At 37.6% G+C, this 230,686-nt stretch carries 167 protein-coding genes, 1 tRNA gene and 13 pseudogenes (2 of these 181 running past the window's edge); 71 read left to right on the plus strand and 110 right to left on the minus strand.

Translation table 11 applies throughout. The annotated features are described in order from the left end of the window. The 12 genes and pseudogenes from BWD121_RS06515 to leuS form a co-directional block, all read right to left on the minus strand. On the minus strand, positions 1 to 176 hold the beginning of the coding sequence (locus BWD121_RS06515) for an HlyD family secretion protein (RefSeq protein ID WP_078663842.1). 805 nt of this gene lie to the left of the window's left edge; only the first 176 of its 981 coding nucleotides appear in the window; its start codon is at positions 174 to 176; its stop codon lies off the left edge, out of view. Then, positions 173 to 1,849, minus strand: coding sequence for an MFS transporter (locus tag BWD121_RS06520; protein WP_078663843.1), 1,677 nt, complete (start codon positions 1,847 to 1,849; stop codon positions 173 to 175). Before BWD121_RS06520 ends, BWD121_RS06515 begins: the two co-directional genes overlap by 4 nt. A 22-nt stretch (positions 1,850 to 1,871) precedes the next feature. Further along, complete coding sequence (gene atpC, locus BWD121_RS06525) at positions 1,872 to 2,288, minus strand: ATP synthase F1 subunit epsilon (RefSeq protein WP_078663844.1); 417 nt, start codon at positions 2,286 to 2,288, stop codon at positions 1,872 to 1,874. A gap of 92 nt (positions 2,289 to 2,380) precedes the next feature. Beyond that, a complete protein-coding gene (gene atpD, locus BWD121_RS06530) occupies positions 2,381 to 3,991 on the minus strand; it encodes a F0F1 ATP synthase subunit beta (protein WP_078663845.1) in 1,611 nt (536 codons plus the stop codon). A gap of 19 nt (positions 3,992 to 4,010) precedes the next feature. Then, positions 4,011 to 4,921 (minus strand): annotated as a pseudogene (locus tag BWD121_RS06535) (F0F1 ATP synthase subunit gamma). A gap of 24 nt (positions 4,922 to 4,945) precedes the next feature. Next, positions 4,946 to 6,481 (minus strand): F0F1 ATP synthase subunit alpha, encoded by a 1,536-nt coding sequence (gene atpA, locus BWD121_RS06540; protein WP_078663846.1) that lies wholly within the window; start codon positions 6,479 to 6,481, stop codon positions 4,946 to 4,948. Then, complete coding sequence (locus tag BWD121_RS06545; protein WP_078663847.1) at positions 6,481 to 7,065, minus strand: F0F1 ATP synthase subunit delta; 585 nt, start codon at positions 7,063 to 7,065, stop codon at positions 6,481 to 6,483. The genes atpA and BWD121_RS06545 overlap by 1 nt, the downstream gene beginning before the upstream one ends. Before the next feature lie 185 nt (positions 7,066 to 7,250). Then, positions 7,251 to 7,907 (minus strand): hypothetical protein, encoded by a 657-nt coding sequence (locus tag BWD121_RS06550; protein ID WP_078663848.1) that lies wholly within the window; start codon positions 7,905 to 7,907, stop codon positions 7,251 to 7,253. 69 nt (positions 7,908 to 7,976) lie between these two features. After that, positions 7,977 to 10,178, minus strand: coding sequence for a primosomal protein N' (locus BWD121_RS06555; RefSeq protein ID WP_078663849.1), 2,202 nt, complete (start codon positions 10,176 to 10,178; stop codon positions 7,977 to 7,979). 58 nt (positions 10,179 to 10,236) lie between these two features. Beyond that, the gene (locus BWD121_RS08635) at positions 10,237 to 10,359 is read right to left on the minus strand and encodes a hypothetical protein (RefSeq protein ID WP_276290828.1); all 123 of its coding nucleotides are present in this window, start codon (positions 10,357 to 10,359) and stop codon (positions 10,237 to 10,239) included. A gap of 1,108 nt (positions 10,360 to 11,467) precedes the next feature. After that, complete coding sequence (lptE, locus tag BWD121_RS06560; RefSeq protein WP_078663850.1) at positions 11,468 to 12,088, minus strand: LPS assembly lipoprotein LptE; 621 nt, start codon at positions 12,086 to 12,088, stop codon at positions 11,468 to 11,470. Continuing rightward, positions 12,075 to 14,699 (minus strand): leucine--tRNA ligase, encoded by a 2,625-nt coding sequence (gene leuS / locus BWD121_RS06565; RefSeq protein ID WP_078664092.1) that lies wholly within the window; start codon positions 14,697 to 14,699, stop codon positions 12,075 to 12,077. The genes lptE and leuS overlap by 14 nt, the downstream gene beginning before the upstream one ends. A gap of 159 nt (positions 14,700 to 14,858) precedes the next feature. Here leuS and BWD121_RS06570 point away from each other — a divergent pair, with 159 nt between their 5' ends. The 4 genes from BWD121_RS06570 to BWD121_RS06585 all read left to right on the plus strand — a co-directional run bounded on the left by BWD121_RS06570 (position 14,859) and on the right by BWD121_RS06585 (position 18,076). Further along, positions 14,859 to 15,548, plus strand: a complete 690-nt coding sequence (locus tag BWD121_RS06570; protein WP_078663851.1) for a YggS family pyridoxal phosphate-dependent enzyme — start codon at positions 14,859 to 14,861, stop codon at positions 15,546 to 15,548. Positions 15,549 to 15,767: 219 nt separating this feature from the next. Further along, complete coding sequence (ftsE, locus tag BWD121_RS06575) at positions 15,768 to 16,427, plus strand: cell division ATP-binding protein FtsE (protein WP_078663852.1); 660 nt, start codon at positions 15,768 to 15,770, stop codon at positions 16,425 to 16,427. After that, the gene (locus tag BWD121_RS06580; RefSeq protein WP_078663853.1) at positions 16,420 to 17,394 is read left to right on the plus strand and encodes an ABC transporter permease; all 975 of its coding nucleotides are present in this window, start codon (positions 16,420 to 16,422) and stop codon (positions 17,392 to 17,394) included. The genes ftsE and BWD121_RS06580 overlap by 8 nt, the downstream gene beginning before the upstream one ends. A 4-nt stretch (positions 17,395 to 17,398) precedes the next feature. Beyond that, positions 17,399 to 18,076: a YdcF family protein gene (locus BWD121_RS06585; RefSeq protein WP_078663854.1), complete on the plus strand. Its 678-nt coding sequence runs from the start codon at positions 17,399 to 17,401 to the stop codon at positions 18,074 to 18,076. 498 nt (positions 18,077 to 18,574) lie between these two features. Here the strand turns inward: BWD121_RS06585 and BWD121_RS06590 are convergent, their stop codons facing one another. The 6 genes from BWD121_RS06590 to BWD121_RS06615 form a co-directional block, all read right to left on the minus strand. Then, entirely contained in the window at positions 18,575 to 20,557 is a 1,983-nt protein-coding gene (locus BWD121_RS06590) for a MacB family efflux pump subunit (RefSeq protein WP_078663855.1), read from the minus strand. A gap of 3 nt (positions 20,558 to 20,560) precedes the next feature. Further along, complete coding sequence (locus BWD121_RS06595; RefSeq protein ID WP_078663856.1) at positions 20,561 to 21,769, minus strand: efflux RND transporter periplasmic adaptor subunit; 1,209 nt, start codon at positions 21,767 to 21,769, stop codon at positions 20,561 to 20,563. Next, entirely contained in the window at positions 21,766 to 23,268 is a 1,503-nt protein-coding gene (locus BWD121_RS06600) for an efflux transporter outer membrane subunit (RefSeq protein ID WP_078663857.1), read from the minus strand. The genes BWD121_RS06595 and BWD121_RS06600 overlap by 4 nt, the downstream gene beginning before the upstream one ends. Before the next feature lie 57 nt (positions 23,269 to 23,325). After that, complete coding sequence (locus BWD121_RS06605) at positions 23,326 to 24,141, minus strand: exodeoxyribonuclease III (protein WP_078663858.1); 816 nt, start codon at positions 24,139 to 24,141, stop codon at positions 23,326 to 23,328. After that, positions 24,141 to 24,776, minus strand: coding sequence for an outer membrane lipoprotein carrier protein LolA (locus BWD121_RS06610; protein WP_078663859.1), 636 nt, complete (start codon positions 24,774 to 24,776; stop codon positions 24,141 to 24,143). Before BWD121_RS06610 ends, BWD121_RS06605 begins: the two co-directional genes overlap by 1 nt. Before the next feature lie 154 nt (positions 24,777 to 24,930). Next, positions 24,931 to 27,417, minus strand: coding sequence for a DNA translocase FtsK 4TM domain-containing protein (locus BWD121_RS06615; RefSeq protein ID WP_078663860.1), 2,487 nt, complete (start codon positions 27,415 to 27,417; stop codon positions 24,931 to 24,933). A 221-nt stretch (positions 27,418 to 27,638) separates the two neighbouring features. On the opposite strand from BWD121_RS06615, the gene BWD121_RS06620 reads away from it, so the two are divergent. Next, a complete protein-coding gene (locus BWD121_RS06620) occupies positions 27,639 to 28,871 on the plus strand; it encodes a ubiquinone biosynthesis hydroxylase (RefSeq protein ID WP_078663861.1) in 1,233 nt (410 codons plus the stop codon). 327 nt (positions 28,872 to 29,198) lie between these two features. On the opposite strand, the gene BWD121_RS06625 is transcribed toward BWD121_RS06620, so the two are convergent. The 7 genes from BWD121_RS06625 to rimM all read right to left on the minus strand — a co-directional run bounded on the left by BWD121_RS06625 (position 29,199) and on the right by rimM (position 35,608). Then, complete coding sequence (locus tag BWD121_RS06625; RefSeq protein WP_078663862.1) at positions 29,199 to 29,978, minus strand: succinate dehydrogenase iron-sulfur subunit; 780 nt, start codon at positions 29,976 to 29,978, stop codon at positions 29,199 to 29,201. A 14-nt stretch (positions 29,979 to 29,992) separates the two neighbouring features. Continuing rightward, positions 29,993 to 31,837 (minus strand): succinate dehydrogenase flavoprotein subunit, encoded by a 1,845-nt coding sequence (sdhA, locus tag BWD121_RS06630; protein WP_078663863.1) that lies wholly within the window; start codon positions 31,835 to 31,837, stop codon positions 29,993 to 29,995. A gap of 5 nt (positions 31,838 to 31,842) precedes the next feature. Then, positions 31,843 to 32,229 (minus strand): succinate dehydrogenase, hydrophobic membrane anchor protein, encoded by a 387-nt coding sequence (sdhD, locus tag BWD121_RS06635; protein ID WP_078663864.1) that lies wholly within the window; start codon positions 32,227 to 32,229, stop codon positions 31,843 to 31,845. A gap of 18 nt (positions 32,230 to 32,247) precedes the next feature. Beyond that, on the minus strand, positions 32,248 to 32,649 hold the full coding sequence (sdhC, locus tag BWD121_RS06640; RefSeq protein WP_078663865.1) for a succinate dehydrogenase, cytochrome b556 subunit: 402 nt from the start codon (positions 32,647 to 32,649) through the stop codon (positions 32,248 to 32,250). A gap of 998 nt (positions 32,650 to 33,647) precedes the next feature. Further along, on the minus strand, positions 33,648 to 34,085 hold the full coding sequence (rplS, locus tag BWD121_RS06650) for a 50S ribosomal protein L19 (RefSeq protein WP_078664093.1): 438 nt from the start codon (positions 34,083 to 34,085) through the stop codon (positions 33,648 to 33,650). Between the two features lie 239 nt (positions 34,086 to 34,324). Beyond that, entirely contained in the window at positions 34,325 to 35,023 is a 699-nt protein-coding gene (trmD, locus tag BWD121_RS06655; RefSeq protein ID WP_078663867.1) for a tRNA (guanosine(37)-N1)-methyltransferase TrmD, read from the minus strand. 57 nt (positions 35,024 to 35,080) lie between these two features. Beyond that, positions 35,081 to 35,608, minus strand: coding sequence for a ribosome maturation factor RimM (rimM, locus tag BWD121_RS06660; RefSeq protein WP_078663868.1), 528 nt, complete (start codon positions 35,606 to 35,608; stop codon positions 35,081 to 35,083). Between the two features lie 133 nt (positions 35,609 to 35,741). On the opposite strand from rimM, the gene BWD121_RS06665 reads away from it, so the two are divergent. Together BWD121_RS06665 and BWD121_RS06670 are read left to right on the plus strand one after the other, a co-directional pair. Then, on the plus strand, positions 35,742 to 36,566 hold the full coding sequence (locus tag BWD121_RS06665) for a SapC family protein (protein WP_078663869.1): 825 nt from the start codon (positions 35,742 to 35,744) through the stop codon (positions 36,564 to 36,566). A gap of 2 nt (positions 36,567 to 36,568) precedes the next feature. Beyond that, on the plus strand, positions 36,569 to 37,567 hold the full coding sequence (locus tag BWD121_RS06670; protein ID WP_078663870.1) for a tyrosine recombinase XerC: 999 nt from the start codon (positions 36,569 to 36,571) through the stop codon (positions 37,565 to 37,567). Here the strand turns inward: BWD121_RS06670 and BWD121_RS06675 are convergent. Then, positions 37,564 to 37,841: pseudogene (locus BWD121_RS06675) on the minus strand (BolA family protein). The gene BWD121_RS06670 and the pseudogene BWD121_RS06675 sit on opposite strands and share 4 nt — an antisense overlap. 125 nt (positions 37,842 to 37,966) lie before the next feature. Between BWD121_RS06675 and BWD121_RS06680 the strand changes: the two are divergent. The 3 genes from BWD121_RS06680 (at position 37,967) to cobT (ending at position 41,707) form a co-directional block, all read left to right on the plus strand. Beyond that, entirely contained in the window at positions 37,967 to 38,584 is a 618-nt protein-coding gene (locus tag BWD121_RS06680; protein WP_078663871.1) for a J domain-containing protein, read from the plus strand. A 196-nt stretch (positions 38,585 to 38,780) separates the two neighbouring features. Beyond that, positions 38,781 to 39,770: a cobaltochelatase subunit CobS gene (gene cobS, locus BWD121_RS06685; RefSeq protein ID WP_078663872.1), complete on the plus strand. Its 990-nt coding sequence runs from the start codon at positions 38,781 to 38,783 to the stop codon at positions 39,768 to 39,770. Between the two features lie 29 nt (positions 39,771 to 39,799). After that, complete coding sequence (cobT, locus tag BWD121_RS06690) at positions 39,800 to 41,707, plus strand: cobaltochelatase subunit CobT (protein WP_078663873.1); 1,908 nt, start codon at positions 39,800 to 39,802, stop codon at positions 41,705 to 41,707. 149 nt (positions 41,708 to 41,856) lie between these two features. On the opposite strand, the gene BWD121_RS06695 is transcribed toward cobT, so the two are convergent. Beyond that, complete coding sequence (locus BWD121_RS06695) at positions 41,857 to 42,510, minus strand: VUT family protein (protein ID WP_078663874.1); 654 nt, start codon at positions 42,508 to 42,510, stop codon at positions 41,857 to 41,859. Between the two features lie 122 nt (positions 42,511 to 42,632). Beyond that, positions 42,633 to 42,926 carry a 50S ribosomal protein L28 gene (gene rpmB, locus BWD121_RS06700; protein ID WP_007476415.1) on the minus strand — a complete coding sequence of 98 codons (294 nt, stop codon included), beginning with the start codon at positions 42,924 to 42,926 and terminating at the stop codon, positions 42,633 to 42,635. A gap of 341 nt (positions 42,927 to 43,267) precedes the next feature. Between rpmB and BWD121_RS06705 the strand changes: the two genes are divergently transcribed. Continuing rightward, a complete protein-coding gene (locus BWD121_RS06705; protein ID WP_078663875.1) occupies positions 43,268 to 44,041 on the plus strand; it encodes an SURF1 family protein in 774 nt (257 codons plus the stop codon). A gap of 300 nt (positions 44,042 to 44,341) precedes the next feature. Here the strand turns inward: BWD121_RS06705 and BWD121_RS06710 are convergent, their stop codons facing one another. The 5 genes from BWD121_RS06710 to htpX all read right to left on the minus strand — a co-directional run bounded on the left by BWD121_RS06710 (position 44,342) and on the right by htpX (position 50,710). Next, complete coding sequence (locus BWD121_RS06710) at positions 44,342 to 44,494, minus strand: DUF1127 domain-containing protein (RefSeq protein WP_010704399.1); 153 nt, start codon at positions 44,492 to 44,494, stop codon at positions 44,342 to 44,344. Between the two features lie 164 nt (positions 44,495 to 44,658). Further along, on the minus strand, positions 44,659 to 46,275 hold the full coding sequence (purH, locus tag BWD121_RS06715; RefSeq protein WP_078663876.1) for a bifunctional phosphoribosylaminoimidazolecarboxamide formyltransferase/IMP cyclohydrolase: 1,617 nt from the start codon (positions 46,273 to 46,275) through the stop codon (positions 44,659 to 44,661). 175 nt (positions 46,276 to 46,450) lie between these two features. Next, positions 46,451 to 48,175 (minus strand): heparinase II/III family protein, encoded by a 1,725-nt coding sequence (locus BWD121_RS06720; RefSeq protein WP_078663877.1) that lies wholly within the window; start codon positions 48,173 to 48,175, stop codon positions 46,451 to 46,453. 78 nt (positions 48,176 to 48,253) lie between these two features. Continuing rightward, entirely contained in the window at positions 48,254 to 49,621 is a 1,368-nt protein-coding gene (locus BWD121_RS06725) for an RsmB/NOP family class I SAM-dependent RNA methyltransferase (RefSeq protein ID WP_078663878.1), read from the minus strand. Between the two features lie 33 nt (positions 49,622 to 49,654). Further along, positions 49,655 to 50,710: a zinc metalloprotease HtpX gene (htpX, locus tag BWD121_RS06730; RefSeq protein ID WP_078663879.1), complete on the minus strand. Its 1,056-nt coding sequence runs from the start codon at positions 50,708 to 50,710 to the stop codon at positions 49,655 to 49,657. Between the two features lie 81 nt (positions 50,711 to 50,791). Between htpX and BWD121_RS06735 the strand changes: the two genes are divergently transcribed. Then, the gene (locus BWD121_RS06735) at positions 50,792 to 51,019 is read left to right on the plus strand and encodes a DUF1674 domain-containing protein (RefSeq protein WP_078664094.1); all 228 of its coding nucleotides are present in this window, start codon (positions 50,792 to 50,794) and stop codon (positions 51,017 to 51,019) included. Between the two features lie 138 nt (positions 51,020 to 51,157). Here the strand turns inward: BWD121_RS06735 and rpsP are convergent, their stop codons facing one another. The 4 genes from rpsP to BWD121_RS06755 all read right to left on the minus strand — a co-directional run bounded on the left by rpsP (position 51,158) and on the right by BWD121_RS06755 (position 54,406). Next, positions 51,158 to 51,574 carry a 30S ribosomal protein S16 gene (rpsP, locus tag BWD121_RS06740; protein ID WP_078663880.1) on the minus strand — a complete coding sequence of 139 codons (417 nt, stop codon included), beginning with the start codon at positions 51,572 to 51,574 and terminating at the stop codon, positions 51,158 to 51,160. A gap of 72 nt (positions 51,575 to 51,646) precedes the next feature. Next, positions 51,647 to 51,913: a chorismate mutase gene (locus BWD121_RS06745; protein WP_143245264.1), complete on the minus strand. Its 267-nt coding sequence runs from the start codon at positions 51,911 to 51,913 to the stop codon at positions 51,647 to 51,649. Between the two features lie 22 nt (positions 51,914 to 51,935). Further along, entirely contained in the window at positions 51,936 to 53,498 is a 1,563-nt protein-coding gene (gene ffh, locus BWD121_RS06750; protein ID WP_078663881.1) for a signal recognition particle protein, read from the minus strand. 248 nt (positions 53,499 to 53,746) lie between these two features. Further along, positions 53,747 to 54,406: a carbonic anhydrase gene (locus BWD121_RS06755; RefSeq protein WP_078663882.1), complete on the minus strand. Its 660-nt coding sequence runs from the start codon at positions 54,404 to 54,406 to the stop codon at positions 53,747 to 53,749. A 264-nt stretch (positions 54,407 to 54,670) separates the two neighbouring features. Here BWD121_RS06755 and BWD121_RS06760 point away from each other — a divergent pair, with 264 nt between their 5' ends. Next, on the plus strand, positions 54,671 to 59,383 hold the full coding sequence (locus BWD121_RS06760) for an NAD-glutamate dehydrogenase (RefSeq protein ID WP_078663883.1): 4,713 nt from the start codon (positions 54,671 to 54,673) through the stop codon (positions 59,381 to 59,383). 795 nt (positions 59,384 to 60,178) lie between these two features. On the opposite strand, the gene BWD121_RS06765 is transcribed toward BWD121_RS06760, so the two are convergent. The 3 genes from BWD121_RS06765 to BWD121_RS06775 form a co-directional block, all read right to left on the minus strand. After that, the gene (locus BWD121_RS06765; RefSeq protein ID WP_078663884.1) at positions 60,179 to 60,904 is read right to left on the minus strand and encodes a glutamine amidotransferase; all 726 of its coding nucleotides are present in this window, start codon (positions 60,902 to 60,904) and stop codon (positions 60,179 to 60,181) included. Between the two features lie 111 nt (positions 60,905 to 61,015). After that, positions 61,016 to 62,548 (minus strand): heme biosynthesis HemY N-terminal domain-containing protein, encoded by a 1,533-nt coding sequence (locus tag BWD121_RS06770; RefSeq protein WP_078663885.1) that lies wholly within the window; start codon positions 62,546 to 62,548, stop codon positions 61,016 to 61,018. Positions 62,549 to 62,560: 12 nt separating this feature from the next. Beyond that, positions 62,561 to 63,748, minus strand: a complete 1,188-nt coding sequence (locus BWD121_RS06775; RefSeq protein ID WP_078663886.1) for a mitofilin family membrane protein — start codon at positions 63,746 to 63,748, stop codon at positions 62,561 to 62,563. A gap of 565 nt (positions 63,749 to 64,313) precedes the next feature. On the opposite strand from BWD121_RS06775, the gene tsaD reads away from it, so the two are divergent. Further along, positions 64,314 to 65,408 (plus strand): tRNA (adenosine(37)-N6)-threonylcarbamoyltransferase complex transferase subunit TsaD, encoded by a 1,095-nt coding sequence (gene tsaD / locus BWD121_RS06780; protein WP_078663887.1) that lies wholly within the window; start codon positions 64,314 to 64,316, stop codon positions 65,406 to 65,408. A 93-nt stretch (positions 65,409 to 65,501) separates the two neighbouring features. Further along, a complete protein-coding gene (locus tag BWD121_RS06785; protein ID WP_078663888.1) occupies positions 65,502 to 65,936 on the plus strand; it encodes an EVE domain-containing protein in 435 nt (144 codons plus the stop codon). Here the strand turns inward: BWD121_RS06785 and BWD121_RS06790 are convergent. Then, positions 65,928 to 66,491 (minus strand): L,D-transpeptidase family protein, encoded by a 564-nt coding sequence (locus BWD121_RS06790; RefSeq protein WP_078663889.1) that lies wholly within the window; start codon positions 66,489 to 66,491, stop codon positions 65,928 to 65,930. The two genes, BWD121_RS06785 and BWD121_RS06790, sit on opposite strands and share 9 nt — an antisense overlap. Positions 66,492 to 66,558: 67 nt before the next feature. Here BWD121_RS06790 and BWD121_RS06795 point away from each other — a divergent pair, with 67 nt between their 5' ends. Beyond that, entirely contained in the window at positions 66,559 to 67,242 is a 684-nt protein-coding gene (locus BWD121_RS06795; protein WP_078663890.1) for a response regulator transcription factor, read from the plus strand. Positions 67,243 to 67,282: 40 nt separating this feature from the next. Here BWD121_RS06795 and BWD121_RS06800 read toward each other — a convergent pair whose 3' ends face one another. The 5 genes and pseudogenes from BWD121_RS06800 to argH form a co-directional block, all read right to left on the minus strand. Then, on the minus strand, positions 67,283 to 68,044 hold the full coding sequence (locus BWD121_RS06800; RefSeq protein ID WP_078663891.1) for a class I SAM-dependent methyltransferase: 762 nt from the start codon (positions 68,042 to 68,044) through the stop codon (positions 67,283 to 67,285). Positions 68,045 to 68,318: 274 nt separating this feature from the next. Then, a complete protein-coding gene (locus BWD121_RS06805; protein WP_078663892.1) occupies positions 68,319 to 70,748 on the minus strand; it encodes a TIGR02302 family protein in 2,430 nt (809 codons plus the stop codon). A 113-nt stretch (positions 70,749 to 70,861) separates the two neighbouring features. Further along, positions 70,862 to 72,136, minus strand: a complete 1,275-nt coding sequence (lysA, locus tag BWD121_RS06810; RefSeq protein WP_078663893.1) for a diaminopimelate decarboxylase — start codon at positions 72,134 to 72,136, stop codon at positions 70,862 to 70,864. Positions 72,137 to 72,144: 8 nt separating this feature from the next. Beyond that, on the minus strand, positions 72,145 to 72,324 hold the full coding sequence (locus tag BWD121_RS06815) for a hypothetical protein (protein ID WP_078664095.1): 180 nt from the start codon (positions 72,322 to 72,324) through the stop codon (positions 72,145 to 72,147). A gap of 86 nt (positions 72,325 to 72,410) precedes the next feature. Further along, a pseudogene (argH, locus tag BWD121_RS06820) lies at positions 72,411 to 73,787 on the minus strand (argininosuccinate lyase). Between the two features lie 33 nt (positions 73,788 to 73,820). On the opposite strand from argH, the gene BWD121_RS06825 reads away from it, so the two are divergent. Next, positions 73,821 to 74,510 carry a TlpA disulfide reductase family protein gene (locus BWD121_RS06825; RefSeq protein WP_078663894.1) on the plus strand — a complete coding sequence of 230 codons (690 nt, stop codon included), beginning with the start codon at positions 73,821 to 73,823 and terminating at the stop codon, positions 74,508 to 74,510. A 548-nt stretch (positions 74,511 to 75,058) separates the two neighbouring features. On the opposite strand, the gene BWD121_RS06830 is transcribed toward BWD121_RS06825, so the two are convergent. Both BWD121_RS06830 and holA read right to left on the minus strand, forming a co-directional pair. Then, the gene (locus BWD121_RS06830; RefSeq protein WP_078663895.1) at positions 75,059 to 75,913 is read right to left on the minus strand and encodes a YihY/virulence factor BrkB family protein; all 855 of its coding nucleotides are present in this window, start codon (positions 75,911 to 75,913) and stop codon (positions 75,059 to 75,061) included. A gap of 516 nt (positions 75,914 to 76,429) precedes the next feature. Then, positions 76,430 to 77,473, minus strand: a complete 1,044-nt coding sequence (holA, locus tag BWD121_RS06835; RefSeq protein ID WP_078663896.1) for a DNA polymerase III subunit delta — start codon at positions 77,471 to 77,473, stop codon at positions 76,430 to 76,432. Between the two features lie 869 nt (positions 77,474 to 78,342). On the opposite strand from holA, the gene BWD121_RS06840 reads away from it, so the two are divergent. The 3 genes from BWD121_RS06840 to BWD121_RS06850 all read left to right on the plus strand — a co-directional run bounded on the left by BWD121_RS06840 (position 78,343) and on the right by BWD121_RS06850 (position 80,945). Then, a tRNA-Gly gene (locus BWD121_RS06840) sits at positions 78,343 to 78,417 on the plus strand. Between the two features lie 542 nt (positions 78,418 to 78,959). After that, a complete protein-coding gene (locus tag BWD121_RS06845; protein WP_078663897.1) occupies positions 78,960 to 79,766 on the plus strand; it encodes a lysophospholipid acyltransferase family protein in 807 nt (268 codons plus the stop codon). A 96-nt stretch (positions 79,767 to 79,862) separates the two neighbouring features. Continuing rightward, positions 79,863 to 80,945 (plus strand): D-alanyl-D-alanine carboxypeptidase family protein, encoded by a 1,083-nt coding sequence (locus BWD121_RS06850; RefSeq protein ID WP_078663898.1) that lies wholly within the window; start codon positions 79,863 to 79,865, stop codon positions 80,943 to 80,945. Between the two features lie 240 nt (positions 80,946 to 81,185). Here the strand turns inward: BWD121_RS06850 and BWD121_RS06855 are convergent, their stop codons facing one another. The 3 genes from BWD121_RS06855 to BWD121_RS06865 all read right to left on the minus strand — a co-directional run bounded on the left by BWD121_RS06855 (position 81,186) and on the right by BWD121_RS06865 (position 83,949). Beyond that, complete coding sequence (locus BWD121_RS06855; protein WP_078663899.1) at positions 81,186 to 81,935, minus strand: murein L,D-transpeptidase family protein; 750 nt, start codon at positions 81,933 to 81,935, stop codon at positions 81,186 to 81,188. Positions 81,936 to 81,980: 45 nt separating this feature from the next. Further along, positions 81,981 to 82,937, minus strand: coding sequence for an acetyl-CoA carboxylase carboxyltransferase subunit alpha (locus BWD121_RS06860; protein WP_078663900.1), 957 nt, complete (start codon positions 82,935 to 82,937; stop codon positions 81,981 to 81,983). A gap of 73 nt (positions 82,938 to 83,010) precedes the next feature. Beyond that, entirely contained in the window at positions 83,011 to 83,949 is a 939-nt protein-coding gene (locus BWD121_RS06865) for a site-specific tyrosine recombinase XerD (protein ID WP_078663901.1), read from the minus strand. A 255-nt stretch (positions 83,950 to 84,204) separates the two neighbouring features. Here BWD121_RS06865 and BWD121_RS06870 point away from each other — a divergent pair, with 255 nt between their 5' ends. The 3 genes from BWD121_RS06870 (at position 84,205) to BWD121_RS06880 (ending at position 86,769) form a co-directional block, all read left to right on the plus strand. Continuing rightward, positions 84,205 to 84,792, plus strand: a complete 588-nt coding sequence (locus BWD121_RS06870; RefSeq protein ID WP_143245265.1) for a shikimate kinase — start codon at positions 84,205 to 84,207, stop codon at positions 84,790 to 84,792. 17 nt (positions 84,793 to 84,809) lie between these two features. After that, positions 84,810 to 85,946: a 3-dehydroquinate synthase gene (aroB, locus tag BWD121_RS06875; RefSeq protein WP_078663902.1), complete on the plus strand. Its 1,137-nt coding sequence runs from the start codon at positions 84,810 to 84,812 to the stop codon at positions 85,944 to 85,946. A 418-nt stretch (positions 85,947 to 86,364) separates the two neighbouring features. Continuing rightward, on the plus strand, positions 86,365 to 86,769 hold the full coding sequence (locus BWD121_RS06880; RefSeq protein WP_078663903.1) for an MliC family protein: 405 nt from the start codon (positions 86,365 to 86,367) through the stop codon (positions 86,767 to 86,769). A gap of 31 nt (positions 86,770 to 86,800) precedes the next feature. Here the strand turns inward: BWD121_RS06880 and mnhG are convergent, their stop codons facing one another. Genes mnhG through BWD121_RS06910 form a run of 6 tightly spaced genes read right to left on the minus strand, consistent with a single transcriptional unit; the run spans position 86,801 to position 92,834 of the window. Further along, positions 86,801 to 87,193: a monovalent cation/H(+) antiporter subunit G gene (gene mnhG / locus BWD121_RS06885; protein WP_078663904.1), complete on the minus strand. Its 393-nt coding sequence runs from the start codon at positions 87,191 to 87,193 to the stop codon at positions 86,801 to 86,803. Continuing rightward, positions 87,190 to 87,471 (minus strand): K+/H+ antiporter subunit F, encoded by a 282-nt coding sequence (locus BWD121_RS06890; protein ID WP_078663905.1) that lies wholly within the window; start codon positions 87,469 to 87,471, stop codon positions 87,190 to 87,192. The genes mnhG and BWD121_RS06890 overlap by 4 nt, the downstream gene beginning before the upstream one ends. Further along, positions 87,471 to 87,953: a Na+/H+ antiporter subunit E gene (locus BWD121_RS06895; protein WP_078663906.1), complete on the minus strand. Its 483-nt coding sequence runs from the start codon at positions 87,951 to 87,953 to the stop codon at positions 87,471 to 87,473. Before BWD121_RS06895 ends, BWD121_RS06890 begins: the two co-directional genes overlap by 1 nt. Then, the gene (locus BWD121_RS06900; protein ID WP_078663907.1) at positions 87,950 to 89,575 is read right to left on the minus strand and encodes a monovalent cation/H+ antiporter subunit D; all 1,626 of its coding nucleotides are present in this window, start codon (positions 89,573 to 89,575) and stop codon (positions 87,950 to 87,952) included. The genes BWD121_RS06895 and BWD121_RS06900 overlap by 4 nt, the downstream gene beginning before the upstream one ends. Next, positions 89,572 to 89,913 carry a Na+/H+ antiporter subunit C gene (locus tag BWD121_RS06905; RefSeq protein ID WP_078663908.1) on the minus strand — a complete coding sequence of 114 codons (342 nt, stop codon included), beginning with the start codon at positions 89,911 to 89,913 and terminating at the stop codon, positions 89,572 to 89,574. The genes BWD121_RS06900 and BWD121_RS06905 overlap by 4 nt, the downstream gene beginning before the upstream one ends. Continuing rightward, positions 89,913 to 92,834, minus strand: a complete 2,922-nt coding sequence (locus tag BWD121_RS06910; RefSeq protein ID WP_078663909.1) for a monovalent cation/H+ antiporter subunit A — start codon at positions 92,832 to 92,834, stop codon at positions 89,913 to 89,915. Before BWD121_RS06910 ends, BWD121_RS06905 begins: the two co-directional genes overlap by 1 nt. A 786-nt stretch (positions 92,835 to 93,620) precedes the next feature. Here BWD121_RS06910 and BWD121_RS06915 point away from each other — a divergent pair. Both BWD121_RS06915 and BWD121_RS06920 read left to right on the plus strand, forming a co-directional pair. Further along, a complete protein-coding gene (locus BWD121_RS06915) occupies positions 93,621 to 94,718 on the plus strand; it encodes a carboxynorspermidine decarboxylase (protein WP_078663910.1) in 1,098 nt (365 codons plus the stop codon). Positions 94,719 to 94,771: 53 nt separating this feature from the next. Beyond that, entirely contained in the window at positions 94,772 to 96,010 is a 1,239-nt protein-coding gene (locus tag BWD121_RS06920; protein ID WP_078663911.1) for a saccharopine dehydrogenase family protein, read from the plus strand. Between the two features lie 139 nt (positions 96,011 to 96,149). On the opposite strand, the gene lpdA is transcribed toward BWD121_RS06920, so the two are convergent. From lpdA to BWD121_RS06960, 8 genes are all read right to left on the minus strand, one after another. Next, complete coding sequence (gene lpdA, locus BWD121_RS06925; protein WP_078663912.1) at positions 96,150 to 97,556, minus strand: dihydrolipoyl dehydrogenase; 1,407 nt, start codon at positions 97,554 to 97,556, stop codon at positions 96,150 to 96,152. A 32-nt stretch (positions 97,557 to 97,588) separates the two neighbouring features. Continuing rightward, positions 97,589 to 98,785: a 2-oxoglutarate dehydrogenase complex dihydrolipoyllysine-residue succinyltransferase gene (gene odhB, locus BWD121_RS06930; protein ID WP_078663913.1), complete on the minus strand. Its 1,197-nt coding sequence runs from the start codon at positions 98,783 to 98,785 to the stop codon at positions 97,589 to 97,591. Positions 98,786 to 98,818: 33 nt separating this feature from the next. After that, the gene (locus BWD121_RS06935) at positions 98,819 to 101,809 is read right to left on the minus strand and encodes a 2-oxoglutarate dehydrogenase E1 component (protein WP_078663914.1); all 2,991 of its coding nucleotides are present in this window, start codon (positions 101,807 to 101,809) and stop codon (positions 98,819 to 98,821) included. Positions 101,810 to 101,948: 139 nt separating this feature from the next. Continuing rightward, entirely contained in the window at positions 101,949 to 102,851 is a 903-nt protein-coding gene (gene sucD / locus BWD121_RS06940; RefSeq protein WP_078663915.1) for a succinate--CoA ligase subunit alpha, read from the minus strand. A gap of 3 nt (positions 102,852 to 102,854) precedes the next feature. Then, a complete protein-coding gene (sucC, locus tag BWD121_RS06945) occupies positions 102,855 to 104,051 on the minus strand; it encodes an ADP-forming succinate--CoA ligase subunit beta (RefSeq protein WP_078663916.1) in 1,197 nt (398 codons plus the stop codon). 81 nt (positions 104,052 to 104,132) lie between these two features. Then, the gene (gene mdh, locus BWD121_RS06950) at positions 104,133 to 105,098 is read right to left on the minus strand and encodes a malate dehydrogenase (protein WP_078663917.1); all 966 of its coding nucleotides are present in this window, start codon (positions 105,096 to 105,098) and stop codon (positions 104,133 to 104,135) included. Between the two features lie 272 nt (positions 105,099 to 105,370). Next, a complete protein-coding gene (gene zapE, locus BWD121_RS06955) occupies positions 105,371 to 106,549 on the minus strand; it encodes a cell division protein ZapE (protein ID WP_078663918.1) in 1,179 nt (392 codons plus the stop codon). Positions 106,550 to 106,626: 77 nt separating this feature from the next. Next, complete coding sequence (locus tag BWD121_RS06960; RefSeq protein ID WP_078663919.1) at positions 106,627 to 107,160, minus strand: AprI/Inh family metalloprotease inhibitor; 534 nt, start codon at positions 107,158 to 107,160, stop codon at positions 106,627 to 106,629. Between the two features lie 308 nt (positions 107,161 to 107,468). On the opposite strand from BWD121_RS06960, the gene dapF reads away from it, so the two are divergent. The 5 genes from dapF (at position 107,469) to BWD121_RS06985 (ending at position 112,241) form a co-directional block, all read left to right on the plus strand. Next, positions 107,469 to 108,320 (plus strand): diaminopimelate epimerase, encoded by an 852-nt coding sequence (dapF, locus tag BWD121_RS06965; RefSeq protein ID WP_078663920.1) that lies wholly within the window; start codon positions 107,469 to 107,471, stop codon positions 108,318 to 108,320. Next, entirely contained in the window at positions 108,320 to 109,603 is a 1,284-nt protein-coding gene (gene mtaB, locus BWD121_RS06970) for a tRNA (N(6)-L-threonylcarbamoyladenosine(37)-C(2))-methylthiotransferase MtaB (RefSeq protein WP_078663921.1), read from the plus strand. Before dapF ends, mtaB begins: the two co-directional genes overlap by 1 nt. A 14-nt stretch (positions 109,604 to 109,617) precedes the next feature. Next, positions 109,618 to 110,847, plus strand: coding sequence for a signal recognition particle-docking protein FtsY (ftsY, locus tag BWD121_RS06975; RefSeq protein WP_078663922.1), 1,230 nt, complete (start codon positions 109,618 to 109,620; stop codon positions 110,845 to 110,847). Beyond that, entirely contained in the window at positions 110,844 to 111,527 is a 684-nt protein-coding gene (locus BWD121_RS06980; RefSeq protein WP_078663923.1) for a septation protein A, read from the plus strand. Before ftsY ends, BWD121_RS06980 begins: the two co-directional genes overlap by 4 nt. A gap of 231 nt (positions 111,528 to 111,758) precedes the next feature. Further along, entirely contained in the window at positions 111,759 to 112,241 is a 483-nt protein-coding gene (locus BWD121_RS06985) for a hypothetical protein (RefSeq protein ID WP_078663924.1), read from the plus strand. On the opposite strand, the gene BWD121_RS06990 is transcribed toward BWD121_RS06985, so the two are convergent. The 6 genes and pseudogenes from BWD121_RS06990 to rho all read right to left on the minus strand — a co-directional run bounded on the left by BWD121_RS06990 (position 112,238) and on the right by rho (position 119,165). Further along, the gene (locus BWD121_RS06990; RefSeq protein WP_078663925.1) at positions 112,238 to 113,146 is read right to left on the minus strand and encodes a ParB/RepB/Spo0J family partition protein; all 909 of its coding nucleotides are present in this window, start codon (positions 113,144 to 113,146) and stop codon (positions 112,238 to 112,240) included. The genes BWD121_RS06985 and BWD121_RS06990 overlap by 4 nt on opposite strands. Positions 113,147 to 113,196: 50 nt before the next feature. After that, positions 113,197 to 113,994, minus strand: a complete 798-nt coding sequence (locus tag BWD121_RS06995; protein WP_078663926.1) for a ParA family protein — start codon at positions 113,992 to 113,994, stop codon at positions 113,197 to 113,199. 6 nt (positions 113,995 to 114,000) lie between these two features. After that, a pseudogene (rsmG, locus tag BWD121_RS07000) lies at positions 114,001 to 114,647 on the minus strand (16S rRNA (guanine(527)-N(7))-methyltransferase RsmG). Next, a complete protein-coding gene (mnmG, locus tag BWD121_RS07005; RefSeq protein ID WP_078663927.1) occupies positions 114,647 to 116,515 on the minus strand; it encodes a tRNA uridine-5-carboxymethylaminomethyl(34) synthesis enzyme MnmG in 1,869 nt (622 codons plus the stop codon). The pseudogene rsmG and the gene mnmG overlap by 1 nt, the downstream one beginning before the upstream one ends. 45 nt (positions 116,516 to 116,560) lie before the next feature. Further along, a complete protein-coding gene (mnmE, locus tag BWD121_RS07010; protein WP_078663928.1) occupies positions 116,561 to 117,868 on the minus strand; it encodes a tRNA uridine-5-carboxymethylaminomethyl(34) synthesis GTPase MnmE in 1,308 nt (435 codons plus the stop codon). 32 nt (positions 117,869 to 117,900) lie between these two features. Next, positions 117,901 to 119,165 (minus strand): annotated as a pseudogene (gene rho / locus BWD121_RS07015) (transcription termination factor Rho). Between the two features lie 746 nt (positions 119,166 to 119,911). On the opposite strand from rho, the pseudogene BWD121_RS07020 reads away from it, so the two are divergent. The 6 genes and pseudogenes from BWD121_RS07020 to polA form a co-directional block, all read left to right on the plus strand. After that, positions 119,912 to 120,730 (plus strand): annotated as a pseudogene (locus tag BWD121_RS07020) (pyruvate, water dikinase regulatory protein); the annotation flags it as partial. A 4-nt stretch (positions 120,731 to 120,734) separates the two neighbouring features. After that, on the plus strand, positions 120,735 to 121,331 hold the full coding sequence (locus BWD121_RS07025) for a Maf family nucleotide pyrophosphatase (protein ID WP_078663930.1): 597 nt from the start codon (positions 120,735 to 120,737) through the stop codon (positions 121,329 to 121,331). Further along, positions 121,324 to 122,202, plus strand: a complete 879-nt coding sequence (locus tag BWD121_RS07030; protein ID WP_078663931.1) for a shikimate dehydrogenase — start codon at positions 121,324 to 121,326, stop codon at positions 122,200 to 122,202. The genes BWD121_RS07025 and BWD121_RS07030 overlap by 8 nt, the downstream gene beginning before the upstream one ends. Next, positions 122,199 to 122,801: a dephospho-CoA kinase gene (coaE, locus tag BWD121_RS07035; RefSeq protein ID WP_078663932.1), complete on the plus strand. Its 603-nt coding sequence runs from the start codon at positions 122,199 to 122,201 to the stop codon at positions 122,799 to 122,801. Before BWD121_RS07030 ends, coaE begins: the two co-directional genes overlap by 4 nt. A gap of 4 nt (positions 122,802 to 122,805) precedes the next feature. Then, positions 122,806 to 123,513, plus strand: a complete 708-nt coding sequence (gene dnaQ / locus BWD121_RS07040) for a DNA polymerase III subunit epsilon (protein WP_078663933.1) — start codon at positions 122,806 to 122,808, stop codon at positions 123,511 to 123,513. 324 nt (positions 123,514 to 123,837) lie between these two features. Beyond that, positions 123,838 to 126,744, plus strand: coding sequence for a DNA polymerase I (polA, locus tag BWD121_RS07045; RefSeq protein WP_078663934.1), 2,907 nt, complete (start codon positions 123,838 to 123,840; stop codon positions 126,742 to 126,744). Here the strand turns inward: polA and BWD121_RS07050 are convergent. The 7 genes from BWD121_RS07050 to ihfB all read right to left on the minus strand — a co-directional run bounded on the left by BWD121_RS07050 (position 126,741) and on the right by ihfB (position 132,141). Beyond that, complete coding sequence (locus tag BWD121_RS07050) at positions 126,741 to 127,619, minus strand: endonuclease/exonuclease/phosphatase family protein (RefSeq protein WP_078663935.1); 879 nt, start codon at positions 127,617 to 127,619, stop codon at positions 126,741 to 126,743. The two genes, polA and BWD121_RS07050, sit on opposite strands and share 4 nt — an antisense overlap. Before the next feature lie 137 nt (positions 127,620 to 127,756). Continuing rightward, positions 127,757 to 128,530: a Bax inhibitor-1/YccA family protein gene (locus tag BWD121_RS07055; RefSeq protein WP_078663936.1), complete on the minus strand. Its 774-nt coding sequence runs from the start codon at positions 128,528 to 128,530 to the stop codon at positions 127,757 to 127,759. Positions 128,531 to 129,076: 546 nt separating this feature from the next. After that, positions 129,077 to 129,583 carry a signal peptidase II gene (gene lspA / locus BWD121_RS07060; RefSeq protein ID WP_078663937.1) on the minus strand — a complete coding sequence of 169 codons (507 nt, stop codon included), beginning with the start codon at positions 129,581 to 129,583 and terminating at the stop codon, positions 129,077 to 129,079. A 26-nt stretch (positions 129,584 to 129,609) separates the two neighbouring features. After that, positions 129,610 to 130,449 (minus strand): RNA methyltransferase, encoded by an 840-nt coding sequence (locus tag BWD121_RS07065; protein WP_078663938.1) that lies wholly within the window; start codon positions 130,447 to 130,449, stop codon positions 129,610 to 129,612. Between the two features lie 2 nt (positions 130,450 to 130,451). Next, the gene (locus BWD121_RS07070; RefSeq protein ID WP_078664096.1) at positions 130,452 to 131,384 is read right to left on the minus strand and encodes a class I SAM-dependent methyltransferase; all 933 of its coding nucleotides are present in this window, start codon (positions 131,382 to 131,384) and stop codon (positions 130,452 to 130,454) included. A gap of 158 nt (positions 131,385 to 131,542) precedes the next feature. Then, positions 131,543 to 131,854 (minus strand): LapA family protein, encoded by a 312-nt coding sequence (locus BWD121_RS07075; protein WP_078663939.1) that lies wholly within the window; start codon positions 131,852 to 131,854, stop codon positions 131,543 to 131,545. An 8-nt stretch (positions 131,855 to 131,862) separates the two neighbouring features. Further along, positions 131,863 to 132,141 carry an integration host factor subunit beta gene (gene ihfB / locus BWD121_RS07080; RefSeq protein ID WP_010703183.1) on the minus strand — a complete coding sequence of 93 codons (279 nt, stop codon included), beginning with the start codon at positions 132,139 to 132,141 and terminating at the stop codon, positions 131,863 to 131,865. Between the two features lie 191 nt (positions 132,142 to 132,332). Here ihfB and lptC point away from each other — a divergent pair, with 191 nt between their 5' ends. The 6 genes and pseudogenes from lptC (at position 132,333) to rlmN (ending at position 138,466) form a co-directional block, all read left to right on the plus strand. Continuing rightward, positions 132,333 to 132,977 (plus strand): LPS export ABC transporter periplasmic protein LptC, encoded by a 645-nt coding sequence (lptC, locus tag BWD121_RS07085; RefSeq protein ID WP_078663940.1) that lies wholly within the window; start codon positions 132,333 to 132,335, stop codon positions 132,975 to 132,977. 83 nt (positions 132,978 to 133,060) lie between these two features. Continuing rightward, positions 133,061 to 133,660, plus strand: a complete 600-nt coding sequence (locus tag BWD121_RS07090; protein ID WP_078663941.1) for an LptA/OstA family protein — start codon at positions 133,061 to 133,063, stop codon at positions 133,658 to 133,660. An 82-nt stretch (positions 133,661 to 133,742) separates the two neighbouring features. Further along, a pseudogene (lptB, locus tag BWD121_RS07095) lies at positions 133,743 to 134,468 on the plus strand (LPS export ABC transporter ATP-binding protein); the annotation flags it as partial. An 892-nt stretch (positions 134,469 to 135,360) separates the two neighbouring features. Then, entirely contained in the window at positions 135,361 to 135,825 is a 465-nt protein-coding gene (ptsN, locus tag BWD121_RS07100) for a PTS IIA-like nitrogen regulatory protein PtsN (RefSeq protein ID WP_078663943.1), read from the plus strand. Positions 135,826 to 136,690: 865 nt separating this feature from the next. Next, positions 136,691 to 137,194, plus strand: a complete 504-nt coding sequence (locus tag BWD121_RS07105; protein ID WP_078664097.1) for an invasion associated locus B family protein — start codon at positions 136,691 to 136,693, stop codon at positions 137,192 to 137,194. A 54-nt stretch (positions 137,195 to 137,248) separates the two neighbouring features. Then, positions 137,249 to 138,466, plus strand: coding sequence for a 23S rRNA (adenine(2503)-C(2))-methyltransferase RlmN (gene rlmN, locus BWD121_RS07110; protein WP_078663944.1), 1,218 nt, complete (start codon positions 137,249 to 137,251; stop codon positions 138,464 to 138,466). A 7-nt stretch (positions 138,467 to 138,473) separates the two neighbouring features. Here rlmN and BWD121_RS07115 read toward each other — a convergent pair whose 3' ends face one another. Then, positions 138,474 to 139,118 (minus strand): LysE family translocator, encoded by a 645-nt coding sequence (locus BWD121_RS07115; RefSeq protein ID WP_078663945.1) that lies wholly within the window; start codon positions 139,116 to 139,118, stop codon positions 138,474 to 138,476. Positions 139,119 to 139,313: 195 nt separating this feature from the next. Between BWD121_RS07115 and BWD121_RS08360 the strand changes: the two are divergent. The 3 genes and pseudogenes from BWD121_RS08360 (at position 139,314) to BWD121_RS07130 (ending at position 143,209) form a co-directional block, all read left to right on the plus strand. After that, positions 139,314 to 139,631, plus strand: a pseudogene (locus BWD121_RS08360) (argininosuccinate synthase domain-containing protein). Between the two features lie 340 nt (positions 139,632 to 139,971). Then, on the plus strand, positions 139,972 to 141,621 hold the full coding sequence (locus BWD121_RS07125) for a lysine--tRNA ligase (RefSeq protein ID WP_078663946.1): 1,650 nt from the start codon (positions 139,972 to 139,974) through the stop codon (positions 141,619 to 141,621). Positions 141,622 to 141,631: 10 nt separating this feature from the next. Next, the gene (locus BWD121_RS07130; RefSeq protein WP_078663947.1) at positions 141,632 to 143,209 is read left to right on the plus strand and encodes a peptide chain release factor 3; all 1,578 of its coding nucleotides are present in this window, start codon (positions 141,632 to 141,634) and stop codon (positions 143,207 to 143,209) included. Between the two features lie 79 nt (positions 143,210 to 143,288). Here the strand turns inward: BWD121_RS07130 and trxA are convergent, their stop codons facing one another. The 14 genes and pseudogenes from trxA to BWD121_RS07200 form a co-directional block, all read right to left on the minus strand. Continuing rightward, entirely contained in the window at positions 143,289 to 143,612 is a 324-nt protein-coding gene (trxA, locus tag BWD121_RS07135) for a thioredoxin (protein ID WP_078663948.1), read from the minus strand. A 109-nt stretch (positions 143,613 to 143,721) separates the two neighbouring features. Beyond that, the gene (addA, locus tag BWD121_RS07140; protein ID WP_078663949.1) at positions 143,722 to 147,177 is read right to left on the minus strand and encodes a double-strand break repair helicase AddA; all 3,456 of its coding nucleotides are present in this window, start codon (positions 147,175 to 147,177) and stop codon (positions 143,722 to 143,724) included. Next, positions 147,174 to 150,305 carry a double-strand break repair protein AddB gene (addB, locus tag BWD121_RS07145; protein WP_078664098.1) on the minus strand — a complete coding sequence of 1,044 codons (3,132 nt, stop codon included), beginning with the start codon at positions 150,303 to 150,305 and terminating at the stop codon, positions 147,174 to 147,176. Before addB ends, addA begins: the two co-directional genes overlap by 4 nt. A 442-nt stretch (positions 150,306 to 150,747) precedes the next feature. Next, positions 150,748 to 152,241 (minus strand): tRNA (adenosine(37)-N6)-threonylcarbamoyltransferase complex ATPase subunit type 1 TsaE, encoded by a 1,494-nt coding sequence (gene tsaE / locus BWD121_RS07150; protein WP_078663950.1) that lies wholly within the window; start codon positions 152,239 to 152,241, stop codon positions 150,748 to 150,750. Positions 152,242 to 152,294: 53 nt separating this feature from the next. Beyond that, entirely contained in the window at positions 152,295 to 154,760 is a 2,466-nt protein-coding gene (locus BWD121_RS07155) for a PAS domain-containing sensor histidine kinase (RefSeq protein ID WP_078663951.1), read from the minus strand. A 715-nt stretch (positions 154,761 to 155,475) separates the two neighbouring features. After that, positions 155,476 to 156,477, minus strand: a complete 1,002-nt coding sequence (locus BWD121_RS07160) for a complex I NDUFA9 subunit family protein (protein WP_078663952.1) — start codon at positions 156,475 to 156,477, stop codon at positions 155,476 to 155,478. A 43-nt stretch (positions 156,478 to 156,520) separates the two neighbouring features. Continuing rightward, positions 156,521 to 157,827, minus strand: a pseudogene (locus tag BWD121_RS07165) (folylpolyglutamate synthase/dihydrofolate synthase family protein). Between the two features lie 3 nt (positions 157,828 to 157,830). Next, positions 157,831 to 158,751: an acetyl-CoA carboxylase, carboxyltransferase subunit beta gene (accD, locus tag BWD121_RS07170; RefSeq protein WP_078663953.1), complete on the minus strand. Its 921-nt coding sequence runs from the start codon at positions 158,749 to 158,751 to the stop codon at positions 157,831 to 157,833. A gap of 947 nt (positions 158,752 to 159,698) precedes the next feature. After that, complete coding sequence (locus BWD121_RS07175; protein WP_078663954.1) at positions 159,699 to 160,418, minus strand: sulfate transporter family protein; 720 nt, start codon at positions 160,416 to 160,418, stop codon at positions 159,699 to 159,701. 200 nt (positions 160,419 to 160,618) lie between these two features. Then, positions 160,619 to 162,013 carry a bifunctional phosphopantothenoylcysteine decarboxylase/phosphopantothenate--cysteine ligase CoaBC gene (gene coaBC / locus BWD121_RS07180; RefSeq protein ID WP_078663955.1) on the minus strand — a complete coding sequence of 465 codons (1,395 nt, stop codon included), beginning with the start codon at positions 162,011 to 162,013 and terminating at the stop codon, positions 160,619 to 160,621. Positions 162,014 to 162,090: 77 nt separating this feature from the next. Further along, positions 162,091 to 163,671 (minus strand): annotated as a pseudogene (ubiB, locus tag BWD121_RS07185) (2-polyprenylphenol 6-hydroxylase); the annotation flags it as partial. A gap of 3 nt (positions 163,672 to 163,674) precedes the next feature. Next, a complete protein-coding gene (ubiE, locus tag BWD121_RS07190; RefSeq protein WP_078663956.1) occupies positions 163,675 to 164,457 on the minus strand; it encodes a bifunctional demethylmenaquinone methyltransferase/2-methoxy-6-polyprenyl-1,4-benzoquinol methylase UbiE in 783 nt (260 codons plus the stop codon). 118 nt (positions 164,458 to 164,575) lie between these two features. Further along, positions 164,576 to 167,003: pseudogene (gene gyrB / locus BWD121_RS07195) on the minus strand (DNA topoisomerase (ATP-hydrolyzing) subunit B). Between the two features lie 679 nt (positions 167,004 to 167,682). Continuing rightward, on the minus strand, positions 167,683 to 169,215 hold the full coding sequence (locus BWD121_RS07200) for a YifB family Mg chelatase-like AAA ATPase (protein WP_078663957.1): 1,533 nt from the start codon (positions 169,213 to 169,215) through the stop codon (positions 167,683 to 167,685). 416 nt (positions 169,216 to 169,631) lie between these two features. Between BWD121_RS07200 and BWD121_RS07205 the strand changes: the two genes are divergently transcribed. Further along, complete coding sequence (locus tag BWD121_RS07205; RefSeq protein WP_078664099.1) at positions 169,632 to 171,593, plus strand: autotransporter assembly complex family protein; 1,962 nt, start codon at positions 169,632 to 169,634, stop codon at positions 171,591 to 171,593. Then, complete coding sequence (locus BWD121_RS07210) at positions 171,593 to 176,245, plus strand: translocation/assembly module TamB domain-containing protein (protein ID WP_078663958.1); 4,653 nt, start codon at positions 171,593 to 171,595, stop codon at positions 176,243 to 176,245. The genes BWD121_RS07205 and BWD121_RS07210 overlap by 1 nt, the downstream gene beginning before the upstream one ends. Before the next feature lie 18 nt (positions 176,246 to 176,263). Here the strand turns inward: BWD121_RS07210 and BWD121_RS07215 are convergent, their stop codons facing one another. Next, the gene (locus tag BWD121_RS07215; RefSeq protein WP_078663959.1) at positions 176,264 to 178,039 is read right to left on the minus strand and encodes an ABC transporter ATP-binding protein; all 1,776 of its coding nucleotides are present in this window, start codon (positions 178,037 to 178,039) and stop codon (positions 176,264 to 176,266) included. A 214-nt stretch (positions 178,040 to 178,253) separates the two neighbouring features. After that, positions 178,254 to 178,772, minus strand: coding sequence for a translation initiation factor IF-3 (infC, locus tag BWD121_RS07220; protein ID WP_078663960.1), 519 nt, complete (start codon positions 178,770 to 178,772; stop codon positions 178,254 to 178,256). Positions 178,773 to 178,982: 210 nt separating this feature from the next. On the opposite strand from infC, the gene BWD121_RS07225 reads away from it, so the two are divergent. The 3 genes from BWD121_RS07225 (at position 178,983) to dapE (ending at position 182,280) form a co-directional block, all read left to right on the plus strand. Then, positions 178,983 to 179,774: an alpha/beta hydrolase gene (locus BWD121_RS07225; RefSeq protein ID WP_078664100.1), complete on the plus strand. Its 792-nt coding sequence runs from the start codon at positions 178,983 to 178,985 to the stop codon at positions 179,772 to 179,774. Positions 179,775 to 179,796: 22 nt separating this feature from the next. Next, positions 179,797 to 180,525 (plus strand): SprT family zinc-dependent metalloprotease, encoded by a 729-nt coding sequence (locus tag BWD121_RS07230; protein ID WP_078663961.1) that lies wholly within the window; start codon positions 179,797 to 179,799, stop codon positions 180,523 to 180,525. A gap of 582 nt (positions 180,526 to 181,107) precedes the next feature. Further along, positions 181,108 to 182,280 (plus strand): succinyl-diaminopimelate desuccinylase, encoded by a 1,173-nt coding sequence (dapE, locus tag BWD121_RS07235; RefSeq protein WP_078663962.1) that lies wholly within the window; start codon positions 181,108 to 181,110, stop codon positions 182,278 to 182,280. 92 nt (positions 182,281 to 182,372) lie between these two features. Here dapE and hemW read toward each other — a convergent pair whose 3' ends face one another. Together hemW and rdgB are read right to left on the minus strand one after the other, a co-directional pair. After that, entirely contained in the window at positions 182,373 to 183,572 is a 1,200-nt protein-coding gene (hemW, locus tag BWD121_RS07240; RefSeq protein ID WP_078663963.1) for a radical SAM family heme chaperone HemW, read from the minus strand. Beyond that, a complete protein-coding gene (gene rdgB / locus BWD121_RS07245) occupies positions 183,572 to 184,216 on the minus strand; it encodes an RdgB/HAM1 family non-canonical purine NTP pyrophosphatase (RefSeq protein WP_078663964.1) in 645 nt (214 codons plus the stop codon). The genes hemW and rdgB overlap by 1 nt, the downstream gene beginning before the upstream one ends. Positions 184,217 to 184,828: 612 nt before the next feature. Between rdgB and hrcA the strand changes: the two genes are divergently transcribed. Continuing rightward, on the plus strand, positions 184,829 to 185,899 hold the full coding sequence (hrcA, locus tag BWD121_RS07250; RefSeq protein ID WP_078664101.1) for a heat-inducible transcriptional repressor HrcA: 1,071 nt from the start codon (positions 184,829 to 184,831) through the stop codon (positions 185,897 to 185,899). Positions 185,900 to 186,020: 121 nt separating this feature from the next. Further along, positions 186,021 to 186,695, plus strand: a complete 675-nt coding sequence (gene grpE / locus BWD121_RS07255; RefSeq protein WP_078663965.1) for a nucleotide exchange factor GrpE — start codon at positions 186,021 to 186,023, stop codon at positions 186,693 to 186,695. Between the two features lie 102 nt (positions 186,696 to 186,797). On the opposite strand, the gene thpR is transcribed toward grpE, so the two are convergent. From thpR to BWD121_RS07275, 4 genes are all read right to left on the minus strand, one after another. Continuing rightward, entirely contained in the window at positions 186,798 to 187,337 is a 540-nt protein-coding gene (thpR, locus tag BWD121_RS07260; RefSeq protein ID WP_078663966.1) for an RNA 2',3'-cyclic phosphodiesterase, read from the minus strand. Positions 187,338 to 188,240: 903 nt separating this feature from the next. Further along, positions 188,241 to 190,025, minus strand: coding sequence for a sensor histidine kinase (locus BWD121_RS07265; RefSeq protein ID WP_078663967.1), 1,785 nt, complete (start codon positions 190,023 to 190,025; stop codon positions 188,241 to 188,243). A 39-nt stretch (positions 190,026 to 190,064) separates the two neighbouring features. Continuing rightward, entirely contained in the window at positions 190,065 to 190,787 is a 723-nt protein-coding gene (locus BWD121_RS07270) for a response regulator transcription factor (protein ID WP_078663968.1), read from the minus strand. A gap of 898 nt (positions 190,788 to 191,685) precedes the next feature. After that, positions 191,686 to 192,210 (minus strand): copper chaperone PCu(A)C, encoded by a 525-nt coding sequence (locus BWD121_RS07275; protein ID WP_078663969.1) that lies wholly within the window; start codon positions 192,208 to 192,210, stop codon positions 191,686 to 191,688. Between the two features lie 784 nt (positions 192,211 to 192,994). Between BWD121_RS07275 and dnaK the strand changes: the two genes are divergently transcribed. The 5 genes from dnaK (at position 192,995) to lepA (ending at position 201,013) form a co-directional block, all read left to right on the plus strand. After that, on the plus strand, positions 192,995 to 194,890 hold the full coding sequence (gene dnaK, locus BWD121_RS07280) for a molecular chaperone DnaK (RefSeq protein ID WP_078663970.1): 1,896 nt from the start codon (positions 192,995 to 192,997) through the stop codon (positions 194,888 to 194,890). Between the two features lie 160 nt (positions 194,891 to 195,050). Next, the gene (dnaJ, locus tag BWD121_RS07285; protein WP_078663971.1) at positions 195,051 to 196,181 is read left to right on the plus strand and encodes a molecular chaperone DnaJ; all 1,131 of its coding nucleotides are present in this window, start codon (positions 195,051 to 195,053) and stop codon (positions 196,179 to 196,181) included. A gap of 906 nt (positions 196,182 to 197,087) precedes the next feature. Next, positions 197,088 to 197,993 (plus strand): acetylglutamate kinase, encoded by a 906-nt coding sequence (argB, locus tag BWD121_RS07290; protein ID WP_078663972.1) that lies wholly within the window; start codon positions 197,088 to 197,090, stop codon positions 197,991 to 197,993. A 35-nt stretch (positions 197,994 to 198,028) separates the two neighbouring features. After that, positions 198,029 to 198,943, plus strand: coding sequence for a DMT family transporter (locus BWD121_RS07295; RefSeq protein WP_078663973.1), 915 nt, complete (start codon positions 198,029 to 198,031; stop codon positions 198,941 to 198,943). A gap of 264 nt (positions 198,944 to 199,207) precedes the next feature. Then, a complete protein-coding gene (lepA, locus tag BWD121_RS07300) occupies positions 199,208 to 201,013 on the plus strand; it encodes a translation elongation factor 4 (protein ID WP_078664102.1) in 1,806 nt (601 codons plus the stop codon). Between the two features lie 81 nt (positions 201,014 to 201,094). On the opposite strand, the gene dapD is transcribed toward lepA, so the two are convergent. Beyond that, positions 201,095 to 201,943, minus strand: coding sequence for a 2,3,4,5-tetrahydropyridine-2,6-dicarboxylate N-succinyltransferase (gene dapD, locus BWD121_RS07305; protein WP_078663974.1), 849 nt, complete (start codon positions 201,941 to 201,943; stop codon positions 201,095 to 201,097). A gap of 122 nt (positions 201,944 to 202,065) precedes the next feature. Here dapD and BWD121_RS08550 point away from each other — a divergent pair, with 122 nt between their 5' ends. Together BWD121_RS08550 and BWD121_RS08555 are read left to right on the plus strand one after the other, a co-directional pair. Next, the gene (locus BWD121_RS08550; protein ID WP_240536703.1) at positions 202,066 to 202,497 is read left to right on the plus strand and encodes a hypothetical protein; all 432 of its coding nucleotides are present in this window, start codon (positions 202,066 to 202,068) and stop codon (positions 202,495 to 202,497) included. Then, a pseudogene (locus BWD121_RS08555) lies at positions 202,497 to 202,912 on the plus strand (LOG family protein). The gene BWD121_RS08550 and the pseudogene BWD121_RS08555 overlap by 1 nt, the downstream one beginning before the upstream one ends. A gap of 27 nt (positions 202,913 to 202,939) precedes the next feature. On the opposite strand, the gene truA reads toward BWD121_RS08555, so the two are convergent. The 3 genes from truA to def are packed head-to-tail and all read right to left on the minus strand — an operon-like array spanning position 202,940 to position 205,144. After that, positions 202,940 to 203,683 (minus strand): tRNA pseudouridine(38-40) synthase TruA, encoded by a 744-nt coding sequence (truA, locus tag BWD121_RS07315; RefSeq protein ID WP_078663975.1) that lies wholly within the window; start codon positions 203,681 to 203,683, stop codon positions 202,940 to 202,942. Position 203,684: 1 nt separating this feature from the next. Next, entirely contained in the window at positions 203,685 to 204,614 is a 930-nt protein-coding gene (gene fmt / locus BWD121_RS07320) for a methionyl-tRNA formyltransferase (protein ID WP_078663976.1), read from the minus strand. Beyond that, entirely contained in the window at positions 204,614 to 205,144 is a 531-nt protein-coding gene (gene def, locus BWD121_RS07325; protein ID WP_078663977.1) for a peptide deformylase, read from the minus strand. Before def ends, fmt begins: the two co-directional genes overlap by 1 nt. Positions 205,145 to 205,233: 89 nt before the next feature. On the opposite strand from def, the gene rmuC reads away from it, so the two are divergent. After that, positions 205,234 to 206,400 (plus strand): DNA recombination protein RmuC, encoded by a 1,167-nt coding sequence (gene rmuC / locus BWD121_RS07330; RefSeq protein WP_078663978.1) that lies wholly within the window; start codon positions 205,234 to 205,236, stop codon positions 206,398 to 206,400. 113 nt (positions 206,401 to 206,513) lie between these two features. Continuing rightward, positions 206,514 to 207,101 carry a transglycosylase SLT domain-containing protein gene (locus BWD121_RS07335; protein WP_078663979.1) on the plus strand — a complete coding sequence of 196 codons (588 nt, stop codon included), beginning with the start codon at positions 206,514 to 206,516 and terminating at the stop codon, positions 207,099 to 207,101. 336 nt (positions 207,102 to 207,437) lie between these two features. Here BWD121_RS07335 and BWD121_RS07340 read toward each other — a convergent pair whose 3' ends face one another. Continuing rightward, entirely contained in the window at positions 207,438 to 207,689 is a 252-nt protein-coding gene (locus BWD121_RS07340) for a DUF1150 family protein (RefSeq protein ID WP_007476185.1), read from the minus strand. 541 nt (positions 207,690 to 208,230) lie between these two features. Between BWD121_RS07340 and nth the strand changes: the two genes are divergently transcribed. The 10 genes from nth to BWD121_RS07390 all read left to right on the plus strand — a co-directional run bounded on the left by nth (position 208,231) and on the right by BWD121_RS07390 (position 217,991). After that, positions 208,231 to 208,971 carry an endonuclease III gene (gene nth / locus BWD121_RS07345; RefSeq protein WP_078663980.1) on the plus strand — a complete coding sequence of 247 codons (741 nt, stop codon included), beginning with the start codon at positions 208,231 to 208,233 and terminating at the stop codon, positions 208,969 to 208,971. A 136-nt stretch (positions 208,972 to 209,107) separates the two neighbouring features. Continuing rightward, entirely contained in the window at positions 209,108 to 209,311 is a 204-nt protein-coding gene (rpmI, locus tag BWD121_RS07350; RefSeq protein WP_010700643.1) for a 50S ribosomal protein L35, read from the plus strand. A 33-nt stretch (positions 209,312 to 209,344) separates the two neighbouring features. Beyond that, complete coding sequence (gene rplT, locus BWD121_RS07355) at positions 209,345 to 209,746, plus strand: 50S ribosomal protein L20 (RefSeq protein ID WP_078663981.1); 402 nt, start codon at positions 209,345 to 209,347, stop codon at positions 209,744 to 209,746. A gap of 92 nt (positions 209,747 to 209,838) precedes the next feature. Further along, a complete protein-coding gene (pheS, locus tag BWD121_RS07360; RefSeq protein WP_078663982.1) occupies positions 209,839 to 210,924 on the plus strand; it encodes a phenylalanine--tRNA ligase subunit alpha in 1,086 nt (361 codons plus the stop codon). Between the two features lie 31 nt (positions 210,925 to 210,955). Beyond that, positions 210,956 to 213,370, plus strand: coding sequence for a phenylalanine--tRNA ligase subunit beta (pheT, locus tag BWD121_RS07365; protein ID WP_078663983.1), 2,415 nt, complete (start codon positions 210,956 to 210,958; stop codon positions 213,368 to 213,370). A gap of 316 nt (positions 213,371 to 213,686) precedes the next feature. After that, entirely contained in the window at positions 213,687 to 214,595 is a 909-nt protein-coding gene (locus BWD121_RS07370; RefSeq protein ID WP_078663984.1) for a metal ABC transporter substrate-binding protein, read from the plus strand. Next, positions 214,592 to 215,422, plus strand: a complete 831-nt coding sequence (locus BWD121_RS07375) for a manganese/iron ABC transporter ATP-binding protein (RefSeq protein WP_078663985.1) — start codon at positions 214,592 to 214,594, stop codon at positions 215,420 to 215,422. Before BWD121_RS07370 ends, BWD121_RS07375 begins: the two co-directional genes overlap by 4 nt. Further along, positions 215,419 to 216,273, plus strand: coding sequence for a metal ABC transporter permease (locus BWD121_RS07380; RefSeq protein WP_078663986.1), 855 nt, complete (start codon positions 215,419 to 215,421; stop codon positions 216,271 to 216,273). The genes BWD121_RS07375 and BWD121_RS07380 overlap by 4 nt, the downstream gene beginning before the upstream one ends. Positions 216,274 to 216,280: 7 nt before the next feature. Next, the gene (locus BWD121_RS07385) at positions 216,281 to 217,192 is read left to right on the plus strand and encodes a metal ABC transporter permease (RefSeq protein WP_078663987.1); all 912 of its coding nucleotides are present in this window, start codon (positions 216,281 to 216,283) and stop codon (positions 217,190 to 217,192) included. Positions 217,193 to 217,580: 388 nt separating this feature from the next. Next, positions 217,581 to 217,991, plus strand: a complete 411-nt coding sequence (locus BWD121_RS07390) for a YbaN family protein (protein WP_078664103.1) — start codon at positions 217,581 to 217,583, stop codon at positions 217,989 to 217,991. 379 nt (positions 217,992 to 218,370) lie between these two features. Here the strand turns inward: BWD121_RS07390 and pncB are convergent. The 4 genes and pseudogenes from pncB to cmk all read right to left on the minus strand — a co-directional run. Next, positions 218,371 to 219,674, minus strand: a pseudogene (pncB, locus tag BWD121_RS07395) (nicotinate phosphoribosyltransferase). A gap of 115 nt (positions 219,675 to 219,789) precedes the next feature. Next, complete coding sequence (locus BWD121_RS07400; protein ID WP_078664104.1) at positions 219,790 to 228,381, minus strand: glucoamylase family protein; 8,592 nt, start codon at positions 228,379 to 228,381, stop codon at positions 219,790 to 219,792. A 216-nt stretch (positions 228,382 to 228,597) separates the two neighbouring features. After that, the gene (gene rpsA / locus BWD121_RS07405) at positions 228,598 to 230,298 is read right to left on the minus strand and encodes a 30S ribosomal protein S1 (RefSeq protein WP_078663988.1); all 1,701 of its coding nucleotides are present in this window, start codon (positions 230,296 to 230,298) and stop codon (positions 228,598 to 228,600) included. Between the two features lie 140 nt (positions 230,299 to 230,438). After that, positions 230,439 to 230,686, minus strand: the 3' end of a protein-coding gene (gene cmk, locus BWD121_RS07410; RefSeq protein ID WP_078663989.1) for a (d)CMP kinase. The gene runs 397 nt beyond the window's last position; the window shows 248 of its 645 coding nt (coding positions 398-645); its start codon lies beyond the right edge, outside the window — the gene reads right to left on this strand; the stop codon is at positions 230,439 to 230,441.

The following is a 230,686-nucleotide window of genomic DNA, read 5'->3' on the forward strand; positions in this document are numbered from 1 at the left end:
ACACCAGAAATCTGTGGGCTTACTAAAGTGACATCCCCTTTAACTGAAGCATTATCGGTTATTTGAATAGTACTCACAAATGGTGGCAGCTTCCAAGCCCACAAAATCAATAAAATTCCAGCAATTCCTGATATAAATGCAACAATTGTCGATTTTGACCGCAATGCCCTTATCATCTTTTTTCACTTTTCTTCACTAAAATTGCCTTATCTTTCCAGGTCGGCTTCACAAAAATAAAAGGGCGTAATTGATAAATAATTTTGACAAGAAAAATAATTAGTACAACCGCTGCAATATAAAAATAAAGCCGAAAAACATCATCATAAGCCAAAATATTTGCTGTCAACTTCAACTGCCCAATCAGATCAGATATGAATTGCCCGCCCCCAACACTATCAGGATTTAAAACATTATAAGAAGACGATAATAAGGCATTTATCTCATGTAAAATAAGAGGATCTGTAACAACAATTTCTTGCTTTAAACACTCAAAATACTTATAGGCAAAAATAAATTGCAGACTCCCAAAAAAAGCCGCACTCATTAACCCTCCTGTCACCTGAGTTAGCAGAAAAATAGCAATAAAGCTTAAAACATAACTGGGGCCTCGTACATTTGCTCTCACAAATCCATTAAACAAAGCAGGAGGTAAGAAAAGTGCATAACCAAAACCTATCAAACCTTGACTCAACATCAAATCCTCTGGGCGCGTTAAGTGATTTACATAACTATCTAAATAAGACCCAAGCGCCAAACAGCTTAAAGACATAAAATAAAAATAGTCTTCACGACCAGCGCGTAAAAAACAGACACAAATCCCACCCCCTAAAAGCGTCCCAATGGTAACGGCAAAATACATCGGCGCCATATCACCATTTAACAAACCAAAAAGACCAAAAAAATCTGCTGCTAAAGTCGACTGCTCCGATAAAAGAATCCTAAAGATTAACAACACCAAAACAACTTGCACCATTTCTTTACTAAACAGCCAACGTAAATCAATCAGTGGGCATTCTCTATTTAACTCAAAAATGGTCGCAATCACTAACGACAAAACTGCAAGAGCAAGCCCCCAACCAATCCATGGTGCTTCATGCCACCAATAAAGCTTACCAACAGACATAATCATTGCATTTAAACCAAGCCCAAATGCAATCAAACTATAACTCACCCAATCGAACTTTCTAATTACTTTGTTACACGCAACAGGCGTAAGCGGAAGAAAAAAGATACACCCCAAACTCATTAAAACAAGCCCCATTTCCATTGCCGAAAGACTAGAAAACCCTCCATTATTTTCCAGCAAATGAGGTGATATCAAACGCGATAAAGGAACCGCCAAAGCTGCATTCATATAATTCAAACTAAGACCAACCGTGAATTTTTTCTCCGGCGCAAAAGCCTCTAACATATATAAAAACGCCAATGAAGCCATCGGGGCTGCAGTAATACCAGCAAAAAAACGAATAATCAGAGCTGAATGTAAATCTGTGACAAATAATTGCAAAACACAGACCAAAACAAATCCAAGAATTGATAATTCAGCAAAAGACCGTAACCCAAATTGATAACGAATCTTAATCAACATAATCGCAACACTGACATTGGGTGCCATATAAGCAGCAACCAACCATGTCGTTTCAGTAAGTGTTGCACGAAAATTACCAGAAAGTTGAAGAATGTTGGACTGAACCATATTTGCCCCTAAGCCATAAGCCCATTGCAAAATAAAAGAGGCAAAAATATAAACAAAACATTTCGGCAAAGGCCCTGCAAAAATAGGACCAGACTGGGAAAGATCCCCTTCACTTTTTCTAGCAGACATAATCGCGCTTTTTTTGCCGTTCATGTCTGCACTCCTTACATTCGCGCTACACCGCTGTTAACACGCCACCAACAGTCGTCAGTTGATGTAAAAATTCCTCCACCGGGTCATTAACCCCATCATTTAAACCCTCTTTTAACGCTGCTCGAACTTTCAAAATCCGTTGTTCAAGTTCATCAAAAGAAAGCTGATCAACAGCAACAACAGCCTCAGCCAAAAGAGAACATCTTGAAGGTGTAATATCCGCAATCCCTCCACAAAGAGCAAACAACTTTTCACCTGAAGATGATAAAACGCGAATACTTCCTGGCATAAGACGAACCATTAAAGGCGCGTGATTGGCCATAACTGTCAAATAGCCTGAAGCTGAAGGAAGAACAACCGATACCACTTGATCTGAAAAAATAAGTTTCTCAGGTGAGACAAGCTCAAACAAAAAACGCTTTGCTCTATTGTTTTCCACAGCAACCTCTTGTCATTTCTACGACGAACATCTTTCACACAATTCTTTTGACATCCGTCGCAGCAATTTCTTTATTTACCACAAAATTCCTCTTATGAAGAAGCTTCTGCCATTAAACGCTTGCCCTTTTCAATTGCTTCATCAATTGAACCAACCATATAAAAAGCTGCTTCTGGTAAATCATCATAATCACCGGCACAAAGATCTTTAAACCCCTTGATGGTGTCTTGTAAAGGTACAAGCTTCCCAGGAGAACCAGTAAAAACTTCAGCCACATGGAAAGGCTGTGAAAGGAAACGCTCAATTTTACGTGCTCGCCCTACCAGAGCCTTATCTTCTTCAGAAAGCTCATCCATTCCAAGAATAGCAATAATGTCCTGCAAAGATTTATAGCGCTGCAAAATTGTCTGGACTTGACAAGCAACAGCATAATGCTCCTCACCAACCACCATTGGATCCAACATGCGTGAAGAAGAATCGAGCGGATCCACCGCTGGATAAATACCTTTCTCAGCAATCGCACGAGAAAGAACTGTTGTCGCATCCAAGTGTGCAAAAGATGTCGCAGGTGCCGGGTCAGTCAAATCATCAGCAGGAACATAAATGGCCTGAACAGACGTAATAGAACCTGTTTTAGTACTGGTAATACGTTCTTGCAACGCCCCCATCTCTGTTGCCAAAGTTGGTTGATACCCCACAGCAGAAGGAATACGCCCTAAAAGAGCTGAAACCTCTGAACCTGCCTGTGTAAAACGAAACATATTATCCACAAAGAAAAGAACATCCTGACCTTCATCACGAAAACTTTCCGCAACCGTCAACCCTGAAAGTGCAACACGTGCACGTGCTCCCGGTGGTTCATTCATCTGCCCATAAACAAGTGCACATTTTGACCCTGCAGCAGAACCCTTATTGTCTTTAGGGTTCACATTCACACGACTTTCGATCATTTCGTAATAAAGATCATTACCCTCACGTGTACGCTCCCCCACACCTGCAAACACGGAATAACCACCATGCGCCTTTGCAATATTGTTGATTAATTCCATAATCAACACAGTTTTACCAACACCAGCACCACCAAACAAACCAATTTTACCACCCTTGGCATAAGGCGCTAAAAGATCAACAACTTTAATACCCGTAACAAGAATCTCTGACTCTGTTGATTGTTCAACATATTCAGGAGCTTCTTGGTGAATTGAACGCGTTTTAGTCGCAACAATTGGACCAGCATTATCAACCGGTTCCCCAATCACATTCATAATACGCCCAAGTGTGGCCTCTCCAACAGGAACGCAAATCTGTGCTCCTGTATCAAAAACCTTTTGCCCGCGCACAAGACCATCTGTCGTATCCATCGCAATGGTACGAACCGTGTTCTCACCTAAATGCTGTGCCACTTCCAAAACAAGCCGGTTTCCCATATTCTCAGTTTCTAATGCATTAAGAATATTGGGCAATTCTCCCTCAAACTGTACATCAACAATAGCCCCAATCACCTGCCTAATTTCACCAACTGCTCCCTTGCCACGAACAGGCTTAGAAGTACTAACAGACTTAGAAGAAGTACGCGTAAGATTACCAGAACTCTTAGAACTCCCTTGAGACTTCGAGGCGGCTTTTTTTACGCCTGAACGAGCGGCTGATTTCTTTTCTTCAGCTTTTGGTGCTCCCTTTTTTGACGTCACTGCTTTTACCATCAATCCCTACCTTCTCAATTTAAAGCGCTTCAGCGCCCGCAATAATTTCAACTAACTCTGTGGTAATCTGCGCCTGACGCTGACGATTATAAGTCACTGTCAATTTATTAATCATCTCACCGGCATTGCGCGATGCATTATCCATAGCACTCATTTTTGCACCCATTTCACCCGCGACATTTTCAAGCAAAGCACGAAAAATTTGCGCAGAAAGATTACGTAAAACAAGTGTCTCTAGAAGAGAAGCTGCATCAGGCTCATAACTATAAACAGCCGATTGCAAAGCTTCCCCCTTACCCCCTTCTCACAAACACCAACTTCTCCAACAGAACATTTTTGAACAACAGATGGAATTAAACCCAAAGCTGTTGGACGCTGGTTAATCACAGAAACAAATTCAGAGTAAAAAAGCGTACATACATCAAAAGCACCCTCATTGAATAAATCAATAATGCGCTCACCAATTCTTTTTGCATCTGCAAAACCTATAGATTTTACACAACGTAAATCAATATGGTCAATCATCAGAGCTTTAAAATCACGGCGCAAAATATCAGCACCTTTTTTACCCACAGTTAAAATTTTAACTTTTTTACCCTTAGAGAGAAGAACGTGAATATGCTCACGTGCACAACGAGCAATATGCGCATTAAAAGCACCACACAAACCGCGCTCAGCCGTGCAAACCACCAAAAGATGCACATCATCGCGGCCCGTGCCACGCATTAAAAGCGGCGCATCAACCCCATCAACATTAGCGCTAACATTTGCCAAAACATGAGCCATACGCTGAGCATAAGGTCGCGCAGCCAAAGCCGCCTCTTGTGCACGGTGCAATTTTGTGGCTGCAACCATTTGCATGGCTTTAGTAATCTTTTGCGTTGCCTTAACCGAGGCAATACGGTCTCTTAAAGTCTTCAGCGATGCCATTCAAACATTCCATCAATCCGTGTTTTAAGAAAAATTCTTTTTGTAAGCATCAAGAACATCAACCAATTTACCTTTTAGAGCATCCGTAAGTTGCTTTTGATCACCAATCGCATCCAAAAGATCTGGATAATCTCTACGTAAAAGCGCCAACAACCCCTGCTCAAATCGACCAACATCACAAACAGCCAATGAATCAAGATAACCATTCACACCAGCAAAAATCACAACAACCTGCTCTTGTATTTTAAGTGGTGAAAATTGCTTTTGCTTTAAAAGCTCAACCAAACGAGCACCACGATTTAAAAGACGTTGTGTTGATGCATCTAAATCTGAACCAAACTGTGCAAAAGCTGCCATTTCACGATATTGTGCTAATTCACCCTTGATCGAGCCAGCAACTTGTTTCATCGCCTTAATTTGTGCAGCAGAACCAACACGTGACACAGAAAGACCAACGTTAATAGCAGGGCGTATTCCCTGATAAAATAAATTGGTTTCTAGAAAAATCTGACCATCTGTAATCGAAATAACATTAGTCGGAATATAGGCAGAAACGTCATTGGCCTGTGTCTCAATCACTGGCAAAGCAGTCAAAGACCCAGCCCCATGGTCGCCATTAAGCTTTGCAGCTCGCTCTAAAAGACGAGAATGAAGATAGAAAACATCCCCCGGGTATGCTTCACGACCAGGTGGGCGACGAAGCAAAAGAGACATTTGGCGGTAAGCCACAGCCTGTTTTGAAAGATCATCATAGCCAATCAAAGCATGCTGACCATTATCTCGGAAGTATTCCCCCATAGCACAACCCGCAAGAGGTGCAATAAACTGCATTGGCGCCGGATCAGAAGCTGTAGCTGCCACAATAATCGAATAGTCAAGAGCCCCACGCTCTTCTAAAACTTTAACAAATTGCGCAACCGTTGAACGCTTTTGACCAACAGCCACATAAATACAATAAACTTTATCCTGATCATGCTCAGCGCCTTTTTCATGGAAAGGCTTTTGATTCAAAAATGCATCAAGCAAAATTGCTGTTTTACCTGTTTGACGATCACCAATCACCAACTCACGCTGACCACGTCCAATGGGAACTAACGCATCAATAGCCTTCAACCCTGTCACCATCGGTTCATGCACCGACTGACGTGGAATAATACCAGGGGCTTTCACATCCACCCGGCGACGATGCGGCGTCTGAATAGGCCCTTTTCCATCAAGGGGGTTGCCCAATGCATCCACAACACGCCCGAGCAAAGCCGGCCCCACAGGAACATCAATAATAGACCCAAGCCGTTTAACGCAATCACCCTCACGAATATCGCGATCTGACCCAAAAATCACCACCCCGACATTATCCATTTCCAAATTAAGTGCCATACCACGCACACCATTTGAAAAGGAAACCATTTCACCCGCTTGGACATTATCCAAACCATAAACGCGAGCGATACCATTACCTACAGACAAAACCCACCCAATTTCTGAAACTTCAGCTTTTTGGTCAAAGTTCTTTATTTGCTCTTTTAGGATTTTTGAAATTTCAGACGGTCTAATATCCATCAGCTGACCTCTTTTTTCAATGCAAGCTTAAGCGAAGACAATTTCCCCTCAAGAGAGGCATCAATCTGACATGACCCCAAGCGGACAATAAGCCCACCCAAAATCGTCGAATCGACAGATAAGCGTAGTGAAATTTTTCTCCCAACAACACCTTCCAAAGCCACGCGTAACCCCTTTTGTTGATGCTCATCCAACGGATGTGCAGAAATAATATGTGCCGATGCTTCCCCACGAAACGAAGCAACACAACACTGAAAAGCACGTAAAATATCAGACAAAGCAAAAAGTCGACGATTTTCTACAATAACACGCAAAAAATTGCGCATAATTTGACTTGCCCCTTTGTCAGAAAACCTAAAACTCTCACAAATAGAATCAAGCGTTTGAACCTGTTCTTTTGTTGAAAAAAATGGGCTTTGTATTAAGCGCTTTAAATCTGTATTGCGATCTAAAATATCCAAAAAAGATGTAAATGCCTTTTCGAAATCTTTTACATAGCCTGCTTCTTGAACCAAATCAAAAAGCGCTTGCGCATAACGTCGGCTCGCTAATGGCAACGGCATACGAGAAAATGAATTCGACACGAAACCTCGCCTCTTTCCTTTTAGCGATTCTTTAATCTTGATCAAACAAAATGGATCAAATATCTCAAATTTTAAGAATCTTCTTCTTGAAATTCAGAATGAACAAATTTCTTCACTCCTAGCATAGACACAATCGACTCGCAACACCACAAAGCAATGCTTTTTGAAAATTTTAAATGAAATATTTACAATGCCCCTGAAAATTGCTCTTCTAACTCGCTATCAGGTCCACATTTTTCTCTCAAGCCCTGTTTGATATCTTCAGACATATTTTTCAACTGGTCCATATGATTCATATCTGCATCATGAAAAGTATCAAACACTAAAGCAGCAATATCAGCCCCAAACTTAGACAACAATACATCTATTTTTAAATTTTCATCTGTCAAAAAAGCTTCCACCACATCTGCAGAAAGGTTGAGTATATGAGCCTTTTCCATCAATTTACGATGGGTGTGCAAATGCTCTAAAATTTGTGCTGTCATCACACCCTTCCTCTTTGTTCCATTAAGACTCAGCTCCTTATTAAAAGCCATAATATTGTGCTCAAGCACACTGTCATAAAAGGCTGCATATTGATAAATCAATTGGCGTGAATACGCCACGGGAAAACCACAAAGAGACTGCATCGTTTGTTGTGGAGAAGTAATCATTGGTTGAAAAATTTTTTCGCTTTCTTTCATTAAGCGATAGGCAAAAACAAAAACTGTTGCGTCAATGCTTTGCATTTCTTTTGTTTCATTGCTTTTAATCACATCTGTAACCGATGACAGGATAACCGATGACTGTACTCCTACTCCTCCTAAAAGCCAAGCAACAATAAAAACCACAAACCTCATCATCTTATTCAAAACTATCCTCTCTCAAACAATATTTTTAACAAACGCATTTACTTTTTATTGCTTTATTTTTTAAAGAAAACTCTGCGGATCAATATCAATTTGAACTTGAACTGAACCAGGTCTTTTGGGTGCATTTGCAATCATTGCACGAATAAACCCTTGCATATCAAACGAGCGCTGCCCATGCAGCAAAAGCCGAAAACGATATCGCCCACGCACAAGTGCCAGTTGTGCTTCTGCTGGCCCCATCAGCGAAACACCCTGCACTGTTGGCGCAACCCGGCGCAACGCACGTGCATAATTTTCTGCAGCTTTACGCTCTTTTGAAGATACAATTAAAGATGCAAGCCGTCCATAAGGTGGTAGATGATAATGCTGGCGTGTGGCAATCTCGCGCGTATAAAAATTCTCGCGCTGTTGAGAAAGCAATGCTTGTATGACCGGATGATCTGGTTGATAAGTTTGCAACAATCCTAAACTTTCCAACCCCATACGCCCAGCCCTTCCTGTAACCTGAGACAAAAGCTGAAAAGTGCGTTCACTTGCCCGCAAATCACCATTAGCAAGACCAAGATCTGCATCAATCACTCCAACCAGAGAAAGACCAGGGAAATGATGCCCCTTAGCCACCAACTGTGTTCCAATAATAATATCCACATCCTTGTTTGTAATTGCTTCCAATTCTCGTCGCAACTGACCTATTCCACCTTTTAAATCTGTTGATAAAATAAGCAAACGCGCCTGTGGGAAAAGTTCGCGTACCTCCTCTGCAATCCTTTCCACCCCCGGGCCACAAGCAACAAGATGATCAAGCGTACCACATTCAGGACACGCCTCTGGAATAGGCTCATAATAACCACAATGATGACATTTAAGTTGACCATACAAACGGTGTTCAACCAACCAACTTGAGCAATTGATACAATGAAAACGATGCCCACAAATCCGACACAGCGTTAAAGGTGCATAACCCCGCCTGTTGAGAAAAAGAAGAGCCTGCTCTCCTTTCTCCATAGTTTGTCTTAAAGCATGTTCGAGAACAGAAGAAATAAAACGCCCTTTTTCTACCCCCCCTTTGCGCATATCCACCACTTGTAAGTGTGGCAGTGCAGCTGCCTGGAAACGCGAGGACAAAGCAACCCGCTGATAACGCCCCCACAAAACATTGACCTGGCTTTCAATTGAAGGTGTTGCCGAAGATAAAATAATAGGGCACTTTTCAAAAGAACCCCGTGCAACAGCCATATCACGCGCATGATAAAAAACACGTTCTTCTTGTTTGTAAGAACCATCATGTTCTTCATCAACAACAATTAAACCAAGATCTTGAAATGGCAAAAAAAGTGTTGAACGCGCACCCGCAACAACCCGCACTTGCCCTTCTGCAACTTGGCGCCACACACGTTCACGACGACGCGGTGTTAAATCTGAATGCCACTCAACCGCTGGTGTTCCAAAACGTGCATGAAAACGATCTAAAAACTGCTGTGTCAAAGCAATTTCTGGTAATAAAATCAAAACCTGCTTACCACATGTTAGTGCTTGAGCCACAGCTTCAAAATAAACTTCCGTCTTACCTGCCCCAGTAACCCCATCAAGCAAAAAAACCTGAAATTGAGCAGACAAAACACCTTCTCGCAGAAGAGCTGCTGCCGATTTTTGTTCCTCCTCCAAAACAGGCACACAAAAATCAGGATCCGGCATTGCCACAAGTGGAAGAGCTGGCATCATCACTTCTTCAAAAACCCCAAGCCCTTTTAACCCCTCAACAACAGAGACAGAAGTCCCTGCTGCCCGTGCAAGACCAGAGTGTGTCCACACCAATCCCTCACGTGCCACCTCCAAAACCCGTGAACGCGCTGGTGTTAAACGACCAACATCGCCCCCACAATAACGCAAACCTAAAGTTTGTGCTTCTGGCTCTAATGCTGTTGGTACACGTAAAACTAATCGTGCAACAAAACCAAAAGGCGTCATTGTATAGTGACTGACAAAACGCAAAAATGCGATCATTTCAGCCTTTAATGGTGGACAATCAAAAACATGCGTAATCAAGCGCAGTTTTTCACGCGCTATAGGAACATGTCCCTGCCCATCTTGATCTTCTGTCTGCTCATCAACGGCTACCACAAAACCGCAAACCTCACGCCCCATCACAGGAACACGAACAAAAGACCCAATCTCTACCCTCATAGAAGGAGGGACCTCATAGCTATAAGCATGGGGCACAGGAAGTGGCACCAAAACCGAAACAATCTTTACCTCTGTCACGTTTGATTTCCCCTTCTATACGAGCACTTTCTTGGCATTGCATTGAGTTTAACAACTCTTATCTTACTTTACTATTCTTCCTTGTCGTTCCCCCATACCAACAATAATCAACCAATATCCCCATTCTATCCTCACCCAAGCCACCAGCCTTGCCACTCAAAACAACCTTTCTTAAAATCATCAACCTCACCACTTCACTCAATCCCTCAAATCACCCCCTCTTCTGCACACCCCTTTTAAAGCCATTACTCTACCCCTAATCTCTCAAAGTCATTACAACCTTGCCCCACACACGAAACCTTACAAGGTTATTAAACACTTTATCTTCTACTTTTTCTGTGGCACAAATTCCATAGCTCACTATATAAAAATCAACCAACCTGCCTATCCTATTTGATTGCACTTAAACAAGTGCCCATAAAACAGAGACAAAGTGAAATCATCACAAGCTCTCAATGAAGAATTTTTTAAAAATCATGAAAGAGATTGGAAATGAAATTTTTTGTGGATAGCACCAACACTGAAGAGATCGAAGAACTACACTCTTTATTTACATAAAGTGCACCATCACCAATCCCTCTTTTATTTTAAAATCCAACGGCCACTCTTTTAGATGGTATCAAAATAACACCAAAACAATTTGTGCTCTCATTAAAAGGCCTACCTTCCTTCTAAAATCACCGCAACGAAACTTGAAACCATCATGAAAGAAGCTGCCATTTCAACAAAAATTGCAGACACTAATCTTCCAAACCTCCTTTAATATCTATATCAAACCTCCCTTAATATTTGATAGATTAAAAACCTATAAAACACGTACAATACAAAAATTTCAAACAAATCTGACCTTATTTTGCACCATGCAAAAGGTTTTTGCGCCATGCAAACTTTGGTTTTCTATAAAATCAGAAACAACCTTTACCTCTCCCCTTTACTTCTACCTCCCCCTTTTCAGAATACTCAATAATTATACAATCAATGCTTAGAAGCTGCTTTTATGAAATTTGCACCACTCAATAGATAAATGATATAAAAGATAAATGATACAAACTTAAATCATCCCCATTTGCACTATTTCTAACATTATTCATCATATCAAAAAGCAACATCAAGCGATGCAGATATAACCATGACCACCTTTTATCAGAAATAATTTTGCGCTCAAAACACCTTATAATTAATAAAGAGATCACAAATATTTTGAATCAATTGGTATTTTTGAGCCCCCTTGGGTAAAAACCAACTAAGCTTTAAGCGCTTTTCATACAAGAGTTTATTCATACAAGCGCTTAAAGTTTTGCAAGGTCCTTTGAAAGCAACATAAAAATCTGCTCAGCCAACTCTTCAGCTACACGCTTTTGCGCATTTTCTTCAGCTTGCACCGTCGCATATTCTTGACGAAGCCGGTCAAAAGATGCACTCATGGCTCCTTTACCTTTAGCAACAACAACATTGTTCATATCTCTTAATATATAAGAAACCCTGCTTATCACTGTCCCAACGGAAGAACGCCCCACTCCATCTGGATCTTCATAAATCTCTACTTGCACAGATGTGTGTGTATCAACCGATGTGTGTAACGATAATTGATAAACCGGAACTGAAGGCTTGCTTCCATTCCCATACATAAGAAATAGTAAACGATTGCGGACCATCTGGCTAAAACGATCTGAAGGTTCCTCAACAACAATTGTAGCAAATTTTGCAGCAAGATCTGAAGAAACCACACCTGAATGCTTTTCATGCAAGGCAACACCATCCGATTGTGACCCCACCTGCTGCCCCATTTGTGATCCTACCTGCTTCCCCCCTTGAACCTTTTGACGATAAAGGGGCTCAACGCTACACCCATAAAGAAGCATGAACAAACAAGCAAAACCAGCACAAAACACCCACTTAAATAACGACATTGATAATCCTTTGTGGAACAATAATAATTTTCTTCACTGACTTTTCTGCCAACTGCGCTTTAACACATTCAAGAGCCAAAACTGCCTCTTCAATTTCTTCTTTATTGGCTGTCACACAAAGGGTGATATCACTGCGTTTTTTACCATTAATCTGCACCGGCAAAGTAATAAACTCTTCAACTGTCAATGCAGGGTCAAAAACAGGCCAGGAAAGTTCACAAATCAGTGTTTTTCCCCCAAAGGCAGCATGACATTCTTCTGCCAAATGCGGCATTATAGGTGCAATCATTGCAAAGAAAAAATCCATTGCTTGGCGCAAAGCTGATTTCACCTCATCATCAATATTCTCCACCTTATTTAAAAATGGTGTCATCGTATTTAATAATTCATAAAGGCGTGCAACTGCCCGATTAAAGGCAAGCTTTTCTAAATCATCCTCCACAGCACAAAGCGTACGATGTGCTGCTTTTGAAAGCACCAAAGCCTCACCTTGACAACCTGTGCGCGGCTCAACTTCCTTTAAAACTGAGGCACTCAAAGCCACACAGCGCCAAATGCGTTGCACAAAGCGATGCGCTCCTTCAATTCCCGCTTCTGTCCAAATAACATCACGCTCAGGAGGAGAATCAGACAACATAAACCAGCGCACCGTATCTGCCCCATAAGAAGCAATAATATCATCAGGATCAATGATATTTTTTTTTGATTTCGACATCTTTTCAATTGAACCAATCGTCACATGACTTTGATCAGTCAATTTATAAGCCTGGCGCTTCCCATCCTTTTCAACAATTGAAATCTCCACTGGTGCAACCCACCCTTGTTCATCTCGGTAGGTTTCATGAACAACCATGCCTTGCGTAAACAACCCTTCAAAGGGCTCATCCACACTAACATGGCCAGCAAGCTTCATCGCACGCATAAAAAAACGCGCATATAAAAGATGTAAAATCGCATGTTCAATACCACCAATATATTGCTGAACAGGCAACCACTGTGCAGTTTTTTGACTGTCTGTTGGTTCTTGTGCTTGAGGTGCGATAAAACGCGCATAATACCAAGAAGAATCCACAAATGTATCCATTGTATCGGTTTCGCGTTTTGCCAACTGGCCACAAGAAGGGCAAGTCACCTCTTGCCATTTTTCATGGCGTGTAAGAGGATTGCCAGGCTTATCAAAAGTCACATCATCAGGCAAGACAACCGGTAAATCAGCGCGTGCTACAGGAACCACCCCGCAAGTAGCACAATGAACCATAGGAATAGGACAACCCCAATACCGTTGGCGCGAAATTCCCCAATCACGCAATCGAAACTGTACAGCTCTCTGCCCCTGAGGCTGACCATTTAAGATCTGTTCTTCAAGGCGTTTAGCAACTACTTCAAAAGCCTCCCTCACCGTAAGACCATTCAAAAAGTCTGAATTAATCATGACTCCTTCACCACTGTAAGCTGTGTCAGAAATCGTAAAATCCTTGGCATCAGCATCTTTTGGTAAAACTACCGCTCGTACAGGAAGATCATATTTACGTGCAAAATCTAAATCTCTTTGATCATGAGCAGGACACCCAAAAATAGCACCTGTTCCATAATCCATGAATACAAAATTAGCGACATAGATAGGAATACGCACCGTTGCATCAAATGGATGAACAGCCAAAAGTTTTGTGCGAAATCCTTGTTTTTCAGCTGTTTCAAGTGCTGCAGTTGTCGTGCTACCACACCGACAATTTTCAATAAAAGCAGCAAGTTCTTTGTCTTGTTGTGCAAGTGTCTGTGCAATCGGATGATCTATAGAAAGTGCTAAAAAAGATGCTCCAAATAAAGTATCTGGGCGGGTTGAATAACACACAACCTCATCAAATGCTTGGCATATATCATTAGTAACATTTGTCTTATCTAAAGCCCAACCAATCAAAAGCCCTTGTGACTTACCAATCCAGTTTTTTTGCATAATGCGGACTTTTTCTGGCCATTTATCAAGCCTTTCAAGCCCTGCTAACAAATCTTCACTAAAATCACTGATTTTAAAAAACCACTGCGTCAATTCTCGCTGTTCAACCAAAGCACCAGAACGCCAACCTCTTCCATCCACAACCTGCTCATTGGCTAAAACTGTGTGATCAACAGGGTCCCAATTCACCTTGGCCACTTTACGTGCAATCAGTCCCTTTTCATAAAGGTCAAGGAAGATCATTTGTTGACGATGATAATATTCCACATCGCACGTTGCAAATTCACGCGACCAATCTAAAGAAAGCCCCAACTGCTTTAATTGCCCACGCATAACTGCAATATTTTGATAGGTCCAAACTTTTGGATGCACCTTATTTTGCATAGCAGCATTTTCAGCTGGCATACCAAAAGCATCCCACCCCATGGGGTGCAGCACATTAAACCCTTTCGCACGTTTATAACGTGCAACAACATCTCCCATGGTATAATTGCGCACATGTCCCATATGAATGCGCCCTGAAGGATAGGGAAACATTTCTAAAACGTAATATTTCTCACGCCCATCATCATGAGAGGTTTGAAAAATTTTTTTCTCATCCCAAACTGCTTGCCATTGTTGTTCGCGTGCACGTGGATTATAGCGCTCAATTGTCATTCCCATTATACTCTTTATACTTTTTACAAAATTAAACCAAAAAGCTTTGTAAATGCTTCACCATGGATTAAAGCTATCGTCAACCTCTTCAATAGAAATTTTAAAAGCTTTTATAAACAATGGCTCAAGACTTTAAACAAAAAACAGGAACAAAAAAACATGAGCACACTCAATGCTTCCTCCATTAATACTATTGATGCGTGGAAAAATCTTCAACAAGACATTGGCGCAACATGTAAAGACTATCACCAATCATTAGAAAGTGTTGAGTTCATTGCTGTTTCAAAAACTGTTACTGCAGAACAAATTGTTCCACTGTTACAAGCAGGTCAATTGCTCTTTGGTGAAAACCGTGTACAAGAAGCCGCACAAAAATGGCCTCATCTACGAGAGCAATTTGAAGCCATAAAACTCCATCTTATCGGCCCCCTACAATCCAATAAAGTAGTAGAAGCTGTCAAAATTTTTGATGTTATTCAAACTGTCGACCGTGAAAAAATAGCTCAAAAATTATCTGAAGAAATGCACAGACAAAAAAAGTATCTTCCCTGTTATGTCCAAGTCAATATCGGATTAGAACCACAAAAAAGCGGCATAGCACCACAAGAAGTAGCCGATTTTGTAAGCTTGTGTAAAAATCAATATGGGCTTGATATTATAGGGCTCATGGCCATTCCACCCGTTGAAGAAAATCCTGGCCCCTATTTTGCCCTTTTAGCTAAACTTGCAAAAAAAGCCGGTGTTCCAAAACTGTCTATGGGCATGTCAAATGACTTTAAAACCGCTCTTCAATTTGGTGCAAATGTCCTTCGGATTGGCACAGCTTTGTTTGGGCAACGTCCACTCTAAATACCCTCTAAACACTCTTTTGCTTAAAAACTACATACTCCTCTTTCCAAAAGGCAGCTTATATATTTCACCTTAAATCACTAATTAATTAAAAAGAATGACACAGAGAACATTTAAAGAACAAAGAACATTGAGTGTAAAAACTGAAAAAACTTGAAACTATTATAAAAAAAGTCAATGATAATAGCTTAAATTCAAAAGCAAAAGTGGTAACTCAAAGTGATTCGTTTTGAAAATGTCGGTTTGCGCTATGGGATGGGGCCTGAAATCCTCCATGACATAAGTTTTCACATTCCGCATGGATCATTTCAGTTTTTAACTGGAGCATCGGGAGCGGGTAAAACATCCTTGATGCGTCTTATGTTTCTAGCACTCAGACCAACGCGCGGTCATATTGATTTATTCGGAAATGATACAGCCTTACTTAAACGACAAGAGCTTCCTGCTTTACGCCAACGCATTGGTGTCGTCTTTCAAGATTTTCGCTTGCTTGATCATATGACAACTTATGAAAATGTTGCATTGCCTCTACGCATTAAAGGGCAAGAAGAAGCAACATATCGCAGTGAAGTAGAAGATCTCTTACAGTGGGTTGGTCTTGGAAACCATATTCACGCCTTACCACCCGTTCTTTCAGGTGGAGAAAAGCAAAGGGTAGCAATTGCACGTGCGCTCATTGATCAACCTGAAATCCTTCTTGCTGATGAACCCACAGGAAATGTTGATCCACCTTTAGCAAAACGCCTTTTGCGCTTATTTATTGAATTAAACCGTTTTGGAACAGCTGTCGTCATTGCCACCCATGATGTCACATTGATGGAACAAGTCGCAGCACGACGTATGATTCTTCATAATGGACGGATGACAATTTATGACTAAGTCTTTCCCCATTTTTCGCATTCAAAAATCAATTTTTATACGCAATAAAACAACTAAAACTGCTATTATTCCCAATGACAATATTTCTGGAAAAGCTTTGGTTGTTGTGATCGCTATTATGACATTTCTTGCAAGCTTAACATTAAGCAGTGTTGATTTAGTGCACAAAGCTGCTCACAATTGGAGTGCTCAAATTAGCTATGAAGCAACAATTCACATACAGCCTGTTGAAAATGTCGATATTGAGCAAGCTCTGCACAATGCAGTTCAATTAGTCACCACATTTCACGGTGTGAAAGAAGCAAAAATTGTTGATCAAACAGCCACTGAAAAATTGCTTGAACCATGGCTTGGATCAGGCTTAACTTTGAGCAAATTACCCATCCCCCGGCTCATTATTGTCACTTTAAACAAGAACGAAAAAGCCGACTTTCACGCCATCAGCCAAGCCATAAAAACACATATCCCAGGTGGCCAGTTTGATGACCATCGCTTCTGGGTTAATCGTTTTGCGACAATGGCACAAACAACTGTCCTTATCGGCTTTTCAATTTTAGCGCTGGTTTTAAGCTCTCTTATGCTCACACTTATCTTTGCAACACGCAACGCTTTGGCAGAAAATTCTCATATTATCAATGTCTTATATTTCCTGGGCACTGAAACCCATTTCATCGCCAAACAATTTGATTGGCATTTTTTCAAAACAGCACTGCGTGGTGCATTGTATGGTGGCGTGACAAGCGCGCTAATCTTTAGTGCTTTTTTCTTCTGGATAAACAATAACCTTGGCACAGCACAAAGCAGTCAAATCACCGCCTTGTTTGGACATTTCTCGATAAATCTTGCCACTTATGGAAAAATTCTTATCCTTATTCTTTTTGTGTCCCTTCTCACCACACTAACAAGCCGGATTACTATTTTAGCACAACTTAAAAAAATTGATCAGCACGAAAACGGTTTATTTTAGTGTCATGCTCCACAATTCACCTCATTCTCAACTACCATCACACAACAATCCGCAAAAGTGCTGCATTGCAAAATCCACCTCAAGTGTCCTACGGTTTTATAAACGTTTTTCACGCTATGTGCCATTAACAGTTCTTGCTCTTTTCGTCACAATTTTACTCATTGGTGCTACATTTGTTACTTTCTCGGAAAAAATTGAGCACTTAAACCCTCCGACCTCCTTGCCACAAGCAGATGCAATCATTGTCCTTACAGGTGGAGAAAACCGAATAAAAACAGGGGTTGATCTCTTGCAAAAAGGGCTTGGCTCTCGACTATTGATCAGCGGAGTCAACGCAACAATTGACCTTAATAAACTGATTGACGCCACACATACCAATCCGCATCTTTTAGCCTCTCGTGTTGATTTTGGATATGAAGCAACCAATACCAAAGGCAATGCTCAAGAAAGCGCCACCTGGATCAAAAAACACAATTATAAGACAGTTTATATTGTCACGCATGATTATCATATGGTGCGCTCTTTGCTCGAACTTAAATATTTAATGCCCCATATACATTTCATTGCATATCCCATTAAAGAGAATACAACAGGTAGTTGGATCAAACAAATCAATCAAATGCGTATTCTTGTTTCTGAATATATTAAAAACATTGGAGTATACATCAGAACCGCGTTTTGATTTTCACATATCACTTCACTTGATTTTACTTGTCATAAATTTTTTTAATTTAAAAAACTTAAGCTCTTGCTTTTATCTCAAATCACACAAGACTCTTCTTCTTATACCCCATTATACCTTTGTGCTATCTATAAGCACGGTTTTATATCCTAATTTTTTTGACAAATATCAAACATCCCCCCTCTTATTAACTTAGTTCAAAGACCCTTATAAGCTAATCAGTACAGCCATACCCTTTATGCACATTCATATTTTGCTGTTATAAATCTTGCAAAATACAAGAAACCTTCCAAATTTTAAGGTCAATTAAAAACACGCGAAAATAATAAACACTCAACCAAACAGTATTAACTAAATCCCATTATCCCTTAATCATATGCAAAAAGCCAAACTATAAAACTCAACGCAACATCATCAGCTTCATGTTCACCAAAACACACCCATCAACACTATTACAAACCTATTATGACAACTACAATTCTTCTTTAGATTGACCTCTCAATCACGTGCCAGAGCAATCACAGGATCAAGCTGTGAAGCCTTGCGTGCTGGAAAAAAACCAAAACACACTCCAATAAAGGCTGAAAAAACAAAGGCTATAACGATTGAATTTATCGTATAAACCAATTGAATAGGTAGAGACAACAGCGAAAACAAGCTGCCAACAGAAAGCCCTAAAAGAATCCCAAAACTCCCACCAATTGCACACATCAAAACTGCTTCGATTAGAAATTGTTGTAAAATATCACTCTGACGTGCACCAACCGCCATGCGCACGCCAATCTCACTGATCCGTTCAGAAACAGTCACAAGCATAATATTCATCACCCCAATGCCCCCCACAATCAGTGAAATTGCTGCAATTGAAGTCACTAAAAGCGTTAAAATCTGTGTACTCTGCATAAGACGTTGACGAAACGATTCCGAATTTCTAATGAAAAAATCTTCCTGACCATGTCGCGCAATTAAAAAACGTCGTACTTCAGTTTCTGCTAATTTTGAATCGACATCATCAGCAATTTTTACAGTAATTGCACGAACAATTGTGGTTCCAAGAAAACGGGTTTGCACAGCAGTATAAGGTAAATAAACCTGGAGTGTATTTGATACACCTGCCTCATTGTTTGAAGCCACAACACCAATAATACGCGCAGGCACCTTACCCACACGCACCACCTTCCCAACAGGACTTTCATGACTATGAGGAAAAAGAGAAGCAATGGCTTCCTTTTCAATCACCAAATCAACTGCTCGATCGCGTACACTTTGTCGATTAAACAATTGTCCTTCAACAACACTAAACCCATGTGTCTTAAAAAATTGTTCTCCCACACCAACAACCACAGCACTGGCCTCAATACCCCCGTAATAAACTGTTGAACTCACTGAAATCTGAGGTGTTACACCATCAACATAAGGTAGTCCCGATAACGCTTGAGCATCATCTTCAACCAAACTTGTTATCTTGTCTGCTAGTGGATCAGAAAAACTCTTACCCGGTAAAATTGTTAATATATTTGTGCCCAAACTCTTAAAATTTTCAAGAATTTTCTTTTGGGTCCCATTACCCAAAGACACCATCGCAATAACTGACGCAATACCAATAATCACCCCAAGCATTGTTAAAAAAGTCCGCATCCTGTGTGCATTCATTGCAAACAAAGCCATAGTAAATGCTTCATAGAAACGATCTATAAAAGAACGAAAAACCCCAAGCCGTTGATGATCTTTTAGATCTTGCCCCTCATGAAGAAGTCCAATATCACTTCTTACCTTTTTAACTTTTGATACATTATCGGAAATAATTTCCCCATCACTAATCTCAATAATGCGCTGTGCCCTTTGAGCTATATCTAAATCATGAGTCACAATAACAATGGTGCGCCCTTCTTGATGAAGCTCGTCTAAAATACGTAAAACTTCTTGGCCACTGTGTTTATCTAGTGCACCTGTTGGTTCATCTGCAAGAATAACATCAGCATCATTCATTAAGGCACGAGCAATCGACACACGTTGTTGTTGACCGCCTGAAAGCTGATTAGGGCGATGGTTCATGCGCTCACCCATCCCTAAACGTGTCAAAAGACTTTGTGCTCGCTTTCTTCGTATTGCCGATGCACACCGCGCATAAATGGCTGGCATTTCAACATTCCCAAGAGCTGTCAATTCATGCAACAAATGATAACGCTGAAAAATAAATCCAAAATGATTGCGCCGTAAAGCTGACAAGTCATCTGCTGAAAGTGAAGCTATCTCTTTTCCTGAAACCCAATAACGCCCCCCACTTGGTCGATCAAGGCAACCTAAAATATTCATCAACGTGGATTTTCCTGAACCAGAAGCCCCTACAATAGCTACCATTTCACCACGCTTAATAGTTAAATTAATATTTTTTAAAATAGGAACCAGCGTTTCACCTGCACGAAATTCGCGCGTAATATTTTCCAAGACAAGGACAGCATCTGTCTGCTTTGTTTCCATGTTTTAGATCTCGTCTTCGCTTTGCCAATCGGTATCTTCTAAGATCAATCCACCGCTTGAACCGGTAATGACTACATCACCCTCATTTAATCCTGAAACAACCTCAGCCATCACCTTATTATTGAGCCCAATAGTCACCTGTTTTGCAACCACCTTATTTTTACCAACCAAAAGCCGAACCCACGCTTTATGTTTTTTTGTCTCATCATGTAAAGCATCACTTGGCACTAACAACACATTGCGAGAACGCCCTAAGATAATATGAACTTGAGCCGTCATATAAGTGCGCAAAAAATTGTCTTTATTGTCCACATGTACAAGCCCATTATAATAGATAGCTGATGATGCTAAAGCACTACTCCCTCCAGACATCTCGGGGTGAATGCTAATATCATTACGAATAGCTTCAGGTGCAGGCTCTATCGTTTCTAATATCCCATTATAACGGCGCTGTGAATCACCAAAAATCGTGAAATAAAGTGCTTGTCCAGCGTGAACTTTCAAAATATCAGCTTCTGAAATTTGCGCTTTCACTGTCATTTTTGACAAATCCCCTAAAATAACAATTGTTGGCACTGACTGAACTGCATTAACATTTTGTCCCTCTTCAACAACCGTTGCTAAAACCGTTCCTGATGAAGGCGCTGTTATCCGCGTATAGCTTAAATTAACCTCTGCACTTTTAACATCAATTTGTGCTTGCACAATTTGTTCTCGAAGCTGAGCAATCTGAGCTTCACGTATTTTTACTTGTATCATTGCTTCATCAAAGTTAGCACGTGAAACCGCCTGTGCTTTGACCATATCTTTTTGACGTGCCAAATTTTTCTGCGCTAAAGTAAGGTGAGCTTCTTGTTCTACTAAACTGGCATAATAATGAGACAAAACAGCTTTTTTCCTTTTCAGATCATTTTCCTGATCTGTGGGATCAATCTCTGCCAATAAATCTCCCTCTTTCACAACACTACCAGGAGAAACATGCACCGCAATGACACGCCCTGTCGCGCGTGCACCAACAGCAACAAGCCGATAAGGGCGCACAATACCAGAAGCTAAAACACTTTCTTCAATATCACCACGTTTCACCACTGCTGTGATATAAGCCTGGGTGGAATTTCCAAAAAAAAGAATACGGATAAACCCTAAAAACACGACAAGAAAAGCCACAATGCATAAAATAAGCTTTTTGCGTTTCATGTTGTATTTCATCATAATTGAACTTTTTCTCCCTCATTTACTCTCACCTGTAAACCCGTCACTCTATCCACTATTTCCGGGCGTGAAACATCAACCACACCATCCCAACCACCACCTAATGCTTTCATCAAAGCAATATACTGTAAAGCTACACTAACACAGCTATTTTTAAGCGCCATTTGCGCAGAATAATATGAACGACGCGCATCTAAAAACTCAAAGAAACTAATATTCCCATTCTCAAAAAGGAGCTGGGAAAGCTTTAATGAACGCAAAGCAGCTGCATTTGCAACTGTCAGCTTTTCTAAACGCTGATGTTCCTTATAAAGTCTCACCAGCGCATTTTCTACATCTTCTAAAGCACCTAACACTTCTGCACGGTAAGTAATAAACGCTTGATCACGCTGTGCACGCGCCACTTCAACCGATGCTGCTCTCTGCCCTCCATCAAAAAAAGGAAAATTAAGACCAGGCCCAAAAGACCACCCAATAGTTGAATTTTTTCCCAAATGGCCAATCTGTGTTGCTACTGTTGAAATACGGCCCGTTAAGGTGAGCGACGGATAAAGATCTGCCTCGCGCTGACCAATGCGCGCTGTAGCTTGGGCATATTGGCGCTCTGCACGTCGTAAATCTGGACGCGTTAACAAAATATCAGCTGGAATTCCTGCAGGTATCGGCCATTGTGATTGTGGAATTGCCCCTTCTTTTTTAGCACTCTTTTGCAAAAAAACCTCTAAAGCTGTAGGAACACGACCAGTCAACACAGAAAGACGATGAATGCTCATCGCTAAATTAGCTTCCATCTGAAATATATCGGCCTCTGTGTTAGCCATTTGTGCTTGCGCATTTGAAAAATCAAGTTCTGAAGCCTCACCAGCTGCCAATTTAGTACGCATAAGTTCAAAAGTTTTTCGCTGCGACACAACAATCTGGCGTGCAATCAACAGTTTTTGTTGCCAACCACGCATCTCCACATAATTTGTTGCCACATCTCCCAACAATGTTACCATTGTTGCTCGCATATCTTCTACAGCACTATCAAGACCATAACGAGCCGCCTCAACTGCTCGCTTATGACCCCCAAAAAGATCAAGCTCCCAGCTGGCATCAAAACCACCACGATATTGACTTAAAAGTACATCAGGCTGTTCAGAAAAACGATTGCCCGAAATTAAACTAGACACACTTGGTGCAAGATACCCCGCTACTTGCCCCACACTGGCACGTGCTTCACGAACACGTGCTTTTGCAACAGCAACGTTATTATTGCCAGATATCGCATCATCGATTAACTCATCTAAAACAGGATCATTGAAACGCCGCCACCATCCCGCAAGTGCAACTGGATGGTCAGATATTTGAGCAGACCGCTTCCCCCAAACTGCTGGAACACTGAAAGATGTCTTATGATAATCAGGGCCAACAGCACATCCTGACAACATCAAAAATACACAAAGGAAACTATAGTAAAGATTCTTTGAAGCAATCCACTTTAAAGTACTTATCCGCATCCGCCCTCCTTGCGTGGTCTTCAAATCAACTTAGCTATGTTCCTTCAAGCATTTATTTCAAACTTCACGTGAAAAATCAAATACTGTCTGTACTGGAACGTGATCAGAAGGTTGAGGTTCCCCCCGTGCAGTACGAAAAATCGAAAGATCATCCATAAAAGGCGCTAAATCTGGTGAAGACCAAATATGATCAAGCCGCCGCCCACGGTCAGAAAGAGCAAAATCGCGTGCACGATAACTCCACCAGGTATAAAGCTTAGCAGGAACTGGAAATTTAATGCGCATCAAATCAACCCATCCCCCTTCACGGCATAATGCTTGTAAACGCTCTGTTTCAACCGGTGTATGACTGACAACATTCAATAATTTCTTATGAGACCACACATCATCTTCTAAAGGAGCAATATTTAAATCACCCAGCAAAATAGAAGATAAACCATCACCCTGATCAGCTCGGATAGAAGACATTTCGTCCAAAAAATCCAACTTATGACGAAATTTTTCATTCACATTAACATCAGGCTCATCACCCCCAGCAGGAACATAAAAATTATGAATCCGAATTGTCCTACCACAGGAGTGAACAATCACTGAAAGATAACGGCTTTCTTCCTTTTGACAAAAAAAATGCTTTTCAACATCAAACAAAGGCAAACGCGAAACAATTGCCACACCATGGTAAGATTTTTGACCACTTAGTGCAATATGCTCATAACCTGCTGCTTCAAAAGCCTCACGTGGGAATAAATGATCTGGACATTTAGTTTCTTGTAAACACAAAATATCTGGAGCAAAAAGATCCAAATACCCAAGAACTTGTGCAAGGCGTAAACGAATAGAATTAATATTCCAAGTAGCGATACGAAAAAACATCAATTTCCATTCCGATTGCGCGATACTGCAATATTTTTATAAGGAATCGTAAACATTCCATCAGCAAACCGAATCCCCGTGCGCACGTTCATAATTTGAACTGTTGTTTCTAAATTCTGCTGATCAACAACCGTCCACTGGCGCAAACTATAGTCTTTAGAATCAAAAATCATTCTTATTTGCCCTTTGCCAATGCTTTTATCATGCAAAACAATCGTTATCACCCCAGGATCTTCACGAAGCGCTAATAAATTCTTCGATGATATATTAATTTCATCATCCAATAAAAATTTCATCGGTGTTTGAGAAAGTTGATAAAAGTTCCAAGTATTGAGCGCACGATTGTTCACACCCACTATTTTGCCATCCGCTATAATCTGCAAAGGTACCCCTTTATAACCAAAACGAATCTTACCAGGACGCTCTAAATAAAATGTTCCTTCAGTCATTTTGCCCTTTGGGCTAAACTGAATAAAATCCCCTGTCATCGTTTTAATTTCCGAAAAATGACTAGCTATAGCCTGAGCCCGCGCTACCTGACGAGATGACTGCGCAAAAGAAGGCACAGCCAACAGCACACAAACAATAAAACCAAAAACAATAAATGCTCTTCTTGATGATAAATAATATGTCATCACACAGACAACGCTCCTAATCGCTTAAAATAACACATGCTCATTTGAAAATATAAGCAGCAAATTTCAAAATATAATAAGTATCAAACAGCGCCTTTAACTCATCAGTATTTATCAAGGCATTGTTTAAAAAATTCATTGAAAGGCTTTTACTTTAGCACGGCTCTTCTTCAGCAGGTACTAAAATTTCTCGTTTTCCCGCATGATTAGCAGAGCTAATGATTCCTTCTTCTTCCATTCGCTCAATCAGTGAAGCAGCACGGTTATATCCAATCCCTAAACGGCGCTGAATATAAGAAGTTGAAACTCTACGATCACGCAAAACAACTGCAACAGCTTGACTATAAGGATCATTTTCTGCAGGAGAGACAAGCGAAACATCAACGCCATGATCTGCCGTTTCTTGTGTAACAGCCTCTAAATAATCAGGCTGCGCTTGAGCTTTCAGATGAGCAACAACCTGCTCAACTTCATTATCAGCAACAAAAGGACCATGAACACGTTGAATACGCCCCCCTCCCATCATAAAAAGCATATCCCCTTGCCCAAGCAACTGTTCAGCTCCTTGTTCACCAAGAATTGTCCGACTATCAATCTTTGAACTAACAGAAAAAGAAATGCGTGTAGGAAAATTAGCTTTAATCGTACCCGTAATAACATCCACCGAAGGACGCTGCGTGGCCATAATCACATGAATACCAGCAGCACGCGCCATTTGTGCTAAACGTTGAACTGCTCCTTCAATATCTTTCCCCGCAACAAGCATTAAATCTGCCATTTCATCAATAATAACAACAATATAGGGCATAGGGTTTAAATCGAGAGCTTCTGTCTCATAAAGGGGCTCACCAGTCGTGCGATCAAATCCCACTTGGACCGTTCGTGTCAATGTCTCTCCCTGACTTTGTGCTTCTTTTAAACGCGCATTAAACCCATCAATATTACGAACGCCAACTTTTGACATTTTACTATAGCGCTCTTCCATTTCACGCACAGCCCATTTAAGAGCAATCACTGCTTTTTTAGGATCTGTTACCACTGGCGTTAATAAATGTGGAATACCGTCATAAATCGAAAGCTCAAGCATCTTAGGGTCTATCATAATTAAACGACATTGCTCAGGTGTCATACGATAAAGAAGCGACAAAATCATTGTGTTAATGGCAACAGATTTACCCGAACCAGTGGTACCTGCCACCAAGAGATGCGGCATCTTTGCTAAATCTGCAATTACCGTTTCACCGCCTATTGTTTTACCTAAAGCAAGCGCCAAGTTTGCTTTGTTGTGCACAAATTCTTGAGCTTGCAAAATTTCCCGCAAATAAACCGTCTCACGCATTGCATTGGGCAACTCTATACCAATCACATTGCGCCCTGGAACAACAGCAACACGTGCTGAAATTGCACGCATTGAACGGGCAATATCATCAGCTAAACCAATAACACGTGAAGATTTAATACCAGCTGCTGGCTCAAATTCATATAAAGTCACAACTGGCCCAGGGCGTGCATTAATCATTTTACCCTTAACACCAAAATCTAATAAGATTGTCTCAAGTTCACGAGAATTTTCTTTTAAAGCAGTAGGAGACAATCTCGCATCTTTCTCAGTGGGTGGAAAAACAGCAAGATAATCCAAAAGTGGAAGTGTAAAACCATTTTTTGAAACAACTTTTGATGGCTTAAAAACACGGCCCTTGGGAAAAGAAACAGATTCTTTACGGTGGTAAGACTCTTGCTTTCCTTCTTCTTCAAAAAAAACCGGCTCAACCCGACCAAATACATTTTCTTCCCCCTTAGAGAGCCAATTTTGCTGCTCAGAAAGATCATCTCGTTTCTTAGAATTCTTTCTCCATGAAAAAAGACGCCCCAAACGCGCTTGTAAAAAATAAAGAAAATGCAAAACTGCTCCAAAAACTGTAACAAAAAAACCAAATGGCACTTCATAGATAGAGCGATGTGCCTCTTCCTCCTCGTCAATGACTGAATCTGTTATTTTGACTTTTTTATTTTTTTGTTTCTTTTTGTCATCATTCTTACACCGCCATGCCACATTGCCAGCAACAGCAGCCATCACAAAACCTAAAGGAGCAAGAAAAACGCCTATAAAAGCAATTTGTAAGGAAGAACAAGAAGCAAAAAAGGAAGGAAAAAATAAATAAGCAGTATTTAAAATTTTATCACCCACAACGCCTCCAAAGCCAATCGGCAATGGCCAACGCGTAAAAGAGGCAAAATGTGTCAACAAAGCAAAAACAGTTGAAAAATAAATCGCTGATACCACCCACAAAAAAAGACGAAATATAAAATTATGAATATCTTTTTGTGCTAACAATAAAAGTGACCAAAAAAATGGGGGTAATAAAATGCACAAACTCGCCAAACCAAAAAACTGTATAGCAAAATCTGAAAAAATCGCACCAGGCCACCCCATAAGATTTGTAACCTCATGAGCATTGGCATAAGTCAATGATGGATCTACAACATTCCATGTTGCCAAAGCTAAAACACAAAAAATAATAAGACCCAAAAGCCCAAGCCCAATGAAGGCACCAATCTGACGCAAAAATAAATTCACAAGACGTGGACTTTGATAATCAAGCCTTTCTAATAAATGATCAGAAGACAAACCTTGGCGCATCAATCAATTCCAAATATAAAACTTGTTCATAAAAATTGGTTTCACAGCTTATAGTTAAAAACATTACAGCTTATAGTTTTAAAATATTAATGCCATTTTAACTATTCTTATTACAACAATTTCTTACTTAAAACTGTAAAAATAATTTTAAAAAGGGTATTAATTTCATTTAAGAGCTAATAAACTACACAAAAGGAGAAAGAAATGTAGTGTCTTTTAATATGAATCAAAATATAAAACAATGTGATCTCCTCATCGCAGGGGGAGCAATTGTTGGTCTAACACTTGCGGTAGCACTCAAACAAGCCGCTCCTGAGTTGAAAATAAACATTGTCGACGCCCCCCCTCAAGAGAATACACCTAGTAAAAAAAGGCAAGCGCTCGCTATTTCCGCTGCTTCTATTCGTATGTTAAAGCAATTGCAATGCTGGGAACATATCAAGCCTCATGCTCAACCTATTCATTCAATGCTCATCACCGATGCACGCATTAATGATCCTTTCAAACCAACCCTTTTAACCTTTGAAGGAGATGTTACCCCTGGCGAGCCCTTTGCCGCTATGATTGAAAATAAAGAGCTTACTGCTGCTTTAAAAAAATGTGTAAAAGAACTGAATATCTCTTTCATCAAAACTGCACGTGTTGTTGATTTTCACCAAGAAGACAACCACACAACTGTTACCTTGAGCAATAAAGAAATTTGGCAAACACAACTGCTAATCGCAGCCGATGGAACACGTTCCAAATTACGTGAGAAAGCAAACCTTAAAAACTTTGTGCACCCCTATAAACAAACAGCAATCATATGCACAATCGAACATGAAAAACCCCATTATGGTCAAGCCATTCAACATTTCTTGCCTGCCGGGCCTTTTGCTCTTTTGCCTCTTAAAGGCAATCGATCAGCCATCGTATGGAATGAAGACCATCAAACCGCTCAATATTACCTTAAAGCTGATCCTCTTATTTTTGAAACAGAACTTGAAAAACGTATTGGTCATCGATTTGGAAAGCTAACTTGGGATGGTGAACGCCAAGGATTTCCCTTGGCTCTTTCGCTAGCATATTCTTGCATTAAACCTCGTTTTGCTCTTGTGGGAGATGCTGCCCACACAATTCACCCCATTGCAGGTCAAGGTCTTAACCTAGGGCTGCGTGATAGTGCAGCTTTGGCTGAAGTTATTATTAAAACAGCACGGTTAGGTCTTGATATCGGATCAATCATCGCTCTTGAACACTATCAAAGCTGGCGACGTTTTGAAACCGTGCGTATGGCCTTGAGTAATGACTGGATCAACAAGCTTTTTTCTAATGACACCCTATTTTTGAGAGTATTGCGTGATATTGGTCTTGGGCTTGTTAATCAGAGACCAAAAATTAAAAAATATTTCATTCAAGAAGCTTCCGGCCTTACCCAAAATGCTCCCCGCCTTTTACGCGGACTCCCGCTCTAAATGAATACAAAGCACCCCTCACCTCCCTCTTTTTAAACTGTAAAAGCCCTTATTTACACAACCAAACCTATACGCATCTTTCACAAACAAAATGCATCTCAAGATGTCAACACATCTCAAAAACACAAGCATAATTTTAAGTCGGCTAATACATTCCAAGATGCACAACACATTCTAAGACGTGCAAAACACATCAAAATGCACAATACAAAAGTAAGTGCACAGTAAAAAATTCAATGACTACACCTTACAAAACATACAAAAAAAGACAGGGGCATATACACACCCCCGCTTCCTCCTATTTCTTTTGTTTCTAGTTAACAAACTTTAAAGACGGCGTTCAACCATAAGCTTTTTAATTTCAGCAATCGCCTTAGCCGGATTTAAACCCTTTGGACAAGTTTGCGTACAATTCATAATCGTATGGCACCGATAAAGCCGGAAAGGATCCTCCAGATTATCAAGACGCTCCCCACTCATTTCATCGCGCGAATCAGCAATCCAACGATAAGCCTGAAGCAAAACAGCAGGCCCTAAATAACGGTCACCATTCCACCAATAACTTGGACATGATGTTTGACAACACGCACAAAGAATACATTCATAAAGACCATCAATTTTTTGACGATCAGAATAGCTTTGCAACCACTCTTTTGCAGGTTCAGGTGAAACAGTTTGTAACCAAGGTTCAATAGCACGATGCTGCGCATAAAAACGCTTCAAGTCAGGAATCAAATCTTTAACAACCGGCATAGAAGGAAGAGGATACACCTTGATAGGATGTTTCACATCATCCATCCCCTTAGTACAAGCCAGTGTATTGACCCCATCAATATTCATCGCACATGAACCACAAATGCCCTCACGACACGACCGACGAAGCGCCAAAGTCGGATCAATATGATTCTTAATAAACAAAAGACCATCAAGAATCATCGGACCACATGCTGAGCGATCCACATAATAGGTATCAAGACGAGGATTATCCTCATCATCAGGTGACCAACGATAAATATGAAATTCTGTCAGCTGTGTCGCACCTTCAGGTTTAGGCCAAATCTTTCCAGCCTTTACACGAGAATTTTTGGGAAGTCTAATTTGAACCATGACTCATTCTCCCCTTAGTAAACACGTTTTTTAGGCACAATGCGTTTTAAGTCTATACCGCCATCTGCCTCAGATGTTAATGGATCCACATGAACAGGCCGATAGGATAATGTTACTTTCCCATCTTTTGACAAATGCGAAAGTGTATGACAGCGCCAATTTTTGTCGTCACGCTCAGGATAATCTTCACGCGCATGCGCCCCACGGCTTTCTAAGCGCGCAGCCGCAGAATGAACTGTTGTAATTGCATTTGCCATCAGATTCTCAAGTTCTAATGTTTCAACTAAATCAGAATTCCAAATCAACGAACGATCTGTTACTTTAAGATCAGAAAGCTCATTCCAAAGTTTACTTACACGCTGACATCCCTGTTCTAAAGAATCTGCTGTACGGAATACTGCAGCATCTTCCTGCATAGTCCGTTGCATTTTTTCACGCAATACCGCTGTTGGTGTATGCCCTTGAGCAAAACGCAAACGATCAAAACGTGCCATAATTTCATCAACAGCTGTTTCATTAATCGCCGGAATCTCTGCGTTGCGGTCAATCACTTTGCCTGCACGAATTGCAGCTGCACGCCCAAATACCACAAGATCAATCAATGAATTGGAACCCAAGCGATTAGCACCGTGAACAGATGCACACCCTGCCTCACCCACAGCCATCAAACCTGGCTGAACACAATCAGGCGAATCACTTGTTGGGCTTAAAACTTCCCCATAGTAATTGGTGGGAATACCGCCCATATTATAATGGACCGTTGGCAAAACCGGGATAGGATCTTTTGTCACATCAACACCTGCAAAAATTCGTGCTGATTCAGAAATCCCCGGTAAACGCTCATGCAATATAGCAGGATCAATATGATTGAGAACCAAATGAATATGGTCCTTCTTAGCACCAACCCCACGCCCTTCACGAATTTCAAGCGTGATACAACGCGAAACCAAATCACGTGAAGCCAAATCTTTAAAAGAAGGTGCATAACGCTCCATAAAGCGTTCACCTTCAGAATTAATCAAATAACCACCTTCTCCACGTGCTCCTTCTGTGATTAAACAGCCAGAACCATAAATACCCGTGGGATGGAATTGAACAAACTCCATATCCTGAAGCGGTAACCCTGCACGTGCAATCATTCCACCGCCATCACCTGTACACGTATGGGCTGATGTAGCGGAAAAATAAGCACGTCCATAACCACCTGTTGCCAACACAACCATCTTAGCAGAAAAACGGTGAATTGTACCGTCATCTAAATTCCACGCTACAACACCTGTACACACACCATCGGTCATAATCAAATCAAGCGCAAAATATTCAATAAAAAATTGCGCATTATGTTTTAAGCTTTGCCCATAAAGCGCGTGCAAAATAGCATGTCCAGTACGATCAGCCGCCGCACAAGTACGTTGAACTGGCGGCCCTTCTCCAAACTGCGTCGTATGCCCACCAAAAGGCCGTTGGTAAATTTTACCCTCTTGTGTACGCGAAAAAGGAACCCCGTAATGCTCTAATTCATAAACAGCAGCAGGAGCATTGCGCACCAAATATTCCATCGCATCAGTGTCGCCAAGCCAATCAGAGCCTTTCACTGTATCATACAAATGCCACTGCCAATTGTCAGGCCCCATATTTGCAAGAGACGCCGCAATACCGCCTTGTGCTGCAACTGTGTGTGAGCGAGTGGGAAAAACTTTTGTAATACATGCTGTCCTCAACCCCTGCTCAGCCATACCAAGGGTTGCACGCAAACCCGAACCGCCAGCGCCAATAACAACAACGTCAAATTTATGATCTACATAATGATAAGGAGCATGACCCGCTTTAGGGCCCAAAGACGATACTGTAGCCACCATGTTGGTTAAACTCCCAATACGATTTTTAAAAGAGCAAGAATAATGAAGCCACCCAGAACATAACAAAACAAGGTGTTTAACACTAAAAATAATACCCGCAAATTTCCATGCGGAATATAATCTTCAATAACAACTTGCATTCCAAGTTTCATATAATAAAGACTTGAAAAAGTCATCAATCCCATTAAAACCGCCACAACAGGGTGCGAAAGCCGTGTATAAATAACATCATAGTCCTTCCCCACAAGTGAAATGATAAGAACAATAAAAAATATCCAAAGCAGTACACTGGTAAAACCTGTCAGATTCTCTAACCAAAAATGACCTGTTCCCTCATGCGCACTTCCAAAACCGCGCACCTTCCCAAATTCTGTTCGAAAATCCTTTTTCATATTTCTCTCCATCCCCTATCAAGACAACCCATATCCAATAACCCAAATTGCGCATGTCACAATAAGGGTAATAAATACAGTTGCCCAAGCAGTCGCAGTTGCTTTTTCTTTCGCTAAAAGACAAGGCTTCATATTCCAAACAAGATGGCGAATACAGCCAACCATATGATGAACCCCAGCAAGCGTAAAAAGAAATAAAACACACAAGCCCGGGAAAGATCCATAAATCCCATTAATCGTTTTAAATGTATCACCCCCGCAAGCGATTGACCCCAACCAAATGGCGAAACATATCATTCCAAAATAAAGTGCTACACCAGTGATACGATGTGCAATCGACATCGCCATAGTAATCGACCAACGATAAATACTCAAATGAGGAGAATAAGGGCGATCTTTTATCCTAGATGTCTCTATCATAAAAACTCTGACCTGACTTTCATTGCAACTTCATCACAAACGAGAAAACTCGTATAAACGATTAAGCGCATTCCAATTTTGATACCTAAAGGCGCACATTACAGGTCGGTTATCTCAAATAACGGATTAAAGGTCGCGCATAAAAAAAACCGATTATCTTATAGTAATAAACTATAAAGCTTGCTTTGTTTAGTACAATTTTATCTTCACGTCAAAGGCTTAAACATTGTTTCTTCAACGCAAACATGTATTTTTTTCAAACGCACTCAAATCCCATCATTAAATAGTAACGAAATACTTCACAATAGTTACAGTTTAAATCATTAGCTATAACTTAAATCATTATGAAAAACGAATACCGCCCTTCTTGATAGAGAGCTTTCAAATTACACTCAACATTAAAACAAACTTCCCCTTATTAAAATAAGCTTCTCTTTTAAAGACAAGCCACTCTCTCTTAAGAGATCTATAGATTAAATACTCAAATCCACGCATATTAAATTCAAACTTTAACAATAATGTTACAGCTCTTTGCTTACACTTGTTTCTTCTTTCTTCATAAAAACCGCATTTTTTCATAAAAATACATTGAGATACTCATTATAATGAAAATTATTGGAAACAATTTTATTGCACACGACCAATGAGTATCATTCCCATCCCAATAATTCCATTTTTACAAGAGCATATCAATTTCTTGACAGTTTTCTGCATCAAAAAAGTAACAAACAATTCATCACAAAAATATTGTTAAAGTTAACCACTACACACATTTTGTAAGATCAATACAAAGCAAAAAATATTAAAAGACACCTTTCATTTTTCAATGAAAAACAAAGTGATTCTCTAAGATTTTATCACCAAGCATTTCTATAGGAATCTCTCTTAATTCCTTATAAATCCCTCTTATAAAGAAGTTCTTTTTTAATCGTAATTACCCCTTACAAAGCAAAAAAGCGGCATAAAAGCCGCCTTTTTCTTAAACTTTAAAGAAATATTTATTCAGCAGTTTTGTCTTCAACTTTTTCTGCAACGACTGCTTTTTCTCCTTCCTCAGAAACCTTAGCATTCTTACGGTAATCTCTCTTTTCAGCAATACGCGCAGCCTTTCCTCTTAAACCACGAAGGTAATAAAGCTTTGCACGACGAACCTTACCCCGGCGAACAATCTCAACACCTTCAACTAAGGGAGAATACATTGGAAATACACGCTCAACACCTTCGCCATAAGAAATTTTGCGCACTGTAAAGTTCTCATTCAAACCACCGCCTGAACGTGCAATGCAAATTCCTTCATAAGCCTGAACACGTGTGCGCGTACCTTCTGTCACACGGACTAAAACGCGCAACGTATCTCCCACCTGAAACGCTGGGAATCGGCGTTTTTCTTCAATTTTTGCGCATTGTTCAGCTTCAAGCTGCGCTATAATATTCATTTCTTTCATCCTTCATGTTCTTTTCGAACAGTCAGAGCGTTTAACTCTTACCACAAAGCTGCCTTTCATATAGAAAGGATATTCCTTGGGTTCTGTTTTAAACACCTGGGCTCTGTTGTAAACAAGAGCGAATACATTATTTTTTCTTTTAGAATTTATTTCTTTTAAATCCCTAGAAAGCTTTTTTCAAAAAACTCTCTTAAAAGTGCGTTGTGCAATACACCATCTTTAAAGATGAATCAAGCTTTTCGAAGATTTTTGGTATAAAGAGCATAAAGGTCAGGTCGACGTTGACGTGTTAAGCATTCGGCCTGTTCTTGACGCCAATTTGCAATAGCTTTGTGATGACCTGATGTCAATACCGGTGGAATAGTAAGCCCTTCAAAAATTGAAGGACGCGTATAATGGGGATATTCAAGCAAATTATTCTCAAAACTTTCACATTCTCCAGAAGCTTTATTGCCCATAACACCGGGCAAAAGCCGCACAATTGCATCCATAAGAACCAACGCAGCCACCTCTCCACCTGAAAGAATATAATCACCAATCGAAATTTCTTCTAATTTTCGCGCTTTTATGACGCGTTCATCAACCCCTTCAAAACGACCACACACCAATATCACGCCTAAACCACATGCCAAAGAACGAGCATAGTTTTGGTTAAAAGGACGCCCCCGTGGGCTTAACAAAAACCTCGGCAAATCATCGGGGCAACTGTCAATTGCAGCAGCTAACACATCTGCCCGCATCACCATACCAGCACCCCCACCAGCCGGTGTATCATCAACACTGTGGTGTTTATCAAAAGCAAAGTCTCTAATCTGTACTGTATTGAGCGACCATATCCCTCGCTCTAAAGCCTGCCCTGCTAAAGAATAACCCAATAATCCTGGAAACATTTCAGGATAAAGTGTTAGAATATGTGCTTGAAATCCCATGTTTATTCCCTCATCCCACTCTCTTTGTTCAAATCTCCCTTGTTTATTGTTCTTCTTTCACGTAACCAAACCAGCTGCCACTGGATTGATAACAATAAAACCAGAAGAAACACAAATTTCCGGCACAGCCGCCTTGCTAAATGGAATGAGCTCTTTCTTGCCATTATCTAAACGGATTTCAAGCAAATCACCAGCACCAAAATTAAAAAAACCACTCACTTCACCAAGAAGCTTGTTTGCATCATCATAAACGCAAAGACCAATCAAATCGATTTGATAAAATTCATCCTCAGCCAAATCATCAAGCAATTGATCCCGCTTAACATAAAGGTTAATGCCCTTTAAAGCTTCGGCAGCACTTCGCTCTTCCACCCCTTTAAAGTGCACAATTGCATCGTTTTTTTGTACCCGAAATGTTGCAATTTCATAACAGCGCCCCCCTTCATCATAAAGGACACCGTAAGTTTTTAAACGCTGGGGCTCACCTCCCAATACCTTAACCCAAACATCTCCCCTAATTCCATGGGCAGCCCCAATGACGGCAAGACAAATTGCCTTTTTAAGTTTTTTTCTCTCTTGTTTCATGTATAATATCATCTCTTCTAAAAAGAAAGAATCATTATATACTTAATTATTGTCCATTAGAGCTTGTTGCCACACAAAAATCCTATAAAAAGTGTATTTTATGGCATATAGTGAATGAAAAAGGAGAAATCTGATGGCGAATATTATGCTTTTTTATAAAAATGTTACTCCAATCAACAAGACCTTTCACAGAAGTCTTAAATTCAATCCTTCACAAGATATGTCCTTTGCAAAAGATACTCACTGGGTTCCCCTAGCAAGTGATGAATATTTTCAAGCTGCTCTCGACTACCCTATCTTGTTTATGAGTGCAGAAGATGAACAAAAAAAGCGCCACTACACATCTATCGCTCTTGTAGGTCTTTCTAATGATGTAAATAATTACATTACTGCTGATAAAAGTTGGCAACGTGACACTTATATTCCTGCTTTTATTCGTCGTTATCCTTTTGTTCTTGCGCAAATACAAGATCAAAAAGAGCTTTCTGTTTGTTTTGACCAGCAATCCGGTATGTTTAATGATGTGACAGGTATAGAACTTTTCAATTCCGATGGATCTATTTCTCCCTTCATGGAAGAACGTATCAATTTCCTTGAGCACTTTAAAATCGGCATGGAAAGAACCGCTGAATTTATTGATACCCTTGTCAAAATGGACCTTCTTAGTCAAAAATCAATTAATGTCAAAAATGACAAAGGTCTTTCAGCTCAATTAGAAGACTTCTGGATTGTTGATGAAGAAAAACTTCATAAATTACCCGCTCATCAACTCGCTAAATTACATAAAAATGGCTTTTTAGGGCGTATTTTTGCGCACCTTCTGTCAATGAATAATCTCTTAAAGGTGCTTTCTTTAAAAGGTGCAAGTCAAGCAGCCAATGCTGTGGAGCAGAAAGAAAAAACAAATGGACAGGCTAAACCTGAAAAGCCCAAAAAGGGGAAGAATACCCTTAACTAAGAATGTCTCCCAATAATGACAATAAAAAAGACCAAAATGCTCCTCTGATCCCAGCGGAGCAAGGTCTTTTAGTTGCAAGAAAAAACTGGCTGGAAACTCTTGTAAAAACGCGTCGTATGGCTGTACGCACAGCACAAGCTTATGAACGCGATACGCGCCAGTTTTTGATTTTTTTATGTCACCACCTCGGGCATGAAGTAACTTGCAAAGATCTTGCTGATTTGCGTGTAGCTGATTTGCGTGCTTATTTGGCTTATCGTCGTACACTAAAAATAAGTGCGCGCTCTTTAAGCCGAAGTGTGGCCAGTTTGCGCTCTTTCTTCAATTACTTATCGCGTGAAGGAATCGTTGATACCTTAGCTGCTAAACTTATTCGCACACCAAAACATCCAAAGCTTTTACCTAAGCCTTTGAGCGTACAAGCAGCATTGCATATAGTCAAACCAGAAAATCAACAAGAAGATGAACCGTGGATTGTTGCCCGTAACGTTGCTGTTTTAGCACTCCTTTACGGCTGCGGAATGCGAATATCAGAAGCCTTAGCACTTACACCAGAACAATTTTCTGATCCAGAGATAACAAGTCTGTCTGTAATAGGGAAAGGGGGGAAAACACGTCTAGTTCCATTAATTAAAACTGTTTACGAAATGGTAGAGACTTACCTTAAATGCTGCCCTTATCCTTTAGTGAATACTCAACCAATGTTTCGTGGTGTTCGAGGTGGCCCGCTACAGCCGGCTATTATTCAACGTCTTGTTCAAAATTTACGTGCTCATCTTAGTTTACCAGAAACGACTACACCACACGCATTGCGTCATTCTTTTGCCACCCATCTTTTGTCACGTGGAGGGGATTTGCGTACCATTCAGGAATTACTCGGTCACGCCTGTTTATCGACAACACAGGTTTACACCCATATTGATACAGACCGTTTATTAGAAGTTTATCAAAAAGCACACCCTCGTGCTTCAAAAGTTATTGAATCGGAAAAACCATCTTAAATAGCTTCAACCTCAAGAGCTAAAGCGTGAACATGTGTCGCTAATTCTTGCTGTAAAACTTTATAAATCGCCCGATGTCTTTCTACCCGCGACATGCCTGAAAAAAAGAAGAGAGAATTTTCACCCGAAAATGCGTTTCCCCGTAGCTATCAAAAACACCATCTTTATGACGATGCCCTGCATGAAGACTGCTTTCATTAATCACTTCAAGCTTTTGCGGACAAAAAGCTTCACAAAGTTTTGTTTCGATGACTGTTTGAATCACAGCAGACATTTTTTCTTTACTCTCCACTAAAATGGATAGTGTAATTAGCCATCTCCGATACTACATTAAGTATGAAAATAAATTTTCAAAAGTCAATCCTTGTCAAACACACCGATTTTGCATAAATCAAAAACATGGCTACAACATCTAAATTATTTGATTCAATTCGTATCAGCTCCAATAAAAGAAAACAAGGTGAACCACAAGCCCGACAGTGTCAATGGGAGGGGTGTGAAAAAACAGGGGTGCACAAAGCACCAGCAGGCCGTAATCGTGAAGGGCAGTATTTTTATTTTTGCCTAGATCATGTACGTGCTTACAATAAAGATTTTAATTATTTCTCAGGCCTTAGCGATAAAGATATCGCCAATTTTCAGAAAGATGCTCTCACAGGGCACCGCCCTACGTGGTCTGCTGGGAGCAATAGTGCATCAAAAAAAACATCCCCTCACTATGCAACAATTCGCTCTGGAACAGCAGCTTATCAAAACCGTATGCGTGACCCCTTTTCATTTTTTACCAAACGTCACTCAGCCAGTACAGCCTCACGAAAATTAAAACCCTTGGAAGCCAAAGCTTTTGATACTTTAGGGTTACAAGCAAATGCCTCAGCAGAGGATATTAAAACAAAATATAAAGAACTGGTCAAAAAACATCATCCTGACGCTAATGGTGGTAACCGTTCTTCAGAAGAACGTTTCCGCGATGTTTTACATGCCTATAATTTACTCAAGAAATCCGGCCTGTGCTAAAGGAGGGTCACCGTGCTTAAAGCAATCTACTTTAGTGCAAGCTGTTTTCTTGTTTAAAAAGGCATCATGAAATTAAAGTGATAGATCTCCTTATCCCCCATCCCCTCTCTTTTTATAGAGCATTGCATCAGCAATTGATGTCTTGTATTGTTTTTCAACTCAAATAATAAAGAGTGGATATCCTTCCAAAAAAACAATGACAAAACCAAATCACGCTATCGATGTTCCTGATATCACAGTCTGCGCTCGTGATATATTCCATATTGATACAGACATGAAAGTACCCGCTTTTAGCGCAAAAAGCCTACATGTCCCTGACTTAGATCCCGATTATCTTTTTGACCAGCAAACAACTTTAGCCATTTTGGCAGGTTTTGCTTTTAATCGTCGTGTTATGGTTTCTGGCTATCACGGCACTGGTAAATCAACACATATTGAACAAGTCGCTGCACGCCTTAACTGGCCTTGTATTCGAATTAATCTTGACAGTCACGTCAGTCGCATTGACTTAGTTGGAAAAGATGCCATCGTTTTGAAAGATGGCCTACAAATTACTGAATTTAAAGATGGCATTTTGCCCTGGGCTTATCAAAATAACATTGCTCTTGTTTTTGATGAATATGATGCAGGCAGACCTGATGTTATGTTTGTCATTCAACGAATACTTGAAGCCTCAGGACGACTGAGTTTACTCGACCAAAACCGTGTTATTGCTCCTCATCCAGCATTTCGTCTTTTTGCAACTGCAAATACCATTGGCCTTGGCGATACAACAGGGCTTTATCATGGAACACAACAAATTAACCAAGCCCAAATGGACCGGTGGTCTATTGTGGCGATATTAAATTATTTACCCCATGACCATGAAGTTGACATTGTTTGTTTAAAAGTCAAACATTTCCAAACACCTCAAAGAAAAAAAATAGTTTCACAAATGGTGCATGTCGCCAATATGGTACGCCAAGCCTTTATCAATGGTGACCTTTCAACGGTTATGAGCCCGCGCACTGTCATCACCTGGGCAGAAAATACTGAAATTTTTCAAAATGTTGACTTGGCTTTCCAATTAACCTTTCTTAATAAATGTGATGAACTCGAACACTCAATCGTCGCAGAATTTTACCAACGTGCTTTTGGAAAAGAGCTTACCAAATCACTCAATTTATCCAAATCACTTAATTTATGATTGTCTAATCTTTAAGGAATGCGTCAATTATGACGGCAGAAGTTGGTGACCACAACAAACATCAAACAAACTATTCTTCCAACGGTAACTTTGACATTGTAGCGTTTAAAAAAGCCGTTTCTATTTGCACCCGCACACTTTCTAGCACATGCAATTTCGAAGTTACTTTTAACAAAAATAAATCATCTATGGACGACAATTATGTTCGCCCATCAATGTTACCGCCACACATAACACAAAAAGATATCGCCATTACTCGTGCACTGGGCGATTGCATAGCACTGCACAAAGCATGGCATGATCCCCATATTCATGACCAGTTTGCTCCAACACAATCAGAAGCACGTGCTATTTTTGACGCTCTTGAGCAAACACGCGTTGAAGCAATCGGCACCTTAGCAATGGAAGGAATTGCTCAAAATCTTGATACAATGCTCGCCGATAAATACCAAAAAACCCACTACCAGATGGTGCGCCATCAAAGTGAAGCTCCCCTAGAAGATGCACTTGCACTTTTACTGCGTGAAAAAATAACAAAACGCCCCCCTCCGCAAGAAGCTGGGCCTATATTGGAATTATGGCGTCAATCAATTGAGCAAAAAGCTGCAATAGAACTCCATGAGCTTACATATCATATTTATGATCAAAAAGCTTTTGCACGTATTGCTCATCAAATGCTTATTACATTGAAAATTGCGGATCAATTGAATGAAAATTCCAACGGGGCGCACAGTAGAGAACCAAACAATGATCTTGAAACCAAAAATCAAGATGAAGAAAAAAGCAAAAGCGCAAAACACTCTCAAAATAAAGAACAAAAAGCAACTGACCCAAACAATGATAAATACGATAAGGGGAAAACACAAACTGTTCAATTAAATGATGATGATATAACCCAAAAAAAGCAAGAGAATAGTTGGCAGAAAAAGCAAAGAAAACTCAAATGTTCTTCCTATGCTTCTCAGCCAATAGAGAAACTTGCTGATTATAAAATTTTCACGCGTCAATTTGATGAAATTTCAGAAGCAATCCATTTTTGTTCGGAAAGCGAATTAGATCATTTACGCCACTGTCTTGATAAACAATTAAATCATCTCCAAAACATTGTCGGACGCTTAGCAAACCGCCTGCAACGCCGCCTTATGGCACAACAAAACCATTCTTGGCATTTTGATCTTGAAGAAGGGCATCTTGATACAGCAAGACTTGCACGCCTCATTATCGACCCAATGCAATCACTTTCTTTTAAAAGAGAACACGATACACATTTTCGTGATACAGTTGTTTCATTGCTTATTGATAATTCAGGATCAATGCGAGGACGACCAATTACTGTCGCAGCAAGTTGTGCTGATATTTTAGCGCAAACACTTGAACGTTGCAAAGTCAAAGTTGAAATTTTAGGCTTCACCACTAAAGCCTGGAAAGGCGGTCAAGCACGGGAAGAATGGAACAACCAAAATAAACCTGATAACCCAGGGCGTTTGAATGACTTGCTCCATATCATCTACAAAAGCGCTGATACACCATGGCGTCGTGCTCGACGTAATTTAGGCCTAATGATGCAGGAAGGATTGCTCAAAGAAAATATCGATGGTGAAGCACTTATTTGGGCGCACCAGCGTCTTCTATCACGACACGAATCTCGCCGTATTCTCATGGTCATTTCTGATGGTGCACCAATTGATGATTCGACACTTTCTGTTAACCCTAGTTCTTATCTTGAAAAGCATTTGCACGCTGTCATTCAAGAAATCCAAACACATTCCCCTATAGAATTAATTGCCATTGGTATCGGTCATGATGTCACACGTTATTATCAACGCGCTGTAACAATCGTCAACGCTGAAGAACTGGCTGATGCCATGACAAAACAATTAACAATACTCTTTGACCCCAAAAAACCTAACCGCTCACACAATATTTTCAAAAGATAAACATCTATGATAAATGATTTACACGCACCAAACATTTGAATTTGAATAAGAACGCATTTCAAATGCCCCTTATTTCACAACCACATTAAGATCCGATCATATTTATGGATTGATACGATAAATTTTAAAAAACTAAAAAGAAGCTTTTTTTATTGTTCTGATAAAAGTGAAGCCCTAAAACTTCTCAAAATTGTACCATAAGGCACAAGCATAACCAGACTCATCACTATTTTGACTGAAAAATCACCACAAGCAAGTGAGAACCAAACTGGAACGTCAAACCCAAAAAATATTGCGTTATCCACGATAGAACTATCAACATAACCTGTCATGTGATCGATAAAGCTAAAATGACTAGAAAAAGCGATAGCAAAAAATAATACCGTATCCAAAGCTGAACCAGCCAATGCTGCTGCTAAAGGTGCTTTCCACCATGTTTTACGCCGCAAAGGTGTAAAAACAAAAATATCCAGTAATTGCGCAAATAAAAATGCCATACTAGAAGCAATTGCAAGCCGTGGCGTAACTAATACCCAAGAAACAAAAAAAGCCGTTATAAACCCAGCATATACTACGCGCCGCGCTGAAGCTGGGCCATAAAAACGATTCGTTAAATCATTAATCAAAAAAGCAATTGGATAGGTAAAAGCCCCATAGGTCAAGATCTCATTCAAACCAAACCAATAGATAGGATATTGAACCAAAATATTGGAAGCAGTCACCGCCAAACACATTGCAAAACTTGCAAAAACAATATGTTTTTTTCTTTGCTGCTCTACTAAAGATTTACAGGTTGAAAACATTCTTTGTAACCTGAGCAATAAACTCGAATCAATCAATAGTGTGGCTAAATAACCAAAGACTTAAAACTTACCCTTAAAAAATGAGAACAAATAATTTTGATTCAGCTTTGAACCAAAATTAATCACGCCGCTTGTTCAGCCTTTTTCTTCATGATCTGGCGTTTTAATAAACGCGCACGTTGCGACAATTCTTTATCATCAGCTTTCACCAAAAAGCAATCAAGACCACCACGATGCTCCACTGAACGTAAAGCATGCGCTGAAATGCGCAAACGGTAACTTTGCTGAAGCACTTCCGAAATTAATGTCACATTGCAAAGATTTGGCAAAAAACGACGACGCGTTTTATTATTGGCATGGCTAACATTATTCCCATACTGGACTGCTTTTCCTGTTAATTCGCAGGCACGAGACATAGACTTCACCTTTAAACTTTAAGAAACTTTTAAATTCCAAATCCAGCGATACAAAACGGGCGCCAAGCGCACCAAACTCAGCCTTGAACAAGCATCATTGGAAATGTCGGGTTTATAAGATGTTAGCACTAAAAGGTCAAGCATTTTGATATTTATTGATGCTTATTGATATTTATTTTATAAATTTTGCAGTTTCATTACTAATATCAACCATATTTTTTAGCTCGATTACCAAATATTACTGCCTTATATTACTGCCTTTTTTAACAAATATGTTACTTACTCTTGTAAAAAATACATAAAATATTTTCTTTAAACGTTGAACATGTTAAAGAGAATTAATGATCAAGATGAATCAATCCCCAATAAAATCCCAGAATAAAAATATAAGTTTTTTTTCTATTTTGCTTGGCATTTTATGTATAAGCTTTTTTTTGCTCTTCAGTGCATTAGGTATCTGGCAAATACAACGACTCAATTGGAAAACGAATCTCATCGCCAGTGTTAATCAGCGCATTCACCTACCCCCCATCAAAGCACCACCCCAAGATCAATGGGAGCATGTTACTTTTGACAAAGATGAATATCGCCCTGTCACACTTACCGGAAGTCTCTTAACAAACAAAAATATTCTTATAACAGCTCTCACTCAAGAAGCCACTGGTTATTGGGTTTTAACCCCTTTACAAACAGCCGATAACACTTTAACCTTTGTAAATCGTGGTTTCATCCCTATGGATGCACGCCATCATTTTGAGCAAGAAAACACTCTAGCTCATCCCCATTCTTCCACGAACACAGAGCAGACTACGATCACTGGGTTTTTACGTATGAGCGAGGGAGACGGAATATTTCCACGCAAAAATAACCCTAATCAAAATCTTTGGTATACACGCCAACTCCCCGCCATGGCCCAAAAGCTCGGGCTCTCTAATGTGGCCCCTTATTTTATTGATGTTACACAAAAAATAACCACACAAGGAAATCTTCCTATTGTCGGTCTAACAGTTGTGCATTTTAACAATAATCATCTCAGTTATGCTCTAACATGGTTTATTTTAGCAGCTGGTGTTTTGGGTGCATCTCTTTTTCTGCTTTCAAAATATAATAACTAAAAAAGATACACCTTCAAATATCACAATCTCATGAAATAAATACTCCAACAGCCCTTCTTTTAAAAGAGCATGCATCACTTAAGATATCATCAAATATTGCGCTGAAAATTATAGACTTTACTTGTTTCTTTTCAAAGAAACATCATTCATAAACTTGCAAAGCTGATAGGAAAACAACTCTCTTTTTTGCTCTCTTCCCCTATTTCTACAATAGGGGAAAACACAAACCCCACATCAAAACGCCCCCTTAATTTCATATTCAAGTAATCAAGTGTAAGTAGTGCTTATCAAAAACAAACATCAAAGCGATTTACGCGAAAAACGCCACGCAATTGAACGAATATCACCCCGATTAATACCAAGATCATTGAGTTCATATGTTGAAAGATTATTTAATGCCTTAACTGTCCGACGATAACGGCGCCAAGAACCAAAAGACTGCAAAATGTTCATGTTTTTACCCAAATCTTACGTTAAATTCTTAAGATCCATAAGATAGAGCAAATTTCACAAATAAGTTGTGCTATAATCACATAACTGGCGTGCATTTATGGCATAGGAACATATCGCCAAATTTCTCTCATTGGGCTGGTACACAAAATAAAAAGCCATACTACTTAATGACGAAAATGGCGCACACCTGTAAAAACCATTGCCAAATTATGCGCATCAGCCGCTGCAATAACTTCCTTATCACGCATTGATCCACCTGGTTGAATAACTGCGCTCACACCAGCTTCAGCAGCTGACAACAAACCATCGGCAAAGGGAAAAAACGCATCTGATGCAACAACAGATCCCTTGGTTAAAGGCTCTGTTAAACCCATTCCTTTTGCGTTTTCTTCAGCTTTATGAACTGCAATTTTAGCAGAATCAAGACGGCTCATTTGGCCAGCACCAATACCCACTGTTGCACTGTTTTTTGCATAAACAATAGCGTTGGACTTCACATGTTTAACAACACGAAACGCAAACTGAAGGTCACGCATTTCATCTTGGCTGGGTGCTCGTTTCGTGACCACCTGAAGCTTCAAATCCTCAACCACCGCATTATCACGCGACTGTACTAAAACCCCTCCTGCAAGTGTTTTAAAAATCAGCCCTTCAGAACGCGGATTAGGTACACCACCCGTTATCAATAAGCGGAGATTTTTTTTCTGTGCAATGATCTCACGTGCCCCCATTGTCGCATCAGGAGCAATAATCACTTCCGTAAAAAGCTTAACAATCTCTCCAGCACACTCTTCATCTAAAGGGCGATTTAAAGCAACAATCCCACCAAATGCTGATATGTTATCACATCTTAAAGCACTTAAATAAGCTTCTTTTAAACTCTGCCCTTCTGCAACCCCACAAGGATTGGCATGTTTAATAATAGCAACAGCAGCGGTCCTGCAAGGATCAAATTCTGCCACAAGTTCAAATGCTGCATCTGCATCATTCATATTATTATAAGAAAGTTCTTTGCCTTGTAAAAGCGTTGCGGTTGCAACCCCAAAACGTTTATCACGAGTGCGATAAAATGCTGCCTGTTGATGCGGATTTTCCCCATAACGCATCACACTATCAAGATGACCAGAAAAACTCTGCCAAGATGGCATTTCAATTTTTAAATCTTGTGCAAACCAAGCCGCTATTACTGCATCATAGGAAGCTGTGTGCTCATAAGCACGTGCTGCTAATTGACGACGCAATAAAAAGCTTAAACACCCGTTATGTTTCTTTAATTCATCCAAAACCAAATCATAATCACAAACTGCTGTCACAACACTAGTATAAGCATGGTTCTTAGCCGCCGCGCGAATCATCGCTGGGCCACCAATGTCAATATTTTCAAGAATCGTTTGTGAATCTGCCCCAGATTGAATTGTTTCTTCAAAAGGATACAAATTAACCACAACAAGATCAATTCCACAAATACCATGTTCTTCCATAGCAGCTGCATGGTCTGGGTCTTTTCTAATGCCTAATAAAGCACCATGAATCAATGGGTGGAGTGTTTTAACACGCCCATCCATAATTTCCGGAAATCCTGTTACCTCAACAACATCTTTTACCGGTAAACCAGCGTCTTTTAATGCTTTAGATGTTCCCCCCGTTGAAATTAACTCAATCCCATAAGTGTGAAGCGCTTGTGCAAACTCCACCAAACCAGTTTTATCAGAAACAGAAAGAAGAGCACGACGAACCTGATGAAGATCAGGCGCAGAATAATTTTTTGAAATAGCAGCCATAAGGAAGATTCTAAAAATAAAAGGATTAAAATTCAAGCAAATTTATCATGTATTATTATAGAATATATGCCTTTTCCAAAAAACTGAAAGAACATAATGCTTAAAATTCTGAAATCCATAAATAATAAAACCACATTCATTCCACCATCAGTTAAGCATATTCCTACTCTGATTCCTACTCTGACTCAAGGCGGACAAAACGCCAATGAATTTTTTCTGTCAACGCAGGGCGGAAATATAAAACAATTTGTTGTGTGCGTTGTGGGCCCGTTAATTCAGCAAAATCAATCGAATCTTCTAAAGAAATATCCGTATCAGGCGACATAAAATGCCACATCTTCCTACCTTCTACAGCCAAATGCACACTGTCTCCATTATGGATGACCTCAACTTTGGGATGGAGATGAAACCGAACTGCAACACAACGAGACTCATTGCAATCAGCCTTATGTCCATTTGAGCGAGCAGTATGCGGCACGAAAAAGCGATCAAACCCTTCAATAATCGCTCCATTTGTCGTTAAAGTAAGACCACGCTCATGAACAAGATTAAAAGGTCGCACATATCCATCATGGCATGCAATAAAACCAATCCTTTCTGCTTCTTCTATACGTTGCACTTTAATACCCGTCGGTCCTTCAAGCAAAAAGGGAGTATTTTGGTTCTTTTTTTTGCGAAAAATACCCACTGAACAATCATTGATTGTTGCCGTTGAATGTGCCGCTGTGACACGCCCGAAATGCCGATATTCTTCATCTCCATAAGGAGCAATACCCGCATTGATAATAAAGCGGTTTCCTTGAGAAGACATCTCAAATGACAAGCATCCTGAACAGGCATATTCTGAAGCAAAATGTGGTGGAAATTTTCCCGTATCTGCAAGTACAGTTGTTTGATTGGCCTGTAAACGCTGAAAACCAGAATAACGTGCATGACTAAAAGGGTTTCCTCCCGTTTCATCAAAATCTAAAATAGCTGATAGATGCCCTGACATAACAGGACCAACCCCATTAAAATGTGCAAGTGTTTGATCCTCATGGATAAAAAACCGCAAAGCTGGTAACATACGTTCAACTGAATCAATTAAAACGCGTGGCACTGTTTCATTGCTATACTTGTAAAGATCACGCAAAGATAATAAATCCAACAGTAAACTGAGTAAAATAGCAGGACTGCGTGAAATATGCCCCCCATCGATAAGAATTTGACGTGAAAGCTCACGGATAAGATAGGTTTGCATTTTCTTCCTTGTCGCAACACAAACAGGCAAAGCCAAAGAAGCAAATACCAAAGCGATCACCGCTTGTAAGCGTCGATCATTTTCTTCCATACTGTGAATTGATATACGCAAATAACGAAATTGAAAACCAAGCGAATGCAAAAAACGCTTTTTAAACTGTTCACTTGCACCATCCAACAATATTTGCGAATGACAAATCCATGAAATCAAACGTCGTGCGACACCCCCCCCACTCCAAGAAAGTCCTTTTATTTTCCTACCACTATGATCAAGCCAATCTTCTAATAAAGAGCGTGCATGTGCTATAGCCAATGGATTGCGTGTTGCCGTCATATGACGCAGCCAATGAAAATCATGAAGTGCTGCTTCCCATTCTGGTGTTGGTGGAACTAATGAAAAAGGAGAAAGAAAACCAGACTGAACAACCCGACCAGCAAAAGCAAAACGGCCATGGTAAAATTCATGTGCTACTTTTGAATCAGCTAAATGCAAATCAATGGGATGCGCTAAAATTTTTTGCGGATGAAAACCCAAAAATCGCCAACGAAATAAAGGCCCCATCCATAAACGCCCTAGAGATTGTAACACCTTATACACAAAAACCGATGTCTTTATCTGATAACTTCCCACCGCAATCGCCACACTTATCTCTCCAGCCATTCTTTATCAAACAAAATGCCCAACCATTTCTTTATTAAACACAATGAATGTCGGCGATTTACGTAAATGAAACGTTAATTAAGCCACCTTGCGTAAACGTGCTGCAAAAAAACCATCCATTCCAAATAACAGCGGGTCTTCAACATCACAACTATCACAGCAACAATCAGCAGGCGTTGTGCGCAAAGTACCATCAGCAGATAGCAAATGCTTCATAGAACCCATCTCCTCTGCTAAAATGGGTTCTAAAATAATATCATTACGCGTAGACAAAATCTTTTTAATCAGGTCTTCCCCCTCTTGTCTTGCCAATGAACAATTAGAAAAAATAATGCGTCCACCCTTCTTTACAAAAGCAATTGCCGTCAAAAGCAGATCATACTGTAAAGCCGATAATTTAGTGATATCATCAGGCGATTTAGTCCATAAAATATCTGGATGACGGCGTATTGTCCCCGTCGAAGAGCAAGGCGCATCAAGAAGAACCGCATCAAAAAGCTGCTCAGAATAAAAATCTCTCATATCACCAGTCCAATAATGGGCTGACAAATGAAGACGGTCCATATTTTCTTTTAAACGCTCTAACCGATTAGCCGAACTCTCAACAGCTGTCACATCTGCCCCTTGCAAAGCTAATTGAGCCGTTTTTCCACCAGGGCTTGCACAAAAATCAACAACCCGTTTGCCACGAATATCTCCTAACAAACAAGCAGGTAATGCTGCTGCAAAATCTTGAACCCACCAAGCCCCTTGCGCATATCCTGGTAAATTAACCACAGGGCCATCCAAAGCGCCAAGCCGAATCGAACCATTAGGCAAAACAACACCCCCAAGCTGCTTTGCCCAACCAACACTGTCTGATTTTACAGTCAAATCAAGCGATGGTGCTTTGTTTTGCATTGCTAAAATCTGATGCGTCTTGTCAACCCCATATGTTGACACCAAAAGCTGCCCAAACCAAGTCGGAACATCTTTAATGGTTGGCTCTTGCATACGCAAACATACCGCCTCACGTGCAAAATTGCGTAAAATAGCGTTCACTAGCCCTGAAAAACGGCGTGTACGGGGGTCAATTTTAGCTATTTGCACTGCTAAATCAATCGCCGCATGATCAGGAATATCAAGATAAAGAATTTGTGCTGCACTGATATGTAAAAGGTGCTGAAGTGACAATGCTTGAAGCGGCAAAGGTCGTTTTAAAAAACGTGATAAAGCTGCTGTAATCTGACCTCGATGACGCAAAGCTGCTATTAAAATAGCCCGACATAATAGGCGATCACGATGCGAAAGCTTTAAATAATGTGGATGCCCATATTCATGATCCGTCAAACCAGAAAGAGACTTACGCTTATCAAGCACCACCCCTAAAAAACGGGCACAAACTCGGCGAACAACTAATCCCGGAATATTCTTTTCAGACATACATCCCGCTTTTTTATTTTGCACAATAACACCTCTACATCTCCCCCTTTAAAAACATTATGACCGAGGCTTTTTAAAATTTTGGTGATGAAGCCAAGAAGGACGATTTGTTGTACGTCGAAAAGTATCCCTTTCCTGACGATTAAGAGTATTGTTTTGAGCACTAAAATTTAAATCTTCATTCTCTAAATCTAAACCACTTCCTTTTTCATCAAACATACTCTTTTTACCTTCTTCTATATTCTTGGCTTTGAATATATTCATTTCCTCAGCTTGTTTATAAAGAACTGCAATGCGATTTGCAGTCGCTGGATGAGTAGAAAAAAGGCTATCAACTCCCTCACCCCTTAAAGGATTAATAATAAACATATGAGCCGTTGCCGGATTATACTCTGCCTCTTCATTATGCATCATATGTCCCCCACCTGCAATTTTACTCAAAGCTGAAGCCAACCATAAGGGATTGCCACATATTTCAGCTCCACGTCGATCAGCAGCATATTCACGTGTACGGCTAATAGCCATTTGCACCAACATAGCTGCAAAAGGCGCCACAAACAGAGCAATAAGGCCACCAAGCACCCCAGCACCATGCGAATGCTCTGAAGAATTGCGCTGCCCTCCCATCAACAAAGCAAAATTACCCAGCATAGAAATTGCCCCTGCAATCGTTGCGCTAAGAGTCATGATCAATGTATCACGATGCTGGATATGCGCTAACTCATGAGCCATAACCCCAGCAACTTCTTCTGGGCTTAACCGCTCTAACAGTCCTGTACTTGCAACAACAGCTGCATTGTGCGGATTGCGCCCTGTAGCAAAAGCATTGGGTTGCCCACTGTCCATGATATAGACCTTCGGCTGAGGAAGAGAAGCTTTTTGCGTCAATTCACGCACAATCTTATAATAAACGGGTGCCGAATGCTGGTCTACTTCACGCGCACCATACATACGCAAAACAACTTTATCCGAATTCCAATAAGAAAAAAAGTTTAAGCCCCCCGCCATCAAAAGCGCAATAACCATACCATTGCTTCCTGCAATGAGATAACCAACCCCCATAAAAAGTGCAGTCATAAAAGCCACAAGCATTGTTGTGCGCAGGATATTCATTGCTTTAAAACTCCATGATAATGCGTAATAATATCTATATGATAAGGATTTTTTGATTCTTCAATGGAAGAAAGGCATAAAATGGACCAAAAAGACAAGACGATAAAACAAGATGCAACAAAACAAAATCCAGCTTCCCTTAAGCAGCGCCCCCTTCCCCCAGAAGCACAACGTGCCCTCAAAGAGGCTGCACAAAGACGTAAACAAGCACTCCATGAAAATATGCCGTTGGAAAATGGTGGGCGCGGCGGAAAAGACCCAGCACGCTATGGAGACTGGGAAATTAAAGGCCGCGCTATTGACTTTTAAAAGGCTCAAATTGATGGCTTAAAAAACCAAACCACCTTTAAAGGTAGGGCAAATATCTTTCAGATAAAAACAAGCAATGATTGCCTGCTTAAAACACAAGCTCTTACAATACTTCTCTTGATAAGAGATTTAAAGCACTTATGCTTGCTCTGATACAGCCGCCTCTTCCGATACAGCCACTTCTTCTGATACAGCTACTTCTGCAGTTGAAGCTGATGCTTCTTCAGCGGCTTGCTTTGCTGCAGCAGCACGTTCTTGTGCCTTTTTACCAGGCTCACCTTTGTGTGGGTTGTTACGTGCTGGGCGTTTTTTCAAACCAGCAGCATCTAAAAACCGCAAAACACGATCTGTCGGCTGAGCACCTTGACCAAGCCAATATTGAATACGTTCTTCGTTTAGTTTTACGCGCTGTTGATCTTTAGGCAACATGGGGTTCCACGCACCAACACGCTCAAGAAAGCGCCCATCGCGCGGACTACGCACATCCGCAACAACAACATGGTAATAAGGACGCTTTTTTGAGCCTCCACGAGACAAACGAATTTTTAATGCCATCTTTTTCTCCGATCAACTTTAACTTTTATCTAAACTAATTTGCTTTGTTTCCCTGCCTTTTAGCAACAATGATTATGGTGAATCACTTCTAATGGTGAAATTTAAAAAATTTTCAGCAAAATCGGGGTTAAGACAATTATCCATAACCAATTGTCGCAAACCTGCAACCTGATTCTGCTCACCCGTCACATAAACTGTAGGTAAATCATAACGAGTTTTTAACTCCCCAATCGCTTGCATGTAGCAAAAGCATTTTGCCAAAATACGAACCAGCACCACACTAAAATCACCAACAGATGTTCGTAAACGCGCCAAACCATCTGGTATTTTCTTCTGCATCACGCTTCCTTTTTTCTTTGCTTTACGATTTCTTCTTAGGAAGCGGAGGCAATTTTCCCCCATTCCCAGAAAGACCACTGGAAAAACCAGGAAATGGCAATCCACTCTGAGGAAGACCAGGTAATTTCTCTCCTAAATTACCATTTTTAATCTGCTTTTGTAACGCCGATAATTGGGCCGGATCAATTCCCGATAAATTAGGTATATTACCAGGAACACCCCCAGCCCCAAGTCCTAGTTTGGAACCAAGCCCTCCTAACATTTTTCCCATCAAACCGCCTTTACCCTTTCCTCCCATAGCTTTCATCATATCAGCCATTTGACGGTGCATTTTCAAAAGCTTATTAATATCAGCCGCATTTGTACCAGATCCTTTAGCAATTCTTTGTTTACGACTATGTTTCAAAATCTCAGGATTAGCACGCTCTGCAAATGTCATTGATGAAATAATAGCCAATTGGCGGTTCAAAAGATGATCATTAAGACCTGCAGCTGCTATTTGCTCTTTCATCTTTCCCAAACCTGGCATCATTCCCATAATGCTGCCCATACCCCCAAGTTTTTTCATTTTCTGCAGCTGCTCTGCAAGATCATTAAGGTCGAATTTTCCAGCCTGCATCTTTTTTGCAAAATTCATCGCCTTTTCATGATCAATCGCTTCAGCAGTCTTTTCAACTAAAGAAACAATATCCCCCATGCCAAGAATACGATCTGCAATACGATGAGGGTGAAATTCTTCCAAAGCATCTATTTTTTCACCAACCCCAATCGCTTTGATCGGCTTTCCTGTAACAGCACGCATTGAAAGGGCTGCACCACCGCGGCCATCACTATCCATTCGTGTTAAGATAATCCCTGTAAGGCCTACACGTTCATCAAAAGAACGTGCAAGGTGAACAGCATCTTGACCGGTAAGACTATCAGCAACCAACATAATTTCATGAGGAAGTGACAATGCTTTGATCTCAGCCAATTCAATCATCAAAGCATCATCAAGATGATTGCGCCCTGCCGTATCAAGAAGCAAAACATCATAAGCCCCCAATTTTGCTGCCTGCACTGCCCGTGCAGTAATATCGACAGCAGATTGACCAGAAACAATGGGTAAACTTGCAAGCTGTGCCTGCTCTCCTAATTGACGAAGCTGTTCTTGCGCTGCGGGGCGGCGCGTATCCAGTGATGCCATCAAAACTTTTTTATTGTGTTTGTCAGTTAAACGCTTTGCAAGTTTTGCTGTCGTGGTTGTTTTTCCTGAACCTTGCAAACCAATCAGCATAATAACAACCGGTGCTGGTGCATTTAGATCACTAAGAACAGCCTCATCCCCCAGCATGCTCACAAGTTCATCGTGAACAATCTTAACAACCATTTGGCCAGGCTTAATAGATTTAACAATAGCAGAGCCAACAGCTTTTTCATGAACTCTATCGGTGAAAGAACGCACCACATCCAGTGCAACGTCAGCTTCCAACAAAGCACGACGAATCTCACGCAGCGCTGTTGCAACATCCTGATCCGACAAAGCACCACGCCCTGTCAAATTGGACAGAATGGAACCAAGACGTTCCTGCAAGGATTCAAACATCATCTACCTCATTGACCATATAACAAACAAATCAAAATGGCATCCGAGGACGCAACGCGTTATCGAATGTTGACCTCTGGGATCTTTTTATACCCTTAAATCAGTGGGGTCCCAGTCGGTGGCTCCAAGTTAATTCTTGTCACTGAATGCTTGTTTCTTCAAACAACAAAAACTACTCTTTGTCAAGATTGATCATACACCACCTTTGCACGCAAAGGTTACGTAAGACTAAAAGATATCAAAAATATTTATGACCGGGTGAGCAATTTTTCTTCAACGCGTACAAAACGCCCCGTTTCTTGTTCTAAACTCCACAATTCACCGTTTGAAATATCAAACCAAGCGCCATGAATTGTCAAAAGCCCTTGATCTTTACGTTTTTTCAACCACGGAAATGTCTCTAAATTCTTCAACGAATAACGAATAGAAAAATGCTCCAATGCAGCTTGTCGCTCTGTTTCAGTCATTGACTCACGACAGCAAGCTCCTTTTCCCACCGAGACTAAAAGATCCATCCACAACCCCATACAGTTGTTCGATGACAAGGGCTTATACACCTCACCAAGCACAATATTAATTCCCCCACAACGCCCATGACCTAAAATAACAACATGCTTAACTTTTAGCGACTGCACCGCAAACTCAATTGCTGCTGCTGTTGCATCATATTGATCACCAGGAGAAAAAGGTGGAACAAAATTTGCCACATTGCGCACAACAAAAATTTCACCAGGGCTGGCATCAAAAATTGTTTCTGGCGCCGCACGCGAATCACAACACGCAATCATCAAAATCTCAGGCCTTTGCCCTTCTTCTGCCAATTGCCGATAACGCGCCGCTTGCTGCGAAAAATGATTGGTCATAAAAGACCTATAACCATTTAAAAGTCTTTCTGGAAGATCTGTCATCTTTATATTTATTATTAGTGTATATTTTTGAGATATGCTACTTTTTCATAGAAAAAATATCAATAAAAATATCCTTTTACTTATTACTTATGCCAATTGTTTATTCAAAATTTACAACATTACTCTAAACTGCAGAAAAATTTTACAATTATTTGAATAAATAACTATTCATTCAAAAATAAAATGATACAGTATAAAGATGACATAAACGACCTGCTCTTGTGAGGAGAAAAGGTCACCAAGAGCAAAAAGGGGAGTATAAGTATGTCACAACAAAAAGCATTAGATATCAAAAATAATCAAGAACAATTAGCACAAATCCTTTTCGCCCATACCGATAAAGAAGATATTGCTTGTTATAAAAAAGATGAACTCGAAAAAGCTGCTGCTATTGCTGCTGAAGCGCTTAGCTTACATCAAACAGGAAAAAGTACCATTTGCTTTGAACAAAAAGAATTGACACGTAGTAGTAAACCTATAACTGCTATCACACTTGTCAATGATAACAAACCTTTCCTACTTGATTCTATTTTAAACGTCTTTAATCAGCACGCAAACCACATTTATTTAATTGCACATCCTGTTCTTGATTGCCCTTCTGGACAACGCATTAGTCTTATACAAATTCATATTGAAGCATTAAGTGAACAAAAGACCAAAACACTCAAAGATGAGCTTACCTTAGTTCTTCAACAAGTCAATGCCGCCGTGCAAGACTGGAAACCCATGCTGGAAGAACTTAAAAAGCATATCCACGCCTATCAAACAAACCTCCCGCAAAATTACCAAAAAGAAGGTGAAAAAACCATTGAATTTCTCAACTGGCTTATAGATAATAATTTTATCTTCCTTGGAATGCGCACTTATGACTTCATTAAAAACAAAGAACCCCAAAACAGTTTGAAAGCTGGTAATATTGAATTGGGTATTCTCACAGATGCTTCTATTCGCATTATTGGCAATACACATGTAGAAGAACGCCCCAAAGAAGTCTTATCCTTTATGGAAAGCAATAATCTTCTTATTGTGACAAAAGCCAATAGCCGCTTAAAAATCCACCGTCCTATTTGGTTAGATTATATTGGAATTAAAATTTTTGATAAAGAAGGGTGTGTATGTGGAGAATTACGCATTGTAGGGCTGTTTACATCCTCTGCTTATACCCATTCTGTTTTGCAAATTCCTTTCTTAAAAGAAAAAGCACAAACCATTATTCAACGCCTTGGATATAATCAAGCTGACTATTCTGGAAAAGCACTCATCAATGTTTTAGAAACCTATCCAAGAGATGAAATGTTTCGCTCTGACGTTGATACACTAACAGAAAATGCTCAACTTATTTTGCAGTTAGACGAACGTCCACGTTTGCGCGTGCTTGCGCATACTGATTCTTTTGGGCGCTTTGTTTCCATACTTGTTTACGTCCCGCGTGATCAATACAGCAGTAATATTCCTGAAAAAATTGGCGCATATTTTGTTGACACTTATGAAGGTGATTTTTTTGAATCTTACCCGCTCTTCCTAGAAAGCACACTCATTCGCATTCATTATATTATTCACCGTAAAGGAAACCATAGTGCTCCCGTTATTGAACGCACCACACTTGAACAACATGTTCGCTCGATAACAAGAAACTGGGAAGATAATGTCCAAGCTGTGGCTCTTGCCCACAAAGCAACAGAACAACAGACACTTCTAGCAAGCCAATTCCCAAACAGCTATCGTGACTTATTTTCAGCTGAAGATGCCATTGCAGATGCAGATCATATTTTAAGCCTTAATGATGAAAAGCCTCTTTTTGTCACTTTTTATCACACCCATCATAAAGAAAAACACAATATTTCTCTTAGACTTTTTCACCGCCACGAAGCACTTGCCCTTTCTATACGTGTCCCACTTCTTGAAAATATGGGTTTTCGTGTCATCGCTGAACAAACACTTGAATTACCAGATGGGCATGGGAAATATGTGTATCTTCATGATATGCAACTAGAAAGTGCTTTCCAAACCTGTATTGATCTTAATGAAAATGGTCAAAAACACGCTGAAACCTTTGAAGCCATTTGGGCTAAAAATGCTGATGATGATGCCTTTAATGCCTTAACACAAACTGCCCAACTTGATTGGCGTGAAATCGTTATTTTGCGCCATTACGGACGCTATCTCCAACAAGCTGGAATTCCCTATTCACAAAAACGTGTCGCTCAAACTTTAAATGCTTATCCCAATATTACCAAAGATCTTTACGCTTTGTTTCATTTAAAGTTTCATCCAAGCCACAAAGAAAAAGAACGCCAAAACAACGAACAAATCATTCAACAGCATATCGAAGAAAAATTGCAGATGGTCCCCAATTTGGATGATGACCTCATTTTACGCCGCTATCGCAATCTCATCGCCGCAAGCTTACGGACCAATGCTTTTGTTCCTCTTCCAAACGGTAACCCACGGCGTATCTTGGCAACCAAGCTAAACCCACGTCAAATTGAAGGTTTACCTGACCCACGCCCTTATCGAGAAATTTTTGTTTACGGACCAGAAGTGGAAGGGGTCCATTTGCGCTTTGGTGCTATTGCTCGTGGTGGCATTCGTTGGTCAGACCGCGCATTAGATTACCGCACTGAAGTGTTAGATTTAGTCAAAGCCCAACAGGTTAAAAATGCAGTTATTGTCCCTGTGGGTGCAAAAGGTGGCTTCTATCCCCACCACCTTCCCCAAACCAACGACCGCGCCGTGGTAGCAGAAGCAGCCAGACAAGCTTATATTGACTATATCACAGCTTTGCTTTCCATTACTGATAACCTCGTCAATGGCAAAATAAGTGCCCCCAAAAATGTGATTCGCCATGATGGTGATGATCCTTATTTTGTTGTTGCTGCAGACAAAGGCACAGCAACTTTTTCTGATACTGCAAACGCAATCAGCCAAGCAGATAACTTTTGGCTTGATGATGCCTTTGCTTCGGGAGGATCAGCAGGTTATGACCACAAAGCCATTGGAATTACGGCTAAAGGTGCGTGGGAAGCTGTTAAAAGACATTTTCGGGAATTATTTGATCATGACATTCAAACAACCCCTTTTAGTTGTGTCGGCGTTGGCGATATGTCGGGAGATGTCTTTGGTAATGGAATGTTACTATCCAAACAAACAAAGCTTATCGCTGCCTTCGATCACCGCGATATTTTCATTGATCCACAACCCAATATAGCTGAAAGTTATGCAGAGCGTATGCGTCTGTTTCAACTCCCCCGCTCAAGTTGGCAAGATTATGACAAAGCGAAATTGTCAAAAGATGGTGGAATCTTTTCACGAGCAGCCAAAACCATTACTCTTTCTCCTGAAGCTGCACAAGCCATTGGTTTTGAAAAACAAACAGGAACACCTTTTGAAATTATTACAGCTATTTTAAAAGCTCCTGTTGATCTTTTATGGTTTGGTGGCATTGGTACCTATATACGTGCAATAACAGAAACCGATGCTCAAGTGGGTGACCGTGCTAATGACGCACTTCGCATTACCGGCGAACAAATACGTGCCAAAGTCATTGGTGAGGGAGCCAATCTTGGTCTTACCCAACGTGGTCGCATTGAATATGTCTTAAATGGTGGGCGGTGTAATACCGATGCCATTGACAATTCCGCAGGGGTCAATTGTTCCGATCTTGAAGTGAATATCAAAATTGTTCTTGCATTAGCAATGCGTGCTCAAATGCTTACGCGTAAAGCACGCGATACGCTTTTAAAACAAATGACACCACAAATTGAGCAATTAGTTTTACGCAACAATTATCTGCAAACTCTTGCCCTTTCTTTGGCTGAAAGTCGTGGCATTATTGATCTGCCTTACCAAGCCCGCTTTATACATGATTTAGAACAGAAAAAGCTGCTTGATCGCAGAGTTGAAATTCTGCCTGATGATCAAACTTTACGCCAAAGAATGGCTCAAGGTCAAAGCCTTACACGCCCAGAATTGGCTGTTATTTTAGCTTATGCTAAATTAACATTGCAAGAAGAGATCATTAACAATTCCATTGTTGATAATCATTATTTCGATACAACCTTGTTAAACTATTTTCCAACTCAACTCCAAAAAAGCTTTAAGAACGAAATTATTAACCACCAATTGCGTCGTGATATTATTGCCACGCTCATTGCCAATGATATTGTTAATCGTGGAGGGCCTACTTTTGTTAGTCGCCTGCAAGATAAAACAGGACAAAATGTTGAAAATATTATTCGTGTTTTCATTGCTATTCGTGATGGATTTGAAATTCCTCAGCTTTCTGACCAAATTGATAATCTTGATAATAAAATACCCGGTCTTGTTCAAAATAAATTTTATGCAGCAATCACTACAGTGCTCTTTGAAACAACCAATTGGGGATTGCTCAATATCGATTTATCCATACCATTAGAAGAACTTGTAATAACAATTCAACAAGCACGTAAAATCATTGAAAAACAGCTTATGCACTCCAACAATGAAGATATACATGAAAAAATTGCAGAAAAAGTAGCATTATATAGCGAAGAAGGAATACCAAACACTTTAGCAAAACAGTTAGCTCTCCTTGAGGCTGCCCCAATGATTTGTGATATTTCTTTAATCGCAAAACAAAGCCAAAGTGACCTTACTAAAACTGCAAAAATCTATTTTTCATTGACTCAGATTATTCGCATAAACCGCATTAATGACGCGAGTCGAGCAATTCCTGTTCTTGATTATTATGATGGTATGGTCTTAAGCCAAGCTAAAGAAAATATTGCTGAAAACGTTCGGCAAATTGTTATAAAAATCTTAAAAAACTATGGTGATAAAAATGATCCACTTGCAGCATGGGTCAAAACAGAAGAAGATCAAATTTGCAATGTAACAAACCGAATTGGTGCTCTCATTGAAAGTGATCTCAATATTTCTCGCTTTATCTTTGCAGCCAACATGATTACACAACTCAAAAACACTGCTTTCCAAGCTTAAAGCGGTATGCAAAAGCAGCCAAGCTGAAAACACAGTTTTACTCACTCTTACGTGATCTATAACAATGACAATAAGCTGGCTGCTTACACTCTTCGAGCTATCAATTAAAAAATAAAGTTAAAAAACAGGCCGTGTACAAGAAAACAAATACTGCACAGTGAAGAAGGATTTTTTACATACAAAGAAACAGAAATTTAAATAAAGCCATTTACACCAGATACTCCATCTGCATGAAAATCAATTGGCTGTACTTAAAAAACATTTCTTCTCTACCAAATACCGTTTCCAATCAATTCTATCATCTACTATCGCATCTGCTTCCAAGAAATGAAGCATATCATTAAAACTTCACTCATAAAGTCCTATCAACTTTGAGCAGATTAACAAAATAAGACATTGTAACAATAGAAAAACCACAAGTAACATACTCTAATAAATTATTATCCTCAGGCTTAATTTAAAATACTATTATTATACTTTTGGGACCCAATAGATGCAAAATCTTGTTATCAGCATCACCTAAAAAAGTATCTAAATTTCAAAATTTCCCCTGCTGTCTTGCGCACAGATATTTCCTTAAATCTCTGATTCTTAAAAACAATGAAACGGTAGCAATTTTCCAAGCCCTTCAACTGATAAGCCTCTCTCCCTTTTCCTTCCTCATGAAAGCCTGTTTGCAGAGCCTAATGTGCCAATGTAGTATCAAAAAGTTCTTATTCTGATATTCATAATAGAATACCAACAAAATGAAATTCGTCCTTTTAAAAAATCATTTTCAAAAATAATCTTTATTATCTAAATGGCAGGAACACCAAAAATTTTCTGCAATGCATTTTTAAACCACTGGCGTAAAGCTTTGTCATACATTAAGCGACCTTGCACATGTGCATAAGCAGGCTGAGCACCTTTTTTAGTCAATTTCGTAGCTGAACGCACCACCCAATGCTGCATCATAGCTTGTGTCAATTCAGCATGAAATTGCAAACCCCACGCATTATTTCCATAACGAAAAGCTTGTACAGGGTATGTTTGACCACTCGCTAAAAGAACTGCCTCTTTAGGCAAATCATAAATACCTTCATCATGAAAATGATAAACCATTTCAGGCCAATCCATAATTTCTCTACCTTGAGGTGTTACTTCTAGTGGATACCACCCAACTTCAACAATTTTATCACTTCTCGCACAAACACGCCCACCAAGATTTTGGGCTAACATTTGTGCTCCAAGACAAATACCCAAAAAAGGTTTATTCTCTTTAATAGACAAAGAAATCCAATTAATTTCTTCACGAATATATGCTTGCTTGTCATTAACACTCATCGGGCCACCTAAAATGACAACACCTGCGTAATGTTCCAATGTATCGGGAAGCTTTTGCCCCGCAACAGGGCAATAAGTATCAAGAACAAAACCATTTTGTTGCAGAAATTGTCTCAAACGACCAGTGGATGGAGATTGACGATGTAAAACCACTGCAATTCTTGGCTTTTTATTTTTCTGTTTTTTACCAAGATACATTTTTGCAAAAAATTCTTTTCAGTTATTATTGTAGCAATATAGTTTAACTACGCGTTTCTAAAACATAAACAAATGATTTTTGTCAACAAAGTTTACTCTAAACTTTTCTCTTTAAAATAATTGAAATTTCTTTTTTGATGTAGAAACCTTTTTTTTCGTTGTTTTAATGTTTGAATTATCAACATCTAAATGAATCTGATTGAGTGTCTCTTCGTCCTGCCTGCTTGCGTAAACCTCAAAGGAGCTATCACTTTTTTTAGACAGACATTCATCTAAAAGATTATCCTTAAAAGCTATTTCAGCAACATTTTGTTTGTCTTCCTTTTTCAGTACAATATCGTCAACTTCTAATGTTAAAGGAAACCGACGAGGAGGTGCTTTCCATTCAAAACAGCCCAATCGCCCACTTATTGGAGAAACCGCTGACCAAGAAGAAAAAAAAGTATTATCACAAATCCACGTTGGATCACGTTCTGCATTGCGTGCTAAAGAGAGCCATTTATGCACTAACCCCTGATCATTTCCTTGCACCTCTTCAATATCTGCTAGTAATAAATACACACTTTCACGGGGATGATAATTTAGTGCTTTTTGTGCTTGTTCTCTTGCTAATGTCAACTCACCTGCATCTAAAGCAGCTTTCGCAATAAGAAAAGCTGATTCAAAAGTGTTTTTATTATAAGAAGCCAGTTTTTTAGCTTTTTTCAAACGTCCAATAGCCCTCTCTTCTCTCCCAAGATAAAGTGCTCCAAAATCAGGATGAGGATCTTTTTTCCAAGCTTCAATGATTATTTTATCAGCCTTGCGGGTTTCATTTAATTTATAAAGAATACCAGCCGTTATAACCGTTATCGGTCCAAAATCAGGTACCAACTTATGTGCTTTTAAAATGGCGGTACGTGCTTTTACAGGATGGATTTTAAAGACATGAAGCGCCTTTCCACTCAATAACAGAGCATGTGTATGATTGCGCTCTGCAGTCAAACGAGCAGAGCGTGGTAAAGCTTTTTGCACTTGTTCAAAAACATCCAGTGCTTCATCCCATTGCCCCTCAGCACTCAATCGATCAAGCACAGCCTGATGAGCCCACACAAGTGATGGTGATAAAGTAAACGCCTCTTGTGCATAGTGTTGTGCTGCTTCATAAGTTTTTGTATTCATAGCCTCACGAAACAAACCATAAAGCCCAGCAAGTTTTGTTGATTTTTTTTGTCTCATCTCCTCATAGAGGTGAATGGCGCGAATAGAATCTTTTTGCAAAACCAGAGTTTGAGCTTGTAAAAGTTTTATCAACGGCTCACAATTTTCTTCAAGATATTTTAACGCCTGTGTCTCCATTTTTTGTGCTGTTAGATGATCACCAATAAAGGCTGCAAGAAGGCCCTGTGAAAGGGCTTCACGACCGCGTTTTTGACGGCGTGCATAGAAATAATTGTAGAAAGCCCCAGGTGCAAAACAAACAACATACAAAAGTCCCCATAAAATCCCCAAAAATACAATAAATGTACTTAAAAAAGCTAACAATGAAATAGATAATCGCGTGTGCATAAATGTTATGGTCACAACACTATTATGACTAGAAACCCATCCAAAAGCTGCACCAAGAACACAAACAACAAAAATATAAATAAAAACACGTATCATTCTTGGCTCCATTTACATTTTTATAGCCTTAGAAGATCCTTGTTGCACAAAAATCAGTAATTGCTGAAAAACACGTTGAACAGCCAAATGCCGTTTTAACTGCTGCATAAAATCTACTGAAATATCCTGAGCACTTTGGGGTAATGTTTGCCACTCTGCTAAAGCTTTTTCGTAATCTCCAACTTGAATGGCTATTTCCATCCGCGCTACAATCGCACCTACTGTCACACCTTCCACATTTCCAACTGGTCGTAAAACAAATACACTTTTTACCCAGGCCCAAATCCGTGCAAAAAAACCAGCATCTGATGTAACAACATTTTGTTGCGCAACAATTATATCTGCAATACTAGAAAAATTAGCTGCAAGCTTAGCAGGACTTGGAAGACCTGTATTTGCTGTTTCTTGCAAAAGATCAAGCCCAGAAACTGAAGGTGAAAAACGCTGTATTATTTCCAACTCATTGGCATAAGGTTTACCCCGATCAATAGCATTTTTTAAAGCATTAACCGCCATTAGAAATGCAGGATCTATCCCTTCTTTCACATCACTTCTAGCAGCAATTTCTTCCCGTAGAGTGTCTATCTGTTGTTTTAACGCAGCAAAATCATTTGTATTGCCTTGCCCAGCCGATAAAACTTCGTGAATACCTTGAGAAATTGCAACTAAATTTTGTATACTCTCTTCAAGAGTATTGACCTTTTTCTCTAAAGCCGCAAAAATTTCCCTACTTTTTTCTTGTGATGCCTCATCCCTTTGAAAAGAGTTATCACCTTGTGATGAAAAAGTAGAAAAAGCCGTCTTTAATGCATTAAGTTCTTGGATAATATGATGCAATTGTTTCGTTGTTTCTTCAGCTTGGCTTTTTGCAATTTCAGCAATTTGTAAAGCTTGATCTTCTTTAATAAGCTCGTTTTCTAAAAAAGGAAAAAGAAAACCCGCCCATTGTATTCCTATCCAAAAACTTAAGGTGATAAAACTGCCAACAATTACTAAAATCAACGAATGAAACCAAGCAATACCAGACACCTCTTTCCTTTTTGCTTTTTGTTTGCTTTGTGTTTCTTTTGTCATTGATTCTGCTGAGTTTTGTGTTTCTTTCTCTAAATCACAGTCTATTACATCACACTCAATTACAGGTGTTTTACGGTTAATACCAGTATAATGTGGTTTTGCTTTGGGTTTTGAAAATTTTGCCATAAATGTCTCTTTTCTCCCGCTCATTTTATTATAAAATAACAAAATGAAAGAAACTTTAAAAAAAGCTAAGTATTGATTAAATATCTCGCTTTTTAAGTATTTTTACTCAATTCCTCTTAACTCACAAGCCAGATATCTCAATTAAACCAGACATTTTAATAGCTTATCTTCCTTAAGCGCACTTAGATATTTTAGAGAAAAAGCCTTGGAAATACATCAAGTGAACTAAAAATCTAATTGTACCCAAAAAACTTTCTAGGTTTAAACGCTGCTAACTTCTTACAGTTGCATATTATATTGCTTGATTACAAAAATTTCCAACAACCAATCACCAAACATAATTTAACACACCTAAAATGCATCCTATGCTAAACATTTTGCCTTTCTTCGCTGAATTTTTAAATAGAGCAATAATCCACCCCTGACTACACACCTCATAAGACCACATCTAGATGCACTACCTCTTATCTCTTATATACCTTTATTTTAAGAGAACTCTTTGCATCCCTCTTGATCCGTGATACCCACTACATGCGAAAAATCTTCAACATAAGGTTATCCTGCAATGCGTCTGTTGGGCATAGAAACAAGTTGTGATGAAACTGCTGCTGCTATTATTGAGTATAACAGTAATGGAAAAAGTCGTATTCTTTCCAATATCGTTTGGAGCCAAATTGAAGATCACGCACCTTATGGTGGCGTTGTCCCTGAAATTGCTGCACGTGCTCATGTCGAAATTCTCGATAGCTTGATTCTTAAAGCACTCACACAAGCTGATATAAAGTTGAAAGATATTGATGCTATTGCAGCCACCAGCGGCCCTGGCCTGATTGGAGGGCTTTTGGTAGGACTTATGAGTGCAAAAGCGTTAGCTCTTGCTACCGGAAAACCTTTTATTGCTGTCAATCATTTAGAAGGGCATGCTTTAACAGCTTTCATAACTCATGATATAAATTTTCCCTACTTATTGCTTCTAGTCTCAGGCGGTCATACACAAATCATTCTTGTTCACGGGATAGGAAATTATCAACGCTTAGGCACAACCATTGATGATGCCTTGGGAGAAGCCTTTGATAAAACTGCAACTCTTTTAGGTCTTCCTTACCCTGGTGGTCCAGCTCTTGAAAAAGCCGCTTTATTAGGAGATAAAAATCGTATCTCTCTCCCACGACCTTTAAAGGGTGAAAAACGGTTGGATTTTTCCTTTTCCGGCCTAAAAACTGCTGTTCGTAAAGCTGCAACAACAATGGCTCCTTTAACACAGCGTGATATTGCTGATATCGCCGCAAGTTTTCAAGCAGCAGTTATTGATACATTGCAAGACCGTATTAGTTTAGCTTTGCAATATTTTACCCACCACTACCCCCTTTCTCATCAGAAAAAATGTCGCCCCCCTGCCTTGGTTGTTGCAGGCGGAGTATCAGCCAATCAAGCCATTCGTTTAAGTTTGCAAGAGCTGGCTTGCCAACATGGTTTTGAATTTATTGCTCCCCCTCCTTCTTTGTGCACAGACAATGCCGCAATGATTGCTTTTGCCGGCGCAAAGCGTATAGAACAAGGGCAAACAAGCTCTCTTGATATTGCTCCTCGCTCACGCTGGCCGTTGGATGAAAAAGCACCCCCCTTAATCGGTACAGGACGGCGAGGAGCAAAAGTATGAGGACATAAAATCCTATGGCTAAAATCCTTTCAACATTTATTTTCTATAAAATTAAACGCAAAAACCAAACATAGTGCATATAAAGGAGACTAAATGGCTTATTGGCTTTTTAAATCTGAACCTCAAAAATGGTCGTGGGCTATGCAAAAGCAAAAAGGCGCACATGGCGAACAATGGGATGGTGTACGCAACTATCAAGCACGTAATAATATGCGTGCCATGAAATATGGTGATAAAGGATTCTTCTATCATTCCAACAAAGACTTAGAAATAGTAGGCATTGTAGAAGTATGTGCACAAGCGCATCCTGATTCAACAACTTCTGATCCACGCTGGGAATGTGTAGATATTCGTGCCCTTTGTGACATGCCAACTCCTGTTTCATTAAAACAAATCAAAGCTAATCCAAAATTGAAAAACATGGCACTGGTTAAAACCATACGCTTATCAGTACAACCTGTCACAGAAGATGAATGGAAAGAAGTTTGCTCTATGGGTGGGCTTAAACCAGAAATGCTTTTAACCTAAAACAACAATTCTTGTCCGCCAATTAATATAGGATAAAAGACGCTCCATATCACGACGGGAAAGTGCGATACATCCTTCTGTTGGAGCATAATTGTCCCGTGCTAAATGCATAAAAATAGCGCTTCCTCTTTCTATTTTGCGCTGTGTGCTATTCCAATCTAGAATAAGGCCAATCGCGTAAAGACCATCTTCACGGTGCATTTTTTCAGCACTTTTAGGATAAGGAAGGCGTACCAAACGATTATAATTGGCATCACCACTAGCATCACACCAGCCATCTTGTGCACGAATATGATGAAAAGGCAAAACTGAACGCACAAAAGGACGATAAAAATTATCGCGAAATCCTCCCAAACAACGCATATTTGCCAAAGGTGTAGCACCATCACCTTCGCGCTTATAAGGGGAAATACCGCCTCGCCCTAAAGCGCAAAAAAAACGATGCTGACCAGCACAAAGAATACCCCGTGTACGCACACCTGCTTGTCGACGGATGACCATAAAAGAAACAAAAGTTTGTTTTTTATAGGATTTCTTTTTTAATTCTACTTGCATAAGATTTTATTTTCATGAAACTACTTTCCACAAAGTATAGCGCACATAAGCTTTATAAGGAAAAAAAATGAACAGCTACACCCTTTTAATTGTTGAGGAAGAGGATGACTTGCGCTCTATTCTGCTAGAACAATTGCAAATCCATAAAGAATTTGAAGTGCTTCAAGCAAAAACAGCCAAAGAAGGAATCGCAATAGCTCATAAAGAAAAAATCGATCTTGCTGTTTTTGATATTAAACTGCCTGATCTGGATGGCCGCGAAGCTGTTAAAAAATTACGCGATCAAAAATTTCGCGCTCCCATTATTATGATAACTGATCATGACACAAATTGTGATACTTTTTTAAACCTTGAAGCAGGTGCCAATGATTATGTAACAAAACCCTTTCGTTTTGCGGTGTTGTTAGCGCGTATTCGAACCCAATTACATCAATACGAACACCATGAAGATGCAATTTTTCGTATTGGTTCTTACACTTTTAAACCTGGGCAAAAACTTCTGATTGATTGTCATGGTAATAAAATCCGCCTTACCGAAAAAGAGGCAGCAATTCTTAAATATCTTTATAACACGCGTAACAAAGTTGTAAGCCGTGAAACATTGCTGGAACACATTTGGGGTTATAATAAAAACATTGTTACCCACACATTAGAAACCCACATTTACCGTTTACGCAAAAAAATTGAAAAAGATCCTTCTAATGCCCAGATTCTCATTACAGATCATAATGGCTACCGCCTTAATCTTTGATTTTTAAGTAATGATTGCTTTTAAAACGACTCTGGCGTCATCAATTTTTCTCTGAAGCAAAATCAGATCCAGATAAGATATATCTCTCGCGAGTCTGTGGTGATAATGCAGGAATGAACACACGTCGTGATTGGCGGCGTTGTATACTTATACCTTGATAAATACGTTTGTGCGCATGACACATTAAAAGCCCACCAAAATAAGGAAAAAGGTGGCGTATCAATGGTCTATAAAAAAATGAAAACAACCGCGCTGTATAATTTAAGGAAGGCGTATAATATACAATTTCTCGCACAGGTCCGGATATAAAATTTGTTTCTTCAAATAAACGAACAATTTGTTGCCGACTATAAGGTTCGCCATAGCCAAAAGGTGTACAATCATTGCGTGCCCAAAAACCGCTGCGATTGGGAACAATAACAATCAAATGGCCATTAGGCGCTAAAACACGCCATATTTCTTTAAGAGTTTCGCGTGAATTTTCTGTATATTCAAGTGCATGAACCAACAAAACACAATCAATCGAAGCATCAGGAAGAGGCAAATCTTCTTCAAAAACAAGTGCTGTAGCAACCCTATCAGCACAAGGCCAAGGTAAAGCACCCTGACTAGCGGGCATAAAAGCAAAACAATGTTGTGCACGTGTACACAACACAGAAAGGTAAGGAACTGCATAACCAAAACCCATTACTCGCTTATCGACAAGATTTGGCCAATATAAATTTAATTGCTCACAAATCGTCGTTTGCACCCGAAGACCAAGTGTAGAAGCATAAAAATCTTTGAGTGTAACTATATCCAATTTACATTACCATGTAGAAACAAATATCAAACGTTGCAGCACCTTATAGTCAACTTATATGGGTTTGCACCTCTTCCCCTCAAGAGCAAAAATCTCCACCTTTCACTCTTTTAACCAAAATAATTCAAAAACAAAGTAACATAAATAAGATAACACCACTATTATTATTACTTCACCAAAAGCACGGTTTACTTCGCTTCACTTTTTTATTTTGAGTGCATCTTACTTTATAAAAATTTTCAATGCGCTTTTTTTAATATTGATTTAAATTTGACTAACGAAAGTGAAGCAATCTTTCAAGATAGCTTTTTTCTGCTTCAGGAATACGATCATTATTAAGGCGTTTGCGAATTTCTTCCAAAATCTGTCGTGCACGCATTTGATCATTTTTCTGTGCTCCCCCCACACCTTCTTGATTTTGACCTGTCTTTGAAGAAAGCGGACGTCCTAATGGATCCTGAGGACCACGAGCATCATCGTGATTACCTCCTTCTTTTTTCAGTACCTGGCGCATTTTTTTTAAAACACTTTGTGCACCTTGCCGTAGGGATTCTAAAGCCTCTGACTGATTTTGCATTGACATTTCATAGTCTCCATTATCAAGGGCGGTCTTTGCAGAATTCATTTTCTTTTCTGCCTCTTTCAACGCGTCATTTTGTTTAAGACCTTGTTCTGAGAGTTCCTTTTCTAATTTTGATAACTCAGACTGCAATTCAATCAGACGATCTTCCAAAGTTTTGCTTTGCTTTTCCTCATTGCTTGTGACATTTTCTCCATCACGACGTTGTTTCTTTTCTAAATGGTGCGTATCATTAAGAATTTCTTGCTGTCGACGCATCAAATCACCAAGTTGATCTAACTTTTTTTTCATTTGTGTTTCTTGATGATCATTTTGCTTTTTAGCTTGATTACTTTTTCGATTCTGCAAATGATCAAGTGTCTGCTCAATTTCAGCTAAAAGCTGTTCAGCTGAAGAAGAAGAACCCAACTTGGCCATTTCTTCAATCGAATCCAGCTTTTTGGATAATGAATCTTCAGAAAGTGTAGTCTTACGCTCATTGGCATCTTTTGATTTTTTTTCAGGCAAAGCACTAATATAATCATTCACAGCTTGGCGTAAATTTTCCATGAGTCTTTCAATTTCCTCACTTGAAGTGCCATGGCGTAATGCATCACGCAAAGCAGCTTGTGCTTGTTTTAACCTTTGTTGAGCAGGTTCAAACTGATCACCTTCAATACCTAAAGCAATTTGCCATAAATAATGAACAACATCACGCAATTGATCATCTGTTTTTGCAGCAGAAAGTCTTATCCACGCACTCTGCAATGCCAGAAAATGTGTTACATTTTGAAGACCATCTTCCGGACGCACAAGTAAAGCAGAAAGCATATCAAGTACACGTTCTCGTGCATGTGCATCAAGTGCCAACAAACGACGTTGCTCATCCACCGCACGAGCAACAGGGTTAGCAAAAATACGTTGCGGTAACATCATGATAAAAGTTTTACTACGCCCCTGCTGACCAGCCCCATCTTCTGCTACCAAAGTGATTTTAACCTCGCTACCAGCCCATGGATGACCAGATATATCTTGAACTGTGCGCATTTTACCTTTTCCACCACGCGCTAAAAGAAGTTTTATCTCAGGCGCCCTATAAAGAGGAGAAGCATTTTTATGCTGATCAAGAAGAGGTTCCATTACAACAAAAGCTTTTGTTACGCCATAATCATCATCCATTTCATAGCGTAACTCTAATGAACCGGCTAAAATCCGCTCTGGTTTTGCAAGCCAATGAATCGTGGGCGCTTTATCTTTAATCATGTGCAAATGCCATTGTTGCTGCCTACGACGCGATGATACAGACAAATGCATTGAACGATCTAAGCGTGTTTCAAAACGAGTCATTGGGTCATTTAAAACCGTTTGTTCACTTTTTTCAGTAAGTAAAATTTTATGTCCACCGTCTTCAGACACAGCCTTAACCTTAACACCAGCGCCATTAACAACGCGTACAACGACATCACTACCTTCAGGAACAGTAAGCTGTGTTGTCTCATCTCGTGTTAAATAAATAGGTGCAATGCCCGTATAAGCAGGTGGTGTGACCCAAGCATCAACACGTATTGATGATTCATCAACCACAGGGCGTAGATCAAACGCGTCTGATAAACGCCCCCCAGACGAGCCAAAAGAAAAACTAAAAGCACACACACACAACAAAATAAATAGTGCCCTAAGAGCTATAGGATCATAGGCAGCACTATTAGGGTAAGCAAATCCAATTTGAACATGATGCAACTGTTCTGTCATGCGGCGTTGATGTTCACGCCAAATAACCACGCTAGAACCATCATTATCTTCAACACACAAACGATCTTTTTGAACACTTAAAGGCTGGTTTTTAAACCCACTTGTCTGCTCAATATAGCAATCAACATCCCTTGCTGTGGGAAAGCGAAAACCAAATAGTAGAAATAAACTTCCTAAAATAACAAAAAGTATGAGCCAAAGAAAAAATAAATGCCACCAATAACTTAAGAGGCTAAAAACACCAAACCAACTAAGCGAACATAAAAGACTTAACGCTAAAAAAAATGGTAATAGCCGCGGCCATATCCGCTCAAAAAATAAGAAACACCAAGCGAGAAGGCGTGCAAATAAAAGCCTTATTTTCAGAAAACCTTTGATGTTTTCGTCTTTCATAGACAATCATTTGTCCTTTTTAATAATAAGTTAAAAATCATAAGACCTATAAAAATAATTTGCACCATATAAATCATTCCATAAAAGTTTATTGGAAACAATGTCAAAGACATTTAAAAATTCTCAATCCAATCTGGAATATGATCAAAACCTATCAATTGTGCATAATCAAGACGTGGGCGAATAACAGCATAACGCGTATCTTGAACTAAAACTTCCGGTACTAAAAGCCTGCTATTATAAGTATTTGCCATCACTGCACCATAAGCGCCTGCTCCAGTAACTGCCAAAAGATCACCCGCCTTTAGCACTGGCAAACAACGATCTAATGCTAAATAATCACCAGTTTCACAAACAGGGCCAACAACATCTGCATTGATCATCACAGCATTTAATGGCGTTTTTTTCACTGGTATCACATCATGCCAAGTATCATAAAGTGTTGGACGCATAAAATCATTCATTGCCGCATCAACAATAACAAAATTGCGCACCTTGCCTCTTTTGAAATACACAACAGATGTTACCAACACACCAGCATTGCCAACAATACTGCGCCCAGGCTCTAAAATTACAGTGATTCCTAAAGGTGCAATATGTTTCTTTACCAGTGCCGCATAATCAAAAGGAGAAGGCACTAAACATGACTCACGACCATAAGAAACCCCAAGCCCACCTCCAATATCTACATGAGTTATGGCATAACCATCATTGCGTAAGTGGCGCACAAAATCTGCAGCAATTATAAACGCTTCTTCAAATGGTTTTAAATCACAAATCTGGCTACCAATATGCATAGCCACACCACACACTTGAAGGCCAGGCAATTGTGCTGCCTTTTTATAAGCATCATATGCCAATGCCAACGGAATACCAAATTTATTTTCAGATTTACCAGTTGTAATTTTCTGATGGGTCTTTGCATCTACATCTGGAGTAAGACGCAACGAAATGCGCGCATTTTTTGAAAGTGCAACAGCCCGTGCTGATAATTGTTCAAGTTCCTGCTCTGATTCGACATTAAAACAACAAATATCATGTGCAAGGGCAAAATCTATTTCTCTAACCGTTTTACCAACACCAGCATAAACAATACGATGCGCAGGAATACCAACAGCTAAAGCACGCCGTAATTCACCTTCTGACACCACATCAGCTCCTGCCCCACTGCGTGCTAAAAGCCTTAAAATAGCCTGATTGGAATTTGCTTTAACCGCATAAGCAATAAGGTTAGGTATATCGTGAAATGCATTTTGATAGTCTTGAAAATGAGCAATAAGTGCATTGGCTGAATAACAATAAAAAGGTGTTCCAACCTTATCTGCAAGTGTGGAAAGTAAAAGACCTTCAGCATAAAGCATGTCTTGATGATAAGGGAAAAAACGCATAAAGACCTCTATTGTATCAATCGATCGAGAATAAAAAGTTTATCCGTCTTTCTTTCAGAAACAAAAGCTTTTTGCGAAGACTTAACCGTTGTTGAAGAAGATAATTCTAATGCCCCTTTACGCCCGCACCCAACTATAACAACATTAAAAAAAAGGACAATTATTAAATTCTTTAAAATAGTTCTCATGCGCCCTTTTCTTTTCATATTGATATTTTGCTGCATTTTTTTGTATTTACAATTAAATCTATTCACGCACTCACACGATGCCTTTTTCAATAGGCAATTTGGTAAAGTACTTCTAAAGGCGCTGTTCTACCAAAACTTTTACGACTTTCAACTGATTTTTCAACTGTTAAAACATCAAAAACAAGCTGCATTTATATCAGGATAAATCGTTTGAAGTTCAGCTAATGATAAATCATTAAGACGACATTTCTTTTTTTCTGCCAATACCACTAATGTGCCCAATAATATGATGAGTCTCACGAAAAGGAAGCCCCAATTTGGATAACCCAATCAGCTAAATCTGTTGCTATTGCATAACCAGAATCTGCTGCTTGTTTTATGAGTGTTTTATTTACTTCCAAATCACCAATGATCCCCGTCATTGCTGCCAGCCAATAATTCCAAACTCAAAGCCCCATCAAACACATAAGTTTTATATTCCTGCATATCCTTCGAGTAAGCAAGAGGTAAACCTTTCACCACTATTAAAAGTCCAATAAATGCACCACTCAATCATCCCGATTTGGCTTATATAAGCTTAGCAGCATCGGGATTTCTCTTTTGTGACATAATTAGACGAACCTATTAAAAAAGCACCTAATAAATGAATAAACTGAAATTGCGCACTCGACCACAGAATAATTTCTTCTGCCAACCATGAAGATGGATTCACAAAACACGCACCAGCGCTTAAAAATTCCAACACAAAATCACGATTTGAAACACTATCTATTAATTGCGCGCCGGCTCATGCCCCCTCAGTGCTTGTGCTATCATAAAGCAATTGATTGGAAAGCCCGTTTCGGCTAATGCACCAGCCCCTAGAAGCGATTTCATTCATTCGCTCAAATGCATCACACATACATGAAAATTTCGACCAAATATTTCAACATAAGCCATCATATAAATGCCAAATGTTACCGGCTAGGTGGTTTGTAAATATGTAAAACCTAGTATAAAAGTATCGACATATTGTTTTGCTCGAATGAATAATTGTTCGGTGAGCTCTTTTAATGTTTGTGCTATTTTTGCGTTTCGTCGTGTACCCAAAAACGAAAATCAACTGCAACCTGATCATTATACGAACGTGCTGTATGCAAACGGCCTTGCTACAGGACCAATCAATTGGCTCAACCGTGCCTTAATATTCATATGAATATCTTCAAATTTTCGTGAAAAAGTGACCGTGCCTTCTTCAATTTCTTGGAGAATAAACTTTAAACCATGCACAATTTTTTCATAATCAGAGTGTGAAATAATTTTCGTTTATGCTAGCATTGCCACATGAGAAAGTGAACCTTCAGTATCTTGCCAATAAAGTTTTTGATCACAATCAGTGGAAGCATTAATGTCTTTCATAACTGCAGCAGGGCTTTGTGCAAAACAGCTACTCTATATTTATTGCTCAATCTATTATCTATCATCCCTTAAAAGCGCCCATTTAAAGGACAAAAATTATGATTTCTCAAATTTTCATCAACTGGAAAAATAAAAAAACACAATGCTTCCTTACATCCTTTATCATTGCCTTAAGTTTATACGCAACAATAAACCATGATCATAAAGCATCTCTCTTTCCTCACTTTATTTCAGTTGCAAAAGCACAAGAAACAAACACCAACAAAATAAAAACAGAAAAAATAATAACAATCAAAAAAGAAGCCAAAGGCTCTTTTAAACACATCCGATTTGCCGATACTCCCTATAATGTAAGCCAGTTTTCCTTTAAGGATATTCAAGGAAAAGACTATAAATTCTCCGAATTTACTGGAAAGCCACTACTTATTAATTTGTGGGCCATTTGGTGTGCGCCTTGTCGTGTAGAAATGCCAGAATTGGCACAATTAAAACACGATATGAAGGGAGAAAATTTTGATGTCATAGCCATTAATATTGATAAAGTCGCTTCTCCTGAAAAAATTCAGCAATTTTTACATGAAGTGCATGCTGATAATTTGACCTATTACCGTGACGAAAAAATGAACATTTTTACCAATATCCGCAAACAAGGACTAGCTTTAGGGCTACCCATTACACTTCTGGTTGATCAAGATGGTGACCTTATTGCTTCATTTAATGGTATAGCTCCATGGGCCAATAACGATGCCAAAGCACTTATAAAAGCTATCATTAAAGAAACAAAATAGCGCTTTAATGACCACAAATAACGACGTCTTACAAAACCACTCAAAGATAGAAATGATCATTAATAATAAAACAAGGTAAAGCCTATTTGCAAATTACCCCACCCTCACAAACCTCCTATTAAAGCACCTATCACTAAAGTTTAGTCGATTGAGCTTGCTAAATAAAAACATGCACTACTAAGTATTAAGTATAAGGTAAGCTTTACTCTGCTATTCCCACCTGCATTATCCATTCCAAGGGCTTTAACCTGTGTCTTCATAATACACCCCTCCCCTCATGCCTATAATTTGCATTCCAAACCTTGTACCGTTAACTCCTTAGAAACAGCCTCTTCTTTAAATAAGCGTTTCACTAAATAAGCATTTCACTAAGAATTGAGAATAAACAAAAGCAACTTAAACTTGCCATAATACATATTTGAAACTGATGACGCAAAATATAATCAATTGTAGCTTTAGGCAGAAGCATTCTTATCAATCACTAAAAAGCGATAGTAAAATGCATACCCTTTTATTCCTTAATTCCCTATATTTAACAAACAGTTCTTTTATGAATCTGAATTTTGTAAACGAGTACGATAAAACATAATTGCTGCGTTAATCTCACCTCCCAAAATAAAAATCGCACTCAGCATATAAAGAAAAATAATAGCAATCATGATAGATGCTAACCCAGCGTAAGTGGACACATAATTAAACCTTGTTAAATAATGTGCAAAAGTAATCGATGCTGCAAACCACAAAAACAGTGTCACGATAATTCCTGGTAAAATATCTATCAATTTTCTCTGTTTTGCTGGCAACCATTTATGAACAATCAAAAGACTGATAAATAAAACAACCACTGCAATTGTATAACGCCATAAACGAATAACACCAATATATTCAACAATAAAGGGAAAATGATTTTGCGTAATTTTTATCAGTAAAGGCGCTAAAACTAATAAAAAGCTGATAACAGTAATACCGATTGTTCCAATGATTACAAAAAACAAACTCTGAAAACGACAAAAAAACAAACTTCGCTGATCAACAACGCGATAAGCCTTATTCAAGGCTGCACGTAAAGCCTCTACCCCATTTGAAGCAAAATAAGCCGCCCCAACAAAAGAAAGCGTCAATAAGCCTCTTCGCTGTGTTGTCAAAACATTGACGATTTCTTTAGAAAAAGGTTCTGCAATTGCATCTGGCAGCAAGTGCATAAGTGCCTCAATTTTTTGCGGTGTATACGAAAAATCCCAAAAAAAACTGGCTAGAGATGCTCCCAAAATACAAAAAGGAAAAAACGCTAAAAGCCCTGAAAGTACGATATGACTTGCAAAAGCACTACCATTATCACGCACATAATGGCTTACTGCATTAATAAGAATACGAAAGCTGTAGCACAACACATTTTTTATCAAATCTTCATACTTTCTGATGACTTTCCCTTTAAGTCTCTTTAAGCTTTATAAAAATGACCTAAACTTCATAAATGAAAGTTATTCTCGTATAAAACAGATACTTTTTTAAGGATAACAATGATGATAGCTAAATTTAAAAAAACTATACTAAAATCAACAATGATAAATCAACAAATTTCATTGATACCTCAAATTGTTAAGATCACTGCTTAACTCCCATGTTATCATTGATAAAAGAGTACTTCTTCATACACTGTACCCCCAAATATTAAGTAACCTTGTATTTTGTACTTAAATCATATTGTACAATGACCTTTTTGATCTTGATGCAAATTTGGCAATTACTCAAAACAAACAATGTCTGCTAGTATTACACGTAATACTACAATCTCATGATCAAAAGCTTTTATGAATTATCGTTTTTTGTCTTTTGATAAAAAAATCACCATAAAGAAAAAACATATCTCATAAAATACCCAAGTCCCAAAAACGCTTCAATGTCGATGAAGCCAAATTTTAAGAAGAAATGCGTTTTTGTGCACTAACTGTTAATCCTAATAAAACTTGATGAACAATAACTGTACCCAAAAATGGATTTTTACGGCTATCTAAAACAGCGCATTGAATTTTTTCCATAGCATAAGCAATTTGTTCCAACCCCCAATATTTTAGAGCTTTTTCAATTATTTTTTCTCTACGAAAAAAAATCGGTGGCCGTGCTTGAGATATGACTGCAAAAGGAGCTTTCCCTTCAACCTCTATTTGATAGCGCAACAGCTGTAATTGTTGAAAATGCCTTTGCGCTGTACTTAAAACAAAAAAAAGTGTATTTTGCACAGTCGAATATCGACTAAAATGCATCTCAAAGCCCGCCACATCCCCCAGTAAAATAGCATCAATGACTTCATCTTGAGAAAGAGCGCCAGCCTCACTTACCACAGCCTTCACATCCTCAAGCGTAACCCGATCTTTCTTTAGAGCATAAAGACAAAGCTTTTCTAATTCACCACGCGAAACAAGACGATCTGCCCCCAAACTTTCATATAACCACTTGCGCGCTTCCAAAGAAAGAGTCATTTTAAAATTATTCAACACCTCATCAATCACTCTATCAAGGGAACGGGTATCATCCGTATAACAGGGTAAAGCCAGAGCTGTTGAAGCCGTTTCAACAATATTGCGCAACCCAACACCTTTTTTTAGGTCCCCCGCTTCAATTAAAATGAAACATGCTTTAGGTGGTTCTTTAATTAAAAGCTTAAGAGCAGCAAGAAAACCTTTTTGATTTGCACCATTGGATATCCATATCAAACGATCACTACCAAAAAGTGATACAGTATGCGCTTCATCTTGTAATCGCACAGGATCTTTATCAATTTCAGCTGCATTGAGACGAATCGTAGAAAAAGGATCCTCTATCGCCACTTGCGTTAGCTTAGCAAAACGCTGCGCACGTTCACAAACAAGACCACGATCAGGACCATAAATTAAAACAATAGGAAAAGAACGCGAAAAATGCGTTAGAAAATGATCAACTTCATGTGCTTTCTTTACAGCCAAAATATTAATCCATTACCAAAATATCAAATCCACTATAGTGTATCATTAGTATATCATTTCAAAAACTTCATCGTGAACTTTTTAAAGCATGCCAATCATACCCAAAAATCCTAACATGCAATTTATATTCTTTTTAGTGCATGTCCAAGATCATTGTTCTACTACGCACCTCCATACACTATCTGTATACCGATCTTTCATATTCAAAATTTGATATATAGAATGCATCACTATAATTGTGATTAGTTTATTCTCTTTAATAAGCTTTTTAGTTAAATGTATTCCAAAATAAAATACTTACTAGATTTCAATGCGGATAATATATTTATTAAATCCAAAACATCCACTTGCACTAAAATAGTGATCATAAATAAGATAAATCTCATGATACTGCTTATTTCATAAACTATCCACGCGATTTATGAAAAACTTTAGCAAACTCAAAATCTCATTAAGTAACTCTATTTGACAAAAACTGGCGCTTCTTTCGATTCAAAATAGAATAAAATTTTCAATGCTCCTCCTAAAGAGTCACAAACATCAATTTTTTTCAATCGTTAAAAAGACCACCATAACCGGCTAATCAATCTTGAAAAATGCAAACAACGTTGCCAATCTTTTTAACTTATTGATAGACAAAAGAGTGTTTTGCTTAAATTTATAATCACTTACCCCCTCCCTTGAGACGAGCATATTTGCTAAAATATAAATCAATTATCTAGTATTATTTACATCACCAGTTGAATAACACTTTTTTAACCTTAAAAAATAAATTTCACTAACATCAAAATAAATTTTACTGAAACGTGATTTTTTTGTTGCAATTCAGACAAGGCTAAGCCATACAAAAGGCGTTTAAGAATGTGTGAGCGGGTGTAGCTCAGGGGTAGAGCACAACCTTGCCAAGGTTGGGGTCGTGGGTTCGAATCCCATCGCCCGCTCCAATAAAATATGTTTACTTCCACTAAAATTCACTGTGTAATGCAAAGCACTTCTTCAAATGATTTCTTATTTTTTGTAAGAATTGTTTCTTGATTTAAGTCTTTAAAAAAGAATGAAGTAAATTTGATAACTAAGCAACATATTCTGTAATACGCTATGTCATCTGGGCATCTTAAGCCATATTTACTTAAATTATTATATCAAATTGAATTTAATTCGATCAGTTATAAAAGGGGCATCGTCTGCGTAAAAAACATAAGATTATCTTACGCATTTAACGCAGTTATAACTAACTATCGCACTTAACATTTTAAGCTTTTATTTCTAATAAAATTCCAAATTTCTTTGGATTTCAATCTAATAAAAAAGATCAAAACCAACTAATAGATAAAATTTGTTGAGAAAAGTTTACTTCTAACAACTTGTGGTATTCTTAGTCTCTTGTTTTATAGTTTAAAATACATAAAAATAAGTATATTATAATGACGATATTTTCCACACATAGAGTGGGACAACTAGAGTTTTAGCAAATATTAAAAAAAACATGGTACTTATCCTTCGTTCTCTTCTCTTTACGTTTGCTTTTTATACAACCACTTTTGTGCAAATGATTCTTTATGCCCCCTTTTATTTTTTAATGCCCCGTAAAAAAGCGTGGGTTATCCCTAAAACATGGGCACGTGTTACATTATTTTTACAAAAATACATTGCTGGAACACACTATGAAATTGAAGGCATAGAAAACCTCCCAAAGAGTGCATATATTATTGCTATAAAACATCAATCTGCATGGGAAACTTTTAGTCTTGTACCCTATTTTGATGATCCTGCCCTTATTTTAAAACGTGAACTGATGTGGATCCCTTTTTTTGGCTGGTATATGGCCAAAACACAAGTTATCCCGATTAACCGAGCAACCCCTATTCAAACCCTTAAAATCATCATACAAAAAGCAAAACAAAAAGCAAAACAAGGGCGCCAAATTCTAATCTTCCCCGAAGGAACACGCCGACAGCCCGGTCAAGAACCCAATTATAAACCAGGCATTACTGCCCTTTACAACGAATTAAAACTCCAAGTTGTACCCATTGCCCACAACGCTGGTTTATATTGGCCACGTGATAATTTTCGCCGTTATCCAGGAAAAATTTGTGTGCGTATTCTTCCTCCTATAGAAACTGGCTTAAATAAACATGACTTTTTAGACCAACTAATCGAAAAAACAGAAAAAGCCTGTGATGAATTGCTCTTATTGGCCGCTCAAGACCCCACTCCTCCACCTATGCCACCCTTTGCTGTTAAAAGGCTTCAAGCGCTCGGTCATCATTGGAAAGGACCTATACGTAATTAAACGTTCCTTTCTTTATTTTATACATTCAAATCTATTGTATTTAAAGCTAAAATAGTTCTAAGTTACTTAAACTGAACAATAATTGGACTTAAATTAATGCGTCAACTCTTATACAGCCTCTGTTTGTCTTTTATTTTAAGTATGACAAGCACTCTAGCTCTAGCTTATCCCTTTATTTCTGTTGATGCTACAACTGGACGAATATTAGAACATAACCAAGCTTTTGAACGATGGTACCCTGCTTCTTTAACAAAATTAATGACCACTTATGTCATTTTTCGCGCCATGAGCACAGGAGAAATTTCACCACAAAAACACATCACCATTAGTAAAAATGCATCACAAGTTTCTCCCTCTCATTCAGGTTATGAAGCAGGTTCTATCCTTACACTGGAAACAGCTTTAAGCATCACATTAGTTAAATCAGCCAATGATTTAGCCATTGCTTTAAGTGAAGCTGTTTCTGGTTCACAAGAAGCTTTTGTGCAACAAATGAATATTCAAGCCCAACGTTTAGGCATGTTTGGAACTCATTTTGCCAATGCAAGCGGTCTACCACATCCAGACAATTACACCACAGCACGCGATATTGCTCTTCTCGCTGTTCAAATCCGTCGGGAATTTCCCCAATATGCTCATTATTTTTCTATTCCGGCTATTGATTTTGGTGATGGGCAAAAAATCAAATTCAATTCAAACAACCTCATTAACCGTTTTAATGGAATAGATGGTATGAAAACTGGCTTCACTTGCGCTTCTGGTTTCAATCTTGTTGCTTCAGCAACCCGCAATAAACGTACGATTATCGCTGTTGTTTTAGGGTCAAATAATATTAATGCAAGAGAAGGAAAAGCAGCACAATTGCTTGAAACAGGTTTTTCTCTTCAAGGCTCTCCACGATCAACATTAGCTACCTTAAAGCCTTATGGCACTAAAATGACGCAAATCACCGATATGGAAGAACAAATATGCGATCCTGAAGTTGTAAAAAAACGCTTAGAAAATACCTTCGATAAGGAAGGGCATATTATTCTTACCTCTCCTTTAATCACTGCTTTACCTTCTTCTATTCTTCCTTTGACAGTACAACTCATTGCTGTACCACAGACATATAAAATTAATACAAGAATACCGCACAAAATCCCCATCCCACATAAAAGACCTGCCTATATTCTATAATAAAAATAATAAATTATTATCGATAATTCACGTGGAATATAGGAAAATAGCCTATATTTTATTACCTTCACGATCAGTTTTTCCGGTAATTCTGCTCAAATTTCCTACTAAAGCATCATGATATTATCATCGTAATAAATACTGATCATTTTAATGAATTTAGCAAAATGAATACTAATCATCTTTCTGGTTTTGAAAAATTATAAAATACACGATATCTTTCATAGTGAAATTCATCTTTTATGGTTTTATCGCACTTAAATCTTGTTTGTTAAAACGATCGAAAACATAGCGTTTTTCGTAAACATCAATTTTTGAAAGCGCGCGCTTGGTCTCAAAGAGATCATAACCTTTTTTGAGCATCACCCAAAATTGATAATGAGGATTATCACGATGACGCTCCATATTAGCATCGGTCATGCGAAAAGGAAAAGTGTGTAACTGAAATTCTTTTTGCCCACCTTTAAAAGCATCCCGTGCAAAAGCATAAATTTGTCCCATATTGCTATCATTCATTGCATAACAGCCCACAGAAGTACACCCCCCATGAACCATAAGATAACTACCTGTACGACCATGTGCTTGATCATAAAGATTAGGAAAACCGATATTAAAAGAAAGATAATAACTCGAATAAGGATTCATTTGACTTGCGTTAACAGTATAAAAACCTTCTGGTGTTTGATAATCCCCCTCTTCATATTTAGGCCCAAGTTTACCTGACCATTTGCAAATATCATAACTTGCCACAAGTACAAAACGTCCGGTACGGTCTTGCTTCCAAATTTCAGCAGTATTTTCTTCCTTAAAAAAACGCATCATAATCGGTGCATATGGATCGACATTATGTGTAACCATTTTATGGTGAATTTCTTTTGGCAATGGCTGCTTAACTTTAGCTTGAATAGAAGGAGGTAATTTCTTTTGACATGCTGCCAATATCCCAATTGCTAATAAAAAAAACAATGAAAAATACCAATTTAATTTCATTGAAATAAAACTCTAATCTATAAAACCTCACACAAACCACTTCAATTAAGCCAAAGAACGGCCAATTTGAAGATATTTTTCCCAACGCTCCCGCCTTATTGTTTCACCATCCTTACCAGCCATAGAGTGTAAAGCAACAGAAATAATATTGCCTGTTGTTTCCATAACAGCTTCTTTTCCCCGATGTGCTCCCCCTAAAGGCTCAGGAATAATGCCATCAATAACCTTTAGCTTATAAAGGTCTTGAGCAGTAATACGCATATTGGTTGCTGCATCTTTCGCACGAGTTGAATCACGCCATAAAATAGAAGCCGCCCCTTCTGGCGAAATAACCGAATAAATCGAATGTTCCAACATATAAACCTTATTAGCTGCAGCAATCGCTATTGCCCCTCCAGAACCACCCTCTCCAATAATAACTGAAATAACAGGAACGCGTAGACGTAAAGTTGCTGCTGTTGACTGTGCAATTGCCTCTGCCTGTCCACGTTCTTCAGCACTCACACCGGGATAAGCACCAGCTGTGTCAACAAAAGTTAATAATGGCAAATCAAAACGATCAGCCATTTCCATGATCCGCACAGCTTTGCGATACCCTTCTGGGCGAGCAGAACCAAAATTATGGCGTAAACGAGTTTGTGTATCATGGCCTTTTTCTTGACCTATATAAGCGATCGCCTCACCCTTAAAGCGTGCAAAACCAGCTTGAATAGCTTCATCTTCAGCAAATTTGCGATCACCTGCTAAAGGCGTAACATCACTTAATAAATATGCTGAATAATCCATAAAATGAGGTCGATTAGGATGGCGTGCCACTTGTGTTTTTTGCCACGGTGATAATTTTTTATAAAGATCGCGCAAAGCCATCTGAGAACGCATCTCAAGACGTGCAATCTCATCCTTCATATCAAGACTACCCTTTTCTTGAGCAATCTTTTTCAATTCAAGAATTTGCACATCTAGATCAGCAACAGGTTTTTCAAAATCAAGATAATTATACATTGTTCCTAACTTACTCGTGTACAATTTATATATCTATAATTTTTTTTAAAGTATTTTTCAAAATATTACTTTTTTATCCGGCCTTATGCTGATCGGCAAGCGGGTGATGTTCATTAACCAAACAATACAATCTTTCCTCCAATACATGTGTATAAATCTGGGTAGTAGAAATATCACAATGCCCCAATAAATGCTGAACCACACGTAAATCAGCACCATTTTGCAAAAGATGACTAGCAAAAGCATGGCGCAATACATGGGGAGAAAAGCTGCTGCTTTTCACCCCTGCTCTTTTAGCGAGGTCTTTTAATCCTCGTGCAACAAATTGGCGGGCGACATATCCTGTTGATGAGCGAGCAGGAAAAAGATAAAAGCTTGCCGCATCCTTGCCCTGATCACGCAAAACTAACCACTGAGAAATAACTTGGCATGCCTTAACTGATAAGAGGACCATACGTTCTTTTGCTCCCTTACCACGAACAACAATAAATTGCTCCTTTCCGCGTACTGCTTGAACCGGAAGACTTACCAACTCACTAATGCGTAATCCTGTCGCATAAAGCATTTCAATTAATACCTGAAGACGCAACGCACGCAGGTGATTTTTCGATCCATAATCTGTTTGATCTACTTCTAGTTGCGCACGATCAAGTAATTTTGTCACCGTATCTTCATTCATGGTTTTTGGTAAAAGACGTCTTTGACGAGGCGTATCAATATCATGAGAAGGATCATCTGTTCTTAATCCTTCAGCATAAAGAAATTGATAAAACTGACGCAAAGTCGATAAACGACGTGCTTGCGAAGTAGCTGCAAAACCAGCAGTATGCATAAGCGACAAAAGATTGATTAAATCTTCTCTTTGTGCCGAAAAAAGTGAAACAGAGCGTGAACACAACTGGTCATGTGCCCATTGTAAATCATTTTGATAAGCAGAAAGTGTATGAGCACAAGCCCCTCGTTCAGCACTCATCATTTCAAGAAAACGATCTATCACAGCATTACTTTTCATGGATCTGCTTTCAAAAACATATTGCATAAATTAAAAGGAACATTGCTACGTATATTTTTCGTTATGAATCTAACCCAAAATTATAAATACTATCACAAAATTGAAAAAATAGCTGATCACAATGAAGAAACTTATCAAAATCAGGTTAATATTGGTATTAAGAAAATAAATTATCCTAAAATTACCTAGCTTTATTATGCCTGACAAAGATTAACAGAAATTGATTTTAAAGCAGATAAATGTCGAAATAAAATCATGAAAAATAAACAGCTTCAAAATATTCCAATAACACAAATAAAAAACCAACTATTATCACGTCTTAACCAAAAAGCACTTGTATTTGTTGGTCTCATGGGCTCAGGAAAATCTGTTATTGGAAAACACGTTGCCACTATGCTCAGTTTACCATTTTATGATTCTGATCAAGAAGTCGAAAAAGCTGCCCAGATGACAATCACCCAATTATTTGAAACGTATGGCGAATCAAAATTCCGTGCTCTCGAACAAAAACTTATTCTAAACATCCTTAAAAAAGGTCCTCTCATTTTGGCGACAGGCGCAGGTGCTTATATCAATGAAGATACCCGAAAAGCCATTCATCAAAATGGTATATCCATATGGCTTAAAGCAGATCTTCATATCCTCATAGAGCGCGTTTCAGGGTGTTTTGCGCGACCATTGCTTCAAACGGCAAATCCTAAGGAAACGATGCAAAAACTCATGGAACAACGCTACCCTATTTACGCACAAGCAAACTTAACAATTAACAATCATGAAGAACATTACCATGTAGTAGCATATAATGTAATACAGGCTGTACAACGCTATTTATCCATAAAATAACGATAGAGATAAAAAGCATGCAAACCAAAATTGTTACTGTCAAACTGAATAAACATTGTTATGATATCGTTATTGGCTCAGGTTTAATTGCACAAGCAGTTTCAAAGATTAAGCATTATTTGCATCAAAAGAGTTCTCATCAAAAAATACGTTTAGCTATTGTTACAGATAAAAATGTTGCTGCTTTTCATTTGAACACATTGCAGACAAAATTAGCAGAAAATGAAATCTACACGGTCCCTATTATCGTAGAAGCAGGAGAACAATCAAAGTCGTTTCCAATTTTGCAAAATGTGATCGATAAAATTCTTGTCGCTCGTTTAGAAAGAGGCGATAGCATTATTGCTTTGGGGGGCGGTGTTATTGGTGATCTTGCAGGATTTGCGGCAAGTATTATACGTCGAGGTATGCATTTGATTCAAATGCCTACAACACTTCTAGCACAAATTGATTCATCGGTTGGTGGAAAAACCGGAATCAATAGCCCGTATGGTAAAAATCTCATCGGTACCTTTTATCAACCCCAATGCGTTATTGCTGACATTGATGTTCTCAATACATTACCCTCACGCGAATTTCGTGCTGGTTATGCAGAAATGGTTAAATATGGCCTCATTAATCAGCCTCATTTTTTTGAATGGCTTGAAAAAAATTGGCAAAAAGTTTTTTCCAAGGGCCCAATACAAATAGAAGCTATTGCTCGCTCATGTCAATTTAAAGCCGATATTGTAGCTCACGATGAATATGAAACAGGCCAACGCGCATTGCTAAATCTTGGTCATACATTTGGGCATATGCTTGAAACAGCAACCACTTATGATTCAAACCGTTTAATCCATGGTGAAGCTGTAGCTATCGGAACAATTTTAGCCCACCAATTTTCTGAACAATTAAACTTAATCAACCCTACAATAACACAACGTATTGAAACACATTTTAAAACCGTTGGTTTACCAACACAACTACAAGATATCCCCGGCAAACTTCCAGATGCCGAAACACTTATGACCTTTATTGCCCAAGATAAAAAAGTTTCGCAAAATAATTTAACTTTTATCCTAACACGCGGACTGGGCCAATCATTTATCGCTAAAAATGTTTCACCAAATGCAGTCTTGACTTTCCTAAAACAAAAATTAGTGAAACCTGATTAATTTCTATTTATTAATTGATTAATTTTTATACTTTAGTTAAAAGACATAAGATGTGATTTGAGTCTGCGTAGCTCAGTAGGATAGAGCACAGGATTCCTAAATAAATTGGGCGCTTTGAGGAGAAATCCTTAAAGTGGATCTGCTCAAATTCGGGGAAAGCTTCACAGGAAACTGTATGCCAATCCCGAGCCAAGCCTGTTTTAAAGAAAACAAGGAAGGTGTAGAGACTGAACGGGCAGCGCCTAAAAAGTGTATACTTCAAGGTGAAGAGACAGTCCAGACCACAAACAGCTTACAATAACAAAGACTGGCGATGAAAATCGAAGTGGTATGAATCCTGGGGTCGTGGGTTCGAATCCCGCCGTAGACACCATTTCATCAATTAAGGTTATCACTTATGAGTAAGAAGGAAGCATCAATGAAAAAAATTCTACCTATTTTAGGACTTTTTGCTTTAGGAGCTTTTGTTATTTTTTATTTCTTGTTCAATAAAACCAATATCTTTTCTAATTCTTTAGTCATTGGAGTACCAAGCAATTTAAGCCCCACTAAAGAAACAATTGTCTATCAATGCAGCACACAAACCAATAGAGAGCGCCTTAAAGTTACGTATCTCAACGTTGGCAATATTTCGTTAGTCGATTTCACATGGAAAGGTGAGCGCATTGTTGGAGCAAATGTAATTTCAGCTTCAGGTTCAAAATATGCGGGAGCCCAATATATCTGGTGGGCAACTAAAAATGAAGCTGCACTTTATGATCTTATTAATGACCCCAATGAAGAAAAACCCATTATGTGTGAAGAAGAAAGAAACACAAACTAAAATAGATTTTAGATTAAAAGTCACATTGATTTCAATGTGATGTTTTATCTTCCAATGTGGGCAGCTTTTCTTCTGTCTGATTTAACAAAAAGGTTGGCGGCTTTTGCAGCCAATCTTCTGATTGGTCTCGGTGCAGGGCAGCCTGTGAGAGAAGCATAGTCGTAACAGGTATTGTTACGAGTGTAAAAATTGCTAACAAAGCTTCATGCACAACAAAATAACCATCTACAAATATAGCATAAAGGATCGAAGCAATAACAATGCTTCCAGTTCCTAAACTTGCACCTAATGAAGGCATATGGAGACGTTCATAAAAGCAAGAAAAGCGCATAAGTCCTATTGCTCCAATAAGTGTAAGACCAGATCCCAGCACTAAAAAAACAGTAATAATAATGGCAATCCAAAGTGAAACGTCACCTTTCATTCAATAATTTCTCCACGCATCAAAAACTTTGCTAAAGCAACACTTGAGATAGGACCTAACAACCCAATCATAAGAGCAACATCAAAATAAATATTTGTCCCTGAGCGAATATCAAATACAAGAAATAAAAGAACAGTCGTCATATAAAGAGTATCCAACCCCACAACTCGATCTTGTGCTCTTGGACCATAAATTAATCGAAAAAACGCCAGAATCATCGCCAAACTTAAGAAAATCTGTGAGAGAAAAATTCCCCAATAAAGGATCACCATACTCATTAGAAAATCTCCAAAAGCAATTGCTCATATCGTTGTTTGATCAACTGTTGATAATCATTCCCATCTGTTAAATTGAAAACATGAACTAAAAGTTCACTATTTTTGCTATTATACGCAATCCAAACAGTACCTGGAATTGCCGAAAAGATACATGCTAAAATAGCTAAAGCCGTACGACTTTTAAGTACAAGAGGCACAACAATAAAACCAGAGCACTGCTCTTTATGTTTTTTTGTTAAAATCAGCCAAGCCATCGTAATATTTGCACAAATAGAATCTACCAACACTCGAAAAATCAACCGAAAAACTGCATTCCAACTTTTAATTGTGATTTTTTCTGGTTCAAGCAGCTGCATCATCCAACCACCAAACAAAGAAATTATACTTCCTAAAAGGAATTGGCCTAAACTAAAACCGTTTAAAATAAGCCACATAAAAACAATCGCACCACTTAGGAAAGGATGAGGAAAAAAGCGCTTCATTGATTCCTCTCAGTGTTTTTGAGAGAAAAATCAAATAAAACACTCTCAATATAATTTTTAGGATCATGCAAAGTCTTAGCGGTTTCAGACATATAATGACTCACAGGGCTAGCTATAATTGTCATAATAAAACATAAAGAAAAAAGAGCAGCGATAGGTGCAAATTCAATCATTTGTATACGTGGGACTTTGCCTTCAAAAGAAACCCAAAAAGTCCGAATACCTATGCGTATCATTGCAACCAAAGTTGCAAAACCAGATAAAATAACAAAAACTATAAAAAACCAATCACGTAAAATTGGTACATAAGTAGAAAAATTTCCCTCGTTTGCGTTTAAAATAGCTGTAAGCATCATAAATTTTGCAACAAAACCAGAAAAAGGAGGCAGTCCAATAATCAAAATTGCACAGATACTAAAACAAGCTCCAAGAACAGCTAAGGTTACTGGCAAATAAGTACCAATTTCATCTTTTTGCTCTTCTTCATCCTCACCATACATTTCCAGCGTAACAGCCAAAACATTTGTAGCCATATCTCGACTGCGCTCAACCAATTCAACCAAAAGAAAAAAAGCTCCAAGCGCTAAAGTCGAAGAAACAATATAAAAAAGTATACCTGTAGTTAGCGCCACATTACCTGTTCCAATTGCTGTTAACACTGTCCCAGAAGACACAAGAATACTGTAAGATGCCAAACGCCCTAAAACTTGACTAGCTAATACCCCAATAATACCAAAAATAAGCGTAGCAAGCCCACCATAAAATAAAACCGTATGACCAAAATGAGTCAAATATTCGCTTTCAGCTCTAAACCACAGCAGCGTTAACCGCAAAATAACATAAATACCCACTTTGCTTAAAATTACAAAAGAAGCACCAACAGGTACTGCTGCTGCACTATAAGCTGGCACCAACCAAAAATTAAGCGGCCACATACCGGCTTTAAGCAAAAACGCAATACCTAAAAACGTTGCACCTACTTTAAATAAAACAATATCTGCATCAGCTATATGTTTTATTTTGATAGCTAAATCAGCCATATTAAGTGTACCAACCACCCCATAAATGAGTGCTGCACCAATTAAGAAAAACAATGAAGCAACAAGGTTAATGACCACATAATGCAGACCTGCACGCACCCGTGATTGACCTAAACCATGCAACGCAAGCCCATAAGAGGCAGTTAACATAACTTCAAAAAATACAAATAAATTGAATAAATCACCCGTTAAGAAAGCACCATTTATCCCCACCATCAAAAATTGCATCAGCGACTGAAAATGAGGGCCCGCTTTATACCAATAAGCTTGTGAAAAAATCAAACCAGCAGCAATCAACACATTTGAAAGCAAAAGCATCATAGCACTTAAGCGATCAAGAACCAAAATAATGCCGAAAGGAGAAGGCCAACTGCCAAGCCGATACACATCTGAAGCTGGAGCTATTTCAAGAGTACGCATAAGCAAAATAATAGAAATAACAACCAATAAACTCGCGGAAAAAAGGCTAATGCGTGATTTAAGTTGTGAACGACGTTCATCATAAAACAGAAGAATCGCTCCAATGCTCAATGGCACAAGAATAGGTAAAATAAGTAAATGATGCAGCCAAATTTCTGTCATCTTATTTCACGTCCATCAACATGATCTGAATTTGTTAAACCGCGTGAAACCAAAAGGATGACTAAAAATAAAGCTGTCGTTGCAAAACCAATCACAATTGCTGTCAAAACTAAAGCCTGAGGTAAAGGGTCGACATAATTTGCTGGATTAATCACAACAGAAGGATCAACAATAGGCACTGCATTGTTGCGTGGTCTGCTCATTGAAAATATAAAAAGATTAACTCCATAAGAGAGCAACGACAAACCAAGAATAACTTGAAAAGTTCGCGGACGTAAAAGAAGCCAAATGCCTGATCCAATAAAAATACCAATACCTAAAGAAAGAACAACTTCCATTAACTTTCCTTTTTCTTTGCGATAGATTTCTTACTAATTCGGTAAAAGCGAATTGATTGATGCGCAAGCGCAATTAAAATAAGAACGCTCGCTCCCAAAACTACAGAAAACACACCAAAATCAAACAACAAAGCAGATGCTATTGGAATGTTTCCAATTAAAGGGAGATGAGTATATTGAAAAAATGATGTTAAAAAAGGATACCCAAAAAACCAAGAACTTGCCCCAGTTACCACTGATAATAATAAACCAAAACCAATCCAACGGACAGGTAAAACACGCAAATGGCTTTCCACCCAACGAATATTAGTAGCAAGATACTGTAGAATAAATCCAACCGCTAAAGTAATACCACCAGCAAATCCACCTCCTGGAAAATCATGCCCACGCATTAATAAATAAACCGCAATAGCGATAATAACAGGAAAAAGCCAATGCATAATAACAGAAGGAATAGTTAAATAATCTGATAAAGTATCTCCAACTTCACGATTAGGTTGCGCTGTGTCAAAAGCTGTTTGAATACGTTGTTGAAAAGGCGCATCAACACTTTCAGGAGCAGGGCGAAAACGCCGTAAAAGAGCAAAAACAGTAAGCGAAACAATACCTAAGACGACAATTTCCCCCATTGTATCAAAGCCACGCAAATCAACCAATAACACATTTACAACATTGCGACCACCAGCATCAGAATAAGCGTGAGTAAGAAAAAAGTCAGAAATTGTTACCCCTTGGGGACGCGTCATCATCGCAAATGATAACCACGCCATACCTGCTCCTCCCACAAACGCTATGATAAAATCACTCATACGGCGCAAGCGCACATCAAAACCAACAGACAATGGTGCAGGATCATACAAACGCTTAGGCAACCATCGCAAACCAAGAAGTAAAAGAATTGCTGTTACAACTTCAACAACCAATTGTGTCAGCGCTAAATCGGGTGCAGAAAGCCATAAAAAAGACGCACAGGTCATCAAACCAGCGCCGCCTAAGAGCATTAATGATGCAAAACGATGAAACTTTGCATACAAAGCAACTAAAAGAGCACAAACCCCACCAATCAACCAAATTGCCATGAAGGGTAAATCAAGTGGAAAAAGCAATAACGGACCAGCTGAAATCAAACCATCATGCCATAATAAAAAACCAACAAACGCAAAACAAACCAAAAGTACCCAATGCAATTGAACTTGTAAACGACGTGTCGACAAAAGAATTTCTGCTGCACGCGCCCATTTCCAAGAAATCATCATGAGAATTCGTTTAAAAATACGCTGCCTCTTTAAATAACGAAAAAAAGGAGGACCTTCATCACAAGATAGAAAATAACGACGCCCTAAAATATAAAGCAGTACCCCACCTGATAAAGCGACCAAACTCATTATCAAAGGGGTATTAAAGCCATGCCAAACAGCTAAATTATAAGAAACTCTCGCAGGCCCTAAAACAGCCATAACTGCATTATCCAAAATGAAGCCCATTGTTAAATTGGGAAAAATACCAACTGCCAAACAAATAAAAACTAAAAATTCTATCGGAAAACGCATAAAACGTGGTGGTTCACGTGGTATTTTGGGTAAATTGATAGGTTTTGGCCCAAAAAAAACACCATGAATAAAACGTACAGAATAGGTCACGCTAAACAGGCTGGCAAGCGTTGCCACGTAAGGTGCAATCCAATCCAACCACGATTCCATATGCTTTTCAACTGCTTGCGCAAAAAACATTTCTTTTGATAAAAAACCATTCAATAAAGGGACACCAGCCATTGCCGCACCCGCAACTAAAGCAAGAGTTCCCGTAATAGGCATATAACGAAAAAGACCTGTTAATTTGCGTATATCACGTGTTCCTGTTTCATGATCAACAATACCAGCTGCCATAAATAAAGACGCTTTAAAGGTAGCATGATTAACAATATGAAAAATTGCCGCAACACACGCAAGTGGACTGCTAAGACTTAAAAGTGTCGTAATTAAACCAAGATGACTAATGGTTGAATAAGCAAGAAGACCTTTCAAATCCTGCTGAAATATTGAAAAATAAGCCCCAAGAAGTAATGTCGTGAGTCCTGCAAAACCTATTAGAAAAAACCAAGATTCTGTTCCCGATAAAACTGGCCATAAACGAATAAGCAAAAACAACCCAGCTTTTACCATTGTTGCTGAATGCAAATAAGATGATACAGGCGTTGGAGCAGCCATGGCATTTGGCAGCCAAAAATAAAAGGGAAACTGTGCACTCTTTGTTAATCCTCCCAATAAAATACAAATAAGCACGGGTGTATAAAGAGAATTTGACCGGATGAGATCCCCAGATTGTAATACCTCATCCAAATCAAAACTGCCAACAATATGACCAATGAGTAAAACTCCCAAAAGTAGTGCAAAGCCCCCAAAACCCGTAACTATTAAAGCCATACGGGCTCCATCACGCGCACTAGCATTATGATACCAATAACCAATCAATAAAAAGGAAAAAATACTGGTCAATTCCCAGAAAATGACTAAAAAGACGAGATTTCCTGACAAGATCACCCCTGTCATTGACCCCATGAAAGCTAGAAAAAAAGAAAAAAACCGCGGAACCGGATCTGCCGGGTTCATATAGTAACGTGCATAAACAACAACAAGCAGACCTATCCCTGTAATTAAAAGGCAAAAAAGCCACGATAACCCATCCATGCGCAGAGTTAAATTAACACCCCACTCAGGTAACCAAAAAATATCTAAACGTACTACATGATTTTCATAAAGCGTTGGGTAAAGTATCAGTGTAACAAGAAGACTAAAAAACGCTATCACCCCAGCAAACCATGCTTCGCTGTTTTTGGCAGTTGAACCAAAAAAACCGATGATAGCGCTGCCACCAAGGGGAAGCAAAACTAGCAATATCAACATTGCTTCCCGTATTGTCATTATCCAAGCTCCACCCTATTTTAATGCTCTGTTATTGGTAAAATAAAAACTTCTTTATTTCACAATTATGATAATAAAATTTAAACAAAATTTAAAAAAGGTCGCAAATTTTCAGAAAATAACTGTTTTTGAAAGAAAACTATACACACCATACCATCTTAGCATCTTGTAGCTTTTAAAAAACATTTATTTCAAAGCTAGACGATATAATGAATATTATGATTATCTAAATCATAAATGATCAAAACAAAAACCATATACACTCTTAAAGGCTGTAGTTTTTTTTCTAAAAGAGAGATTATGACTCTTTGTTTGAGCTAATAGTGATTTTAACAGCATTATTTGATATCTGAATGCGCAAACACAACAAATATCATGCTAAAATAGTATCACTTATTACTACATTTACAATAACAACACTGATAACGATGATAATCTTAAAACTATTGCTTCTAACATCGTGTAATTATTGAAATCTCTCAAAAAAATAGCTAACGAAACCTTCTCATTTCAATACCATTTTTACGCTAAATCAGCAGCATTTGCTGTTACCATGAAAATATGTTTCACAGATATAAAAGGTTTTAAAATATTACAAATTCTTAAATCATGCATATAGCAGAAATCTCAAAATAACTTAAACCAAACTGAAATAACAGATAGCCTTTCTATAACGAGATAAACAGATTTTCTTTTATGATACTTTTTCTCTTGAGACATCCTATTTCTATAGGTACTAAACATCGGTAAAAATAATAAGATTCTTCAAAAGAGAATGGATGAGCAATGATTAAAACCCCTTATTATCTTATAGATAAATCCAAACTCATAAAGAATATGGAAATTATTGCTCGTTTACGAGAAATGTCGGGAATAAAAGTTTTGCTAGCTTTGAAATGTTTTGCGACATGGAGTGTATTTGATTTCATGTCTGAATATATGGATGGAAGTACCTCATCATCTCTTTATGAATTACGCTTAGGAAGAGAAAAATTTGGAAAAGAAACCCACGCCTATTCGGTTGCTTGGGCAGATGATGAAATTGATGAAGTATGTACTTATGCAGACAAAATTATCTTTAATTCAATTCAACAACTTCAACGTTTTGCGAGCACTACCAAAACTATTCAACGAGGATTAAGGTTAAATCCAGGTATTAGTGCATCAAATTTTGATCTTGCAAATCCTTCTCGTCCTTTTAGCCGTTTAGGCGAAACCAACCAAAGTGCGATCGAAGAAGTATTACCCCTTATAAATGGTTTAATGATCCACAATAATTGTGAAAATGCTGATTTTAATCTCTTCAACAAAATGCTTAACCATATTGAAGAAAAATTAAAAAAACTCTTCATCGCTGTTGATTGGATTAGCCTTGGTGGTGGAATTCATTTTACTGCTGATAATTACCCTCTAGAAGCTCTTGCAGAACGTTTAAAACGTTTTTCTCAAACTTACAATGTAACCGTTTTTCTGGAACCAGGGGAAGCTGCTGTCACAAAAAGTACCACATTAGAAGTTAGTGTTCTTGATACATTGTATAATGAAAAAAACCTCGCTATTGTTGATAGCTCAATTGAAGCGCATATGCTTGATCTTCTCATTTATCGTGAAAATGCCAAATTAGAGCCAAATCAAGGATCACATGAAATCATGGTTTGCGGAAAATCTTGTCTTGCTGGCGATATTTTTGGAACATTCCAATTTCCTGAACTCCTTAAAATAGGCGATAGATTGTCTTTTCAAGATGCCGCAGGCTATACAATGGTTAAGAAAAACTGGTTTAATGGCGTTGTGATGCCAGCCATTGTTACTAAAGAATGCAATGGAAATCTAACCATTCAACGTCAATTCAACTATAATGACTATAAAAACAGTCTTTCATAATCAAAACAATATATAAAAATTATGCAGCGATATTAAAAAGGAGACCAACTAAAATGAAAAAAAATGTTCTCATTATTGGTGCTGGCGGTGTTGCACAAGTTGTCGCGCATAAATGCGCTCAAAACAACGATATACTTGGAGAAATTCATATCGCTTCACGAACACTCAAAAAATGTGAAGCAATAATTGCTTCCATTAAAGATAAAAAAGCAATGAAAGTAACAGGTGTTCTTAAAAGCCATATGCTTAATGCAATGGATATTGAAGAAACTGTAAAGCTTATCCAACAGACCAAATGTGAGATCGTCATCAATGTTGGTTCTCCTTTTTTGAATATGTCTGTTCTTTCAGCCTGTATTAAAACAAAATGCGCTTATATTGATACTGCAATTCATGAAGACCCTTTAAAAATTTGTGAAACACCACCTTGGTATAATAATTACGAATGGCCCAGACGTAAAGAATGTGAACAAGCTGGCATAACAGCTATTTTAGGTGCGGGTTTTGACCCCGGTGTTGTTAATGCTTATGCAGCGTTAGCACATGATACTTATTTCGATACAATTTCTGACATCGATATTATTGATATTAACGCTGGAAAACATGGGCGGTGGTTTGCAACTAATTTTGACCCAGAAATCAATTTTCGAGAATTTACAGGACAAGTATGGTCGTGGCAAAATAAAAAGTGGGTTTCCAATCAAATGTTTGAAATCAACCATGAATGGGATTTACCGGTTGTTGGAAAACAAAAAGCTTACATGACAGGACATGATGAAATTCATTCATTATCTAAAAACCTCGATGTTCAAAATATACGTTTTTGGATGGGTTTTAGTGAACTCTATATTACTGTTTTTACCGTTTTAAAAAATCTTGGACTTTTATCAGAACAAATTATTAAAACAGCAGAAGGCCAAGAAGTTGTTCCTTTGAAAGTCGTAAAAGCTGTTTTACCTGACCCGGCTTCTCTAGCGCCAAACTATACAGGGAAAACCTGTATTGGAAATTTCATTAAAGGCATAAAAAACGGAAATCCGAGAGAAGTTTTTATCTATAATATAGCCGATCATAAACAAGCTTTTAATGAAACAGGCGCACAAGGAATTTCCTATACAGCCGGTGTACCTGCAGCAGCTGCTGCCATTCTTATCGCCACAGGAACATGGGATGTGAAAACCATGGTTAATGTAGAAGAATTACCACCACTCCCCTTTCTTAAACAGCTTGATCATATAGGGCTTCCAACCTGTATAAGAGAAAAACAAGAAGATAAACAATTACAATTTTAATCCATCAATATACCAAAAACATTAAAAAAACCGCCCCTTTTTAGAGAGGCGGTTTTAATAAAAACCATAGGATATAGATTAATCTTTAAAACAGATGCTCCTTTTAAGAAACATCACAAAACTCTTTTAAAAAATTTCTTTAAGTATGAAGTGGCTTAGAAAATGTTGCTAAAGCTGCTTCTCGTACCGCTTCTGATAAAGTAGGGTGTGCATGGCAACAACGGCTCAAATCTTCTGATGAACCGCCAAATTCCATTAACACCGCAATTTCATGAATCATCTCACCTGCACCAAATCCGAGAATGTGTCCACCCAATACTCGGTCTGTCTTTTTATCAGCAAGAATCTTAACAAAACCATCACTTTTTTGCATCGCGCGTGCACGCCCATTAGCCATAAAAGGAAATTTCCCAACATTATAGTCAATTCCGGCAGCTTTAAGCTCTTCTTCTGTCTTACCTACACTGGCAATTTCTGGCTGCGTATAAACAACACCGGGAATAACATCAAAATTAACATGACCTTTTTGACCAACCAAAATCTCAGCCACAGCAATGCCTTCTTCCTCAGCTTTATGTGCTAACATCGGACCTTTAATAACATCACCAATTGCATAAATTCCCGGAATATTGGTCTGCCAATGCTCATTAGTTACAACACAACCACGCTCATCTAACTGAACACCTACCTCCGCTAAACCAAGACCCTCAACATACGGACGACGCCCAGTTGCAATCAAAACAACATCTGCTTCTAAGACTTCCTCTGTGCCACCTTTAACTGGCTCAAAAATCACCTTAGCAGTTGATTTAGATTTAGTAACAGCTTTAACTTTCGCACCAAGTTTATATTTAATTCCTTGTTTTTCCATCAATTTTTGGAACTGACGCGAAATTTCACCATCCATTGATCCTAAAACTTTATCAAGAAATTCAACAACGGTAACCTTTGCACCCAAACGGCTCCACACTGAACCAAGTTCTGAACCAATAACACCTGCACCCACAACAACCATACGTGTTGGAACTTTTTCAAGCGCAAGTGCTCCTGTGGAAGATACAATAACCTTTTCATCAATTTCAACATTGACACCTGGAATACTCGAGCTATCTGAACCTGTAGCAATAACAATATTTTTTGTTGCAATTGTTTGTTGGCTACCATCTTTAGCGGTAATCTCAATTTGGCCTGCATTTAAAATCTTTGCTGTACCAAAAAAAGTATCAATTTTATTTTTCTTCATCAAAAAAGAAATACCACTCGTATTAGCCGTTATAACAGTTTCTTTATGCTCCATCATCTTTTTAAGATTAAGCTTAGGTTTGGAAACAGAAACACCAAGTTCTTCAAAACCATGCTGCGTTTCAGCAAACACCTCCGAAGCATGTAACAATGCCTTAGAAGGGATACAACCAACATTGAGACAGGTGCCACCCAACGTCGCACGTTTTTCAACAATCGCGACTTTAAGACCTAATTGTGCTGCTTTAATCGCTGCAATATAACCACCTGGGCCCGCTCCAATCACAACAACATCATAAGACATTCGTTTTTCCTTTCATCCCCAAAACTGCACTTCTACAAATCAAGAACAAGACGTTCTGGATCTTCTAAACTTTCCTTGACACGTACAAGGAAAGTTACAGCTTCTTGCCCATCGACAATACGGTGATCATAAGAAAGCGCTAAATACATCATTGGACGAATTACAACTTGACCCCCAACAACCATTGCACGTTCTTTAATCGCATGCATTCCTAAAATACCAGACTGTGGAGCATTTAAAATTGGCGTCGACATTAATGACCCATAAACACCACCATTAGTAATAGTGAATGTTCCACCCTGCATATCAGAAACGGCCAATTTCCCATCACGAGCAAGGCGCCCTAAACGGCCAATTTCTTTTTCAATCTCTGAAATTGACATTTTGTCTGCGTCACGAACCACTGGAACGACAAGCCCTTTATCTGTTCCAACCGCAATTCCAGCATTAACATAGTTTTTATAAACAATATCCGTCCCATCAATCTCAGCATTAACTGCAGGAAGCTCTTTTAATGCGTGGCAAACAGCTTTGGTAAAAAAGCCCATAAAGCCAAGCTTAACATTGTGTTTCTTTTCAAAAAGGTCTTTATAACGTTTACGTAAATCCATTACTGCAGACATATCAACTTCATTAAATGTCGTTAACATAGCTGCTGTATTTTGTACATCCTTAAGACGACGAGCAATTGTTTGACGCAATTTCGTCATACGAACGTGTTCTTCACGCACTTCATTAGATGAAGAAACCGGCGCAGAAGCACCTGTTCCTGTTTTTTGCGTTAATGTATCAAGAACATCTTCCTTGAGAATCTGTCCACGCTTACCAGAACCTGAAACTTTATCTTTTTCGATGTTATTTTCGGCCATCAACTTTGCTGCCGAAGGAGCAGGAGGCATTGCACTACCCAAAGAAGATGAAGCTGGTCCAGATGCTGCAACCGGACTTGGCGCAGAAAGAGAAGATGCAGACGATGACGAAGCACCAACAGCTCCTGCTTCAATTAACCCTAAAAGAGCATTCACTTCAACTGTATCGCCCTCTTTTGCAAGAATTTCTGATAATTTCCCCGCAACAGGCGCAGGAACTTCAACCGTTACTTTATCAGTTTCCAACTCAACCAAAGGCTCATCTACAGCGACAGCTTCACCACACTGTTTAAACCATTTGCCAATTGTTGCTTCAGTAACCGATTCGCCCAAAGTAGGAACACGGATTTCACTAGCCATAATATTTTTCCATACGTCAGAGTAATAATTAAGTTAAGAACCCAACGCGTCTTCAAGAAACGCGGCAAGTTGTTCAAGATGTTTAGACATTAATCCAGCAGCTGGCGATGCACTGGCAGGACGCCCAGTATAACGCGCACGCGAATATTTTGCGTTAATATGGGTTAAAACCTGTTCTAAGTAAGGCTCAATAAACGACCATGCCCCCATATTCTTGGGCTCTTCTTGGCACCAAACAATCTCAGCTTGTAAAAAGCGTGATAGCACATCCACTAACGCTTTTGCTGGAAAAGGATAAAGCTGCTCAACGCGAAGCAAATAAACATTATCAATTCCCCTTTTTTCACGCTCCTCATAAAGATCATAATAAACCTTACCCGTACAAAGAACAACACGGCGGATCTTATTATCTTTTTGTAATTTAATCGCAGAATCTTTAAGACATTGTGCATCATCAAGCAATAAATGGTGGAAATTTGTTTTTGGCTCCATTTCGCTTAAAGAAGAAACTGCCCGCTTATGACGCAAAAGTGATTTAGGCGTCATCAAAATCAATGGTTTCCGGAAATCGCGTTTAATTTGCCTACGTAAAATATGAAAATAATTTGCAGGAGTTGTACAATTAGCAACCTGCATATTATCTTCCGCACAAAGTTGGAGATAACGTTCCAAACGTGCTGAAGAGTGCTCTGGCCCTTGGCCTTCAAAACCATGAGGTAACAGACAGACAAGACCAGACATACGAAGCCATTTATGCTCTGCAGATGAAATAAATTGATCAAAAATGACTTGTGCACCATTAGCAAAATCACCAAATTGTGCTTCCCAAAGCGTTAAACCACGTGGTTCAGCAAGTGAATATCCATACTCAAAACCAAGAACTGCTTCCTCAGAGAGCATGGAATTTACAACTTCATAAAGTGCTTGCTCTTTTTGTAAATTGTTTAAAGGAATATAACGTGTTTCATTTTCTTGGTCATAAAGAACTGAATGACGTTGCGAAAAGGTCCCACGTTCAACATCTTCACCAGAAAGACGAATTGGTGTTCCCTCTAAACAAAGTGAACCAAAAGCTAAAGCTTCAGCTGTTGCCCAATCAATTCCCTCACCAGTCTCAAACATTTTAGCACGATTGCTTAAAAAACGCTGAATAGTTTTATGAATATGAAAACTTGATGGAACCTCGACAAGTTTTTGTCCAATTTCCTTTAAAGTTTTCAACTCAACGCCTGTTGCACCACAACACTGTTCTTCAGCACTACTAGCTGCTTTCAAGCCTGACCAATTTCCATCAAGCCAATCAGCTTTATCAGGACTATAAGAAGCACCTGCTTCAAATTCAACCTCAAGCTTATCACGCCATTCTTTCTTCTGTCGCTCAACTTCTTCTAAGCCAACAACTCCTTGTGCTATCAATTGGTCACTATAAAGTTGAACTGTTGTTTTATGATTACGAATTGCCTTATACATAAGAGGTTGCGTAAAGGAAGGTTCATCACCTTCATTATGCCCATAACGGCGATAACAGAACATATCAATCACCACCGGCTTATGAAAAGTTTGACGGAACTCTGTTGCTATTTTTGCCGCAAAAACAACCGCTTCAGGATCATCACCATTCACATGAAAAATTGGTGCACCAATCATCTTTGCAATATCTGATGAATAAGATGAAGAGCGTGAAAAGCGCGGATTAGTTGTAAATCCAATCTGATTATTGACAATTACATGGATAGAACCCGCAACACTATAACCTTTTAAACCTGAAAGACCAAAAGTTTCTTGAAGAACTCCTTGCCCCGCAAAAGCTGCATCACCATGAATTAACACAGGCATTACTTTTGAACGCTCACTTAATGGAATAACGTCAGTGCGTGTAGGACCAACAAGTTGATCTTGTTTAGCACGCGCTTTCCCAATAACAACCGGATCAATAATTTCAAGATGCGATGGATTGGGTAAAAGTGATAAATGAACCTTTTGACCATTAACTTCACGGTCAACTGAAGCTCCTAAGTGATATTTTACATCACCCGATCCGGCTACATCATCAGGCTTATAAGAACCACCTTTAAATTCATGAAAAATAGCCCGGTGTGGTTTTGCCAGAACTTGTGAAAGAACATTTAAACGGCCACGGTGAGCCATTCCAATAAGAATCTCTTGCACACCTAAAGCATTTCCACACTTAATAATTTGTTCAAGAGCAGGAATAAGCGCCTCACCACCATCAAGACCAAAACGCTTTGCACCTTTATATTTTGTATCCAAAAACTGTTCAAAACCTTCTGCTTCTATAAGTTTGTTGAGAATAGCTTTTTTATCTTCCTGTGTGAAAGTAGTCTGTTTACCTGATCCCTCAATGCGCTCTTGAATCCATGCTTTTTGAGCAGGATCAGAAATATGCATATATTCTGCACCAATTGTTGAACAATAAACACGGTTAAGAATCTCAAGCATTTGCGGAATGGTTGCGTATTCTAACCCTAATACATTATCAATAAAAATCGGACGTTCATAATCTGCAGAACTAAAACCATAAGTTTCTGGAGACAGTTCTTTATAATCCTCAGATTTTTCTGCCAACTGGAGCGGATCAAGCCGTGCACGAAGATGCCCATGTGTTCGATAAGCACGAATCATCATAAGCGCCTGAATAGAATCTCGAGTCGCTTGAACAATATCTTGTTTGCTAGGAGCCGCCCCCTTTTGCACAGCGGCCTTTGCCTTTAACTTATCACCTAAATGCTTTTCAAGAGCAGACCAATCACCATCTAAAGCACAAACCAATTCTCCACTTGCCTTTAACGGCCAATGATCACGTTGCCATGTTGCCCCTTCAGCATTTTTAAGAACATCTTCTTTATTTTCCTGAAAACTCTCAAAAAAAGCACGCCATTGCTCATCCACACTCGTTGGATTTTTTTCGTATTCGGCATAAAGCTGATCTATATAATCTGCATTTCCACCATACAGAAACGACGTTTGCGCAAAAAGACCATTTATCTCATTCTGCCTTGTCATATACCTTCCCGGAACATCTTGCTCCGTCTCCTTAATATACCCGCATTACTTTTAACTAAGAGTTAGGACATTGTAAAAAAGTTTTTACTTTTTATTTTATCTGAATGAGCATAAAAACTCACCCAGACAAAACCTTCTTTTATCCCTTCAAAACTGAAACCAAAGTTTTACCAATTTGTGATGGTGAAGGAGAAACACGAATTCCAGCAAATTCCATTGCAGAAATCTTATCTTCTGCACCACCTTTACCACCAGAAATTACCGCGCCAGCATGCCCCATTGTACGCCCTGGAGGAGCTGTACGACCAGCAATAAAACCAACCATCGGTTTTTTACGGCCTTTTTTGGCTTCGTCTTTAATAAATTGTGCCGCTTCTTCTTCAGCAGAACCACCAATTTCTCCGATCATAACAATAGACTCGGTTTCATCATCAGCCAAGAACATTTCCAACACATCAATAAATTCAGTTCCCTTAACAGGGTCACCTCCAATACCAATAGCAGTTGTCTGCCCAAGATCTTCACGACTTGTCTGAAACACCGCTTCATAGGTTAAAGTTCCCGAACGTGAAACAATACCAACAGAACCTTTCTTAAAAATAGAACCAGGCATAATACCGATCTTACATTCATTCGGCGTGAGAATACCAGGACAATTAGGGCCAATTAAACGTGATTGTGACTGCTCTAATTTAGCCTTAACTTCAACCATATCCATAACAGGTATGCCTTCTGTAATACAGACAATTAAACCAATCTCAGCCTCTATAGCCTCTATAATAGCTGCTGCAGCACCTGCGGGGGGCACATAAATAACAGAAGCATCAGCACCTGTCTTTTCTTTACCCTCTGCAACACTGGCAAAAATAGGGAGAGTCTCTCCTTTTGATCCTTCCCACGTTTCACCCCCCTTTTTAGGGTTGATACCACCAACCATTTGCGTACCATGATAAGCAAGCGCCTGTTCTGTGTGAAACGTTCCCGTTTTTCCTGTAAGCCCTTGAACTAAAACTTTTGTATTTTTATTGATAAGAATCGACATAACTTAAGCTTCCTTCACGGCTGTAACAATCTTTTGAGCAGCATCATCTAAATCATCAGCAGAAATAACATTCAAACCACTGCTATTGATAATCTCTTTACCGCGCTCAACATTGGTACCTTCAAGACGAACGACTAAAGGAACTTTCAAACCAACATCCTTAACAGCAGCAACGACACCCTCAGCAATAACATCACAACGCATAATTCCACCAAAAATATTGACTAAAATGCCTTTAACATTGGGATCAGCGGTAATAATTTTAAAAGCAGAAGTAACTTTTTCTTTTGAAGCACCACCACCAACATCAAGGAAATTGGCTGGCTCAGCTCCATAAAGCTTGATGATATCCATCGTCGCCATAGCAAGACCCGCACCATTTACCATGCAGCCAATCGTACCATCAAGAGTAATATAAGCAAGATCATGTTTTGATGCTTCAATCTCTTTTGGATCCTCTTCTGAGATATCACGTAACTCTAAAATATCTGGATGACGAAACAAAGCATTATTATCAAAAGAAACTTTTGCATCAAGAACACGCAAATGACCATCTTTCATGACAATAAGCGGATTAATTTCAAGAAGACTCATATCCTTTTCACAAAAAGCTTTATAAAGAATAGGAAAGAGTTTTTCGCCATCTTCACGCGCACTATCATGCAAATTTAATGCATCACAAAGCTTCGTACAATCTACAGAAGTAACACCTTTTGCACAATCAATGGGAAGAGTGAGTATTTTTTCCGGTGTTTCTTCAGCAACCGTTTCAATGTCCATGCCCCCTTCCGTTGACACGACAAAAACAACTCGACCAACTGTACGATCAACTAAAAGTGAAAGGTAAAGTTCTCGTTCAATGTCAGCACCATCTTCAATATAAAGGCGGTTAACCTGCTTACCTTCTGCACCTGTTTGTTTGGTTACCAAAGTTTTACCAAGCATTTCCTTTACATTAGCAACAACTTCTTCAACCGATTGTGCAAGTCGAACACCACCCTTTGCGTCAGGGCCAAGTTCTTTGAACTTCCCCTTACCACGACCTCCAGCGTGAATTTGACTTTTCACCACATAGAGTGATCCCGGTAATTTTTTCGCCCACTTTTCAGCCTGCTCTACAGAATAAACAGCCACACCGTTTGCAATTGGTGCACCATATTCGTGAAGTATACGTTTGGCTTGATACTCATGAATATTCATTCGTTTTCCCTTTTCTTTTATGGACCACTAAATCAATCCTCAAACACTTAAAGCATCTTATTTTAAGTGTAGAATTGAGCTTTATTTTTTAAGATTAGGTGCAATAGAAACGCAAGTCTCACAAAGCTTTTGCACCGCATTGACTGACTTTTCGAAAGCATCTTTTTCATCTTTATTAAGATCAATTTCAATTACTCTTTCAACACCACCAGCACCAATAACCACAGGAACACCAACATACATATCTTTGATGCCATATTCACCTGAAAGATAAGCAGCAACAGGAACAACACGCTTAGTATCTTTCAAATAAGCTTCAGCCATAGAGATGGCAGAAGAAGCCGGTGCATAAAAAGCAGAACCTGTTTTGAGCAAACTTACAATTTCCGCACCGCCATCACGCGTACGTTGAACAATTTGATCAAGTTTTTCTTGAGTTGTCCAACCCATCTTGACAAGATCAGGCAAAGGAATACCACCAACAGTCGAATAGCGCACCAAAGGCACCATCGAATCACCATGTCCTCCTAAAACAAACGCCGTCACATCTTTAACAGAAACGTTAAATTCTTCAGACAAGAAATAACGAAACCGTGCTGAATCAAGAACACCGGCCATACCAACAACCTTTTGTACCGGAAGACCTGAAAATTTCTGTAACGCCCAAACCATCACATCAAGAGGATTAGTAATACAGATCACAAACGCTGAAGGTGCATATTTTTTAATTCCTGCACCAACCTGTTCCATAACTTTTAGATTAATCCCTAAAAGGTCATCACGACTCATACCAGGCTTGCGCGCAACACCTGCAGTTACAATAATAACATCAGCCCCTTCAATTGCCTCATAAGCGTTAGAGCCTGTTAAATTAACATCAAAACCATCAACCGGAGAGGATTCAGCTATATCGAGAGCTTTACCCTGTGGCATTCCTTCCGTAATATCAAATAAGACGGCATCACCAAGTTCTTTAAGCCCAACCATATGTGCTAAAGTACCCCCAATCATACCGGAGCCAATAAGAGCTATTTTCTTTCGTGCCATTTTTCTTTCTCAATTTTTATCAGATAACCAAGCGCAAAATTCCCAGCGCTAATAAGATTGAATATTTCCCCTAAATTTATCAAAAATGGGAAAGTATGAAACTAATCACATTTCTCTCTTCATTGACATAAAATCCCTCTATAAATCAAAAATTAGAAATTTACTGCATTTTACCGATAAGATGAATCTTAAAAAAATACAATAGATTATTACAATACTTTTAAATTCAAAGAACTATTATTTTTATAGTTTACCTAAAGACAAAGTAATAATCATTTTATTTTATCCAAAAATTGTTTTTTCCAAACATCTAGATAATCTTGGCTTTGCATTTCAAAAAGACGTGATTGTATTCTTTGAAACTCAAATGTTTCTGTTGTTTGCCAGTACCCTTGATATAAATCTTCAAGTTCTGCTGCCATCGACATAAACAGTCTTATGTGGCGTTCATAAAGGGTATCAATAAGTAAAATAAACCGTTTTGTTTCATTGCGATGTGTATCATCCATCACCGGAACATTATCAATAAAAACTGTATGATAATTTTCTCCTAACGCTAAATATTCAGCAACCGCTAAAGGTTTTGCACACAGATCTTGATAATCAAAGCGCACACACCCTGCACCAGAACGTGTAATATGAATAAAGCGCCCCCTTACAGATAAAGTATCAGACACTTCTTTTTGACCCTGCAGCACAAACTCCCATGCCTGATCCATGCTTGCATCTGCCGTAGGCCCTAACGGTGTTACATACACATGGTGTAGATTTGACTTTTCAAGACGATAATCTGTTTTTGCATCAAGATTAACAACGTTAACATGGGTCTTTAAAATTTGAATAAAAGGCAAAAAAAGCTCTCGATTCAAACCATTACGATAAAGATCATCAGGAGCAACATTTGAAGTGGCAACAAAAATAACCCCATGATCAAATAAAGCCGTAATAAGGCGGTAGAGTACCATAGCATCTGCAATATCTGTTACACTAAATTCATCAAAACAAAGCACACGCGCTTCTTGTGCAAGATTTTTTGCAACGGCTAAAATAGGGTCATCTTGTTTAGTTTTTGTACATTTAAGCATCTGACGATGTATTTTGATACGTTCATGGACATCAGCCATAAAATCATTGAAATGGGCACGTTTTTTACTGCCTTGTGGCAAACAAGAGAAAAACAAATCCATTAACATGGTTTTGCCGCGCCCTACTTCACCATAAATATATAAACCCTGAATGCAACCGTGATTATTATTTTGTTCTGAAATATGTAAACAAGGTTGTTTTTTTCTTTTAAAGCGACGCCAGAATGCCCAAGACTGAAAAGTATTTTGCGCCGAAATTTCTTGCAGCAAACAATCAAAATATTTTATTAAAGCTAATTGAGCTGGATCCGAATTAATTTCTCCTTTGGAAACTAAACTTTCATAGCGCGTCGAAACTAAAACCATCCAAGCATCCCCTTTGCAAATCATTTTCAATAAAAGAAAAATTCACACACATATTTATGAATACTATTTCTTTTTTATCAACGGCTTAAAAAAACTGGCTGGTTATCAAATGTACGCCCCTCAAAATAATTTCCATTGGTGGAATAAAAAGCAGCAACAGCGTGCCCTGAGTCATCATAGAAATACAATCTCTTTCCCTTGATAGCCCATGATTTAACTCCGGAAAATATTTTTGGACAAAGTAAAGGACCAGCGCGGTACCCTTGACCAAATTTTGTCTGTGGAGTTGCAATTCGGCAAACCTTACCGTTTACAGACAAGTTCCACACACCAGCAATACTAGCAGGAAACAAATCAACAGTATTACCTGGTAGCTCAATACTCGCTTCTTGTATTTCGCTATTAGGATATTCACTCTCACTCATTGAAGAAACAGACGTTTCAATTTCTGGGAGATCAGATGCTGTTACAGATTCCGACATCTGCTGAACAGGATAAACAACTTCACGTGCGTTATCATTATCATTATTCCCAAATCGGGATGTTGAACAACCACTTAAAATAGTTATAGCTGATAGTGCAATGAAAGCTGAAGTTCTTGAAAAGATCATATTTTACTCCTTCCCATAATAATAACCTCCCATAAATAATAATAAATAAATGTACTCAAAAGACGTAAAAGCACTCTTATATGTACTACCATTTACATGTACCATTATATTAAGATAAATTAATAAATAAAAAAAACTCGTGAGATAAAGGCAAAAAACATGGAAGTACAATGAAAATTGTCAATCTCGAATAATAATGCCTCTTCTTATTTAGTTTTATCTCGAACAAATACTAGTAATCTGAAAGATTTTCAGTCATATATCGCCTTATTGTGCTTATCATTTACCACTCAAAATAGAGAAACCTTATGAAGATACCTTTCAGCAAAATGAATGGTCTTGGAAATCAAATCATTGTTGCTGATATGCGTGAAAGCGCACATAATATCACACCACAAGCAATTCTTACCTTAGCTGTAGATCCCCAAACACACTTTGATCAAATTATGGCTATTCATCCACCAAGTCAAAATGATACAGACTTTCGCATCGAAATATGGAATGCTGATGGCTCAATAGCAAAAGCCTGCGGTAATGGTACACGTTGTGTTATTGAATGGCTCTCAAATCACATCCTCAATAAAAGCTTTCGATTAGAAACACCTGCCGGAATTGTTGAAGGTGAACGCCAAAGTAATGGTCTTATTCGTGTTGATATGGGGTGCCCACATCTTAATGCAAAAGATATGCCTGTTTCACGCGAAATAGCCGATACTAATCATGTAAAAATAACTGCCGGCCCCCTACAGGATGCCTGCCTTGTATCTGTCGGAAATCTGCATGCTATTTTTTTCGTTGATCACAATATTCAATCTATTCCATTAGAAAAATATGGACCAAAGCTTGAACATGACCCACTTTTTCCAGAACAGTGTAATATCTCTATTGCTTTTGTAACATCACAGAAAAGTCTAACTTTACGCACGTGGGAGCGGGGGGCTGGATTAACAAAGGCATGTGGAAGCGCTGCTTGTGCTAGTGTTGTAGCCGCTTGCCGACGTGGATTAACTGAACGTCATATTGATGTAAATCTACCAGGAGGAACACTTGCTATTCATTATCGAGAAGATAACCATATTATCATGACAGGCCAGGCAGAATATGAATTCAACGGTCTTTTTGATCCCTTAACAGGGGCTTATGAAAAGGATTATTCTTGATGGCTATAAAAATTGTAACATTTGGTTGTCGACTTAATAGTTATGAATCAGAAGTCATTCGTGAAAAAAGCGCTTCTGCTGGTCTTGATAAGCTCAAAGGTGATGCCATTATTTTTAACACTTGTGCTGTCACTGCTGAAGCGGTGCGACAAGCTAAACAAGCTATCCGTAAAGCTAAACGTGAAAATCCTCATGCCCGTATTGTTGTTACAGGATGCGCAGCTCAAACAGAAGCAGAAAATTTTGCTCTTATGACAGAAGTGGATCTTGTTTTAGGAAATGAAGAAAAACTCCATACCCATTCCTATCGTCAACTTCCTGATTTTGGCATAAATCACGATGAAAAATTGCGTATTAATGATATTATGGAGGTGCGCAACATTGCCCCACACATGGTTGGTGCAATAGAAGGACGTACGCGTGTTTTTGTACAAGTGCAAAATGGATGCGATCATCGCTGTACATTTTGCATTATTCCTTATAGCCGTGGGCCATCACGCTCAGTTCCTATGGGTACTATCATTGAACAAATTAAAAAGTTTATAGGCAATGGTGTTCAAGAAATAGTCCTCACAGGTGTTGACCTTACAAGTTATGGTGCTGATTTGCCAGGAAAAGCTTCGTTAGGAAAATTAGTCTCAGCTATTTTACATCATGTACCTGATTTACCACGACTGCGTCTTTCATCAATTGATTCTATTGAAATAGATCAAGAATTAATCGATCTCCTAGCTTATGAAAAAAGAATAATGCCCTACCTGCATTTATCTTTACAAGCTGGCAGTAATATGATTCTAAAACGAATGAAACGGCGACATTTGCGTGAAAACGCAATCCAGTTTTGTCAAGACTTACGCGCTAAACGCCCTACAATGGTTTATGGTGCCGATCTAATTGCTGGTTTTCCAACCGAAACAGAAGAAATGTTTCAAAACAGTTTAGCTTTGATCGATGAGTGTAATTTAACGCATCTTCACGTCTTTCCCTTTAGCCCAAGAGAAGGAACACCTGCTGCCCGTATGCCTCAAATTAATCGCGAAATAATAAAAATTCGTGCAGAAAAACTCCGTAACGCAGGAAAAAAAGCCTATCAAAAACATCTTGCTCATTTAAAAAATAGTCAACAAATAATCCTTGTTGAAAAAGATGAGATTGGACGAACCGAAGATTATACACTCACACACATTAAAGGTGCTAAAGCTGGAACAATCATTAAAGCCCTTATTATTGGCCATGATGGTAATAAATTAATTGCTGAACATATTAAATGGAATGCAGCTTGAATAGGAAAGCTCTTATGACACAGTCTTTTATTAAAAAAATATTCTCTTTCCGTAAATCTAAAGAGCAAACTATTAAACAAAAACAAGCTCCTGCTCTTCATGAAACTTCTACAGCTGATACAACTGCACAAATCACAAAAAATAATCATGTCTCTACATTTGAAAATACCCATATTGAAAAAGAAAAACAAAGGGAAACACTAACACAAAACAGTGAAAAATCTTCATCTTTTGAACCACTTTCTGGAAAAGTGATTGTCGCTGACACAATTAAAGAAAAGAAAATTGAAGAACACTTACCTCTCTTACCTATTGAACAAAAAGAGGTGGCATGGTTTGAGCGTCTTAAGAAAGGATTATCTCTTTCTTCTCAGCAATTAAGTGATTCCCTTGGTGCATTTTTTATCAAAAAGAAACTTGATGAAGACACATTGCAAGAATTAGAAAATATTCTTATCCAAGCAGATCTTGGTGTAGAAACAGCCACACGCATTACCGACATTTTAGCATCTAGTCATTACGAGAAGGATTTATCTCTAGATGACCTTTATACTATCATGGCTGATGAAATCAAAAAAGTTCTTGAACCTGTTGCTATCCCACTGGAACTTGATCTTAGTCATAAGCCTCATGTTATTTTACTGGTAGGCGTCAATGGAACAGGAAAAACAACAACCATTGGAAAATTAGCGGCTAAATTAGCAGAAGGTGGGTTGAAAATCACGTTGGCTGCTGGTGATACATTTCGTGCTGCAGCCATTGAACAATTACATATTTGGGGTGAACGTACAGGAGCTGACGTTATTTCAACTAAACTTGGTGCAGATGCTGCTAGTTTAGCTTTTGATGCTTATGAAAAAGCAAAAAAGGAAGAAAGCGATGTTTTAATCATTGATACAGCTGGACGTCTACAAAATAAAAGTGAATTAATGGATGAATTAGCTAAAATTATTCGTGTTTTAAAGAAACATAATCCTCAAGCACCCCACACAGTTCTTCAAACACTTGATGCAACAACTGGGCAAAATGCGCTCAATCAAGTGGATATTTTCCATAATGTTGCTGGTGTTAATGGTTTAGTCATGACAAAACTTGATGGTACCGCACGAGGAGGAATTCTAGTCGCCATTGCAAATAAATATAAATTACCCGTCTATTTTATCGGTATAGGAGAAAAGATTGAGGATTTTGAACCTTTTTCTGCCTCTGATTTTGCTAAAGCTATTGTAGGGAAATCTTCATGAAACACTCTAAATCCAATTCATCCAATAACCCCAATTTGAAAAATACCAACAACAGTCAAGAAATATCTTGTTCACCAACACTTAAACTTTTCTTAGAAATGGGTCCATTGGTTGTTTTTTTTCTTGCTAATTATAAAGGGCAATGGCTGATCAATAATATCGGACTTTTTAAAAGCTTTAACAAACCCATTTTTCCTGCAACTGCTGTTTTTATGATAGCGATTATTATTGCTTTAAGCTTATCATGGTTCATTATGCGCAAAGTTCCCATAGTGCCACTTATCTCAGGGATATTCGTCCTGGTCTTTGGATTTTTAACTCTCTGGCTTCATAATGACACTTTTATCAAAATGAAACCCACAATCATCAATAGCTTATTTGCGCTTATTCTCTTTGGTGGCCTATTGTTCAAAAAACCACTATTGCGCTATGTTTTTGATTCTACTCTTAAAATGAACGATACAGGATGGCAAAAATTGACCTATCGGTGGGCATTTTTTTTCGTTTTTCTTGCTGTTCTAAATGAAGTAATCTGGCGTAATTTTAGTGATAATTTCTGGGCTAGTTTTAAAGTATTTGGTGTTATGTCCATAACTCTCATATTTATGCTATCACAAATAACCATCATTATGAAATATTCAACAACCCCTTTGATAAAAAAGGATAAATCTAATTCCTAATCAGAAAATACCTATTATCATTGAATGGTTTTATAAATTCTTGCCCAGTATTATTTATGAAGAAAGTCTATGTTAATCGAGCAATTTATTTATAAGAAAATTTTTTGATAAGCCTACTCATTCATAAAAAATATAATTTAATTTGATTTTCTGAAGACAAAGAAATCCATAACATCAGCTTATCAAATGCGAAGTTGCTAAAAACTGTAAAAGAAGGGAATAGTTCTAACCATGTTAAAATTGGTATTGTATGTGTTTTTTATTTTACTCTCTCCTTTTACAACATATGCTCAAAAAATAATAACAAATGAAACAGATTATCACTCTGTTATAACATCTACTCTCCCCTCAAATATCGTTGCGAACTATCCTTTAACAGAAGATTTCCTTGTAAAAATGGAACAAATTAAAACAGAAGTTGCAAATTTACCCATAGAACCAGATGCACCTGGTACTGGGAATGATAACAGTATTGAAGGGCTTATTGCTTCTGTATCTGGTCGACCAAAACTTGCTGGCGTTTTAGAAAAAAACAATATCACGCCAAAAGATTATGTTATTGGTTTTATGGCACTTCAAGCAACATTAGCTGCAGTGTCAGCACTTGAAGACAACGATAATTTTGATGAAAAAATTACTTTATCTCAAAGTAATCTGGAATTTGGTCAAAAATATATCAACCGAATTCGTGCCCTTTTGTGGATTACTGATTAACTTTGTAAACGCCGACAAATATCATCTAATTCTTCTAATGAAGAATAATGTATTTTTAAATCACCACCATCTTTACTGTGTCGAATGGCTACTTTCATTCCGATCATATCAGTCAACAATTTTTCTAAAGATTTTGTTTCCATATCTTTTTCCACTAAAGTTCGTTTTTTTACTTTAGGATTTGCCTGTTCATGTGTCAGCACTTCTGCCTGACGAACAGAGAGTCCTTCATGAATAATCTTTTCAGCTAAATCTTGTGGATTGTTGACGGTAATGAGGCAACGTGCATGACCAGCTGAAAGTTGGCCATCAATTAAAAATTTTTGTACTTCTGGTGGAAGTTTTAATAAACGAAGAGTATTTGTAACATAGCTTCGGCTTTTTCCAATAACTTGTGCCAAATCTGCCTGAGTATAACCATGTTCATTAAGCAACATTTCATATCCCATTGCTTCTTCAATAGGATTAAGATCAGCACGTTGAATATTCTCAATAATAGCTAATTCTAAAGCTGTCTTATCATCTACATCGCGAATAATAACGGGTAATTGACTTAAATTGGCTCGTTGTGCAGCACGCCACCGCCGCTCACCAGCGATTAATTCAAACCGACCAGGGTGATGAGGTGAAGGCCTTACAAGAACAGGCTGAACAACACCATGTTGACGAATTGACTGAGCCAAATTTTCAAGTTCTAAATCCGTAAAGTGGCGTCGTGGATTATTGGGATTACGTGAAATAAGTTCAATAGATACCAACCGTTCAGAAACGATAGAATCCATATTTGACTTCATTGTGAATCTCACAGGATTTAATAAATGTGCAGGATCACTATTTAAACTGACATCTCCGATTAGTGCTGCTAATCCACGACCTAGTCTTTTTTTTGATTGATCATCATTCATGATTCTACTCTTTGAGCTAACTTCACAATAAATTACTTTTCTCACACTTTTTAAGCAGCAGTTTTTGCTTGTTTTTCGCGCTGAATAATTTCCGTTGCTAGTCGTAAATAAGCCTGACTACCAGCACATTTAAGATCATAAAGTAATGCTGGTTTACCAAAAGAAGGAGCTTCAGAAACACGTACATTACGTGGAATAACAGTACGATAAACCTTCTCTCCCATAAAAGAGCGTACATCTTCAACAACTTGATTGGAAAGATTATTACGTCCATCATACATCGTTAAAACAATACCTTGAATTTCTAGAGATGGATTTAGAGCATACCGTACTTGTTCTACCGTTTCAAGCAATTGGCTTAAACCTTCAAGCGCTAAAAATTCGCACTGCATTGGTACCAAAACAGAATCTGCCGCCCCCATAGCATTTAATGTTAAAAGATTAAGTGAAGGAGGACAATCAATCAAAATATAACTGAATTTTTGAGACACCATCTGATCATCACACAGAGCTTTGCGTAGCCGCTGAATACGGTCTTGCGATGAAGCAATTTCCATTTCAACACCTAAAAGATCAAGTGTAGAAGGTACAATATGCAAATTAGGCACAACTGTTTTTAAAGCAGCATCTACCACAGAGATTTCAGAAATTAAAACATCATAAGAGGATAAAAGACGACTATTACGATCAATTCCAAGTCCTGTACTTGCATTACCTTGTGGATCAATATCCATAATAAGAATATTTTCACCTATAGCTGCCAAAGCTGTTGCAAGGTTAATAGCTGTCGTTGTCTTACCCACCCCACCCTTTTGGTTTGCAATAGCGATAATTCGTGTTTCGCTCATTTTGCTTTACCCTTTACATGATCGAACATGAGAAATTTCTAAGATAACAGAGCTTGTATCAATTTTACTTTGATGTTTTAGCAGATCAAAACGCCAATTGGCAGAGGCATTTTTTATTTCTGTCATATAATCCCGACCTTTTTGAAAAAGAGCTATTGTTTTTTGCGTTAACAAAGGAGATAAAAGTTGTAAAAGAATATCCAATGAAGCCAAACCTCTCGCAGTTATAAGCTCTGGTTTGCTTATTTTCTGATATACATCTTCAATTCTACAATGATGAACTGTTGCTGGAAGATCCAGATGAGCAATAACCGTTCGTAAAAAAGCTACTTTTTTTCCATTGCTCTCAACCAAATCAATATGTCCTCTTTTTTACTTTTAAGAAAAATAGCAATAACAATTGCAGGAAAACCCCCTCCTGATCCAAAATCACACCAATGCAAACACTGATTATGTAAAGGATAAATCTGAGCAGAATCTAAAATATGACGCGTCCATAAAACTGGTACTGTCGCAGGAGATATTAAATTAATGCGTTTATTCCATTGAATCACAAGAGATTCGAATCTCATTAAATTTTCTACCGTTTCACGTGAAACAGAAGGAACTAGATTTAAGAGATCCTGATATTTTTGTTCTATCAAGAAAGTCATTAAGCTGATTTTGCCTTTTCACGTCTTTGACGCTGAATAGATGTAATAATTAATGATAATGCTGCTGGTGTCATGCCATCAATTTTTTGTGCGTCAGCAATTGAGCGTGGTGATGCTTGCTGAATTTTTGTTTTTAATTCATTTGAAAGCCCAGAAATTGCTTGAATGTCAAGAGAAGTAGGAATTTCTAAACGCTCATCTCGTTGAAGAACAGCAATATCTTGTGCTTGTCTTTCTAAATAAACTGCATATTGTGCTTCAATTTCTAGAGCTTCAACAGTTTTAGCATCGATTGATTGTAATTGTGGCCAAAAAGATGAAAGACGTGTTATACTCATACCAGGATAAGCTAAAAGATCATAAGCTGATCGTCGAATTCCATCATGATTTATATGTAATCCATGAGCAGATGCTTCATTGGGAGTCAAAAAGAGTTTTTGACAAATTGATCGTGCTTGATCAAGACATTCTCGTTTACGTTGATAAAAGTTCCATCGAGTATTACTAATAATACCCCATTGTTGTGCTAAAGGAGTTAAACGAGCATCAGCATTATCAGCACGTAAAGATAAACGAAATTCTGCCCGTGATGTAAACATTCTATAAGGTTCACAAACCCCACGTGAAACTAAATCATCGACCATGACTCCAATATAAGCTATTGAACGGCTTAAAATAATTTCCTTTAAACCACCTACTTGACGAGCAGCATTGAGCCCAGCCAAAAGTCCCTGTGCTGCAGCTTCTTCATATCCTGTTGTACCATTAATCTGACCTGCTAAAAATAATCCTGGTAAAGATTTTAATTCCAAGGTTCTGGTCAGTTGTTTAGGATCAACAAAATCATATTCAATAGCATAACCTGGTTGTAAAACCGTTACATTTTCTAATCCTTCAATAGTCTTCAAGAAAGAAATTTGTATATCTTCAGGAAGAGAAGTAGAAATACCATTTGGATAAATAGTATCGCTATCTAATCCTTCCGGTTCTAAGAAAATTTGATGTCCATCTCGTTCACAAAATTTAATAATTTTATCCTCAATTGAAGGACAATAACGTGGTCCAACTCCTTCAATAGCTCCTGAATATAAAGCAGACCGATGTATATTTTTACTAATAATTTGATGTGTTTGTATATTTGTACGTGTGATTGCACATTCAATCTGAGGCTGCTCTATTTTCTCTGTTAAAAAAGAAAAAGGTACTGGATATTCATCAGCTTGCTGTTTGGGAAGTATCTCCCAACGAATTGTCTTTTTACTAAGACGAGGAGGAGTTCCTGTTTTTAATCGTCCAAGATTTATATCATATTTTTTCAAGCGTTCAGCAAGTTGTATACTTGATCGTTCACCCATACGACCGGCATACCACGTTTTATCACCTATATGAATAAGACCACGCAGAAATGTTCCTGTTGTTAAAACCACAGCTTTAGAAAAAACATTCCCTTGTTTTTTTAAACAAACACCTGAAACATGACCATCCTCAATAATCAGATCAATAACTTCATCTTCAATGAGTTTTAAATTTTCTTGCTTTTGTAAAAAACCTTGAATTGCTTTTTTATATAATTGTCGATCAGCTTGTGTGCGTGGTCCTCTGACTGCTGGTCCTTTCCGTCGATTAAGAAGTCGAAATTGTATTCCAGCAGCATCTGCAGCCTTCCCCATTAAACCACCCAAAGCATCTATTTCACGAACGAGATGTCCTTTTCCAAGTCCGCCAATAGCAGGATTACATGACATTGTACCAAGTTCTGATATTTGATAAGTAACAAGTGCTGTTCGCGCTCCAACACGTGCTGAAGCTGAAGCAGCTTCACAGCCAGCATGACCTCCTCCAACAACGATAACATCATACAATTGCATTTGTTTTTTCCATATCAAACTATCTTAAAGTTTCACGTGAATCATTTATTTGCCAACACAAAATTGTGAAAAAATAACATCAAGTAAATCTTCAACATTAATATCACCAGTGATTCGTCCAAGTAAATCACTTGCACGACGAAGATGTTCTGCACGTAAACTTAAATCAAGAGAAATATGATTTATTGAAGCATCAATTTCTTTAACAGCTTCTTTTAATAATTGGAGTTGTCTTTTTTGTGCTGAAACAACATTACCAATTTCAGTAACACGACGCAGACAAAATGATTCTATTTCCTTTATAAGATGATCAAAATTTAAACCACTTAATGCTGAAAACTGTATAGACCAACGTATCTTATCTCCTTTACAAAGATCAAGTTTATTACCAACACGCCATATTTCAGCTGATGTTTTTGGTAAATGAATTTCTTGAGGATTATTCATATCATCAACCAAGATAACTAAATCAGCGTCTATAATATGTTGCTTTGCAGTTTCGATACCTAATTGTTCAATTTTATTTTCTGTTTTTCTAAAACCAGCAGTATCCGTTAAAAAAACTGGTAAACCGCCAAGTATTAATTTAATTTCTAAAGCATCACGTGTTGTTCCTGCTTCTTCCGTTACAATAGCAACAGGTCTTCCAGCCAAACGATTAATAATACTTGATTTTCCAGAATTTGGAGCACCTACAATAACAACTCTTAACCCATCACGTAAAATATTTGAGCGCTCTCCTGCAGCAATATGTTCATAAAGAGAACAGCTAAGTTTTTTCATATTTTTCCAGATTTCATCAGATACAGAATCTGGAATATCGTCTTCATCAGAAAAATCGATTTCTGCTTCTATTAAAGCACGTGCTGTTATAAGCTCATCACGCCAACTACGGTAAAGTTTTGTTAAATGTCCACTTGCACCTATAACAGCTAAACGTCTTTGACCTTCTGTTTCTGCCTTTATTAAATCAGCAAGAGCTTCTGCTTGAATTAAATCTATTTTTCCTTCAATAAATGCCCGACGAGAAAATTCACCCACCTCAGCAATACGACACTCAGGAAATGTAGATAATTCATCTAAAAAACGATTAACAACAGCCTTACCCCCATGTAAATGAAATTCTGCACAATCTTCACCCGTAAAACTATGGGGGCCAGGAAAAAAAACAGTTAGAGCAGAATCTAAAAGACTACCATCGCGTGCAATAAGATCCCCATAATGCATAAATCGTGCTTTGGGTAAACAACCACAAAGTGTTTTAATAATATCTACAACATGAGGACCAGAAAGTCGAACAACTGCAACCCCTGAAGGTAACAATCCACTTGAAAGCGCAAAGATTGTATCCACAGGACTAATCCTATTTTAAAACTATGATATTTCTAAGTGTTCATTGAATCAAAAATTCACTATTATTTTTTGTCTGTTTTAATTTATCAATTAAAAACTCAATTGCATCTGTTACATTCATAGGTGCTAAAATACGACGAAGTACAAAAATCTTATGTAAATCTTGACGAGCTACTAAAAGATCCTCTTTACGTGTTCCTGACTTTAGAACATCCATCGCTGGGAAAATACGCTTATCAGCAACTTTACGATCAAGAACAATTTCTGAATTACCTGTTCCTTTAAATTCTTCAAAAATAACTTCATCCATACGACTACCTGTGTCAATCAAAGCCGTTGCTATAATAGTTAAAGATCCACCTTCTTCAATATTGCGTGCTGCACCAAAAAAACGTTTAGGACGCTGTAAAGCATTTGCATCAACACCACCAGTTAAAACCTTACCTGATGAAGGAACAACCGTATTATACGCACGTCCAAGACGTGTAATTGAATCAAGAAGGATAACAACATCACGCCCACATTCAACCAAGCGTTTAGCTTTTTCGATAACCATCTCAGCTACTTGCACATGACGTATTGCTGGCTCATCAAAAGTAGAAGAAATCACTTCCCCCGTTACAGAACGTTGCATATCTGTTACTTCTTCTGGACGCTCATCAATCAAAAGAACAATAAGATAACACTCAGGGTGATTAGTTGTAATAGAATGAGCAATATTTTGTAGTAAAACCGTTTTTCCTGTTCGAGGAGGTGCTACAATTAATCCTCGTTGACCTTTTCCTAACGGGGATATTAAATCAACAACTCGTGATGACATATCCTTATTTGTAGAATCTTGCATTTCCATTTGGAAACGTTCATTTGAATAAAGAGGAGTCAAATTATCAAAGTGAATTTTATAGCGAATTTTCTCAGGATCTTCAAAATTAATTGTATTAATTTTAAGAAGAGCAAAGTAACGTTCTCCTTCCCTTGGCCCACGAATAGGACCTTCAACCGTATCTCCTGTTTTTAAAGAAAAAGACTGTATTTGCGCAGGAGAAAGATAAATATCGTCAGGTCCTGGAAGATAATTAGCATCTGCAGATCGCAAAAATCCAAATCCATCTTGCAAAACTTCAACGACCCCTTCCCCAATAATCTCTACATCCTGCAAAGCAAGTTTTTTCAAAATAGCAAACATTAACTCTTGTTTGCGCATCAATGAAGCATTTTCAACTTCTAATGTTTCAGCAAAAGTAACAAGTTCAACGGGATTTTTACTTTTGAGCTCCTGTAGTTTCATTTCTTGCATGAAATATTCTCTTTAATTAGAATGGGGAATTATTTCTGAATAAAAAATTCACTAAGTTTATGGGGAATTTGAAGAATGAAACATTCTTATTAAGAAATAAATATTATACACTTAACTCTTTTAAACTGCAAGCATTACTCTACTCGCTTTAATTTGTGTATAATTAAATAATTACAGTAAAAGTATAAGTTATAGTTAAGTTTAGAAATAAACTAAATAAATATAAAAGATAACTTATCTTATTAAATTAAATAATTTTTGATTTTAATTTTAAATAATTATTAAACATATATTCTCTCTATATATATTATAAAATTTAATGTTTTATATTTGTATTAATATAATAATAAATTTAAAATTATTAGATATGTGAAAAATATAATAATTTATATTATTATTATTCATAATAAAAAGGTGTTACTTATTATGAATAATTTTTTTTCAGAATTTTTTTAAATTAAAAGATATTCTGAAAAGAGAGATTTTTCTTATTAAAACCTGTGTTTAATGTGGATTACTAATTATACTTGTTCATCCTCAGTTTTGTCCACAAAGAAGAGAGAAAAAAAGTAAGTAATAGAAATACTTTGGAAATATTATCCCCATTCTTTTTAAAAAGAGAAATTTATTTATCATAGTCATCTAGTTTGTACATAATGATAAAATATTTTTTTAAATTTTTTATTTTATGAATAAGTGTGAAGTTCTATACACATTTATTAACAAGAAGTTAAAATTTCTATGCAAAAGGAAAAAAAAGCTTTCATTTATATATGATTTCTGATGCAACAGGGGAAACATTAATCTCTGCTGTGAGAGCTGTTGCATCACAATACACGATGTATCAGGCAATAGAACATCTTTATCCGATGATTCGTAATAAAACACAGTTGCAAAAAATTCTTGATGAAATTCAAAAAAAGCCGGGTATTGTTCTTTATACAATTATTGATGAAGAAATGAAGCAATTTCTCAGTAAGGTATGTGCTAAAATAGGTACTCCTTGTGTTGCTATTTTAGATCCTGTTTTAAGTGTTTTTCAGTCTTATCTTGGAACACCAACAAATTTACGTGCTAGTGCACAACATGGTCTTAATGCAGATTATTTTCGTCGTATTGAAGCATTGAATTTTACAATAGAGCACGACGATGGACAATCTCCTGATAGTATATTAGATGCAGATGTAATTCTTGTAGGAATTTCAAGAACTTCTAAAACACCAACAAGTATCTATTTAGCAAATCGTGGAATAAAGACTGCTAACGTACCTCTTATTCCGGGAATTGATTTACCACAAACCCTTTTAAAAGAAAAAAATACTTTAGTTGTTGGTTTAATTGCTTCAGCTGAAAGAATTTCACATATTCGTCAAAATAGAGATTTGGGAGAAGGTTTCACTATTGAAAATTATACTGATCGCACTAGCATAGCTAGAGAATTAATTTATGCAAAACGCATTTATGAGCGTTTTTGTTGGCCTATCATTGATGTAACAAGACGTTCTATTGAAGAAACTGCAGCAGCGGTATTTAAACTTTTATCACAATTTCGTGAGGGAAGATAAAAATATGGATGAAAATATGTTAATATTAGCATCTCTTAGCTCCTATCGCGCACAATTGTTAAACAAAGCTGGTTTGAAATTTTCTATTGAAGCGGCTTCTTTTGATGAACGAAAAATAGAAGAGAAAATAAAAACTAAAACGTCTAAAGAAATGAGTTGTTTCCTTGCAAGTGCAAAAGCAAAAAATGTTTCTAAGCGTTTTCCTCATGCATTAGTTATAGGTTGTGATCAAATACTTGATCTGGAGGGCCAGATTTTTCATAAAGTTTCAGACATTAAAGAAGCATATCAACGATTACGTTCTTTATCAGGAAAAACGCATTCTCTTCATAGTGCAATAGCTTTAGTCAAGAATGATCAAGAAATTTGGGTTGAAGCTTTTAGTGCTCATATGACGGTACGTTCTCTCTCATCAGAATTCATTGAACGTTATCTAACGCGTGTAGGGGCGGATGTTTTTAAAAGTGTAGGAGTATATCAAATTGAAAAAGAAGGAATCCACCTTTTTGAAAAAATAGAAGGAGATTTCTTTACTATTATTGGTTTACCATTATTACCTTTATTGGCTAAATTGCGTCATTTGGGAGTTATTGATGGTTAATTTTGCAATAAATTGCAAAAAAAAAGAGTATCCGTGTGCTTTTATTGCTGGTTATCCTATTCATCATTCAAAATCACCAAAGATTCACAATTTTTGGCTCAAACAATATGGTTTACAAGGTGAGTATCTTGCAAAAGAGGTAAAAACTGAAAAATTTAAGAGTTTTCTTATATCTTCACAAAAAAGGGGTTTTTGTGGAGGCAATGTTACCTTACCCTATAAAAGAGAAGCTTTTCATTTAGCAACTTATAAGGATAAGGTAGCAACAGCTGTTGGTGCTGTTAATACATTATGGTTTGAAGGGCAAAAACTTTGTGCCACAAACACTGATGCATATGGTTTTAGTGCTAATCTTGATGAGTTTACTCCTGATTGGGTTAAAGAAACAGCACTTGTTTTTGGTGCAGGAGGCGCTGCGCGCGCTGTTTTATATATCTTAAAAAAACGTGGGTTTGAACGTATTTTCTTGTTTAATCGTACAAGACAGCATGCAAACGATTTGGCTGAGTATTTTGGAAAACCTATTGAGGTTTATGATTGGCATAATATTTATAAGATACTTTATCAAGTTGATCTTATTGTTAATGCAACTTCTGTGGATATGATAAATCTTTATAACAAACAAAAAGATGTTTTTTTTGATTTTCATAAAGTAAAACCAACAGCATTGATAACAGACGTTGTTTATACTCCATTGATAACCCCTTTTTTGCAACAAGCAAAAGCTCATGGTTTGAAAACAGTCGATGGACTTGGTATGCTTTTACATCAGGCTGTACCTGGTTTTGAGCGATGGTTTGGAATAAGACCGCTTGTAACAAAAGCATTGCGAACAGCGATTGTAGAGGATATGAGTGAAAATAAAATATGAAAATTATAGGATTGACCGGATCAATTGCCATGGGCAAATCAACAACTGCTCGTTTTTTTAAACAAGCAGGTGTTCCTGTTTTTAGTGCTGATGAAGTAGTGCACCAACTTTATTGTAGTGAGCCGGTCTTGTCCCTTATTATACGTACTTTTCCAGGTGTTGTTGAAAATGGTCAAGTTAATCGTTTAAAACTTTCTAAAGTTTTGATAAATAATCACGAAAAACTAAAAGCTTTAGAAAAAATAATTCATCCCTTAGTTTGGAAAAAAGAGAAAGAATTTGTTAACAGAGCACGCCAACAGGGAAAAAAACTAATAGTTCTTGATATTCCGCTTCTTTTTGAAACAAACAGTGAAAATCGAGTAGATAGTGTAATTGTTGTATCTGCACCATCAGCAATACAAAAGAAGCGTGTAATGAATCGTCCAAATATGAGTGAGGAAAAATTTGCAGCGATCAATGCCAAACAAATATCCGATGAGAAAAAGAAAGAACGTGCAGATTTTGTGATTGATACGGGAAAAAGTTTAGATAATACACGTCAACAAGTTTTTCATATAATAAAGAGTTTACTAAAGGATGTATCTTTAAAGAATTAAAGAAATGCGTGAAATTATTTTTGATACCGAGACAACGGGTTTAGATAAAGACAGCGATCGTATTATTGAAATTGGTTGTGTAGAGATGGTTGATCGTTATCTTACAGGACGTCAATTCCATGTTTATTTAAATCCGCAAGGAGTCATTATCCCTGATGAAGTTGTAGCGATTCATGGATTGACCAATGAACGTTTAAAAAATGAAAAGAAATTTGAAGATATTGCTGATAAGTTTTTAGAATTTATCGATGGTGCAACAATGGTTGCTCATAATGCAAGTTTTGACATAAGCTTTCTTAATGCGGAATTAGGGCGGATCAATAAACCGCTTATCAGTGTTGATAATGTCATTGATACACTAGCTATAGCACGGCAAAAATTCCCTATGGGACCTAATTCTCTTGATGTTTTATGTAAACGTTTTGGAATTGATAATAGTAATCGTGTTCTTCATGGAGCTCTACTTGATGCAGAGATTCTTGCTGATGTTTATATTGAATTAATTGGTGGAAAACAGGGTGTACTTAGTTTTGATAACAATAGTGACCTTGATGAAAATGTTCAAAATGGCAAGAATATTCCCCATACAATTAAAGTTCGTCCCCACGTTTTACCTTCAAGGTTAAGCACACAAGAAAAAAATATGCACGCTGATTTAGTTAGGAAAATAGGCAATAAAGCTTTATGGAATAACTTTAAAATTTACCAATAAAAATTTGAGGCTTTTTTTGAAAAATTATTGAAAATTGGTATCAGATAATACAACTCCTAAAAATATGGCCGTTGTGGGGAGGGGAACACCACAACGACCTTACCGCTACATTGTACCTTAGCTATCATAGAAGGAGTAAAATGAAAGCTATCATATCCTATAATAACAAAGAAAAGCTCTCGGTACTAATAAAATGCAACGGCTTTATACCTTATAAAAACAAAAAAATGGCTTTTCAGAGGCAACTCTATAAATTTTGAAATGAGATCGAAAAAAATATAAAAATAAATTTGTTTTGCTCTAAAATAAAGAAATGAAACTATCATGGAAACAAAAGATCATTTATTTTTAGTTGATGGATCAGGTTACATTTTTCGTGCTTATCACGCTTTACCACCCTTAAAACGTAAAAAAGATGGGCTTCCTGTAGGGGCTGTAGCCGGTTTTTGCAACATGTTATGGAAGTTACTTTGTGATGCTCGCAATACAGCTGTTGGTATTGTGCCAACCCATTTTGCTGTTATTTTTGATTATTCGTCTGATACATTTCGTAAACAAATTTATCCTCAATATAAAGCCAATCGTGTAGCTCCTCCTGAAGACCTTATTCCTCAATTTGCTCTAATACGACAAGCTACAAAAGCTTTTAATTTACCTTGCATTGAAAAAAAAGGATTTGAAGCAGATGATTTAATTGCAACCTATGCACGATTGGCAACTCAGGCGGGAGCAAAAACAACAATTATTTCCTCGGATAAAGATTTAATGCAATTGGTAAATAGGTATGTGTCTTTATATGATGGAATGAAAGATAAACATATCGGTGTTTCTGAAGTCATAGAAAAATGGGGCGTAACGCCTGAAAAAATGATTGATTTGCAAGCTTTAGTTGGAGATCCCACAGATAATATTCCAGGGGTTCCAGGTATTGGTCCTAAGATCGCGGCACAATTATTAAATCAATTTGGTACTCTGGATTTCTTATTGCAACATGTAGAAGAAATTAAACAAGCAAAACGACGTGAAAATATTCAAGCTTATAGAGAGCAAACAAAGATTTCTCGTGAATTAGTAAAGCTTAAAACAGATGTGCCTATAGACAATAATTTAGATGATTTCATTTTAGAACCACAAGATGGCCCACGTTTAATTGCTTTTTTAAAAGCTATGGAGTTTACAACGTTAACGCGTCGTGTAGCAGAAGCAACAGCATGTGATGCAGAGGTTATTGATGCACTTGATGTAGATATTGAGTGGACGCAAAATATTCACGGACCTGACTTGGATAGTGAGGAAGCTGGTCCACTATTAACCCATGATTCTTATAAAAATTCACCACAGATTTTGGCACAGAAACGTAAAGATCAGGCTCTTGTCCAAAAAAATGTAGGAGACTCTTATAAAACCATTCTTGATGAGAAAAATTTAAGAGAATGGTTATTGGAAGCACAAGAGCAAAGTTATTTTGCTTTTAACATAGAAACAACCTCACCAGATCCTATACAAGCGAAAATTATTGGTTTTTCGTTAGCATTACAGCCAGAAAAAGCAGCTTATATACCACTAGAACACACTGAAGGAGCGTGCGACCTTTTAGGAGGTGGGCGTGTAGTCACACAAATTGAAACACAGAAGGTTTTAGCGCTTTTAAAACCAATATTAGAAGATCAAGCTGTATTAAAAATTGGCTATAATATGAAATATAATTGGTTGATTATGAAACAATACGGCATTGTAACACAATCTTTTGATGATATAATGCTCATATCATATGCTTTAGATGCTGGAACTTCGACTCATGATAGGAATATTTTGTCTGAACGATGGCTTAAGCATAAACCAATTGCTTACAAGGACTTAACACATAACGGGAAAAAAATTACCTCTTTTACACAAGTAGATTTAAAACAGGCAACCTTTTATGCAGCAGAAAGCGCCGATATAACGCTACGGTTATGGCAAGTTTTAAAACAACAACTTGTTGCACAAGGAGTAACGAAAATTTATGAACGTCTTGATCGACCACTAATAGAAGTTCTTGCAAAAATGGAAGAACGAGGAATTCTGGTTGATAGACAAATTCTTTCACGTCTTTCATGTGAATTAGCGCAGGCTTCCCTTTCTCTGGAAGAGGAAATTTACCAATTGGTTGGTGAACGATTTAATATTGCTTCACCAAAACAATTAAGTGATATTCTTTTTGGTAAAATGGGTTTACCTGGGGGTGTTAAGACCAAAAATGGTCAATGGTCAACCTCTGCACAAATTTTAGAAGAATTAGCTGCTGAAGGTCATACTTTACCACGTAAAATCGTTGATTGGCGCCAACTTACAAAATTAAAATCCACTTATACAGATGCTTTACCTTATTACATTTTACCTGAGACAGGACGTGTTCACACTAATTATTCTTTAGCAACAACATCAACTGGACGATTATCTTCATCAGAGCCCAATCTGCAAAATATTCCAATACGAACACCAGAAGGGCGTAAAATTCGAACAGCTTTTATTGCTCCAAAGGGATGTGTACTATTATCGGCCGACTATAGTCAGATTGAATTGCGCATTCTTGCACATATCGCTAATATCACTGCATTGAAAGAGGCGTTTGCACAAGATCAAGATATTCACGCTATAACCGCATCGCAAATATTTGGAGTTGCAGTAGAAGGAATGCCCTCAGATATACGCCGACGTGCAAAGGCGATTAATTTTGGTATTATTTACGGTATTTCAGCTTTTGGATTGGCAAACCAATTAAGTATTTCACGAAATGAGGCAAGTCGCTATATCGATATTTATTTTGAAAGATTTCCAGGAATTAAAGATTATATGGAAAAGACTAAATCATTTGCGCGCCAACATGGTTATGTAGAAACAATTTTTGGACGTCGTATTCATTACCCTGAAATAAAAGCGACGAATTCACAAATCCGCACTTTCAATGAAAGAGCTGCTATCAACGCACCAATTCAAGGATCGGCTGCAGATATCATTCGCCGTGCTATGATCCAAATGGAAGGTGCTTTAAAAAAAGAAAAACTGTCAGCAAAAATGCTACTACAGGTTCACGACGAACTGATTTTTGAAGTGCCAGAAACTGAAAGTGAAAAAACAAAAATCCTTGTTACAAAGGTAATGGAAAATGCTGCAATGCCTGCATTATCTTTGTCTGTCCCTCTTAAAGTAAAAGTCACTGCTGCTCAAAACTGGAATGAGGCACATTAGTTTTTTTCGCTTATTTGGTCTTTAAACGTCGTCATTACATTGGCAAGATTAAGATGAGCTTTAATTGGTAAGTGATCTGATGCAACACGTGCTAGTGGAGAATAATGACTTTCAATTTTTGTTACCAAATGGGGAGGAAAAGCAAAAATTCTATCAAGAGCTAGAAAAGGAAAGCGAGAAGGAAAACTTGGTACAGTTCCTAGTGTGATATCAAAATAAGGGAAAAAATGATTTAATGACGATTTTTTCCCTACTCGCCATTCATTAAAATCACCAATAACTAATGTGGGCATAAAAGAGCGTTTTTGCAAAAGTGCAAGGAGCATTTTTACTTGCTGATTGCGAGAGTGGCGTAACAAGCCAAAATGAGCTGCGATAATGCGAATAAAACCTGTCTCCATTTCTAATTCTGCCATTATAGCACCTCGTGGTTCAATACCAGGTAGGGAGATTTGTAAAACATCATGCACCCTCCCTTGACGCACAAAAAGAGCATTACCATGCCAACCATGGCCATTGGGTGACATGGTATTCAAAGGCACAGGAATCAAATTTGTTTCAGCTTTTAACAATTTAAGATCAATCAAACCAATGCGTTCACCAAAACGTTTATCCGCTTCTTGGAGCGCGAGAATATCAGCTTGTAATTCTGCAATAACACGTACAATGCGAGTAGGGTTGAAAACTTTATCAACACCTACACATTTATGAACATTATAAGAAGCAACAACAAGATCATAATCGTTATCACAATTAACGGTATTTGGTCGCTGACCAGAACGATTACGAATAACACTTAAAAGAGGTTTATGAAGCTTTTGCTGGATAAATGCGGTGGGCCAGCGAAATTTTGGTTTATGAGGCTTCTTTATCATTTTATGTTTGAGTTAATGTTGTTCAGTACACGTAAATATAATGCCAAAGGATTAGAAAATACGAACTTATATTAAAAACAAAAAAGCCCTGTTTCTTGTGTGAAACAAGGCTTTTCAATAAAACAATAACTGTATAGTTAATTGCGATTTGAACCCAAAAATTGCAGCAAGAAAACAAACATATTAATGAAATCAAGATAGAGATTTAACGCACCCATAATAATTTTACGACCACGAGTGTCATCTGCATCACCTTCATAATACATTAATTTGATAGTTTGTGTATTATAAGCTGTTAAACCCGCAAAAACGAGAACGCCAATTACTGAAATAGCAAATTGCAAGGCGCTTGATCCCAGAAAAATATTAACGATCATAGCAAGTAGCAGGCCGATCAACCCCATAAACAAGAAAGATCCCATTGCTGTAAGATCACGTTTTGTGGTGTAGCCGTAAAGCGAAAGAGAGCCAAAAGCTGCAGAAGTGATAACGAAGGTCTGCACAATACTTTCAGGTGTGTAACGCAAAATAATTGATGACAATGAAAGACCAACGAGCGCTGCATAACCAAAAAAGAGACTACGAGCAGCATTGGTACTAAGCGTATTGATTTTAAAACTAAGAAATAATACAGCAACAAGCGGTGAAAACATAACGACATAAGATAGAGGTGACGTATAAAATGTCACTCCAAATGATGTTAAATAAACGCTACCATTAATTTGTGCAACCGCTTGATTTATATCTGCTGTTGTGGCCAATAATGCAATTATATAAGCAGCAGAAGCTGTAATAAGTAAACCAATGGCCATTGTGTTATAGACGCCCAGCATATAACTGCGCAATCCTTGATCGATTGATGCATCGGCATGAGAAACAGACGCCGAACGTAAATTTTTGAAATCAGCCATAATAAAAAGTCCTTTAGCATATGTTCCATCACGAGTTGGGATTAAAAGGTAAAAATTCCTTTTAATAACGTTATATAAGCTATTATTAAGCTCATATAAACAACCCTAAACGCTGCTGGTAAAATCCAGCATACGCTTCTTCTATTATGGAGATTTATTTAAAAATTACAAGAGACTTTTATTGAAAGGAAAACTTACAAATTCGTAATGAAAGAGCACATTTTAATGGGAAATATTTAATCTCTTCAATAATATTTAAAAAGATTAGATAATCTATTTTGTCGGTAGCTAGAATAAACAACTTTTTCGAATAAACCTGAAAAGAATTAGCTATATTCAGTAGTATTTATTAATGCGCATAATTTCAAAAATTTAATTAAATACTTTGTTTTTTTAATGAATACTAAAAATTTTTCTATTTTGGGTGATTAAGAAGAATTCAAAATGGAGTACTATCCAAGCCAATTTTATACCGTCAATATTAAAGGGTAAAATAAGAGGTTATATTTATGGCAGAAATAGCTTCATAAGTAATGAAATAATACATTATTTTATAGAAGTATCATTATTGGTATAATGTTTTTTTCGAAGCAAAATACGAAATTCATCGATTAACACGGCAATGGATCCAAGTGTTATGAAAGTATCAGCAAGATTGAAAATAGCAAAAGAAAAGATGCCATCAATGTGGAATGATATATAATCAGTAACATAATGGACACGAACACGATCAATAAGATTTCCAATTGCTCCACCAAGGATCAAAACAATACCAAAGTGTGTTAAAATTTTATCATGCTCGATATTTTTCCAAAACCATAGAAGGAAAATGATAATAATGAGCGTAAAAGCAATGAGTCCCCAATGGGAAAAAGAAGAAAGAAATGAAAATGCAATGCCAGAGTTGCGTACATGGTAAAGCGAAATAAAAGGAAGAAGCGGAATTTTTGTTTCTAAAGGTATGGTCTGTACAACCCAAAATTTTATTGCTTGATCAAGTAGAATTGTAATAAACAGACCAGAAAAAAGGAAGGATAATGACTTGTGTGTCATATTTTGACCTCACATGAGCTCAAGTGTTAAATTGTGGGTTCAAGTGTTAAATAAGGACGACGAATTTCATAAAGCATAACAGCTGTAGCTATAGCCAAATTAAGTGAATCGGCACGTCCATTTTGCGGAATGCGCACCAGTTGATCACAGCGATTAGCAAGGACATCTGGAAGACCTTGTTGTTCATTTCCCATTAAAAGTATAATAGGACCTTTTTTAAAATCAACGCTGCGATAGTCAACAGATGTTTTAAGATGTGTCCCAACAATGATACCCTTAAAGCGTGTAGACCAATTCAAAAAGGCGCTTTCACTAAAACGGTAAAGTGGCACAGAAAAAATTGATCCCATTGTTGCGCGTACTGTTTCGGGTGAAAAAGGATCTGTCGTTTCGCCAATTAACATAATCCCTTTTGCTCCCACTGCATCTGCAGTGCGGATAATGGTACCAAGATTTCCAGGATCACGTACACGATCAAGCGCGATATAGACATCTTGAGTTAGTCCTTTTATCATTTCAATAGGGTGCCACTGTTGTTTGAAAATGCCAACAACTGTTTGCGGATTATCACGCCGGGTAATAGATTCCATAACTTTTTGTGAAGCTTTAATGACAAAACCACCATGAGCTACGGTATGTGCAGCAATATTTTCAATGATGCTGTTACCAACTTTATTTTTAGATAAAATGAGTGTTTGGATTGCCCAGCCAAGATTTAAAGCATCAATCACCAGTTTAAGCCCTTCTGCCATGAAGACTCCATCTCGATTGCGGTTCTTCTTTTGATTGAGTGCTTTAAGGCTTTTAATAATAGGATTGCTAAGAGAAGTAATTTCTTTAACTTGACCTGTTTTTTGTGTATCCATATTCAAGCAATCCAACGGCTAAAAAGAGAAGTAGAAAGAGCGCGTCCAGCAATTTCTTCACGCAAAATTAGTTCTCCTGATTCAATTGTACCCCCAAAATTTATGAATTCGTCACGCATTAAGGTATGAAGTGCATAAAAGGAAGCACGAATAGTATAGGCTGTAAGTACGATGGATAATGGTTTGTCAGATAAAAGGTTGCGACAATTTTTAATCATTTCTGGTAAATGATCAAATAATTGCCAAACCTCACCATGAGGTCCACGTCCATAAGCAGGAGGATCAAGAAGAATTATATCGTAGGTTTTTTGACGACGTAATTCGCGTTCAACGAATTTTACAGCATCGTCACAGATCCAGCGAATGGAACGATCTGATAGTCCTGCTCTTTCTTGATTAGCTTTTGCCCAAGTGATAGCTTTTTTAGAAGCATCAACATGGGTGACAGCTGCACCTGCACGTGCACCAATCAAAGAAGCAACGCCTGTGTAACCAAAAAGATTGAGCAATTTGATAGGGCGTTTGGCTTGAATAATTTGTTCTTCTATCAAGCGCCAATGAGCATTTTGTTCGGGAAAAACGCCTACATGACGAAAAGAAGTAAAACGTCCCCAAAAAGGCAAACCATTCCAAAAAAGAGGCCATGTTGCATCAAGTTGTTTTTTTGGAAAATGCCAGCGACCAATACCTTCTTCATCTCGATTGCCTTTGAAAATAGCATCAACATTAGTCCAATTTTCTTTTGGTAGAGCGGGTTTCCATAGCGCTTGACCTTCCGGTCGGATAATATGGTAAGAGCCGTAACGTTCTAATTTTCGTCCATTACCGGAGTCAATTAAGGCATAGTCTGCACTGGGACTTGTTTCTAAAATAAGAGGTATTTTTTCTTGCGGGTATACACCATTGAAATGTGTTTGAAAGCATTTTGCAGACATATTTGGTGTCATAGTACTTTCTTTGCAAGAAGATTTATTATGAAAAACTATAGAATTTTTTGCTAGAACAATGTGAAAGTCTGAAATTAATTAAACATTATAAAAAACGCAAGAATACCTTTAAGATTTATTGTCAAACACAATAAGGGTGAAATTCATCAAGGCGTCGTTATATTAAGATTTTTAACAATCGACGTCTTTAATTTCTCAAGCTCTGCTTTACTTTTTTTAAGAGCTTTACGATATTGACGTTGTATAAGCCAATGCACTGCGCTACTCAACAAAATGCCAAGAGCAAGAAAAATAAAAAGCCAAACAAAAAAGGGAGCTTGATAAGTAAAATTTTCAGAATTAGTTCGAAAAGGATCAAGCGTCAAAGTAACAATTTGACGATTAGCTACAGTAAAAGCAATCAAAAAAATTGTAAGAGGCACTAAAATAATTGCCAAAAGAATACGTTTGGTTGTCATTAGTTTACTCATTTATTCAGTCGATCCCGCAAATCTTTACCTGTCTTGAAGAAAGGAACCCATTTTTTTTCAACTACAACGGTTTCACCTGTACGTGGATTACGACCATTGCGCGCTGAACGACTTTTGACGGCAAAAGCTCCAAAACCACGAAGTTCAATACGGTCACCATTAATGAGCGCTGTTGAGATTTCTTCGAAAACAGCATTTACAATATTTTCTACATCACGCTGAAGAAGATGTGGGTTATAACGAGCAATAATTTGTATGAGCTCTGATTTGATCAAAATAGCCTCTCTATTTACACAAAAAAGATTATATTTTACCAATTACGCATTCCATATGTGCGTGTTGCACATATAGATTAATAAAAACAGAATAAAACTAAGAGCAGTCAGATTGCAAGAAGCAAATTAAAAATACATATTAAGAGATGCTACAAATTGAAAAAAGTAGAGTATTTGAGAGATAAACAAATATGACTATGCACAATTACCGTGAAGATTTTTCAATAAAATCATCTTCTGATGATATTTTTAAAAAAGCATATCATCATTCGTGTCGAATCCGTTTGTTAAAAATCTTTTTACCTCTCGTGGCATTAATTATAGCGCTGGTTTTTTCTTGGTTTATATTTTTTTCTCTTTATGCTTCCTCTGGTAATGTGGTTTTAAAAAGTGAAGATGATGAGATAGTAAAATTGATAATGGTCAATCCAAGATTAGAAAGCTATACGAATTCTCACAAGCTTTATTGGTTTGAAGCACAAGAAGTTTTTCAAGATTCTATACGTTCTGAAGTAATTGGATTACAAGGTATTATAGCTGAGATACCTTCAGGCAAATTGGGGCCAGCTTTTCTCCAGGCACAAAGTGGAACTTATGATCATATTAATAATCATTTACAATTAGATAAGCCATTTACAATCAAAACACAGGACAATATGGTCGCACAATTTATAGCTGCTGATATCGATTTATCTGAAGGACAATTGAAGACCGATCAATATGTACATATTAAACGTGCAGGCTTATCTCTTAAAGCAAATGCTTTGCAAATTCGTGAAAAAGGGCAAAAGATATATTTTCAAGGTGATGTGCATTTAGTGATTGACAAGCAATAAATTAAAGCCAACACGAATCTTTAAATGATGTTTATGGAAGATAAATCTATACATAAACAAATGGGAAAATTGAGGATAATTAAGTGCAGCCAAGAACATCATATAAAAAACAAATGAGGTTATATTTGGCTTTAATCGTAGGAACATTAGGATTGACAGTGGTTTTGGGACATGCTGAGGAGACCCATTTTGGGATTAATTTATCAAATAGTAAAGAGCCCATAGAATTGCATGCAGATTCCTTAGAAATACGCGATAAAGAAGAGATTGCTATTTTTAGTGGCAATGTTTCAATTGTTCAAGGTGAGCGGCTGATGCAAACATCACAGTTAATTGTTTATTATGATAAAACACATAAAACAATTGGTGAAAATAAGAAAAGTGTGGAATCAATATCGCCTGTTGGTTTTGATGTAACAGGTATTAAGAAAATGGAAGCATCGGGAAAAGTTTATATTAAAATAGCTTCGCAAATTGCTACCGGTGATAAAGGTATTTTTGATGGACAATCAAATAGGATGATCTTGACAGGTAATAAAGTTGTCTTGAAAGATAATAATAATGTTGCGACAGGGTGCAAGTTAACAGTACATATGGAAAGTGGAAAAGCTTTTCTCGAAGGTTGTCAGGTGTTTGAGAAAAAGAATCGTGCTTCAATCATTTTAAAATCAAGTCAAAGATAGCTATTAAGATTTTATGTTTAAAATCAAAAAAACAAAACAAACAACTAGATATGATTTTGCAAGTGAAGCTTTAAAACAACCTTTAAAAGGAACTTTAGTTGCGCGTCATTTAGTTAAAGCTTATCGAGGAAGGCAGGTTGTCAAAGATGTTTCTTTTAATGTCTGCACCGGTGAAGCTGTAGGTATTTTAGGCCCTAATGGTGCTGGTAAAACTACTTGTTTTTATATGGTTACAGGTTTAGTTGAAGCCGATGGGGGAACAATTGAAATTAATGGGTTTAATGTCACCCATATGCCAATGTATCAACGTGCGCGTTTGGGTATTGGATATTTACCACAAGAAGCATCTATTTTTCGCGGTCTTTCAGTAGAAAATAACATTAAAGCTGTTTTGGAAGTGATCGAAAAAGATCGCTTTAAACGTCGTGAAGAATTGGATGCACTTTTATGTGAATTCAAAATTGATCATTTACGCAAAACACCAGCAATTTCTTTATCTGGGGGTGAACGACGGCGACTTGAAATCGCACGTGCTTTAGCTTCACGCCCGAATTTTATGTTGCTTGATGAGCCATTTGCAGGAATTGACCCTATTGCTATTTCTGATATCCAACGACTCGTTCATCATTTAACTCAACGTGGTATCGGTGTTTTGATAACCGATCATAATGTGCGTGAAACATTAAATCTTGTTGATCGCGCTTATATTATTCATGAAGGACAGGTATTAATTGATGGTTGTCCGAACGATATTATCAATAATGCTGATGTCCGCAGAATTTATTTGGGCAATCAGTTTTCTCTTTGATTATTTTAATGTGCTGTAGAAGATCAAATTAAATTTAAAAGATCATAACTATAAGGGGCAAGATGCTGCTTTATATCAATTGCATTTTAATAATGCTGATGAGATTTTTTACTAGATAGTCATTTTACTTTACGTATTTCCATTACATAGTTATAAAACTTTCTATTAACATGCATTATTATGATGCTATTTTAATAAAATAAAAAGTCTCGTGATTTGAGTGATTTTTAGGCTCAGAACGAAATAATAAAATTTGTTTTCTTCTTATTTCTTCACTCTGAATGTATTAGTGATTTTATTTCCAAATATTTTAATGACAATGTTACGGTTTATAGTGTAGTTGTCAAATCAAGTTTATGCTATTTTGTTGATTACATTGCACGTTTAAAAATCGCTACATTTTTACATACATCAAACCAATTACAAAATGTACGCACAGCTTTTGATAAAGTGGTTGAATGTATTTTATATAGTTTTATCGTTATCATTAGTTGTTTTAAGTCATACGCTAATACTCCAAATGAAAATACTACTTTAATTCAATATGTATGTGATATTATGGAGCTTATTGTGAGAAAGAAAACGATTTTCTAAAGGTTACAAATCAACTATGACAATTGAAAAGTTAATAGAAATGATGATAACTATTGCTAGTGCAGGAATTAAATTTTGATTGACAAAGTAGTTTTATTTTTGTTTTCCCAATGTTATTGAGAACAGGGTGAGCGTGTTTATCATCAAGCTAATAGTGATATTAAAAAAATTAATTCATAGTTACTATGAAAAAATAGCATACATAAGATATTGACAGAAATCGACAAAAATTCCTAAAAATTAGTACTATTTTGGGGTTTGTAAATAAGTATTCAGGCGTAAAAAAAGGAAATAAATTATGAATTTGAGTGAATTAATTGCACCAGAAGCAATTATTCCGGTGCTTAAAGCAAATTCGAAAAAACAAGTCCTGAAAATTTTAGCTAAGAAAGCTAATGAATTAACAGGCCTTGATGAGCGTATGGTTTTTGATGTTATTTTACAGCGTGAAAAATTGGGATCAACTGGTGTGGGAAATGGCATTGCAATCCCTCATGGGAAATTTCCTAGTATTGATCGAAATATCTGTATCTTTGCTCGTCTTGAACATCCAGTTGATTTTGAAACTTTTGATGATGAACCTATTGATCTTATTTTTCTACTCTTAGCACCAGAGCATGCTGGCACGGATAATTTGAAAGCTTTGTCGCAAATTATGCGCATTTTGCATTATTCTGACGTTGTTGATAAATTACGCAATACACATGATGTTGACGCACTTGATGCTTTATTACTTCAACATTTAACATTAAATGCAGCCTGAAAGACAATATTAGTACATATATGTATTATGGTAGAAGTAATCGAAGACTGAATGTGACATAATTTATGTTAAAGTAATTAATTCAAAAAAGAAAAGATTAATATCCTGCTGGTCTTTTTTGTAAGTATTTCAAAGTTAGAAGGTACATAATATTTGATGATTTTGCGATATTTATTTTGAATAAGCAAAATAAAGAAAAGGCGTAAATAGCATCACACACAACTTTAAAAGTTGGCTTTAATTGATAAGTAATGTGAAGTTTGTTAATTGCTTGAGCTTTAAACGCATTATAGTAAGTGAACATAAAGTGTTTGTATTTGTGTATAGGGCAAAGAATTGATCAATATAGAAACAAAACTGCTCTTGTATTTTTATGCGTGTAGATCCAATTTTTGATATCGATTAATGATAACAACAAGATTTTAAAATTCAAAATTTCCCACAAAAAATATGTTTTTTCAAAGTTGTGTAATAATTCATTTGTATACAGTTTACAATTTGTTGCTTAACGATTTGACAATGTATTTATTTTTTGTTCTATTTTGCAATCAAATTACCAAACAGAGCAGGGTATATTTTTATTTTAAACGGCAAAAATATACTCATTTACGAAAATATAAGTTCCTTATACAAAATTTGACGAAATGAAATCAGAGTGTTGTCTTTTTATTTGGTTATAAATAAAAAAATTATATTCTATAAAAGCCAAAAAGTTACACCAGAATGAAAGGCTTATTTTAATTGGAAGCCTTATTTTATTGTTAAATAATTAACAACAATAATGCTAAATTTTTAGCCAGCCTTTGTTGGGCTTCATTAATAAAAGAATTTTGTTAAAGAGAATAAAGAAGTGAGCTAAATGAAGATGTTAAAAAAGACTTTTATCGCTACGTCTGTGATGATTCTAGCTGCTGCTGGAGCAACATGGGCACAAACACCAAACCGCTTAAATCAATTTGAAGCTTGGGGAGCTTATTCTTATAAATCATCAGAAAATACAGTTTGCTATGTGTTATCAGTACCTTTAAGTGCGCTTCCAACAACTGTTAATCATGGTGATAATTTCTTTTTGGTAACTAAACGTTCTGATTCACCTGTTATATTCGAACCACAATTTATGGCTGGTTATACACTTAAAGAAGGGTCAAAAGTTATTGTAACCGTTGGAGATAAAAATTTTGACTTTTTTACAAAGGATTCATCAGCTTGGTTAGCATCATCGGAGATGGAAAAACAGCTTGTTTCTGCTATGCGTTCAGGTAAAGATATGGTGGTAAAGGCGACTTCAAAACGAGGAACGGATACTACTTACACTTATTCCTTAAAAGGGGTAACAGCTGCATTAAATATGGCGCAAAAATGTCATTAAAGCGCTTATAATTTTAAGAATAGCTATTAAACTGGAAATCAATAGCTATTTTATATGATTTTTCAACCAGGTGGTGCATGTCAAGTGCTTAAAGTAAATGATATTGGGATAAAGGAGGAATCTAAACTATCCTTAATTGGCTTATCGCATGATGAAATGGTGCAAGCTTTAGAGGCAATTGGTGTGCCAAAACATCAAACGCGTATGCGCGTACGTCAACTTTGGCATTGGCTTTATGTGCGTGGTGTTTCACATTTTGATGAAATGTTAAATATTGCTAAGCCAATGCGCAAAATGCTTCAAGATCATTTTTCTATTATGCGTCCGGAAATTGTTGAAGAACAAACATCAAACGATGGTACATGTAAATGGCTTTTGCGTTTCCCAGCGCGTGGTGCTGGAAAGCCTGTTGAAATTGAGACGGTTTATATTCCTGAAGAAGGGCGTGGTACTTTATGTATTTCATCTCAAGTAGGATGTACATTAACCTGCTCTTTTTGTCATACAGGAACACAGACACTTGTTCGTAATTTGACGGCTGAAGAAATTTTGGCGCAATTATTAGTTGCACGTGATCGTTTGGGTGATTTTCCTGAGAAAAGTACACCTGATAGTACAGCCGTTTCAATCGAAGGGCGCAAAGTTACCAATATTGTTATGATGGGTATGGGTGAGCCGCTTTATAATTTTGAAGCGGTCAAAAAAGCTTTATTGATTGCATCTGATGGTGATGGACTTTCTTTATCGAAACGGCGAATCACACTTTCAACAAGTGGAGTAGTTCCTGAAATTATACGAGCCGGAAAAGAAATTGGAGTTATGTTAGCAATCTCTCTCCATGCTGTACATGATACATTACGAGATATATTGGTACCAATCAATAAAAAATATCCGCTTGCTCTGTTAATGGACGCTTGTCGTAATTATCCTGGTCTTTCTAATGCAAAACGAATTACATTTGAATATGTTATGCTGAAAGATGTGAATGATAGTTTGGATGATGCTAAACAATTAGTACAATTGCTTAAAGGTATTCCTGCTAAGATTAATTTGATACCTTTTAATTCTTGGCCGGGAAGTCATTATCAATGTTCTGATTGGGAGCAAATTGAACGTTTTGCTGATGTCATTAATCAAGCAGGTTATGCTTCACCCATTCGAGTGCCGCGTGGTCGCGATATTTTAGCTGCCTGTGGACAGCTAAAATCAGCTTCAGAACGCTTACGTAAATCTGAGCGATTGCACTGCGAAAATACAACTAGGGATAAATAAACTTAATTTAGTGCGCTTTAATGATAAGTAGACGTAAAGCAAGAATAATGAAGATGGCGGCAATAAGCCAATTGAGCATGCGAATGTAAAAAGGGTTTTCCTTTAAACTCGTGGAAAATTTGTTGGCCATAAGAACCAATAAAATTGTAATGGGTAAAGATATAGGAATATAGGAAAGCCCCAAAATAAACAATTTTTGTTTGACCATAGGGTCATTAACATCAATAAATTGAGGTAAGAAAGTCATATTAAAAAGAATAACTTTGGGATTTAAGAGATTAATTCCAACTCCTGCAAGATAATTACGTTTGAGGCTTTGATGTTTTGGTGGGGATGTTTGTTGTAGGGAAAATGTTGAGTTTTTTAACAATGTTTGAAAAGCAAGCCATAGAAGAAAGAAAGCACCAACAATTTTCAGAAGAAAGAAAGCTCTCGGTGAAGTGACAATAAGTGTTGATAGACCAATAGCCACAGCAGTAACTTGAATGGCAAAACCCGTTGCACTACCAAAGGCACACATAATCCCAGCTTTTTTATTTTGTGCAATAGTCCGTCCCACTGAAAGCATTATATCAGGTCCTGGGATAAGCGCTAAAATCAAAGATGTTAGAGCGAATTGTACAAAAATAGGCCATTCAGGGAAAAATGACATTTAAACTTCCTTTATATAAAGAGATTGCTATAATTTAAACTTTCACATACACATTTTTTTTAAGCTTTTCATTCTTTTTTGCATCCTTTTAATACTGTTTAAAGCGAATTTATTTTGATTGCTTGCATGAAGTTAATTTCTGAATAAAAAAAGAAGGAAAATAATGTAGATCTTTAAAGTGAAAAATGGCAAGATATTAAAAAAGTTGTTTTAACTTATTCAGGAGGATTAGATACGTCAATCATTCTTAAATGGTTACAAAACGAACTCGGTGTTAAAGTTGTAACTTTTACAGTTGATTTTGGGTAAGGGGAAGAATTAAAGCATGCACGTTATGCAGATGCAATTTCTCATGGCGCAACAGGAAAAGGGAATGATCAAGTACGTTTTGAACTTTCTACCTATGCTCTTGACCCCAATGTTAAAGTTAAAGATGTTGCTGGCTTTATTAAATTAAACGCTTTACGCTTGCACACATTAGAAATGCATTCATCAAAATTATGGATGAAATAATAAAAAACTGCTTTAATATTTTTTCTGGAAAAAATAACTTTTAGCCAGAATATTTAATAGAGTTTTTTATTACTCACTTTTACCAACAACAGATATGTTATTTGTCTATGTTGTCTTCAATGTGAAAGGGTTTGTTTTCTTTTGGAGTAAGTGTAGTAAGGTAAAGTTTAAAATAACGACACTTAAAAAAGCCAATTAAAGTATAAGGCAAGGCTTATTGTAAAGTAATAAAATGAGATAAAAGAATTTTGCTACTTTTAACTTTGCTGTTATTGACGAATAAATTCAATGACCATACACCATGGTATTAAACAATTTAATTTAAGGATAAAAATTATAAATGCGTGATCAATGTGCGGCCCTTAAGTTTACATCCGAATTAATTGATGCAGCTGCCCAGTCGAAAGCTTGGCCGTTTGAAGAAGCACGTAAAATTATCAAGCGTTATGAAAAAGCAGGTTATCCAGAGAGCGTTTTATTTGAAACAGGTTATGGACCTTCTGGTTTGCCGCATATTGGTACTTTTGGAGAAGTGGCACGCACGACCATGGTACGCCATGCGTTTCATATTTTAACTGAGAATCAAGTTAAAACAAAACTTTTGTGTTTTTCTGATGATATGGATGGTTTGCGCAAAGTTCCTGATAATATACCTAACCGTGAAAAGATGGAGTGTTATCTTGGTCAGCCACTTAGTCGTGTGCCAGATCCTTTTGGGGATGTTTATCCTTCTTTTGGAGCAGCTAACAATGCGCGTTTGTGCACTTTTCTTGATCACTTTGGTTTTGATTATGAATTTGTCAGTTCTACTGATTATTATAACTCTGGCCGTTTTGATGAAGCACTTTTAAAAATACTCGCCTGTTATGACCAGGTTATGGACATTATTCTACCAACATTGGGTGAAGAGCGGCGGGCAACATATTCACTCTTTTTACCTATCTCTCCTGTTTCTGGAAAAGTCTTACAGGTACCAATGATTGACCGTAATGTTGAGAAAGGCACTGTCACTTATATAGAACCTGAAACAGGTGAAACAATTGAAACAGAAATCACACGTGGAAAAGTTAAATGCCAGTGGAAGGTGGATTGGGCAATGCGCTGGAAAGCGCTTGGGGTTGATTATGAAATGGCAGGAAAAGATCTTATCGATTCTGTCACTCTTTCTTCTAAAATTTGCAAAATACTTGATGGTAATCCGCCTGAAGGGTTCAATTATGAGCTTTTTTTAGATGATAAGGGGCAAAAAATTTCCAAATCTAAAGGGAATGGTTTGACTATTGATGAATGGTTGACTTATGCACCAACAGAAAGCCTAGCACTTTATATGTTTTTAAAGCCTAAAACGGCAAAACGACTTTATTTTGATGTCATTCCAAAAGCTGTTGATGAATATTATGCACATCTTTCAGCTTATAATCGTCAGTTGTGGAAAGAACGGCTAAATAACCCCGTATGGCATATCCATAATGGTTGCCCTCCACAGATTAGTTTGCCTGTATCTTTTGCTATGTTATTGAATTTAGTAAGTGCTTCAAATGCTGAAAATAAAGAAGTACTTTGGGGATTTATTTCTCGCTATGCTAAAGGAGCAAATCCGCAAACATACCCAATGCTTGATCAATTAGTGGAATTTGCCATTAAATATTTTGGCATTTTTGTAAAACCAAACAAGAAATTTCGCATACCTGATGAAGATGAACGTTTAACATTGGCTAAAATTGACGAAAAATTAGCCAGCCTTCCAGAAACTGTTGATGAAAATACAATTCAAAATGCGCTTCTTGATGTTGCACGTTTAACCGAGCGTTATCAAGATCATAGCAAAAAAAGCCCTGAAGGGGGTCCTGGTGTTTCGAATGTTTTTTTTCAAATGCTCTATGAAGTCCTTTTAGGGCAAGAACGGGGGCCAAGGTTTGGATCGTTTATTGCACTTTATGGAATTGATAAAATGCGTGCGCTCATTGCTGAAGTGCTTGCACGATTTTAGGGGGGGAATAATGGAAAATAGAGCGCAAGAGGTAAAGCGGCGGCGTACATTTGCGATTATTGCTCACCCTGATGCAGGAAAAACGACATTAACAGAGAAATTGTTACTGTTTGGTGGAGCTATTCAACTTGCTGGTGAGGTGAGAGCAAAAAAAGACCGTATTCAAACTCGTTCTGATTGGATGAAAATTGAACGTGACCGCGGTATTTCGGTTGTAACATCTGTGATGACATTTGAATATGAGGGGCATATTTTTAATTTATTAGATACTCCAGGCCATGCTGATTTTGCCGATGATACATATCGCACTCTCACGGCGGTTGATAGTGCTATCATGGTATTGGATGGTGCACGCGGAATTGAGCCCAGGACATTAAAGCTATTTGAAGTTTGCCGAATGAGGGACATTCCTATTGTTACTTTTGTTAACAAAATGGATCGTGAGGCGCGTGATCCCCTAGAAATTTTGGATGAAATTGAAGAAAAACTTGCTCTTGATACTGCTCCAATCACGTGGCCCATAGGTATAGGTAAAGATTTTAAAGGTACTTTTGATCTTCATCATAATCGTTTTCGTCAACATGATGATGAAGTAACTCCACAAATAGTTTCTGGACCTATTGAGATTTCTAATTTACTATCTGAAAATCAGCGTGCATCTTTTGTTGAAGGAGCAGAATTTGCCCGTAATGCGTGCAAAAATTTTGATTTTCAAGCTTTCTGTGAAGGTCATATGACACCTGTTTATTTTGGTTCAGCTTTACGTAATTTTGGTGTTCGTGATTTAATAAATGCGTTAGTTGATTTTGGTCCAAATCCTCGTGATCAGGTGGCTGATCAGCGCACTGTAATGGCTGTAGAATCCAAAATGACAGGGTTCGTTTTTAAAATTCAAGCTAATATGGATCCTAATCATCGTGATCGGATTGCGTTTTTGCGGGTATGTTCGGGGACGCTTAAGCGTGGTATGAAGACAAAATTAGTTCGGACGGGAAAACCAATAACGCTTTCGACACCGCAATTTTTCTTTGCTCGTTCACGCCAAATTGCTGATCAAGCTTATGCTGGTGATGTAGTCGGAATTCCTAATCACGGAACTTTGCGGATTGGTGATACTCTGACTGAAGGGGAGGATATTCTCTTTAAAGGTTTACCGAATTTTGCACCAGAAATTTTGCGTCGCGTATGTTTGAACGATCCCATGAAAGCAAAAAAGCTTAAAGAAGCTTTGCGGCAAATGGCTGAAGAGGGAGTTGTTCAACTCTTTATTCCTGACGATGGATCACCTGCCCTTATTGGTGTTATTGGTGCTTTGCAAATTGATGTTTTAATAGAAAGACTGAAGGTGGAGTATTCTTTACCCGTGAACTTTGAACCAGCGCGTTTTAATATTTGTCGTTGGATTTTTTCAGATGATAAAGATGAACTTCAAAATTTTCTCACAAACCACCGCTCTGCTATTGCTCATGATTTAGATGGTGATCCGGTTTTTTTAGCAGAAAATCATTTTTCATTGAATTATGAAGCAGAACGAGCCCCAAAAATAAAATTTTCACCTTTTAAAGATTATCAAATCCGTTCTAAATAATAATTTTCAGCAAAGAAAATCGTTTTAAGAAGATAAAGAGCTCTTTAGAACTTTCTTTCTTTATATAAATAAAAAAAATTTAACCAAGCCCTTCTTTAATCCATTCGCAAAGGCGTCCTTTAGAAACGGCACCAACCATATGAGATGAGATATTTCCATTTTTAAACATCAAGAGAGTGGGAATTGAGCGAACTCCATATTGCGTAGCCAGTTCTGGATTTTCATCAATATTAACTTTGACAATTTTCACTTGGCCTTGCATTTCTATTGAAATTTCGTCCAGGATTGGTGCAATCATTTTGCAAGGGCCACACCACTCTGCCCAAAAATCAACTACAACAGGGGTGGAAGAGGTAAGAACTTCATTTTCGAAATTGCTATTATCAGCTTTTATACATGTCATTAATTGAGCCTTTATATATTCTTTTTACATATTAAGAGGACTTCGATTAATGTCAAGTAATGATAAAATAAAGGAGGACAAGATCTTTTGAAAAGTTTTTTCTTTTTTATCAGGCCAATTCATTTAAACATGTATCGAGTTTTTCAGGAGTAAGTGTAAAAATTTTCGCTTCTCTACAATAAATAAGAAAAGCATCGATATTTTTATCTGGATAAATAGTTTGCAGCAATTTTCGATAAAGAGCCATTTGTAATAAATAATTTTGGGGGATAGTAATTTCATTTTCTGGTGGAATTCCTGTTTTAAAATCAGCAAAAAGAACACTGTCTTGAGTGACACATAGACGGTCAATTTGGCCGGAAATTATCTGTTCTTTACCATGAATTTTGAGAGTACCCATAAGCGAAACTTCAGCTCGGGAATTAGCGGAAAAAAGGGATTTGAGATGTGGATTTTCTAACAACTCACAAACTTGATGGAGCGCTTTTTCTCTTTGAATTTCAGGCCAATGGGAAGCTTTGATGTTAAGATAGCGCTGAGCATAATCAAAACGCTGTTGGGGAAGGCACTCAGGCAGATATTGTAGTAAGCGGTGAACCAAATTACCATATTCGATAGTAAAAATTTTGTTTGTATTTTTTTCTCCTAAAACAGGTGAAATGCTAAAGTGTGTTTGATTAGGGAAAGATTCAGTGTCAATATCAATAAAAGCACTAGCAACAGAAGGTCTTAGGGGTTTTGGTAAAGCTGGTTCTGAAGGCATTTTATGATGAAAAAAAGCAGGTAAAGGTGGCAATGTTTGGTTATTTTCATCAAGTGTTTCCTTATTTATTAGGGTAGAAGAAGGTGTAATAGAATAGCGCCAAGCTGCTACATCTTCTGTCGAGTCTTTTATAGCAACGGTATGGGGCTGAAGAGCTTTTTTTACTAATTTTAGCCATGTATTAGGGTTTTCTTGTTGACTGCTATAACCGCAAACAATTAATCGATCTTCAGCGCGTGTCATTCCCACATAAAGAAGGCGCTTATACTCTTCTTCTGCACGTTCTTTTAAATATGAGAGTGCTTTTTCAAAAGGTTTGTTAAATTGTGTATTTGGGCGCCAAATAAGAGCTTGTCTTCCATTCAAAGAAAATGTGAAAAAGTGAGGTGTATAACATGAATCCCAGATTGCACTACCCGGATCAACAAAAAAAACAACAGCACTTTCCAATCCTTTGGCAGCGTGGACAGTCATAATGCGAACTTCTTCATGGTTTTGATCAAGTTCACGTTTGATTTCTGGTTTATTGGCACTCAATGTTTCTAAAAAGGCTTGCAGTCCTGGCAAACCGGTTTGTTGAATCGTGAGTGTATAATCCATGAAAGCATCAAGAATTTCATTTGCTTCAGATCCTAGGCGAGCAAGGATTTTTTGTCGTCCTTTATCATTGTTGAGAATATGGCTATAAAATTCAAAAACTGGCATTTTATCAACAAAGGTACGGTATTTGCTTAAATTTTCAAAAGCATCTTTATAAGATGCATGTGATGAAGCGTGGGTGCAAAGACTTTGCCAAAGTGATCCTGTGCGTTTTGCTGCAAGATGATAGAGTGCATCTTCGCTAAGCGAAAAAAGTGGACTTTTTAAAACACAAGCAAGAGAAAGGTCATCTTGTGGTTGCAAAACAAACTGTGCAAGTGCCATTAAGTCGCGCACGCTAATATGACTGGTTAACTGTAAACGGTCGGCGCCAGCCACAGGAACATTGTGTAATTTAAGTGCCCGAGAAAGAGCAGGTACAAATTGATCATGTCGCTTACGAACTAAAACCAGAATGTCGCTGGCACGCAGCAGGCGTCCTTTTGCTGGAAGCATTTCACCTGAGTTCAACCAATCAGCAATGGTTGCGGCAATTTTATTTGCTAAGCATATTTCAGGTGTATCTAAATGATCAACAGTTAAATGCCAATCATCAGGAAGTTCGTTTGTTTCTTTGGAAATGGTGTCCCATAAAATAATTTCACCTGGGCTATTAATGCGAACAGGTTCATGCACTGTTTTTACATTGTCTGCTGAAAGTCCTTTATAATTTTCCGGCGTTTCAAATACAAGATCAACACCTTTGAGGATATCAGCTGTAGAACGAAAAGAATAGTTCAGTTGTATTTTTTCAAATTTTTGATTAATGCGTTGCACTTGTTTTTGAAACATTCGGCCATTTTTAGCGAAATTTTCTGGCTCAGCACCTTGAAAAGAATAAATAGATTGCTTTTCATCACCAACAGCAAAAATAGTGCGGATGTTTGTGTGTTGACTATAATCTGCAAAAAATTCCTGTGCTAAAAGCTGAATAATTTGCCATTGCTCAGGGTTTGTGTCTTGTGCTTCATCAATAAGAATATGATCAATGCCACGATCAAGTTTATATTGCACCCACTGACTTGCACCTTTACGCTGCAATAAATAGAGTGTGCGTTCAATAAGGTCATCAAAATCTAACAGACCATTGGCTTTTTTTAAATCCGCATAGATTTTAAGATAAGTAGCACAAATTTGAAAAGCGGCCATATTGAGTGTAACAAGTTTTATACCTTGATATTTGTCTAATAAAACAGAGACTTTGTTTTGTTTTTCTTCAATCTCTTTTTGAATAAAAGACGAAGTTTCATCTAATTTTTTGGAAAAAAGACATGAAAAATTACGTGGTATACCTCCAGCTGTAAAGTAAATGCTTGATACAACGTCTATAATATCTTCTTCATCTGAGACAGTCGCTAACTGAGAAAATTTCGCTATAATGTCTGTTGCTTTTTTATTACTGTAGGTTTGAAAATATTTGAAGGTATAAGAAGACAATGAAGCGGTTTGTTGGATTTCTTTAAGTATTTGTGAATGTGTTTCATTGGGAGTTAAATTAAAGAATGCACGTAATTGCTGTTCTCCACTTTTAGATAAAATGAACGGTAAGAAGTCAGAAAGTTCATGCTGTTTTTGAGCAGCTTCATGTAACAACTGATCAAATGTACTTTCGCTAATAATTTTAAATAGCTCTTTTAAAGCCGATTGTATATGGCTATGTGCCAAAAGTTGGCAACGGGCTTGATGCAATAACTGTGTTCGATTTGTATCATCAAGAAGTTCAAAATGACCAGCAATATTAGATTCTAGCGGAAATTGATGCAATAAGGCTTCACAAAATGCATGAATGGTTTGAATTTTTAAGCCACCTGGTGTTTCAAGGGCACGAGCAAAAAGTTTACGCGCATGAGCAAGTTTTTGTGCACTTGTGGGCTTATTTTCAAGTTGCGATAAAACTGTTTGGAGTTGCTCATCATTAAGTTCGTTCCAACTAGAGAGTGTGCGAAAAATACGCGATTGCATCACAGAAGCAGCTGCGTTGGTATAAGTTAGACATAAAATGCGTGCTGGAGGTGTGCCGTTTAAAAGCAAACGGATGACGCGTTCACTTAAAACGTGGGTTTTGCCAGATCCTGCATTTGCAGAAACCCATACATTTGTTTTTGGATGTGTCGCTTTTTTTTGTGCATCAAGAGCTGCTTCGGGAATAAAAAAAGTAGTCATGATGAGCCTGCTTTATAAAAATTACTAGACCATTCTGATAATCGAGCCAAGTGATCATAATCACCTTCATAACGATGAGGTGAAGGGAGTGCGTGTGAAAGATAACCTTGTTGTGGATTTTGATAATACTGGATCAATGCGATAAGACGTTTCCATGCTTCTTGACCAAGTAAGACTGCACTTGTCTGATCTTTTGCTTTCTTTTTGTATGAAATAATCGATTGGGATTTGATTGGACCTTTTCCTTTAAGGGGGATGTAAAATAAGTTTAAAGGGGTAAGATCTTGAAAGTCTGTAAAAGCTCCTTGCATTAACAAAGCTGCTTCTAATGCCAATTGTGGATGTAATAAAGCGCGAACTTGTTTAGATGAAGGAGGAGTATTGGTTTTAAAATCAAGAATTTCAACCATTTTATCAGGTAAAATATCAATACGATCAGCACGCCCTGAAAGAGTGACGCCTGTTGTGCCTATAGGCGTTTTTTGAGAAGAAACTTCAACATGTCGTTTACGAGGTCCGAGATTTTGTTCCCATTTAATAAAGAAAGGAGCAAAATTTTCAAAAATTGACCACCAAATTGCTTTAATGTCAGAAGGCAAATTTAATTTGTCAAATTCTTTGCGCCCAATAGCCAGAAATGTCGCTAATGCATGAGCAACGTTTGGGTCTTTTATTTGTGTGCAAAAAGCGGCAAGAATAGCATGATATAAGATTCCACGGTCAGCTGCATAGGGGCTATAAATGAGTGCCTTAAGTGGTTTGAGGCGCAAGATTTTTTTAGCATAAATGGCATAAGGATTATAGCGCAATGTTTCTATTTCAGTCACTGAGAAATGACGTGGGCGCATATCAAGTGGTGGTACAGGGCAAGGTCGTGGTGTAAAACCGATCGTATCTGTTTTATCGAGCATTTTTGCCCAATGGAGAAATGTCTCTCCCCGTGAGCAGATTTGTTTCCAAACTTGTTTGCCCACTACTGTTTCTAAACGTTGCAACCAGCGTGAGGGAACAGAAGGAATATGGTTAACTCGTGTAGCTCGGCTCATCACTACTTTATTCATTCCCATGGCCCATTGAAAATCATGTGCTGCAAGACCAATACGCTTTTCAGGTGGTTCAAGAGTTAGTGTCATTTTCATTGGTCGCGATAAAAAAGCATCATTGCGGGTTGTTGAGGGCCAAAACCCTTCATTAAGGCTACCAAGAACAACTGTATCGACTGTTTGTAAGCGTGATTCTAAGGTCCCCCAAATAAACAAACGCGGATGCCCTCCGGGGGAAGGGCTTACACAGCGGGTTGCTATAAGAGCTGAAAACATAGCTGGCCATTCATAAAGATAAAACTTTAATCCTGATTGATCACTCACCAATTCATGCAAAAAAATTGATAAAGCTTTTCCTGCTTCATTTTGATAAAGATGCACAAAAGAGTTATTATCATCTCGCCCAAAATTTTCAAATGCCTCAACAGTTGCTCTTGCAACTTCATTGATGGTACATTCTCTATCCTGTTTTATCAAAGATGCTAGTGGTTCAACTGCTTTAACCAAAAGGTGACAAAGCGATCGTGCTTCTTCGGTTTTTTGTGGATCAAGGGGGCAGTTGTCAGACATGTTATAGGAATATGTTTGCACCCATGTTTCAAGAAATTGATCACATTCACAAAGGTTGATGTGATTAGGGCTACCTCGAAGAACAAATAGTTCAAAATTTTCTACTATTTCACGTAAACGCTGACGATTTTGTCCTAGAATTGTGAGTGGGTGTTTAAGAAGAGATAGAAAAGCGATAGGATCACCAGGTTTAAAAACATTCTCTAACAATAGTCGTAGTAGGGTTGCAGGCAATGTATGAGCAAGTGGCATTCCACCTGAATCATTTGCTTCAATCCCAAAGCGTTGTAATTCAGCGACAACACGGCGTGCTAAATTACGGTCATTAGTAATAAGAGCTGCAATTTTTTGAGGCTCTTCAATGGCATTACGTAAAGCAATAGAAATGGCTAAAGCTTCTTCGCGTTCATTACTTGCTTCAATCAGGGACCAATCTGCGCAAACATTTTCATAATTATCACGCACGATTTGTGCCCATTGATCTGTAGTAGAAACAGGTCGTAGCGCTTCTGATACAAGGGTAGCGCGTTTTGTTTGCATTATACTTCTTTGACCAATTTCACTCACATGAATGCGTTGACATTTCATAAGAGATAAAAATTTCTTTAAATGATATTGAGGGTGACTAAAAGCACCAAGAGCATGATCAAAACAATCAAGAGTTGTTGTATCTTTATTCATTGTGCCTAATGCATTCCATTGCGCTTCATCCATATAAAGATCAAGCCCTGGGAGAACGACGGCTCCTTTGGGCAGATAGGCAACCACTTTTGAAAGATGAGCAACTGCAGGAATAGAACCTGTTGCACCAGCAACGATAATAGGTTTATCAGGTTGTGTGCGGTGTAAAATATCTGCTTGTATTTTGAGTGCTTGATTGCGCCATTCAACCGGATTGCTTCGTTGTTTTTCCTTTAAAATTTGAGGCCAATTTTGTGTAATAATAGTTAAAAAGTCTAAAGTAATTTGCCACCATTCAGCAACCATATCAGGGCAAATATCTTTGAGTTTTGACCAATCTGCAGATTCTGTTTCAACTTCATCCATCAAGCCTGCTAAATCTTGAGCAAACCAAATTGCATCAGCGGTATTAGCAGGAATAAGCACATCTTCTGTACCAAATATAGCACGTAAATGAGCTGGCAGATTTTCACGCCAAGGACGAATAAGGCGTGCTAGAAGAAGAAGACGTTCACTTTCTTTAATAGGGGGATTGAGTGTCAAAATACTGTCATGATTTTCAGTAAAAAAAGAACTCTCTTCATCTATATCTCCTAAAGGGCGGATAGTGGGCAAAAAGCTCGATCGTGTATGACTTCTTTCAACAAAGGTCGCACGTAAAGCACGAGCAGCACGCCGTGTTGGTACATAAATAAGGGTATCAACAAGAGCAGCTTGGATATCTCCATTTGGTGCAAAATCATCAATAAGGCTGCCTGAGAGAAGTGCATCAACGAAATGAGGCAAAAAAGAAGTTCCAGGGGAAATAGAAAATACACGTGGTTTACGAGCCATTGAGCCTTGTTTTGAAAGCATAAAGATTCCATCTTAGTTATCTTTTGATTATTGCCATTGTATACTAATTTTTAATTAGCAAAAGCTTGAAAAACTGCATTTATACAGTGGTTTTTCCAAAACAGAAGTGAGAGGAGTGAAGTATTGGGTTGCAGCTATAATATAATCATTATGCTTTGTTTTATAGTTTTGTGGCACATAACGATTAAAACAATAAGATTTGTAAGGACTAAAGATATAATATCCCATTTATATGGAGCAAAAAGAGTATGATTAATCAAGAGGAGATCTGCACTTTAAGAATAAGAGAAGACGATTTTGCTTAAAAAAGATGCTACTTAAAAAAGGTGGTTTAATGATACCAAATAAATTTCATAAATTGTTTCCTACTCATGAGAAAATGTGTATAAGATGTATGATAATGCGCTCAATGGTTAGATGTCTACGGTGTGTCTGCAAGTATACCCATTTCTTGATAAAAGCTTTGTAAATCAGCAAGAGTTGGGTGTGAAAGATTACGGGCAAGATAATCTTTAAGATGGGGTAAATGTTTAAGGTAAGATGATTTTCCATCTTGTTGATGAAGTCGTATAAAAATTCCTAAAATTTTTGAAGCTCGTTGAGCACCGGCAAGCGCATAAAGTTTACGCAATTCATTTTCATTAAAAGATCGTGGTGCTTGACGACGTGCATTGCAATAAGCATCGAGAATTTTTGCTTCCAATGTTGGTGAAATATAGCAACGTGCATCTTGTGTTAAAGAAACAAGGTCATAGACTGTTGGACCTTTCAAACCATCTTGAAAATCAATAAGACCAATACGATCAATTCCTTTTTTATGAGCGCGCCAAAGAATGTTAGGCGAATGATAATCACGCATAACAAAGGTATTTTCTCCTTGGATTAACATGTCAAGATAAGGGTGCCAACAGTTAAAAAAAGCTTTACGGTGTTTTTCGTCTAAAGGTTTTTGTTTTTGAAAGGGTATATACCAGTCCAGCAGCAAGGAAAGTTCTGCTTGCATAGTTTGATAATCATAACAGGGAATTTGAAGTAAAAATGTTGTAAATTGTTTTTCTGAAGGCCATGATTTTTGATGGAAAGTCGCCAATAGTTCACTACAAGCAAGATAACGCTCTTCTATAGGATTACCTATTTGATCTAAAAGTCCTTCGCGCCCTAGGTCTTCTAAAATTAAAAGACCTTTTTCAAAATCTTCAACAAAAATGCGAGGGGCAGAAAATCCATTATCCAAAATAAGCCGACTTATCCCTACAAATTGGCGGATATCTTTTGCAAGATGTGTTATTTCTGAATAAGATGAATTGGCATCATGTGTTGTTTGCATAATTGCTGCATCCATGAGAACTTCTTGATGGTGATCATCAACCAAAAGCTCATAGGAACGTGCTGAAGCATCACTTGCTAAAAAATAACGGTGAACATAACCACGTCCGTGAGTTTTTAGGAAGGAGCGAATGGCAAAGGACCGTTGCAAGCGCTGGAAAGAATGTGCTGCTGATGTTATAGTAATGTAACGTCCACAGTTTTCATGTTGTAAGGTGATGGCAAAGGTAACAGGCCCTAAGAGATCTGCTCCTTTTTCTGGCCATTCTATCAATAAAACACTTTGTTCACGTGCTTCATGAAGCCCTAATTCGTCAATTTCTTCTACCATAGAAAGGCGATAAAAATCGGCATGAATAACTTCAAATTGTGGAAGCTGATAATTTTGAACAAGAGTAAAAGTAGGACTAGGAACATCTAATGTGTTATCGTTAGCAAGTGCACGGATAAGTGCGCGGGCAAGTGTTGATTTTCCTGCTCCAAGATTGCCTTGGAGTGTTACAAGGTCGCCTGGTTTTAAGGCAAGGGCTAAATCTTGCGCAAAAAGTTTAGTTACTTCTTCATTTTCGAGAAAAAAACTAAAATTCATAAAGAATTCCGTGAAATTTATAGAAAAAATTGTTATAATAACGAGAAATAAGATTAAGAAATTATATCCTCTTTTTGCACTGGAAAAAAGCACTTAACTGTTGTCCCTTGGCCCGTACCCGTTAAAATTTTAACATGTCCACCATGGAGTTCAACGAAACTTTTGACAAGAGAAAGGCCAAGACCCGCTCCTGCACGTCCACCATGATGCGGACGAGAAGAAAAACGTTTAAAAATACGATCCAAAATATCAGTTGGGATATCAGACCCTTCATTATGGACGCTAAAAACAATGTTGTCTCCTTGTTTATTTGCACAAAATTCAATTGTGCTTTCTTCCATTGCAAAATTAACAGCATTACTGAGTATATTAACAAAAATTTGGTGCAAACGTGTTGCATCAACCAAAATAAAATTTAAAGAAGGAGAAATCTGTTGTGCAAATGTGATATAGCGCCCATTAAGATGTTCTTCTACTCGAGCAACTGCTTGTGCCATAGCATCGGAAATGTTAACTGGTTTAATGTCCAATTCCATAATGCCTGCATCAAGAGTCGCAAGATCAAGAATATCATTAACAATGTTCAAAAGGGCATTTGACTCTGATTGGATGTGGCCAAGGTATTCATGTTGGCGTTCATTGATAGAGCCAAAAATTTGGTCGCGTAAAATGTCAGAAAATCCAATAATATTGGTAAGAGGTGTACGTAATTCATAAGAAACATGTTGGACAAATTCATTGCGTAAACGATCAGCACTTTCTAGAGCTTCATTCCTTTCTTGTAGTGCGCGCGCAATATGAACACTATCGGTAACATTAACAAACGTTAGCATTGTTTGTCCGTTAGGCAATGGTACCAATGTATAATCAATAATCGTTCCATTTTTTAAATCTATGCGACCTGAATATGCATCGCGTTTTTCAGCAAAACCGGTAATGAATTTGGTAAATTGTTCCCATTCTTGTCCCACTGTTAAAGTTGAACAATGGGTTTGTAATTGTGTAATATGGGTTCCTTCTACTAGTAAATTATAAGGTAAAGACCACAATTTTGATAAGGCTGGGTTTGATAAACGAAGGCGACCATCAGTCCCAAAAACCACTACACCTTCAGAAAGTTTATCAAGTGTTTCACCTTGTATTTTGATTAATGTGTTATAGCGTCGCTCAAGATCAATTTTTTCAGTAAGATTTTCGTAAAACCAAGTAACACCTCCTTGCGGATGAGGGCTAGCAATAACTCGCACTGTACGTCCATCAGGGAGATTCCAAATTTGTTGATCCGATTCTATTTGCTGATAAGCTTTAAAAAGCTCTTCTTTCCATGCACGCCAATCAGGATGTTCACCAAGAAATCCTTTTTCACGCAACTGTTCAAGAAGCAATGAATGACTTGGTTCACTTTCTAAAAAAGAATTTTCCAGTGGCCATAAAACCTTAAAGGCATGATTGCAGAATTTTAATTTTTGATGAGTATCAAAAATTGCCACAGCTGTTGAAATTTGGTCGAGTGTTTCACAATGGTTTTGAAGAATTCGTCTCATTTCTTTGGTAAGATTTTCATATGCGCTATCGTCACGAGCAAAAGCTGCCATCCCTTCTGCTGTTGTGACACGGGTGAGGTGAAAGTGGCGCCGTTCTCCATCAACAACTGTATGCACATGTTCTTGAAAAACTGTTTCTGCTTCACCTGTTTTGCACTGTGTGGCTTCATTGAAAAGATCAGTTATATGATTGCTGCCTTCTTTAAAGCCTGTTATTTCTCGAAAAGCGCGATTAATAAAGCAGATTTTCCCTTTACAGTCTTGGATCCATACAGGTTCTTGAATATGATCAAGAAGGTTACGTTGTAGGTTCAGTTCCTGAAGTAACTCGGCGATATTTTTCTGTAAACGAATATTTTCACTTTGCTGTGTTGAAATATCTTGAAAACGCGCGATGGCCGCTGTTCCTGCGATGACGCCTGTAACTTGCAACAATATTTTATTTGTCGTAGTAATAGAAAGCTCAAAAGGACAACCATTGCAACGCAATTGAATCAGTGCTTTATCAAGCTGTCTTAGAGATGATTCTTCAAGCCAACGCCCAAAACATTGAAAATTTTTCTGGTTAATTTCCATTTTTTGTAATGCAGAAATATTACCAACTATATGCGGTAAGGCTGTTGGATTTTCCCAAATAAGAAGGCACTGCTCTGTTTCTTCAAAAAGCCATTCATAATATTTAAGCTTTTCAAAAAAATCTGCTTGAATCATTTTCAACGGTTTCCATGAAGCTCTTTTTATAGCCATAATAACCGCTATACATATGAGCAGTGAGGTGCAAGAAATACCCCCAAAGATAGCTAAAATAAGCCATGAACCATCTGGCCAAGTGAAGTTAGAAAGAGAGGGGAATGCTAACGATTGAGCAACAGCTGGTAATGGAGAAAAAAAGAATAAGAAGCAAAAAATACTGGTATAAATTTGAATGATTTTTTGAGTTTTTTCTTTGGAGGTATAGTCACCAAAGTTTTGCACGATGCATCTCCTTTTTAACCAGGGAAATGTTCTAATAACGGTGATGATTTGGGTTATAAGGTTTTTGTAGGTAACTCCAATATAGGTAGCTTATATCTTCCGATAAAACATTTGATTTTATTTCTAACCGATTAAGATAAAGGGATGCAACTTTTTCATTAGGATATTTAAGTAAAACGGTTACTTTATTTTTATAGTTTTCTATACAAGAAATATATGCCTCATTTAAAGGTTAGTTAGAAGAAAATTTTTTACGACAAATCATCAGATTGAATATTTCCATTTTTGGTGAGAAATACCAGATTTCTTAGCTATAAATAGCAAGTTCGGTATCCTTGATAACGTGATATTTAAGCTATTATTTTTATTCTTTTAAGATTACTTTATTCATAGTAATTAAAGAAGCTTAAAAAATGTACACACATATAAAGATTTCTTTATATGATTTTAAATTTTCATGAGTTTGTAGCTTATAGACAATATATCGATATATTGAATGGTCATACCCACAACAGGCAATAAAGAATATCATAAATTCTATTGATAAAATAAAACACTAAAGTTTACAGTGGTTTTAACATCGCAAGAGGAAGCCGAAGAATTTATTTATAAGGTTATATTGTCTGAAAATACCGTATGAGTAAAATTTGAGTATCAGTACATCTTATTCTTTTTTAAGTGTAAGCGTTATCAATTTAATCGCAAAAAATGTGTATTAAGCTGATAAACTTTTAGAAAACTGCCCTTGAGGACGAAACCGCCATAGATAACTGGGTAAAATAGCGCTCATTGTTTTAGGAGTAATTCCAACCCCTTCTAAAGTCCGTCCATTTTTAATAGCCTCTTGAGAGACAATATTGTCTATTTGTAGAAAGCGTATTTGATCAGCAGTCATAAGTTCTGGTAATAAGGGTATTTTACCGATATTTCCTAAAATATTTCCAATGAAGAGACCGATGGAAAGAGGCATAGATAAAACTATTTTCTTGCGGTGAATGATTTTTAATATATTTTCAATGATACTCTGGAATGTCATAACTACAGGTCCACCAAGATCATAACTTTTTCCAGAAGCAATCTTTCCTTCCAAAGCGCGTGCAACAAATTCAGCGATATCACCAACATAAACAGGTTGCAATTTGCTTTGCCCACCACCAAAAAGTGGCATAATAGGCGAAAAGCGAGATAAATTTGCCAAGGTATTAAAAAAGCAATCTTCCGGTCCAAAAATAACCGATGGGCGCATAATAATTGCTTGAGGATTACTATGACGCACAATTTGCTCACTTGTAAATTTGACATGGGCATAAGAACATGAGGTGTTTTCATCATTGGCGATGAGTGTGGATATGTGAATGAGCGGAATATTTGCTTGAGCTGATAATTCTGCAACATTTTTTGCGCCATCGATTTGTGCATTTTGAAAATTCGACTGGCTTGCTTGCGTTAAGCTTCCTGGAAGAAAGATTGCACCGTCTGCTCCAAGTAATGCACGGGCAACACAAGCACGGTGTTTAACATCAGTTGCAAGCATTTGGGTTTGGCCCACTTCACCTACTTGTAACATGTAGTAAGCTTTTTGTGGATAGCGAACAGCAATACGAACGCGATATCCTTGTTTGGTTAAAGTTTCAACAATATGTCGCCCTACAAAACCTGATCCACCGAAAACAGTGATAAGTTTAGGATGTTGATAAAGAGTGCAATCAAGTTTCATGATAAAAAATTCTATTTATTAAAGCTCTATGAAGGAGAATTTTCTAGCATGGTGGTGTTTCATTGTCACGTAAAATATCACCTGCGAAGTAAAGAGAGCCACCAATAAAGATGATTGCGTCTTTATGTTCTAAACTAATTTTATGAAAAACAGTCTGTAGATTAGTTTGCGGGCTAGCACTAAGCCCTACTTTTTGAGCTGATTGGGCTAAGATTATAGGACAAACACTTGCACTATTAGAATTTAATGGGATCGTATAAACTTTATCTACGAGATTAGCCAGAAGACGAAAATAACCAATAGTGTCTTTAGTTTTAAGCATACTGGCAATCATAATAATAGGGCGGTTTGATTTTTTTTCCATTGTGTAAGTTCTGCTGCAACAACCTTTCCAGCAGCAGGATTATGGCCACCATCGAGCCATAAATCGGTACTGAGAGGAAGTTGATCAACTAATCGTCCATGGGTAAGATGCTGCATTCGTGCTGGCCAGTAAAGATTGCGCAAGGCTTTGCTTATTGTTTGTTCTGAAAGTTGAAATCCTGCTTGATAAATTGCCTCGATAGAAGCGCCAGCATTAGCAATTTGGTGAGCACCGATAAGATTAGGAAGCGGTAAATCCATTAAACCTTGATTATTTTGGAATACCATACGTCCATATTCTTCGTAACTTTGATAATCCTGGTTAAAAATAGAATAAGGTGCTTTATTTTTATCAGCAAGAGTGCTTAAAATAGAATGAGTTATATCATAATTTTGCTTGCCAATGACCACAGGAACAGTCTGTTTGATAATTCCCCCCTTTTCAAAAGCGATTTGTTCAATAGTGTTGCCAAGAAAGGTTTCATGATCATAGTCAATAAGCATAATAAGGGATACAGCTGGCTTTTTAATTACATTGGTAGCGTCAAAACGCCCTCCTAATCCAACTTCTACAATTATTGCATCAGCTGGGTTTGTGCTAAACAACATAAAAGCGACTGCTGTGAGAATTTCAAAAACAGCGATTGGTTCGTTACGGTTTACTTCTATAATTTGGTGAATTGTTTTGATCAGTTGGCTATCTGTGACAAATTGACCGCTTAGTCGCCAGCGTTCATTCCAACGCACCAAATGGGGAGAGCTATATACATGAACGCGGTAGCCTGCACTTTCCAACAAAGCCCGACAAATGGCTGAAGCAGATCCTTTACCATTTGTTCCGGCAATGTGAATAATGGGTGCAAGTTTTAAATGTGGATTGCCAAGACACTCTAAAAGACGAGAAATACGTTCTAAAGAAGGAGCAAATTTTTTTGGATAGCTTTCCAGTAAATCATCAATCACTTTTTGTGTGTGGCTTTTTTTCATAATTTAAGCAGCATTTGTTTCAGAAAATACTGTTTGAGAATTTTGAGATGATGGGTAAGAAGGTTTTTGAGGTGCAGGATGTTTCATCATCAAACGTAAAAGCTGTGCAATAGTGGCTTTCATTTCCAAGCGTGATACAACCATATCAATCATACCATGATTAAGCAAATATTCACTACTTTGGAAACCTTCTGGTAAAGTTTCACGAATGGTTTGTTGGATGACACGTGGCCCTGCAAAACCAATCATGGCTCCAGGTTCAGCAATGTGGATATCTCCTAACATAGCATAAGAAGCAGTTACACCACCGGTGGTAGGATTGGTTAGAACCACAATATAGGGAAGTTTTGCTTCTTTCATCATTTCAATTGCTACTGTTGTACGAGGCATTTGCATTAGTGACAATATTCCTTCTTGCATTCGTGCTCCACCAGAAGCAGCAAAAAGAACTAAAGGACATTTATCTTCAATGGCAGTATGAAAAGCTTTGATAATAGCTTCCCCTGAAGCCATGCCAAGTGATCCACCCATAAAGGCAAAGTCTTGAACGGTGGCAATAATTGGTAAACCTTCAATAGTTCCTCGTGCATTTAAAATATTATCATCAACACCGAGTTTAGAGCGATATTCTTTTAACCGATCAGTATAGCGTTTTGTATCGCGAAATTTTAATGGGTCTGTGACAACTTTTGGATTTTCAAGTAATGTATAAGCACCATCATCAAAAAAATGCATGAGACGATTTTTTGCACTAATACGCATGTGATGACCGGAAGAAGGACTCACATATTGGTTAGCTTCTAAATCTTTATGAAATACCATTTCACCATTAGCAGGATCTTTGATCCATAGATTGTCTGGAATTTCGCGACGACCTAATATAGAATTAATTTTAGGACGAACATAATTTGTAATCCAATTCATTTGGTAATCTCCCTTTAGATGTTATACACTTTATATGGCTTAAGGGCATTTGGGATTGAATAGTCGGATTCTTTTGACTGATTAATCAACTATTTGTTTTATTTTTTACCAGTGTTGGCTTTCAATATATCATTTTAGCTTCCCTTGTTTATTTAATAGAGCAACAATGGCATGAGTTAAGAGTATTCCCTTTAATAAATCTGTTAACAATTTTAGCGATATAGTTTGCTTGTTTATTTATTTGAATATTAAATCCTATTGTAGCAGGTAAGGATGTATTGTTTGGTCACTTTAACTGTAGGGTTAATCTGGTTAATCAAAGATATTTCCTTTAATATTTGATTAGTGACATTTACTGCAAAAACATAATAGACAAAATTTAAACTATTTTGCAAAATTTTGGTATCTGTTTGTTACTGATTGTTGAGATATTAATAGCTAAAATAAAAGTTCATTATTCATTTTAGCAGGAAAATTTTTTCATCTGTTTTTTGTAATAAGTCAACAATGATTAAATTATCAACCGAATAATGTAAATTTTCAGCCGAAAGAACTTTAATACTATAGTATTATAATAACTTATAAATAATAAGAGCGAAAATTTATATGGGAAAATGCTGTCCATAAAAATGAATTTTTAAAAAATCTGCTGCAATTTATGAATACATGATGTGGTGATTTTGAATCATTAAGTTATAAGTATATAGCTTTAAAAGCGGCATGATAATCTTAATTACAAGTGTTACTAACTTAAGCTGTGCATTTATAAGAAAAATAAAACCAATAAAATAAACACGTTTTATTAATAAAATTAATTGTTTCAATAGATTATTATATTTTAAATATGTAATTTTGTATTTTTTAGTATCGTCAGATTATATTAAATATAAAATTAATTCTGGAATAAGATGCCTCTTTCGTAGGTCGACTATTTGATTAAGTGTAAATTATTTTAATGTAATAAGTGTAGAGTGATTATGGGGGAGCATTTTATATAAATATGTCATAAAGGCAGCCGCAAAAAGTGGTGTTACTAAATTAATAATGGGAATAGAAACGAAAAACGCAATCACTAAACCAGCCCAAAATACTGTCATATGATGGATGCGTAAGAAACTATGGGCTTCTTTCTGGGATTGAAAACGGTAAGCAGAGAGCAAAAAATATTCACGACCTAACATATAGCCATTAATAACATAAAAAACGATCAAATTAATACCTGGTATGAAAAATAAAATAAAGGCAATTACGTTACCTAAAAGGCTTATGACAGAAAATTTTAAAGAGAGAATAAGCGAAGACGTAAACGACATAGTTTGCCCAACAGGTTCATTGGGATAATCTTCTTTTTCAATAATTTCAGCGGCGGCATCAACAAAAAAACTGCCAATTATAGCAGTAGTTGGAGCAATCAGAAAAGGCGCCAAAAAAGCTAGACCAAAGTTAAAAATGATTAATGTGCTAAGTTTTAATAATCCTGTCCAATCTGTTAATATGGGGAAAAAATGCGTAATCCAAAGCCAAAGATAAGGCATAAAAAGCTTGTGTATGAGTAGCCATATAATGATGAAAACAACACAAGTAAGCCCCAAAATTTTCAACATCATGATGCAATATTGCGGGGTGAAAAGGCGTTTTAAGGCCAAATAAGTAGCGGTAAAAATCATAAACGATAGATAAGAAGAGAAGAATAGAAAACAAGAGATAGATTAAATGGTGTTTTATATAAGTTCTGTTTGGTAAATCATATGGTCCTTACGTAAATTGTAGTAATTAAAATTTATCTCTTATTTTACGTTGTGTTTTTAAAACATCATTAACTTTTAAAAATTTTTATTTTTATTGAAATAAGAAACTCTTTCTTCTTTTAATCAGTGGGGGAAAGAGAATGAAAAAATGACACAATAATCTTTGCTAATTTTTCAGCTACTTGTTGTTTACTCATACATGGCCATTGTTCAACAGTTTCTCTACTAACCAGACAAATTTTATTTGTATCTCCACCCATTACACTTGTTCCATCAGTGTGAAGAGAAACATCGTTTGCAAGAATGAAATCTGCTCCTTTTTGAACACATTTTTTTTGTGCGTTCACAATAATGTCACATGTTTCAGCGGCAAAACCAATCACAAGTGGGGGGCGGTTTGAAGCGTGACCGATAGTTGCCAAAATATCAGGATTTTCGACCATATGCAAAGATGGTGGGATTTTGTTGTTTTCCTTTTTGATTTTTTGTAAAAATTGCGTTTGGCTACGCCAATCACAAACAGCAGCAACAAAAATAGCACCATCAGCAGGTAATGCAGTTTGAACAGCTTCTAACATTTGACAAGCTGTTTCCACGTGAATAGTTTTTACGTTTTGTGGATCAGGAATATCAACTGGTCCGCAAATAAGTGTTACTGCAGCTCCCAAGTGTTCTAAAACTGTTGCAATTGCATGACCTTGTTTGCCTGAGGAGCGATTGGCAAGATAACGTATTGGGTCAATTGGTTCGTACGTGGGGCCAGAAGTAACAATGAAATGACGACCAGAAAGCGGCTTTTCTTTCTTTCTCAAAAGAGTTTCTATGGAGGCTACAATGGTTAAGGGGTCACTCATACGCCCATAACCTATTTCATCTCGTTCAGCCATTTTACCACTTTCTGGTCCTACTATATGAACCCCATCAGCATGCAATTGTGCTACATTACGTACAGTTGCAGGATGAGCCCACATAGCCGGATTCATAGCTGGCGCAATCAAAAGTGGACAGCGTGCTGCTAAAAGCACACAACCAGCCAAATCATCTGCTATGCCAACAGCCATTTTTGCAATGCGATCGGCAGTAGCTGGTGCTAAAATAATTAAATCAGCATTACGTGCTAGTCGAATATGACTAATATCATGATCTTTTTCACGTGAAAATAAATCGCTATATACAACGCCACCATTCAGAGCTTCAGCTGCTAAGAGGGTAACAAATTTTTGAGCCGCTTTTGTCATAATAATGTTCAAATGCGCTCCACGTTCTTGTAAACGACGAATCAAATCAAGTGCTTTATAGGCAGCAATTCCACCACCGATAATGAGAAGCACAGATTTTGATTGCAATGATTGCATTTCAACAGCACTTGCTTGTAATAGTGGTGTGAATGATGCGGTGGGATTGCTTAACAAACGACGTGCTTCTTCTTCCATAGAAACACCATTTTGTGCTGCTCGTATGCGCAACATTGCTTTGGTTTCAGGTGAAAGATTACGGATAGTGATACTGGCCATAAAATGCTTCCAAAGGAATAAAGTGATTTCAATGATTTCATAAACTTTATTCTTTTTAGCATATTAAGCAAATTAGAAAAAATGAAAAAGAAAAAGCCTAAAATAATGAGACAAAGGGTCGTGATAAATAAATTATAACGGCTATAACGGTGATTACGATTTTGTTCGAAAACAAAGTGCTTAAAGGTGGAGGGGGAAAGATACAGTCCTGTTTTTGTCATTTGGCTGAGATTTTCTTCTATACGCTGAAGGTTTTTCACTAACTTTGGTGTTTGACGTGCCAGCGAAAACAGTGCTTGTGCTCCCTCATTAAAATCTTGGATAAGTCCCATAGGGCCTAAATTTTTGCCAATCCATTCTTTAACAACTGGTTCAGAGGCTTTCCACATATTAAAAGCTGGATCCAATGTGCGAGCTACACCTTCTACAACAATCATAGTTTTTTGCAGCAGCAAAAGTTCAGGCCGAGTTTTCATGTCAAATAATTCAGTAACTTCAAACAAAAGTGTGAGTAATTTGGCCATGGAAATGCTTTGTGCTGATTGTCCGTGAATGGGCTCACCAATAGCTCGGTTGGCTTGAGCAAAACTTTCAATACTGTGATGAGGAGGTACATATCCTGCTTCAAAGTGGGCGCGTGCCACTCGATAGTAATCACGAGTAATAAAACCATAAAGAATTTCAGCGAGGAAATATTTTTCTTTTTTACTAAGCCGCCCTGTAATTCCTAAATCAACAGCAACAATACATCCTTGTTGATCTACGAATAAATTACCAGGATGCATATCGGCATGAAAAAAACCATCCCGTAGTGTGTGGCGAAGGAAAGATTGAATAAGCGTGGTTGCTAGATTTTTCAAATCAAAGCCTGCTTCTTTAAGTGCTGAAATATTAGACATTTTTATGCCATCAATCCATTCCATCGTTAAAACATCGCGTCCTGTTCTTTCCCAATCCACTAGAGGCACCCGAAAACCTATATCATTTTGAATATTTTCAGCCATTTCTGATAGGGCAGCTGCTTCTAAGCGTAAATCCATTTCAATACGGGTAGTTTGTGCCAGAGTTTCAACAACACGAACAGGGCGTAAACGTCGAGAAGCGGGAATATAACGCTCTTGCAAACGGGCAATAAGGTAGAAACTTTTAAGATCTTTAGCAAAACGAGTTCTGATATTGGGGCGGATAACTTTAACGGCACATTTTTTTTTATGACCTGTTTCATCATAATATTCAGCTGGATGAACTTGGGCAACAGAAGCAGCAGCAATAGGTGGGCAAAAATCTATGAATAAATCATCCATAGGGCGACCTAGCGAACTTTCAATTTGGGCAATAGCTGCAGTACAAGGAAATGTTTGGACACAGTCTTGTAGCTGTGCCAGATCTTTAGCAATATCACGCCCTACAATGTCAGGTCGGGTGGCAAGAAATTGACCAAGCTTAATATAAGAGGGGCCAAGCTTATTAATGGCGTGTGACATATTTTCAGATCGGTGTTTCTTTTTTGTTTTACGCCGTGCTAAAATTCTTGCTATATGGTGACATGTCGCCAGAGGACCATGAAGACCTTCTCTGGGAAGAGCACTAAGGACACCCTCACGCGCTAAAATCCATCCCGCGCGCATAAGTTGAAAATAAGCAGAAATTTGTACCATTTTTCAGATCTTCCAGCCTGAATGTAATGCTGCAATAGCACCGGTGAGGTTGCGATACGATACTCGCGAGAAACCTGCACGACTAATCATATGGGCAAAATCATCTTGTTTGGGAAATTTACGAATGGATTCAACCAAATAACGATAAGCATCGCCATCACCGGTAATCAATTGACCAAGTTGGGGAATGGCATGAAAAGACCAAAGATCATAAATTTTATCAAGAAAAGGCATTTCGACGTTTGAAAACTCTAAACATAAAAAACGCCCACCCGGTTTTAAAACACGCAAAGCTTGCTTAAGAGCTTTATCAATATGTGGCACATTGCGAATTCCAAAAGCAATTGTATAAGCATCAAAGCTTTGATCTTCAAAAGGAAGATCTTCTGCATTGGCTTCAATAAAATCAATAAAAGGAGCAAGACCATTTTTATGCGCACGCTCTTTACCAATGTTGAGCATCGAATTATTAATATCAAGTACTGTAGCGTGAACTTGTTTGCGTGAAGCATTGAGAATACGAAAAGCGATATCACCAGTCCCACCAGCTACATCAAGAACTTTCCAGCCAGAAATCGCTGGTGGAGAGAGCCATGCAACCATAGAATTTTTCCACATACGGTGCAGCCCAAGAGACATAATGTCATTCATTTTGTCATAGTTTGTCGCAACAGAATGAAATACATCGTCGACCATAGACTGCTTTTGCATTTCATCAACTTTTGTGAAACCAAAAGAATATTCCATGCCACCGTCAGCCCCTACGCGTTTCATTTCAGCTGGCATATGTGACGACCTTTCTTATTTTTCTTTTATGTAAATGAAGAATAGAGAAAATTCTCACATACAAAAAAGTAATACGCAAAACTCAATGGTGCTTATAAGCTTAAAACAAAAAGTATTTTTAGATATCAAGATTAGCAACGCTTAGAGCATTATTTTGAATAAAAACTCGCCGTGGTTCAACTTCATCACCCATTAAACGGGAAAAGAGAGAGTCTGCGTCAGTTGCATCATTGATTTTAACTTGTAAAAGAGAACGTGCATCAGGATCAAGGGTTGTTTCCCAAAGCTGTTCAGCATTCATTTCTCCAAGACCTTTATAACGCTGTAGAGTTATGCCTTTTTTACCGTTTACAAAGATACTTTCTAATAAGCTCATTGGTCCAAAAATATGCTCTGATTTATCTTTGCGATGCAGAAGAGTGGGAGGATTATATATTTCTATGAGATTTTGACAAACACGATCAATTTGACGTGCATCTGCTGAATTTATAAGCCCTGTATCGAGCACAACAGCCTCTTTAACGCCACGTAAAATGCGCTCAAAACACAAACCTCCATCTGGTGTGTTATACCCACTCCAGCCACGTTCCATATCATCAGCAATTAAGTCAAGGCGGTGCACGACATTATCTATTGTTTTTTGGGTTTTCTCTGGTGTTGCAAAAGCTTCAGAGTTAAAAACACCAGCAATTGCTGCTTGCTCAACAATATTGCGATCATAGCGGGTATGAAGACCATTTAAAAGTTGGCGTAACAAACAAGCATCTTGAACGAGTTGACGTAAATCAGTCCCCGCACGAATCTCACCTGTTGATAATTCTAATGTTGTGTCTTCCAGTCCTGCATCAATCAAAAACTCTTCAAATGCTGTTTCATTTTTAATATATTGAAAAGATTTACCACGTGATACTTTATAAAGGGGGGGTTGAGCAATATAAAGGTGACCACGCTCAATCAATTCAGGCATTTGCCTGAAGAAGAAAGTGAGAAGCAAAGTACGAATGTGGGCTCCATCAACATCTGCATCTGTCATAATGATAATTTTATGATAACGTAATTTATCAGGCGAGAATTCGTCTTTGCCGATAGAAGTTCCAAGAGCAGTGATAAGTGTACCAATCATTTCAGATGAGAGCATTCGGTCAAAACGTGCCCGTTCGACGTTAAGAATTTTACCACGCAAAGGTAAAATCGCTTGATTTTGACGTGAACGCCCACTTTTAGCTGAGCCACCAGCTGAATCTCCCTCAACGATAAAAATTTCTGATTTTGTAGGATCACGTTCTTGACAATCAGCAAGCTTTCCTGGAAGTGAAGTAATATCAAGAGCTCCTTTTCGCCGTGTGAGTTCACGTGCTTTACGTGCTGCTTCACGGGCTGCTGCAGCTTCTACTACTTTACTGATGAGAATTTTCGCTTCATTAGGGTGTTCTTCTAGCCATGCTGAAAGACCCTCATTGACTAAATTTTCAACAATAGGGCGTACTTCAGAAGAAACCAATTTATCTTTTGTCTGTGAGGAAAATTTGGGATCAGGAACTTTGACTGAAAGAATAGCTGTTAATCCTTCACGACAATCATCACCAGTTAAGTTGACCTTTTCTTTTTTGTAATACCTGAAGATTCAGCATAACCATTGATTTGGCGTGTTAAGGCACTGCGAAAGCCTGCTAAATGAGTTCCTCCATCACGTTGTGGAATATTATTGGTAAAACATAATACTTTTTCATGATAGGAATCATTCCACCATAAAGCAACCTCTACACTCATCCCATCCTTTTCGTTTGTAATGTAAATAGGATTATCAATGAGCACTTTTTAGACTGGTCAATATATTTTACAAACTCAATTAATCCACCGTCATAGTGTAACTTTACTGATTGAATATCAGCATGGCGCTGATCTGTGAGGAGAATGTGTACACCAGAATTTAAAAAAGCTAATTCTCGCAAACGACGTTCTAAAGTTTCGAAGTCAAATTCAGTTTTAGTAAAGATTTCAGAGCTTGGTAAAAAGCTGATTTCTGTTCCGCTTTCTGCATCACAATCATCAACAATTTTGAGAGGAGAATCGGCTACTCCACGGGTAAACGACATTTCATGGATTTTGCCATTACGCTTGATTTGTAGTCGCAACCAAACCGAAAGTGCGTTGACAACAGAGACACCAACGCCGTGTAATCCTCCTGACACTTTATAAGAATTTTGATCAAATTTTCCACCGGCATGAAGTTGTGTCATAATAACTTCAGCTGCTGAAATGCCTTCCGTTGGGTGAATATCAGTTGGAATTCCACGCCCATTATCACGAACAGAACAAGATCCATCGGCATGAAGCGTGACATTTACAAGGGTAGCATGACCAGCTAAAGCTTCATCAATAGCGTTGTCTACAACTTCGTAAACCATGTGGTGCAAACCGGAACCATCATCAGTATCACCGATATACATGCCGGGGCGTTTACGTACAGCATCAAGACCTTTGAGAACTTTGATGGAAGCGGCACCATACTCACTATTTGATGATGAGGTTGTTTCATCACTCATAAGTCAATCCATTTCTGTATTTGATATCAATATTTTTATTGGCTCTGTTCAGGTTTAATATTCTAATGTGCTATTTACAAAAATAACTGCATTAAAACATTTACCGTATATCAAGTATATATTCAACATTTGTTACTCTATAATTAGGTGGATTAATTTTTCCATACGTAAATGGTGTCAAATCTTTATTTTTGCATTTATTTGATTAAAAAAAGAAGAGCAGGAAGATTTGATGATATTTTCTGTATTCAAGGATCGTTTTTCTTTATGTTTATGCTTAAAAACGTTTACAATGAGATTTACATTCCTATCTCCCATGTATTCTGGATAAATGTATGAATTATTATGTTTTTTTGACAATTTTAGAAAATATCAAACATTTTAATCTATAAAAATGCTCATTATTTCGATCAAGTTATAGCTAAAAGAAAACAATATTTTTGATGATTATGAACCTTAATCTTAATGGCTGAATGACCTAATAAGTTGATTATTTTATTGGGTGCTACTTGTGTAGTTTTACAGTTGTCAGAAAGAAAAATGCGGAATGTTTTTGCAAGGAATGCAAAATTAATTAATGCACTTAAGCTATATTCTTAAAATATTTGGAAATGATGATAAACGAATAAGATTTTGTTTATATTATTTGCCGATTCATTTTTATTGACGAATAACTTCTTTAACCAATAGTTGTTAATTTTTCACTGTTTAATCGATAGGAAATGGCTTCTGCAAGATGATGACGTGAAAGTTGATCTGCTTCATCAAGATCAGCGATAGTGCGTGCAACTTTGAGGATACGGTGATAAGCGCGTGCAGAAAAGCACATTTTTTCACTAATATCCTGTAATAATGTGGTCGCACTTTGATCTGGAATAGCAATTTGTTCAATAATTTTGCCAGGGCAATCACCGTTGGTGCGAATATGACCAAGGCCCAATTTTGCAAAACGTTTGGCTTGAATAGAACGGGTTCGCGCAACGCGTTTTGCAACATCACAGCTTTTTTCAGATTGTTCTGGTTGCATGAGATCCATAGCTGTTAGGGCAGGCACGCAAATACGTAAGTCAATTCGATCGAGCAAAGGGTTAGAAATACGAGCTTGATAATCGCTCTGACAGCGTGGACCTTTAGCACAAACATGGCCTTCTTCGCCTGCCATGCCACATCGACAAGGATTCATTGCAGCAATGAGCTGGATGCGAGCGGGATAACTGATATGGTGATTAGCGCGGGCAATAATACATTCTCTACTTTCTAAGGGTTGACGAAGAGAATCAAGGACTTGTGGAGAAAATTCAGGCAATTCATCAAGAAATAAAACGCCATTATGCGCAAGTGTTACTTCTCCTGGTTTTCCTTTGAGTCCACCACCAATTATTGCTGCCATGGAAGCAGAATGATGAGGAGAGCGAAAGGGACGGTGGCGTGAAATGGTATTGTGTACTGTTTCTCCAGTAATAGAGGCAATCAAACAAACATCTAAAAGCTCACGGCTATCAAGAGGCGGTAAAATAGAAGGTAAGCATTGAGCTAACATAGATTTTCCTGCGCCAGGAGGGCCTACAAATAAAAGGTTATGCCGTCCAGCTGCGCATACTTCTAAAGCACGTTTGGCGGCTTTTTGTCCTTTAATCTCACAAAGGTCTAGTAACTCAGTTTGGATTGTGTATTGGCGTGGTTGTGGACGCTTTAGGATTTGTGTTCCTTTAAAATGGTTGACGATAGCAAGAAGTGTATCGGGTGCGAGAATATCCATATCTGCATTTGCCCATGCAGCTTCAGGTCCGCATTGGTGGGGACAAATTAACCCTTTATTAAGTGATAAAGCTGTCATAGCGGTTGGTAAAACGCCGTTGACAGCAGTAATAGATCCATCCAGTGATAATTCTCCTAAAATGATATAATTTTGTGCTATTTTTTGGGGAAGAAGTCCCATAGCGAGCATTAAGCCTATTGCAATAGGGAGATCATAATGTGAACCTTCTTTAGGTAAATCAGCTGGTGCAAGATTAATCGTAACTCGTTTGTTAGGCATGGAAAGTCCACAAGCATGCAGGGCTGCTTGCACACGTTCACGACTTTCTGCGATAGCTTTATCTGCCAATCCAACAATAGCCATTCCTATCCTACCAGGAGCAATCATAACCTGTACATCAACAGGGATTGCTTCTAAACCGCGAAAAGCAATTGTTGTAACACGCGCGACCATAAATTTTTTCCCCCTTTTTTTGATTGCGAAAAAACAATCATATCTGCCTATAAAAATCAAGCAGGGTCTGTATGTGGTGCTTTTGATGGGGTAATTTATTTGTATAAATAAATATATACAAGTTTTATGGCATAGTGACAGATGGGGATTTACATAAATTTAACCATCGTAACATTACGGCTCAAGATATTATAGAATGAGCTAATAAAGATGTTTAAAAAAAGCCAAAGGAGACTATTTGTTTTTATAATGTCAGAGGCTTACAAACACAGGAAAATGATATGATATCACCATAAAATATTGTTTGATATAATCACATGTATGAAGAATTTAAAAAACGGACATATTTATTTTCTTTTTAGATGTTATGTATAAAAACATACTATAAAATGTTTATTTTAAGAGTACCTAATTTGGTGATATGTCAGAAAAAAGTTTTGTCGAAATCAAAAACTGTACGCAGCGTATTTGTAGGCTTATGTTTAGTTTTTGCTTGTCCGCAATCGCTTGCAGCGTTTGAGCTTTTTGGCATTCATTTGTGGGGTGAAAAAAAGCCAAATCTTTCTTCAGGTGATATGAGTGGTACGGAAAAATTTTATCAAGTTGAAGTTGTTGTACCACAGGGTGCTCCGCAAGTAGGGGCTCAAATAGTTAAAGACGTGTCTTCTCTTGTTGCTGATCAAGATAAAGCAGTTTCCAGTTCTTCTGGTTTGTTGGCTAAAGCTCGTTCAAATTATCAAGCTATTCTTTCTGCTCTTTATGCTGATGGACGTTACGGGGGTGTTATTAGTATCAAAATTAATGGTTTGGAAGTTGCTGATTTGTCTCCTATGACTCAATTGCCAGTTCAATCTACCATTGTTATTACAGTTGATGCTGGGCCACAGTATGTTTTTAGTGCCGCAAGTATCACAGAGGCTGCTCCACTTATAAAAAAAACAAATTCAATGCCTTCAGTCGAAGAGTTGGGTTATAAAATTGGGGTTGTTGCAAAATCTGAAACTATTTTTAAGGCAGAACGATGGGCAATTGAAGGATGGCGTCGACATGGACATGCTAAAGTTAACATTGTGAGTCGTGATGTGGTTGCTAATCACGCTACGCGCCTTATTGATGCGCAGATTGTAACTGATCCTGGGCAAAAAGCTTATTATGGTTCTTTAAGTGTGCGCAATGTGAGTGAACAACCACGCATAGATTCAGATTATGTAAAATGGATAGCAGCATTAAAGCCAGGTCAGCAATATGATTCTAACGCATTAGCTAAAGCTAATAAGCGGCTTACGCGGCTTGATGTTTTTCGTGCTGTCAATATACAAGAGGCTGATGCAATTAACCCTGATGGAAGTTTACCTCTGACGCTCGTTTTAGAGGAACGTAAGCCACGACGTTTTGGTGTTGGTGGTAGCTATTCAACATTGGATGGTGCTGGTTTTGAAGCTTATTGGATGCATAACAATCTTTTTGGCCATGCAGAACGCCTTAAAATTGAAACTAAGATAAGTGGTATTGGTGATTATCAAACGAAATTTTATCATCCAGAGAATTTTAATTATCTTTTTGGAACAACATTAATCAAGCCTGGTGTAATCACTCCCGATACAGATTTTGAAGCAGAATTAAAAATGCAACGAGACAGCCTAAATAATAACACAACACAAGCTATTAAAGGGAAATTTGGTCTTACCCATATTTTTAATGATAATTTATCGGGGCAATTTGCTATGGTAGCTTCTGATGGTCATTCGCATGATGATTATCTTGGAAGCCGTAATTTTACGATGGTTGGGTTACAGAATGGTTTGATTTATGATAGTCGTGATAATAAGTTCAATGCAACAAAAGGTTTATATGGCGAAACAGTAGTTGAACCATTGTATGAAGCGCATGCTAATGATTTTGTGACGAAAATAACAATAGAAGGTCGTTCTTATTGGGGACTTGATGAACAGGATCGTTTTGTTTTTGCAACACGGACAAAACTTGGTACAATTATCGGAAGCGATAAGGCGAAGTTGCCTTCAGATATGCTTTTTTTTGCTGGTGGTGGAGGGTCTGTTCGTGGTTATGCTTATCGCAATATTGGCATAAAGACGAAAAATAATACTGTTATTGGCGGACATACACTTGTTGAAGGTTCTGCTGAATTACGTCTTTCTATCAATGATACAATAGGGTTTGTCAGTTTTATAGATAGCGGTCTTGTAAAGGCGAAGGCGCATGTTGATTTTTCGCAAGATATTAAATGGGGGGTAGGCATTGGAGGGCGTTATATGACAGGTCTTGGTCCTTTGCGATTTGATTTAGCCTGGCCTCTTAAGCGGGAGAAAGGTGATCCACGCGTAGGTTTTTATGTGGGTATAGGGCAAGCATTCTAATGAAAAAAATGTTGCGTTTTTTTGCCTTCTTATTTGGATTTTCTTTGCTTGTAATAAGCTTTTTTGTTTTTGTACAGAAAGATAATTCGTTTTTAAAAAACATAATAGGAGGTGAGCGTTCATGGTTTGTTTCTTTTATTGAGCACAAACTTTCAACGCCTAATCGTCAAATTCGTTTGCATAATATACAGGGAATATTATCATCTGAAGCATCGATTGATGCCATTACAATAAGTGATCATAAAGGTGTTTGGCTTACAATTACCAATGCGAAAATGAATTGGAATCGCTTAGCGTTGTTAAGGGGGCGTATTGAGGTTAATGAGCTTTTGGTAGGGCATGTTACGTTTTTACGCAAACCACACAGTTCTACATCTGTTTCTTTTTTGGAAGCTGATCATATTTCCATACCAAAATTACCTTTGTCTATTTCTGTCAATGCGTTTAAGGCTGCACATGTGATCTTTGGACAAGACTTTTTTGGTCTTGCTTCTGATATATCATTAGAAGGACATTTAGCTTTAGCTAATGATGCTGTTGATGCTGATATAAAAGCTCATCGTTTAGATGCATCAGGTTATTTTTCTATTTTAACAAAGATATCCAAGAAAAACCGTACAGTTCAAATTGATATTATCGCTAACGAGCCACAAAATGGTATATTAGCTAATGTCTTTAACATTGAAAAACGCCCTGCATTGAATTTTACTATTAAAGGTGATGGCACTTTTGATGACTTGATTATTGCACTTCGGGCGGAAGGTGATCGTCAGCCTATTTTAAATGGCAATGTCGTTCTTGCAAGGGTTTTAGATGATCACAGCCTTTCTGCACAGTTGGAAGGTACAATTGGTCTTTTCATGCCTTCTCAGTATCGCAGTCTTTTTGAATCTAATGTAACATTGGGAATAGAAGCGGTGATAACAAAAGAGGGTACTACACGTCTTAATCATATAGTTGTTCAGGGTGAAGCAATTAATGCTGTAGCCAATGCTGAAATAACAGCCGATGGATTTTTACGGCGTCTTTTTGTTGATGGAAACATAGGTTTTGATAAAGCAAATGAATCTACTCGTTTATTACCGTTAGAGGGTCAAACACGTGTGAATAATTTGACTTTAACCATTGATTATGGTCGCCAAGATCAACAAGCTTGGAAAGGTCGGCTTGTTGCGCATCGTTTGAGTAATGAAAATATTCGTATTCGTGATGCAATTTTTGATATGGGAGGGGTGAGTGAAAATCTGGATGATCCAGCTTCCCGTCATGTTGGCATTCAAGTTAATGGTACTCTTCAGGGGGTTGCAAGTACTAAGAAGGCATTGGAAGATGGTTTAGATCAGGCGGTGCATATCCATATAGATACGGATATTGTCTCTGGAAAGTCAATATTGGTTCATGATTTTAGCATTGTGGCTCAAAGTTTTTCTGCTTGGTTAAAGGGAGAAGTGAATCGTTTTGTTTTTAAAGGAGATCTTGGTTTAAAAGCACAAACATTAGCACCTCTGGGGATGTTAATTGGGCAACCAATGTCTGGCAACGCAGATATTAAAGCCAAAGGTACCATGAGTTTACTTGGTAGCGCTTTTGATCTTGAATTGTCAGGAGCTGCTGATAACGTGATGATAGGGACTAAGGCTGTTGATCCTTTATTAAAAGGGAAGCTTACCATTTCAGGTAATGTTGCTCAAAACACGAAGGGCTTAATTTTACATCATTTGCGATTGAAAAATGATTATGCCAATGTAACAGCTAATGGACATCTTTCAAGTGTGAGTGCTGAAATGGATGTTTATGCTCAAATATCAAATCTTACCATGTTAGACCCAAGGATGGAGGGTGCGGTCACTATACAAGGTGCTGCTAGAGGACATAATAGTCTTATAATGGTCAGTACGCACGCTGATATTACTGAGGCACTTTTTATGGGTAAAAAGTTTCAAAATACAATGTTAAATGTCAATGCATTGGTGGATAATACATCGGTTTCTTCTAATGTAACGGGCTTTGTAGAAGGTAAAGGGATTTTTGCTCAACAACCGTTACAATTGTCTGCTTCTTTTGAAAATTTCAACCGTATTTGGAAGCTTCAGGATATCAATATTGAAGGAGCATCTACAAAAATAACAGGTGATCTTTTTCAAACTTTTGAAGGTTTTATAAAGGGAACTTTGCATATTGACGTTGATGATATCTCAACGTTTGCTGCATTATTTTCGCAGAAAGGTAGCGGAAAAGTAAAAGGAAAATTTGTTTTTGATGAGCACAATGGTAAGCAAAAAGCTAATCTGAAAATCGAGAGTGATCATTTAATATTTGCAAAAAATGAAATCAAAAAATTAGCAATACAGGCTAATATATTCAATCCTGTCAATGCGGTACAATTTGAAGGCTTTGTCAATGCAGAGCGTATTCAAACATCATTTATGGAGGCCGATCGTTTAAAATTTCACGCTAATGGTAACAATAAGCGGACGGTTTTTAATGTTCAGGCAGTATTACCTAACAATACAAATACACAGTTTTCTGGTCGTATGATTACGGCAGAACTATTAACTGGTATGAAACAAAAAATTCAGTTCGATGTTATGGATATAAAATATTCCGATTTTCATGCAAAATTGTTCACTCCAGCAACGATCATTTTTGATGAGAATGGGGTAACAATAAGTGAATTAGGATTTATTGTCGATCAAGGTAAGATTGTACTTAATGGTACTTTTCAAGATGTTTTAGATTTGCATCTCACTATGAATGCTATTCCTGTAGCTTTAGCTAACCTATGGAAACCGGATCTTGGTGCTGTTGGTACTTTGTCAGGGCAAGTTATGATTCATGGTCGTTTTGAAAATCCTGATGTGACCTATGATATAAAAGGTCATGAGCTGACAATTGCGGCTCTCCAAGAAAGAAAAATAAAACCTTTTATGCTTTCTGCTAATGGTAAGATGATAAATAAAACTTTTACTTTGGGTGCAAGTTTAGCTGGAGAAGGGTTGCAAACGCAAACACAAGGAACTGTATCTTTAGAGACAGGCGAACTTGATCTCCATATTGATTTGAAAAATTTATCTGCACTTTTGGCTAATAGTTTTATTGAAGGGCAAATTTTGAGAGGAGTGGTAACTGGTAAGGTTGATATTGGGGGAACATTAAAAGATCCATCTGCGCATTTTGAATTTTCTAGTCAGAATTTAACAATTAATTCTACGCTTCATAAGAATGCATCATTAATAGACATAAATGCTCGTGGTTTTTATGAAAAATCAATACTTCATATTCAGCATATAACAGCGACTGGATCTAAAGATTTGGATCTCTTTGTAAATGGGCGTCTTTCTTTAAATAATTCACCAACTGAACTGAGTGTTAAAGGTATAATGCCTCTTGTTTTTGTTGATCAATTTTTAGCAAAACGTGGTGCACATATAACAGGAATAGCAAAAATTGATGCTGTTCTAAATGGGACATTGTCTCAGCCACAGTTGATGGGATCTTTTTCGGTAGTAAATGGTGGCTTTTTTGATTCGCAAACAAATTTGGAGCTAAGCAATATAATGCTTAAAAGCAAATTGAATGGCGATCACATAATTTTAGAACATGCTTCTGCTCGTTCATCTGGTGGGGGATCTGTTTCTGTTTCGGGCCGTATTTCTACAGATCTGCAAACAGATTTATCTATTCACCTCGACCGTATCAATTATAATGATGGATCTATGATTTTTGCGACGCTAACAGGCAAAACAACAATGACTGGTCATTTGTTAAGCAATCTTGTTATTGGTGGTGAGGTTACAGTTGAAAAGGCTGAAATTCTTGTTTCTGATCATTTTCGAAATGCAACATTCCTTGATATTAGACATAATAATTTAACTAAATTAATTCTAAAGACGCTTGAACGTGCTGATGCTAAAGCTTACAGAAGTAATCATAATATTTCTAAAGAACCTTCTTCTGTTGTGCAATTAAATATGCAAATTAATGCACACAACCAAATTTTTGTTCGTGGTCGAGGTTTAGATGCTGAGTTGGGGGGACGTATTAGTTTAACAGGCCCGTTGCATGATGTACAGCCAGTTGGAGAACTTCAGATGATTCGTGGGCGGTTTGATATTTTATCACGACGTCTCAATTTCGATAAAGGACAGGCGAGTTTTAGTGGTAATCTCAATCCAACTGTTTATTTTGTTACTAACAGTAATAATGGCGACATTCATGTTACTGTAACAGTGAGTGGAACTATTGATAACCTTGATATTCAATTTGCATCACAACCTGTTTTACCACAAGATGAGGTATTGGCACGTTTGATTTTTAAGCGTTCTCTTAATGAATTATCACCATTTCAGATTGCTCAGCTTGCAGCAGCTGTAGCTGAGCTTGCTGGTGCTTCTAATACATCTTTATTAAACGCTTTGCGTGCTAAGGTTGGCCTTGATGATCTTGACGTTATTGTTGATAAAAATGGTAATACAGGCTTACGTGTTGGGCGCTATGTTCGCGATAATATTTACTTAGGTTTTGAGGCAGGATTAAATGGCACAACGAAAGGAACAATAGATTTAGATATTTCAAACCATCTCAAAGCAAAAGGCGCTATAGGCAATGAGAACAATTCCAGTTTTGGTTTATTTTATGAAAGAGAGTATTAAATTACAAAATTTTAGAAGCTAAGCGTCTAAAACCCTTGGCTTTTTAAATTGAGTATTATGAAGCTTTTTATAAAGGCCTTTTTTCTTTGCTAACAATTCTATCTGAGTACCTTGTTCAACTAATTGACCATTTTGTATTACAATAATTTTATCAGCATGCGCAATTGTTGAAAGACGGTGAGCAATCACAAGAATTGTACACTTTTTAGTAAGGTTTTGAAGTGTTTCATTAATTTGGGCCTCTGCGTGTGAATCTAATGCACTTGTGGCTTCATCAAAAATCAGGATTTTACTGTCATGAAGTATTGCACGGGCAATAGCGATACGCTGTTTTTGACCTCCTGAAAGATTGTTCCCATTCTCGCCCACTTGTGTATCATAACCTTGGGGCAAATCCATGATAAAGTCATGAGCGTTGGCTGCTTTTGCTGCTTTTATAATATCATTGTTGCTGGCACCTTTTTTTCCAAGCCCGATATTATATTTAATAGTTCCTTGAAACAAAAAAGTGTCCTGCCCTACATAAGCTATGAGGTTTCGAAGGGAATGAAATGTGATGAAGCGAATGTCTTGATCATTAATAAATATAGATCCTTGTGTAGGATCATAAAGGCGCATAATAAGATTGATAAGGGTTGATTTACCTGAACCGGATGGCCCCACCAATGCTGTCATTTTTCCTGCTTCTATTTCCAGGTTGATGTCGTTTAAGACTGTTTGCTTATCCATATAAGCAAAAGAAACATCTTCAAAACGAATAGAGCAGTGTGTTTTGTTAAAGTCTTTAGCTTCTTTATGTTCTATAACAGTAAGTGGATGATCAAGTATTTCAAACATTGTACGAATGCTGACCAAACCAGATTCAATTTTGACACGTACATTTGCCAATCGTTTAGCAGGTTCATAAATGAGGAGCAAAGCTACAAGAAAAGACATTAATTCGCCTTGAACACCAGCACGTTGGGTTGCAAGATAGCCGGAAAAACAAATAATAACTGCAATTGCGATACCAGCAAGCGTTTCCATAATTGGATGTGTAGCAGCTTCAAGCATTGCAATACTATTTGCTTGTTTTTCAACGTCACAAATAGCTTTATTCATGCGTTTTTTCATCAATTCTTCTAGCGAAAAAGCTTTAATGACGTGAATACCAACAGCAGTCTCTTGCATAACTTTGATAATTTCGCCTAATGAGAGAAGTTCTTTTTCCATGAGGCCACGAATACGTTTTAAAGCCATTCGGACTCCTAAAAATGCAAGAGGTCCTACTGTTAAGGTAATGGCGATTAACGTAAAATTTTGAATAAACATAACAACCAAAAGACCAATGACAGAGAGTAAATCACGCACAAAGGTTGTGATAATTATATCAATGATATTACGAGCTGCTGTTGCATTATGGGTTACACGAACAAGAAGATCAGATGAAGCATTATTTTGATAAAAAGAAACGCCTTGCTTCATAAGACGTGCGTAAATTTTACGCTGTTGTTCGGCAATGATACTATTGCCTGCTTTACTCAGACAATAGGTTTGGGCAAAAGTTGCAACCCCTTTGAGAATAAAAATAAATGCAAAAATACTAGAGATGAAAACAATCATGTTAAAACTGTGTCCATCAATAATATGATTGACAATATCACGCATCATCCATGCACTAATTGCAGTGGCCAATGCAATGATGATCATTGAGACAATGGCTGCACTATACCAGTACACATGTTTACGAAAATTCTCTCGTAAAAGACGGATGATAAGGTATTTACCAGAAAGGGATGTTTGTATTTTGGCCATGAAATACTTTTATTTTCTCTCATTATTTCACGCAAGATTAAAGTACTCCTTATAGAAAAGCAAACCCTCTTCTATAAGGAATACTCTCTAGAGAGATTGAGTGTGCCAATTTTTTTGTTTTCAAAACATTGCATCAGCACTCTACAATATTTTAAGATCATATTCACAGTTTGACCAAAACGAGTTATATTAAAGCACGTTTCCTCAATTAAAATTATTTAGGTGCTATAACCATCATCATCTGGCGGCCTTCAAGTTTAGGCTCAGATTCAATTTTAGCAATTTCACTTGTATCTTCTTTAACTCGCTGAAGAAGCTTCATTCCAAGATCTTGGTGCGCCATTTCACGGCCACGGAAACGCAAAGTAATTTTTACTTTATTACCATGATCAATAAAGCGATGAACGGCCTTAAGTTTTACCTCATAATCATGAACGTCAACATTTGGTCGCATCTTGATTTCTTTGACTTCGATAGTCTTTTGTTTTTTACGCGTCTCAGCTGCTTTTTTTTGGTTTTGATATTTCAGTTTACCTAGATCAATAATTTTACAAACAGGCGGTTCTGCATTTGGCACAATCTCAACCAGATCAAGCCCAACATCTGCAGCCATAGCAAGCGCTTCTTGCGTTGCAATAATTCCCTGATTTTGTCCTTCATCATTAATGAGTTGAACGCAAGGAACACAAATATCTTGATTTGAACGTGGCCCATCTTTTTGGCTAGGCGTCATTTTAAATGATCGACGAATGGTCTATGCTCCTTCATTTTGATTTATTTATAGAATGCCTTAATATACAATATCTATACAGAAAAACAATAAGAATTCATGTTTTTTTCACTATCGTTAATACAAGCTTATTTATTCATTGTTTTAAGTTTAGTTTTGAAAAAAGAGGTTTTTCTTTTATAATAAAAAGTATTTCATTGAGGAAGAATGATGATAGATCAAAATATTCCTTGTCAGTTTTTTTCGTTTGAAGATACAGCCCTTGCGGTACGTCATCGTAAAGGTAGTCGTTCTCCGGGGTTAGTTTGGTTATCTGGTTATCGATCTGATATGCTGGGAAGCAAGGCAATGATGGTTGATGCTTTTGCTCAAAAAAATAATTTGTCTTGTTTACGTTTTGATTATTCTGGTCATGGGGAATCAGAAGGAGATTTTTTTGAAGGTACGATTTCACGTTGGGTGAAAGAAAGTTTAGCGATTTTTGAAGCTTATTGTGAAGGACCACAAATTTTAATTGGTTCCTCTATGGGTGGGTGGATTGCTTTAAGGCTTGCTATGATACTCGCGCAGCAAAATAAACCACTTGCTGGGATGATATTGATTGCACCTGCTCCGGATTTTACACAAGCTTTGATTGAACCAACTTTGACCACAGTAGAATGGAAAGCTTTGGAAGAAAAAGGTTATTTTGAACGTTCTTCAAATCATGATTTGGAACCAACACCTTTTACAAAGGCATTACTTGAAGATGGACGAAATAACTGTGTTATGAAAGGATGCATTGATATTGGATGCTCAGTTCATATTCTGCAAGGGATGGAAGATGAAATAGTTCCCTATCAACATGCATTAGCTTTACTTGATCATTTGCCTTTGCATGATGTAATATTAACACTTGTTCGTGATGCAAACCACCGGTTTTCACGTCCACAAGATTTGGATTGTTTTGAAAAAGTATTGATGTCATTAATTGATCGAATCAATGAACCATTAAGATCTAGTTGATTAGATTATAGAGACATGATGCATGACTATTTATGAACAAGATTTTATTCTCTCTGATCGCGTTGTGCCTTTACGGGTACGAGAACATAAACATGCACGCCGTTTTACGTTACGCGTTGATGCGGATGGACAAGGGATTTGTTTAACAATACCACCAGCGATAAATCTTAATGCGGTTCAATCTTTCCTTGAAAAACATCGTTGTTGGATAGAAACACATCTTACTCATGTTCTCATTTCGCGTGAAAGTTCTTATCTCAAGGAGGGTGCAACAATTCCTTTATTGGGTGTTGCACACATTATAAAGCATAAAGAAGGACGTGGGGTGGATGAAATCATTACAGGTGATATGGAGCAAAAACCGCAAATTATTATCTATAGTCGGTTAGAATATTTGCCAAGGCGAATTGCTGATGTTTTAAAAAAACAAGCTAAAATCATTATAACACCGCTAGTAGAACATTATGCACATAAAGTGGAACGTAAAGTTAAATCAATCCGTTATAAAGATATCAAAAGCCGTTGGGGATCATGTTCGGCAGATGGGCGTTTATCTTTTTCATGGCGTCTTGTTATGGCGCCAAGAGAAATTGTTGAATATGTTGTTGCACATGAGGTCGCTCACCTTATCGAAATGAATCATAGATCACAATTTTGGGATCTTTGTGAGAAACTTTGCCCAGGTAGTAAAACTTATCATGCTTGGTTAAAGAAAAATGGTCATACGTTGCACGCAATCAATTTTCACTAACACGAAAATATTATGATTATTTTTTTGAGTTTCATACATTTTTATTGATAATTATCTGCTATTTTTTGTCATTGTGTGCAATATCATTTCCTACTTTGTATTTTTTTATACAAAGTTTTATTGCCCTTTATAGTTTATGCATACCTATCGATTAATGGGCTTATTATAACAGATATTATTTTATAAGCATTGACCAAAATATACTATCATTATTGGATATACTAAATGAAAGGCTCAGATTCTTTTATTATTTTTAATTATTCTTGTTTTTTCTTTGGGTTTGGTTTGTGATTTTTGAAGTACTAACTATTAAATCAAAAAATAGCTGTACGTTAAAATCATTATTTAGTTGATATTTACAGTGCGTTTTAACCACTGCTTTTATACAGAAAATTGTGCTTAGGTAGGCTTAATATCCAGCCATGTTGTTGATGATATTTTGATAAAGAGGCCACTTAAGTCACTTTATTGAAATTGTTTTTTTGCTTTGTTTAGTAAGGGCTTTTAACATTTTTGCTTTATCTTTTTTGTGATTTAGCTTAACATTTTTAAATTACTCTTTATGCAGATTGGAATATATTTATGCCTGTTCTTACAGATCCTATTCAGTTATTACAGGCACTTATCCGTTGCCCTTCTGTTACACCTCATGAAGCAGGTGCTTTATCGACTTTGGAACATTTTTTGACAAAACTGGGATTTGCTGTTGAACGCCCTGTTTTTGTAGATAAAAATACAGAAGATGTTGAAAATCTTTATGCAAAGATTGGAAATGAAGGTCCACATCTTATGTTTGCGGGGCATAGTGATGTAGTTCCACCTGGTGAGCTGGGCAATTGGACTTATCCTCCTTTTAAGGGCGTTGTAGATCAAGGGAAACTGTATGGAAGGGGTGCTGTTGATATGAAGGGAAGCATAGCGTGCTTTATAGCAGCGCTAGCACGGGTTTTTGAGAAACAGCCGATTAAAGGAACAATAAGTTTTTTGATAACTGGTGATGAAGAAGGCCCTGCCCTTAACGGTACGGTAAAACTTTTAAAATGGGCAGTACAAAAAGGTGAAAAATGGACTGCGGCTATTGTGGGTGAACCCACGAGTGTAAAAGTTGTTGGCGATATGATCAAAATTGGTCGTCGGGGGTCAATTTCCGGTATTATTAGAGTACAGGGTCGGCAAGGTCATGTCGCTTTTCCTGAACGAGCAGCCAACCCATTACCTTTGGCAAATAAGCTTGTTCAAGCACTGATACAAACTCCTCTGGATCAGGGAACAAAAAATTTTCAAGCAAGTAATTTGGAATTAACAAGTATTGATACGGGTAATTGTGCTGTCAATATTATTCCTATGCACACAGTAATTCGTTTCAATATACGCTACAATGATCTTTGGACAAAAGAAACACTCATTGCTGAAATTGAAAATCGTCTTGCATCGGTACAATCAGAAGACAATCATAATGAGCTTCCATGTTATCAACTTGAGTGGGTGCAAAATTTGGGTAGTGTTTTCTTAACTCAAAATGGTAAGCTGATTGAGACTTTATCGAACGCTATTGAAAGTATGACAGGAAATAGACCAGAACTTTCAACTTCTGGCGGCACTTCAGATGCGCGGTTTATTAAGGATTATTGCCCCGTTGTTGAATTCGGTTTACCAGGGCAAACAATGCATATGGTGGATGAATACGTTACTCTTGATGCATTGGAAAGTCTCACGTCGATTTATGAGCGCTTCATTGTTGATTTTTTTGCATAAAAACGATTACTATAAACGTAAAATAGGTTAAATTATAGAAGTGTTTTATAGTCAAGATCATTATTCGTAATTTTTTACCTAAAACAAAAGTGTTAATTTGCCAATTGACTAATAATGTAATCGAGAACAATGTATCCTTTAGTTGTAGCTTTTAAGCGCTGGTTGTCTACCATTTCTACCAAGCCTTGTTGTTGTAAATTGGCAAGTTTGACTGGTGATAAATTTTTTAGGCTTAAGGTTTCATAACGTATAAGATCAAGGCCTTCTGAAAGGCGCAACCCCATGAGCAACATTTCGTTGGCCTGTTGTTTTCTTGTTAATTGTTCTGTTTCGATACAGCCATGGCCTGTGGTTTCTACCAATTCAAGCCAACGTTCGGGATGTTTTTCATTCATTGTGACATAACGTTCAAATTTTTCAGTTTTGGATAGTGGTATTTTTGAAAAAGTAGAGAAATTTTCCATCGGGCGTTGTATAAAACGTCCATGTGCTCCCGGGCCAAAGCCTGCATATTCATTATAACGCCAATAAAGAAGATTATGACGAGATTCAGCACCAGGCATTGCGTGGTTTGAAACTTCGTAGGCGGGAAGGCCATGCATAGTCGTTATTTCTTGGGTAAGGTTATAAAGGTCTGCTGCCAGCTGAGATACTGGAAGAATAAGTTTTCCTGCAGCATAAAGCTTTTTAAAGACGGTCCCTTCTTCAATGGTTAGTTGATAAAGGGAAAGGTGGTCTGCTGCTAAATCAATAGCTTGGGAAAGTTCATATTTCCACTGTTTAAGCGTTTGCTCAGGGCGGGCATAGATTAAATCAAAAGATAAACGTGTAAAGATTTTACGTGCTAAAGTAATAGCATGAAGAGCTTGTTTAACATCATGAAGACGGCCAAGTTGTTGCAGGGCTTTATCATTGAGTGCTTGTACACCTAAAGATAAGCGATTAATACCTGCCGCACGATAGCCGCGAAAGCGCTCTGCTTCTACACTGGAAGGGTTGGCTTCTATCGTGATCTCAGCTTTATCGTCGATTGTCCAATTTTTGGTGACAGTTTGTAGTAAAGCATCAACAGTTTGAGGTGTCATAAGGGAAGGTGTGCCACCGCCTATAAAGATACTTGTAATATGACGGGGGCCTATCATACGATATTGTGTTGCCATTTCGCGTTTAAAGGCGGCTACAAAACGCTGTTGATCCACCTCATTTTTGCGCACATGCGAATTAAAATCACAATAAGGACATTTAGCAACACAAAAAGGCCAATGAATATAAATACCGAAGGGTTCAGTCATTAGGGTGCCAAAAAATTTTTCACAAAAAGCTTAAAAGCGCGTGAGCGATGGGAAAGGGGTATTTTATCATTAAGTGTCCAGCCATGTTTTTGCTCTGTTGACATTTCACCGAAGGTATTTTCATATCCATCTGGTAAAAAAATGGGATCAAAACCAAAACCTTTATCTCCACGTGGTGGCCAAATGAATGTGCCTTCAACGCTGCCACGAAAATAATCTGCATAGCCATCGGGCCATGCAACACAGATGACTGATATAAACCGACATTTACGCTGACTTTTTTCAAGGGCTCCAATTTTTTGTAATTCATCTTCTATTTTTTGCATAGCTTTTGAAAAATTACGTGTACCATCAGGCTGAATGGCCCAGTCGGCTGTATAGACGCCTGGTGCACCACCTAATGCGTCTATTTCTAAACCAGAATCATCAGATAAAGCAGGAAGCTGTGTAATTTTTGCTGCTGCAAAGGCTTTGATATAGGCATTTTTTTCAAATGTTGTTCCTGTTTCTTTTGGTTCGGGTAAACCGAGCTCTTTTGCTGAGAGTGTTGTTAAACCGAAAGGAGTAATTAATGCGGTGATTTCATGCAACTTTCCGGTGTTATGTGTAGCAATAACAAGTTTTTGATTCGTTATACGTTTCATACGTATCTCTCCGTGATATGAGGGGTAGGTTATTTGTTTGGGTGAGAATTTGTTTATAGGGGAATAAATTTAACAATACCGGTTTTGTAAATTCCAATAAATAAAGTGATCAATACAGCTTGAGAGATTTATTTGCGGTAGTTGTTTTCACATCCATAAAAATTTTGCGACTTATTATAACGAAAATAAGTATTAAGTTTAGTTTGTAAATTTACATCATAGTTAAAGTCAATCATGAATATATTTTTATAGATATGACAGGAAATAACACCTTTATGGTTTTAAGGATTTTATCATGAGAAAAATTTTTATATTGGTGTCTAACTTGAATAATTATAAAATGTAAGTATTACCAAATTTTGTGGAATTTGATCCTTCTACAGTTTTTTTGATATCTTATTCAAAGAAGGGTATTTGCATTTGAGAAGGATGAAGATTAGAGTGCTACATAAAACAGCCTCTCTTTTGATGATAGTACCTTTGATGATAAAACAATAGTACTTTTGGCAATAAATATGTAATATGCTTTTTACGTTGCTTTAGACTATTTGACCAAACCTTAATAAAACTTATATAAGAAAAAAGTGTTTTTGAAGTGGTGAAATAATTGTGATAAAACAAGCATCTATTACCGATGAGCTTAAAGGGCTTGATGAACGCTCGCGTGATATTTTTCGCCATATTGTTGAAGCCTATCTTAATGACGGTGAGCCAGTGGGATCACGTAATCTGTCGCGGCTTTTACAACAAACATTATCACCTGCGACAATTCGTAATGTAATGAGTGATCTTGAACACCTTGGTTTGATTTATGCACCTCATGTGTCTGCAGGGCGAATGCCAACGCAATCAGGTTTACGATTTTTTGTTGATGCATTTATGGAAGTAAGCGATTTACCATCTGAGGAACGTGAGAATATTGAATTTCAAGTCAAAGAAGCGGGTCATACACAATCAGTTGAACACTTTTTAATCCAAGCTAGCCAAATTCTTTCAGACCTTTCACGTGGGGCGGGGTTGGTTTTAGCAATGAAACATGAAGGAACATTAAAGCATATTGAATTTGTACGTCTTGATGGCGAGCATGCTCTTGCAGTTTTAGTGACGCAACAAGGTGAGGTTGAAAACCGCATCATTCATTTGCCAGAAGGCGTTACGCATTCGCAATTGACGGAAGCAACAAATTTTCTTAATGCTCATATTCAAGGGCGTACGCTCAATGAAGCTAAAATGGAAATTGCACGTTTATGTGTGGAAACGCGGGCTGCTCTTGATCAATTATCCCATCATCTTGTTGAAACTGGATTAGCTCTTTGGGGGGGAGAAGATTCAGATCATAAGATGCATCTTATTGTTCGTGGACGAAGCAATTTACTTGAAGATGTAAAAGCAGAAGAAGATTTAGAGCGGTTACGGCATTTATTTGATGATCTTGAAACGCGTGAGAGTATGGCACAATTACTTGATTTAGCAGATGCAGGTTTGGGGGTTCGTATCTTTATTGGTTCAGAAAATAAGCTATTTTCGCTTTCAGGTTCTTCTTTAGTGGTAGCACCTTATTGCGATTCACAGCAAAGGGTAATTGGTGCTTTGGGTGTTATTGGACCAACACGGCTTAATTATGCAAGAATTGTACCTATGGTTGATTATACAGCTCAACTTATGTCACAGTTATTGCGTTAGCTTGTATCGGGCATTTTTATTGTAGACACTCATTATGTTAAGGTGAATAAATACCTCTTGATTTTTATCTACAAAATTTCAATATCGAAAATAATAAATCTTATGAAGGAATGGAACTTTTATGTCTGACGAAAAAAACAAATTTGCTGATGCTTCATTTGAAAATTGTAATCTAAAAAATCCAAACGATCGCGAAGCACTTGAAAAAGCTGCTGATGAGCTTTTGAAAATGAATAAAGAAGAGGTTTGCGAAAACGTTGAAGAAAAAGAAAGTGAGTCTACAGATCCCTTAGTTGATTTACAGAATGAAAATAAGGAACTAAAAAATCAACTTTTACGTTTTGCTGCTGATATGGAAAATCTTCGACGTCGTACAACACGTGATGTGGCTGATGCAAGGGCTTATGCAATCGCTAATTTTGCCCGCGATATGTTATCTGTTTCTGATAATCTTAATCGTGCTTTAGAAGCTATTCCAGAAGGTGCACGCGAAAATGATACTGGTTTAAAAATGTTAGCAGAAGGCGTTGAAATGACAGAGCGAGCCATGATGACAGCTTTAGAACGCCACGGAGTAAAAAAGATTCACCCAGAAGGGCAAAAATTCGATCCTCATTTTCATCAGGCAATGTTTGAAATTCCTAACACTGATGTTCCTGATAATACTGTACAGCAAGTCGTTCAGGCAGGTTATATTATTGGTGAGCGTGTTTTGCGTCCGGCCATGGTTGGTGTAGCTAAGGGGGGGCTTAAAGAAAATTCTATTAAAGTTGATTCAGCCTCAACACATCAGTAAAAAAGATATTTTAAATTATAAAGGCATATTATTTTATATTCGACCTTACATTATTCAGGCAGTTTTTAGAACAACTTTAAAGAGTACTTTGTTAAAGTGCTCTTACGCTTGAAGTGGCCAACTTCCTTTTACAATATAAAGGGCGTCACTTGAGGGGTCTTTCGATAGGAGTAAAACAAAGTGATCAACTGCAAAGGGAGGGCAAGAAAAATCACTTCGAGCAGATAAATACGAAGAAAGGTCTTCAGGCTGAATATCGAGCAGTCGTGCAAGGGTAATATGCGGGGTATATTGTGTTTCATCAGAAGCTAATCCTAAGCGTTTCTGAATGCATAGTATTTTCTCATGTAAAAGGATGAGGGGTTCACAGGGTTTTATACGAACAACCAGGGAATGAGGGGAAGTTTCTGAACCAAAAATTTCAAAACCATTAGGTTGGAGCATAAAAGGGGGGCATTTTATTGTATTAAAAGCCTCAATAAGTTCATCAGCAACAGAGTTTGCGATCTCTCCAAAAAAAGACAAGGTAACATGGAAATTTTGTGGGTTAATCCACTGGGCTTTTGGCAAGCCATTTTGCAATGATATAAGTATTTTTGTTGTTTCTTGAGGAATTTTAATAGCAGCAAATAGACGTGGCATAGAGCCTCCTTATTGGTTTGGAAGATAATTATTTAACGCTTAAATGTTTTGAATGTGATGATGGATAAACTAAGGTAGAGCCAATTATTATAAGATGGATAATGATGTAGACAAAAATAACTAGCCCTATATTATTACTTGAATTCATAAGATTATTTGTGCTGAAGAGGGTGGTACTGTCATCAATAAAAGAAACTTTTGCGTGAATATTAGAATAGCAAATTTGATATATAATGTGTGAAAAGATAAAGTATCTATCCATTTTAATGGCACTGAATGCAGCTTAGAATAAGGGGAACTTGAAGATTCTGATTACTTAGTAACCTTTATTGACTCAAAAAGTGGCAAAAAAATTACGCTCTAGCATATCTAAAAAAGTAAGTTTTTCTGGTTTCGAGAATTTTTATCATTATACAAAACATCACAGTGTACTAAGAGTAATGTTTCTAAAAAGAATATTTTGGTAGTGTCACAAATGGCTATAATTGTATTTTATGAAAGCTAAAAAATTTCAAAAGAAGAATGTGTCAATTCATAAATTCAAAAATTTGATTAATGAAAAAATACTCATATTCAAAATTAAAGAGAATAATGCAGCTGATAAATTCGTTTTCTAAATTCTATTGTAAAAGACAACTTTATAAATTCAAATGCTGTTCTTTAAATTTTCTGGAGTGTTATTTGCAGCATTTTTTATTTTTTGCGCACAATATCACATTCTGATCACTAATCGGTTTTACTTTATGTTGTGGTTAATCCATACAGTCAAGTAAGGCAAGAGAAGGAATAGTTTTCTTTGTTCAGAAGGATTGATAATTCAGCTTTTATTCTTTAGTTAGAGATAATTAGCATAGCAATATTTTATCTTTTCTTGCACCTTGGTGTATTGGTGAATAGAAGATTCTATTTAGCAAGGGGAAGAACAATGATAAACCGTGCACCAATTTTGCTATTTTCAAGTAAGGGGTCAATAATATTTTCAGCTGTGAGTGTTCCATTATGGGCTTCAATAATTTGCCGACTAATAGATAAACCAAGTCCTGAATTTTGTCCAAATGTATCTTCATTTGGTCTGTCAGTATAAAAACGTTCAAAAATGTGATCAATACTTTCTGAACGAATACCAGGGCCATTATCTTCAACAGTTAAGGTAAGAGTTGAAGCATTATGTTTCATTGTAATACGGATTTCACCATTGTTACGCGGAATGAAGGAACGTGCATTTTCAATGAGATTGGAAATGACTTGACCTAAACGTAATTCATGTCCCAAAACAAGATAGGGTTTATTGTAAGGGCGCGGCATAATATTAAGGCTGATATTAATAGTTTGCTTATTACGATATACTTCACGAACGGCGTGAGTAAGACTTTCCAAAAGCTGACTCATATCAACAATCTGTGCAGTTTCACGGGCAAGTTCTGCGTCTAGCCGTGAGGCATCAGAAATATCGGTAATTAAACGGTCAAGACGACGAACATCATGTTGGATAATTTCAAACAGTTGTTTTTGGGCTGCTTCATTTTTAGCCAATGGTAGCGTTTCAACAGCGCTGCGCAGTGAAGTAAGAGGATTTTTTAATTCATGGCTCACATCGGCAGCGAAGCGTTCAATAGCTTCAATACGTGTATAAAGGGCGTTAGTCATATCGCGTATGGAAGTTGAAAGATGGCCAATTTCATCTTCACGTTCTGAAAAGTCAGGAATTTCTACCCGCTTATTGTTGCCATGACGCACACGATTGGCAGAGGCAGATAATTTGCTCAATGGATTAGCAATTGTATAAGCTAAAAATAAAGAAAGTACAAAAAGTACACTACCAACAACTGCAAAAACTTTAAAAATAACAAGCCTTTCAGCTTTCACAATATTATCAATGTCTGAACTGAGGGTTGAAAGAAGAAGAGCACCAACTACTGCACGATAACGTTGCACAGGGACAGCAACCGAAACAATCAATTGTCCATACTTGTTACGTCGTTGGGCAGTAGCAGAAGAACCATTTAATGCTTGATAAACTTCTGGATAGATATCACCATTATTTTTTGCTTGCTCTCTATCAAGAGCAAGGCCACCACCATAAAGTGCATGTGAAAACCATGAATATAAGCGTTTCCAGGGATTTTGTTTTGTTTCAATAGCGGGAAGATCATAGCTAGAAACTATTCCACTGGAATAAAGAACACGTGAATCAAGAAGCAAAGTGGCATCTCGATCATAAATACGTGCTCTTGTTGTTTTTGGTGTGATAAGGCGGCGTAAAAGTGGAGCTATTTGTTCCGGATTAATAGGAAAATCCCACGTGTCAGTTGATTGGGGTGTTGGTGTAACACTTTCTCCAGCTTGTAATTCCAAAAGTTTTTGGGGATCAATTAAAATAGAATTCGTATCTACTGTTGCAGAGGCAGCAATGGCTCCAGCAATGATTTTTCCTTGGGTGCGCAAACTTTCAATTTTTGCTTCAATCAAACCATCACGAAATTGTTGAGGATACAAAATACTTGTAACCAAAATGCCAAGAGCAGCAAGATTTAAAATGACAATGCGGCGTGTAAGACTAGAAAAAAACAATTGTCTAAATAAACGCTGTCCCCGAAAATGCAAATGAGTAAGTATAGGAAATCGTGTAGGGGAAACGTTATTGGGTGTTTTATTTGATATAGTGTTTGATTGAGTATTTGTTGTCATTGATTTGATTGTTGTTCAAATTGTTGTGACACAATAACTTTAAACCTCATGGAAACGATAACCTACACCATAAAGCGTTTCAATCATTGCAAAATCATCATCAACTTGTTTAAATTTTTTACGCAAACGTTTAATATGACTATCAATGGTACGATCATCTACGTAAACTTGATCATTATAGGCGGCATCCATTAAAGCATCACGACTTTTAACAACTCCTGGTCGTTGCGCTAAAGTTTGCAGAATCAAAAACTCTGTAACTGTTAATATAACAGGTCTATTTTTCCATGTACAGGTGTGACGTTCTTGATCCATAACAAGATCTCCGCGTTTAAGAGAAGAGGCAGGTGCTGTCCCTGTTAGAAGCGCTTGATTGCGAGCGTTTGAACGGCGTAAAATAGCTTTTACTCGCTCAATAAGAAGACGTTGAGAAAAGGGTTTGGTAATAAAATCGTCAGCACCCATTTTAAGCCCAAAAAGTTCATCAATTTCATCATCTTTAGATGTAAGAAAAATAACTGGAATATCAGACTTCTGACGTAGTCGACGCAAAAGTTCCATTCCATCCATTCGTGGCATTTTAATATCAAAAATAGCTAAATGAGGGGGATGTAACGTTAAGCCTTTAAGTGCAGATGCTCCATCTGTATAGCTTTCAACCCGATAGCCTTCTGTTTCAAGTGCAAAAGATAAAGATGTCAAAATATTGCGATCATCATCGACAAGTACAATCGTTTGGGTGATTGCTGGAGTATCCTTCATAGCTTCTTAGACCTTTCTATCGCTGTGGCAGAAAATCGCCCATAGCTGTTATATGAGAGTTCATATTTTTTTTGCAAAACAAATATGGTACAAATTGTAGCAAAGTAAAATACATTTCGTCTTAATGGTAAAGACTATTTTTTCTTTGCAGTTTTTGTAATGCGTTTTTGCTTAGTTAGGATTCCCTCGCTTAGTGTAGGTTTTCATTGAGGCGTTTTTTACAAAATCTACCATTGTTTGTGCCAAAGAAGTGAAAAAGTTTATTTTTCATGGTTGAAGTTTATAAAGTGCACCTAATCTATTTTTACAGTATGGTGATATAGGGGAAACAGGTGCGCTATTAAAGGTACGCTGTTATTGTACGAAAGAAAATTATAAGAGGATTTTAATTTTTTTTAAAATTAGCCGATTAATATAGGCAATTATAAACAAAAAGAAGACAACCTAACTGTAGTAATTTTCAGTTTGGTACGGAAAAAATCAATTTTAGATTGAAAATTGTGAAATTGTTTTGAGCAGAGAAGTTCAAGATTAAAAAAACATTTGAAGGAGTGGTTTTAATCGTTAACAATTCGTTTGGTGTTTCTTCTGTTAATGTTTACCAATCTGATCGTAAGATTACAAATCTGCTGCTGTACAAGGTTTAAAAAACTAAAGAAAGTTTTATAGAGAAAGGCTAAAATACATTTGTTTTTGAAACCAATGAACCAATGTTAAAGCCGTTTGATAAATTACTTTGAATAATACTTGTATATTGCTACATTGGCCAAATATGATAAGTGAGAGCGGCGGGAAGCTCTCTATTTTTGTGATAGATTATAGGCCATTAATGGTGTTTAAAGAAAAATTGAAAAGCGTAAAAACCTACTCTTATCGTATCATATGGCTCTGTAAGAGTTTAGTGAGAGGTATGTGGCTTAGAAGATGATGTTACTCCTATAGCATCTACGAAAAAGTCAACATTAATTGCTCCAGCTTTCTCAAATATTAACTTTGCATTGATTTTATTACCTTGTTGAAATGGCTGTGAAAGCCCTATAAACATGATATGATTACCACCAGGTTTCAATATGATTTCACCATTGCCGGGAATTTCAATGCCATTGGACAGTTTTTTCATTTGCATAATATTATTAACTGCTGCCATGGAATGAATTTCTGTTTCTTGTACTCCGTCCATTGAAATAGCAATTAACCGATCGGGGGTATTGCCATGATTAATAATATGAAGATAACCGCTGCCAACTTTTGCACTTTTAGGTGTTTCTCGTGCCCAAGGGTAAATTATTTCTAAGTCGCCAAGTTTGTATTGGTTAACATTTGCAATTGCAGGTAGGGCTATAAAGGCGGAAATAAAAGTATACAAGATGCAAGTGATAATAGTTTTAAATGCATATTGTGTATAGGTAGTGTGTGTGTCCATAAAACTCTCCATTTTGGGGCAGCAAATGTCGTCATTGGTTTATTTTTAGTTTGTTGAACTCATGTTAATTTTAAGTACAATTCTTACACATATCAATAAAAGGTAATATTGCACAAATTATGTTGGTGTGAATAATTAAAAAAGAAGGAGTATGTGCATATTGGTTAAAGAAATGAGAAAAGTTCAAGATGATCAGAGAAAAAATAAGTTAAGGAGTACATAAGAATTAAGAGTTTCACTCCACTCAAAGATGGGTTTAATTTTTGAGCGATGCAGAAATACTTATGTCTGTCAATTAAATCTGATCTATTGCAGCTAATATAAAGTCTATTTAAATACGATTGAAATATTTGGTAAACTTATTGTGCACGAAGAATATTTTTACAAACTTTTCCTTGAATATTTTTAGGCACTGTGAGAAATAAAGGACTAAGGAAAGTAGAAACAATTATTTTTATTCCTTCAAGTTTTATGGGCATAATTTACAGCTTTGTGAGAGATATGTTATTGTACTTGTCTTAGTTGTAGAAATATATTTTAGCGAAGATATTAAAAGTACAAATGCTTATTTTGAAGAAAATTTTTATTTTAGAAATCTTTCTCTCGTTATTCTCTTGTAGGGGTAAAAAGCTGTTCTTATATACCAGCTAACAAGACTTGTTATGATTTTCAAGTTATCGTTTATAGTGTTGAAATCAAAAGCAGGCTTTAAATGTGATAAGGAGCTGTCTTAGAAAGATGCTTGATAAAGGTTTAGGCAGCTTGCTGAATGGAGATATAAAATATGGCAAAAGTAATTGGTATTGATTTGGGGACGACCAACTCCTGTGTTGCTGTCATGGATGGCAAAAATGCAAAGGTCATTGAAAATTCAGAAGGAGCACGGACAACACCTTCTGTTGTTGCCTTTACCGATAATGGTGAGCGGCTTGTTGGGCAACCTGCTAAACGGCAAGCGGTTACCAACCCTGAAGGAACGGTTTTTGCGGTTAAACGTCTAATTGGACGCCGCTTTGATGATCCTATGGTCGAAAAAGATAAGGCGCTTGTACCTTATAAAATTGTTAAAGGTGACAATGGGGATGCATGGGTTGAAGAAGCAGGGAAGAAATATTCTCCATCGCAGATTTCAGCAATGATTTTGCAAAAAATGAAAGAAACTGCAGAATCTTATTTGAGTGAAAAGGTTGAACAAGCGGTTATTACTGTTCCTGCCTATTTTAATGATGCACAACGTCAAGCGACCAAAGATGCTGGTAAAATTGCTGGGCTTGAAGTTTTACGAATCATTAATGAACCCACGGCTGCTGCTTTAGCTTATGGTTTAGATAAGAAGGACGGTAAAACTATTGCAGTTTATGACCTTGGAGGAGGTACATTTGATATTTCTGTCCTTGAAATTGGAGATGGTGTTTTTGAAGTTAAGTCAACCAATGGAGATACATTCTTAGGTGGTGAAGACTTTGATATGCGCTTGGTTAGCTATTTTTCGGATGAATTCAAGAAAGAACATGGGATTGATCTGAAAAATGATAAACTAGCTTTACAACGCTTGAAAGAAGCCGCGGAGAAAGCAAAGATCGAGCTATCTTCTTCACAGCAGACTGAGGTTAATTTGCCATTTATCACAGCTGATCAATCTGGTCCTAAACATTTAACGATGAAATTAACCAGAGCGAAATTTGAATCGTTAGTAGAAGATTTAATTCAACGTACTATTGAGCCTTGTAAAGCTGCATTAAAAGACGCAGGTTTAAGCGCTGGTGAAATTGATGAAGTTGTTTTGGTGGGTGGTATGACCCGTATGCCTAAAATTCAGGAAGTAGTACAAAGCTTCTTCGGTAAAGATCCACATAAAGGTGTTAATCCCGATGAAGTTGTAGCTATGGGTGCTGCTATCCAAGGGGGTGTATTGCAAGGTGATGTAAAAGATGTATTGCTTTTAGATGTTACACCTTTATCTTTGGGTATTGAAACATTAGGTGGAGTATTTACGCGTCTAATTGAACGCAATACCACCATTCCAACTAAAAAATCGCAAACTTTTTCAACAGCGGATGACAATCAAAATGCTGTCACTATTCGTGTTTTTCAAGGTGAACGCGAAATGGCTAGTGATAACAAGTTATTAGCTCAGTTTGATCTTGTTGGTATTCCACCGGCACCGCGTGGTGTTCCTCAGATTGAGGTCACTTTTGATATTGATGCAAATGGTATTGTGAATGTTTCAGCCAAGGATAAAGGTACTGGTAAGGAACATCAAATTCGCATTCAAGCATCAGGTGGTTTGAGTGATGCTGACATTGAAAATATGGTCAAAGATGCAGAAGCGCATGCTGCTGAAGATAAAAAGCGTCGTGAAAGTGTTGAAACGAGAAATCAAGCAGAAGCTCTTGTCCATTCAACTGAAAAATCTTTAGCTGAATATGGTGATAAAGTATCGCCTGAGGATAAAGGTCAGATTGAAACAGCAATGGCTGATTTAAAAACTGCACTTGAGGGTACTGATACTGAAGAGGTAACAGTAAAGATGCAAAAATTAGCAGAAGTTAGCATGAAGCTTGGGCAAGCTATGTATGAAGCTTCAGATACAGCAGCAAAGGCTGATGCTGAGACGGATACAAAAAATGATGATGTTGTTGATGCTGATTTTGAAGAAGTTAATGATCAAAAGAAATAGTTGAAGCAAATGTATTTATAAGTTAATAAACCCAGCCTGTGAAATATAAGGCTGGGTTTTGTTGTTTAGGAGCAAGTTTATAGCTTTGTTACTTAAAGAATGTAGATTAAAACAAATATTATCTTGAGATGGATGACGGAAAATTTATCAGGAATACATGATGAAAGTTGATTATTATGAAATTCTCGGCGTAACGCGTGGATGTGATGATAAAAAGCTGAAATCTGCTTTTCGTAAGCTGGCAATGCAATATCATCCTGACCGTAATCCAGGGAATAAAGAAGCAGAACAAAAATTCAAAGAAATTGGCGAAGCCTATGAAGTTCTGAAAGATCCTCAAAAGCGGGCTGCTTATGATCGATTTGGTCATACCGCTTTTGAAAATGGTGGTCGTGAAGGAGCTAATCCGTTTGGTGGTGGATTTGCTGATATTTTTGAAGATTTCTTTGGTGAAATCATGGGCGGTGGACATCGTAAACGTAGTGATGGCCGTGAACGTGGTGCAGACCTAAGTTATAATATGGAAGTGACATTAGAAGAAGCATTTGCAGGTAAAACGGCGCAAATTAATATTCCCAGTTCCATTGTGTGTGATGTTTGCGAGGGATCGGGTGCAAAAAAAGGCTCCAAGCCACAAACTTGTGGCACTTGTTATGGGGCTGGGCGTGTGCGTGCTGCGCAAGGCTTTTTTTCTATTGAACGAACATGTCCACTTTGTCATGGTCGTGGTGAAATTATTACAGATCCATGTTCAAAATGCCGTGGTGCAAGACGGGTGGAAGCAAACCGTTCGTTGCGTGTCAATATTCCAGCGGGTATTGAAGATGGTACGCGTGTTCGTCTTTCTGGCGAAGGTGATGCTGGAACTCGTGGAGGTCCTGCAGGTGATCTTTATATTTTTCTTTCCATTAAACCGCATGAATTTTTTCAGAGGGATGGGGCAGATCTTCATTGCCGTGTGCCTATTTCGATGATTACGGCTGCGTTAGGGGGAGAGTTTGAGGTTTCTGATCTTGATGGTATCAAAGCGCGAGTGAAGGTGCCAGAAGGTACACAAAATGGGCATCAATTCCGCCTTAAAGGTAAAGGAATGCCTATGTTACGCCAACAAACAAGGGGTGATCTTTATATACATATCACTATTGAAACACCGCAAAAATTGACGCAAAAACAACGTGAATTATTGCAAGAGTTTGATAAGCTTTCTAACCATGAAAATTCACCGCAATCACACGGTTTTTTTTCACGTATGAAAGAGTTTTTTGAAAATATTGCTGGTCAAAATTCATAAAATAGACACAGGCAAGAAACGACAAAAAATACACACGAATGTTTTTGCAATAAATCTGTCATAATATTCTTAAATCAGGTAGCCTAACAGGTTTTTCTTTAAGTATAATCCTAAAATACCTATAGAGAATGATTTTAGAAAATATAAAAATGGTTAATCCTCTGCCTTGAGGTTAAGGACGATAAACATAGTTTCATTAAGATTTATGTATAAAATACTTTTCATTGGACGCAATCAGAGTAATCATTAACTATAGATTTTATGCATCTGTTCTTCAGTTTTTTATAACTTCTATAGTATGAAGAAGTTGTGAATTGGCGGATTGGTCCAATATGGTACAGATCGTGATAAAAGTAAAACCCTTAAAAGATGGGCATAGAGTCAAAATACAATCGCTTTTATGAATGTTTAATTTTTATGCAGAAATTGCTAAGGCTTGAATTCCGTTAAACAATGTTTAATTAGTGATGATAATACATTGATGTATTAGAGATTATTACATTTCCAAAGTTGCTCCATTTATTAAAGGTATGACAATTAATTGCATTATAGAAAAATATGTTTTTTCCATAAAACCATTGATTTTTTACAACCTATTTTGTTAAAGCGTTATTGTGTAGTTTAATCAGTAATTATATAGCATTTCCCAAAAGATTTTCTATATTATCCTAGCACTTTTGATAAAGTAAGATTATAAAGTGATGATATTTTTTGTTCCTTTTTTTAAAATACTCCAGTGTCAATAATTGCTTAAGGTGCATTTATCTAGTTTCATTTGTTTTAAACGCAATTTTGGAAAAAATCAGATGATTTTTAAGGAGTTGAATGAAAAATGTATTTCAAATCTGTTTTCATTTTTCCTAAATTTTATAAAAGAGGGCAGACAATAATGAGGAGACTCGTTTGATGGGTGACACTGCAAATACTGCCGCAGATATTTTCGAAAAGCAGGCAGCGTTTTTGTCATCTGCTTTGCCTTACATGCAAAAATATGAAAATAAAACGGTTGTTGTAAAATATGGCGGACACGCTATGGGTGATCCTGCTTTAGGGCAGGCATTTGCACGTGATATTGCTCTTTTGAAACAATCAGGCATTAATCCTGTTGTAGTTCACGGGGGTGGCCCTCAGATCGCTGAAATTTTGAGGAAAATGGGTATCGAATCGCGATTTGAAAATGGTTTACGCGTAACTGATGAAAAAATCGTTGAAGTAGTTGAGATGGTTTTAGCAGGCTCAATCAATAAGGAGATTGTAGCTCTCATCAATGCTGAAGGAGAATGGGCAATTGGTCTTTGTGGCAAAGATGGCAATATGGTTTTTGCTGAGAAAGCTTATAAGACTATAATTGATCCTGATTCACGTATTGAACGTGTTTTGGATTTAGGATTTGTTGGAGAACCTGTTGAAATTGATCGAACATTGTTGGATCTATTAGCGTGCTCTGAAATGATTCCGGTACTTGCTCCAGTTGCTCCAGGTCGTGACGGTAAAACCTATAATATTAATGCTGATATTTTTGCTGGAGCGATTGCTGGTGCTTTAAAAGCTAAACGCCTTTTATTTCTAACTGATGTTCCTGGTGTGTTGGATAAAGAGGGTAAAATTTTAAAGGAATTAACAATTTCTGATGCTGAGCATCTTATCAAGGATGGAACAATTTCAGATGGTATGATTCCAAAGGTAGAGACTTGTATTGAAGCTATTCAAAATGGCGTGGAAGGTGTAGTTATTTTAAATGGTAAAACACCTCATTCTGTTTTGCTTGAATTATTTACCGAACATGGAGTTGGGACGCTTATCGTTTCATAAAATGTATCGGGATCAATTTAGGGATGGAACCTTTTATGGCTGAAATACAGCAGTTAAGACGCTTTTTATTCAGTAAGCAAGAATTGGCATTATTTGCTGCAACAATACTTTGGGGTATTACATTTTTAATTATTCATATTGCAGTACAATATAGTGGACCGCTTTTTTTTGTGGGATTTCGTTTCATTGTTGCAGCACTCATATCTGGGATGATTTTTTGGCGCTCTCTGAAAGGCATAACTTTTTATGAAATTTTTGCTGGTATGAGTATTGGTTTGGGAATGTTTTTTGGTTATACTTTACAAACAGCAGGGCTTCAAACTATTATCAGCAGTCAATCCGCATTTATTACGGCACTTTATGTGCCGATGGTTCCGATATTGCAATGGATTTTTTTAAAAAAACCTCCTCATTTTGCCAGTTGGATTGGTATTATTTTTGCTTTTATTGGGCTTTTGTTGGTTTCTGGACAAGGATTTAAAGGTATTAATTTTTCAAAAGGTGAAACTCTTACTTTGCTAGGAGCTTTGGCGATTGCTGGGGAAATTATTCTTATTGGGCTTTTTGCAAATAAGGTTGATAGTCGGCGTATAACGGTTATACAATTATTTTTTGGTGGTGTTTTTTCATTTCTCTGTATGCCTTTAATGGGAGAAAATATTCCTGAATTTTCATGGATTTGGCTAAATGTAGGTTTAAGCTTGGCTTTGATGAGTGCGGTAATCCAATTGACTATGAACTGGGCACAAAAATCTGTTTCACCTACCCGCGCAACACTCATTTATGCAGGTGAACCTGTTTGGGCTGGTATTGTTGGGCGTTTGGCTGGTGAGCGTTTATCTGCTTCAGCTTTATTGGGTGGTTTACTTATTTTAATTGGGATTGTGATAGCTGAGTTACAGCCTGCACAATGGCGTAAAAAAGGCGTAGTGAATAAAAAAATCAATTAACTTTTTCTTCTTAGCAATTTTTTATGACGATTTTGCTTGAGAGAGCTAGGTTATTGAAAATGCTTAGAGTCTATAGTTGATAAAAACCAGAATAGAGAATTTCATATTAAGTGATTATCATTGTGATTGAAGCAAATAAAAATTTAATCTTTGTTCAAGTTAATAGAGTTTTACGAGCAATCTTCATCTCTATTCTTTTAAAGGTTTTCAAGAGTATATAATTGGTCTTTGCGTTTTGTGCTATTCTTTGCTAAATCGCCTTGTATGACAATAGATCGCAATTATATCCGTAATTTTTCCATTGTGGCACACATCGATCATGGAAAGTCAACTTTGGCTGATCGCTTGATTCAAATGACAGGTGGCCTTGAAACACGAAAGATGAAAGACCAAGTGCTCGATTCTATGGATATTGAGCGCGAACGTGGGATTACTATTAAAGCGCAAACAGTACGTTTGCGCTATAAAGCAAAGAATGGTGAAACATATATCTTAAATCTTATTGATACACCTGGCCATGTTGATTTTGCTTATGAGGTATCGCGTTCATTAGCGGCTTGTGAAGGTTCATTATTGGTAGTGGATGCAAGTCAGGGAGTAGAAGCGCAAACGTTAGCGAATGTTTACCAGGCTATTGATAATAATCACGAATTGGTTGTTGTACTCAATAAGGTAGATCTTCCAGCTGCAGAGCCTGAGCGGATTAAAGAGCAAATTGAAGATGTGATCGGTATCGATGCATCTGGAGCATTGGAAATATCAGCAAAAACAGGTTTAGGTGTTGTGGATGTTTTAGAAGCAATTGTTATGCAACTACCTCCTCCCCATATTGGCGATGTTACAAAACCATTAAAGGCAATGTTAGTTGACAGTTGGTATGATGTTTATCTTGGTGTTGTTGTTTTGGTGCGGGTAATTGATGGTGTGTTTAAAAAAGGTCAAACTATTCGTATGATGGGCACGGGAGCAAAATATCCCGTTGAACGAGTTGGAGTGTTCACTCCAAAAATGATACAGGTTGATGAATTAGGGCCAGGAGAGATCGGTTTCATAACTGCTTCTATTAAGGAAGTTGCTGATACGCGCGTTGGGGATACTATTACTGATGAGCGCCACCCTTGTGAAGATATGTTGCCTGGTTTTAAATCTGCTCAACCGGTTGTCTTTTGTGGTCTTTTTCCAATTGATGCAGCTCATTTTGAAGATTTACGTGCAGCTATGGGGAAATTGCGCTTAAATGATGCGAGTTTTTCTTTTGAGATGGAAACATCAGCTGCTTTAGGTTTTGGTTTTCGTTGTGGCTTTTTAGGGTTGCTTCATCTTGAAATTATTCAAGAACGATTAGAGCGTGAATTTAATTTAGATTTAATTGCAACAGCACCTTCTGTTGTTTATCGCATGCATATGACTAATGGTTCTATTGAAGAATTACACAATCCAGCTGATATGCCTGATAGCGTTAAAATTGTTTCCATTGAAGAGCCATGGATTCGTGCAACAATTATGACACCTGATAATTATCTTGGAGCGATTTTAGAGCTTTGCCAAGAACGGCGCGGGGTACAAGTTAGTTTGTCATATGTGGGGACGCGTGCCATAGTAACGTATGATTTGCCTTTAAATGAGGTAGTTTTCGATTTTTATGATCGGTTAAAGTCAATTTCAAAGGGATATGCTTCTTTTGATTATCAGATGATTGATTATTCTGAAGGTGATTTGGTTAAAATGTCTATTTTAGTCAATGGAGAACCTATTGACGCATTGTCGATGCTTGTGCACCGCACTATAGCGGAAAAGCGTGGACGTTCTATGTGCGAAAAGCTTAAAGATCTTATTCCTCAACATATGTTTCAAATTCCAATTCAAGCAGCAATTGGTAGTAAAATTATTGCACGTGAAACAATTCGTGCTTTACGCAAAGATGTGACAGCTAAATGTTATGGTGGTGACATTACCCGTAAGCGCAAATTGTTAGAAAAACAAAAAGAAGGTAAAAAACGCATGCGTCAGTTTGGAAAGGTAGAAATTCCGCAGTCAGCTTTTATTCAAGCACTTAAAATGAGTAAATAATTTAAAAAGGAAGGTGTTTGCCTTTTTTGATTGTTTTGGCTTTGATATAATGCTTGTCGAGGGAGATCTTTAAACAGCATTTTAGTCGCGTAGGAGATCATTAATAGATGTTTTTTCCCGTGTTTTTTGATCTACTCGTTTGACAATGACAGCACAATAAAGGTTGGGACCTATTTCACCACTAGGTAGCGGTTTTCCAGGGAATGAGCCTGGAACAACAACTGAATAGGCTGGTACTTCACCTATAAAAATTTCGCCTGTTGTACGGTCAATAATTTTTGTAGATTTTCCAATAAAAACTCCCATACCTAAAACAGCGCCTTCACGAATAATGCAACCTTCAACTATTTCAGAACGTGCACCGATAAAACAATGATCTTCAATAATTGTTGGACCTGCTTGCAGTGGCTCTAAAACACCTCCAATACCGACACCACCAGAAAGATGAACATGCTTACCAATTTGGGCACAGGAACCAACAGTGGTCCACGTATCAATCATTGTTCCTTCATCTATATAGGCACCAAGGTTAACAAAAGATGGCATTAAGATGACATTGGGTGCAATATAAGCAGAACGGCGTACAATTGCTCCAGGAACTGAGCGGAAATTGGCTTGTTTAAAATCAGCTTCTTGCCATCCGGAAAATTTTGAAGGTATTTTATCCCACCAACACGATTCATTTGTTTGACCAGAAATGATGCGCATAGGATTGAGTTTAAACGATAGAAGAATAGCTTTTTTTAACCATTGATGAATATACCATTGACCGTCTTCTTGACGTTTTGCTACGCGGACTTCACCTTTATCTAGAAGATTTAATGCGTGTTCAACGCTGTCACGAATTTCACCTTTTGTAGAGGTATTAATAGAATCGATATTGTTAAATGCTTTTTCGATAATCGTTTCAAGTTGTGTGAGATTGGTCATTGCCAAAGTTCCATTAAGCAAGTTGAAGGCATAAAGATTTATTGTTTATGGCCTACGTGAAGAAATGTATGTAGTCAATAAAAGGATTTTAAAAGAGTGTAACAGGTATATAGAAAAAGGCTATGAAGAATGGTAAAAAGGAAAGAAAAAATGATATGCTATCTTCTTCTGCAAGGGAGGTTGGGCGACAGGTGAATGCAATATCTGAAACACCACAGATGCGTTCACTTACTTATCGTATAGCTTATATGGATCAGGAATTTATGATACGTCCTGAATTACGTTCACAGCGTCTTGGTCTTGAGTTTTTAAAACCAGAAATGGTTTTTCAGGAATGTGGTATTCAATCAACTGTTGTTTTATTTGGTGGAGCACGTATTCCTGAGTTTGGGCAAGAAGCATGGGCAGCAAAAAATCAACAACAAAAGAATAATTTGCAAAATATGTCTCATTATTATGATGAGGCAAGAGAGTTTGCGCGTTTATGCTCGCGCTATTCTTCTACCACAAAATATCGCGAATTCGTAATTGCAACGGGGGAGGACCTGGGGTAATGGAAGCAGGAAATCGTGGTGCTGATGATGTTGGTGCACCAACGATTGGTTTGAATGTTTTTTTGCCTCATGAACAATGGCCTAATACTTATGTGACACCGCATTTGTGTTTTAATTTTCATTATTTAACAATACGAAAAATGCATTTTTTAATACGGGCGAAAGCATTGGCGATTTTTCCCGGGGGTTTGGCACTTTGGATGAGTTTTTTGAGGCATTAACTTTAATGCAAACAGGTCGTATGGAACGAGTTCCTATTTTAATATTTGGGAAGGAATTTTGGAACAATGTTATCAATTTTGATTATTTGTCCACTCAAGGTATGATTTCTCCCTCTGATGTTGATCTTTTTACGTTTGTCAATACAGCAGAACAGGCTTTTGAAATAATTCGCTCTTTTTATAAGCTGGGTTGATAGTTTAAGAAGACGTTTTTAAAGTAGTTAATAGTCAATTTTCATCAAATAAAGACCTGAAGGAGGTGCGACCATGCCACAGCGCGCACGATCCTTGGCATTAAGAGCTGCTTCAAGATCTTGAGCTGTCCATTGTCCAGTACCAACTTTCACAAGACTTCCTGCAAATGAACGGATCTGATGGTGAAGAAAAGAGCGAGCCTGTGCGTAAAGGAAAATTTCTTCTCCTTTTCTGTACACATCTAAGCGTTCAAGGGTGCGAATAGGGCTTTTAGCTTGGCAGTGGGCTGAGCGGAAAGTAGTAAAATCATGCTGTCCCACAAGCTTTTGAGCTGCTTCATGCATAGCATCAGCATTAAGATGTTTTGGCAGCCACCACACACGTTTAATGTTTAAAGCTGGTGGTGAACGACGATTGAGAATTTTAAAGAGATAATAGCGTTTGGTTGCACAAAACCGTGCATGAAAACTATCTGGAACATTTTGTACATTTAAAACAGCAATATTTTCACCTTGTTGCTGCAAATGAGCATTAAGTGCATTATGTACAGTATTAGCATGCCAGTTTTTTGTAAAATCAACATGCGCAACTTGTTCTATAGCGTGAACACCAGCATCGGTTCTGCCAGCTGTAACGATGGTTAATTTTTGGCCGCTAAAGTTAAAGATAGCTTGTTCAATAGCACCTTGGATAGTGCGCAGCCCTGCTTGACGTTGCCAGCCAGCATAATTTGAACCATCATATTCAAGAGTAAGTTTAAAGCGTACCATATCAAAAAACTGCAGAAATGTTAGTTCCCCGCAAAAATGTTGGACTGTCAAGAATTTTACCACCAGATCGTTGGAGGTGAGTTATTTCTATTTGTCCTTTTCCGCAATGAATAATTAGACCTTTTTCTTCTATCCGACCAATTTCGAGTGAAACACCTTCCACTACGCGACTGCCAAGAATTTTCACCCGTTCTTGTTTTCCACCAATATCCATGATGCACCAGCAACCAGGAAAGGGAGAGAGAGCGCAGATACGTTTGTGAATGGATTGTGCAGATTGCGTCCAATCAATTCGGGTTTCTTCTTTTTTAATTTTAGCGGCATAAGTTACCCCTTCCAAGGGTTGTGGGGTAAGTTTGAGTTGGTTTCTTTCAAGATCTGATAAAGCTTTTACTATGAGCTTTGCTCCGATGTGTGAAAGCTTGTTTGAAAGTTCATGAGCTGTCATATTATTGGTGATGGCAATTGAGCGGGATAAAGCGATAGGCCCTGTATCTAGTCCTTCATCCATTTTCATAATCATTATTCCAGTTTCTTGGTCACCAGCCATAATCGCGCGTTGAATAGGGGCTGCACCACGCCAGCGCGGTAATAATGAAGCATGAACATTCAAACAACCAAAGCGTGGTGTTTCGAGAATAGCTTTTGGCAAAAGTAATCCATAAGCTGCGACAACAGCAACATCAATAGATAATGCTGCAAACCGATCTTGTTCTTCAGATGTTTTGAGACTTTGAGGGGTAAAAACGGGGATGGATTTTGCTTGTGCTGCATTCTGGACAGGAGAAGGGATCAATTTAAGACCACGCCGTCCCGCCGGACGGGGAGGTTGGCTGTAGACTGCTACAATATCATGGCCAGCATCTAATAAAGCATGTAAAATGGGCACAGAAAAATCAGGTGTTCCCATAAAACTTAATCGTAATACCATCACACAATTACTTTCTGTGTGTTTTTTTCTTTTGCGCGTTTTTTTAATTTCCGGATTACCATATCGCGCTTGATTTTTGAAATGTGATCAATAAAAAGACAGCCATTCAAATGGTCGATTTCATGTTGCAGGCAAGTAGCCAAGAGATCATCTGCTTCAATTTCTGTTTGCTTTCCTTCACGATCTCTATAACGAACACGAAGACGTTTAGGACGTTCAACTTGTGCGTAATATTCAGGAATAGACAGACAACCCTCTTTGTAAATATTGCGTTCATCTGATAGCCACAAAATTTCCGGATTGATCACAACAAGCGGATTTCTAGGGGTATTATTTTCAGCAATATCTATAACCAGCATACGTAATGGTACACCAACTTGAATAGCAGCAAGACCAATTCCTTGAGCGTGATACATGGTTTCCAACATATCATCCGCTAGCTTTTGAATGGCTAGATCAATATGTTCGACAGGTTTTGAAACTTCACGTAAAATCGGGTCGGGTAAAGTGACTAAAGATTTCATTAGCATGGGAATAAATTAATCAATGGTTTATTACTGGTCAATATTGAATGAGAGATTCGCGCGCTTTTTCGTAATAAAATCGCTATATTGCTGTTATGTTTGATTCGTTTTTTTCTTTGATACTCTTAAATGAGCGTTTTTATGGATTTATAGTTTTATTTTTACTAGCCGGTTTTGTGCTTATGATGATTATGCGCAGTAACCGAAAAAAGGCTATTGAAGCGACTACACACGCACATGAAATGCAAATGCAGATGGCTGCATTGTTAAAAACCCAAGCTGAAATGCAAGGGCGTATGCAGACAATGGCAGAAATTTTTGGTCAAAGACAGGCTGAATTAAATCAGTCTATTCGCGAACAACTCAATGGGATGACAGCTAATTTAGGTCAAACTCTTCAGGTGCAGACCAAATCTACTTATGAAAATTTGACCCGTTTGCAAGAACGTTTAGCAGTAATTGATGCGGCACAAAATAACATTCAATCGCTTACTGGGCAGATTATTCAGCTGCAGGCTATTTTAAATAACAAGCAAACACGTGGTATCTTTGGTCAAGGACGGATGGAAGCTATTATTTCTGATGCTTTACCAGCTAATACTTATGTTTTTCAGGCGGTTCTTTCAAATGGAAAACAACCAGATTGTCTCATTCATATGCCTAATAAAGCACCAGCCCTTGTTGTGGATGCTAAATTTCCTCTAGAAGCTTGGAATGCTATGCGTAAGGCATCATCTTCTGAAGAACGAAAAAGAGCTAAACGCCAATTTCGCACCGATATGGATGTACATATTCGTGATATTGCGCAAAAATATTTAATTCCCGGAGAAACACATGATACAGCTTTTCTCTTTGTGCCATCGGAATCAATTTTTGCAACAATCTATGAAGATTTTGAACAATTAGTACAAAAAGCTAATCGTGCGCATGTGATTATTGTATCGCCATCTTTGTTAATGTTATCTGTTCAAGTTGTACAAACTATTATGAAAGATGCAAAGATACGTGAACAAGCGCATTTAGTTCAATCAGAGGTAGCAAAATTAATGGAAGACTTTGGACGAATGGATACGCGTGTTCGTGCTTTACAAAAACATTTTTACAAAGCAGGTGAGGATATTGAAGCAATTTTAACGTCGTCTTCTAAAATTATGAGACGTGCTAGCCGCATTGAGGCTTTCGAATTAAAGGAAAATGATTTTATATCAAAGCCAATAACAGCGCACGTTCAGTCGCAAACATTGCGTTTGAGTGATGAATAGTAAAATAAAATTACTCAAGTAGATATAGGATAATTTTTTATCCTTTATTAATTTAGTAAGAATTTGGGAGTATTTATATCACGTTTTATCTTTTTATAAGGGGACAAAGGGTGATGCGGCGCCTTTTATTATTGGGGACATTTGTATTGTTTTTAGGTAGTTGTGCAACAAAGCCTCCCACGTATACAAGTAATGCTTGTGCTATTTTAGCTCAAAAAAGTGGTTTTTTTGATAATTGGAAAAAAGCTTCCAAAAATGCAGAAATGCGTCATGGAATTTCTGCATCTATTATTCTTGCAACCATTAATACAGAATCAGGTTTTCGTCATAATGCACGTCCTAAGCGTAAAAAACTTCTTGGTTTTATTCCGTGGAAGCGTCGTTCAACAGCTTACGGTTATGCTCAAGCACTTGATAATACGTGGGCAGTCTATATTCGCTCTACAGGAAGGTCTTCTGCACGACGGACTAATTTTGCTGATTCTGCCGATTTTGTTGCTTGGTATCATCGCCAAAGTGTTAAACGTAATGGTATTAATCCTAATGATGCGTATAGTCTTTATTTAAACTATTATATGGGGCATGGTGCTTATGCTCGCAATAGAGGTCGTTCTACCCCAGCGATTACAGAAGCTGCACAACGTATGGATAAAATGGCAAGACGTTATGATCAGCAATTAAGAACGTGTGGTTGGCGCTAGAAAGATTGTGCAAATAGTCGGATCAAAATGTCATTAAATATTTTGTGAAAATTCATGTTTATTGTGAATGATATACAAGCAAAAGATTGATTGCTTTCTGTTTTTGTAGGTCAAATTTATCCTATTTAGTTGAAGCTTTTTAAGTTTTAAAGCTTATATTAATTGGGGAGGCACAGTTATTATCTTCAATAATAATTATCACAAAATAAGCTTATTTTTCTCATTTTTAAAAAAGCTAATTTTCTGCAATAGCCTTTATGACAAGTTAAGACTGTAAAATAGCTACAATACTTAAGTTCATAGATTGGGCGATTTCATAATTTGTCTTAAAATAATTTAGTGCAATGTGACAATTTGTAACTCATGTTCATTAGCACCTGCAAGAGCGATAGAGCGCTCGTCGGATAAAATGATTGGGTGGCCCGTTTCACCAAAGAGAGCCCATACTGTAATTCCTGGAGTCATTGGCGGAAGATCTGGAAAATTTTTAGCTAGATCGTCTGTACAAACTTTTTTTAAATAAGCAATTTGTCCTTCATTAGAAGATGCTGTGTCTTGTAATGACAAGATTTGTTTATGCTCACTCATTTCATTGGTCCTTTATGCATTGACTCTTATTACTTTCGCTGCTGACTTGAATTAGATCTATTGCATTTAATCAATAAAGAATAATTGATAAAAGATTATTTTTCAACTTAGTACTCATGCTATACATATCTTTAGTGAGAAGAAAAGCGTATTGGAACTTATGCGAAGTTACACCATGATAGAAATATCGATGGTTTTAACTATTTGCTCACTGTGAATAGCCAATTGATTCTCTGCTAGAGGAAGCTTAAGCATATTAAGCTTGAGTGTGATAACAACCAGAGTTTACACGTATAGCTCTCCTCATTATTTTTATGAAAATACGCACTATTTATAATTAGCGTAAGCTTTATTCGTTATATCAATATATTGTGATGTGTTATTCTTTTTTCAAATTTAAAAAGAAAAGAGTAAAATATGTGTCATTGTAATAGTTACTCTTTAAAGTGATTAATTGACAAATCTTTAAAAAGCATTTTTCATATTTCTCTTATGGGATAAGTGTGAGCAATAACTTCAAAGAAAACAAGAAAGAAGGTTGATGACTGAAGAGACAAGGCAATTGAGAAAAGCGCAAAAAGTCGTCGGAACATTATATAGGAAAGATGAGATTGCAGAAATCTTTCGCCGTTTTTCTATTCAGCGCCCTACTCCCAAAAGCGATCTTATGTATACGAATGCTTTTACTCTTTTAATTGCGGTTATTCTTTCAGCTCAGGCTACAGATATTGGTGTTAATAAGGTTACACAAGAGTTATTTCCTCTTGCGGATAGACCGGAAAAAATGATTGCGTTGGGAGAAGAGGGGATTGCATCTTATATCCGAACCATTGGTCTTTGGCGTGCAAAGGCCCGAAATATTTATGCACTTTGTTGCCTTTTAATTGATCAGTATGATGGCCAAGTGCCTGATAGTCGCGAAGCACTCATGGCGCTACCTGGTGTAGGGCGCAAAACAGCTAATGTTGTTTTAAATGTTGCTTTTGGTCAACCTACTCTAGCTGTAGATACGCATATTTTGCGCCTTGGAAACCGCCTTGGTTTAGCACCAGGTAAAACACCAGAGGTGGTTGAAGAGAAGTTAGTGAAAATTATACCAGCTTGTTATATGCATTATGCTCATCATTGGCTTATTTTACATGGGCGTTGCGTTTGTAAGGCGCGTAAAGCACTTTGTACACAGTGCATCATTGCTGACCTTTGCAAAGCAGCAATCAAAACAAATGCTATTCCAGCCCCCTTGGTTGAAGTTAAAGGGAATGGAGCTCCTGTTTTTTTTTAATATGGCCTTGCTATTTTATGTATACTGGCTTATGAAAACATGGTTGGAACCGCCCGGCAGGGCATGCCGTGGCTGTTTAAATGGCTTATTCAAATTTTGATCAGTTTGATCAAATTTAAACATATGGAGTAGCAAAATGCCCAAAATGAAGACCAAATCATCTGCTAAGAAACGGTTCAAGATTACTGCACTAGGTCGGGTGAAAGCAGCAGCTGCAGGCAAACGTCATGGTATGATTAAACGCTCTAATAAGTTTATTCGTGATGCACGTGGAACAATGATTCTAGCTGAATCAGATGCTAAAAAAATCACTCAGTATTATTTACCCAATGGCCTTTAAGCTTTGCACTTTTGATTCATAGGAGATTGTCATATGGCACGTGTAAAAAGAGGTGTTACAGCTCACGCTAAACACAAAAAAGTTCTTAAAGAAGCTGAAGGTTTTCGTGGTCGGCGTAAAAATACTATTCGTGCAGCTAAAGCAGCGGTTGATCGTTCAAAGCAATATGCTTATCGTGATCGTAAAAACCGCAAGCGTACTTTCCGTTCTTTGTGGATTCAGCGGATCAATGCAGCTGTTCGTGTAGAAGGTTTAACTTATGGACGTTTTATTGATGGACTGTCAAAGGCCGGTATTGAGATTGATCGTAAGGTTCTGTCTGATATAGCTATTTATGAGCCCACAGCATTTGCTGCTTTAGTGGTTTCTGCAAAGAAGGCTTTAGAATATTTAAAAGACACAACGCCTAATGCTTTTGAAAGTGCTGTCAAGTAAGCCAGTTGCGTTTTCTTAAAGCATTTATTTATTCAAGATTCCGCTCTGGTTATTACTGGTGCGGTTTTTTTTAATGTAAAATAGGCAGAAATATGAACGATATTGAACGTCTAGAACAAGAAATTTGTTCAGCTTTAGAAGCAGCCAATGATGAACAAGCACTTGAAGCAGTACGTATTGCGGCATTGGGTAAAAAAGGTAGCATTTCTGAAAGATTAAAAGCATTAGGAAAGATGGATGCTGATGAACGCCATAAAATCGGGCCTGTGCTTAATGGATTAAAAAATCGTATTTTAGAATTGTGGGCGCAAAAGCACGATGTTCTTAAACGTCACGCAACAGCTGTACGCCTCTCTAAGGAAACAATTGATGTAACTTTGCCTGTTCGCTCTTCGCCTATAGAGCGTGGTCGTATCCATCCTATTTCGCAAGTGATTGATGAAATCATAGCTATTTACGCGAATATGGGTTTTTCTATTGCACAAGGGCCAGATATTGAAACAGATTATTATAATTTTACTGCATTGAATTTTCCTGAAGATCATCCAGCCCGCGAAATGCACGATACCTTCTTTTTTGATGTAGATGAGGCGGGAAATCGGAAATTATTGCGCACGCACACATCGCCAGTACAAATTCGCGTGATGGAAAAGAAACAGACACCAATACGCATTATTATTCCTGGAAAAACTTACCGTATGGATTCTGATGCAACGCATTCACCAATGTTTCATCAGGTAGAAGGATTGGTGGTTGATAAAACTTCCACTATTGCACATATGATGTGGCTTCATGAAACTTTTTGTAAAGCCTTTTTTGAAGTATCTTCGGTAAAGATGCGTTTTCGCCCATCTTTTTTTCCTTTTACAGAGCCGTCTATGGAAGTAGATATTCAATGTGGTCGTTCCGGTTCACAAGTCAGGTTTGGAGAAGGTCGTGATTGGTTGGAAATTTTAGGATGTGGTATGGTGCATCCTCATGTATTGAAGAATGCTGGTTTTGATCCGGATGAATATCAAGGATTTGCGTGGGGTATGGGGATTGATCGTATGGCTATGTTGAAATATGGCATGCCTGATTTGCGGGCTTTTTTTGAAACTGATCTACGTTGGTTGAATCATTATGGTTTTCGTTGCTTTGATGTGCCTGCTCTTTTTACTGGTTTGAGCAATGTATAATTTTGTCACGGTTTTTATGTGAGGTTTTAAGATGAAATTTACATTGTCTTGGTTGAAAGATCACCTAGAAACAGATGCATCTTTGGATGAAATTTGTGATAAACTGACAGCTATTGGTCTTGAGGTTGATCATGTTGAAGATTATGCTTCTTTAGCAGGTTTTGTGAATGCAAAGGTTTTAACAGCTGTAAAACATCCTGATGCGGATAAATTACAAATTTTGTCAGTAGATACAGGGTCCAGTGCACCTATGCAAGTTGTGTGTGGTGCATCAAATGCGCGTGTTGGGCTTGTTAGTGTTCTTGCATTGCCAGGCACCTATGTGCCGGGGCTTGATGTGACATTATCTGTGGGGAAAATCCGTGGTGTTGATAGTTTTGGTATGATGTGTTCATCAGCAGAACTTAAGTTGTTAGATGAACATGATGGGATTATTGAATTGCCAGAGGACGCTCCTCTTGGAGTGCCGTATGCAGATTATGCAGGTTTGAATGATCCTGTGATTGATGTTGGATTGACGCCTAATCGTTCTGATTGCACCGGTGTTCGTGGGATTGCTCGTGATTTAGCTGCAGCCGGCATTGGGCGATTAAAAGAATTATCGATACCGCAATTTGACACCTCTTTTGAAACATCAGTTCAAGTTACTTTGGATTTTTTTCAAAGTACCTCGTTATGTTTGGGCTTTTCTTGGCGCGAAGTACGCAATGTGCAAAATAGTGCATCACCACAATGGATGCAAAGGCGTTTGAATGCAATCGGTTTGAGACCGATTAATGCGCTGGTTGATATAACAAACTATATAAGTTTTGATCTTGGTCGTCCGCTTCATGTTTTTGATGCGGATAAGGTTAAAGGGGCTTTAAGAGTACGTCGTGGTTGTGAAGGTGAACAACTTCAAGCTCTGAATGGTAAAATCTATAATTTAGGTACTAAGGATTGTGTCATTGCAGATGAAGAAGGAGTTGTTGCTATTGCTGGTATTATGGGTGGTGTCAGAACGAGTTGTGATGAAATGACACGCCGTGTTATTATTGAATCAGCTCTTTGGGATTCACGCAGTATTGCACAGACCGGTCGTGCATTAGGCCTTATTAGCGATGCGCGTTATCGGTTTGAACGGGGTGTTGATCCTGCTTTTATGGAATCAGGGCTTGAGATTGCCACACAGTTTGTGTTGAATCTTTGTGGTGGTGAGGTATCAAGAGCACAAGTTGTTGGCTATCAGAAACCAGAAGTTAAACAGATCAGCTTTCCATTTTCTGAAATTAAACGTTTGACTAATTTAGAAATAGAACGTGGAGAAGCCATTACTATTTTAAAACAGCTTGGATTTGGCATTAAAGGAGAAGGAGATGTGGTTATAGTCGAAGTGCCAACATGGCGCTCTGATGTTGTGGGTAAAGCTGATTTAGTAGAAGAAGTGATACGAATTTATGGGCTGGATAAAATTGAACCTATACCATTGAAAGATTTTACTAGGGGAAATAATAAAATTCTAACATTTTCGCAAATTGTTTCACGTGTTGCTCGTCGGGCTTTAGCGTGTAGAGGCATGGTGGAAGCTGTATCTTGGTCATTTATTTCTGAAAATCAGGCGCTGACTTTTGGAGGTGGTCAAGCGCAGCTTAAATTGGTAAATCCTATTGCAACTGATATGTCGGTGATGCGCCCTTCTCTTTTGCCTGGTTTGCTTATTGCTGCACAGCGAAATGTTGATCGTGGTTTCCCGGATTTTGCCTTGTTTGAAGTTTCAAGTATTTATAAGGGCGATGCACCTGATGAACAACAGTGTGTTGCTGGTGGTATTCGTCGTGGTACAGAAAAATTTGAAGGGTCTGGACGTTTTTGGAGTGGAAATGCAAAAGTAGTTGATGTCTTTGATGCCAAAGCAGATGCATTGGCTGTTTTGGAAGCGTGTGGTGTAGATATTAGCAAAGTACAAATTGGAACTGAAACACCTGATTGGTATCATCCTGGTCGTTCAGGTGTCATTAAGCTTGGACCAAAGGTTATTCTTGGTTTCTTTGGTGTTTTTCATCCTGATACATTAGAAAAATTAGATGTTAGTGGTCCTTTATGCGGTTTTGAAGTTTTTCTTGACCAAATTCCGGAACCAAAGAAAAAGGCAACAAAAATCCGTTCTCCTTTAAAGTTGTTACCTTTTCAAATGGTACGACGCGATTTTGCTTTTGTGGTTGATAAAGCAATAGCATCTTCTCTGATTGTTAATGCTGCACGTGGGGCAGATAAAAAACTTATTCATTCAGTACAGATTTTTGATCTTTTTGAAGATCCAAGTCTTGGTGAGGATAAAAAGTCTGTGGCGATTGAAGTTGCTATTCAACCTGTTGAACGAACCTTAACAGATGAAGATCTTGAAGAACTTGCTTTGAAAGTGGTGGAAAATGTTACTAAAGCGACAGGTGCATGTTTGCGTTGCTGAGTTTTATGTTTTGCACAGTTGGTTACTATTCTTTTGTAGGGATTATTTTATACATAAGCGCCTTTTTCAGTATTTTTTTGTTGAGTACTAGAGCGATAAATATGGGCCTTAAATTAAAGGGTCAGGGAATTTTTCGAAATTGATTTTCATATCAGTAGGCTATTAATTGAAATTATAAACAGTTTTCAGTGTAAAAAATTTTTTAAATAGCTGAAAATAACAGAAAAAAACCGTTATTTTGGATAATTTCTCGTTGCAAAGGTGAAAATTAACTGTTAATTGATAATGCAAATCATTTGCAATAGAAAGTAGATCGATGAAAGTAAAAGCGTTTTTTACTGCATTTTTTTTAGGTTTAATCTTTTTAATTCCTAACTTAGCTTTGAGTGCTAACAAGTTTAAAGCTGTTACAACGTTCACTATTATTGCTGATATGGCACGCAATGTAGCAGGTGATGTTGCTGATGTTGAATCCATTACTAAACCAGGTGCTGAAATTCACGAATATCAGCCTACACCGCGCGATCTTATGCGTGCGCAAGGCGCCAATCTTATATTGTGGAATGGGTTAGAATTAGAGCTTTGGTTTGAAAAATTTTTTCAAAATATTAAAGATGTTCCAAGTGTTGTTGTTTCAGAAGGTGTTGTACCCATCGCAATTGGCGAAGGGCCTTTTAGCGGTAAACCGAATCCTCATGCGTGGATGTCACCGACTTTAGCTTTGATTTACATTGATAATATTCGTGATGCCTTTGTAAAGTATGATCCTGAGCATGCTAACATTTATAAAGAAAATGCTGAAATCTATAAGCAGAAGATTCGTTTAAGTCTTGACCCAATCAAAGTTGAATTGGAAGCATTGCCAGAAGATAAGCGTTGGCTTGTGACCAGTGAAGGTGCGTTTAGCTATTTGGCTCGTGATTTTGGTCTAAAAGAGCTTTATTTATGGCCAATAAATGCTGATCAACAGGGAACACCACAGCAAGTTAAGCATGTTATTGATATGGTTCGCAAATATCATATTCAAGTCATTTTTTCTGAAAGCACCATTTCTGCTGCACCTGCCAAGCAAGTTGCAAAAGAAACAGGCATTCGGTATGGCGGTGTTCTTTATGTTGATTCACTAAGTGAAAAAGGCGGTGAGGTTCCAACCTATATTGATTTGTTACGTGTTACGAGTGCGCGTATTGCCCAGGGGTTATCTGAAAGGGTGAAAGGTCAATGATCGAATCTGGAATATCTGTTCAAGATGTAACGGTGATTTATCGTAATGGGCATATGGCTTTGCGCGAAGTAAGTTTTGAAAATCCAGTTGGTTCGATTGCAGCATTGGTCGGGGTTAACGGATCAGGAAAATCAACGTTATTTAAAGCTATTATGGGATTTGTACAGCCTTCAAAAGGAAAAATTCGCATTTTAGGTTTACCGGTTAAAAAGGCTTTAAAACAAAATCTCATTGCTTATGTGCCTCAAAATGAAGATGTTGATTGGGATTTTCCTGTTCTTGTTGAAGACGTTGTATTGATGGGGCGGTACGGTCATATGAATTTTTTTCGCTATGCACGTGCGCAAGATCGCGAGGCCGTTTGTTCTGCTTTAGAGCGTGTCGATATGTTGGCGTTTGCTAAACGCCAAATTGGGGAGCTTTCTGGTGGACAGAAGAAGCGTGTCTTTCTAGCGCGTGCTTTAGCACAGGAGGCAAAAGCTATTTTATTAGATGAACCATTTACGGGGGTTGATGTTAAAACGGAAGATAAAATTATTGCTTTGTTGCAAGACCTTCGTAAAGAAGGTGCGATAATATTAATTTCTACCCACAATTTAAGTTCTGTTTTTGAATTTTGTGATCGTACGGTTTTAATAAAAGGGACTGTTTTAGCTTCTGGATTAACACAAATGGTTTTCACGCAGAAAAATCTTGAACGAACTTTTGGTGGTGCATTACATCGTCATAATCTTGATTTCCAAGGTGGAAAAAAAGATAATATTTTTGCAGATGGTGAAGAGCCTTTATTTTTTGACTACAATCAAGAGCGGAAGAACGTTTCATGATGTCTTGGTTGCTTGAGCCATTCAACTATCAATATATGGTTAATGCAATGTGGGTCTCAGGGTTAGTTGGGTGTGTTTGTGCGTTTCTTTCGGCTTTTCTGATGTTAAAGGGCTGGTCGTTAATTGGTGATGCACTTTCTCATTCGATTGTGCCTGGGGTTGCTGGGGCTTATCTTTTAGGATTGCCTTTTTCGCTTGGGGCTTTTTTCTCTGGTGGGGCTGCAGCAGCGGCGATGTTATTTCTTAACCATCGGACAAAACTGAAAGAAGATACGATTATTGGTTTAACTTTTTCCTCCTTTTTTGCTCTTGGATTGTTTCTCAAGTCATTAAAACCAATGGCTGTTAACATTGATACAATTGTTCTTGGAAATGTTTTGGCAATTAGTGCATCGGATATTGTGCAGTTAGTTTGTATTAGTGTTTTATCTTTGTTGATATTATGTGCAAAGTGGAAAGATTTATTAGTTTCTTTATTTGATGAAAGTCATGCACGTGCTCTTGGATTGAATGTAAAGCTATTGAAAGTTCTCTTTTTTACGCTGCTTGCCGCTTGTACTGTTGCTGCTATGCAAACAGTAGGAGCTTTTTTGGTTATTTGTCTTGTGGTGACGCCAGGGGCTACGGCTTATCTTTTAAGTGATCGCTTTGTGAACCTTTTGATAATTGCAGTAGTGATTGGAACATTTACGAGTGTACTGGGTGTTTATGTGAGTTATTTTTTAAATGCACATACCGGTGGTGTTGTTGTGCTTTTCCAGGCGTTTCTGTTTATTATAGCTTTTATTTTTTCTCCAAAATACGGTTTTCTCGCTGCCCGTTTGCGCGTGAGAGTGGCAAAAAAAATGTGATAACAATATGATAGATCAGTTACTACTCCCTTTTCAGCTTTCTTTTATGATTAAGGGTATGGCTATTACCGTTATTTTGTCCATTCCAATGGCTATGCTTTCTTGTTTTCTTATTTTAAAAGGGTGGGCGCTTTTAGGAGATGCGATTTCTCACGCAGTTTTTCCTGGTGTGGTTGTTGGTTATATGACAACACCGTGGGTGATAACATTTTTAGCCTCTTTGCCGTTTTCTTGGTTTCATCATCTACATCCCGCTAATGTTACGATGATTTTAATTGTTTTTGGTGCTTTCGTTGCTGGTATGATTTGTGCCATCATGACGGGTTTTTTAGGGAGCAATAGCCGTATAAAACAAGATACGGTCATGGGTGTTGTTTTTTCGTCTATGTTTGGTTTAGGGCTTGTTCTAGCAACGGCAATTTACAGTAATTTGGATTTAAATCACATTTTATTCGGTAATCTTTTGGGTGTTAATTGGCTTGATATTACGCAGACAGCAATAATTTCTATTATCGTCACTTTAATTTTAGGGACAAAATGGCGTGATTTTATGCTGTATATTTTTGATTCGATTCAAGGGCGTGCAATAGGATTACGAATATCAGTGCTCCATTATGCTCTGTTAACAATGATTTCTCTCACAATTGTTGCGGCTTTGAAAGCAGTTGGAATTATTTTAGTTATTTCTTTGTTGATTGCACCAGGAGCAATTGCTTACCTTATTACTAAGCGGTTTTTCTCTATGCTTTTGATTGCTGTATTGGTTGCTGTTTTTTCTAGTTTTTTAGGAATTTATCTAAGCTTATTTATTGGTTCTGATTCTGCTTCTACGATTGTATTGATTTTGACACTAATTTTTACCGCTGTTTTTGTATGGATTTTTGTTCAACAGGCTACAACTCGGGAAACGCAAGTGTAATAAATATTTGCATAGCAGCCATGCATTTTTGTATGTTGTTTTAAATTTTTCTTTTTATTAAATGGGAGAGTGCTAGGTTATTTTCCTCCTAATGTCTAGCCGATGGATGCAGTATTTTCTCCTCCCAACACTGCATTCGTAATTAAGAGGCTGCATTGATTTATCATGCAGCCTTTTTATTTTTTAGATACTAAAAGCTTCTTTTCATTTCTTGAAAACTTTTAAATGATTATCATATTGCATAACTATCCTACAATTTTAAGCAATGATCATTGTTGAAAATATACTTGTTGGTAAAGAATGTTCAGTAAAATTATGCGTTAGAAGATATAAAAGGCAAAAATTTTACGTCATGATATCTGAGTAAGAGAAGAAACAGCAATAAATGATAGAAAAAGATTTTAAGATATCTCGCCCTTTACGAGTTTTTTATTCTATATTGGGCTGGATGATGATTGTATTAGGTTTGATCGGTGTTGTTTTACCTATTATGCCAACCGTACCTTTTTTATTAGTTGCTTCATGGTGTTTTGCCCGTTCATCACCACGGTTTCATTATTGGTTGCATAATCATCGAATTTTTGGTCTTCCCATTAAGCAATGGGAAGAAAAGAGAATCATCTCACCTTTTGTTAAAATTTTTGCTGTGGTGAGTATGATTGGTGGTTTTTTATTGTTTTTAATAATTGTACACCCTGCTTTATGGTTTGCTTTATCAGCTGCAATTCTTTTGTTGGTGATCGCTATTTATATTGTGACACGCCCATCCTCATCTACGTCATCATCATTATCAAAATAAAAAATTTTATTAATTAAGTCTGTCTTACACTTTTCTTGTTTTGTTGAGACTATTTGCAGAAAATTTTCTGACTAAAAAACATTTAGGATAAAGTTTTATCTATTGATATCAATATGCACATTAGCTGTTAGATTTTCTAAAGTAGTACATGGCATGTTTGCTAGATGAAGTATACGCTTGTTGTGAAAAGTTTATTATCAATAGAATTGTGCGTGGAATGCTTTATTGGGTGCTGATCAGATCATTTTAACAAGCAATAAGAGGTCATCCATGGAATGATATTATTTTTGCATGTTAAGAGAAATAGAAATAATATCTGCTTGGGTTGGGTAATGATTTATTTCATAGTTGGTTTCTTTTTTATCCAATCAGTTAATGATTAAATCTTGATGGGTTTAGTAGTGGATAGTTCAGGATTAAAAAAATTCAAATAACGTTGTATTTCTTGTGGATCTCCAATAGTTTTTTCAGGATTATCTGAAAGTTTTACAGTTGGTCGACCATTAGCATGAGTGGCTTTGCAAACAAGGGACGCAGCTTCAAGATTTGCAATCTTTTGGGGTGCACAATTTTCAAAATCATTGGTGAGATTAGTTCCCCACCCAAAACTCATGCGTACTTTACCATGAAAGTGATAGTAGGTTTTTTCAATCGTGTCTACATCTAGCGCGTCGGAGAAAATCAATAATTTCTCTTGTGGATTTTTTCCTTTTTCTTGCCACCATTTTATAATGCGTTCACCTCCTTCAATGGGTAGAGCACTATCAATTCTAAAACCTGTCCAGTCTGCTACCCAGTCTGGCGCGTTGCGTAAAAATGTTTCTGTTCCAAAAGTATCAGGTAAAACAATCAAAAGATTTCCATCATAGTAGCGATTCCAATTTTGTAGAACTTGATAAGATGCTTGGCGCAAGTCATTGTCATTATTAGCAAGGGCTGCGATAACCATAGGTAATTCGTGCGCGTTTGTTCCAAGAGCTTCTAAGTCTGTGTCCATTGCTAGAAGGATATTGGAAGATCCAACCAAAGAATTGTCAATTCCTTCTTTTAACGCTTCGACACACCAACGTTGCCATAAAAAAGAATGGCGACGTCTAGTGCCAAAATCAGCGATGTTAAGATCAGGCAATTGTTTCAGGCGTTCAATTTTACTCCACATTTTTGCTTTAGCACGGGCATAAAAGACATCGAGTGCAAAACAATCAAGATTTTTCATTGCAGCGCGTGAACGTAATTCACTAATAATAGAAAGGGCAGGGATTTCCCACATAGAGCTATAAGCCCATGGACCATGGAAATGTAGAATATATTGACCATCTTTGTGGGTTAATTCGTATTCGGGTAGTTGAAATTTTTCAAGCCAATGAAGAAAATCCGGTTTGAAAATTTGTTTGCGTCCATAAAATGTATTACCAGCAAGCCAGATTATTTCTTTTTGGTAAAGCGTAAACTGAGAGCATGATCAAGCTGAGCACGTAGCTCACCTTCATCAATATCATTAGCAAGACAAATTGTTTTACTGCGGTTTATAAGTGAGAAGGTGACATGAACATTTGGGTAAAGTCCCCAAATCATTTGCACCATAAGCAGCTTATAAAAATCCGTATCGAGAAGTGAGCGAATAATGGGATCAAGTTTCCATGTGTGGTTATAAACGCGTCTAGCAATATCTGTATGATTCATGCTCCTGTTCTTTCAGTTGAGTGAAATCTAAAAATTGTTGCATATCAATATAATCATCAAAAAAAATGTAAAAACTATAACAACTTTATAACTGTGAACAATATAAAAAAGCTTTTCATTTTTTGGGAATTGGAGATTTAAGAGTACGTATGATCTCATGAACACCTGTTTTTTGTAATTCTATACCTGCATTAATGTTGGTATATTCCTTTCTGTTAACACTGAGTGTATCTTTTGAAGCCCATTTAACTTTAATAGTATAAACGGCTTCATAAAATTTCATTTTTACTTCGTATTCAGGCCAACATGAAGGCAAATGTGGACGTAAAAATAACTGATTGGCTTGGATGTGAATCCCAAGAATAGTTTCTGTCGCTGCACGATAAAACCAGCTTGCTGAACCCGTATACCATGTCCAACCACCTTGTCCTCGATGTGGTTCAACAGCATAGATATCTGCGGCCATGACATAAGGTTCAACACGGTAAATTTCAGGATTTTGACCATGGGTGATAGGGTTTATCATGGAAAATAAGTTATACGCTTTGTCTATTTCACCTATTTCTGCAAGCGCTATAATACTCCAAATAGCACCATGGGTATATTGTCCACCATTTTCTCGAATTCCAGGTGGATACCCTTTAATATAGCCGGGTTCGAGAGTGCTTTTATTAAAAGGTGGCCAGAAAAGACGAATAAGCCCACCTTGTTCATCGCATAAGTGATCAAGCATTGACATCATTGCTTGTTTTTGGCGGTTGGGAGATGCCATTTTAGAAATTACAGCCCAAGATTGAGCGATGGCATCAATTTGACATTCAGTATTTATTTGAGAACCAAGAGGGGTTGCATCATCAAAAGAACCACGTCGATACCAAGCGCCATCCCAACCATTTTTTTCCAGAGCTTTTGTTAAACGTTTAAGGTGTATGCTCCATGCTTTTACGTGATTATCGTCACCGCGGTTTTTAGCAATGGGAATGAATGCTTGTAATGTGGTGCCAAGAAACCAGCCCAACCAAATGCTTTCGCCTTTTCCTTCCACGCCCACTAAATTCATACCATCATTCCAATCACCACCTAAAATAAGTGGGAGACCGTGTGAACCGCAACGTTTGATAGTAAGATCTAAAGCTAGGGCACAATGTTCATAAAGTGTTGCAGTTTTGGACGATTGTGTGGGGTGGAAATAAGCATCATGTTGTCCCGTTTTGAGAGGAGCTCCTTCAATAAAAGCAATAGGAGTATCAAGAAGTGTATGTTCACCAGTAGTATTAACATAAAGGGCTGTTCCATAAGCAAGCCAGACTATGTCATCAGAAATGAGTGTGCGAACACCAGCGTTAGTGTCAGGAAACCACCAATGTTGTACATCACCTTCAGTAAATTGACGGGCTGCAGCACTTAACAATTGTTCACGCGCTAATCGTGGTTTAAGCAGTAACAAAGATAAACTATCTTGTAACTGATCGCGAAAGCCAAATGCCCCACTGGCTTGGTAAAAAGCTGCACGTGCTATCATGCGGCATGCATAGATTTGGTAAGGAAGCCAATGATTGACCATAATGTCAAAGGAGGGATCAGGCGTTTTAACTTGCAAAGGAGAAACAAAATCATTCCATTGCTGTTTTTGTTGTGCAAGAATAATTTGAAAATCATCTATGCGCACTTGATCCAGCAATTTTTCAGCTTCTTGTTTATTTTCAGCACTGCCGAGATAAAAGATGATCTCTTTTGTTTGACCCGGTAATAGATAAATATCATAGGCTGATGCTGAACAAGGATCACGGCCTGCTTCTACTGTATTTGAAAGTTCTTCAGCTTTGTAAATGGCATGAGGGTGTTTAACTGTTCCTGTTGAACCAATAAACTCAGTGCGATCAGTTGTAACACTGTTTGGTATTTCGGATGCTGATAAAAAAGTGACTTGTTGAGATCTTTCGATATGATAGGGATTTTGAATAAAATGTGCACCGCGTTTGGAATCGTAAGAAGGAATGATAAAGGGAGTGTATTTTGTACGTGCATTACCCAAAACCCACTCAACGTAATTATAAAGACGTAAGCTGCGTGGTTTTTTGCTTTCATTTTTGATAATAAGGCGCGAAAAACGAACAGGTCTTTCTCGATCGATCGTATGGGTAAGTTCTAATACAATATCGGAATGTGTGGATTTAAAGGTTGAAAATCCAAAACCATGGCAAGCTTCGTAAACAACACTGTCATTACATTCGACAGCAGAGACTGGAGAAAAACGTTTTAAAGAAAGACGATCAACAAGATACAGTGCTTCTCCTGGACGATTGGAAACAGGGTCGTTGGTCCAAGGGGTTAAGTGATAATCACGACTATTGTTAGCCCAGGTGAAGATTGCACCTTCAGCTGATACGTGAAAGCCAAAATTGTGATTAGCAACTACATTAATCCATGGCTGTGGTGTAGTGCTATGTCCATTGAGATGCACCACATAATGATTATGTTGATTAAATCCCCCATAACCATTCCAATAACGCAGGTCTTTTCCATTGATAAGAGGAGATGATTGTTTTTGTTGACCGATAATATCAATAGAAGCAGATGGATTGTACCCATCTTGTGTTTCTACTTGTCTTTTTTTATCATGTTTGTTGTGATTTAATTGGTAATTAAAATCTTGTCTATTATTGCGAGTTATTAGATCGAAATCAATATTTTCTGTACATTTAAGCTGTTCAGATAAGGAACCATTTTGGGCATGAAGTATGATGCGGGCTGATGCAAGAAGTGTATTGAAACTTTGCTCATTCATTTGATCACGTTGAAGAGTGAAAATGTGTTTATTTCCATTCATTTCGTTGGCATGACGACGATAGGATTCACATGTCCATTCAATAGCGCGTTGAGTGTCTTGTATGTAAGAAAATGCCTGTTCATTCAAGACAACCATATCAACAATTAATCCTCTCATACGCCAATATTCATGTGCTTTAAGCAGGTCGCGTAATACAGTTATATTCGTTTCACTATCAATTCTGAGAAGACAAATAGGATAATCTCCTGAGATGGACATTGGCCAAAGATCAGATTGTTTTCCAAGAGTATTAGCGAGCCTTTTAGAGGGAAGACGCCATGTTCGGTCGGGATATATAAGTGGTGTTGCATATTTTTGATAAGCAATAGCTTCTCTGGGACGGATATTGTTTTGAAATAGTGAAACTTGCGAGCGTGTCCATGTTATAGAAAATTCCCGCTGAAACATATTAGGTTGCCGATAACGTTCAATATGATTTTGCAGCGTTTCTTTTGAATGAGCAGCAAATGTCCAAAAAATAAGTTCTCTTTTTTCATGTGCTGGAATTTTTAAATAACAGCGGATTGAGATAATCGGGTCAAGAACACAGCCTTGCCGATTACTAAAGTGGGCATTTTGATCAAATGCAGCTGGACGATGAATAGATCGACCACGACCAATAAAAATATAACGGTCAGTTTCAGCTTCTGATTTTGGAATAGTTCCAAATGGGTCAGTGACAAAATGAGCAATATGAATATCCGGATCACTAGGGGCACGTTTGCGCCTTTTAGCAAAAATCGTTCCACCTGAATCAGCAATTTCTGTTTCTACAAACATATGTGAAAAAACAGGGTGAGCACAAATACTATCCATAGTTGCTAGTGCTAATTCACCATAAGACGTCACTTCAATAAAGCGATCTTTGTTGGTTGTATTTATAAGCTGAAGGCGCCTGCCTTCACCATCACCTTCTGATGCCACAAGACATTCGAGCGTTGATTTTATACCATCAACCATTTTTGTATATTCAGCTTTTTCATCTGTGAAGATGGTGGCTGATTCTTCTTCGACAATGCGTGTTGGCTCACCGGTGACAGACCACCAGCGTCCATTGTGTGCATCACGTAGGAAAAACAAGGTACCTTGCTGATCTTCTGATGCATCAGGGATAAAGCGCGTGATAGCGTAATCATGCCAACGGCTATAGCCGGAACCATTAGCTGTTAGCATTGTGGAATAACGACCATTAGATAAGAGCAAAGTTTCACGAGGTTTTAAAAGCGGGTTTGTGATAGTGCGCAAAGGGGCATCATCAAATTCTCCAGAGTCATTGCGCATTGGGTTGGCAACTTTGGTGTGAATGATAGGAATTTGACGGGGGGCTCTTTCTTGTAATAATAATTGTGTAGCTTCAATGACGGGATCACGATGAAAACGATTACGCATCCGTCCTTCAAAAATGACATTATTGATTGCAAGAATTGACATGCCGTGATGGTGCGCATAATAATTACGCACGATAGCATATTGTTCTCCCTTTGGTACACGCGAGGGAGTAAAATCAATAGAATCATAATATCCATAGGCTCCTAAAGCGCCAAGATCACGTAAACGTTTTAAATTTATGAGAGCCTGAGTTGGCATATATTGTGCAGCTAAAATGCTAGCGTAAGGAGCAATAACGGCATTACGTGATAAACCGCGTTGAAGCCCAAGACTTGGAGCTCCAAAATTGGAATATTGGTAATTCATTAAATGATCGCGGGCATTAAATGCAGCTTCTGAAATACCCCATGGCAGTCCCCGTTTACGGGCGTATTGTATTTGATGGTGAATAATCAATCGATTAGTTTGATCCAGTATGGATCCTAAGGGTTCATGCATGACCAGAGAAGGCATAAGATATTCAAACATAGATCCTGACCATGATAGTAAAGCTCCTTTCCAACCAATTGGGATGAGTAAACGGCCAAGATGAAACCAATGTTTGAATTTTATATCGCCTTTGGCAATGGCGAAAAGACTTGAGAGACGCGCTTCTGAAGCTAGAAGATCATAACAACTTTCATCAAGTTTATTTTCTTGAACACGATAGCCGATAGATAAGAGCTGCCGGTCAGGTTGTTCTAAAAAATCAAATTTCATATCAAAAGCTATTTGTCGTGCTTTTGTCGCTAAAGTATTTAATTGTTTGCGCAGTTTTTCTGTATCATAGTCATAGGTAATATCGTGGTGATGTGCTTCACAGGTTTCTACAAGACATTTAGCCCAAGACAACGCGTGGGCAGATTCTACAGTTTGAATTTTTTTATCAAGTTCCTCTATTAAGAACGTAATATCACGAGCTAAGAGTGGAAGATTAGTAGTGCGGAGAGTTACAGTTTCTGTCTTTTCTTTGAAAATATTGATGACACGACGAAAGTGAGCAATGCGTTCTTCGATCTGTTGGTATAGGGAGCGTGAAAAATGCTGATTATCAGGAATCTCTTTTAAAGTTTCTTCAAGAATATCACTAACATCAAGTAAACCTTCTGGATCACTTTGTAAAAACATGTCAGGTGTTTCAGCCCATTCACTTAAAGCCGAAGAGAGTGTCACTAAATGACCGGCAAGATTGCCTGAATCCACTGTTGAAACGTAAGTTGGCAATAGAGGTTTAAGTGTGTCTGTTTCATACCAATTATAGAGATGTCCACGGAATTTTTCCATTTTTTCAAGGGTACTTAATGTACGCTTGATGTGTGTAATAGCATCTTTAAAACTAATCCAACCAAAATCACGTGCGGCAATAGTAGAGAGAAGATAAACTCCAATATTGGTGGGAGATGTACGCTGAGCAACAAGGGGTTCGGGATCTTCTTGAAAATTATCGGGTGGCAAATAATTGTTTTGCGCATTGACAAAAGTTGCGTAATAAAGCCACGTTCGTCGTGCAATACACCGAAGTGCTTTTTCATCTTCTGAGGATATATCAAGCATATCTTGAAATGTTGCTGGTTGACTTACAATCCACGCGATGAGTGGTGAGAAAAACCAAACTAGTCCAAAGGGCAAAGCAATGAAGATTGTCGGGCTACAGAAGGATATAGGTAGCGCTATGGCTATAGCGCCAATCAGTGATGCTGGCCACATTGTAAAAATATAGAAGCCTAAACTATTGGGGATTATTTTTGTTGCAGCCGAGGTTTTCCATTCAAGGAGATGTTGTTTTGAAATCAGCATGCGATAGAAAGTGCGGATGATTGCATCGGTTGTAAAATAAGCTGAATGAGCAATAAAAATAGTTTTCAGGAGTATTTCTGCTGTCGTTGAAATAATACTGCTCAAAATTAATTGCAGCTGTCCACGCAAAGAATAATCAAGACTAAATAGCATAAATGCCTGAAACATACCTAGAATTGGGGAAATAAATAGACTGAGCAGCAAAAATATTTGCCAGATGGTTGCTATCTTTAATGGTAAAATAGACCATCCCATGATTGCTGCAATTAGCCATATAAGTGGTGTGAGAGAACGGCGTAGATTATCTTGGATTTTCCAACGATTCATAAGATTAATTTGACTGCGCTTAAACAGATAAGGCAATAATTGCCAATCACCACGAATCCAACGGTGATGACGAGCAACGTCAATATTATAAGCTGTTGGATAATCTTCAATTACCTCTACATTACTTACGAGTGCTGCGCGTGCATAACTTCCTTCCAAAAGATCATGACTAAGAACAGTGTTTTCTTTGATTTTTCCACTAAGTGCTTGTTCAAATGCATCGATATTATAAAGACCTTTGCCGGTAAAAGTTCCTTCTCCCCAAAGGTCTTGATAGGTATCAGAGACAGCAAAGACATAAGGATCAATTCCACGATTAGTGGAAAAAATTTGTTGAAAAATTGATGTTTCTTTTCCTGTTGTAAGAGAAGGTGTAATACGTGGTTGTAAAATGCTGTAGCCTTTTACAATTGTTCCATTGTTGGGGTCAAAAACGGGATGATTGAGTGGGTGGTTGAGCTTACCAACAAGTTTAGTAACTCCTTCAGGGGTTAAACGTGTATCTGAATCCAGGGTCATAACGAAACGACAATCTAGAGGAAGGCGTGGATCTGGAGTGTAAAAACTCGTATTTTGATTTCCTCGTAGTAAAAGGTTGAGCTCATGAAGCTTACCACGTTTACGTTCCCATCCCATCCAGCATTTTTCGCTAGAATTGTAAAGGCGTCGGCGATGAAGAAGGAAAAACAAAGGAATGTCATCACGATGATAGCGGCGGTTAAGTCTAGCTATGCTCTCTTGTGCATAATGTAGCAAATCAAGATCATCTTGTGTTTCTTCTAATGAAGAATCTGCCCAGTCTGTGATTAACGCAAAATGAATAGCACCGTGCGGGTTAGAAAGATAATGTACTTCAAGATTACGCACTTGTTCATCAATATAATCATATGATGTAATTAAAGTGGGTACGACAACCATTGTACGTGCGTTTTTAGGAATCCCCTTTTTATATTCATAACCAATGAGTTGATTTGGTGGGATAAACCACGAAACAACAGTATTAAAAAAAGAAAAAGAAGCTTCCATGGCAGGAAAAAGTGCCAGAGCGGTAAAAGTAAGGCTTATCCATGGTGGTAGATTGGATATTTGTAATAGAGTATAAGTTACAAGCAAAAGAATAAGCGTTAAAATAGAAACAGGAATTGCAATTGTTCCTACTTTTAAGCGATGGTAAGCACGTATCCACCTTATAAAAAGGGATGGGGTGTATCCACAAGCTTTTTCAAAGGCATAACGCCCGTTGTCAACAAGGTGCCAGCCAATAGAAGAATTATTTTGATGAGCGTCATCTTCAAGAAAGATTTGCGTCATTTCTACGGCTTTTTGCGTAACTTCCAATTCACTGAGTGGAGAACGGTGTGCGATTTTTTCAATCACTCGTCGATAGGTATTACGTGAATGAGAGTCGAGTTCAGAAAAATCACTGTTTTGATGCAGGATAGAGTCCACATAGCTAACAGTTTCAAACCACGTTGTCCAATCAATGTCATCAATAGTTTTGAGAGCACGAATAATATTGCCCATGGTCACACCGTCTTTTGCTTGACGGGCATGTTCATCAGCTGTTGCAATTTCTGGGTTACTGCCGTAATGATGCAATTGTTTTTCAAGCCAAGTCAGTGCCATTGTAACATCAACAGATGCACCTCGCAGACGATGAAATAAATGAGTTGAAAAGGTTAAATTAGCAGCGAATTTTTCATAAAGAGTAAAAAGATTGTGTAATTCAGTTTCATCTTTTGCAAGGGTAATTTTGTTAGCCACTTGATTGGCAAGGTAACGCATATGCTGTGCTTGCTCAATACGCAATGAAAGACGACGAACATTTTCAATTAAAATCATACGAATAACAGAAGGCAAGGCCCACAATTCGCCAATTTTAAGGTTACATACTTCCTGAAAGCCATTAACTATAGCTGTAAGGGTTTCTTGTGAGAAACTGCTATCTGTATGGGCAATATAAAGCCAGGTTAAAGCAAAAATACGTGGGATTCCTGCTTTTTGTTCATCAAGAGAGAGCTTCTTAGTGAGAGTTTTTGGAAAATTGCAGCATAACTGTTGTATGGTTTTGTCAATGGTATAATGATTATCAATAAGCCATTGAGCAGACGGTGCTATAGTTTCATTGTTACGTGCAGCAACATCGCTAATGTGGAAAGCATGGAGGATAAGTTTAGCGTTTTCAGTCAGTCGTTTGCGAAAATCACTCTCTTCCTTGTATTCAGGAAGAAAAATTTTTTCCCCCAAAGCTATATCATGGCCTAATTTGTAAAGCTCTTCTTGCGATTTATCAGTTGAACGAATAGGGAAATCGGTTTCAGAAAAGTAACAAATTTCTGTTTTTTGAGAAGAGAACCACTTCATGAAAAATAGTGTGGGTGCCATAATATTCTTTGCCATTCAATTATGCAAATTTCTTTTTATTTAATGAATTGTTAACATTTTATCCTAGTCATGAATGGTTAGTGAAGAAAATAAGTTTTTTATTGAAACATATTTATTTTTTTGTCAGACCGCTGAAAAGTCAAGAAAATGTTTCCAGCAAAAGACAAAAAAGACCGCTCAAAAATATAAGCGGTCTTAAGTATTAGTTATTGATTATCAATCTTGTTCTTGCTTTTTTAAGGCCACACCAAGAATGTCACCAAGAGAAGCACCAGAATCTGTTGACCCATATTGTGCTACTACTTCTTTTTCTTCTGCAATTTCCAAGGCTTTGATGGATACTGACAGTTTCCGCGTTTTTTTATCGAATGTGGTGATGCAAGCATCAACTTTTTGTCCAATAGCAAAACGTTCAGGGTTTTGTTCATCACGATCACGGGCCAAATCAGAACGGCGAATAGTCGTTTCAAGATTGTGATCAATTAATTTCACATCAATGCCATTTTCATTGATTCCAGAAACTTCACAGGTCACAATAGTACCTTTACGCAATTCACCAGAGGCTACTGCTTCCCCAACTTTATCGCAAGAAAGTTGCTTAATTCCCAAAGAGATGCGTTCTTTTTCAACGTCAACATCAAGAACAACAGCTTTAACAATATCGCCTTTGTTATAAGTCTCGATGACTTGTTCACCAGGACGGTTCCAATCAAGATCAGATAAGTGTACCATCCCATCGACATCACCTTCAAGGCCAATAAAAAGACCAAATTCTGTCTTATTTTTAACTTCACCCTCAATTTGTGAATTTACAGGAAATTTATTAGCAAAAGCCACCCATGGATTTTCACATGTTTGTTTTAAACCGAGGGAAATACGCCGTTTAGAAGCATCGATTTCAAGAACAACAACTTCTACCTCTTGTGATGTGGAAAGGAGTTTTCCAGGATGGATATTTTTCTTCGTCCAGCTCATTTCAGAGACATGAATTAATCCTTCAATTCCTGGTTCAATTTCAACAAAACCACCATAATCAGTGATGTTCGTAACAGCACCTGTAATTTTCTTACCAACTGGATATTTGTCACTAATACTATCCCAGGGGTCATTTTCAAGTTGTTTCATCCCAAGTGAAATACGGTGCGTATCCTGATTGATACGAATAATTTGAACTTTAATAGTTTGACCCATTGTAAGAATTTCAGATGGGTGATTAATACGCCGCCATGCCATGTCGGTGACATGCAAGAGGCCATCAATTCCACCAAGATCAACAAAGGCACCATAATCGGTAATGTTTTTAACTACACCTTCAACAATTTGATTTTCTTCAAGATTTTGAACGATTTCTGAACGCTGTTCAGCACGGCTTTCTTCTAAGACGGTGCGGCGTGAGACAACAATATTACCACGACGGCGATCCATTTTCAAAATTTCAAAAGATTGTGGATTGTGCATTAAAGGTGCAACATCGCGGATAGGACGAATGTCAACTTGGCTGCGGGGCAAGAAAGCAATGGCACCATCAAGGTCGACTGTAAATCCACCTTTAACTTGGCTAAAGATAACTCCATCCACACGCGCACCGGCATTGAATTTTTCTTCAAGGCGAGTCCAGCTTTCTTCACGACGGGCTTTTTCGCGTGATAAAACAGCTTCACCCATCGCATTTTCGATGCGTTCAACATAAACTTCAACTTCATCACCAGCTTGCAAGGAACCGTCTTTACCTTTTGTGCCAAATTCCTTAAGTGGAATACGTCCTTCTACTTTAAGACCAGCATCGATAATGACCATGTCTTTTTCAATTGCAATGATACGACCTTTTACAACAGATCCTTCAGTAAGATCATTGGTTTGAAAGGACTCCATTAAAAGAGCTTCAAAATCCGCTGTTGTGGGCTTATATTGTGACATAAGAACTCCTAAATATATACCTTTATTATAAAAGGTATAAGCGCTGGGTTAGTGTTAATATGAGGTAATTCCATGATTTCTTATCTTTAATACAGGAAAGAAAAGCTAGCGCTGAGCTGGAATCACCAGGATGATTTTGTTTAACTAATATGGGCTTTTATGACAGGATCAATAAAGGTACACATAACTGTTAATGCTTCTTCTATACTCAATTCTGACGTGTCAAGCAAGTGGGCGTTTTTTGCTGGTTTTAAAGGGCTTTGTTTGCGGGTTAAATCACGTATATCGCGCTGTTTAAGATTAGCAAGGATCTCATAATAATCTGCTTGTGTTCCTTTTTTTAAAATTTCTTGATAGCGGCGTTTTGCACGTGTTTGAGCATTTGCAA

Origin of the sequence: Bartonella sp. WD12.1 (assembly GCF_002022415.1) — a bacterium.
In the GTDB taxonomy this organism is placed as follows: Bacteria; Pseudomonadota; Alphaproteobacteria; order Rhizobiales; family Rhizobiaceae; genus Bartonella.

What these genes read in the sequence shown, in the direction of transcription:
- BWD121_RS06520 (WP_078663843.1), bottom strand. Translation starts at nt 1,849, where the DNA reads ATGAACGGCAAAAAAAGCGCGATTATGTCTGCTAGAAAAAGTGAAGGG.
- atpD (WP_078663845.1), bottom strand. Translation starts at nt 3,991, where the DNA reads ATGGTAAAAGCAGTGACGTCAAAAAAGGGAGCACCAAAAGCTGAAGAA.
- atpA (WP_078663846.1), bottom strand. Translation starts at nt 6,481, where the DNA reads ATGGATATTAGACCGTCTGAAATTTCAAAAATCCTAAAAGAGCAAATA.
- BWD121_RS06550 (WP_078663848.1), bottom strand. Translation starts at nt 7,907, where the DNA reads ATGATGAGGTTTGTGGTTTTTATTGTTGCTTGGCTTTTAGGAGGAGTA.
- BWD121_RS08635 (WP_276290828.1), bottom strand. Translation starts at nt 10,359, where the DNA reads ATGATTTTAAGAAAGGTTGTTTTGAGTGGCAAGGCTGGTGGCTTGGGT.
- lptE (WP_078663850.1), bottom strand. Translation starts at nt 12,088, where the DNA reads ATGTCGTTATTTAAGTGGGTGTTTTGTGCTGGTTTTGCTTGTTTGTTC.
- leuS (WP_078664092.1), bottom strand. Translation starts at nt 14,699, where the DNA reads ATGACAATTGAGCGCTATAATCCACGTGCACGCGAACAACAATGGCAA.
- BWD121_RS06570 (WP_078663851.1), top strand. Translation starts at nt 14,859, where the DNA reads ATGAGCACACTCAATGCTTCCTCCATTAATACTATTGATGCGTGGAAA.
- BWD121_RS06580 (WP_078663853.1), top strand. Translation starts at nt 16,420, where the DNA reads ATGACTAAGTCTTTCCCCATTTTTCGCATTCAAAAATCAATTTTTATA.
- BWD121_RS06585 (WP_078663854.1), top strand. Translation starts at nt 17,399, where the DNA reads ATGCTCCACAATTCACCTCATTCTCAACTACCATCACACAACAATCCG.
- BWD121_RS06590 (WP_078663855.1), bottom strand. Translation starts at nt 20,557, where the DNA reads ATGGAAACAAAGCAGACAGATGCTGTCCTTGTCTTGGAAAATATTACG.
- BWD121_RS06595 (WP_078663856.1), bottom strand. Translation starts at nt 21,769, where the DNA reads ATGATGAAATACAACATGAAACGCAAAAAGCTTATTTTATGCATTGTG.
- BWD121_RS06600 (WP_078663857.1), bottom strand. Translation starts at nt 23,268, where the DNA reads ATGCGGATAAGTACTTTAAAGTGGATTGCTTCAAAGAATCTTTACTAT.
- BWD121_RS06605 (WP_078663858.1), bottom strand. Translation starts at nt 24,141, where the DNA reads ATGTTTTTTCGTATCGCTACTTGGAATATTAATTCTATTCGTTTACGC.
- BWD121_RS06610 (WP_078663859.1), bottom strand. Translation starts at nt 24,776, where the DNA reads ATGACATATTATTTATCATCAAGAAGAGCATTTATTGTTTTTGGTTTT.
- BWD121_RS06615 (WP_078663860.1), bottom strand. Translation starts at nt 27,417, where the DNA reads ATGCGCCAAGGTTTGTCTTCTGATCATTTATTAGAAAGGCTTGATTAT.
- BWD121_RS06620 (WP_078663861.1), top strand. Translation starts at nt 27,639, where the DNA reads ATGAATCAAAATATAAAACAATGTGATCTCCTCATCGCAGGGGGAGCA.
- BWD121_RS06625 (WP_078663862.1), bottom strand. Translation starts at nt 29,978, where the DNA reads ATGGTTCAAATTAGACTTCCCAAAAATTCTCGTGTAAAGGCTGGAAAG.
- sdhA (WP_078663863.1), bottom strand. Translation starts at nt 31,837, where the DNA reads ATGGTGGCTACAGTATCGTCTTTGGGCCCTAAAGCGGGTCATGCTCCT.
- sdhD (WP_078663864.1), bottom strand. Translation starts at nt 32,229, where the DNA reads ATGAAAAAGGATTTTCGAACAGAATTTGGGAAGGTGCGCGGTTTTGGA.
- sdhC (WP_078663865.1), bottom strand. Translation starts at nt 32,649, where the DNA reads ATGATAGAGACATCTAGGATAAAAGATCGCCCTTATTCTCCTCATTTG.
- rplS (WP_078664093.1), bottom strand. Translation starts at nt 34,085, where the DNA reads ATGAATATTATAGCGCAGCTTGAAGCTGAACAATGCGCAAAAATTGAA.
- trmD (WP_078663867.1), bottom strand. Translation starts at nt 35,023, where the DNA reads ATGGGATTTCAAGCACATATTCTAACACTTTATCCTGAAATGTTTCCA.
- rimM (WP_078663868.1), bottom strand. Translation starts at nt 35,608, where the DNA reads ATGAAACAAGAGAGAAAAAAACTTAAAAAGGCAATTTGTCTTGCCGTC.
- BWD121_RS06665 (WP_078663869.1), top strand. Translation starts at nt 35,742, where the DNA reads ATGGCGAATATTATGCTTTTTTATAAAAATGTTACTCCAATCAACAAG.
- BWD121_RS06670 (WP_078663870.1), top strand. Translation starts at nt 36,569, where the DNA reads ATGTCTCCCAATAATGACAATAAAAAAGACCAAAATGCTCCTCTGATC.
- BWD121_RS06680 (WP_078663871.1), top strand. Translation starts at nt 37,967, where the DNA reads ATGGCTACAACATCTAAATTATTTGATTCAATTCGTATCAGCTCCAAT.
- cobS (WP_078663872.1), top strand. Translation starts at nt 38,781, where the DNA reads ATGACAAAACCAAATCACGCTATCGATGTTCCTGATATCACAGTCTGC.
- cobT (WP_078663873.1), top strand. Translation starts at nt 39,800, where the DNA reads ATGACGGCAGAAGTTGGTGACCACAACAAACATCAAACAAACTATTCT.
- BWD121_RS06695 (WP_078663874.1), bottom strand. Translation starts at nt 42,510, where the DNA reads ATGTTTTCAACCTGTAAATCTTTAGTAGAGCAGCAAAGAAAAAAACAT.
- rpmB (WP_007476415.1), bottom strand. Translation starts at nt 42,926, where the DNA reads ATGTCTCGTGCCTGCGAATTAACAGGAAAAGCAGTCCAGTATGGGAAT.
- BWD121_RS06705 (WP_078663875.1), top strand. Translation starts at nt 43,268, where the DNA reads ATGATCAAGATGAATCAATCCCCAATAAAATCCCAGAATAAAAATATA.
- BWD121_RS06710 (WP_010704399.1), bottom strand. Translation starts at nt 44,494, where the DNA reads ATGAACATTTTGCAGTCTTTTGGTTCTTGGCGCCGTTATCGTCGGACA.
- purH (WP_078663876.1), bottom strand. Translation starts at nt 46,275, where the DNA reads ATGGCTGCTATTTCAAAAAATTATTCTGCGCCTGATCTTCATCAGGTT.
- BWD121_RS06720 (WP_078663877.1), bottom strand. Translation starts at nt 48,175, where the DNA reads ATGGCTGGAGAGATAAGTGTGGCGATTGCGGTGGGAAGTTATCAGATA.
- htpX (WP_078663879.1), bottom strand. Translation starts at nt 50,710, where the DNA reads ATGAATATCCTGCGCACAACAATGCTTGTGGCTTTTATGACTGCACTT.
- BWD121_RS06735 (WP_078664094.1), top strand. Translation starts at nt 50,792, where the DNA reads ATGGACCAAAAAGACAAGACGATAAAACAAGATGCAACAAAACAAAAT.
- rpsP (WP_078663880.1), bottom strand. Translation starts at nt 51,574, where the DNA reads ATGGCATTAAAAATTCGTTTGTCTCGTGGAGGCTCAAAAAAGCGTCCT.
- BWD121_RS06745 (WP_143245264.1), bottom strand. Translation starts at nt 51,913, where the DNA reads ATGCAGAAGAAAATACCAGATGGTTTGGCGCGTTTACGAACATCTGTT.
- ffh (WP_078663881.1), bottom strand. Translation starts at nt 53,498, where the DNA reads ATGTTTGAATCCTTGCAGGAACGTCTTGGTTCCATTCTGTCCAATTTG.
- BWD121_RS06755 (WP_078663882.1), bottom strand. Translation starts at nt 54,406, where the DNA reads ATGACAGATCTTCCAGAAAGACTTTTAAATGGTTATAGGTCTTTTATG.
- BWD121_RS06760 (WP_078663883.1), top strand. Translation starts at nt 54,671, where the DNA reads ATGTCACAACAAAAAGCATTAGATATCAAAAATAATCAAGAACAATTA.
- BWD121_RS06765 (WP_078663884.1), bottom strand. Translation starts at nt 60,904, where the DNA reads ATGTATCTTGGTAAAAAACAGAAAAATAAAAAGCCAAGAATTGCAGTG.
- BWD121_RS06770 (WP_078663885.1), bottom strand. Translation starts at nt 62,548, where the DNA reads ATGATACGTGTTTTTATTTATATTTTTGTTGTTTGTGTTCTTGGTGCA.
- BWD121_RS06775 (WP_078663886.1), bottom strand. Translation starts at nt 63,748, where the DNA reads ATGGCAAAATTTTCAAAACCCAAAGCAAAACCACATTATACTGGTATT.
- tsaD (WP_078663887.1), top strand. Translation starts at nt 64,314, where the DNA reads ATGCGTCTGTTGGGCATAGAAACAAGTTGTGATGAAACTGCTGCTGCT.
- BWD121_RS06785 (WP_078663888.1), top strand. Translation starts at nt 65,502, where the DNA reads ATGGCTTATTGGCTTTTTAAATCTGAACCTCAAAAATGGTCGTGGGCT.
- BWD121_RS06790 (WP_078663889.1), bottom strand. Translation starts at nt 66,491, where the DNA reads ATGCAAGTAGAATTAAAAAAGAAATCCTATAAAAAACAAACTTTTGTT.
- BWD121_RS06795 (WP_078663890.1), top strand. Translation starts at nt 66,559, where the DNA reads ATGAACAGCTACACCCTTTTAATTGTTGAGGAAGAGGATGACTTGCGC.
- BWD121_RS06805 (WP_078663892.1), bottom strand. Translation starts at nt 70,748, where the DNA reads ATGAAAGACGAAAACATCAAAGGTTTTCTGAAAATAAGGCTTTTATTT.
- lysA (WP_078663893.1), bottom strand. Translation starts at nt 72,136, where the DNA reads ATGCGTTTTTTCCCTTATCATCAAGACATGCTTTATGCTGAAGGTCTT.
- BWD121_RS06815 (WP_078664095.1), bottom strand. Translation starts at nt 72,324, where the DNA reads ATGAGAACTATTTTAAAGAATTTAATAATTGTCCTTTTTTTTAATGTT.
- BWD121_RS06825 (WP_078663894.1), top strand. Translation starts at nt 73,821, where the DNA reads ATGATTTCTCAAATTTTCATCAACTGGAAAAATAAAAAAACACAATGC.
- BWD121_RS06845 (WP_078663897.1), top strand. Translation starts at nt 78,960, where the DNA reads ATGGTACTTATCCTTCGTTCTCTTCTCTTTACGTTTGCTTTTTATACA.
- BWD121_RS06850 (WP_078663898.1), top strand. Translation starts at nt 79,863, where the DNA reads ATGCGTCAACTCTTATACAGCCTCTGTTTGTCTTTTATTTTAAGTATG.
- BWD121_RS06855 (WP_078663899.1), bottom strand. Translation starts at nt 81,935, where the DNA reads ATGAAATTAAATTGGTATTTTTCATTGTTTTTTTTATTAGCAATTGGG.
- BWD121_RS06860 (WP_078663900.1), bottom strand. Translation starts at nt 82,937, where the DNA reads ATGTATAATTATCTTGATTTTGAAAAACCTGTTGCTGATCTAGATGTG.
- BWD121_RS06865 (WP_078663901.1), bottom strand. Translation starts at nt 83,949, where the DNA reads ATGAAAAGTAATGCTGTGATAGATCGTTTTCTTGAAATGATGAGTGCT.
- BWD121_RS06870 (WP_143245265.1), top strand. Translation starts at nt 84,205, where the DNA reads ATGAAAAATAAACAGCTTCAAAATATTCCAATAACACAAATAAAAAAC.
- aroB (WP_078663902.1), top strand. Translation starts at nt 84,810, where the DNA reads ATGCAAACCAAAATTGTTACTGTCAAACTGAATAAACATTGTTATGAT.
- BWD121_RS06880 (WP_078663903.1), top strand. Translation starts at nt 86,365, where the DNA reads ATGAAAAAAATTCTACCTATTTTAGGACTTTTTGCTTTAGGAGCTTTT.
- mnhG (WP_078663904.1), bottom strand. Translation starts at nt 87,193, where the DNA reads ATGAAAGGTGACGTTTCACTTTGGATTGCCATTATTATTACTGTTTTT.
- BWD121_RS06890 (WP_078663905.1), bottom strand. Translation starts at nt 87,471, where the DNA reads ATGAGTATGGTGATCCTTTATTGGGGAATTTTTCTCTCACAGATTTTC.
- BWD121_RS06895 (WP_078663906.1), bottom strand. Translation starts at nt 87,953, where the DNA reads ATGAAGCGCTTTTTTCCTCATCCTTTCCTAAGTGGTGCGATTGTTTTT.
- BWD121_RS06900 (WP_078663907.1), bottom strand. Translation starts at nt 89,575, where the DNA reads ATGACAGAAATTTGGCTGCATCATTTACTTATTTTACCTATTCTTGTG.
- BWD121_RS06905 (WP_078663908.1), bottom strand. Translation starts at nt 89,913, where the DNA reads ATGGAAGTTGTTCTTTCTTTAGGTATTGGTATTTTTATTGGATCAGGC.
- BWD121_RS06910 (WP_078663909.1), bottom strand. Translation starts at nt 92,834, where the DNA reads ATGACAATACGGGAAGCAATGTTGATATTGCTAGTTTTGCTTCCCCTT.
- BWD121_RS06915 (WP_078663910.1), top strand. Translation starts at nt 93,621, where the DNA reads ATGATTAAAACCCCTTATTATCTTATAGATAAATCCAAACTCATAAAG.
- BWD121_RS06920 (WP_078663911.1), top strand. Translation starts at nt 94,772, where the DNA reads ATGAAAAAAAATGTTCTCATTATTGGTGCTGGCGGTGTTGCACAAGTT.
- lpdA (WP_078663912.1), bottom strand. Translation starts at nt 97,556, where the DNA reads ATGTCTTATGATGTTGTTGTGATTGGAGCGGGCCCAGGTGGTTATATT.
- odhB (WP_078663913.1), bottom strand. Translation starts at nt 98,785, where the DNA reads ATGGCTAGTGAAATCCGTGTTCCTACTTTGGGCGAATCGGTTACTGAA.
- BWD121_RS06935 (WP_078663914.1), bottom strand. Translation starts at nt 101,809, where the DNA reads ATGACAAGGCAGAATGAGATAAATGGTCTTTTTGCGCAAACGTCGTTT.
- sucD (WP_078663915.1), bottom strand. Translation starts at nt 102,851, where the DNA reads ATGTCGATTCTTATCAATAAAAATACAAAAGTTTTAGTTCAAGGGCTT.
- sucC (WP_078663916.1), bottom strand. Translation starts at nt 104,051, where the DNA reads ATGAATATTCATGAGTATCAAGCCAAACGTATACTTCACGAATATGGT.
- mdh (WP_078663917.1), bottom strand. Translation starts at nt 105,098, where the DNA reads ATGGCACGAAAGAAAATAGCTCTTATTGGCTCCGGTATGATTGGGGGT.
- zapE (WP_078663918.1), bottom strand. Translation starts at nt 106,549, where the DNA reads ATGGTTTTAGTTTCGACGCGCTATGAAAGTTTAGTTTCCAAAGGAGAA.
- BWD121_RS06960 (WP_078663919.1), bottom strand. Translation starts at nt 107,160, where the DNA reads ATGATCTTTTCAAGAACTTCAGCTTTCATTGCACTATCAGCTATAACT.
- dapF (WP_078663920.1), top strand. Translation starts at nt 107,469, where the DNA reads ATGAAGATACCTTTCAGCAAAATGAATGGTCTTGGAAATCAAATCATT.
- mtaB (WP_078663921.1), top strand. Translation starts at nt 108,320, where the DNA reads ATGGCTATAAAAATTGTAACATTTGGTTGTCGACTTAATAGTTATGAA.
- ftsY (WP_078663922.1), top strand. Translation starts at nt 109,618, where the DNA reads ATGACACAGTCTTTTATTAAAAAAATATTCTCTTTCCGTAAATCTAAA.
- BWD121_RS06980 (WP_078663923.1), top strand. Translation starts at nt 110,844, where the DNA reads ATGAAACACTCTAAATCCAATTCATCCAATAACCCCAATTTGAAAAAT.
- BWD121_RS06985 (WP_078663924.1), top strand. Translation starts at nt 111,759, where the DNA reads ATGTTAAAATTGGTATTGTATGTGTTTTTTATTTTACTCTCTCCTTTT.
- BWD121_RS06990 (WP_078663925.1), bottom strand. Translation starts at nt 113,146, where the DNA reads ATGAATGATGATCAATCAAAAAAAAGACTAGGTCGTGGATTAGCAGCA.
- BWD121_RS06995 (WP_078663926.1), bottom strand. Translation starts at nt 113,994, where the DNA reads ATGAGCGAAACACGAATTATCGCTATTGCAAACCAAAAGGGTGGGGTG.
- mnmG (WP_078663927.1), bottom strand. Translation starts at nt 116,515, where the DNA reads ATGCAATTGTATGATGTTATCGTTGTTGGAGGAGGTCATGCTGGCTGT.
- BWD121_RS07025 (WP_078663930.1), top strand. Translation starts at nt 120,735, where the DNA reads ATGGATGAAAATATGTTAATATTAGCATCTCTTAGCTCCTATCGCGCA.
- BWD121_RS07030 (WP_078663931.1), top strand. Translation starts at nt 121,324, where the DNA reads ATGGTTAATTTTGCAATAAATTGCAAAAAAAAAGAGTATCCGTGTGCT.
- coaE (WP_078663932.1), top strand. Translation starts at nt 122,199, where the DNA reads ATGAAAATTATAGGATTGACCGGATCAATTGCCATGGGCAAATCAACA.
- dnaQ (WP_078663933.1), top strand. Translation starts at nt 122,806, where the DNA reads ATGCGTGAAATTATTTTTGATACCGAGACAACGGGTTTAGATAAAGAC.
- polA (WP_078663934.1), top strand. Translation starts at nt 123,838, where the DNA reads ATGGAAACAAAAGATCATTTATTTTTAGTTGATGGATCAGGTTACATT.
- BWD121_RS07050 (WP_078663935.1), bottom strand. Translation starts at nt 127,619, where the DNA reads ATGATAAAGAAGCCTCATAAACCAAAATTTCGCTGGCCCACCGCATTT.
- BWD121_RS07055 (WP_078663936.1), bottom strand. Translation starts at nt 128,530, where the DNA reads ATGGCTGATTTCAAAAATTTACGTTCGGCGTCTGTTTCTCATGCCGAT.
- lspA (WP_078663937.1), bottom strand. Translation starts at nt 129,583, where the DNA reads ATGACACACAAGTCATTATCCTTCCTTTTTTCTGGTCTGTTTATTACA.
- BWD121_RS07065 (WP_078663938.1), bottom strand. Translation starts at nt 130,449, where the DNA reads ATGGATACACAAAAAACAGGTCAAGTTAAAGAAATTACTTCTCTTAGC.
- BWD121_RS07070 (WP_078664096.1), bottom strand. Translation starts at nt 131,384, where the DNA reads ATGTCTGCAAAATGCTTTCAAACACATTTCAATGGTGTATACCCGCAA.
- BWD121_RS07075 (WP_078663939.1), bottom strand. Translation starts at nt 131,854, where the DNA reads ATGACAACCAAACGTATTCTTTTGGCAATTATTTTAGTGCCTCTTACA.
- lptC (WP_078663940.1), top strand. Translation starts at nt 132,333, where the DNA reads ATGACTATGCACAATTACCGTGAAGATTTTTCAATAAAATCATCTTCT.
- ptsN (WP_078663943.1), top strand. Translation starts at nt 135,361, where the DNA reads ATGAATTTGAGTGAATTAATTGCACCAGAAGCAATTATTCCGGTGCTT.
- BWD121_RS07105 (WP_078664097.1), top strand. Translation starts at nt 136,691, where the DNA reads ATGTTAAAAAAGACTTTTATCGCTACGTCTGTGATGATTCTAGCTGCT.
- rlmN (WP_078663944.1), top strand. Translation starts at nt 137,249, where the DNA reads ATGATTTTTCAACCAGGTGGTGCATGTCAAGTGCTTAAAGTAAATGAT.
- BWD121_RS07115 (WP_078663945.1), bottom strand. Translation starts at nt 139,118, where the DNA reads ATGTCATTTTTCCCTGAATGGCCTATTTTTGTACAATTCGCTCTAACA.
- BWD121_RS07125 (WP_078663946.1), top strand. Translation starts at nt 139,972, where the DNA reads ATGCGTGATCAATGTGCGGCCCTTAAGTTTACATCCGAATTAATTGAT.
- BWD121_RS07130 (WP_078663947.1), top strand. Translation starts at nt 141,632, where the DNA reads ATGGAAAATAGAGCGCAAGAGGTAAAGCGGCGGCGTACATTTGCGATT.
- trxA (WP_078663948.1), bottom strand. Translation starts at nt 143,612, where the DNA reads ATGACATGTATAAAAGCTGATAATAGCAATTTCGAAAATGAAGTTCTT.
- addA (WP_078663949.1), bottom strand. Translation starts at nt 147,177, where the DNA reads ATGACTACTTTTTTTATTCCCGAAGCAGCTCTTGATGCACAAAAAAAA.
- addB (WP_078664098.1), bottom strand. Translation starts at nt 150,305, where the DNA reads ATGGCTCGTAAACCACGTGTATTTTCTATTTCCCCTGGAACTTCTTTT.
- tsaE (WP_078663950.1), bottom strand. Translation starts at nt 152,241, where the DNA reads ATGAATTTTAGTTTTTTTCTCGAAAATGAAGAAGTAACTAAACTTTTT.
- BWD121_RS07160 (WP_078663952.1), bottom strand. Translation starts at nt 156,477, where the DNA reads ATGAAACTTGATTGCACTCTTTATCAACATCCTAAACTTATCACTGTT.
- accD (WP_078663953.1), bottom strand. Translation starts at nt 158,751, where the DNA reads ATGAATTGGATTACAAATTATGTTCGTCCTAAAATTAATTCTATATTA.
- BWD121_RS07175 (WP_078663954.1), bottom strand. Translation starts at nt 160,418, where the DNA reads ATGATTTTTACCGCTACTTATTTGGCCTTAAAACGCCTTTTCACCCCG.
- coaBC (WP_078663955.1), bottom strand. Translation starts at nt 162,013, where the DNA reads ATGGCCAGTATCACTATCCGTAATCTTTCACCTGAAACCAAAGCAATG.
- ubiE (WP_078663956.1), bottom strand. Translation starts at nt 164,457, where the DNA reads ATGCCAGCTGAAATGAAACGCGTAGGGGCTGACGGTGGCATGGAATAT.
- BWD121_RS07200 (WP_078663957.1), bottom strand. Translation starts at nt 169,215, where the DNA reads ATGGTCGCGCGTGTTACAACAATTGCTTTTCGCGGTTTAGAAGCAATC.
- BWD121_RS07210 (WP_078663958.1), top strand. Translation starts at nt 171,593, where the DNA reads ATGAAAAAAATGTTGCGTTTTTTTGCCTTCTTATTTGGATTTTCTTTG.
- BWD121_RS07215 (WP_078663959.1), bottom strand. Translation starts at nt 178,039, where the DNA reads ATGGCCAAAATACAAACATCCCTTTCTGGTAAATACCTTATCATCCGT.
- infC (WP_078663960.1), bottom strand. Translation starts at nt 178,772, where the DNA reads ATGACGCCTAGCCAAAAAGATGGGCCACGTTCAAATCAAGATATTTGT.
- BWD121_RS07230 (WP_078663961.1), top strand. Translation starts at nt 179,797, where the DNA reads ATGACTATTTATGAACAAGATTTTATTCTCTCTGATCGCGTTGTGCCT.
- dapE (WP_078663962.1), top strand. Translation starts at nt 181,108, where the DNA reads ATGCCTGTTCTTACAGATCCTATTCAGTTATTACAGGCACTTATCCGT.
- hemW (WP_078663963.1), bottom strand. Translation starts at nt 183,572, where the DNA reads ATGACTGAACCCTTCGGTATTTATATTCATTGGCCTTTTTGTGTTGCT.
- rdgB (WP_078663964.1), bottom strand. Translation starts at nt 184,216, where the DNA reads ATGAAACGTATAACGAATCAAAAACTTGTTATTGCTACACATAACACC.
- grpE (WP_078663965.1), top strand. Translation starts at nt 186,021, where the DNA reads ATGTCTGACGAAAAAAACAAATTTGCTGATGCTTCATTTGAAAATTGT.
- thpR (WP_078663966.1), bottom strand. Translation starts at nt 187,337, where the DNA reads ATGCCACGTCTATTTGCTGCTATTAAAATTCCTCAAGAAACAACAAAA.
- BWD121_RS07265 (WP_078663967.1), bottom strand. Translation starts at nt 190,025, where the DNA reads ATGACAACAAATACTCAATCAAACACTATATCAAATAAAACACCCAAT.
- BWD121_RS07270 (WP_078663968.1), bottom strand. Translation starts at nt 190,787, where the DNA reads ATGAAGGATACTCCAGCAATCACCCAAACGATTGTACTTGTCGATGAT.
- BWD121_RS07275 (WP_078663969.1), bottom strand. Translation starts at nt 192,210, where the DNA reads ATGGACACACACACTACCTATACACAATATGCATTTAAAACTATTATC.
- dnaK (WP_078663970.1), top strand. Translation starts at nt 192,995, where the DNA reads ATGGCAAAAGTAATTGGTATTGATTTGGGGACGACCAACTCCTGTGTT.
- dnaJ (WP_078663971.1), top strand. Translation starts at nt 195,051, where the DNA reads ATGAAAGTTGATTATTATGAAATTCTCGGCGTAACGCGTGGATGTGAT.
- argB (WP_078663972.1), top strand. Translation starts at nt 197,088, where the DNA reads ATGGGTGACACTGCAAATACTGCCGCAGATATTTTCGAAAAGCAGGCA.
- BWD121_RS07295 (WP_078663973.1), top strand. Translation starts at nt 198,029, where the DNA reads ATGGCTGAAATACAGCAGTTAAGACGCTTTTTATTCAGTAAGCAAGAA.
- lepA (WP_078664102.1), top strand. Translation starts at nt 199,208, where the DNA reads ATGACAATAGATCGCAATTATATCCGTAATTTTTCCATTGTGGCACAC.
- dapD (WP_078663974.1), bottom strand. Translation starts at nt 201,943, where the DNA reads ATGACCAATCTCACACAACTTGAAACGATTATCGAAAAAGCATTTAAC.
- BWD121_RS08550 (WP_240536703.1), top strand. Translation starts at nt 202,066, where the DNA reads ATGAAGAATGGTAAAAAGGAAAGAAAAAATGATATGCTATCTTCTTCT.
- truA (WP_078663975.1), bottom strand. Translation starts at nt 203,683, where the DNA reads ATGGTACGCTTTAAACTTACTCTTGAATATGATGGTTCAAATTATGCT.
- fmt (WP_078663976.1), bottom strand. Translation starts at nt 204,614, where the DNA reads ATGGTATTACGATTAAGTTTTATGGGAACACCTGATTTTTCTGTGCCC.
- def (WP_078663977.1), bottom strand. Translation starts at nt 205,144, where the DNA reads ATGCTAATGAAATCTTTAGTCACTTTACCCGACCCGATTTTACGTGAA.
- rmuC (WP_078663978.1), top strand. Translation starts at nt 205,234, where the DNA reads ATGTTTGATTCGTTTTTTTCTTTGATACTCTTAAATGAGCGTTTTTAT.
- BWD121_RS07335 (WP_078663979.1), top strand. Translation starts at nt 206,514, where the DNA reads ATGCGGCGCCTTTTATTATTGGGGACATTTGTATTGTTTTTAGGTAGT.
- BWD121_RS07340 (WP_007476185.1), bottom strand. Translation starts at nt 207,689, where the DNA reads ATGAGTGAGCATAAACAAATCTTGTCATTACAAGACACAGCATCTTCT.
- nth (WP_078663980.1), top strand. Translation starts at nt 208,231, where the DNA reads ATGACTGAAGAGACAAGGCAATTGAGAAAAGCGCAAAAAGTCGTCGGA.
- rpmI (WP_010700643.1), top strand. Translation starts at nt 209,108, where the DNA reads ATGCCCAAAATGAAGACCAAATCATCTGCTAAGAAACGGTTCAAGATT.
- rplT (WP_078663981.1), top strand. Translation starts at nt 209,345, where the DNA reads ATGGCACGTGTAAAAAGAGGTGTTACAGCTCACGCTAAACACAAAAAA.
- pheS (WP_078663982.1), top strand. Translation starts at nt 209,839, where the DNA reads ATGAACGATATTGAACGTCTAGAACAAGAAATTTGTTCAGCTTTAGAA.
- pheT (WP_078663983.1), top strand. Translation starts at nt 210,956, where the DNA reads ATGAAATTTACATTGTCTTGGTTGAAAGATCACCTAGAAACAGATGCA.
- BWD121_RS07370 (WP_078663984.1), top strand. Translation starts at nt 213,687, where the DNA reads ATGAAAGTAAAAGCGTTTTTTACTGCATTTTTTTTAGGTTTAATCTTT.
- BWD121_RS07375 (WP_078663985.1), top strand. Translation starts at nt 214,592, where the DNA reads ATGATCGAATCTGGAATATCTGTTCAAGATGTAACGGTGATTTATCGT.
- BWD121_RS07380 (WP_078663986.1), top strand. Translation starts at nt 215,419, where the DNA reads ATGATGTCTTGGTTGCTTGAGCCATTCAACTATCAATATATGGTTAAT.
- BWD121_RS07385 (WP_078663987.1), top strand. Translation starts at nt 216,281, where the DNA reads ATGATAGATCAGTTACTACTCCCTTTTCAGCTTTCTTTTATGATTAAG.
- BWD121_RS07400 (WP_078664104.1), bottom strand. Translation starts at nt 228,381, where the DNA reads ATGGCACCCACACTATTTTTCATGAAGTGGTTCTCTTCTCAAAAAACA.
- rpsA (WP_078663988.1), bottom strand. Translation starts at nt 230,298, where the DNA reads ATGTCACAATATAAGCCCACAACAGCGGATTTTGAAGCTCTTTTAATG.